Source organism: Orientia tsutsugamushi (assembly GCF_900327275.1).
GTDB classification, from domain to species: domain Bacteria; phylum Pseudomonadota; class Alphaproteobacteria; order Rickettsiales; family Rickettsiaceae; genus Orientia; species Orientia tsutsugamushi.
Genome location: NZ_LS398548.1, coordinates 922741 through 1153426 on the forward strand (window position 1 = coordinate 922741; position 230686 = coordinate 1153426).

169 protein-coding genes, 6 tRNA genes and 57 pseudogenes (2 of these 232 running past the window's edge) are annotated in these 230686 nt (G+C 30.6%); 93 read left to right on the forward strand and 139 right to left on the reverse strand.

What is annotated here, in order from left to right; genetic code table 11:
• From traN (DK405_RS04895) to DK405_RS15720, 4 genes and pseudogenes are all read right to left on the reverse strand, one after another.
• Nucleotides 1-1294: the 5' portion of a conjugal transfer protein TraN gene (traN, locus tag DK405_RS04895; protein WP_109510609.1), read on the reverse strand. The gene continues 398 nt to the left of window position 1, outside the view; the window shows 1294 of its 1692 coding nt (coding positions 1-1294); it begins with the start codon at nucleotides 1292-1294; its stop codon lies off the left edge, out of view.
• The gene (locus DK405_RS04900) at nucleotides 1291-1674 is read right to left on the reverse strand and encodes a TrbC family F-type conjugative pilus assembly protein (protein WP_109510610.1); all 384 of its coding nucleotides are present in this window, start codon (nucleotides 1672-1674) and stop codon (nucleotides 1291-1293) included. The genes traN (DK405_RS04895) and DK405_RS04900 overlap by 4 nt, the downstream gene beginning before the upstream one ends.
• Before the next feature lie 22 nt (nucleotides 1675-1696).
• Nucleotides 1697-2479, reverse strand: a pseudogene (locus DK405_RS04905) (TraU family protein); the annotation flags it as partial.
• Nucleotides 2480-2567: 88 nt separating this feature from the next.
• Nucleotides 2568-2672: pseudogene (locus DK405_RS15720) on the reverse strand (IS5/IS1182 family transposase); the annotation flags it as partial.
• A gap of 200 nt (nucleotides 2673-2872) precedes the next feature.
• Here DK405_RS15720 and DK405_RS04910 point away from each other — a divergent pair.
• Complete coding sequence (locus DK405_RS04910) at nucleotides 2873-3862, forward strand: ankyrin repeat domain-containing protein (RefSeq protein ID WP_045913066.1); 990 nt, start codon at nucleotides 2873-2875, stop codon at nucleotides 3860-3862.
• On the opposite strand, the pseudogene DK405_RS04915 reads toward DK405_RS04910, so the two are convergent.
• The 7 genes and pseudogenes from DK405_RS04915 to DK405_RS04945 all read right to left on the reverse strand — a co-directional run bounded on the left by DK405_RS04915 (nucleotide 3776) and on the right by DK405_RS04945 (nucleotide 8515).
• Nucleotides 3776-4938: pseudogene (locus tag DK405_RS04915) on the reverse strand (TraG/VirB4 family ATPase). The gene DK405_RS04910 and the pseudogene DK405_RS04915 sit on opposite strands and share 87 nt — an antisense overlap.
• Nucleotides 4939-5409: 471 nt before the next feature.
• The gene (locus DK405_RS12740; RefSeq protein WP_162562990.1) at nucleotides 5410-5547 is read right to left on the reverse strand and encodes a hypothetical protein; all 138 of its coding nucleotides are present in this window, start codon (nucleotides 5545-5547) and stop codon (nucleotides 5410-5412) included.
• Nucleotides 5544-6068 (reverse strand): annotated as a pseudogene (locus tag DK405_RS04925) (TraE/TraK family type IV conjugative transfer system protein). Before DK405_RS04925 ends, DK405_RS12740 begins: the two are co-directional and overlap by 4 nt.
• Nucleotides 6052-6345, reverse strand: a complete 294-nt coding sequence (locus DK405_RS04930) for a peroxiredoxin (RefSeq protein WP_410522036.1) — start codon at nucleotides 6343-6345, stop codon at nucleotides 6052-6054. The pseudogene DK405_RS04925 and the gene DK405_RS04930 overlap by 17 nt, the downstream one beginning before the upstream one ends.
• 2 nt (nucleotides 6346-6347) lie before the next feature.
• Nucleotides 6348-7124: a tyrosine-type recombinase/integrase gene (locus DK405_RS04935; protein WP_081420607.1), complete on the reverse strand. Its 777-nt coding sequence runs from the start codon at nucleotides 7122-7124 to the stop codon at nucleotides 6348-6350.
• A gap of 134 nt (nucleotides 7125-7258) precedes the next feature.
• Nucleotides 7259-7486, reverse strand: a complete 228-nt coding sequence (locus DK405_RS04940; protein WP_045912527.1) for an Arm DNA-binding domain-containing protein — start codon at nucleotides 7484-7486, stop codon at nucleotides 7259-7261.
• A 952-nt stretch (nucleotides 7487-8438) separates the two neighbouring features.
• Nucleotides 8439-8515, reverse strand: a tRNA-Ile gene (locus DK405_RS04945).
• Between the two features lie 801 nt (nucleotides 8516-9316).
• Here DK405_RS04945 and DK405_RS04950 point away from each other — a divergent pair.
• Nucleotides 9317-9412: pseudogene (locus DK405_RS04950) on the forward strand (IS5/IS1182 family transposase); the annotation flags it as partial.
• Between the two features lie 213 nt (nucleotides 9413-9625).
• Here DK405_RS04950 and DK405_RS04960 read toward each other — a convergent pair.
• Nucleotides 9626-10496: pseudogene (locus DK405_RS04960) on the reverse strand (IS982 family transposase).
• A gap of 186 nt (nucleotides 10497-10682) precedes the next feature.
• Between DK405_RS04960 and DK405_RS04965 the strand changes: the two are divergent.
• Nucleotides 10683-10778: pseudogene (locus tag DK405_RS04965) on the forward strand (IS5/IS1182 family transposase); the annotation flags it as partial.
• 942 nt (nucleotides 10779-11720) lie between these two features.
• Here DK405_RS04965 and DK405_RS04970 read toward each other — a convergent pair.
• From DK405_RS04970 to DK405_RS05005, 9 genes are all read right to left on the reverse strand, one after another.
• Nucleotides 11721-13193, reverse strand: coding sequence for a proton-conducting transporter transmembrane domain-containing protein (locus tag DK405_RS04970; protein ID WP_045912131.1), 1473 nt, complete (start codon nucleotides 13191-13193; stop codon nucleotides 11721-11723).
• Between the two features lie 9 nt (nucleotides 13194-13202).
• Nucleotides 13203-14693, reverse strand: a complete 1491-nt coding sequence (locus DK405_RS04975; protein ID WP_045912132.1) for a proton-conducting transporter transmembrane domain-containing protein — start codon at nucleotides 14691-14693, stop codon at nucleotides 13203-13205.
• The gene (locus DK405_RS04980) at nucleotides 14686-15087 is read right to left on the reverse strand and encodes a cation:proton antiporter subunit C (RefSeq protein ID WP_080943541.1); all 402 of its coding nucleotides are present in this window, start codon (nucleotides 15085-15087) and stop codon (nucleotides 14686-14688) included. The genes DK405_RS04975 and DK405_RS04980 overlap by 8 nt, the downstream gene beginning before the upstream one ends.
• A complete protein-coding gene (locus DK405_RS04985; RefSeq protein ID WP_012461428.1) occupies nucleotides 15065-15499 on the reverse strand; it encodes a Na(+)/H(+) antiporter subunit B in 435 nt (144 codons plus the stop codon). Before DK405_RS04985 ends, DK405_RS04980 begins: the two co-directional genes overlap by 23 nt.
• Before the next feature lie 20 nt (nucleotides 15500-15519).
• Nucleotides 15520-16110 carry a DUF4040 domain-containing protein gene (locus DK405_RS04990; RefSeq protein WP_045912133.1) on the reverse strand — a complete coding sequence of 197 codons (591 nt, stop codon included), beginning with the start codon at nucleotides 16108-16110 and terminating at the stop codon, nucleotides 15520-15522.
• Entirely contained in the window at nucleotides 16107-16436 is a 330-nt protein-coding gene (locus DK405_RS04995; RefSeq protein ID WP_045912134.1) for a monovalent cation/H(+) antiporter subunit G, read from the reverse strand. The genes DK405_RS04990 and DK405_RS04995 overlap by 4 nt, the downstream gene beginning before the upstream one ends.
• A 128-nt stretch (nucleotides 16437-16564) precedes the next feature.
• A tRNA-Glu gene (locus DK405_RS05000) sits at nucleotides 16565-16639 on the reverse strand.
• A 150-nt stretch (nucleotides 16640-16789) separates the two neighbouring features.
• Entirely contained in the window at nucleotides 16790-16930 is a 141-nt protein-coding gene (locus tag DK405_RS12745; RefSeq protein WP_162563003.1) for a hypothetical protein, read from the reverse strand.
• A gap of 57 nt (nucleotides 16931-16987) precedes the next feature.
• A complete protein-coding gene (locus tag DK405_RS05005) occupies nucleotides 16988-17848 on the reverse strand; it encodes a TIGR01459 family HAD-type hydrolase (RefSeq protein WP_045912135.1) in 861 nt (286 codons plus the stop codon).
• A gap of 134 nt (nucleotides 17849-17982) precedes the next feature.
• Between DK405_RS05005 and gyrB the strand changes: the two genes are divergently transcribed.
• From gyrB to DK405_RS14010, 5 genes and pseudogenes are all read left to right on the forward strand, one after another.
• Complete coding sequence (gene gyrB / locus DK405_RS05010; RefSeq protein WP_174197616.1) at nucleotides 17983-20388, forward strand: DNA topoisomerase (ATP-hydrolyzing) subunit B; 2406 nt, start codon at nucleotides 17983-17985, stop codon at nucleotides 20386-20388.
• A 247-nt stretch (nucleotides 20389-20635) separates the two neighbouring features.
• Nucleotides 20636-20818 carry a hypothetical protein gene (locus DK405_RS12750; protein ID WP_162563004.1) on the forward strand — a complete coding sequence of 61 codons (183 nt, stop codon included), beginning with the start codon at nucleotides 20636-20638 and terminating at the stop codon, nucleotides 20816-20818.
• 432 nt (nucleotides 20819-21250) lie between these two features.
• Nucleotides 21251-22666 (forward strand): amino acid permease, encoded by a 1416-nt coding sequence (locus DK405_RS05020; RefSeq protein WP_045912138.1) that lies wholly within the window; start codon nucleotides 21251-21253, stop codon nucleotides 22664-22666.
• Nucleotides 22667-22679: 13 nt separating this feature from the next.
• Nucleotides 22680-22756 (forward strand) — tRNA-Val (locus tag DK405_RS05025).
• Nucleotides 22757-23517: 761 nt separating this feature from the next.
• Nucleotides 23518-23790, forward strand: a pseudogene (locus tag DK405_RS14010) (IS982 family transposase); the annotation flags it as partial.
• An 18-nt stretch (nucleotides 23791-23808) separates the two neighbouring features.
• On the opposite strand, the pseudogene DK405_RS05035 reads toward DK405_RS14010, so the two are convergent.
• A pseudogene (locus DK405_RS05035) lies at nucleotides 23809-24570 on the reverse strand (IS5 family transposase).
• A gap of 1013 nt (nucleotides 24571-25583) precedes the next feature.
• On the opposite strand from DK405_RS05035, the gene yidC reads away from it, so the two are divergent.
• Genes yidC through DK405_RS05055 form a run of 3 tightly spaced genes read left to right on the forward strand, consistent with a single transcriptional unit; the run spans nucleotide 25584 to nucleotide 28799 of the window.
• On the forward strand, nucleotides 25584-27287 hold the full coding sequence (yidC, locus tag DK405_RS05045) for a membrane protein insertase YidC (protein ID WP_045912140.1): 1704 nt from the start codon (nucleotides 25584-25586) through the stop codon (nucleotides 27285-27287).
• Nucleotides 27284-27910 carry a ribosome biogenesis GTP-binding protein YihA/YsxC gene (gene yihA, locus DK405_RS05050; RefSeq protein WP_045912141.1) on the forward strand — a complete coding sequence of 209 codons (627 nt, stop codon included), beginning with the start codon at nucleotides 27284-27286 and terminating at the stop codon, nucleotides 27908-27910. Before yidC ends, yihA begins: the two co-directional genes overlap by 4 nt.
• Nucleotides 27858-28799 carry an amino acid kinase family protein gene (locus DK405_RS05055; RefSeq protein WP_045912142.1) on the forward strand — a complete coding sequence of 314 codons (942 nt, stop codon included), beginning with the start codon at nucleotides 27858-27860 and terminating at the stop codon, nucleotides 28797-28799. Before yihA ends, DK405_RS05055 begins: the two co-directional genes overlap by 53 nt.
• A gap of 33 nt (nucleotides 28800-28832) precedes the next feature.
• Here DK405_RS05055 and DK405_RS05060 read toward each other — a convergent pair.
• Nucleotides 28833-29491, reverse strand: a pseudogene (locus DK405_RS05060) (IS5 family transposase); the annotation flags it as partial.
• A gap of 58 nt (nucleotides 29492-29549) precedes the next feature.
• Nucleotides 29550-29820 (reverse strand): annotated as a pseudogene (locus DK405_RS05065) (transposase); the annotation flags it as partial.
• 442 nt (nucleotides 29821-30262) lie between these two features.
• Here DK405_RS05065 and DK405_RS05070 point away from each other — a divergent pair.
• The 18 genes and pseudogenes from DK405_RS05070 to DK405_RS05155 all read left to right on the forward strand — a co-directional run bounded on the left by DK405_RS05070 (nucleotide 30263) and on the right by DK405_RS05155 (nucleotide 49459).
• Complete coding sequence (locus DK405_RS05070; RefSeq protein ID WP_174197574.1) at nucleotides 30263-31582, forward strand: tyrosine-type recombinase/integrase; 1320 nt, start codon at nucleotides 30263-30265, stop codon at nucleotides 31580-31582.
• A 55-nt stretch (nucleotides 31583-31637) separates the two neighbouring features.
• Nucleotides 31638-31973 carry a hypothetical protein gene (locus DK405_RS05075; RefSeq protein ID WP_041621693.1) on the forward strand — a complete coding sequence of 112 codons (336 nt, stop codon included), beginning with the start codon at nucleotides 31638-31640 and terminating at the stop codon, nucleotides 31971-31973.
• Nucleotides 31973-32524, forward strand: coding sequence for a TraE/TraK family type IV conjugative transfer system protein (locus DK405_RS05080; RefSeq protein WP_045912835.1), 552 nt, complete (start codon nucleotides 31973-31975; stop codon nucleotides 32522-32524). Before DK405_RS05075 ends, DK405_RS05080 begins: the two co-directional genes overlap by 1 nt.
• Nucleotides 32521-33009: a hypothetical protein gene (locus DK405_RS05085; RefSeq protein ID WP_064612632.1), complete on the forward strand. Its 489-nt coding sequence runs from the start codon at nucleotides 32521-32523 to the stop codon at nucleotides 33007-33009. Before DK405_RS05080 ends, DK405_RS05085 begins: the two co-directional genes overlap by 4 nt.
• Nucleotides 33010-33415: 406 nt before the next feature.
• Nucleotides 33416-33751, forward strand: coding sequence for a hypothetical protein (locus DK405_RS05090; RefSeq protein WP_081420664.1), 336 nt, complete (start codon nucleotides 33416-33418; stop codon nucleotides 33749-33751).
• A gap of 38 nt (nucleotides 33752-33789) precedes the next feature.
• Nucleotides 33790-35109 carry a TraB/VirB10 family protein gene (locus DK405_RS05095; protein ID WP_081420663.1) on the forward strand — a complete coding sequence of 440 codons (1320 nt, stop codon included), beginning with the start codon at nucleotides 33790-33792 and terminating at the stop codon, nucleotides 35107-35109.
• Complete coding sequence (locus tag DK405_RS05100) at nucleotides 35109-35429, forward strand: hypothetical protein (protein ID WP_045912833.1); 321 nt, start codon at nucleotides 35109-35111, stop codon at nucleotides 35427-35429. Before DK405_RS05095 ends, DK405_RS05100 begins: the two co-directional genes overlap by 1 nt.
• Complete coding sequence (locus tag DK405_RS05105) at nucleotides 35341-37902, forward strand: TraC family protein (RefSeq protein ID WP_410522052.1); 2562 nt, start codon at nucleotides 35341-35343, stop codon at nucleotides 37900-37902. The genes DK405_RS05100 and DK405_RS05105 overlap by 89 nt, the downstream gene beginning before the upstream one ends.
• Nucleotides 37899-38558 (forward strand): type-F conjugative transfer system protein TraW, encoded by a 660-nt coding sequence (gene traW / locus DK405_RS05110; protein ID WP_064613148.1) that lies wholly within the window; start codon nucleotides 37899-37901, stop codon nucleotides 38556-38558. The genes DK405_RS05105 and traW (DK405_RS05110) overlap by 4 nt, the downstream gene beginning before the upstream one ends.
• A 90-nt stretch (nucleotides 38559-38648) precedes the next feature.
• Complete coding sequence (locus tag DK405_RS05115) at nucleotides 38649-38852, forward strand: hypothetical protein (protein ID WP_012460825.1); 204 nt, start codon at nucleotides 38649-38651, stop codon at nucleotides 38850-38852.
• Nucleotides 38853-39830, forward strand: coding sequence for a conjugal transfer pilus assembly protein TraU (gene traU, locus DK405_RS05120; protein ID WP_174197576.1), 978 nt, complete (start codon nucleotides 38853-38855; stop codon nucleotides 39828-39830).
• A gap of 22 nt (nucleotides 39831-39852) precedes the next feature.
• Nucleotides 39853-40236 carry a type-F conjugative transfer system pilin assembly protein TrbC gene (gene trbC / locus DK405_RS05125; RefSeq protein ID WP_064612696.1) on the forward strand — a complete coding sequence of 128 codons (384 nt, stop codon included), beginning with the start codon at nucleotides 39853-39855 and terminating at the stop codon, nucleotides 40234-40236.
• Nucleotides 40233-41927 (forward strand): annotated as a pseudogene (gene traN / locus DK405_RS05130) (conjugal transfer protein TraN). The gene trbC (DK405_RS05125) and the pseudogene traN (DK405_RS05130) overlap by 4 nt, the downstream one beginning before the upstream one ends.
• Nucleotides 41924-42622, forward strand: coding sequence for a conjugal transfer protein TraF (locus DK405_RS05135; RefSeq protein ID WP_064612732.1), 699 nt, complete (start codon nucleotides 41924-41926; stop codon nucleotides 42620-42622). Before traN (DK405_RS05130) ends, DK405_RS05135 begins: the two are co-directional and overlap by 4 nt.
• Nucleotides 42619-43920, forward strand: coding sequence for a conjugal transfer protein TraH (locus DK405_RS05140; protein ID WP_064612731.1), 1302 nt, complete (start codon nucleotides 42619-42621; stop codon nucleotides 43918-43920). Before DK405_RS05135 ends, DK405_RS05140 begins: the two co-directional genes overlap by 4 nt.
• Nucleotides 43920-46547: a conjugal transfer protein TraG N-terminal domain-containing protein gene (locus DK405_RS05145; protein ID WP_081420586.1), complete on the forward strand. Its 2628-nt coding sequence runs from the start codon at nucleotides 43920-43922 to the stop codon at nucleotides 46545-46547. Before DK405_RS05140 ends, DK405_RS05145 begins: the two co-directional genes overlap by 1 nt.
• A gap of 12 nt (nucleotides 46548-46559) precedes the next feature.
• The gene (locus DK405_RS05150) at nucleotides 46560-47699 is read left to right on the forward strand and encodes a tetratricopeptide repeat protein (RefSeq protein ID WP_064612730.1); all 1140 of its coding nucleotides are present in this window, start codon (nucleotides 46560-46562) and stop codon (nucleotides 47697-47699) included.
• Between the two features lie 5 nt (nucleotides 47700-47704).
• A complete protein-coding gene (locus DK405_RS05155; RefSeq protein ID WP_064612729.1) occupies nucleotides 47705-49459 on the forward strand; it encodes a type IV secretion system DNA-binding domain-containing protein in 1755 nt (584 codons plus the stop codon).
• A 9-nt stretch (nucleotides 49460-49468) separates the two neighbouring features.
• Here DK405_RS05155 and DK405_RS05160 read toward each other — a convergent pair whose 3' ends face one another.
• From DK405_RS05160 to DK405_RS16120, 4 genes and pseudogenes are all read right to left on the reverse strand, one after another.
• Nucleotides 49469-50440, reverse strand: a complete 972-nt coding sequence (locus DK405_RS05160) for an Rpn family recombination-promoting nuclease/putative transposase (RefSeq protein ID WP_109510611.1) — start codon at nucleotides 50438-50440, stop codon at nucleotides 49469-49471.
• A gap of 51 nt (nucleotides 50441-50491) precedes the next feature.
• Nucleotides 50492-53161: a toprim domain-containing protein gene (locus tag DK405_RS14015; RefSeq protein ID WP_231967641.1), complete on the reverse strand. Its 2670-nt coding sequence runs from the start codon at nucleotides 53159-53161 to the stop codon at nucleotides 50492-50494.
• A 263-nt stretch (nucleotides 53162-53424) separates the two neighbouring features.
• Complete coding sequence (locus DK405_RS16115) at nucleotides 53425-54222, reverse strand: conjugal transfer protein TraA (protein WP_458693000.1); 798 nt, start codon at nucleotides 54220-54222, stop codon at nucleotides 53425-53427.
• Between the two features lie 483 nt (nucleotides 54223-54705).
• Nucleotides 54706-56226 (reverse strand): annotated as a pseudogene (locus tag DK405_RS16120) (AAA family ATPase); the annotation flags it as partial.
• Nucleotides 56227-56552: 326 nt separating this feature from the next.
• Between DK405_RS16120 and DK405_RS05180 the strand changes: the two are divergent.
• Both DK405_RS05180 and DK405_RS05185 read left to right on the forward strand, forming a co-directional pair.
• Nucleotides 56553-57884 (forward strand): hypothetical protein, encoded by a 1332-nt coding sequence (locus DK405_RS05180; RefSeq protein WP_045913051.1) that lies wholly within the window; start codon nucleotides 56553-56555, stop codon nucleotides 57882-57884.
• Nucleotides 57885-57929: 45 nt separating this feature from the next.
• Complete coding sequence (locus DK405_RS05185) at nucleotides 57930-58385, forward strand: conjugal transfer protein TraD (RefSeq protein WP_064613253.1); 456 nt, start codon at nucleotides 57930-57932, stop codon at nucleotides 58383-58385.
• A gap of 67 nt (nucleotides 58386-58452) precedes the next feature.
• Here the strand turns inward: DK405_RS05185 and DK405_RS05190 are convergent, their stop codons facing one another.
• The 7 genes from DK405_RS05190 to DK405_RS05225 form a co-directional block, all read right to left on the reverse strand.
• Entirely contained in the window at nucleotides 58453-59499 is a 1047-nt protein-coding gene (locus DK405_RS05190; RefSeq protein WP_064613251.1) for an Rpn family recombination-promoting nuclease/putative transposase, read from the reverse strand.
• A 121-nt stretch (nucleotides 59500-59620) separates the two neighbouring features.
• Nucleotides 59621-60208, reverse strand: a complete 588-nt coding sequence (locus DK405_RS05195; protein WP_109510613.1) for an HD domain-containing protein — start codon at nucleotides 60206-60208, stop codon at nucleotides 59621-59623.
• Nucleotides 60209-60249: 41 nt separating this feature from the next.
• Entirely contained in the window at nucleotides 60250-60744 is a 495-nt protein-coding gene (locus DK405_RS05200; RefSeq protein ID WP_109510614.1) for an ATP-binding protein, read from the reverse strand.
• 18 nt (nucleotides 60745-60762) lie between these two features.
• On the reverse strand, nucleotides 60763-61701 hold the full coding sequence (locus DK405_RS14020) for a sensor histidine kinase (protein WP_064612795.1): 939 nt from the start codon (nucleotides 61699-61701) through the stop codon (nucleotides 60763-60765).
• 16 nt (nucleotides 61702-61717) lie between these two features.
• Nucleotides 61718-62296, reverse strand: a complete 579-nt coding sequence (locus tag DK405_RS05215; RefSeq protein ID WP_064612794.1) for a sensor histidine kinase — start codon at nucleotides 62294-62296, stop codon at nucleotides 61718-61720.
• A 129-nt stretch (nucleotides 62297-62425) separates the two neighbouring features.
• On the reverse strand, nucleotides 62426-63127 hold the full coding sequence (locus tag DK405_RS05220) for a sensor histidine kinase (RefSeq protein WP_064612793.1): 702 nt from the start codon (nucleotides 63125-63127) through the stop codon (nucleotides 62426-62428).
• Nucleotides 63128-63191: 64 nt separating this feature from the next.
• Nucleotides 63192-63470, reverse strand: a complete 279-nt coding sequence (locus tag DK405_RS05225; protein ID WP_045915136.1) for a hypothetical protein — start codon at nucleotides 63468-63470, stop codon at nucleotides 63192-63194.
• Between the two features lie 367 nt (nucleotides 63471-63837).
• Between DK405_RS05225 and DK405_RS05230 the strand changes: the two genes are divergently transcribed.
• Nucleotides 63838-64647 (forward strand): DNA adenine methylase, encoded by an 810-nt coding sequence (locus DK405_RS05230; RefSeq protein WP_064612960.1) that lies wholly within the window; start codon nucleotides 63838-63840, stop codon nucleotides 64645-64647.
• 3 nt (nucleotides 64648-64650) lie between these two features.
• On the opposite strand, the gene DK405_RS05235 is transcribed toward DK405_RS05230, so the two are convergent.
• From DK405_RS05235 to DK405_RS05275, 9 genes and pseudogenes are all read right to left on the reverse strand, one after another.
• On the reverse strand, nucleotides 64651-65154 hold the full coding sequence (locus DK405_RS05235; protein WP_109510615.1) for a hypothetical protein: 504 nt from the start codon (nucleotides 65152-65154) through the stop codon (nucleotides 64651-64653).
• 47 nt (nucleotides 65155-65201) lie between these two features.
• Nucleotides 65202-65846: an ankyrin repeat domain-containing protein gene (locus tag DK405_RS05240; protein ID WP_064612589.1), complete on the reverse strand. Its 645-nt coding sequence runs from the start codon at nucleotides 65844-65846 to the stop codon at nucleotides 65202-65204.
• A gap of 34 nt (nucleotides 65847-65880) precedes the next feature.
• Nucleotides 65881-66456, reverse strand: a complete 576-nt coding sequence (locus DK405_RS05245; RefSeq protein WP_064612587.1) for an HD domain-containing protein — start codon at nucleotides 66454-66456, stop codon at nucleotides 65881-65883.
• 233 nt (nucleotides 66457-66689) lie between these two features.
• On the reverse strand, nucleotides 66690-68138 hold the full coding sequence (locus DK405_RS05250) for a replicative DNA helicase (RefSeq protein ID WP_064612585.1): 1449 nt from the start codon (nucleotides 68136-68138) through the stop codon (nucleotides 66690-66692).
• 8 nt (nucleotides 68139-68146) lie between these two features.
• Complete coding sequence (locus DK405_RS05255; RefSeq protein ID WP_064612583.1) at nucleotides 68147-69862, reverse strand: DnaA N-terminal domain-containing protein; 1716 nt, start codon at nucleotides 69860-69862, stop codon at nucleotides 68147-68149.
• A gap of 161 nt (nucleotides 69863-70023) precedes the next feature.
• A pseudogene (locus DK405_RS05260) lies at nucleotides 70024-70343 on the reverse strand (IS630 transposase-related protein); the annotation flags it as partial.
• Nucleotides 70344-70526: 183 nt separating this feature from the next.
• Nucleotides 70527-73268, reverse strand: a complete 2742-nt coding sequence (locus tag DK405_RS05265) for a Sca4 family protein (RefSeq protein ID WP_045912738.1) — start codon at nucleotides 73266-73268, stop codon at nucleotides 70527-70529.
• Nucleotides 73269-73402: 134 nt separating this feature from the next.
• Nucleotides 73403-74068: a guanylate kinase gene (gene gmk, locus DK405_RS05270; protein WP_045912737.1), complete on the reverse strand. Its 666-nt coding sequence runs from the start codon at nucleotides 74066-74068 to the stop codon at nucleotides 73403-73405.
• Between the two features lie 208 nt (nucleotides 74069-74276).
• A complete protein-coding gene (locus DK405_RS05275; RefSeq protein WP_045912736.1) occupies nucleotides 74277-75044 on the reverse strand; it encodes a hypothetical protein in 768 nt (255 codons plus the stop codon).
• Between the two features lie 370 nt (nucleotides 75045-75414).
• On the opposite strand from DK405_RS05275, the gene DK405_RS05280 reads away from it, so the two are divergent.
• Complete coding sequence (locus DK405_RS05280) at nucleotides 75415-75576, forward strand: transposase (RefSeq protein WP_162563005.1); 162 nt, start codon at nucleotides 75415-75417, stop codon at nucleotides 75574-75576.
• Between the two features lie 188 nt (nucleotides 75577-75764).
• Here the strand turns inward: DK405_RS05280 and cutA are convergent, their stop codons facing one another.
• From cutA to DK405_RS05295, 3 genes are all read right to left on the reverse strand, one after another.
• Nucleotides 75765-76121, reverse strand: a complete 357-nt coding sequence (gene cutA, locus DK405_RS05285; RefSeq protein WP_045912735.1) for a divalent-cation tolerance protein CutA — start codon at nucleotides 76119-76121, stop codon at nucleotides 75765-75767.
• 57 nt (nucleotides 76122-76178) lie between these two features.
• Entirely contained in the window at nucleotides 76179-77531 is a 1353-nt protein-coding gene (ffh, locus tag DK405_RS05290) for a signal recognition particle protein (protein WP_045912734.1), read from the reverse strand.
• 1088 nt (nucleotides 77532-78619) lie between these two features.
• Entirely contained in the window at nucleotides 78620-78901 is a 282-nt protein-coding gene (locus tag DK405_RS05295; RefSeq protein WP_011944757.1) for an NADH dehydrogenase ubiquinone Fe-S protein 4, read from the reverse strand.
• A 53-nt stretch (nucleotides 78902-78954) separates the two neighbouring features.
• Here DK405_RS05295 and DK405_RS05300 point away from each other — a divergent pair, with 53 nt between their 5' ends.
• The gene (locus tag DK405_RS05300; protein ID WP_011944758.1) at nucleotides 78955-79194 is read left to right on the forward strand and encodes an exodeoxyribonuclease VII small subunit; all 240 of its coding nucleotides are present in this window, start codon (nucleotides 78955-78957) and stop codon (nucleotides 79192-79194) included.
• Nucleotides 79195-79841: 647 nt separating this feature from the next.
• Here DK405_RS05300 and DK405_RS05310 read toward each other — a convergent pair.
• Nucleotides 79842-80105, reverse strand: coding sequence for a hypothetical protein (locus DK405_RS05310; protein ID WP_045912733.1), 264 nt, complete (start codon nucleotides 80103-80105; stop codon nucleotides 79842-79844).
• A gap of 189 nt (nucleotides 80106-80294) precedes the next feature.
• Nucleotides 80295-81168, reverse strand: a pseudogene (locus DK405_RS05315) (IS982 family transposase).
• 108 nt (nucleotides 81169-81276) lie between these two features.
• Here DK405_RS05315 and DK405_RS05320 point away from each other — a divergent pair.
• Together DK405_RS05320 and DK405_RS05325 are read left to right on the forward strand one after the other, a co-directional pair.
• Nucleotides 81277-81518, forward strand: a pseudogene (locus DK405_RS05320) (transposase); the annotation flags it as partial.
• A gap of 142 nt (nucleotides 81519-81660) precedes the next feature.
• Nucleotides 81661-81973, forward strand: a pseudogene (locus tag DK405_RS05325) (DnaB-like helicase C-terminal domain-containing protein); the annotation flags it as partial.
• 88 nt (nucleotides 81974-82061) lie between these two features.
• Here DK405_RS05325 and DK405_RS12755 read toward each other — a convergent pair.
• From DK405_RS12755 to DK405_RS05335, 4 genes and pseudogenes are all read right to left on the reverse strand, one after another.
• Complete coding sequence (locus tag DK405_RS12755; protein WP_162562991.1) at nucleotides 82062-82316, reverse strand: hypothetical protein; 255 nt, start codon at nucleotides 82314-82316, stop codon at nucleotides 82062-82064.
• A gap of 12 nt (nucleotides 82317-82328) precedes the next feature.
• A pseudogene (locus tag DK405_RS15035) lies at nucleotides 82329-82466 on the reverse strand (RAP domain-containing protein); the annotation flags it as partial.
• Between the two features lie 396 nt (nucleotides 82467-82862).
• The gene (locus DK405_RS14030) at nucleotides 82863-84440 is read right to left on the reverse strand and encodes a hypothetical protein (protein WP_231967642.1); all 1578 of its coding nucleotides are present in this window, start codon (nucleotides 84438-84440) and stop codon (nucleotides 82863-82865) included.
• Between the two features lie 336 nt (nucleotides 84441-84776).
• A pseudogene (locus DK405_RS05335) lies at nucleotides 84777-85004 on the reverse strand (IS5/IS1182 family transposase); the annotation flags it as partial.
• A 267-nt stretch (nucleotides 85005-85271) separates the two neighbouring features.
• Between DK405_RS05335 and DK405_RS05345 the strand changes: the two are divergent.
• The 3 genes and pseudogenes from DK405_RS05345 to xth all read left to right on the forward strand — a co-directional run bounded on the left by DK405_RS05345 (nucleotide 85272) and on the right by xth (nucleotide 89282).
• Nucleotides 85272-87863, forward strand: coding sequence for a hypothetical protein (locus DK405_RS05345; protein ID WP_231967643.1), 2592 nt, complete (start codon nucleotides 85272-85274; stop codon nucleotides 87861-87863).
• A 291-nt stretch (nucleotides 87864-88154) separates the two neighbouring features.
• Nucleotides 88155-88335: pseudogene (locus tag DK405_RS14035) on the forward strand (HD domain-containing protein); the annotation flags it as partial.
• Between the two features lie 161 nt (nucleotides 88336-88496).
• Nucleotides 88497-89282 carry an exodeoxyribonuclease III gene (gene xth / locus DK405_RS05355; protein WP_064612656.1) on the forward strand — a complete coding sequence of 262 codons (786 nt, stop codon included), beginning with the start codon at nucleotides 88497-88499 and terminating at the stop codon, nucleotides 89280-89282.
• Nucleotides 89283-89323: 41 nt separating this feature from the next.
• On the opposite strand, the gene DK405_RS05360 is transcribed toward xth, so the two are convergent.
• A complete protein-coding gene (locus DK405_RS05360; protein ID WP_064612655.1) occupies nucleotides 89324-89779 on the reverse strand; it encodes a conjugal transfer protein TraD in 456 nt (151 codons plus the stop codon).
• 295 nt (nucleotides 89780-90074) lie between these two features.
• On the opposite strand from DK405_RS05360, the gene DK405_RS05365 reads away from it, so the two are divergent.
• Nucleotides 90075-91136, forward strand: coding sequence for a MobA/MobL family protein (locus DK405_RS05365; protein WP_064612653.1), 1062 nt, complete (start codon nucleotides 90075-90077; stop codon nucleotides 91134-91136).
• Here the strand turns inward: DK405_RS05365 and DK405_RS15415 are convergent.
• From DK405_RS15415 to DK405_RS05385, 4 genes and pseudogenes are all read right to left on the reverse strand, one after another.
• Nucleotides 91129-91894: pseudogene (locus tag DK405_RS15415) on the reverse strand (conjugal transfer protein TraI); the annotation flags it as partial. The gene DK405_RS05365 and the pseudogene DK405_RS15415 overlap by 8 nt on opposite strands.
• The gene (locus tag DK405_RS05375; RefSeq protein ID WP_064612651.1) at nucleotides 91869-92339 is read right to left on the reverse strand and encodes a hypothetical protein; all 471 of its coding nucleotides are present in this window, start codon (nucleotides 92337-92339) and stop codon (nucleotides 91869-91871) included. The gene DK405_RS05375 and the pseudogene DK405_RS15415, both read right to left, overlap by 26 nt.
• A 268-nt stretch (nucleotides 92340-92607) precedes the next feature.
• Nucleotides 92608-93305: pseudogene (locus DK405_RS05380) on the reverse strand (conjugal transfer protein TraA); the annotation flags it as partial.
• A gap of 358 nt (nucleotides 93306-93663) precedes the next feature.
• Nucleotides 93664-95544, reverse strand: a complete 1881-nt coding sequence (locus tag DK405_RS05385; RefSeq protein ID WP_231967645.1) for an AAA family ATPase — start codon at nucleotides 95542-95544, stop codon at nucleotides 93664-93666.
• 508 nt (nucleotides 95545-96052) lie between these two features.
• Here DK405_RS05385 and DK405_RS16125 point away from each other — a divergent pair.
• Nucleotides 96053-96225, forward strand: a pseudogene (locus DK405_RS16125) (IS982 family transposase); the annotation flags it as partial.
• Between the two features lie 152 nt (nucleotides 96226-96377).
• Here the strand turns inward: DK405_RS16125 and DK405_RS05395 are convergent.
• Nucleotides 96378-96884 carry a signal peptidase II gene (locus DK405_RS05395; protein ID WP_052691742.1) on the reverse strand — a complete coding sequence of 169 codons (507 nt, stop codon included), beginning with the start codon at nucleotides 96882-96884 and terminating at the stop codon, nucleotides 96378-96380.
• A 154-nt stretch (nucleotides 96885-97038) separates the two neighbouring features.
• On the opposite strand from DK405_RS05395, the gene DK405_RS05400 reads away from it, so the two are divergent.
• Nucleotides 97039-97124, forward strand: a tRNA-Leu gene (locus tag DK405_RS05400).
• Nucleotides 97125-97217: 93 nt separating this feature from the next.
• On the forward strand, nucleotides 97218-97973 hold the full coding sequence (locus DK405_RS05405) for an outer membrane protein assembly factor BamD (protein ID WP_245406877.1): 756 nt from the start codon (nucleotides 97218-97220) through the stop codon (nucleotides 97971-97973).
• Between the two features lie 558 nt (nucleotides 97974-98531).
• Here the strand turns inward: DK405_RS05405 and DK405_RS05415 are convergent.
• Together DK405_RS05415 and DK405_RS14050 are read right to left on the reverse strand one after the other, a co-directional pair.
• Nucleotides 98532-98726 (reverse strand): annotated as a pseudogene (locus DK405_RS05415) (transposase); the annotation flags it as partial.
• A gap of 447 nt (nucleotides 98727-99173) precedes the next feature.
• On the reverse strand, nucleotides 99174-99365 hold the full coding sequence (locus DK405_RS14050; RefSeq protein ID WP_080946445.1) for a transposase: 192 nt from the start codon (nucleotides 99363-99365) through the stop codon (nucleotides 99174-99176).
• Between the two features lie 402 nt (nucleotides 99366-99767).
• Here DK405_RS14050 and DK405_RS05430 point away from each other — a divergent pair.
• A pseudogene (locus tag DK405_RS05430) lies at nucleotides 99768-100016 on the forward strand (transposase); the annotation flags it as partial.
• Between the two features lie 445 nt (nucleotides 100017-100461).
• On the opposite strand, the gene DK405_RS05435 reads toward DK405_RS05430, so the two are convergent.
• From DK405_RS05435 to ftsA, 3 genes are read right to left on the reverse strand one after another with little or no spacing between them, the layout of a single operon-like run.
• Nucleotides 100462-102213, reverse strand: coding sequence for a glycosyltransferase family 2 protein (locus DK405_RS05435; protein WP_045912442.1), 1752 nt, complete (start codon nucleotides 102211-102213; stop codon nucleotides 100462-100464).
• Nucleotides 102198-103508, reverse strand: coding sequence for a hypothetical protein (locus DK405_RS05440; RefSeq protein ID WP_045912441.1), 1311 nt, complete (start codon nucleotides 103506-103508; stop codon nucleotides 102198-102200). The genes DK405_RS05435 and DK405_RS05440 overlap by 16 nt, the downstream gene beginning before the upstream one ends.
• Complete coding sequence (ftsA, locus tag DK405_RS05445; RefSeq protein WP_045912440.1) at nucleotides 103487-104734, reverse strand: cell division protein FtsA; 1248 nt, start codon at nucleotides 104732-104734, stop codon at nucleotides 103487-103489. Before ftsA ends, DK405_RS05440 begins: the two co-directional genes overlap by 22 nt.
• Before the next feature lie 174 nt (nucleotides 104735-104908).
• Here ftsA and DK405_RS05450 point away from each other — a divergent pair.
• Nucleotides 104909-104999, forward strand: a tRNA-Ser gene (locus DK405_RS05450).
• 28 nt (nucleotides 105000-105027) lie between these two features.
• On the opposite strand, the gene DK405_RS05455 is transcribed toward DK405_RS05450, so the two are convergent.
• Complete coding sequence (locus DK405_RS05455; protein ID WP_045912439.1) at nucleotides 105028-105729, reverse strand: alpha/beta hydrolase; 702 nt, start codon at nucleotides 105727-105729, stop codon at nucleotides 105028-105030.
• A gap of 204 nt (nucleotides 105730-105933) precedes the next feature.
• Here DK405_RS05455 and DK405_RS05460 point away from each other — a divergent pair, with 204 nt between their 5' ends.
• The 8 genes from DK405_RS05460 to DK405_RS05495 are packed head-to-tail and all read left to right on the forward strand — an operon-like array spanning nucleotide 105934 to nucleotide 112530.
• Complete coding sequence (locus DK405_RS05460) at nucleotides 105934-106380, forward strand: Rrf2 family transcriptional regulator (protein WP_045912438.1); 447 nt, start codon at nucleotides 105934-105936, stop codon at nucleotides 106378-106380.
• Nucleotides 106381-106391: 11 nt separating this feature from the next.
• Entirely contained in the window at nucleotides 106392-107678 is a 1287-nt protein-coding gene (locus DK405_RS05465) for a cysteine desulfurase family protein (RefSeq protein WP_052691678.1), read from the forward strand.
• A 14-nt stretch (nucleotides 107679-107692) separates the two neighbouring features.
• On the forward strand, nucleotides 107693-108964 hold the full coding sequence (locus tag DK405_RS05470; protein ID WP_045912437.1) for an IscS subfamily cysteine desulfurase: 1272 nt from the start codon (nucleotides 107693-107695) through the stop codon (nucleotides 108962-108964).
• 39 nt (nucleotides 108965-109003) lie between these two features.
• Complete coding sequence (gene iscU / locus DK405_RS05475; protein WP_045912436.1) at nucleotides 109004-109429, forward strand: Fe-S cluster assembly scaffold IscU; 426 nt, start codon at nucleotides 109004-109006, stop codon at nucleotides 109427-109429.
• Nucleotides 109430-109438: 9 nt separating this feature from the next.
• Nucleotides 109439-109813, forward strand: coding sequence for a HesB/IscA family protein (locus DK405_RS05480; RefSeq protein WP_045912435.1), 375 nt, complete (start codon nucleotides 109439-109441; stop codon nucleotides 109811-109813).
• Between the two features lie 12 nt (nucleotides 109814-109825).
• Nucleotides 109826-110329, forward strand: a complete 504-nt coding sequence (gene hscB, locus DK405_RS05485) for a Fe-S protein assembly co-chaperone HscB (protein ID WP_045912434.1) — start codon at nucleotides 109826-109828, stop codon at nucleotides 110327-110329.
• Nucleotides 110316-112169, forward strand: coding sequence for a Fe-S protein assembly chaperone HscA (hscA, locus tag DK405_RS05490; RefSeq protein ID WP_045912433.1), 1854 nt, complete (start codon nucleotides 110316-110318; stop codon nucleotides 112167-112169). The genes hscB and hscA overlap by 14 nt, the downstream gene beginning before the upstream one ends.
• Nucleotides 112170-112185: 16 nt before the next feature.
• Entirely contained in the window at nucleotides 112186-112530 is a 345-nt protein-coding gene (locus tag DK405_RS05495) for a ferredoxin family 2Fe-2S iron-sulfur cluster binding protein (protein ID WP_045912432.1), read from the forward strand.
• Nucleotides 112531-112827: 297 nt separating this feature from the next.
• Here DK405_RS05495 and DK405_RS05500 read toward each other — a convergent pair.
• Nucleotides 112828-113652, reverse strand: a pseudogene (locus DK405_RS05500) (IS5 family transposase).
• A gap of 121 nt (nucleotides 113653-113773) precedes the next feature.
• On the opposite strand from DK405_RS05500, the gene DK405_RS05505 reads away from it, so the two are divergent.
• The gene (locus tag DK405_RS05505; protein WP_045912431.1) at nucleotides 113774-114451 is read left to right on the forward strand and encodes a histidine phosphotransferase family protein; all 678 of its coding nucleotides are present in this window, start codon (nucleotides 113774-113776) and stop codon (nucleotides 114449-114451) included.
• A 69-nt stretch (nucleotides 114452-114520) separates the two neighbouring features.
• Nucleotides 114521-115915, forward strand: coding sequence for a class II fumarate hydratase (gene fumC / locus DK405_RS05510; RefSeq protein WP_174197620.1), 1395 nt, complete (start codon nucleotides 114521-114523; stop codon nucleotides 115913-115915).
• Between the two features lie 164 nt (nucleotides 115916-116079).
• Here fumC and DK405_RS05515 read toward each other — a convergent pair whose 3' ends face one another.
• Complete coding sequence (locus DK405_RS05515; protein ID WP_045912429.1) at nucleotides 116080-117558, reverse strand: peptide MFS transporter; 1479 nt, start codon at nucleotides 117556-117558, stop codon at nucleotides 116080-116082.
• Nucleotides 117559-118712: 1154 nt separating this feature from the next.
• Here DK405_RS05515 and DK405_RS05520 point away from each other — a divergent pair.
• Both DK405_RS05520 and DK405_RS05530 read left to right on the forward strand, forming a co-directional pair.
• The gene (locus DK405_RS05520; RefSeq protein WP_162563007.1) at nucleotides 118713-118847 is read left to right on the forward strand and encodes an IS630 transposase-related protein; all 135 of its coding nucleotides are present in this window, start codon (nucleotides 118713-118715) and stop codon (nucleotides 118845-118847) included.
• 672 nt (nucleotides 118848-119519) lie between these two features.
• Nucleotides 119520-119597, forward strand: a tRNA-Asp gene (locus DK405_RS05530).
• A gap of 453 nt (nucleotides 119598-120050) precedes the next feature.
• On the opposite strand, the pseudogene DK405_RS15420 reads toward DK405_RS05530, so the two are convergent.
• Nucleotides 120051-120361, reverse strand: a pseudogene (locus tag DK405_RS15420) (TraE/TraK family type IV conjugative transfer system protein); the annotation flags it as partial.
• An 81-nt stretch (nucleotides 120362-120442) separates the two neighbouring features.
• Nucleotides 120443-120811: a peroxiredoxin gene (locus DK405_RS05540; RefSeq protein WP_231967648.1), complete on the reverse strand. Its 369-nt coding sequence runs from the start codon at nucleotides 120809-120811 to the stop codon at nucleotides 120443-120445.
• 948 nt (nucleotides 120812-121759) lie between these two features.
• Between DK405_RS05540 and DK405_RS16130 the strand changes: the two genes are divergently transcribed.
• Nucleotides 121760-122632, forward strand: coding sequence for an ankyrin repeat domain-containing protein (locus DK405_RS16130; protein ID WP_045912427.1), 873 nt, complete (start codon nucleotides 121760-121762; stop codon nucleotides 122630-122632).
• Nucleotides 122633-122760: 128 nt separating this feature from the next.
• The gene (locus tag DK405_RS05555; protein WP_045912443.1) at nucleotides 122761-123291 is read left to right on the forward strand and encodes a hypothetical protein; all 531 of its coding nucleotides are present in this window, start codon (nucleotides 122761-122763) and stop codon (nucleotides 123289-123291) included.
• Between the two features lie 11 nt (nucleotides 123292-123302).
• On the opposite strand, the pseudogene DK405_RS14055 reads toward DK405_RS05555, so the two are convergent.
• Nucleotides 123303-123398: pseudogene (locus tag DK405_RS14055) on the reverse strand (DNA methyltransferase); the annotation flags it as partial.
• 132 nt (nucleotides 123399-123530) lie between these two features.
• Here DK405_RS14055 and DK405_RS05560 point away from each other — a divergent pair.
• Nucleotides 123531-124079 (forward strand): annotated as a pseudogene (locus tag DK405_RS05560) (transposase family protein); the annotation flags it as partial.
• On the opposite strand, the pseudogene DK405_RS05565 reads toward DK405_RS05560, so the two are convergent.
• The 18 genes and pseudogenes from DK405_RS05565 to DK405_RS15050 all read right to left on the reverse strand — a co-directional run.
• Nucleotides 124024-124742, reverse strand: a pseudogene (locus tag DK405_RS05565) (conjugal transfer protein TraF). The pseudogenes DK405_RS05560 and DK405_RS05565 overlap by 56 nt on opposite strands.
• Nucleotides 124743-124746: 4 nt before the next feature.
• Nucleotides 124747-125313 (reverse strand): Panacea domain-containing protein, encoded by a 567-nt coding sequence (locus DK405_RS05570; RefSeq protein ID WP_064612703.1) that lies wholly within the window; start codon nucleotides 125311-125313, stop codon nucleotides 124747-124749.
• A 110-nt stretch (nucleotides 125314-125423) separates the two neighbouring features.
• Nucleotides 125424-125804 (reverse strand): tetratricopeptide repeat protein, encoded by a 381-nt coding sequence (locus DK405_RS14060; RefSeq protein ID WP_410522054.1) that lies wholly within the window; start codon nucleotides 125802-125804, stop codon nucleotides 125424-125426.
• Between the two features lie 69 nt (nucleotides 125805-125873).
• Complete coding sequence (locus DK405_RS14070; RefSeq protein ID WP_231967649.1) at nucleotides 125874-126257, reverse strand: tetratricopeptide repeat protein; 384 nt, start codon at nucleotides 126255-126257, stop codon at nucleotides 125874-125876.
• A 250-nt stretch (nucleotides 126258-126507) separates the two neighbouring features.
• Nucleotides 126508-128199, reverse strand: a pseudogene (traN, locus tag DK405_RS05580) (conjugal transfer protein TraN).
• Nucleotides 128196-128579 carry a type-F conjugative transfer system pilin assembly protein TrbC gene (gene trbC / locus DK405_RS05585; protein WP_064612696.1) on the reverse strand — a complete coding sequence of 128 codons (384 nt, stop codon included), beginning with the start codon at nucleotides 128577-128579 and terminating at the stop codon, nucleotides 128196-128198. Before trbC (DK405_RS05585) ends, traN (DK405_RS05580) begins: the two are co-directional and overlap by 4 nt.
• A 22-nt stretch (nucleotides 128580-128601) precedes the next feature.
• A complete protein-coding gene (traU, locus tag DK405_RS05590) occupies nucleotides 128602-129579 on the reverse strand; it encodes a conjugal transfer pilus assembly protein TraU (protein WP_174197559.1) in 978 nt (325 codons plus the stop codon).
• A complete protein-coding gene (locus DK405_RS13060) occupies nucleotides 129580-129753 on the reverse strand; it encodes a hypothetical protein (protein ID WP_174190469.1) in 174 nt (57 codons plus the stop codon).
• A 90-nt stretch (nucleotides 129754-129843) separates the two neighbouring features.
• Nucleotides 129844-130503, reverse strand: a complete 660-nt coding sequence (gene traW / locus DK405_RS05595) for a type-F conjugative transfer system protein TraW (protein WP_109510578.1) — start codon at nucleotides 130501-130503, stop codon at nucleotides 129844-129846.
• Nucleotides 130500-132992 (reverse strand): TraC family protein, encoded by a 2493-nt coding sequence (locus tag DK405_RS05600; RefSeq protein ID WP_109510618.1) that lies wholly within the window; start codon nucleotides 132990-132992, stop codon nucleotides 130500-130502. The genes traW (DK405_RS05595) and DK405_RS05600 overlap by 4 nt, the downstream gene beginning before the upstream one ends.
• The gene (locus tag DK405_RS05605) at nucleotides 132973-133302 is read right to left on the reverse strand and encodes a hypothetical protein (RefSeq protein WP_064612672.1); all 330 of its coding nucleotides are present in this window, start codon (nucleotides 133300-133302) and stop codon (nucleotides 132973-132975) included. The genes DK405_RS05600 and DK405_RS05605 overlap by 20 nt, the downstream gene beginning before the upstream one ends.
• Nucleotides 133302-133697: pseudogene (locus DK405_RS05610) on the reverse strand (TrbI/VirB10 family protein); the annotation flags it as partial. The gene DK405_RS05605 and the pseudogene DK405_RS05610, both read right to left, overlap by 1 nt.
• A 14-nt stretch (nucleotides 133698-133711) precedes the next feature.
• Nucleotides 133712-134200 (reverse strand): hypothetical protein, encoded by a 489-nt coding sequence (locus tag DK405_RS05615; RefSeq protein WP_064612855.1) that lies wholly within the window; start codon nucleotides 134198-134200, stop codon nucleotides 133712-133714.
• A complete protein-coding gene (locus DK405_RS05620; protein WP_064612854.1) occupies nucleotides 134197-134748 on the reverse strand; it encodes a TraE/TraK family type IV conjugative transfer system protein in 552 nt (183 codons plus the stop codon). Before DK405_RS05620 ends, DK405_RS05615 begins: the two co-directional genes overlap by 4 nt.
• Nucleotides 134748-135083: a hypothetical protein gene (locus DK405_RS05625; protein WP_012460929.1), complete on the reverse strand. Its 336-nt coding sequence runs from the start codon at nucleotides 135081-135083 to the stop codon at nucleotides 134748-134750. The genes DK405_RS05620 and DK405_RS05625 overlap by 1 nt, the downstream gene beginning before the upstream one ends.
• Before the next feature lie 52 nt (nucleotides 135084-135135).
• Entirely contained in the window at nucleotides 135136-135804 is a 669-nt protein-coding gene (locus DK405_RS05630; RefSeq protein WP_081420627.1) for a tyrosine-type recombinase/integrase, read from the reverse strand.
• A 303-nt stretch (nucleotides 135805-136107) separates the two neighbouring features.
• Complete coding sequence (locus tag DK405_RS05635; RefSeq protein WP_064612852.1) at nucleotides 136108-136476, reverse strand: Arm DNA-binding domain-containing protein; 369 nt, start codon at nucleotides 136474-136476, stop codon at nucleotides 136108-136110.
• A gap of 438 nt (nucleotides 136477-136914) precedes the next feature.
• A pseudogene (locus tag DK405_RS15050) lies at nucleotides 136915-137010 on the reverse strand (sensor histidine kinase); the annotation flags it as partial.
• A gap of 122 nt (nucleotides 137011-137132) precedes the next feature.
• Between DK405_RS15050 and DK405_RS05645 the strand changes: the two are divergent.
• The 3 genes and pseudogenes from DK405_RS05645 to DK405_RS05655 all read left to right on the forward strand — a co-directional run.
• Complete coding sequence (locus tag DK405_RS05645) at nucleotides 137133-137723, forward strand: phospholipase D family nuclease (RefSeq protein WP_041621607.1); 591 nt, start codon at nucleotides 137133-137135, stop codon at nucleotides 137721-137723.
• Between the two features lie 481 nt (nucleotides 137724-138204).
• Nucleotides 138205-138539 (forward strand): annotated as a pseudogene (locus tag DK405_RS05650) (IS110 family transposase); the annotation flags it as partial.
• Nucleotides 138540-138874: 335 nt separating this feature from the next.
• A pseudogene (locus DK405_RS05655) lies at nucleotides 138875-139287 on the forward strand (transposase); the annotation flags it as partial.
• Nucleotides 139288-139325: 38 nt separating this feature from the next.
• Here the strand turns inward: DK405_RS05655 and DK405_RS05660 are convergent.
• Nucleotides 139326-140151 (reverse strand): annotated as a pseudogene (locus tag DK405_RS05660) (IS5 family transposase).
• Nucleotides 140152-140319: 168 nt separating this feature from the next.
• Here DK405_RS05660 and DK405_RS05665 point away from each other — a divergent pair.
• From DK405_RS05665 to DK405_RS05675, 3 genes and pseudogenes are all read left to right on the forward strand, one after another.
• Nucleotides 140320-142461 carry an ATP-dependent helicase gene (locus DK405_RS05665; RefSeq protein WP_045913021.1) on the forward strand — a complete coding sequence of 714 codons (2142 nt, stop codon included), beginning with the start codon at nucleotides 140320-140322 and terminating at the stop codon, nucleotides 142459-142461.
• A 251-nt stretch (nucleotides 142462-142712) separates the two neighbouring features.
• Nucleotides 142713-142984 (forward strand): annotated as a pseudogene (locus tag DK405_RS05670) (transposase); the annotation flags it as partial.
• Nucleotides 142985-143155: 171 nt separating this feature from the next.
• Nucleotides 143156-143251, forward strand: a pseudogene (locus DK405_RS05675) (IS5/IS1182 family transposase); the annotation flags it as partial.
• A gap of 26 nt (nucleotides 143252-143277) precedes the next feature.
• Here the strand turns inward: DK405_RS05675 and cysS are convergent.
• The 11 genes from cysS to DK405_RS05730 all read right to left on the reverse strand — a co-directional run bounded on the left by cysS (nucleotide 143278) and on the right by DK405_RS05730 (nucleotide 166870).
• Nucleotides 143278-144714 (reverse strand): cysteine--tRNA ligase, encoded by a 1437-nt coding sequence (gene cysS, locus DK405_RS05680; protein ID WP_045912264.1) that lies wholly within the window; start codon nucleotides 144712-144714, stop codon nucleotides 143278-143280.
• Between the two features lie 64 nt (nucleotides 144715-144778).
• Entirely contained in the window at nucleotides 144779-146125 is a 1347-nt protein-coding gene (gene gltX / locus DK405_RS05685) for a glutamate--tRNA ligase (protein ID WP_045912278.1), read from the reverse strand.
• A 180-nt stretch (nucleotides 146126-146305) separates the two neighbouring features.
• Nucleotides 146306-148348, reverse strand: a complete 2043-nt coding sequence (mutL, locus tag DK405_RS05690) for a DNA mismatch repair endonuclease MutL (RefSeq protein ID WP_045912265.1) — start codon at nucleotides 148346-148348, stop codon at nucleotides 146306-146308.
• Between the two features lie 27 nt (nucleotides 148349-148375).
• Entirely contained in the window at nucleotides 148376-149629 is a 1254-nt protein-coding gene (locus tag DK405_RS05695) for an MFS transporter (protein WP_045912266.1), read from the reverse strand.
• Between the two features lie 36 nt (nucleotides 149630-149665).
• Nucleotides 149666-152149, reverse strand: coding sequence for a TrbL/VirB6 family protein (locus DK405_RS05700; protein WP_231967924.1), 2484 nt, complete (start codon nucleotides 152147-152149; stop codon nucleotides 149666-149668).
• Nucleotides 152150-152222: 73 nt separating this feature from the next.
• Complete coding sequence (locus DK405_RS05705) at nucleotides 152223-155495, reverse strand: TrbL/VirB6 family protein (protein WP_045912268.1); 3273 nt, start codon at nucleotides 155493-155495, stop codon at nucleotides 152223-152225.
• A gap of 53 nt (nucleotides 155496-155548) precedes the next feature.
• Nucleotides 155549-159430, reverse strand: a complete 3882-nt coding sequence (locus DK405_RS05710; RefSeq protein WP_045912269.1) for a type IV secretion system protein — start codon at nucleotides 159428-159430, stop codon at nucleotides 155549-155551.
• Nucleotides 159431-159451: 21 nt separating this feature from the next.
• Nucleotides 159452-161899: a TrbL/VirB6 family protein gene (locus DK405_RS05715; protein ID WP_045912270.1), complete on the reverse strand. Its 2448-nt coding sequence runs from the start codon at nucleotides 161897-161899 to the stop codon at nucleotides 159452-159454.
• The gene (locus tag DK405_RS05720) at nucleotides 161899-164316 is read right to left on the reverse strand and encodes a VirB4 family type IV secretion/conjugal transfer ATPase (RefSeq protein ID WP_012461381.1); all 2418 of its coding nucleotides are present in this window, start codon (nucleotides 164314-164316) and stop codon (nucleotides 161899-161901) included. The genes DK405_RS05715 and DK405_RS05720 overlap by 1 nt, the downstream gene beginning before the upstream one ends.
• Nucleotides 164317-164326: 10 nt before the next feature.
• Nucleotides 164327-164614, reverse strand: a complete 288-nt coding sequence (locus tag DK405_RS05725) for a type IV secretion system protein VirB3 (RefSeq protein WP_012461380.1) — start codon at nucleotides 164612-164614, stop codon at nucleotides 164327-164329.
• Nucleotides 164615-164929: 315 nt separating this feature from the next.
• Nucleotides 164930-166870, reverse strand: coding sequence for a primosomal protein N' (locus tag DK405_RS05730; RefSeq protein ID WP_045912271.1), 1941 nt, complete (start codon nucleotides 166868-166870; stop codon nucleotides 164930-164932).
• Between the two features lie 186 nt (nucleotides 166871-167056).
• Between DK405_RS05730 and metG the strand changes: the two genes are divergently transcribed.
• Complete coding sequence (gene metG / locus DK405_RS05735) at nucleotides 167057-168592, forward strand: methionine--tRNA ligase (RefSeq protein WP_045912272.1); 1536 nt, start codon at nucleotides 167057-167059, stop codon at nucleotides 168590-168592.
• 12 nt (nucleotides 168593-168604) lie between these two features.
• The gene (locus DK405_RS05740; RefSeq protein ID WP_045912273.1) at nucleotides 168605-169393 is read left to right on the forward strand and encodes a TatD family hydrolase; all 789 of its coding nucleotides are present in this window, start codon (nucleotides 168605-168607) and stop codon (nucleotides 169391-169393) included.
• A 39-nt stretch (nucleotides 169394-169432) separates the two neighbouring features.
• Here the strand turns inward: DK405_RS05740 and DK405_RS15740 are convergent.
• Nucleotides 169433-169510 (reverse strand): annotated as a pseudogene (locus tag DK405_RS15740) (transposase); the annotation flags it as partial.
• Nucleotides 169511-170724: 1214 nt separating this feature from the next.
• Nucleotides 170725-171555 (reverse strand): mechanosensitive ion channel family protein, encoded by an 831-nt coding sequence (locus DK405_RS05755; RefSeq protein ID WP_231840804.1) that lies wholly within the window; start codon nucleotides 171553-171555, stop codon nucleotides 170725-170727.
• A gap of 1082 nt (nucleotides 171556-172637) precedes the next feature.
• On the opposite strand from DK405_RS05755, the gene DK405_RS05760 reads away from it, so the two are divergent.
• Entirely contained in the window at nucleotides 172638-173303 is a 666-nt protein-coding gene (locus DK405_RS05760) for a septal ring lytic transglycosylase RlpA family protein (protein ID WP_045912275.1), read from the forward strand.
• 811 nt (nucleotides 173304-174114) lie between these two features.
• On the opposite strand, the gene DK405_RS05765 is transcribed toward DK405_RS05760, so the two are convergent.
• Nucleotides 174115-175422, reverse strand: coding sequence for a repeat-containing protein D (locus tag DK405_RS05765; protein ID WP_045912276.1), 1308 nt, complete (start codon nucleotides 175420-175422; stop codon nucleotides 174115-174117).
• A gap of 491 nt (nucleotides 175423-175913) precedes the next feature.
• Here DK405_RS05765 and DK405_RS05770 point away from each other — a divergent pair, with 491 nt between their 5' ends.
• Nucleotides 175914-176171 carry a hypothetical protein gene (locus tag DK405_RS05770; protein WP_231967650.1) on the forward strand — a complete coding sequence of 86 codons (258 nt, stop codon included), beginning with the start codon at nucleotides 175914-175916 and terminating at the stop codon, nucleotides 176169-176171.
• An 86-nt stretch (nucleotides 176172-176257) separates the two neighbouring features.
• On the opposite strand, the gene DK405_RS05775 is transcribed toward DK405_RS05770, so the two are convergent.
• From DK405_RS05775 to DK405_RS14080, 4 genes are all read right to left on the reverse strand, one after another.
• Complete coding sequence (locus tag DK405_RS05775; protein ID WP_064612851.1) at nucleotides 176258-176833, reverse strand: HD domain-containing protein; 576 nt, start codon at nucleotides 176831-176833, stop codon at nucleotides 176258-176260.
• A 232-nt stretch (nucleotides 176834-177065) separates the two neighbouring features.
• The gene (locus DK405_RS05780; RefSeq protein ID WP_109510619.1) at nucleotides 177066-178502 is read right to left on the reverse strand and encodes a replicative DNA helicase; all 1437 of its coding nucleotides are present in this window, start codon (nucleotides 178500-178502) and stop codon (nucleotides 177066-177068) included.
• Between the two features lie 8 nt (nucleotides 178503-178510).
• A complete protein-coding gene (locus DK405_RS14075; protein WP_231965478.1) occupies nucleotides 178511-179257 on the reverse strand; it encodes a DnaA N-terminal domain-containing protein in 747 nt (248 codons plus the stop codon).
• Nucleotides 179258-179781: 524 nt separating this feature from the next.
• Entirely contained in the window at nucleotides 179782-180075 is a 294-nt protein-coding gene (locus DK405_RS14080) for a hypothetical protein (protein WP_064612777.1), read from the reverse strand.
• A gap of 1283 nt (nucleotides 180076-181358) precedes the next feature.
• On the opposite strand from DK405_RS14080, the gene DK405_RS05790 reads away from it, so the two are divergent.
• Nucleotides 181359-181781: a hypothetical protein gene (locus DK405_RS05790; RefSeq protein WP_223845002.1), complete on the forward strand. Its 423-nt coding sequence runs from the start codon at nucleotides 181359-181361 to the stop codon at nucleotides 181779-181781.
• A 472-nt stretch (nucleotides 181782-182253) separates the two neighbouring features.
• Here DK405_RS05790 and tatA read toward each other — a convergent pair whose 3' ends face one another.
• The 5 genes from tatA to DK405_RS05815 all read right to left on the reverse strand — a co-directional run bounded on the left by tatA (nucleotide 182254) and on the right by DK405_RS05815 (nucleotide 185589).
• The gene (tatA, locus tag DK405_RS05795) at nucleotides 182254-182412 is read right to left on the reverse strand and encodes a twin-arginine translocase TatA (protein ID WP_011944708.1); all 159 of its coding nucleotides are present in this window, start codon (nucleotides 182410-182412) and stop codon (nucleotides 182254-182256) included.
• Between the two features lie 518 nt (nucleotides 182413-182930).
• A complete protein-coding gene (obgE, locus tag DK405_RS05800; RefSeq protein ID WP_012460972.1) occupies nucleotides 182931-183920 on the reverse strand; it encodes a GTPase ObgE in 990 nt (329 codons plus the stop codon).
• 19 nt (nucleotides 183921-183939) lie between these two features.
• Entirely contained in the window at nucleotides 183940-184317 is a 378-nt protein-coding gene (locus DK405_RS05805; RefSeq protein ID WP_045912461.1) for a cytochrome c-type biogenesis protein, read from the reverse strand.
• A gap of 22 nt (nucleotides 184318-184339) precedes the next feature.
• Entirely contained in the window at nucleotides 184340-184645 is a 306-nt protein-coding gene (locus tag DK405_RS05810) for a hypothetical protein (RefSeq protein ID WP_231967651.1), read from the reverse strand.
• 203 nt (nucleotides 184646-184848) lie between these two features.
• A complete protein-coding gene (locus tag DK405_RS05815) occupies nucleotides 184849-185589 on the reverse strand; it encodes a Bax inhibitor-1/YccA family protein (RefSeq protein WP_045912463.1) in 741 nt (246 codons plus the stop codon).
• 344 nt (nucleotides 185590-185933) lie between these two features.
• On the opposite strand from DK405_RS05815, the gene DK405_RS05820 reads away from it, so the two are divergent.
• The 3 genes from DK405_RS05820 to acpS are packed head-to-tail and all read left to right on the forward strand — an operon-like array spanning nucleotide 185934 to nucleotide 188882.
• Nucleotides 185934-186323, forward strand: a complete 390-nt coding sequence (locus DK405_RS05820; protein ID WP_231108489.1) for a hypothetical protein — start codon at nucleotides 185934-185936, stop codon at nucleotides 186321-186323.
• Between the two features lie 17 nt (nucleotides 186324-186340).
• The gene (locus tag DK405_RS05825; protein ID WP_045912465.1) at nucleotides 186341-188476 is read left to right on the forward strand and encodes a RelA/SpoT family protein; all 2136 of its coding nucleotides are present in this window, start codon (nucleotides 186341-186343) and stop codon (nucleotides 188474-188476) included.
• A gap of 10 nt (nucleotides 188477-188486) precedes the next feature.
• Nucleotides 188487-188882, forward strand: a complete 396-nt coding sequence (gene acpS / locus DK405_RS05830; protein ID WP_045912466.1) for a holo-ACP synthase — start codon at nucleotides 188487-188489, stop codon at nucleotides 188880-188882.
• 1127 nt (nucleotides 188883-190009) lie between these two features.
• Here acpS and groL read toward each other — a convergent pair.
• The 4 genes from groL to DK405_RS05850 form a co-directional block, all read right to left on the reverse strand.
• Nucleotides 190010-191677: a chaperonin GroEL gene (gene groL, locus DK405_RS05835; protein ID WP_045912467.1), complete on the reverse strand. Its 1668-nt coding sequence runs from the start codon at nucleotides 191675-191677 to the stop codon at nucleotides 190010-190012.
• Between the two features lie 72 nt (nucleotides 191678-191749).
• On the reverse strand, nucleotides 191750-192034 hold the full coding sequence (locus tag DK405_RS05840; RefSeq protein ID WP_041621221.1) for a co-chaperone GroES: 285 nt from the start codon (nucleotides 192032-192034) through the stop codon (nucleotides 191750-191752).
• Nucleotides 192035-192275: 241 nt separating this feature from the next.
• A complete protein-coding gene (locus tag DK405_RS15745; protein WP_080503903.1) occupies nucleotides 192276-192542 on the reverse strand; it encodes a group II intron maturase-specific domain-containing protein in 267 nt (88 codons plus the stop codon).
• A gap of 111 nt (nucleotides 192543-192653) precedes the next feature.
• Entirely contained in the window at nucleotides 192654-192860 is a 207-nt protein-coding gene (locus DK405_RS05850; RefSeq protein WP_045912468.1) for a reverse transcriptase N-terminal domain-containing protein, read from the reverse strand.
• A gap of 105 nt (nucleotides 192861-192965) precedes the next feature.
• Between DK405_RS05850 and DK405_RS05855 the strand changes: the two genes are divergently transcribed.
• Nucleotides 192966-194135 (forward strand): ankyrin repeat domain-containing protein, encoded by a 1170-nt coding sequence (locus DK405_RS05855; protein ID WP_045912469.1) that lies wholly within the window; start codon nucleotides 192966-192968, stop codon nucleotides 194133-194135.
• A gap of 485 nt (nucleotides 194136-194620) precedes the next feature.
• Here DK405_RS05855 and DK405_RS05860 read toward each other — a convergent pair whose 3' ends face one another.
• Complete coding sequence (locus DK405_RS05860) at nucleotides 194621-196075, reverse strand: replicative DNA helicase (protein ID WP_045912470.1); 1455 nt, start codon at nucleotides 196073-196075, stop codon at nucleotides 194621-194623.
• A gap of 750 nt (nucleotides 196076-196825) precedes the next feature.
• Nucleotides 196826-198337, reverse strand: a complete 1512-nt coding sequence (locus DK405_RS05870; RefSeq protein WP_045912471.1) for a sensor histidine kinase — start codon at nucleotides 198335-198337, stop codon at nucleotides 196826-196828.
• A gap of 334 nt (nucleotides 198338-198671) precedes the next feature.
• On the opposite strand from DK405_RS05870, the gene hpf reads away from it, so the two are divergent.
• Nucleotides 198672-199022 (forward strand): ribosome hibernation-promoting factor, HPF/YfiA family, encoded by a 351-nt coding sequence (gene hpf / locus DK405_RS05875; protein ID WP_052691687.1) that lies wholly within the window; start codon nucleotides 198672-198674, stop codon nucleotides 199020-199022.
• Nucleotides 199023-199638: 616 nt separating this feature from the next.
• Here hpf and DK405_RS05880 read toward each other — a convergent pair.
• A complete protein-coding gene (locus DK405_RS05880) occupies nucleotides 199639-199944 on the reverse strand; it encodes a toprim domain-containing protein (protein ID WP_045912472.1) in 306 nt (101 codons plus the stop codon).
• A gap of 216 nt (nucleotides 199945-200160) precedes the next feature.
• Here DK405_RS05880 and DK405_RS05885 point away from each other — a divergent pair, with 216 nt between their 5' ends.
• A complete protein-coding gene (locus DK405_RS05885; RefSeq protein ID WP_045912473.1) occupies nucleotides 200161-201816 on the forward strand; it encodes an ankyrin repeat domain-containing protein in 1656 nt (551 codons plus the stop codon).
• 28 nt (nucleotides 201817-201844) lie between these two features.
• Here DK405_RS05885 and DK405_RS15425 read toward each other — a convergent pair.
• Nucleotides 201845-202669 (reverse strand): annotated as a pseudogene (locus DK405_RS15425) (conjugal transfer protein TraA).
• Between the two features lie 14 nt (nucleotides 202670-202683).
• Nucleotides 202684-204678, reverse strand: coding sequence for an AAA family ATPase (locus DK405_RS05890; protein WP_231967653.1), 1995 nt, complete (start codon nucleotides 204676-204678; stop codon nucleotides 202684-202686).
• A 344-nt stretch (nucleotides 204679-205022) separates the two neighbouring features.
• Here DK405_RS05890 and DK405_RS05895 point away from each other — a divergent pair.
• From DK405_RS05895 to DK405_RS05905, 4 genes and pseudogenes are all read left to right on the forward strand, one after another.
• Nucleotides 205023-205422 (forward strand): annotated as a pseudogene (locus DK405_RS05895) (conjugal transfer protein TraD).
• Between the two features lie 83 nt (nucleotides 205423-205505).
• Nucleotides 205506-205649 carry a hypothetical protein gene (locus DK405_RS12770; RefSeq protein ID WP_155379036.1) on the forward strand — a complete coding sequence of 48 codons (144 nt, stop codon included), beginning with the start codon at nucleotides 205506-205508 and terminating at the stop codon, nucleotides 205647-205649.
• Nucleotides 205650-205744: 95 nt separating this feature from the next.
• On the forward strand, nucleotides 205745-206104 hold the full coding sequence (locus DK405_RS05900; RefSeq protein WP_064612774.1) for a tetratricopeptide repeat protein: 360 nt from the start codon (nucleotides 205745-205747) through the stop codon (nucleotides 206102-206104).
• A 304-nt stretch (nucleotides 206105-206408) separates the two neighbouring features.
• A pseudogene (locus tag DK405_RS05905) lies at nucleotides 206409-206637 on the forward strand (conjugal transfer protein TraD); the annotation flags it as partial.
• Between the two features lie 91 nt (nucleotides 206638-206728).
• On the opposite strand, the gene DK405_RS05910 reads toward DK405_RS05905, so the two are convergent.
• The 4 genes and pseudogenes from DK405_RS05910 to DK405_RS05930 form a co-directional block, all read right to left on the reverse strand.
• Nucleotides 206729-207679 carry an Rpn family recombination-promoting nuclease/putative transposase gene (locus DK405_RS05910; RefSeq protein ID WP_064612773.1) on the reverse strand — a complete coding sequence of 317 codons (951 nt, stop codon included), beginning with the start codon at nucleotides 207677-207679 and terminating at the stop codon, nucleotides 206729-206731.
• Nucleotides 207680-207800: 121 nt separating this feature from the next.
• Nucleotides 207801-208388, reverse strand: coding sequence for an HD domain-containing protein (locus DK405_RS05915; RefSeq protein ID WP_064612772.1), 588 nt, complete (start codon nucleotides 208386-208388; stop codon nucleotides 207801-207803).
• Between the two features lie 41 nt (nucleotides 208389-208429).
• The gene (locus DK405_RS05920; RefSeq protein WP_109510620.1) at nucleotides 208430-208924 is read right to left on the reverse strand and encodes a sensor histidine kinase; all 495 of its coding nucleotides are present in this window, start codon (nucleotides 208922-208924) and stop codon (nucleotides 208430-208432) included.
• A 130-nt stretch (nucleotides 208925-209054) separates the two neighbouring features.
• Nucleotides 209055-209878: pseudogene (locus DK405_RS05930) on the reverse strand (IS5 family transposase).
• Nucleotides 209879-209936: 58 nt separating this feature from the next.
• Between DK405_RS05930 and DK405_RS05935 the strand changes: the two are divergent.
• Nucleotides 209937-210750 (forward strand): annotated as a pseudogene (locus DK405_RS05935) (toprim domain-containing protein); the annotation flags it as partial.
• A 51-nt stretch (nucleotides 210751-210801) separates the two neighbouring features.
• Nucleotides 210802-211332, forward strand: a pseudogene (locus DK405_RS05940) (Rpn family recombination-promoting nuclease/putative transposase); the annotation flags it as partial.
• Nucleotides 211333-211377: 45 nt separating this feature from the next.
• Here the strand turns inward: DK405_RS05940 and DK405_RS05945 are convergent.
• Nucleotides 211378-212346 carry an IS110-like element ISOt5 family transposase gene (locus DK405_RS05945; protein WP_081420588.1) on the reverse strand — a complete coding sequence of 323 codons (969 nt, stop codon included), beginning with the start codon at nucleotides 212344-212346 and terminating at the stop codon, nucleotides 211378-211380.
• Nucleotides 212347-212568: 222 nt separating this feature from the next.
• Between DK405_RS05945 and DK405_RS05950 the strand changes: the two genes are divergently transcribed.
• Nucleotides 212569-212994, forward strand: a complete 426-nt coding sequence (locus DK405_RS05950) for an RpnC/YadD family protein (RefSeq protein WP_231967654.1) — start codon at nucleotides 212569-212571, stop codon at nucleotides 212992-212994.
• A gap of 9 nt (nucleotides 212995-213003) precedes the next feature.
• Here DK405_RS05950 and DK405_RS05955 read toward each other — a convergent pair.
• Nucleotides 213004-214002, reverse strand: a pseudogene (locus DK405_RS05955) (type IV secretion system DNA-binding domain-containing protein); the annotation flags it as partial.
• Nucleotides 214003-214066: 64 nt separating this feature from the next.
• On the opposite strand from DK405_RS05955, the pseudogene DK405_RS05960 reads away from it, so the two are divergent.
• A pseudogene (locus tag DK405_RS05960) lies at nucleotides 214067-214891 on the forward strand (IS5 family transposase).
• A gap of 19 nt (nucleotides 214892-214910) precedes the next feature.
• Here the strand turns inward: DK405_RS05960 and DK405_RS15430 are convergent.
• From DK405_RS15430 to DK405_RS05990, 4 genes and pseudogenes are all read right to left on the reverse strand, one after another.
• Nucleotides 214911-215520 (reverse strand): annotated as a pseudogene (locus tag DK405_RS15430) (type IV secretion system DNA-binding domain-containing protein); the annotation flags it as partial.
• Nucleotides 215513-216551 (reverse strand): annotated as a pseudogene (locus DK405_RS12775) (conjugal transfer protein TraH); the annotation flags it as partial. The pseudogenes DK405_RS15430 and DK405_RS12775, both read right to left, overlap by 8 nt.
• Entirely contained in the window at nucleotides 216548-216676 is a 129-nt protein-coding gene (locus DK405_RS05985) for a conjugal transfer protein TraF (RefSeq protein ID WP_081420668.1), read from the reverse strand. The pseudogene DK405_RS12775 and the gene DK405_RS05985, both read right to left, overlap by 4 nt.
• A gap of 15 nt (nucleotides 216677-216691) precedes the next feature.
• Nucleotides 216692-216964, reverse strand: a pseudogene (locus tag DK405_RS05990) (transposase); the annotation flags it as partial.
• On the opposite strand from DK405_RS05990, the pseudogene DK405_RS05995 reads away from it, so the two are divergent.
• The 6 genes and pseudogenes from DK405_RS05995 to DK405_RS14110 form a co-directional block, all read left to right on the forward strand.
• Nucleotides 216955-217623 (forward strand): annotated as a pseudogene (locus tag DK405_RS05995) (IS982 family transposase); the annotation flags it as partial. The pseudogenes DK405_RS05990 and DK405_RS05995 overlap by 10 nt on opposite strands.
• Nucleotides 217624-218435: 812 nt before the next feature.
• Nucleotides 218436-218573 (forward strand): annotated as a pseudogene (locus DK405_RS14095) (DnaB-like helicase C-terminal domain-containing protein); the annotation flags it as partial.
• Nucleotides 218574-218806: 233 nt separating this feature from the next.
• Nucleotides 218807-218956: pseudogene (locus DK405_RS06010) on the forward strand (HD domain-containing protein); the annotation flags it as partial.
• A gap of 365 nt (nucleotides 218957-219321) precedes the next feature.
• Complete coding sequence (locus tag DK405_RS14100) at nucleotides 219322-219465, forward strand: hypothetical protein (protein WP_155730028.1); 144 nt, start codon at nucleotides 219322-219324, stop codon at nucleotides 219463-219465.
• Between the two features lie 66 nt (nucleotides 219466-219531).
• Complete coding sequence (locus tag DK405_RS14105; protein WP_231108522.1) at nucleotides 219532-219612, forward strand: hypothetical protein; 81 nt, start codon at nucleotides 219532-219534, stop codon at nucleotides 219610-219612.
• Nucleotides 219613-219732: 120 nt separating this feature from the next.
• A complete protein-coding gene (locus DK405_RS14110; RefSeq protein ID WP_231967656.1) occupies nucleotides 219733-220158 on the forward strand; it encodes a tyrosine-type recombinase/integrase in 426 nt (141 codons plus the stop codon).
• Between the two features lie 363 nt (nucleotides 220159-220521).
• Here the strand turns inward: DK405_RS14110 and DK405_RS06025 are convergent, their stop codons facing one another.
• Together DK405_RS06025 and DK405_RS14115 are read right to left on the reverse strand one after the other, a co-directional pair.
• Nucleotides 220522-221958: a replicative DNA helicase gene (locus DK405_RS06025; protein WP_064612808.1), complete on the reverse strand. Its 1437-nt coding sequence runs from the start codon at nucleotides 221956-221958 to the stop codon at nucleotides 220522-220524.
• A gap of 8 nt (nucleotides 221959-221966) precedes the next feature.
• Nucleotides 221967-223048 (reverse strand): annotated as a pseudogene (locus DK405_RS14115) (DnaA N-terminal domain-containing protein).
• Nucleotides 223049-223346: 298 nt separating this feature from the next.
• On the opposite strand from DK405_RS14115, the gene DK405_RS06040 reads away from it, so the two are divergent.
• Nucleotides 223347-223526, forward strand: coding sequence for a hypothetical protein (locus DK405_RS06040; RefSeq protein ID WP_012460886.1), 180 nt, complete (start codon nucleotides 223347-223349; stop codon nucleotides 223524-223526).
• A 692-nt stretch (nucleotides 223527-224218) separates the two neighbouring features.
• Here the strand turns inward: DK405_RS06040 and DK405_RS06045 are convergent.
• Together DK405_RS06045 and DK405_RS06050 are read right to left on the reverse strand one after the other, a co-directional pair.
• Nucleotides 224219-224410, reverse strand: coding sequence for a thioredoxin domain-containing protein (locus DK405_RS06045; protein WP_052691756.1), 192 nt, complete (start codon nucleotides 224408-224410; stop codon nucleotides 224219-224221).
• A 173-nt stretch (nucleotides 224411-224583) separates the two neighbouring features.
• Nucleotides 224584-225096, reverse strand: a complete 513-nt coding sequence (locus DK405_RS06050) for a hypothetical protein (RefSeq protein WP_045913038.1) — start codon at nucleotides 225094-225096, stop codon at nucleotides 224584-224586.
• Nucleotides 225097-225561: 465 nt separating this feature from the next.
• Between DK405_RS06050 and DK405_RS06055 the strand changes: the two are divergent.
• Nucleotides 225562-226017 (forward strand): annotated as a pseudogene (locus tag DK405_RS06055) (transposase); the annotation flags it as partial.
• A 514-nt stretch (nucleotides 226018-226531) separates the two neighbouring features.
• On the opposite strand, the gene DK405_RS06060 reads toward DK405_RS06055, so the two are convergent.
• From DK405_RS06060 to DK405_RS06075, 4 genes and pseudogenes are all read right to left on the reverse strand, one after another.
• On the reverse strand, nucleotides 226532-227884 hold the full coding sequence (locus DK405_RS06060; RefSeq protein WP_045912975.1) for an outer membrane protein assembly factor BamB family protein: 1353 nt from the start codon (nucleotides 227882-227884) through the stop codon (nucleotides 226532-226534).
• A gap of 59 nt (nucleotides 227885-227943) precedes the next feature.
• The gene (locus DK405_RS06065) at nucleotides 227944-228621 is read right to left on the reverse strand and encodes a DUF2659 family protein (RefSeq protein ID WP_045912976.1); all 678 of its coding nucleotides are present in this window, start codon (nucleotides 228619-228621) and stop codon (nucleotides 227944-227946) included.
• A 138-nt stretch (nucleotides 228622-228759) separates the two neighbouring features.
• Nucleotides 228760-229293, reverse strand: a pseudogene (locus tag DK405_RS14120) (IS630 family transposase).
• A gap of 664 nt (nucleotides 229294-229957) precedes the next feature.
• Nucleotides 229958-230686: pseudogene (locus DK405_RS06075) on the reverse strand (IS982 family transposase); it runs 169 nt beyond the window's last position.

The following is a 230686-nucleotide window of genomic DNA, read 5'->3' on the forward strand; positions in this document are numbered from 1 at the left end:
CACGCCCCCAGCCAGTCATTGAAGAACAGCAATTCAAAAAACTAAATACGTCCTTTTTGCATTTGCGATGTTTACCTGAAAATACAGAAACGGGATTTGTTTTAATATCTTTGCTCATCTGATTTAGCATCGCTATATGAGCTACTTTAGCTATATCCCTGTTTGGTATAATAGTTGGAGTATTGCAATTGCCTCCTAAACAAAAGATTGAGTTATTACGCAATGATGAGTGTAGCATTGTTTGCTTCTCAGTTGAACAGCTATAATCGTGCTGCCAGAGTAAACAAATATTTGCTACCGATTTTTGGCAAGTGCTGTTTTTTAATTCACAATTTTGTATTTTAAGGTGTTTGCAACCATCTTTTGGATCGCTAGTACAAGAAAAAACAATCTTTTGTTTCCAATATGGACGATTGACTTTAAACTTGTCAAAAAATACTCTATCACCACCATCATAGTTGATTCTATTGACCTCATAGCATTCGTTACTTTCTGTTAATTGCTCAAGTTCAGGGTTTAAAACTTTCCAATATTCTGCTACTTTCCTTAGTTCTTGAGTCTTATCTCTGTAGTCATAGTGAAGTATACATATTTTTTCATTTACTTCTAATAAAAAATTTCTACCAATATGCTGTGTAGGTACACCGAGCCTATTAACAATAGCCCATTTCATTTGTCTTTCAATTGCTTCGGGATCATCTACTAGGCAGTATATTTGCGCACCTGATTCATCATAGACATCGCTACGACTCTTAAGCCAATTACTATGATTCTCCTTTATTTTTTCTGTTGCAAATTCCATTTGCCGGTTTTGCCATGGAAGCCATACATTCTCTAATCTGCACTCAACATTTAATTCTCGAATAAGTTCAATATTGAACTTACTGCCTTCAGTACAACTTTGAATAATTTCAGTATTAGTTGTACTTGTCTGAGTTACGAAGTTACTGCTATCAAGTGCACTTAAAGGATCAGATTCAATTCTCATTGAATTAGCTATCATATAATTTTGATCGTTGATATTATGTTGAGTTAAGGCATTGTTTTTACTGTTTTCAGCTTGAAATAACATTGCCCCACTTTCTGTACTAAGCTGATTACGGCCATGATAGGTTAAATCCTCATCATTATTAGGATAATTGACATTACTACCTTGATGAAATAATTCTTGTGTATTTGAAGAATTTCCAAGATTTACATTATAGTTGCTAGCTTCATTATAACTGCTTTGCATTGAAGCTAAACAACAATTGATGTTCAATATTATCAAAACTAGTACTATAAGTTGCTTCATGGAGTATTCTCATTCATAATTTCTAATGCTATTGCTAAAGGAATATGGCCAGTTAATTTCTTGGTTAATCCTCTTTTTTCATCATCTATTACTATCACTGGTACAACATCAACCTTATATTTCTCAAACAAGCTAGGATCTATATCGAAGCTAATATCAAGCTCCATAGTTTTATTCTTTGTTTGTGTAAATGAGTTATTAATTAACCCACGCATAATCAATTGAGCTCCAGCCTTTTGAGACTCAGCGAAATAGCTTTTTAAAGCCTCATCACTCATTGAAAATGAGACAAAAATAAAAGTTTTTTGCTTGTCCAAAAAAAAAGCATTAGCATTATTAACAAATAATAAAACCATCAACATCATTACTCGTATAACCATATTCCTCTCCAAGCTTTATAAATCAAAGCAAACAGCAATCTCTTTTTCGCCAAATCAAGTAACCGAAATCTTCACCATTAACTGGAAATTCTCTACCAGCTTGCCATATAGCTTCTGTTTGACCTATGCTCTTGCAGGATTTTGTTTCTGGAATTGGATAAGTCATTTGTAGTCGATACTGACTTTTCTTGATAATAGGCATTGGATACTTACCACATAGGCCTTTATAACCATAATATCCCCATAACATCAGTTGCCTATGCATCTTAGCCATAAATTTACTTACCATTAATACAGATGTTCCAACTCCACCATTATGCGCTGCAGCTGTTCCAGTAAAAGGGTAAAGCATTCCTTGACATCCAGCACACCAAAAAGCATAATCACTTGCTAATAAACCAGCGCTACAACTCATGCAATCAGCTATACATGCTTGATAAGCAGCTACATTTTGAAACAACAACGTTTCTGGATTTAAAATCGCAGATTTAGCATCATCACTCCATAATGGATCAAACTCTGTTAAATATGCTATATCGACTGCAGCCATTTCCAGACAAATAAAATCAAGCAAAATTTCCAGCCAGTAAATCACGGGATAGACATACCAATGAATGTGGTAAAAAGCACTTCCTTCAGCCTAATCTTTCATGCCTTTTTGAGTAGCAGTTCCAAATGACAAACCTCCAAGACTTACCATACACATTGGTGATTTTGTAACATCTACAAGGCGTACTGGCTCCCAAAATCCAACAGGAATACCAGGTACAGGTATTGGAATCCATGCCTTAGGACAAAGACATACAGCTAAGCTACTATAAAACAGTTATACTAGATACTTTTTTTGATTCAGAAAGCATCTAGTATAACTGTTTTATAGTGGTTTTGCTATATTAAACCTCTTTCAAAACTGGTTGACGTAGTTCAAAATTATAAATGCCAGAGATCAAATTAAATCTAAGACCTAATCTTTTACGTCTATTTTGATATTTATCAGCTTTCGAAAGAGGTCTATTATTCTACTGGAAGCATTAGTATCATGCATTGAACTGTTTGCAAAGTACAGAGATATAGTAATTTAACCTATATTATCACATAAATCAATTTTAAGTTGCAATATCGCTCATTTTATGAATAATATCTTTGCGTTTTATGAATAATATCTTTGAAAGTATAATATAATTTTAAGGAAAGAACTATGAATAATTATTTACGGCTTCGCGCTCACCTACTATATGTTACTACAAGAAGTAGTTTTAGTCCTGTAAATAATCATCCTTTACTTTATGCTGCTAAACACAACTACCTAGATGTAGTAAAGCATCTGATAGAACATGGTGTAGATATCAATACACAAAATCTACGTGGAAGCACTGCATTACATATTGCTGCTTATAACGGCAACATACAAATGGCAATGTTTTTGTTAGCTAATCATGCTGAGGTAGATACACAAAATGCATATAGCAGTACTGCTATATATTATGCTGCTGAACAAAGTAACGTTGAGATGGTAAGGCTTTTATTAAGTTATGGAGCTAATCCTAATTTGCAATGCTACTTTAATCAAACTCCTTTTGAAAGAGCTTGGCTCAAATATATTGATAATCCGGAGCTACATTTCGAAATGATGAAATTATTAGTTACTAACATTGTTAAGACAGAATATTGTAACACTGTAGATACTAATTTATCAGGTTTTATACACAATAAAGGGCTTATTAATGAATCAGAACAGCTAAAGGAACTTGAACAGCAATGTCATAACGAAATAAAACAAATGTGCTCTATCTCTGTTGGCAGCAGTTGTCTATCTTTTTTTGATATATTTGTACTGCAAAAAGATATAAATACGCTAGCAAGATGTGCTAATAATCCTGATATTGTAAAGTGTCAGAATAGATTTCTCATGTACTCTTCCTGTATTGAAAAATCTATTGAGAAAGGGAAAGCAAGAGCTAAGCTACTACAAGAAGCATCTGAATCAATGGATGAGATATTTGAATCCAATCAGGATGCTTCTCAAAAAAGTCAGACATCTTGGTCTCATTTGCCACCAGAAGTAAGGCTTATGATATTAGAGAATTTAGGTAATGACGATTTAACAAAACTTCAACACAATGAGGAAGCAGCAGCTGAGGCTGAAGCTCAAGTTGAAGGAGCATATGCTATATATGAGGGAGAGTAGCGCAAGTGTCAAAGCTCTCTGTAGCATTGGTTGTTGCAAATCGCTTGTTCCATACTGTGGAGCAGCCATAGTTGCTAAAATGGATGAAAAGTTAGATAAAAAGTCGGATCTAGCCTCTATAGACTTTGCGCTGTCATCCTCTGGTACTTCGGAAAATGGATTAATTGATACAGGATTTTTCATGTCAAATTCTATGTAGCTACCGCCTAGAATCAAGCATGTACGCTTAAATGATCTTCCATAATCAAGAACAAAAACCTTACCACCAACTCCTAGAACCGATAGCATTAATTCTTGCATAAAAACAGATTTTCCAGACCCTGGAACTCCAGCTATACAAAGTTTAAAGTTCTCATTTGGAGCTACTGCATTCTTATTTAATGCAGGTAATAAAGCTCCACCAAAAGGTAACCAATACATTATTTGTCCTCGTCTACCAGCTAGTAACATACCTGGAGAGCTTAAATCACCTTTCCATTCACCGATTATTGGTAATAATACTTTACTCTCTACAGAAACAGTTTTTATACCTCTACCTAAGCTAGAAAGCGCTACTCCAACTCCTGATGTTTTATTTTGACCAAATACACCTTTTGGGCCTTGTTCAACTAATTGCATTGGTAGTGCAGCTAGTAACACGGCCACATGATCATATTTGCATGGAACAAAATACCATCCACTGCGTCTTAACATCGAGCAAAACGCTGATGCAGATTGCTTAGCTTTCATGGACCTAAACGTATCTTTTAAAGCATCTCGTCTGCGAATCATATCATCGATATTTACATTTACATTAGGTATAGTCACTGAAATCAACAATACTACATCCTTTACAGAGCCTGACTTTTGAGCTTGATCACGCAAAAACTCTGTTCTTTTATTAGCTAACTCAATAAATACCTCTCTTTTACGATATGACTGCCAGTTGCTTAAAAAATTCTCTATGCCGAAACACTAGCTTCAACCAATGTCCATGCAAGCAATACAAAACCTATTGAACCACGATTAAGGAATAGCTGAGTCTCATCATCATATGATTCATAGACAAAATGTTTAGAAAATCTTTCTCGATTTATTGATCATATTTCTACAAGTATTAGTTCATAATACTATACTTAATAACTTGAACATTGACAATTGTAATACTCGTATATTACCTCTTTCTAACTGTTTCTGATTCTAAATTTGCATTTGCAAACATGCGAACAATAAATAAATAGCTATTAATTAAAACTATATTTTTAATATATCACATAATTATAACGCAACATTCTCTCTTGCATACATTTTCTTCACTAGCTTTCATATTTTTCCTTATCCTAATCTGGCGTTATTAGGATCGAAAACTCCATCGGCAACCATTTTCTTTATTTCATATAGAGATTTGCATTTTGGACCTTTAGGAATTTTACAGTCAAAATCACTTTCGAAAAAGAAACTGGTTATGTTTATACAACCCAATAGCAATAATAAAAACTTCATTACAAGTATTATTGTGATGCTTATAAAAGTTAAGGCAATTACTTGCTTTAGGCGAATAATACTTGCTAATTCTGATAACTTGTATCAGAAATCTCAAGCTTAAGCAAATTGTTAGCTTTTAACTCATATTCTACAGCATATATATTACTAACACCGACTAGTCCAATCAAACCTATCATAAACCTCAAAACTCTAATACTCATTTTTTTATTCCATTCTCTTTAACACCACTCAATAACAAAAGGTAATTAGGAGTTCGCTTGTAAGTCAAAAGGTAAGTCTTATCGACAGCTATATGTTTACTATCGCTAAATCAATAACGAAGCGTTCCACTAATTAATACTCCATTCATTTATCACTTCAACATTCTTCGGAAAAAAGACTGAAGATACATTTGAGCCTTTAACAAATTGCAAATGATTCTGAAAAAAATTTTTAAAGATTCAGTATTACTGAATGCCACTTTCATGTCTGCTGTTTGTCTTTCTACCTCATTTGGAGAAGTAGTAAATAAAAATTTCATCACATAAATTGCCCATTCCTTTAAATAGGTTTCATGGTAATTTTTTGATGAAACCATCATTTTACGATCAGGCTCCATTGCTGGAATTAATAACCACTTTTCTTCTTTGGTAATTGCAGCCATTATCGCAATTATATTAGCTGCAGCTAGCAATATAGTTACTGAAAGTAAGCATTTATTATATTTAACCAGTTTCATCATATCCTAACTCAAATTTTAAACAGAGCTTATCTTTAAATTTTTGATGTGAAGCAATATTATCTTTGGATACACCAAGAATTATCGTGTTTAATTTATTGAATTCAGAAATAGCTTCATTAAATTTCTGTGCTTCAATTGTACACCCAGGAGTATTATCTTTTGGATAAAAGTATAGTACTAAATTTTTACCTTCATAATGACCTAAATTTATAATTGAATTACTAGTAGTAATCATATTAAAGTCTGGGGCATCATCATTAATTGTTAAATTTTTCATGTTTAGTCTCGTAAATTGGCGCACTTAGCAATTTCGTTAGCAAATTTTTGTATTGCATCTCGTACAACATCTGTATTAAGATGTATATAAAATTTTGTTGATTGATGGTCATTATGATTTAACAATTTGCTAATTACAGCTATTGGTATTCCAAATTTTGCCATCCAACTACCAACAGTTCTTCTAAGATCGTGTATCCTTAAATTTTTTAATCCAGCTCTTTTACAAACTCTTTTCCATGCTACATTTATGCTCGTTAAATGTCCGCTATTTCCTCTTTGTCCAGGAAATACCCACTCACTTTCTGATGAATATGGATACTGTTTTAATTTTTTTATTAGTAAATTTATTAATGGCACTGTTTGCGATTCTCCATTCTTAGTCTCTCGTATATACCACACTCCTTCTTCCAGTCTTATATTTTCCCAACACATTGATAATACATTATTTCTACGAGCTGCAGTATATAAACTTATATAGACAAAATATTTTAAGTATGGATTCTTATCTTCTTCAACTGCTGCTAAGAATCTTGGCATCTCTTCTAGAGTTATATATCTATCTCCTGCTTGCATTTTATGAATTTTTATTCCATTAGCTGGATTTTTTTCTATTAATTCTAATTCTACTGCTATGTTCAATATTGCATTTATTAACTTAAGCGTTTTATTTGCTGAATATTTACCACCTTTATTTGCATTATTAAATATCTTATAAATATCTTCTTTTCGAATATTAGAAACATGAATATCGTGCAAGTTTTTTAAATAATTATTCATAATGCCTTTGTATAAACTTTTGCTACTATCTTTGAGTCTTCACTGATTAATATATAGATCATATACCTCCTTCAATGTTGATGCATTCTTTGTTTTTAAAGGATCTATTCCTTTAGCAATTTGTCCCTTTAAAATCAGCGTTTTTTTCTAGCATAATTAACAGATATATTTGGAAAATTCCATAACTTAATTTTTCTATATACTCCTTTAATTGTTATCCCTAAATAAAGTGTTTTAGTTTCTCCATACAATACTTCTAGAAATAAACCTTTGTCTTTAGTATCTCTGTATACATCTCTTTTTTCTTTTGGGGGCTTTATTTTACTTATAGCTATTTGTGTAAAATATAATATCACTACCATAATAAATCACCTTTATTCAACTATTAATATTTAAGATTAGAAAAACAATCTGTTGTATGCTTTTTTTGAAAAAGCAAGTTTTTTCGTAATAATTCAATAAAAAAATTAAATGATTTTTTAAATCTTTGCTTCAACTATAGATTATAGCAGCATTGCAATTTTAAGTCTTAGTTGAAAAATCGCGAATTAATACTCATTTAGGGTGTATTTGTGCTGTATATGTTCTGATTTTTTTTAAACTATGTATACTTGCATTGACAAAAAATATAAATTCAACTACTGTTAAACTAACGATATATTAAACATTAATAGTAGGTTTCATATACTTTACAGGTAATAGGACATTATTTTTTGCTGCTATCTATTAATTCACTTTTTGTAAAAAGTGTTAATCATAGAACCTTCCAGTTCTTAGTTTTTGGTATATGCAATATTTTTCTTACAAAATCTATATTGTCCTATTCCATCTTCAACACATTCTTTTTTCTAGCTCCAGTGTATAAACGTCAGTTTAGGATAAGAAAAAGTATGAAAGGTATAATACAAAAGGTCTACAAAAGATATTATGTAATATCTTTAAATATAGTTTCAATTAATAACAGGTTATTTATTGCTCACATGTCTGTAAATGCAATTTTAGAATAAGAAACAATTAGAAATATGTAATATACAAGTGTTATAATGGTGAATGTTCAGGTTATTAAGTATAGTATTATGAAAGAATATTTGTAGAAATATGAGCAATAAATAAACGGTTATTAATTGATACTAGAGATAATATATAATTATATATTATCTCTAGTATACCTTTTATTCACTACCTTTCATATTTTCTCTTATCTTAAATTAGCGTTTATAACTATGAAATGCTAAAAATTAATTTAGAGCAATGATAAATTTATTATATTTTTCTGATAAAAAGATGAAAGAAAAAGTAACATATCTAAATAGATGGTGGGCTTGAGAAGACTTGAACTTCCGACCTCACGTTTATCAGACGTGTGCTCTAACCAGCTGAGCTACAAACCCACTATTTTATATAACAAATAAGGCTTGATATTATCAAAAAACGTCATTGTAATAACTTACACATATTTAATTGTAATATATTCCAATGATTTTAAGAATCAAATATTATTTTTTACACACAGTATAATAATGTTGATTTCATGTAAAAAAGTATAGGAATAGCAATAAAAAAATTATGTTCTTTATTTATATAGAACACATTTGTATTAAATACAGGCGTAATAAAAAAAATTGTTATTACGCCTGGAATAGATAGCATGTTAAAAATCAAGAAAAGATAAAATAATTTTATAAAAAAGATGTAAGTTTTTATAAAATTATTAAGCTAGCAGGTAAGCGCAGTAGCACTTTTTCTCCCAAAGAGCCGTACAAGCGAATTACTCCGCATACAACTCAAGCATATGATGTATATGAACATTTTCACCATTATCTGTTAAATCAAAACAAATAAGACATTTACCTTTTTGTTTACACCAAAGAATCTACCTGATTTTAAACAAGCACTTAGGGATATCAGCTTGACATTTTTATGCAAATATTCTCTAAGTTTTAAATTATTATGAAAAGATTTACCTTTGACTAGAGTATATCGTTTAATCATTGTTCATTGTAATTTCTATAGATATAGATCTTTTATTCTCTCAATATTCCATGAGAGACTTTTTTTTCCATTCTATTAATATTCATTTTTTAAACAACTTTATAGAGCCTTTAGACTGTTTAACTAGTAAAGCTACACTTCTTCTTGTACTATTGATGTTATATTGTTGAATAGACCTCTGTCGAAACTGGTTAATGTAGTTCAAAATTATTGCTGATAAATATCGAAATAGACGTAAAAGATTCGGTCTTAGATTTAATTTGATCTCTGGCATTTATAATTTTGAACTACATTAACCAGTTTCGACAGAGGTCTATTATTAAATCCCATAAAATCAAAACCTTCATTAATATGAAGTATCCTGGTTTTTTTTGACAATTCTAAGCGTCTTATACTTAACCAACCATTAATAATGCTTTTGGCTGTGATACATAAGCTTTCAAAGTTAGCACAAATTACAAAATCATCTACGTATCTTACTAAAGCATATTTAGATTTATAACGTCAATTTAGGATAAGGAGTCAAGAGAAGAAGAAGAGATAAGATTAGGATTAAGTTGTAGATAGGATAACTAGCAAGAGAAGCAATTATATGAACAAAGAAATTAAGAGGAGAACGGTGTCTAGTATCTCTAAATGGATATGTTTTTTTAGTACATTAAAAACAGACTCAATTAAAGAACGTTTATTTAATAACCGCTTATCTTGTATATCCAATAAATATGTTTTCATATCTTTACGAAGATTAGTAAATAAACGTAGACCATTGGTCAGCAGTTGATGAAATAACTCCTTAGATATGTAGGCTTTATCACCAAACAATTTACCAGATAGGCCTTCAGAAAAAACTGAAGCCATAGATAGGTCGCTTTTATTGCCTTTAGTAATTTTAACTGATATTATTTCGCCTTTGTTATTGATTATAAGATGAAGCTTAAAGCCTAAGAACCAGCCATAACTACTTTTACCAATTTTAGAAATTCTGTTGAAAACTCTATTACTGGAAATGCTTTTGTTATGACAAATTGCTAACTTTGTAGAATCGATGTAATATATACCAGTCTCTTCTCCTTTCAGATAATGCATTAATATGACTAATGGTAGCAACATTCTAGACCACAGTTGTATTATCATACTATAGCTTGGTAAACAAAAGTATCTTTTATACTTATGACTCAAGTAATATAGATAATAATTTTTACAATCCTTGCATGGAGACAAATAAAAATATATCACTACTGTTAATAACTCAGCTAAGGACAACTTTCCATCTCTGTTCCTTTGATTGCTACTTGGCATTAATCTCTTTCTTTTCCACTCTTGATATATCTTGCAAAAATTATCTATTAAATAGTATACTGTTATAATACATTTTTTCATGTTGAGTTATTCCTTTTTTATTTAAATTTTTTTATAACTCAGCATTCTCTCTTTGTATACTTTTTATTCACTACCTTTCATATTGCCACTTATCCTAAATTGGCGTTGTTTAAGGCCAATTTTCTGTTGAACAGGTTTATACACTTTAGTCTTAGAATAGACCTCTTTTGAAACTGGTTAACGTAGTTCAAAATTATTGCTGATAAATATTGAAATAGACGTAAAAGATTCGGTCTTAGATTTAATTTGATCTCTGGCATTTATAATTTTGATCTACCTTAACCAGTTTCAAAAGAGGTCTAATATGAACTTATCTAAAGCAATTAACTTCTACGTCATTTTCCACTTGCTTTTAGTTACTCTTCTAACTGCAATTGCCTTACTGCTAAAAGAATGGATAAGTGAACGTTGCAAAGCTTATGCTTTATTACATTTACTTCAGTCTATATTGGACTAATGTATTCTATTGTCAGCAAATGCACTAACTGTATTTACAACTATCATCTGCTTTTCTCATTTAAAAATTTCATCAAGTTCTCTCATAGTAAGAGACCATAACATAAGTTTACTTACTTTCATGTAGAATGATGTTTCAACTCCTATTTACATTATTACAAAATAGCTTTCGATTTTTCTGTTCTTCTATACTTGCACCTTCATCAGGTTATCTTACGGATCACTTTTCCAATTGGAAAAGATACATGCTTACTGTGTTCTGTCTATATGATATAAATTGGTTAGGTTCTATCTATCTGTCTGTGATCGTCTAGTCTATGCATCGCTAGAAAACAAGGCAGATAACCATATCTCCTATTCTTGTCCTTCTCTTTCCTTATCCTAATCTTGCGCTAAAAAGATTGATTTATAACTATGCTTCTTTGCTTCTCAGTTATCTTAATCTGGTGTTTATATCAATCTATGATTATTGAAGTTAAAAGTTAGTAACCTATATAGCTTTTTTTATATTTGTTTTTGCGTATAAAGAATCAAGTTTTTTTCTAAAGAAAAAACCAAATATTCTTGCTATAATACTAATTATACAGCTGCCCACCATCGGTATAAAGAAATAATTAACAATAAAAACTAATGGGTTAAATACAGTTGTCATGATAATCAATAGTATTAATACAGTTAAAGTAAGAAAACATTGTTGCATTTTAAATCTTCGTCCATCAATCTAATATTATAGCAATATACTGATAGTTGACAGTTCTGTCAATCATGTTACATTATTAGAGCATTAATAATAGGAATTAATACAACTAGACTAGCACATGATACCGTGCTATAAAGCATATGTTTAGGTATCATCTGTTCTGAATGAATGTTATTTGTAGAGTTAATATTACATTCATTATCTATTTTGCTATAGGCAGTTTTTATTATTTTTGATAAATACAAGCATGAAGTTATTCCTGAAAAAACTGTAATAGCGATTACTAAATAATTATGTTCATTTGCTGCTTCTAGGATTATATGATGTTTACTGAAAAAGCCTGCTAATGGTGGTATGCCTATTAATGATAAACTTCCTATTGTTAGGCATGATGTTATTATAGGAGCTTTATAAGACATTGATGTTAAATCTTCAACATTAGTACATTTACTAATTGTATATAAACAACCTGCAGAATAGAATACTGTAATCTTACCTATTGAATGAGCAATTATGTGAGTAATAGTAGCAAGTAAAGATTCATGGCTATTCATAAATGCTGTTAAAGCTATTATACCTAAGTTAGATATAGTTGAGTAAGCCAAAATTCTTTTTATATTAGTTTGAAATAATGCCTTTATGCTGGTATATACAATTCCATATCCTATAAAATACTGTATATAATTTAATAACCATGTTTCCTTTCCTAATACTGAGAGGATTCCAGTTATCAAGCAAAAAATACCAACATTAACAACTGCAACAGCATGTAAAATTGCGCTTACTGGATATGGAGCTATCATAGCAGGTGGAAGCCAGCTATGAAAAGGGACAATAGCTGCTTTAGCAGTACCACACAATATACATAATGCCAAAATAACAGGACTTACTTGTAATAGAGTACGGAATTGTAATATGTTAGCAATTTCTACAAAATCTGTTGTACTATATTGATATTGCAAAACTACTAAAGTTGGCATTAAAAATAGTAAAGATGGTAAATATAATCCTTGAGTATATTTACTTAAAACTTTGCTAGTTCTATGAGAAGTTACGTGTCTTATTAATGGAATTGTAGCAAAGGTTAAAAGTTCGTAACATATCAACATAGTAAAAAAATTAGCAGAACATACAATATAGTTACTAATTAATATACATAGATTAGTGCAAAGTAAAAATTTAGCCTGATTTGGCTCACTATGAGCTTTCAAAAAACCAATAGTATATATAATTGATATTGGCCACAATATTGCTATTAGTAAAAGTATGTTACTACCTAATAAACTTAATCTTAAGCTAAAATCAAATGATCCGATACTGAAAATAGTAGTATAGTGCTCATACCCAGCTTTATAACTAAAATACAATAGTATTGCATTAATAGCATGCAATATGGATATTGCAAACATTAATATTTCTTTAATAAAATTTTTGCGAATCAGAAATGGAATAATTAAATTCCATATACCTACTATACCGATTATAGTAAATGGAATATAGCATATCATGTCGTTGTATAATAAAATAATGTTTTTAAGCATTTATAAAACTCACATGATTTTTGGTAGAAAAAACGGCTTTAAGTATACTAATAAGTGATTGTAAAATATTAGCATCAAATAGCTGATAATAGTTAAAATTATTGCTACGCTGTTGTTACCATTAAGTGTAAAGCTACTATGAGAAGTTTGCTGAGTAGAATATAGATAATGAAAAATTTTATAATGATAATTAAAACTCATGCAGCTACTAATAGCCAAGATTATTATACCAAAATAGCCAAGTGACTGTAAAACTGTTAAAAAAATGTTTAATTTATTAACAAAGCCAATAGTTAGTGGTAATCCCAAGTTGCTGATTAAAGCTAATGTAAATAATATACCAAACACTGGATAAGTCGATCCAATACCTGCAATATGTTTAAGCTCGCTATCATGATAATGTACTTCTATTCTGCTAATTAAAGAATATATTATAGATTTAAGTATACAACTAGTTAACAATATAACAATAATTTGCGCCCCAATAGTGGAGCTTTGTATATTAAATGCCATTAGAGATATGTAACTTGTTTCTGCTAATACAGAATATGCCATAATTGATTTGAGGTTGCTTTGTTGAACAGCATAACAAGAACAAAAAATTGCTCCTGCTAACCCTAGGGCATTGATTATATAATATGAATGCAAGGTATTAATATTAGTAATTCCAATAATTTGATAGACAAAATATAGTAGAATATAAAATCCAACCATACATGAAATTGGAGCAAAATATGATAAAATTACTGAAGAAGTATATTTATAAGTACTAATAAGCCATGAACTCATAGGAAACATAGCTACCTTTAATAAGCATCCAGTAATATAAAACATTATTGCTGCAATTAAGGTTTTTGTACGTTGTTGTGGTAACCTGGAAATTATATCAGTAATATTCAAGCTGCCGGTATTACTCAATATGAATCCTATAGCAATAAGTATAAAAGTAGCACCAATAGTACCAAGTATTAAATAATTAATACTACCAATTAAAGCTCGCTTATCAACTCCCTGAGAAACCAAAGTATAACTTGCTAATGAAGCAATTTCTATAAAAACGTAAATATTAAATAAATCATTACTGAGAATAATACCACAAAATCCTGTGTGCAATAATAGTAAGATGGAATATAGTAAATGAGATCGAGATGGATTAAGAGATGATAATAAGTTTGTTTTTATGAGCTGAGAATTAAATGTTAGTAATAAAAATAGAATGAAATAACTAAAAACGATAATTATTTGATTAACCTGATCAACTCGATATTCTATACCTATCGGTGCCTGCCAATTACCAATTGCATAAAAATATGGAGGGGAATTTATCATTGATAATACCCCATATATTCCTAATATTATTCCTAATATTGCACATAAACGCGATACTATTAGTGCTGACTCAACTTTTTTATATAATACTACTATTAAACTGCCAAAAAATGGTATTAAAACTTCTAATATCACTAAATGATCTTTAACAGCTTGAAAAATATTACTCATCTGGCTTTAGCTCCATTTTCTGTAGCTCTAATAGAATATCATTTTCATTACAGCTATTAAAACTTTGGTAAATTTGACGAATGATACTAAGACTTACAGACATAGTTGCTATACCTACAACAATAGCAGTTAGCATTAATACATGTGATACAGGGCTAGAATAAGTAATAGATGAACAATGTTGAGATAGTTGGTTAAAACATTGATCTATTGGCACTATTCCTTCTTTAGCTTTTGCAAGAGCTATATAAAAAATCAAGACAGCATTTTGAAATACTGCTAAGCCAATGGTTTTCTTAACGTAATTATAACTGCTAAGAATTATATATAACCCTAAGGATAACAATACTGCAGAACAAAAATAAATTAACTTACTTGTTAGTATCATAATCATTATTAATTACAAATACATAATAAATAATCAATAAGCTAGCGGTTACTGCTATACCTACACCTAATTCAACGATAAAAATACCTAATGACTGACTATACTTGGTACATGTTATTACATAATAATTTAAGTAATTCTTGCCATAAAATAGTGCTAGTAACCCTGTTAATCCATATATCATTACTCCTAAAGCGCCTATAATACTAAGTGGTAGAATTGCTAGTTTATATTTAATTAGTTGTTGTGGATAGATAATATCATACCCAATTACTGCAGAAGCAAGTATAGCACCAGCTTGAAAGCCACCTCCAGGAGAAACTTCACCATTAATTTGAATATATAATGCAAAAAGCAATATATATGGTGTAATAATTTTAGCAATAATTGAAGCTACAATAATATTGTTATTTTGCATAGAAACCTGTTTTCAATTTATTATTGATTAGTTTTTTTGTTAGCAAAAATTAAAATTACTGATATTCCAGCACAAAGGATTACTGTAGTCTCTCCTAAAGTATCATATCCTCTATAGCTAGCTAGTATAGCAGCTACAAATGATGGAATGCCAATTTGTTCTGTAGTATTATTAATATAGTATTTTGAAATATGTTGATGCATTGGCGTTGATAGTTGACCAAAATCAGGCAGATCATAACAAACTAACATAAAGCATACTGCAAACAGTATACATACTAAGCTGCAAAGTATATTTTTATATACTGGTAACTTTTCTGCTGAGTTAAAACTAAGTTGTAGTTTCTTAGCTATTTTTAATAATATTGCAGTGGATAGACAAGCTCCAAGAGATGCTTCAGTCATTGCTACATCTGGAGCATCCATTAATAAGTAGCATATGCAAATAATTAAGCTAGATAATGACATTAGCAATATAGATTTTAGCAAATTAAAGCTTAGTGCTAAATATATATTTACTATAATTAACAAAAAACAGAATATGTATAAAAATATGTTAGCAATATTAAATTCTAGAGGTAAATTTGGAAAATAATTAGCAGATAGCATCATGTGTTTGAATCTGTATTAATTTTTGTAGATTCAGACTGACTATTACAATTATACCAGGTTTTAAGCAATATATGAGCAGCTGTTGGCCCTAAAATATATATTAAAGTGATTAAAATTAAGATTTTAAAAATACTAATGCTTTGATAATTAATGATAGTTAAGCCAATTAATGACATCGGTATTCCACAACTATCAGATACTCCTGCAGCATGTACTTTAGCATAAAAATCATGAAATCTGCTTAGTCCAACTACACTTGAGATAATGAAGAATAACCCGCAGAATAAAAAAAAGAATCCACAACTGTTAATCAAAATATGAAGCATATGTAACTGGAATAAATATTATTTATCTAAATAATATTGTACTATTAAATGCTGATTATAATCAAGTATTAATAGCAGCTGCAGTTTTGTAATCAAATATGAAAAAGCAAGCTAAGTTAAAGCTTAAGTGGTGACCCCTACGGGAATCGAACCCGTGTTTCCACCGTGAAAGGGTGATGTCCTAACCGCTAGACGAAGGGGCCTGATAAATAGCCAATATAGAGTATTTATACATTAAATTTTGTATTATGCAAGAGCTAAGTATAGGCTAACATATTCCGAGTTTGATATAAGGAGTAATTGAAAGTTAGTAGAAAGTAAAGATTATAGACTTTTTAAGCTTATGTATAGTGTTAAACATTATTTTTTCTGTTTTCCATTGCTAAAAGCCTTCTATTAACTAAAAAATCTTTGCTATAGACATCATAATCGTTTTTCTTGTTTTTTAATATTACTTCTTTATTCTTATCTTTTTTATATTTTTTAGCGTTCAACTATTGTTGAAATACTTACTTATTCTGCTCTCTGTCATTTCCATTATCTGAAACTGGTTAAATAATGTTAATTATGTATTTGGGATAAATATTTTTTAGTTTAAATGCATTTTTAAGTATATTAATTTGATCATGAACATTTGAAGCTTTAACTATTCTAAAAGCATTTCCTGTTAATACTAGAGCTGAATCTATGCCTATGTTATTTGCTCCAAGAATATCTGTTTCTAAAGTATCACCTATCATTAGTATTTTTTCTTTTTTGACATTTAGTGCTAAGGTATTTAATACAGCTTGAAAAATTTCTGAATGTGGTTTGCCGCTATATACTACTTTTCCTCCCATAGATTTATAAATAGCACTAAAATATCCAGCGCAATATCTATTTTTGTTTTCAAATGGATTTATAACATCTGGATTTGCACAAAGACATACTGCCTTGTTAGCTATTGCGGTTTGAAATATAGAATTATATTGATCTAACTTTTCTTCATAATCCTCAAATGCTGTTAAAAGTAATATATTAGCATCATGAATTTTTTCAGTAGTTTTAATGGGTAGATCTTCTAATACAGTTTTTTTAAAGTCCGGTCCTAAATGAAAGACAATAGGATTATCAATGTTAAGATTTTTACTTGAATTCTTTAATATTTCTCTAGCTATTTCACCAGAAGTATAAACATTTTGTGGAGTGGCGTTGATTCCATAAATATTAAGTCTATTACTAGAATGCTGAACTGGCTGAGGAGTATTAGATACAAAACATATTTTTGTACTTTTTGATAGATTATTAACCACTTCTATTGTTTTAGTATACGGAATGTTATTTTCTAGCAATACTCCGTATATATCAAATAATATGACTTCATAATTTTTGACTATATCAGATAAATTAATTGGAGTTTTATATTCATACATTTTAAAATCTCGCTGTGTAATATTAATTTAAGTATTTTTGACTTCTTAAAGATTATACTATATGTTATCATAATAGGTTTTTCCACTAAGTTATCCATTATAAAGTTGCAATTATTATGTCATCAAGCTTAAATATGCCAACAAACACAAAATTAGATCAATATAATGCTGATTCAATAAAGATCTTACGAGGTCTTGAAGCGGTTCGAGTACGGCCTGGTATGTATATTGGTGATATTAGTAATGGATCTGGATTACATCAGTTAATTTATGAAGTTCTAGATAATTCAACTGATGAGTCATTAGCTGGTGGTTGTAATAAAATTGAGGTTATTCTTAATAAAAATGGCTCTGTAACAGTCAGAGATAATGGCAGAGGAATACCTGTTGATATTCATCAAGAAGAGGGAGTATCTGCCGCTCAAGTCATTATGACCCAGTTGCACGCTGGAGGAAAATTTGATCAAAATGCATATAAAGTGTCAGGAGGATTGCACGGAGTTGGAGTATCAGTAGTTAATGCGTTATCAGATTGGTTAGAATTACGTATCTGGAAAAACAATCAAGAACATTTTATGCGTTTCAATAATGGAGAACCTCAAAATCCTTTATCGATAGTTGGTGAAGCTCCGAACAAGCAAGGTACAGAAATTACCTTTTATCCTTCAATTGCAATTTTTACCTCTGTTGAGTTTAGCTTTTCAGAGTTAGAGCATAGATTAAGAGAATTAGCATTTTTAAATTCTTCTGTTGAATTTTCATTAACTGATGAGCGTTCTAGTGAAGTAAAAGATGTTAAATTTTTTTATACTGGTGGAGTAGAATCATATGTGCAATATATTGATAAAGCTAAGGCAGCATTGCATTCAACTATAAGCTTTCATCAAACTGATTCTCATGGAGCAACTTTAGAGTTGGCTATGCAATGGAATGATTCTTTCTATGAAAATATAGTGTGTTTTACTAATAATATTAGACAAAGAGATGGTGGAAGCCATTTACAGGGATATAGATCAGCAGTAACTAGAGCTATCACTAAATACACTAAAGATCATTTTCCTAAAAATAATATCAATTATAATGGTGATGATATTCGAGAAGGGCTATCTTGTGTGTTATCATTAAAATTGCCTGATCCTAAATTTGCTTCACAAACTAAGGATAAGTTGGTTAGTCCGGAAGCTAGAGCTATAGTTGAAGGTATAGTATATGAAAAACTTGTAGAATGGTTAGAACATCGCCCTAGTGAAGGTAAGAAGATTATTGCTAAAATTACTGAATCAGCGCTTGCACGTGAAGCAGCTCGTAAAGCTAGAGAATTAACTAGACGTAAATCAGCATTAGGAGTAGCAAATCTACCAGGCAAATTAGCCGATTGTCAACAACGAGCTCCGGAGAAATCTGAGTTATTTATAGTAGAAGGTGATTCAGCTGGAGGTACAGCTAAACAAGGGCGTAATAGAAAGTTTCAAGCTATTCTTCCACTAAGAGGTAAAGTATTAAATGTTGAAAGAGCGAGATTTGATAAGATGTTACAATCTGATCAAATTGGCACTTTAATTACTGCCCTTGGAACAGGAATAGGAAGTGATGACTTTGCTATTGATAAAATACGTTATCATAAAGTGATTATTATGACTGATGCTGATGTTGATGGATCTCATATTCGAGCATTGCTTTTGACATTTTTTTATCGTTATATGCCCACAGTTATTGAAAAAGGTTATTTATATATTGCTCAGCCTCCTTTATATAAAATTAAGCGTGGAGCTAATGAGCTGTATCTTAAAAACGATCAAGCATTATATGATTATTTATTAAAAATAGCTATTGATGAGATTGATGTAATCAAATCTTCTGGTGATAGAATATCGAATGCTGAGTTAACAACAATTGTTACTTCGATTAGAAAGTTAACTGCAGTTTTAAATAAAGTAGGTAATAAACTGAATAAATATATTGCTGAGGTTTTAGCTATTACTAAAAATCTTTCTGCAGATACTTTTAACTCTACCTATCAGGATAAATTATCATCTCTTATACAAGCAATGCTTCCAACTCAGACTTTAGATAAAACTAATTGGCAAGTTGAAGTTCATGATGATTATATGCAATTTTATTGTTTTGTACGAGGGATAAAAAAAGCTCAAAGTCTTTTCAAAAGCCAATTAGAATCTCCAGAGTTTGTTAGTTTGATAAGGTTAGGCCAAGAATTATCTGAACTATTTGAAAATCGGTTAACATTAAAGCATAAATCAGAAGAAATTAATATCGGTTTACCATCAGCTTTATTGGATAAATTATTAGCAATTGGTAAGCATGGAATGAACATTCAAAGGTTTAAAGGGTTGGGAGAGATGAATTCTGATCAGCTCTGGGAAACTACATTAGATCCAGAAAACAGAACGCTACTGCAGGTAAAAATTACTAATTTTGATGAAGCAGAAGAAGTATTTTCAACTTTAATGAGCAATATAGTAGAGCCTAGACGTGAATTCATTCAAGCTAATGCTTTAAATGTTAATAACTTAGATGTATAAATAATGCTAGCAAAAATATATTGCTAGCATAGTAAACTATGCCTTACTGGCAATATTTATTTTTCTTAAATGCTCTATAAAGTATAGTACTGCATATATACAAATAGTTATTACTGATACATACGATAGCTTAAAAACGCAATCTTTAAGACATATTTCTACAACTTTATTAATTTGGAATTTGTTTAACAAAGCAATAGAAACAATAATACTATCTATTATAGCTACTATAGCAGAACTAATTAAATTGCTAATTGGAAATGACAACGCAAATTTCTTATCAAGAATATTAAATAGATTTGTACTGCAAAATAGTGATATGGTAATTGCAGCAGATGAACCTATAAACAAAATATTGATGTTATACCAATTTAAGGCAAGACTTCCCAATACACATAGCATTGCAATACTAAGTGTATTAGCTGTATGATATAACTTTGCCATAAGATTAGTAATTAAGACTGATAATATAAACAAGAAAGAGCACACTATCAGCTTATTTGTTATATTCAATCCTAGAATGCAGCCAAATAATAATACTGGTAAAATCTGTGACAACATATTTCTACTCCTTAAAATTATCCATGAAATCTATAAAACCACTTTACAAAAAGTACTAAATTTGCAGCGCAATGTCAAATTTAGTTTTTCATGTGTATTATTGGTGATATCTAGTATTAAAAATTTAATTCTTGCAAAGCATACTAATTTGTATATAATATAGCAGAGTTATTTAGATAAAGTTAATTAAACCATTTAATAATATTTAATCTTAAAATACTTCATTAAGTTTTTCTTTTTAGAATTTTTAGAAGTGCTGATATAAATGTAGAGCAGTTAATTTTAGTATTTAGTATAATGTATGAGTATATTCAGAAAAAAAAGTTTTGACTTAGCTAAGTCTACGACAAATGCCAACAACTTAAAAAAAAGCTTTACTGCTTTTGATTTAATATTGTTAGGGCTTGGAGCTATTATTGGTACTGGAGTATTTTCGTTAACTGGTATGGTAGCTGCTAAATATTCTGGACCTGCAGTAACAATATCTTATATTATAGCTGGAGTTGTTTGTATATTAGTAGCTTTAGCATATACTGAACTTGCAGTTATGATTCCTGCATCTGGTAGCGTTTATACTTATTCTTATATAGCGCTTGGGGAAGTGTTTGCTTGGATAATGGCTAGTGTTATAATTTTAGAATTAACATTTGGAGCTGCTACAGTAGCAGCTAGTTGGTCAGCTTATACTCAGGGGATATTAGAGGCAGGTGGAATAATTATACCAAAAATATATGCAGCCACTCCATTTGAAGGTGGTATTATAAATCTACCTGCAGTATTAATTGTTGCATTTGCTAGCTTTGTTTTATATTTAGGAACACGCGATAGCAAAAGGTTAAATATAATTTTAGTTATTGTTAAGCTTTTATCAGTTGGAATTTTTATAATTGTTGCAGCTCCACATTTTCAAGCAGAAAATTGGAAAAATTTTATGCCTTTTACATTTAATAGCACTTTGGTTGGAGCATCCATTTTATTTTTTGCATTTACTGGATTTAGTGTACTAGCAGCTGCTGCTGAAGAATGTAAAAATCCTACAAAGGATTTGACAGTAGGTATCATAGGATCTCTAATAATCTCAACAATAGTTTATGTTATTATTGCTGGATTATTAACTGGTATGGCTCCATTTGATCAGCTTGATAATGCTCAACCTTTAGCTTATGCTTTAAAGCTTAATGGTAGTACTGTTGGCTCAGCGATTGTTGCAGTTGGAGCAATTAGTGGCATGACTACAGTTTTAATGCTAAATATTTATGGCCAATCAAGAATATTCTTTGCTATTGCTAGAGATGGATTATTGCCAAAAATATTTCAAAAAGTACATCCTACATATGATAGCCCATACGTTGCTATTTTATTTTTTGCACTAATAGTAGCATTAATTGGAGGATTTTTTCCTTATCAAACAGTAGCTCAACTATCAAGTATGGGAGCGCTTATTGATTATATGGTAGTATCTGTAATAGTAATGCTGCTTAGAATCAAAATGCCTAATGCTGTTAGAGCATTTAAGTGCCCTGCTGTATTTGTTGTTGCTCCAATATCATTAGCATCTTGTATTTATTTGTTGTTTAAGCAAATTCTTGATGAAGATGGTAATTTACTGGATACTGGAAGAATAATTATTGCTTGGATGATATTAGTATTGGTATTATATTTTATCTTCTATTATGCAAAACAATCTTGTCAAGCATTAGCTTATAAGAGCAAGTAATGATATATTAATAGGGCGATTAGCTCAGTTGGTTAGAGCATTACGTTGACGTCGTAAGGGTCAGTGGTTCAAATCCTCTATCGCCCACCAACCAAAAAGCTTTTATTAATCAAGTTCGAGATAAGGTAATAGTAGAGTATAGAATACTACAGATAAAACCAGTGCAAAGAATTTATATGTTTGTATGCTGGAAACATTTTGAGTAGTGCAATACTAGTTGCAATCAAAAAACTTTGGTATAGCTATAAAAAAAGTTTTTATCATCCAAAAATGAAGCATATATTAATTAATGTGTTTATAGCAATAATTAATATAATTACAAAAGATAGGACAGTATTGCTACTTTTTTATTTAGGGTGATTGAAATAAAAGTATTAAAGTATTTTTGATGTTTATGTAGAATCTGCATTAATCAAGGAGTTAATGCCTTGACAAACAGTAATATTAGATAATATAAGAGTTTTCTATAAGGCGAAGTGATTTTAAGTCTTTGATAGAATCTGCAAGATGTAATTTATTATATCTACAACTTATTTTCAAGATTTCAATGCCATTGAACATTATAGATTTATAGTAAAAGATAAAGTACCCAGAGTTTGATATAAGTAGAGTAATGGAAAGTAGTAAAAGTAAAGATTATAGCTTTTTACTCTTATGTATAATAGTGTTAAACATTATTTTTTATATTCTTCCTTACTAAAAATCCTTCCATTAACTAAAAAATATTTGCTATAGACATTATAAACGCCAGATTAGGATAAGTGAAAATATGAAATGTAGAGAATAAGAGGTATACAAAGAGAGAATGTTGAGTTATAAAAAAAGTTTAAATAAACAAGGACTAACCCAACATGAAAAAATGTATTATAACAGTATACTATTTAATAGACAATTTTTGCAAGATATACCAAGAGTGTGAGAGAAAGAGATTAATACCAAGTAGTAATCAAAGGAACAGAGATGGGAAGTTGTCCTTAGCTGAGTTATTAACAATAGCGATATATTTTTATGTATCTCAATGCAAAGATTGTAAAAATTATTATCTATATTACTTGAGTTATAAGTACAAAGGATACTTTTGCTTACCAAGCTATAGTAGAATAATACAACTGTGGCCTAGAATAGACCTCTTTCGAAACTGGTTAAGGTAGTTCAAAATTATAAATGCCAGAGATCAAATTAAAACTAAGACCGAATCTTTTACTTCTATTTCGATATTTATCAGCAATAATTTTGAACCGTTTTAGCATAGCAATAACGTTTTCATTCACAACACTTTCTTCTGCTAACCTACGATTATTCTTTTTATCATTTTTAGTTAAAGTATTTTTCTTGCTTTTTTTCTTTGGTAATTCAGAATTATTGTGAATTTTTTGTATACCTTGATATCCTGTATCAGTAATCGCTTTAACTTTAGGATGAATAAGAATTTTGGATTCCTTAAATAATCTAAAGTTATGTTTTTTGCCGTTAGAAAAATCTGTACATATTACTTGGTAGGTTTTCTTGTCTACCACTATTTGAGTTTTTAGTGTATGCCTTTTCTTCTTTCATAAATAATAGAATTTTTGTTTTTTTTATATCTTTCTATAGAAGTCTCAGTAGCATCAATCAAGACTACTTCATAATTCATATCACTCTTCATTATATCTTTACGGCCTGGAAGAGCAAAATTTGGGTGTTTAACTATGGTGTCTTCTACCCATTTTACAGCTTTATATGCTCAACTTTCACTAATCCCATAGTTCTGACATATATGGAAATAAGTACGGTATTCTCTAAGGTATTCTAAGACCATCAGCTTTCCTTAAAATATCTACCATCTTTGAAAATGTTCCCTTCCTTACTCCTGTTAATCGACGAAATTTTTCATCCTTTAACTCTTTAATCTGATCACATTTCATTATCACCTCAAATCAGATCTTTATAACACTATTCTACATCATTCTCTAGTTTCGAAAGAGGTCTATTGAGTTTCATCACTACTATTGCTAAGTTAGCAATCCTTATATAGTCATTTACAATGAAGTTTGCGTATAAAATATCCTGTTGGTAAATCTTATGATGCTATTGTCGCTTTTTTCTATACTCAAACTTCATTGTAAATGACTATACTATCTCCAAAGCCTTATGTTTCACCACTTGTACTTTGAATACTTACTTAATTAAGTGAGAGTTATAATGACTTCTCAAGTTGTGTCATTAATCTTTACAAACTCGCTGAAGCCTGCGTTCCCTGTGGTTGAAGACTTTTGGATTTTCACTAGTTTAACCTCCAATCTTCTTTTGCCTACTATGTAGTAGAATATATCGGCTTCCACTACATCTTACCTTCAGGGCTATCACGTTCACCATTTGGTTTCGGCTCGAATGTTTCACTGTCTACGCTTTACTACTGTTGCTACCTTCAGCAGCACAAAACTCGCTATATAGTGGAAGTAGCTTCTCCTTCCATAACTGGATTTTCACCAGTAAGATTAATTCACCTTATCTTGATGCACACACCATCTAATGCAATCATGTGGATCATCAAATAGCTTAGACTGGAAAAGGTATAGTAGAAGAAAGTTATATCAGAAGATGAGACTGTATAATAATTACCAAATTCGATATTATAGACCTTTAACAGCAGATAAGCTATAGGCAATGATATAAAGTTATCAGGAAAGTGCAGATAATTGCTGAAAATCCATACATTACGTTTGATAAGGCCTGTGATAGAAACTAGAGTTGAAAAAATCACCTCACAATCATCACTTGAAGCACATCTTAGTGGATGAAAGACATGGTAACATCTCTTCTATTACTGAACATATTTTGTCAATAGAGCATAGTAGCAGGACAATTTTTATTGCTTATTTTGTATAAATCCTATAGAAACAAAGTTAACTGAATCATAAAAATTAAAATTTAAGTAATGGATAGTGATAATAGGCTAAATCTTATTTTAGCAATAACTTTGTCATTGGCAATTATTTTAGGGTGGCACTTCTTTTATGAAAAACCACGCTTAATAAAAATGTCTAATGCCCAGAAAGAAAAAATAGAGTATAACAAGCGTTCTAATACTAATCAACATTTACTACATGAATCTGCATTAAAAATTAAAGATAAAGTAGATATAATTGACTATAGTACCAGAGTAAAAATTATGACGAATAAGCTGCACGGCTCAATTTCATTAAAAGGATTAAGATTTGATGACTTGATACTTGTAGGTTATAAACAAGATGTTCTAGAAAATAGTCCTGATGTTGAACTATTATCTCCTTCAGAAACAGCAACAGCTTACTTTGCTGAAGTTGGCTGGTACTGTGCTAAAAATGCAGATTCTGATTTTCCAAATAGCGATACATTATGGCAAACTGACAAATCTATACTACAAGCTAATGATACAACAACTTTTACCTGGACTAATAAGCATAATGTACAGTTTATAGTTAGTGTATCAATAGATGACAATTATATGTTTACAATTAACCAATCGATTGTTAATAACAGCAAGCAACAACTTGCTGTTCAATTTCATGGTCTAATACATCGCAATTTAGCAGAAAATGAAAATTCTGCTAATATTTTTCAAGGGCCTATAGCATCTATTGATAGTTACTTAAATGAGGTAACTTACAATAAATTAAAGGAAAAAAAACATATTGATTATAATCTCAATGTTGTTCATTGGCTAGGTATAAGTGATAAATATTGGCTAACATCTTTTATTCCTGACGTTAAATATCGTTATTCGACAAGTTTTATGTATGGTAAAGCTGGATTTGAAAAATACCAAGTTAGTTTCTTATCTCCTAAAGAAGTAGTAAATTCCGATGGCGGAAGTTTATCGGTTGTACATCATTTATTTCTTGGAGCTAAGGAAGTAAAATTACTAGACTATTATGCTGAAAAATACAATATTAAGCTATTTGACAGAGCAATTGATTTTGGTTGGTTCTATATTCTTACTAAGCCTCTTTTTTATACTTTGAGTTTTTTCTATAAATACTGTGGTAATTTTGGTGTAAGTATTTTAATTGTAACTATATTAATAAAAATAATGATGTTTAGTTTTTCTAATCGATCTTATTCTTCAATGAAAAAGATGCGCGACTTACAGCCTAGAATTCAACGTCTTCAAGAACTATATGGAGATGATAAAATTAAACTTCACCAAGAAATAATGGCTCTATATAAGAAAGAAAAAGTAAGTCTTGCTGGAAGCTTTCTGCAGTCATTAATTCAACTTCCTATTTTCTTTTCGCTATATAAGGTTTTACATGTAACTATAGAAATGAGGCATGCCCCTTTCTTTATTTGGATCAAAGATCTGTCAGCTCTTGATCCAACTTGTATATTTAACTTATTTGGGTTACTACCTTTCCATGTGCCATGGTTTTTAAATATTGGCGCTTGGCCAATTTTAACATCTGCAACAATGATGCTACAGCAAAAAATAAATCCAGCTCCTGCTGCTGATCCTGCTCAAGCTCAAGTATTAAAGTTTATGCCATTAATTCTTTTAATAGTGTTTAATAATTTTCCAGCTGGGTTGCTAATTTATTGGACATGGAATAATATATTATCCATTGTACAACAATTTATTATTAATAAGATTAATAATAAATGAAAGAAGTTATAGGTAAGAACTCAACAAATAAGTTAAAGCTTTTTAGTCTTGATGCTAAGTTTTTGCTTGGAGCAAGCCATAAAAATCAGTTCCCAGCTACAAATTTACCAGAGTTTGTATTTGTTGGTAAGTCAAATGTAGGCAAGTCTTCCTTAATTAATTTATTATGTAATAAGCATAATCTTGCTAGGGTTTCTAAAACTCCTGGCAGAACTAGAGAAATAAACTTTTTTCTAATAGCAAACAAATTAATTCTAGTAGATTTGCCAGGTTACGGCTATTCTAAAACTGCAGTAGTCACATGTAAGAATTGGGAAAAATTAATTTTAAGCTACTTAGAGGATAGAAAAAATCTGAGATTAATATATGTATTAATTGATGCTAGACGAGGTATAAAGGATAATGATCTTGCTGTAATAAATTTAGTACATCACTTTAATTATACCATGAAAATTGTTTTCACTAAGGAAGATAAGATTTCAGATTCAGAAAAAAATAGTTTAATAACTACAAGCAAAAATTTGCTTGATTATAATGATAAAATAATATTTACAAGTATTAGGAATAAGAATGGTGCGCAGGAAATTCAGTATAATATACTCAAATACTCAAAAAGAACTTAATATTAGTACTAATAATTTACAAAGTAGTAATTGTAATTTAAATCCTAAAGCAATAAAACTTTTGCTAGCTCAAAGCGTTGATCTAAAAGGAGAAACTGTAGTTATAAAACTTTCAGCGGATATAATAAATGATGATGCTCAGTTAGCAAATTTTTCTGAAAATGTTTATTTATTAACAATTTTGGAGATAAATGTTATTATTATTCATGATTATATCCAAGCCATAGACTCAACATTACAATTATTAGGATTATCTGAAGATCTGAAATATAAAAATAATATTACTAGTTATCGGACTACTCAGATTATTGAAATGGTATTAGTTGGACATATTAATCCAAAAATAGTAAGTAGTCTATGTAATGTTGGATGTATGGCAATGGGTATCTCAGGCAAAAGTGCTAATCTTATTGAAGCAAAAAAATCAGGAATATCCTATTCAAATGAGGAAACAAAATCTAAATCAGTTATTGATTTGCAATTTTCGACTAGTCCTGCAATGGTTAATCCAGAAATCTTAATTAGTTTAGAAGATGCAAATTTAGTAACTGTTATTTCGCCAGTATCAATTGGACCGAATAATTCAACATGTTTACTTGATGTAAATATAACAAGTTCAGTAATTGCAGCTAGTATGACAGCTAAATGTTTAGTGTTTTTAACTGATTTTAAGCAGAATATACAATTTCAAGATCATAGCTTATCTCAATTTAAAAAATCTTATGAAAATAATCAAAATAGTTTTATTGATCAATCTATTGTACAAGCAACTGAGGGAGCTTTAAATAATTATGTAGAGAGAGTAAGAATCATAAACTCAGCCATACCTGATGCATTAATTGAAGGTCTTTTTAATAATACTGATAATATTATAGAAGTGAAATTATAGCTACCAATTATATTAGACCTCTTTCGAAACTGGTTAAGGTAGTTCAAAATTATAAATGCCAGAGATCAAATTAAATCTGAGAGAGAATCTTTTACGTCTATTTCGATATTTGTTCAGCAATAATTTTGAACCGTTTTAGCATACCAATAACGGCTTTATTCACAACTCTTGCTCCTGCTAACCTAAGATTATTCTTTTTATCATTTTTAGTTAAAGGATTTTTCTTGCTTTTTTTCTTTGGTAATTCAGAATTATTGTGAATTTTTTGTATACCTTGATATCCTGTATCAGTAATCATTTTAACCTTAGGATGGATAAGCATTTTGGATTTCTTAAATAATCTAAAGTCATGTTTTTTACCGTTAGAAAAATCTGTACATATTACTTGTTGTGTTTTCTTGTCTAGCACTATTTGAGTTTTTTTAGTGTATACCTTTTCTTCTTTCATGAATAATAGAATTTTTGTTTTTTTTAGGTCTTTCTATAGGAGTCTCAGTAGCATCAATCAAGACTACTTCATAATTCATATCACTCTTCATTAGAGCTTTACGACCTGGAAGAGCAAAGTTCAGGTGCTTAACTAGGGTATCTTCTACACATTTTACAGCTTTATATGCTCAACTTTCACTAATCCCATAGTTCTGACCTATACGGAAATAAGTGCGGTATTCTCTAAGGTATAGCAATAACATAGGAAATATGTACAATCAGATAAACTTCGTTACGTGTTCTAAAGCCATACTAATATCTTTCAAATATTACTGGTGCTATAATTTGATTATTACAAAGTCCAGCTATCATACTGAACCTGGATTTATGTTGATAAGCTTTATTGCCATAACATCTAGTACATTTTATACTCCATCCATATTCTCTACAAGCATTATCCTCTATTCCTGACTCATCAATAAATACTAGATTTTCTTTAGAAATTTGCTTTACCTTCTTGATAAATTCATTTCTTAACACAATATCCCTTTTGGAATGAAAATGAGTTTTTTTTATAAGTGTATCCTAGTAGGTACATTTAATGTTTAAGATGATTTAACTAACAAGAAGAAATAAGTTAGATTAAGAGCTATTATGAGCTTTATACGCCTTATAAAATCTGCTATGTAGTTTATTCTCGTTTGAGTTGATACATGAATTTAACTGTAGCTGTATTAATATTATTTGTCAATATGACAATAATATCTTGATGTTAATTGCGAAAATATAACGAAATTTATGTCTAATATTTGGCTAGTTGAAGTGCTAATTTTTAATCCAACAACTTGAATTTATAGTTGATAAGCTCAGAGTAACCTTCAGTTGATAACGTAGCTTAAAAATATTTTTTATTTTTACAAAAGTATTTGCTATTAAATAAAAATCATACTTAGACTATAAGTTTAAGCTAATTTTAAAAATTAATAAGTTATTATTTAATTACTTCAATTTTAAATTAATGAAGGGTGATAAATATGCCAGTAAAAGTATTTAAATTTACACAATCAGCATTAAATGAAATAAAAGTACCAACCAAAGAAGAAAAAATAATCAAGTGTAGAGATATAATAGAAAGGAACTTACTTTGGATAATATCATATACTGGATTTAGAAGATTTTATTTAGGAATAAACATTGGTGGCATATATTATAAAATAAAAATAGGAGATTCACCAGATCTAACGGTAGCAAAAGCTAGAAAAAAGATACAGCAGTTAAAAAGGGATATTGCTAACGGAATAAATCCAATGGATGAAAGACGGAAGATAAATAAAGAAAGAAGAGAAAAAAGAGAGAAGAGGCTTAAATTAAAGAATGAACTAACATTCGGACAGGTGCATGTAAAATATACTGAATATAGTAGTCTTTATCATAAAAGTTGGAAGATAATGGCTCAAAGAGTAAAGAGGTATTCAGAATCTTTATACAATAAAAAGATATCAGAGATTACCAAAGAAGATATTCAGAAAATTTTTGATGAAATAACAGCAAGGAAACACTATGTAACAGCAAACAGTATTCTAAAACTGTTAAGCCCTATATTTAATAAGGCTATAGAGTGGGGATTAATAGATAAAAATCCTGTTCATGGAATAAAAAGGCACAAGCAAGAATCAAGATCTAGATATGTAACAAATGAAGAAATGGAAAGAGTCATGAAAGTGCTTGCAGAGAAAGAAAATAGTCAATTAACAGAAGAAAAAAAACAATTAAAGATATCAGAAAAACTGTTTTTATTTACAGCTTTATTTACAGCAGCTCGTAGTGGCAATATATTAGCAATGAGATGGGACGAGGTAAGCCTTAGCGAAAAAATATGGTGTATACCAAAAACTAAGAGTAAAAATGGTAAAACTCTATATATAGGGTTAGCTGATAAATTAATAGAAGTATTGCAAAACAGAAAACTATGCTCAAAAAGTGAATGGGTATTCCCAAGTCCGAAAGACAATAGTAAACACATATCAAGTTCAACAATACATCAAGCATGGGCTAAGATTCGAAAAAAAGCCGGAATACAGAATGTAACAATACATGATCTTAGAAGAACGTTCGCAACTTGGATGAAAAATAATGGTGAAACACTAGATACAATATCTCAAATATTAGGACATAGTAATACTAACATAACTAAAATTTATATTGTACATAGTTTAGCTAAGGCAAAAATCGCTACAAATAAAGTTGTTGAAAATATGCTGAGTATATTCGGTCCCAATGTTTGTTTAAACGAGATACTATCTGGAATCTTGCCATCATTAAGTTTTGGAGAAGAAAAAGTGACAACAACTTAGCTAAGTAGTTACTCTACATTAGATTTTGTAAATTTTTGAAAATCACAGTAGTAGAATGAGAAATCTCATGCTACAATTGCGGCTAAAGGTGATTATGCAAAATCAAAAATTATGTTGGGCATTATCGAGGCCGTTGAAGTATATGGGTTTGAGCATTGATGAATGGGGAGTAGTATTAGCTGGAGTAGCTCCAGGAATTGTACTACTAAACAGTAGGCATGCTAAATTAGGCCTAGCATTTATGGTTGGAGGAATTGCTCTATGTTATTGCTTTAAGAAATTTAAGAAGGTATCGGAGAATTTTTTGCTAAAAAGTTTTTTAGTAGCTAAAGGTTTATTGCCAGCTCCATTAGGATATTCAAGACTGCTGGGCAAAAAAGTTGGCAAATAATGAATCATCTCTTTAAGCAAAATGCTATACAAGAGCTGGTTAAATATAATAAATGCTTACTTTCAGTAACTATATTGCTAGCTGCAGCTAATATAATTGCGATAATGGCTGCAATTACCAAAGAAGAAAAGTGGTTATTAATTCCAGCAATGGAGCCTGATCGTAAAATGATGGTTTCATCAAAAAATTACCATGAAACCTATTTAAAGGAATGGGCAATTTATGTGACGAAACTCTTATTTACTACTTCTCCAAATGAGGTAGAAAGACAAATAGCAGACATGAAAGTGGCATCTAGTAATACTGAATCTTTAAATAAATTTTTTCATGATCATTTGCAATTTGTTAAAGGCTCAAATGTATCTTCAGTCTTTTTTCCAAAAAAGATTGAAGTGATAAAGGATGGAGTATTAATTAGTGGAACGCTTCGTTATTGGTTTAGCGATAGTAAAGATATAGCTGTCGATAAGACTTACCTTTTGACTTACAAGCAAACTCCTAATTACCTTTTATTGTTGACTGGTGTTAAAGAGAATGGAATAAAAAAATGAATATTAGAATTTTGAGATTTATCATAGGGTTTATTGCTTTGGTAAACGTTAATAATATATATGCAGTAGAATATGAGTTAGAAGCTGACAATTTACTTAAGCTTGAGATTTCTGATAGTGGGCCAACAAGAATTAATCTTAAAGATGAAAAAATTAATGATATTTTTATGTATCCTCAAAATGCAGCTGAAGTTGTAGTTCATGAGTCTGGATTTTTGTTTATTGTTCCACGAGAAGAAGGAAACAAGGTTTATTTAACAGTAATAGGAGAATACAAAACAATTCAGGATTTAATGTTAACTTTTACTCCAAAAACTCCAAGCCCTATAATGCTTGTTAATGCTGCTACAAAAATAGAGGAAAAGGATAATTCAAAACAAAACAATAACAATTTGTTCAGTAATGACCTTAATACAAAAGAATTAACAGCGAAACCTTCTAAAAAACAAAGTAGAAATACTAAGAAAAAAATAAAACTGGCTTAAAGTGCTAGTTTTTACTTCAAAGACTTAAAGTTCTACAAAGATTATTAATTAAAACCGCTTCAAAGTAAAATTTCACTGGTATGGAATTAACTAGCATTAGGAGAATAATGCAAAATTTACTAATAAGCAATAACAATGTTCATATGCAATTTGTTAAAGGCTCAAATGTGTCTTCACCAATTTGTTCAGTAATGATGTTAATACAAAAGAATTAACAGCAAAACCTTCTAAAAAACAAAGTAGAAATACTAAGGAAAAATAAAACTGGCTTAAAATGCTAGTTTTTACTTCAAAGACTTGAAGTTCTGGTAGGGTATCTGAAACTCGCTTCAAAGTAAAATTTCATTCAATGTGGAATTCACTAGCACTAGGAGAATAATGCAAAATTTACTAATAAGCAATAACAATGTTCATATATCAAAAAACTCGACTAAATATGCTAAACCCTACATTTGGAATACAGTGGAATAATGTAGTTGTAGGGCTGTTAATTATTATAATTACTGCTTGTGTTTTTTCTTTTGAGCCAGCATTAGCTGATACTCTTGAAGGACAGCTTAATAAAATAGACGGACTTTTTAGTGGAAAACTAAAAACAATAGGTATATCAAGCGCAACTATTTTATCATCGATTTGGGCTGTAGCACGAGGGAATATAAAGCTTGCCGGAGTTATGGTAGCAATTGGTGTTATTTTAGGATTTTACCTAGATTGGATTGCCGGTGGTATGAAAATTAATTGATAAGGTAGAAACATTAACATTCAAAAATCGGAGGAATAGTGGAACAGGATAATTCAGACAATGATAATACAAAAGAAGAAGATTTAGAGCTAAATGATAAACTAAAGGCTGAATCCGCTGTTAGGTCTAATAGCAAGTTATCAGAATTAACAAATATCATTCGTAGAAAGCCAGTAATTGCCTTAACTTTTATAAGCATCACAATAATGGTTGTTTCATATTTTTTATCTGAAAGTGGTAAAACGAAAGAATCTATAATTTTTATTGAAAATCGTGAGTCAAGAGAAGCGATTTCTGGAATAGAACAAGCTGTAGATTTGAGAGCAAAATGGACAGAAGAAATACTTAATGAAGTCAAAACATTAAAAGATAGATTTGAAAGTGTAATAGACAGCAGATATTTAGAAATTACAGCCCAAATTAATAATTTTAACCAAAAACTTGAGATATTGGAGAATCAGCCTAAGCAGAGTCTATATAATAATGATAGTGATGAATTTAGTTCTGATCTTAATCATCATATTTCAAATTCACCACATGATAACAAAACAGAGCAAGCTCCTGTACAATCATTTGTCAATCTTAGGAGAGCTGAATCTGAGCAAAAAAAAAATGTTGAGAACTATGTTACTAGCGGTAGTTCTGCTAGAGCTGTGCTACTTACTGGAGTCGTTGTAGGCACAGGAACAAACAGCTCTTCATCACCAGAACCAATTGTTCTGCAGTTGCTTGATACAGCAATTCTTTATGATAAATATAAAACTGATCAAATCAAAAAGGCAATTTTAATTGGATCCTGTAACGGAGAGATGTCCTCAGAGAGAGCTAAGTGTCGCATCGAAACTCTTTCAGTAGTCAATAACCAAGGAGATATTATCGAAAAAAAGGTAGAAGGCTGGTTGATAGGCGAAGACGGACGTTCTGGAATTAAAGGAATCGTGGTAGATAAATCGTCTAACATAGCAAGCATGGCTGCATTAAATGGAGTATTTAGCAGTATAGCTAAGTTTCTGCAATCTAAGGCTATTAAACCTGATATGCTACCAACTTTAAACTTAGTAGGAGGTCAACAACAAGAGTTTCAGATTGGAGATGCGCTTCAGTCTGGAGCTTACGCTGGAGCTAGCAATGCTTTTGATAAGCTAGCTGATTTTGCTATAAAACGAGCTGATTCTATGAGCCCAGTAGTTCTTATTGCGTCAGGTAGAGTCATAGATGTTGTATTTAAAAAAGGGTTTGACTTATGCGAGCACAAGAAGAAGCCACATAATTCAACTTATACACCATCAACTAGCAATGAAAAAGTTAATTCTCATAATCAATTTAACCAATCACAAAAGTTAGAGGAGTATTTATAATGAAGTTTTTATTATTGCTATTGTGCTGTATGAGCCTAACCAGTTTCTTTTACAGAAGTACTTTTGATTGTAAAATTCCTAAAGGGCTAAAATGTAAGTCTTTATACGAAATAAAGAATATGGTTGCTCAAGGCGCTTTTGATATTGATAATCTTGAAACATCAAAAATTAAATCAAAAAGACGTTGTATTCTATGCTACAGGCAAGCTAAAGCAGTTCAAGGCGTAGATGTTGTTAACAAGTCGCCGAAAAAACCAAAAAAATATCTTATTAATTTATTTAAATCAAAACAGAGTCAAGGTGAACGCAAGCATACATAAGGATTTTGATCGAGAAAGATTTTCTAAACATTTTGTCTATGAATCGTATGATGAGGAGACTCAGCTATTCTTTAATCGTGGTTCAATAGGTTTTGTATTGCTTGCATGGCCATTAGTTGGAGCTAGTGTTTCTGCTCAAAATGAAATTGCTGAATTTCTGAAAAGCGATGAAAATTTACCAGCTGAAAGTAGCCTTCAAGTATTGATGATTGGTAGTAATAATATAGAGAATTTTTTAAGCAACTGGCAGTCATATCGTAAAGGAGAGATATTTATTGAGTTAGCAAATAAAAGAACAGAATTTTTACGTGATCAAGCTCAAAAAGTAGGTTCTATAAAGGATGTAGTATTGTTAATTTCAGTTACTATACCTAATTTAAATGCAAATATAGATGATATGATTCGCAGACGAGATGCTTTAAAAGATACGTTTAGGTCAATTGGATTAAGCACTGAAAATGTGAATGCACAGCAATTATTAAAGTTTCTGAGAGTAATATTTGGCTGGCCTGAAGAAGAACATTCGAATATTAACCAGTATGAAATATTGTCTGAACAAATTCTAAGTGGAGATTTTTCGTTATTTGAGAATGATGATTGTGTAAATGTAAATGATGATCAAATATTTATCAGTTTAGAAGCAAGAAAGAGGCCTGCAGAGTGGAAATTATCTGCTATGGATCTGTTTTTAGGCAATGAAATGCGTCGTGATGAATATATAAAATCAAATTTCCTGATTCATTTTGGTCTGCAAATTTTACCAAATCAAGCAATGGAAAGGACTGCAGCCATAACTAAAAGAGAAGCGCTAGAAAGAAATATTAATGCAGGAATGGGCAAATTTTTTCCTGACATACAGCAAGAAGCTGCTGATTTAGCTGGTGTAGTGGCTGCTCTACAGAGCGGTGATAGAGTTGTTAATATTCACTTCAACGTTATTATGTTTGATAAAACAAAGAAAGCTAAGCAATCTGCATCGGCCTTTTGTTCGATGTTAAGACGCAGTGGATGGTATTTTGTACCATGCAAATATGATCATGTAGCCGTGTTACTAGCTGCGCTACCAATGCAGTTAGTTGAGCAAGGCCCAAAAGGTATATTGGGTCAAAATAAAACATCAGGAGTTGGAGTAGCTCTTTCTAGCTTAGGTAGAGGCATAAAAACTGTTTCTGTAGAGAGCAAAGTATTATTGCCAATAATCGGTGAATGGAAAGGTGATTTAAGTTCTCCAGGCATGTTGCTAGCTGGAAGACGAGGACAAATAATGTATTGGTCTCCTTTTGGTGGAGCTTTATTACCTGCATTAAATAAGCATGGGGTAGCTCCAAATGAGAACTTTAACCTTTGTATAGCTGGAGTTCCAGGCTCTGGAAAATCTGTTTTTATGCAAGAATTAATGCTATCTGTTCTAGGAGTTGGTGGTAAAGTTTTTGTTCTTGATTATGGAAGATCATTTAAGCGTACATGCTTGATTCTAGGTGGTAGATACATAGAATTCGACATGAAAAATCCTGTATCAATTAATCCATTTTCAGAGGTGCCAGAGGATGACAGCGCAAAGTCTATAGAAGCTAGATCGGATTTTTTATCTAACTTTCCATCCATTTTAGCTACTATGGCTGCTCCACAGTATGGAACAAGCGATTTACAACAACCAATGCTACAGAGGGCTTTGATATCAGTCTGGCAAAAAAAGGGAGCTAAAGCTGAAATCACGGATATTGCAGACTGGTTATCAAATAGAGAAGAATCATATGCTAAAGAGCTTGGAAATATGCTCTTTCCTTTTACTAAAGATGGTCAACATGGAAGATTTTTTAGCGGTAAGGCGCAATTATCTCTAAACTCTGATATTGTGGTAATTGAAACTGATCATCTACGCTCTGTACCAGAGCTATTAGCTGTGATTGTACAGATTATGATTGTTCATATTAATCAAACAATGGTTAAGGGAGATAGAAGTAGACCTTTTTTAATTATGATCGATGAAGCTTGGAAGCTATTAGCTGGAAAGCGTTCAGGAGAGTTTATTGAAGAAGCAGGTCGAATAGCTCGAAAATATAATGGATCGATTGCTTTAGCAACTCAGCAACTCACGGATTACTTTCGTCAAGAGGGTTCTGCGTCTGAAAAGGCATTTGAGAACTCATCACATAAGATAATCTTAAAGCAAAATTCGGAATCATTTAAGGCAATGCGAGCTAATCCTAAGCTTGCAGGCTTTGTTGATGAGGATTGGAAGCTGAATTTACTGCAATCTGTACATTCAAATCCTCCGTATTATAGTGAAATAGCTATTTACAGCCCTAATGTTTCTGGTGTTATAGGCAGATTAATGATTGATCCATTTACTCTACTGTTAACTTCGACGAATGCTAGAGATTATCAAGCAATAGAAGATCACATGGCTAAAGGTATGAATGTCAGTGAGGCAATTAATTATGTGATAAGAGAGCGGAAAATAATTCCATGAAGCAAGGAGTAGTAATTGGTATAGGCACATTCTTTGCTTTATTTGCTGTTGCTTATCAAGTAAGCGATATAAGGGCCAATTTATTAAATGCTGATATAGGTGTTGAGATTAAGGATTATGGGACTAGAGGGCATGTTTTTCCAATCATTGAGGAATCATTACTGGAGGTGATTATGGCTAAACTTAATGCTGCATCAAAAAGTGGATTGTTGAACCAAATGCAGCTGGAATTTCAGGAAAAAGTTAGGCAAAAAATCATGAGACCAGTTCCAGTAAAAAATTTAAGTAAAGCTACTGAAAATAAAACGCGAATATATGATTCTACCTATGTTCAAAAGGATGACATTAAGACAAAAAATGGTATAATAATAGTAAAGGGAGGAACTAAAATAAATCCTTTAGAGATAATAAATTGGGGTGAACCACTAATATTAATTGATGGAGATGATGAAGATCAGGTTGCTTGGGCAAAATCAAGAACAGGAAAGATAGTGTTAGTTAATGGAAATCCTATTGAACTAAGCAATCTATTAGGCCGGCACGTATTCTTCGATCAATTGGGTTTTTTGAGTATGAAGTTTAAAATACAAGCTGTGCCAGCCATAATAGAGCAAGAAAACACTGTGCTTAAAATTAGCGAAGTAAGCACCTATTAAAAGCATATAACGCACGTTGGAAGTTACATAATATGCTGTAAGCAGTATAACTCAATATACTATTAGATTCAACTTAAAAGAAGGTTTTATATGAAAAGTTGGAAATTACAGCAATTAGAACAAGATCTAGTTAAAATAGTTAATAATACGCTACGAGGTGAAATACAAGAGATAGTAAATCCAGGTGGTGAAACTTTATATTTAGTGCCAGGTGTCAAAGATATAGAAAATACTGCTAGCAAATTTCGAAAATATAAAAAAAAGGAAGTATACATAATCAAGAAAAGCTGGTAAGTGAAGGAACTGGTAATTTTGTTTGTGATAGTGATGTCCATAACAGCTAATAACTGTTATGCAGCTGCTGGGTGTGTTGGAAGATTTGTAAATCCTATAACAGATGTATGTTGGAAGTGCTTGTTTCCAATTACTATAGCTGGATTTAAGGTAGTAAGCAGTTCAATGCCTGATACTAATGCTTCTGGTAGACTTATATGTCTTTGTCCTAAGCCAGGGATTCCAGTGCCTATACCTGGTATTCCGGTAGGATTTTGGGAGCCAGTACGCCTTGTAGACGTTACAAAGTCACCAATGTGTATGGTAAGTCTTGGAGGTTTGTCATTTGGAACTGCTACTCAAAAAGGCATGAAAGATGAGGCTGAAGGAAGTGCTTTTTACCACATTCATTGGTATGTCTATCCCGTGATTTACTGGCTGGAAATTTTGCTTGATTTTATTTGTCTGGAAATGGCTGCAGTCGATATAGCATATTTAACAGAGTTTGATCCATTATGGAGTGATGATGCTAAATCTGCGATTTTAAATCCAGAAACGTTGTTGTTTCAAAATGTAGCTGCTTATCAAGCATGTATAGCTGATTGCATGAGTTGTAGCGCTGGTTTATTAGCAAGTGATTATGCTTTTTGGTGTGCTGGATGTCAAGGAATGCTTTACCCTTTTACTGGAACAGCTGCAGCGCATAATGGTGGAGTTGGAACATCTGTATTAATGGTAAGTAAATTTATGGCTAAGATGCATAGGCAACTGATGTTATGGGGATATTATGGTTATAAAGGCCTATGTGGTAAGTATCCTATGCCTATCATCAAGAAAAGCCAATATCGACTACAAATGACTTATCCAATTCCAGAAACAAAATCCTGCAAGAGCATAGGTCAAACAGAAGCTACATGGCAAGCCGGCAGAGAATTTCCAGTTAATGGTGAAGATTTTGGTTACTTGATTTGGCGAAAAAGAGATTGTTGTTTGCTTTGATTTATAAAGCTTGGAGAGGAATATGGTTATACGAGTAATGATGTTGATGGTTTTATTATTTGTTAATAATGCTAATGCTTTTTTTTTGGACAAGCAAAAAACTTTTATTTTTGTCTCATTTTCAATGAGTGATGAGGCTTTAAAAAGCTATTTTGCTGAGTCTCAAAAGGTCGGAGCTCAATTAGTTATGCGTGGGTTAATTAATAACTCATTTACACAAACAAAGAATAAAACTATGGAGCTTGATATTAGCTTCGATATAGATCCTAGCTTGTTTGAGAAATATAAGGTTGATGTTGTACCAGTGATAGTAATAGATGATGAAAAAAGAGGATTAACCAAGAAATTAACTGGCCATATTCCTTTAGCAACAGCATTAGAAATTATGAATGAGAATACTCCATGAAGCAACTTATAGTACTAGTTTTGATAATATTGAACATCAATTGTTGTTTAGCTTCAATGCAAAGCAGTTATAATGAAGCTAGCAACTATAATGTAAATCTTGGAAATTCTTCAAATACACAAGAATTATTTCATCAAGGTAGTAATGTTAATTATCCTAATAATGATGAAGATTTAACCTACCATGGCCGTAATCAGCTTAGTACAGAAAGTGGGGCAATGTTATTTCAAGCTGAAAACAGTAAAAACAATGCCTTAACTCAACATAATATCAACGATCAAAATTATATGATAGCTAATTCAATGAGAATTGAATCTGATCCTTTAAGTGCCCTTGATAGCAGTAACTTCGTAACTCAGACAAGTAAAATTAATACTGAAATTATTCAAAGTTGTACTGAAGGCAGTAAGTTCAATATTGAACTTATTCGAGAATTAAACGTTGAGTGCAAATTAGAGAATGTATGGCTTCCATGGCAAAGCCGGCAAATGGAATTTGCAACAGAAGAAATAAAGGAGAATCATAGTAATTGGATTAATAGTCGTAGCGATGTCTATGATGATGAATTAGATGCGCAAGTATACTGCCTAGCAGATGATCCCGAAGCAATTGTAAAACAAATGAAATGGGCTATTGCTAATAGGCTTGGTGCATCTATACACCATGTTGGTAGAAATTTGTTATTAGAAGTAAATGAAAAAATATGTATACTTCACTATGACTACAGAGATAAGACTCAAGAACTAAGGAAAGTAGCAGAATATTGGAAAGTTTTAAACCCTGAACTTGAGCAATTAACAGAAAGTAACGAATGCTATGAGGTCAATAGAATCAACTATGATGGTGGTGATAGAGTATTTTTTGACAAGTTTAAAGTCAATCGTCCATATTGGAAACAAAAGATTGTTTTTTCTTGTACTAGCGATCCAAAAGATGGTTGCAAACACCTTAAAATTCAAAATTGCGAATTAAAAAACAGCACTTGCCAAAAATCAGTAGCAAATATTTGTTTACTATGGCAGCACGATTATAGCTGTTCAACTGAGAAGCAAACAATGCTACACTCATCATTGCGTAATAACTCAATCTTTTGTTTAGGAGGCAATTGCAATACTCCAACTATTATACCAAACAGGGATATAGCTAAAGTAGCTCATATAGCGATGCTAAATCAGATGAGCAAAGACATTAAAACAAATCCTGTTTCTGTATTTTCAGGAAAACATCGCAAATGCAAAAAAGATGTATTTAGTTTTTTGAATTGCTGCTCTTCAATGACTGGCTGGGGGCGTGATATAGGCTTATCACAATGCAAATCTAAGGAACAAGAATTAGCTCTATATAGAAAAAAAGGTTACTGCTACTATATTGGAACCTACTGTTCTTCAAGAATTCCGATATTAGGTATTTGCTTAGCTAGAAAGTCTACTTATTGCTGCTTTCAGTCGAAACTTGCTAGAATTTTTCAGGAAGAAGCAAGAAAACAGCTAAAAATAGACTTTGGAACACCTGAATGTCCAAATTGTAGAGGCCTTACTGTTAAGGAATTATAAAAAGTTGATTTCACTAAAATCAATATGGATGAACTATTTGGTGATATACTCACTAAGGCTCAAAACAGCATGAACAAAGACATTATTGCAGGAATCAAAGATAAAGTTCATCGTATGCAACAAAGTCAGTCTAAATGAGCAGATTATTAATGTTTATGATATTAATTAGTCATTTATCCACTGTTGATGCTTCACCAACAGGATTTCTATGGTATAATGATAAACATGATCATGAGCTTAATAACTCTAGTTCTAAGTTGATGAGTTGGACTCATGATCATAGAATCGAGGAATTGAAGGAGCAATTTAATCGAGCTCAGCGTATAGCGCTTGATAATCCAACGCTCGAAAATGTGATTGCAGCTCAAAGGCTACAGAAACAAATCATGGAGAAGGCTCATAAGTTTGCTACTATGTGGCAACTAGCTACTCTACTTGATTATCAACTGATTAACGCTAATGAGCCATCTAATAGCTTACATAGAAAGCTGTATCAAGAAAAATCAGAGCAGAAAAACGACTTAAAACTCAAAAATATTGCTAAAAACTGGGGATTAATTTTACAAGTTAAAGAAGATTGCTTGCTCTGTAATGCCTTTATTCCTATTGTTCAGAGCTTTGCTAATAAATATGCATTTCAGTTGCTAGCTGTCAGTAAGAATAATGAGTTGCTAAATAAACTAAACCCTAAGCATGTTGTGCCTGTATTATATCTAGTAGCTAGCGATGGTAAAAAAATATATGCAGTAGCTAGAGGCATAATTTCTGAAGATAAAATTATCGACAATATTCTAGCAATCGATAGATATTATCATAAATTGGAGATCACATGAGCACCAGAATCAGAGTTTATGCTATTACAATGCTATTATTGCTACAAGCTCCAGTATCACTAGCTTGGAATATCGAAAACGTATTTCAAGGAATGAGTGTTAATGTTACTAGATCTGGATCATATCAAGATCTAGCGGCTGGATATTATGCGGCTGGCGGATTATCTGCCAGAACAAGCCAAACATCATTTCAGCCATTTGCTATAACTCCACCATCTTTAAACATGAGCTGTAGCGGTATTGATGCCTATCTTGGTAGCTTCTCTGTTATTTCTGGAGAAGAATTAGTTCAACTAATGAAGAATATTGGTTCTCAAGCTAAAGTTTATGCATTTTCATTAGGATTAAAAACATTTGCTCCACAGATCGAAAATGCTCTTAAGGACTTACGTAATCTAGCAATGGAGATGAATCAATTTGCCAAAGGAGATTGTGAATTAACAAAAGCATTATTTGCTACAGCTTTACCAAGAAACTGGGCTATGAGAGAAGCTGTTTGCCGTGATATACAGTCACAAAGTGGATTTGATTATTTTGCAGCTGGTAAAAAATGTCGTAATGATTTAGCCCAAAAACAATCTCTGCGACAAGCACAAGACAAGGATCCAGAGTTAATGCTTGATGATTATAACATCTTCACTAAAGCAGCAGCAAAGGTTGGAATACCATCAGATATGCGTGATTCAATCATGTCTATGACTGGCACTATCGTGGTTACAAACAATAATGTACACTTTTATGACTCATTAGCTCAGGATGAAAAAAGTTGGATTAGTCATTTAAAAGGCGGAGAATCAGCCTCGATTTACAGTTGTGATAATGTCAGTTGCTTGCATCCAAGCTTGCAACGAAATATCACAATATTGCCAGAGAAATCTTATGCAGGTAAAGCTAAACAACAATTGACTAATCTAAAAATTAAGTTTGCTAATAATTCTGAATTCACTGACTCTGAAATAGCCTTTTTATCTTCGATTGGAGATATATTTCCGATTTATGATTATATTACATTAGAAGCTATTTCTGGAGTCACAATTTTAGATAGCTCATCAGAATTAATAGCTAGCTATACATTAGTTCAGCATTTGAAGGAAGTAATCACCGAAATACGTAGAGCCGTTACTTCACTAGGTGCTAAGCAAGTTTCGAATGAACATTTAGAAAGATATTTGAAGGAATTGAATCGGGTACAACTTTTTGCAAATGAGAAATGGACTAGCCTACAAACAGATGCAAGTCGAATAGATAAAAGGGCTAGATTAATAGAGCAGCATTTAATAGCGAAGGAGAAAAGTTAATGGATTACGTAATATACACATTTGGTGGTGGAGACTTATTGTGGCATGTGTTTAACGGCATAGGCAGAGTCTTTGCTTCAAATAGCGAATACTTCACTCCAGTAGGCCACTTAGCCTTGACTATTGGCGGCATATGGGCTGCTACTAGGGCTATTTTTAGAGGAAATATCGGCATCTTTGCTATGGAGTGGTTCTTTCCATCGATATTTATTTTTACGCTGTTATTTGCCCCCAAAGCTACTGTTTGGCTGAAGGATGAGGTATCAATGAGTGCACCAGTAAAAGTTGATAATATTCCGATAGGTATAGCAATGTTTGCTTCTCTTTCATCGCAAACGAGTTACTTTGTGTCCAAAATGTTGGAAAATCATCTTTTACCGGCTTATGAAGGACTATCGAGCAGAAAAACTGGTATTATGTTTGGAGCTAAGGCTGTAGCTAAGATTCGAGATGTGCAAATACATGATCCAGTAACTTTAACTAATACTAAGGAATTTCTTAGACAATGCTTTATGAAGCCTTACATCATAGGTAATATTCTAGGTAAAAAAGCAGCTGCTCAACAAACTAACGACATCATAGGATTTATCGAGCAGAATATACCTAATAATTTCGGTATTTATTATCGCGAACCGAGTAATTTAGGTATTAGTTTCAAGACATGTAGGCAAGCTACTCCATTAATTAAAGCAGCAATTCATAAAGAATTAAATGAAGGGCTTTTAACAAACTTTGCAGCTGCGATTGGAGTTCAATCTGATCAATCACACATGTTAAGTCAAAGACTAAAAGTTATGACTGGAGATACACTAAAATATCTACAAAGAGAGCAACAAGACATTCATGAATGGATGAAGCAAGCTATGCTTCTCAATGCTAATCGTGAGTCATATGATGACTGGCGTGAGAAGTTTTCATTATCACGAATTTATCCTAATCTGGTGAGTATGCATGCAATTAGAGGGCTCTTTCAAAAATCATTTTCGTATCTAGTCGCTGGGGAAATGGCTGCTCACATGATGCCTATTTTACAATCTGTTTTTTTTGCATTAGTAGTTTCAATGATCTTTATTGTATTTCCAATGGGCTTACTGCCTGGTGGTTACAACATACTCAAAACATGGATTCTATTAATAATATGGGTCAGCAGCTGGCCAGTATTTTTTACAATAATCCATTGTCTAGGAATGATCAGCTTATCCAGTAAATCTGGAGCTTTCGGTAGTGATTATGGTCTGAATATGCTATCGCAAGGAAGCTTTGCAGAGATGATTTTATATAGCTATGCGACGTTTCAAATGCTTGCATCATCAATACCAATGCTTTCTTGGTCAGTGATAAAAGCTTGCGCTCATGCTACAGCTAACTTAGCCAGCCAGTTCTCTCCTATACAAGTTGCTAGCAGCTTAGGAAGTAATATAGTCGACAATAACTTGAGTATGGATAATTACAGCATAGGCAATAGAACTATTTCTCAACAAAACCTAGCTCCTTTATTACATATGGCTGATAATATTATCGATTATGGTAGCTACAAAATCATTACTGGAAATAATGGCGAGCAATTTGTAATTCAAACTGTACATTCATTAGAAACAAACTTCCGCTCTTCTGCCATGCTACAAGCTGGATATCAAAACCAGTTTTTGAGTTCTCAGAGCAGGCTTAATTCACTGACACAAAAAGAGGCCAATCTTATTTCAACAGGAAACTCCATGGCCATGGAAATAGCTGAAAAGTTAACTCATGATGAAGCTCTGTATATAGGTCTAACTGAGAGCGAATACCAAGCTCTGCAAAATGTAAGTTCCGATAGTGAATCCTTTAGTCAGCATACAGGTAGTAGCCACAGTAAAAGTAGTGGTACAAGTGCTGATATTGGTGGTGGAGCGTTTTTTGCACAAGTTAGAGTTTTTGGAAACAATAAAAATGAACAAAATAAAGGTATAACAGCAAATCAACAACAATCACATAGTGAAGCATTATCAAAAATTCAAAGCGCAGTTCAAGAAGGAAAATTTAGTAGTACAAATAGTGAGGTGAAGTCATTAAGTAAAAATCTTAGTGATAACCTTTCTGAGCAACAATCTGTTGGGCAAGAAATAGCTAAAACTAAACAAGAAATGGAGCAACTTAGTTACAGCATGAATTATGTATCTCAAAACTCTATCACTATTGATCGTAACATCAATGAACTTGTATTAAATGAAATTATTGCTCAAAATCCTGAAATAAGAAGCAAGGAGCAAGCAGCTATATGGATAATGCATCACTCTGCTGAAGCAGAAAAAATTGCTTTTGAGGTTGCTAAAATCAACAATGAAGTACCTAAAGATTTGAATGATCATATCAATGATGCTAACTTTTCGACTAAAAAAGATCTACAATCAGATTTTTATAAAAATGTTGAGCAATTAGAAGCTATCTATGATAAAGGCAATCAAATGCATTCTCAAAATATAGAACAAACTTTTATTGATAATGAAAAAGTAGAGAATCTTGATCGAATTTCTGATAGTATTAAGAATAAGACTAAAGAAATACAGAATGAATTTAATAATACGTCTAATTCAGCAGTTATTTTGACTGGTAAACAAGCAGTAAAAAATTTAAAGGATAATAAATGATTAGTAATTAATATGAAAAACGTGTGTAAAAAATTAGCCATTATTTTATCATTAATATTATTAAATACAGCACCTGTTGCAGCAGAGCAAAGCATACAACAAGATTTAATTCAAGATAGAGCTATACTAGCTAAAGAATATTTTAATATTGGAAGCTCTTTTTTAAAATTAAAAAAATATCAAGAAGCTATAGAAAATTTTGATATTGCTATTAAGTATGATCCAAGTTATGCGTCAGCATATAATAGTAAAGGAATAGCTTTAGATGATCTTGGAAAGCCACTAAAAGCTGTAGAAAATTTTAATTTGGCTATTAAATACGATTCTGGTTTTGCTGAAGCATATAATAACAAGGCTGTATCATATGGAAAGTTAGGAAAAGATAAAGAAGCTATAGTACTTTGTGATCTTGCTATTAAATATAAACCTAACTATGTAACTGCTTATAATACAAAAGGAGGTTCTTTAGCTATATTAGGACAGTATGAAGAAGCAATGGAAAACTTTGATATTGCTATTAGGTATAATTCTAGTTATCCAGAAGCTTATTATAACAAAGGTACAGTATTAATGAAGTTAGGGTACATTCAAGAGGCTATTGAAAACTATGATATAGCTATTAGATATAGATCAAATTATTCAGAAGCATATCATAATAAAGGTTTAACTTTAGCATTTTTAGGACAATTGCAGAATGCAATAGAACATTTTGATTTAGCTATTAAATACGATCCTAATGATGCAACAGCATACTGTAATAAATGTTATGTGCTAAGTATGTTAAAAAGGTATTCAGAAGCAATAGAAAACTGCAATCTAGCAATTAAATACAATCCGAATTGTGCAGAGGCTTACTACCGTAGAGGAATGATTTTTGAAAAATTAGGAAAACATCAAAAAGCAGTAGAAAATCTTGATATAGCTATTAAGTACAAACCTAATTTTGCTGAAAATTATCTTGAAAAAGGAATATCATTAGTAAACTTAGGGCAGTACTCAAGCGCTAAAGAGAATTTTAAGTTAGCTATTAAATATATGCCTAATTTTATAGCAGAATATGAAGCAACAATAAAAAGGTTAACAGAATTCGAGAATTTTACTATTGCAAAAGACTATGAGCAAAAACTACAGATATTGAAAAAATACTCTTGAGATAGATGAATTTTCAGAATCAAGGAAATTTCACCAGAGGATCGCAGTTATTTGCCCATAAGTTAAGAATGTTTGGGCAAGGTAGTACCAACGTTTTTATAATTGGATTAGGATTATCGATATTCTGGATTATATGTCGATTATATCAAAAAGTTTTTCTGAGCAGCTTGTATTATTTTGCAATTGAAAGATATGTGCAGCTTAAGCTAGCAATTGGTGAGCATTTTTATGATATCGATCAAATAGGCATTAAGTTTTATAGTTTAAGGTTTAAAAAATGGATGCACCTCAATGCTCAAGACTTTTTGCATGAGTTTTATACAAGCCAACATGGATTTAAAATACAGCAATTATTGGAATTCTTAATTAATTCAGCATTGTTAGAAGGATTAATTGTTTTTGCTATTGGTGTGATAATCTCAATTGTTTTCTTTACGGCTCAAGGTAAAAAAACGATTATTAAGGCCAAAATTAGAGGTGCTGATTTTGTAGGATACAAATGCTTAGCCAAAATGCTAAAAAGCGCTAAAAAGGCCTCTAAAATCCGTTTTGGAGGCTTGCCATTAGTAAAGAATAGTGAAAGGCTACACATTCTTATTACTGGAACAACAGGTACTGGTAAAACTAATATGCTTAATGAACTGCTACCACAGATTCGATTACACAAAGATCGAGCGATAATTGTAGACACCACTGGAGCTTTTACTGATAGATTTTTTGATCATAAATGTGATAAGCTGCTTAATCCTTTTGAAAAAAATAGTGAACAATGGTTGCCTTGGAATGATTGTTTTGAAGCAGCTGATTTTCATGATATAGCTAGTAGTTTTAGTAATTATACTCCTAAACTTGATGACTTTTTTGCTAAAAATGCTGAATTAGTCTTGTCTGAAGCATTGAAGCTATATAAGGATGATAAAGATATCATAAAACTAATTCATACAATCATTTACTCTGATAATAGACAATTTGCAAAAGCTTTTAGAAGCACTGCCGTATCAGGTATTATAAGCGAAAGCGCGCTCGAGACTTCTGCAGGAATTCAATCTACGCTTGGAAAGAATATTACTTCGCTACAATATTTAAAGCCTGGAGGTAGTTTTAGCATAAAAGAATGGTTTAGTAATTCTGATGAAACTAGCTGGCTATTTATCACAGCTAACCCAAATCAAAGAGCTACTTTATGCCCACTTATTTCAGCATGGATAAGCATAGCTATCAAGGCTTTGATGTGTAGAAATCCTAATCATGATAACAAAAACATGTGGTTTATACTCGATGAATTGCCAGCTCTACAAAAAGTTTCGTCTTTACCAGTTGCTTTAGCTGAAAGTAGAAAGTATGGAGGCTGCTTTGTTGCTGGATTGCAGAACATTCATCAATTAGAAGCAATATATGGAGCTGCTGAATGTGCTTCTATGCTGGATTTGTTTAATAGTAAATTTATTTTTCGAGTTAGTGATCAGGCTACGGCTTATAAATCAGCATTAACACTAGGTGAGCAAGAAATTATTGAAACTCAAGAAAACTTGTCATATGGATCAAATACTATGCGAGATGGAGTAAATATGAATAATGTTGAGCGTAAAAAGATTTTAGTTATGCCATCTGAAATTATGAACCTACCAGACCTAACTTGTTATGTAAAGCTTGCTGGTAACTTTCCTATCACAAAACTAACTATGCAGCTACAAAACTTAAATACAGCTTTTGTTTGGGGATATAAATTGCTCAAAAAACTTAAGTTAGTAGAGTATTAATTCGAAAAATTAATACTCTATGTTATTTTTTAAATTAATCACTTCTTCTTTTGACAATCCGGTATTTTCAGAAATAAATTCAACTGAAAAGCCAGCTTTTAATAAGTTCATTGCAAGCTCTTGTGCAGCTTCAGCTCTGCCTTCAGCTCTGCCTTCAGCTCTGCCTTTAGCTATGCCTTTAGCTATGCCTTTAGTCTCACCAATCTCTATACCTTCATCAATATATTTTGCAGCAATAGTTCTCATAATATTACTTTTTTCTTCTTCAGATAAATACTTAGCCAGAACCTGCTCTAATTCTGGTTGCTGACTCTCTAGTAATTTAGTATCAGTATACCATAAAAATGATCTTAGGTAAACATAACCTTTTTCTTTATCAAGTATTAAAACATGTTTGAACTTTATTAGAAACTCTTCCCAAAGCTTTAACATATCTCGTTGATGAATGTGCTTTAGCATATATTCGAGCATTCCGATATGCTTTTTCCTAACAATTTCATCATTCGACATACTTTGCAAATCGACTAATTGATAGTCAGAAGTCATTAATTGCTTAGCTATCATTGAATCGGTAAATAAATCCCACAAATTCCTAGGTGCTTTGTAGACCTCTTTGCCGTTGTAGATCACTAAATTATACACTAATGGTAATTTAGTTTTTTCTTTCTTATGCCTTTCGCACAATAACAATGTGTATCTCCATAACCGCAGAGCTGTCCAATAATCGACGGTTGATTGAGCTTCAATTAATATATAAATAAAAGCATTGCCATGCTTTTTGGTTGCAACTCTATAGACGATATCGCTGTATTTTTTCTTTAACGATTCTTCTATATAACTCTCTTGCTCTACTTTTATTTGTGATAAATCTATTAAACTCTTGAAATCGCTTGGTAAATAATACTCTAGAAATTCTTGTGCAGCAACTGGATCGCTCATGATTGTCTTTGCCAATGAATCATGCTTTAATTTTTTTGTCATATTTTTTCACTCTATAGTTTTTTAAATAAAAAATGCTGTGTCATACTCTGCCTAGTGTTTCGGACATAATCCTGGTTGTATATTAGTTTGTATTGATTCAATTTTTTCATTAAGTTTTCTTATTTCAGGGCTGATAATATTTCTAACAGCATATAATCCTTGAGTTTTTAATACATTATTGAAGTCATTTTTGACTGTACAGACTACTGCTTCCTTATCCTCTAGAACTTTTTCAGCTTTTTCAGTATTTACGTCATTTTTAACTGCTAGAATGATCTTTTCTTTTGGGCCAGGATTATAGTTTTGCAAATTTTCGGCTTCAATTGCACATAAGATTTTTCCTTCAACTCCAGCTTGTTGAATGGTTAACGCTGTTTCAATATCCTTTGTAATGATTGTTACAGGTGAGTATTTTGAATTCTGTTGAGCAATTTCAGCAAATGACCCACTAATTGTACCAACAGATTTTTCAGCTACATCAGCTTTATTACATGTTTTTGAATTCAGAGCTAATATCTTAGCTCCAGTAATTTCATCTTTGTCATTTTTAACAAAAATAGTGAGTGCAGGCCAGGATTTTTGAGTCTCTTCATCAAAAACCATATTTGCCCTTAAATTAGGATTATTAAAGATTTTTGAACTATAAATTCCTTTATGGTTTTCTAGATATTTATTAACTACTATCGTTTCCACCTTAGCTTCCTCTTTTTGTTTAAAGTAGTATAGAGATGACGATTTATTATACAATTCTTTAACATTCGTAATATCATTTTGTTTTGCTATACTATTATTTTCTGTTTGAGTAAGTTTGGTTGTTTCAACTGCCTTAGTTAGTTTAGTAATTTCAGGTTCTATAATGTCTCTAATTGACTGGTCTCCACAACTTTGCAACAGATTATTAAAATCACCATTTTCTGGTGGTTTGACTATACAAGTTATCGCTCCCTTCATTTCTAACGTTTTTGCAGCTTTAATTACAGTATTATTAGTTATAGGATTTTTGCTATCATTATCTGCTGCAATGATGATTTTTTCACCAGGAAATGGTGAATAATTTCTCAAATTCGAAATTCCTGCACTAGCAATGATATTACCTTTAATGCCTGATTGCTGCAAGCTCAATGCTGTTTCAGCGCCTTCTGCTATAATTGTTATATTAGGGTCATTCGCATTTCGCTTTGCGATTGTTATGAACGATCCGCTGATTTTGCCGAAAGATCTTCTGTTAATTAAAATATTCGCCTTATCTCCTGCCGAATTTAGATATACGGCCTGTACTCCGGTAATTTCCCCTTTTGAATTTCTTGCAAATGCTGTAAATGCTGGATAATTTTCTCTCGTTTGAGTATCAAACAGTATACTTCCTTTTAAGTCTGAACTTGCGGTGCTTTTGTCAAAAGTAATACCACGATTTTCAAGATACTTTTTTACTATTTCAACTTCTGCGCTTGGGCTCGTATCTATCTCATAACCATGTATTCTGCTTGATCGTTCATACAAGTTTTGAACTTTTGCGATTTTAACACTTTCAGATTGTTGAGTGTATTGTTGAGAATCGTCAGTCTTAGGCGGTCTCTGATACCGTTGACTAATATTAGACATTCCAACCATACTTTTCAAATATTCCTTTGCCTCAAAAAAGCTGTATCCTCTTTCTCTTTGAGCCAGGGATAATAAATCACCCTTTTGTCCTGTACTAAAGTCATACCATTTTCCAGCGTACTTGCCCTCGGTGGTTACTTGTATTTTGCCAGTGTCTCCCCAACGTAATTTTCCGTATGTAGATAGGCGCTTATTTGGATCTCCAAGAATATCACGAGCTATAGTGTCAGCTCTATAAGCTATTGCATCCTTCAATTTTTGTAGGTCTTCCTCGCTATTTGAATAATAATCGTTTTTTCTATAGTTTTGAGCAGATTGATATTGCCTTACTTCATTTGCTTGAACATCATTATTCTCCTCTTTTGAATTGATAGAGTCTGTCTTAGCTGTGCTAAGCTGCTCTATTAGGTTAGCAACATTTTTTGTAGCTTGCACATTGTAGTACAGCCGTACTTGCTCTGCATTCCCTATCATGCTTATGTTAGAACTTTCTATTCCTACACCATTATTATGAAGAACATATACATCTTTTTTGACAGCTGTTTGTGGGTTACAAACTGTTGTAGCATATCCATGTTTAAAGCTTATTTTATTCAAATCAAAGCTTACCTCGTTTCCTGTATCTGTCTTAGCTACAAACTTATTTTCATCAATTGATACTAGAGTTGCAAATTCACTGTTTTGTATTTGTAAATCCTTATCGTTTGTTTGAAAGATAATTCGGTCTCCAGCCATGTAGTTAGCATATTTTTTTGATTCAGCTCCTGAAATTAAAATGCTGTATTCTGTACCTTTTAGATCACCATTTTCCTTCATGTAGTTTCTGATGTTTTGATTAATATTTTCAGCTTCTTTATGGTCAGCAATTATCAAACGATCCTGCAGCTCAAATTTACTATTCTTCCAATCATTGATTAATTGGTTTATTGATTCTTTTAGAGTGTTATCAGCTCTCAAGCTATTATTATCACTAAGTAGCACTATGCCATCAGCAATATCACCATTTGTCAGCTTTACAGCCACGTTGTGGTTCCAGCTGTTAGCCTTAGAATTTTCTATCTCTGTTTTTGAATTATGAATGTTATTGAAATTATTTGAATCATTGATTTTGTCAGTCATATAAAACCTCACCTTCGCATCACTAAATTGTTTTGTGGTATAAATATTTGATATTTTTACCGTTTGAATTATAATTTTATTGCTAAGTGATTATTGAGATAGTTTTCTAACAGATGCAGATCTTCAAAATTCCAGCGCTTCCAATATTCTCTTAGCAAGGCATAATGCGAATTACAAAAATCGCTTTCGGTTATCATTTTTTATCTTATTTTGTAATTCGCCCTGTGAATGAATAGCTTACATTCAATTTCAAATCTTCAGCACTACCGTCTAAGTCCAATTTTTTGAGCTATGTCAGTTTTCACCACTTGTTCAGACTCTGTTTTTACGTTCTGAGTATTAATTAACTTCATGATTTCAGGTATCATAAGCCCCTTAACAGCTATTGCTCCTTTATTTTTTAGCATTTCGTTAAAATCTTCACCTTCTGAATGAATTACGATGCTAGTAATTGCTCCTTTGCTTGTCAGTACTTTTGCAGCCTCGTTTATAGTGCTTACATATTCTTTATTTTGTTTATCATTATTTGCAGCTATAAGAATCTTTTCTCCTTGAAATGGCTGATAATACTTTAAATTATTTACATTTGAGCTATATACCATTCTGCTATCAATGCCAGCTTCCTGAAAACTTGATATCGTTTTTCCTTCTGCTGACAGAATGGTTACATCATAATCATATTGTCTTTGTTCTTTGATCTGCATAAATAATGGAGTAGAAATATCTTTGAGCTGGACTTTTTCTACTTTAGCTTCTTCCTCTGGTTTGGCGGTAAAATGATAATATTCTTTATTCACATGAGATCTATCATTGATATCATTGATTATAGACTTAAACCAGTTTTCAATTTTACTAAAAACAGTTGTCTTTGTCCGTTCTTTCTCAAAATCATGAGCAGTTTTCAGAGTTATGCTAGCTGATTTCTCATTTGGTCTGCTGAGCTGATTTATTAAACTGTTAATGCTTCCAGTAGCTTCCTTATTGCAATATAACTTTAAGCTCTTTATATGCCTTGTCATAGCTACGTATGAGCTGCTTATATTACTTACTCCATTATGCAAAACGTATACATCTTTTATAGAAGCTCCCTGGACCTTATAAACAGTACTTGCATAGCCATGTTTAAATTGTATTTCACTAGGATCAAAACTCACTTCTTTTCCTGTGTCTGTCTTAGCTATAAATTTATTTTTACTAACCGAAGTTAAAGTTGCAAATTCACTATTTTGTATTTGTAAATCCTTATAGCTTTTTTGAAATACGATTCTATCTCCTGCCATATATGACTTTTTCCTTCCATCAATAGAACGCTCATATTCTGTGCCTTTTAGCGTACCATTTGCTTTTAACAAAGACCTAATACTTGAATTAAGAATGTCGACATCTTTATTACGTACTGTAATTACCAATTTTTCATGTGGTTTAAATTTGCTTAGACTCCAGTTGTATATTAATTTACTCATTGAGTCCTGCAACGTATTATCAAACCTAACGCTGTTATTTTGCCTCAGTAAGGTTATACCGCTTAAAATATTACTCTCAGCAAACTCCATTGCTGCTTCTTTGCTCCAGTTTTCACTTTGTCTTCGAATATTTACTAAAACATGTGAACCAAAAATATTACTCAGCATCTCAAACATTCCACCTCTTTCTATTGAAGCTAACTGTTTTTCATCTCCAGCAAGTATCAGTTGACAATTATTGTTTCTAACTACTCTAAACAGCTCTGCATAAGCTTTAGTACCTACCATTCCAGCTTCATCTACTACTATTAAGCTGTCTTGCATAAAAATTTTTTTTCGATTATATAAAAATCCTTTTACTGTATAGACCTCTGTATAACCTTTGCTCCTCAGCTCTGATACTGCCTTATGAGTAGGAGCAAGACCAATAACTTTTTGTCCACGATTTGTTGCGAGCTCATGCGCTTTTATTAAAACATAAGATTTTCCTGTACCAGCTCTTCCTCTTAAGACTCTAACTCCACTAGTGCTAAGCAAAATATGCCTTAGAGCTTGTTTCTGTTCTTCACTAACATTTGCTAGACCTTCGATATCACTTTTAAGATTGTAAATATCGTTGTAATAAACCTGATTATTGATTTTATTAGCTATTCTGATTATTCTCGTCTCCTCATTTCGAACCTCAATTGTCGTAAAATATTTGCTACTTTCACCATCATCATGATATAACTCTAGTATTCTATTTGAACTAAGCACTTGCTGAACTAACTGTTCTCTTGCTGTTGGATCTGGTATATCTTTTACTGCTTTTTCAACATCCTGCTTAGTAAAAATAGATTTGTAATGTGTTATAGAATCCGTTATTACATCAGCATCATTAATAATCTTCAAATGAGCCTCTTTACGTAACTCATTTTCATTTAATACTTCATTAATTAAATTCCTAATTCTACGAGGTCCAATATGCTTTCCAGGTACTTCGCTTGTCTCGTCAACTCTATATGGCAAGCCTAATTCAGCGAAATATGCATTAGTTTCTTCTTTTGCTATTTCATGAATCATCTTGTGATCTTTAATAATACGCCACTGACCTTTTACTGTTATAAATTTAGCCTCTAAGTCAACAGCTTTATCACCCAATTCTTCACCATTCTCTTTAAATCTTCTTGTAGTAACCAATATATGCACATGCCAGTTTTTATCTCCTATTTGAGGCATATGAATGTCTATCTGTACTCCAAGACCATTTTGCACCCATTCCATTGCATCAACTATTCGATGAGTTAGTTCTATTCTATGCTCTAAATTTAGCTCCTTCTCGTCTGGCAATGCTATTACTATATCCTTCAACAACTTACTATTTTCTCTTGTTTCTGTTCGTTCTACCTCATTCATTAATGTTTGAATATTCTTGAAGTCTTGATTTACATAATCCGGTATCAGCACTGTATGATATACGTTATCTTTCTTACGAGAGAAGTTATACCTTATACCTGTCTGCTTATTTTTAACAATAGTTCTTGCATTATACGCTGCCTTACGACAACTATCACCTCCTTCACTTCTACGTAAAAATTCAATCCTTGCAAACTTTATCGCCATCTCAACACCAATTTTCACCTGAGTTTTAAGTTAGCATGGTTTTTTTGATTTTGCTAGCACAAACTTCTTTTTTTTAACATTCAATCGGTTAATGAGTACTCATTTTTTAGCAGTAAACTTTCAAGTTTACGTATTGCGTATAAGCTTATTTTTCAATGAAGCTTCTAACCTGAATTCACGTTTTTTTGATTATAATTATTTGATATTGGTTTGGTAGGCGAGGTTTTTTTTCTTTACTGGAATTGTATTTATTTAAATCTTGATTAATATTAATATTTGGTTAATTATAATTCAAAAGTAGAGCAAGTTAATGGTGGGAGTGTTTTATGCCTTTAGGGTATCAGATTATACTTAGTGCAAATAATCAGGATTGCAATGTGAGGTCTATGATTATACCGTGCCAAACATTAAAAATAGAAGACAGAGATGTAGATAAAGTACCTAATATACCATATGATACTACAGATCTACAGTCTAGTAGCAGCAGTCATACCGAATACATACCATCTTTTTCAATTGATAACATGTTCATATCTCAGTTATCTAGGTTTAATGAAATTCGTTGTCTTAATATTTCAGATATACAGTTATATCTTGCAGGGTTTAATATCTTATCGAAGTATTGTAATAATAATTTGACATCATTAACTCTTGTTAACGATCAAATTGGATTAAATAAAATTTTTTATGATAGGGGGGTGAAGCAATATATTAGTCCTACATCTAATCATAGTATTCGTAATCCTATAAAAAAATTGTTAATTAATCTTCCTAACATATCCAAATTAAATATTGGAAATAATTCAATATCGCATGTTGCCATAAAACAAATTCTCGATTGTATTAATGAAAGTAATAAATTAAACATAACCTTGGATGTATCATATAATATGCAAGAATCAAGCTGTATATCTATCAAACCATTTATTTATCATCTTAAGCAAGATAGCTACAGTTTATGGATGGACTCTATGAGCAATTTTATGAAATGTGGTGGTACTTTAATAGTAGAACCTGATGCTTTGGTTTGTCATATTCATCAGGAAACATTAACATCAAATTCAGGGCCAGGGATCTGTATTGATATGCATTTCTCTGATCTGCAAATTTTTTATAAAAAAAATATAGATGGTACTATAATAATAAAAAGATTTATACCACACAGTAGCCAACTAAAAATTCAGGAAGATAATAATAGCTTTTCGAAAAAAGAATTATGCATAGATAATCACAATTCTGATTGTACCTACACAGCTAGCACTAGTAGTATAATGCAAAAAAGTGATGATGATTTAATAAGTGAATGTTTTGCTAATAATCCTAATATTAAAGAACAAATCAATAATATTCTTTCGGAAACAGAAATTAATAATATGCTTGCAACAGCTGGAGCTACTTCAGAGCTTGATATTAATATATCTGAAGATTATTTGAGCTATAGTGATAAACAAATTGCCAATAATGATGCTATACAATCAAGCTTCAAGAGAAAAAGAGAAGATATTTACACTGAATTTTCTAATAAAAAAGCAAATTTCTCTTTAGAAGAGAGTCAAATATTGGACTTGGTAAATCAACATAGTAGTTTAAGTTCTGATTATAATATCAGTTTGTATGATAGTGATAATAAAAATTTGCATTATGAGTATAATTGCTAATTGAAGTATTATAATATATCTGATTTATAAACAATAGTATTGATCATGAATTGTCTTATGCAGCAAAAAATTACTCTCCAACAAAAAAAGGCTAAGCTAATCATGGATGAGGTTAACCTTAAAATTAAAGAACGTAAAATGCGTACTCGACGTCTTATCGAAATGGGTGGATTAGTTGCTAAGGCTAAGCTTGATCACTTATCAACAAATACTTTATTCGGTGCGATTGTTTCACTAAAAGAAACTTTAACACAACATCCAAATGTTCAGGATCATTGGACTACAATCGGTAAAGATATTTTTGATAAAGAACAGCAAAATAAAGCTGCTGTGATTTTAAAATTTGCCTCTGAACCGAACGAAGACACTAAGCGCCACATTCGCCTTCATGGCTTAAAATGGAATAGCTTTCGTCAAGAATGGTGCGGTCATGTTAAGGACATTGAGGCCTTAAAGAATGGCCTTCTCAATGTTCAGTATAGTATAGAACTTGTAGTGTGATATAAAGCATCTAATAGAAGTAGCATACAACACATCAAAAGTAAGATTTTGTGTTGTATATTTCTTATTATTTTACACTATTTTTTAAATTTAATACTTCTTGTATTGATAAATCCGTATATTCAGCAATTGTCTCAACTGATAATTCAGATTTCAATAATTTTATTGCCAAATCTTTTTTTGCTTCAGCTTTACCTTCAGCTTTACCTTTAGCTTCACCGAGCTTTATGCCTTCAGCTTTACCTTCAGCTTTACCTTCAGCTTTACCTTTAGCTTCACCGAGCTTTATGCCTTCAGCTTTACCTTCAGCTTTACCTTCAGCTTTACCTTTAATCTCACCGAGCTTTATGCCTTCAGCTTTACCTTCAGCTTTAGCGCATTCGAGTTTATAATCTTCTACTGCTTTATTATCCCATATACGCTTTAACTCTTGTTCATAGGTTATTAGTTCATCTTCGCTCCAATTAAACTGATCTAATGCCTCATACGCTCTTTTTATTATTAAATCTTCACCTATTATTTTATTATATCCATCTAATGTTGTTTCTTTTGCATGTTTAAAAAAATAGCACCACTTCTCTGTTATATCACTTAACTCTTCCACTCTATTTTTTTTAAATTTTGGTAATTCTATAAAGGTAAATGAAAAGTCCTTTAGATCATGCTCATATGTCTTTTTATCCAATATTACATGCCTTGATATATAGTCTTCTTTGTTTGGAAACAATTTATAATCTGCTATAGCTATAAATATAACTTCCTTTAGGTCTGAGTATTTTCCTTCCTTTCCTCTATTTGGTTGCCTACCATATGCTTTTGCGGCATAATACTGGGCTCTTTTTTCAAATCCTTGTGTAGGATCTACTTGCATTTCTATTATATATTGCGCACCGTTTTTATCTTTACACAAAACATCTACTATTGATTCTTTTTTGGACGCTATGTCTGCATCTAATATAGTTCCTAAAAACTCTACTTCTATTATTTTTCTATTTCCTTCAAACAACAATATATCGTTCAGAAAATGTATTAGTATGTCCTTGTTTTTTTCTGATCCAAATATCTTTTTAAATGCTACATCATTCTTTGGATCTAGAAATCTTGATAAATGCATATGTTTTTCATATTTTCTATTCTTTTTAAATTATACAACAAAATAACTTATATGAACATTCTCTTATTGAATTTTAATTTCTGCAATTCACTACATTAACCACCTATTAAACTTTAGTTTATTAGGTAGCATAACGCTCACAGTATTTATTTAGCTTTATAGCAATCTCTGGTAATTTAAGGTATTCAGCAAGAGGTATAAATTCTTGCTGCGTTTCTAGTATGATTTCTTGTCTTCTTTTGGCTGGCTTTATGAATATAGTTTTAATATTATCCAATCGGTCCAATAGTTTGATTAGTAATAGCTCTACTTTATCTTGATTCACTAATGTTTGAATCATTTTCATGGAACTGGTTTTCTTACCACATCTGTTTCTTGTAAGAGCTAGAACTTGCTCGGCAATGTTATCATTAAATTCGATTGCTATCTTTTCTTTAGTTAGTGTTGTGTCTTCGATGGTATCATGTAGTATTGCTGTAATAATCGTATCCGTTTTAAAGCTGTAGTCTGCAACCATGAGCGCTACTTCTAATGGATGCATATAATAAGGTTCTCCTGTATCTCGCTTTTGATTGCCATGATATTTTTTTACATAAAATATAGCTTTTTTAACTTTATCAAGATTAATGCGTTTATCAACACTATGATTAATCAAGTCCAGCTTATCAAGTAGTTTATTGATATGTTCACAATTTAAAAATGCCAACATTATTTCCTCCATCCCCATTAATAATTCTAATTTTCAGTTTCTCAGCGAACTTCGATAGGTATACTACACGTGAAAGCTGTATACTTGTCTTGCTGACTTTCTAGTTTAATTTTTCCAGTCATTTCATGTATAAACGGTTTAACGAGTAGTAATTCAGATTCTAGTACTGCATAGCTTTTGATATGTAAGTTTCTGAGCTCATTATTTATCTTTTTCACTTTCTCAGCTGAAATTCCAATTCCGTTATTACGAACAATTAATTGTAATATTCTATAATTTGTCTTTTGATTTGTAGAAGGTAGCAAATCAACTTCAACACTAATTTCGCTGCATTTACTATTAGTAGCATTGCAAATTAATAGTGTTAGTACTTTCTGTATTTGAGTACTATTTATAATGATTAAATCTTTTATATCATTTTTAAAGTTGCAGCTAAGATTTATTCCTTTATTTTCTGTGAATGGCTTCAGTGCTCTAATACTACTATTTACTTTTGCTTGAATACCAAAATCTCCAGATTTTATAGTATGACTCATAAAATGCTTCCATATGTTTTAATTAAAAAGTTGTACTGGTATATCGCAAGTAATAGCTGTGCACTTATTTGCCTCGCTCTTTATCTCTAATTTTCCACTTAGTTTGTTAACAATGTAATTTGTAAATCCTAGACTCGAGTCTAATATTTCTGGATACTCTAATGCTGGATGCAAATCAGTAAATTTTGCATTTATTTCTTGTAGTTTTTCTTGTGAAATACCTTTTCCGTTATCACGTACTATGAATCTTAATATTCTGTCTTTTTCATTTACCTTTCGATACGGCGAAGTAAATAACCTAACTATAACATCAACCTGACAGCTTTTATTAACTCTAATAGCTCCACTTATTAATTGACTAAGTATAGTTTGCAATAGACAACTATCTCCAATAACAATGTCATTTATGTTGTCCTGAACATTGTAACTGAGCGATATTTCTCTATCTTCAGCAATTTCTTTCAGCGAACTAATTGTATCCTTCAATAGTTTTTGTATGCTAAATTTTTTTAAATGTACGTTTTGAAGCTCAATTTGGTCTCTAAGTGAGTAAACTATACTGTTACAGCAGTCTTGTAGGTTAGCAACACAATTAAGTATTCTTGTTAAGCTAGTAGTTTTATATTCATCTTCTTTGAAATCATTTTGCCCACATAGTAGATCATCTGCTAGATGTCTGATTTTAGCAGTAGCAAGATCAAACATATATTTAATTTTTTGAATCAAATCTATACAATATTGCTTCATTGATTCAGCTTCCTCTAGATAATCTTCCGCTTGTTGTAGCTTTATTTTCATTCCAATATATTTATCTTCATTCATATTTTCGGTACGAAGATAAATATTTCTTTCCTTAGCTGTAGATACTAATTTGGCTGAAATAGGTGGTAGATGAATTGTCCAGACATCTTGAGAAATGTCTTTTGTTTTATTGATATTCTTTTTTTTATTTTTCATAATATTCTCCATTTGACTAATGTTGTGAATTTAAATTACTAATTTGTATTGGAATGCTAACTAAAAACTTTGTATAATGCCCTTCTTTACTGTCTATCTTAATGCTTCCTTTCATTTCATATGTAAGATGTTTGATAAATTCTAACCCTGAATCTAATGCTTGATGCTTAATTAAGTGTGGATTTTTTAATTCAGAGTTCATCTCTTGTAATTTGTTTTTTGAAATGCCAGCTCCTATGCTATGCACTACAAATTGCAATATTCTATCTTTTGAATTCGATTGTTCATTTTTAGGAGGCAAAAAATCAATGCTAACTCTAACTTTGCTATTTGTACTATGCATAATAGCACTACCAACTAACTGAGTGAGTACAGCTCTTATTCGAAACCTATCTCCAGTAATAATATCGTATATGTCATTTCCTATTTTTTCACTTAGCTCTATATTTTCATCTTCAGCAATTAATCTGATTGCTGCAATAGTACCATTTAGCATTTTTCGTAGGCTAAATTTTGCTAGTTCTACATTCGTTGATTTTATGGTTTTTCTAAATACACAAATTTTATCATTCAGACCATCATTGTTATTTTCCATATTATTCTCCTATGGTTAAGTTTATTAACTTTGTTTTTTTAGAAATTTAAAATAGCAAGCTTAGCTAACAATTAGCTAAGCTGACTGGTATATCACATATGGCTTCCGTTTGCATAGTTGCATCCTAATTTAGGTATATAATTGAATTGGCACTTCAAACGAAGAAGATATGTAGTTACTTCCTTGATCTATTTTGAGATTTCCTTTCATTTGATGTGTAAGCTGTTTTATAAACACCAACCCTTGTCCTAGCTCTTGATGTTTTGTTAAATTCGAATTGCTTAGTTCAGAATTCATCTTTTGCAATTTTTCTTTCTGAATGCTAGGGCCTGTGCTTTGTACTAAAAATTGTAATATTTTATCTTTTGAATCTGTTTTTCCATCTTTAGAAGGTAATAAATGAACACAAATATTAATCGTTGTACATTTAGTGCCATGTATAATAGCACTTCCAACTAACTGGCTTAGTACAGCTCTTATTCGTAAACTATCTCCAATAATACTGTCTTTTATATTAGCCTGAAAATTGCTTTTTAGATCTATTCTATCATCTTCAACAATTGCTTTTAGTCTAGCGACAGTATCCTTTACAAACGTTTGTAGGCTAAAATTTTCTAGTTCTACATTCTTTGATTCTATGTTTTTTCTAAATACACAAATTTTATCATTTAGATGATTTATTAGTTCATCAAGTGAGCCTAACGTATCTGTTATTTTTGCTATTGCATCTTGCTTATATCCTACTAGTTCTACTATATTCCGCTTTGTTTTATTGCAGTTATTTACTATATGCCTAATATATTGAATCAAATATATATTGTTATTTTCCATATTATTCTCCTATGGTTAAGTTTATTAACTTTGTTTTTTTAGAAATTTAAAATAGCAAGCTTAGCTAACTGTTAGCTAAGCTGATTGGTATATGACATATGGCTTCCCTTAATGTTGATTTTTTATTTTCTATTATTTCGGACTGAAGTGTTCTAACATCTTCTGACTCACTTTTGAGCTGTTTGAATACATCTATTATATTTAAGTTTAGTGTTTTAATTTGATGTGTAAGTTTTAAAAGCTCTTTATCACCAGCTGCTAGATGTCTTAGTAACAGTTTTGACTGTATATTTTTATTAAATATACTTTTATTTTTCTGTTGACCTTCGTTTCCAATAGACATAGAATTCCCCTGCTATTTTTTTAAAAAAAAATGCTTTCTGAAGATTAAAGTTACAAGTTCAACTCTTTGTTTTATTTAATCTTCAGCTTATCATTATCAAAGTTTTGAAACCTAGATAATATAAGGTATAGAGTAGCATTATATTTTTTACCAGTCTATTAAAATCTTTTAATTTACAGGCTAAATTTTTGCATAATAATCCAATGTTGATGCGAAATTATCACATTCCTTGCTTATGGTTATAATAAATCTTATTCAAAAAGGATGCATAAAAAGCCTTGTAAGCGTTATTATTACTAGCACTACAAGCTGTTTTCTGGTATAATCTCAATAGAGATTCAACTAACATAAATTAATTAAACTTCATGTGTCAGTAGCTGTTGCTAATAAGTCTAAGCCTTTCCTTCATTGGATTGGTAGTAAACGAAGAATTGTTAATAAATTAATAGAACATCTTCCTCAAGGTCCACACTATAATTACTATGAACCATTTCTTGGTGGAGGTGCTTTATTTTTTCAAGTTAGGCATCTTTTTAAACAATGTTTTTTGTCTGACATCAATCTTGATTTAATTACTAGCTATAATGCTGTTAAAAATAATCCTAATGAGGTCAATAGATTACTGAGTTTATATCACAAACATCATTCGAAGGATTATTATTATAAAGTTAAAAACAAATATAGTAATAATCCGAATGAAATTACCGCAAAATTTATATATCTTAATAAATATTCTTTTAGGGGAATTTATAGAGTCTACAAAAATGGACAATCTGCTCAAACATTTTCTGGTGAATGCTACATTAAACTCCATATTGCATCTAGAATAAATCAATGCAGCCGCCTTCTACATGGTGTATCAATTTATGCTACAGATTTTTCATTTATAGAGCCTCAACAAAATGATTTTGTTTATTTTGATCCTCCTTATCATAAATCTGGAGAACGGTTCTATACTAGACTTCCATTTGATGAAAAAGATCAAATTAGATTACGGGATTTTGTCAAAGAATTAACAAATAAAGGTGTTAAGATTATGATCTCAAATAATAATACTGCCTTTATTAGAGACTTATACAAAGATTTTAATATCAATACCGTTACAGTCGTATACTCAATCAATGAACAACGCAATCCTGTTAATGAACTAATCATTACTAACTATAAAACTTGCTAGTTATTAAATGTGAACCCGCAATCCAAATCGTATATGAATAGGAAGTGGTCTATAGTTAGCAATTGTGCTACATTCAATGTCTAAATATGTATCTCTTGATAAGTTTATTGTTGTACCAACTCCCAAGTCTACTCCAATATCACTATAAGACTTGAGAACTGATACTAGGCCACCTGTAACAACAATTGATGCTTTGTTACCTTCAATTATATTGTAATAATAATTTCCTTGAACAAAGTTATCTCTACAGTTGTGATGACACATAAATCCTAATCTTACATCCATTCTGTGCCGATTTAATCTATAACCAATTCCAGCTTCTAATGTGTCGTAGTTAGTAGCAATACCAGTTGAAAATTTTATATAGAATTGTGAAGTATCAATACCACCTTTAGAGGCATTGAAGTTTACATTATTATTCGCTGTACATATCGATGGTGAAGATAATACAACGAATGCTAATATAACAGCATAACACGGTTGTAAAATTGATTTCAAAACATTCATATTAACTTCTCTTTATTAGCATTAACATATTAGCTATCTGTTGAAACCTAATACCATGGGACCCATTGTTCCGTTAGAAAGTTGAATATATCTGCATTACCGCTTTTAGCAGCATAATCTATAGTAGTCATGCCGTTATCATCTTTTGCATCAATATCAGCACCATAATCAATCAAAAGCTCTATAATATCTATGATTTTATTACGAACAGCAATATGTAGTAGTGTTTCTCCTTCATCATATTTTTTATTAATACCAGTAGAATTATGTTTTAGCATAATTGCTAAAGGTTCTACACATTTGCATTCAACAGCATCAGATAAAGGTGTATTACCTTGATTATTCTCGATATTTACATCAGCATTATATTTTAGCAGTAATGCTATATGATCATTGCAATAGGTAGGATATTTTTCGAAAAATTCATAATATACTTGAATTGTGTCAACAACAAGATGTAAAGCAGTATGCCCATCATTATCTTGTGCGTTTACGTTAGCTCCATTGCTTAGTAAAATCTCGGCAATAGGTAGATTCTTATATTTCAAAGCCACAGATAAAGCAGTAGTACCGTTTTTATATTTTGAATTGACAAGTGTACTATCCTTATTAATAAGCTGCTTCACTTTTTTAATGTCGCCATCTTGAATAGCGCTATGTAAGGTATACTTAGTCTTAGATTTTAATATCATATATTTAATCCTTTCATTCTCAATTATTTACTCATTAGCTAGCATGAAGTTTACAATATTCGCTTAAGCGTTCTCCAATCTCTGGTAGTTTAAGGTATTCAGCAAGAGCTATAAATTCTTGCTGAGTTTCAAATATTATTTCTTGCCTTTTGTGAGGAGGTTTGATGAATATAGTTGTAATATTATGGAATCTATCAAAAAGCTTGATCAGTAATAGTTCTGTTTTATTTTGGTTACGTAATATTTGTATCATTTCCATAGCACTGATTTTCTTATTATCCCTAACTCTGGTAAGGTCTGAAACCTGTTCTGCAATATTAGCGCCAAATTCGTACCTTATTCTTTCTTTAGTTAGTGTTGTGTCTTCGATGGTATCATGTAGTATTGCAGTAATAATTGTATCTGTTTCAGAGCTGTAGTCTGATACCATGTAGGCTACTTCTAATGGATGTGTGTAGTATAGTTCTCCAGTATCTCTCTTTTGCTGACCATGATATTTTTTAGCATATTTTATTGCTCTTTCAACTTTATCAAGATCAATTTTGGTGTTAAATCTTATGTTGGTTCTGAACAGCTTATTTATTAAGCTCTCACTATAAAAATCTATCATTGGCCACCTCCAAATGGTTATTAATAAATTATACCATAATTTAAACTTTTTGTATACTCCAATCCCAGATAAAAACTGGAAAAGAAGCAAATTAAATTATAATTTTTTGGATTCAGTTATCACGATGCTAAAATTAACCTTAAGTTGCATATCTCTGGTGTTAATGAGTAAAATTTTGCTGTAATTTTTTTTTTGGACCAGCATTTTTTCATTTATGCATAATCTAGTGTTTATTAAGCTTGCTGATAGTTTTTAACAATATTGCCAAATTTAGAATACCTACTATTATAGTGCAACTTCACTGTACCAACTGGCCCATTACGGTGTTTAGCAACAATTATTTCAGCAGTGTTATAACATTTATTTTGTTTTGTAACCCATTCTGTGTATTCTGGAGTACCTGGATCTGGTTCTGATCTAGACAAGTAATATTCGTCACGATATATAAGCATTACAATATCGGCATCTTGTTCAATTGAGCCTGATTCTCTTAGATCTGAAAGAATAGGCTTTTTATCTGACCTTTGTTCTACAGCTCTAGACAATTGAGATAACGCAATGATTGAAATATTGAGCTCTTTAGCAAGAGCTTTTAAGCTCTGTGTAATTTCAGAAATCTCCTGCACTCGATTATACTGACTCCCTCTGTTATCAATTTTTATTAGCTGTAAATAATCAATAAATAATATTGCTAAATTATGTGTACGTTTAAGTCTACGAGCTCGAGATCTAATTGCAGATATCGAGATTGCTGGAGCATCATCTATAAAAAAATTCCACTTTTGTATTTCGTCTTGTACAGTCTTTAACTTATCAACATCTTGTTCACCTATTTTTCCGTTAAATAATGCAGAGCTATTAATTTCTGATTCTATAGAAAGAATTCGAGTTGAGATTTGCTGAGATGACATTTCTAAAGAAAAGAATCCAACTGATGGTGTTATATTAGAAACTTTGCTATTTTGTTGAGTAGATGATGATAAAAAATATTTACAAGCATTTATTGCTAAGTTAACTCCTAAAGCAGTTTTACCCATTGATGGCCTGCCAGCTAATATTATTAGGTCAGAATTTTTAAATCCTCCAAGCTTTGAATCAAGGTCAAGTAGTCCACTACTAATACCGTTAATAGAGTTTTTATTTTTAATAGCAGATGAAATTGATGTCCATGATTCTTCAATTGAAGTTTGTAATTTTGTAAATCCTTTACTTAAAGTTCCTCTTGCACCTAGATCATATAATTGAGATTCAGCAGTTTCGATCTGAGTTATAGCTAAATCTGCTAAAGTAGAAGAATATGCATTTGTTACTATTTTTTCTCCAATTTCAATTAAATAACGCCGCAGCGCAAGGTCATATACTATTTTGCCGTATTCATTAACATTAACTATACTTAACGCTAAAGTTGTAAGTTTAGCTAGATAATCTACTCCACCTATTTCATCAAATGAGGGTTCATTGCCTAGCATATTTTTGAGCGAAATTACAGTAGCACTAATTCCTTTACTAATAATGAGATTAATTGACTTGTATATTTTGCCATGTAATGGTTCATAAAAATGTTCCGGCAGTAAAAATTCGTTAATGTTATATAGCGCACGATTGTTAATCAGAATTGCTCCAAGTATCATTTGCTCTGCCTGAATATTACTTGGAGCAATCTTTGCAAGATCTTTTTCCATATCACCCTTTAAATTTTATTAAAATTACTAAACTTAACTAACTCGAAAGAAAATCCTTGAGCTTTAAAAGAGGACTCAAGATCTTTCAGATAGTTCTCTCTGATGTAACTGTCTTCAAATTCTGTTTTTGCTTTAATGAATATTTTTTTATTAACATTATCTTCGTTTGCAACTTTCAATGGACTAAACCATGATTTATCGATAGCTTGACCGTAACATGTGACTAAAGATTCTCGTACTTTGTACCAAGTCGAGTTGGAGCCTAGCTCTTTACTAAGTTCTGAAAGGTAATCTTCATCACTTATTTGTTGCTGTAAAACTGTTGTTTTTTGATACTCCGTTGCGCTATTGGTAACTTGTTTTGATTCATCAAATGGTATAACTTGTAACTGCTCAATATCGTTGCTATACACAGCTCGTACCTCCTGTAGTATCTTGAATTTAATATGATCTGACAGTGTAATATTCTTAATCAAGTTGATGTAATATTTGTTTTTAACTGCTTGCCTAAAATCACAAGATGTTAAAATTTGATAAGCCATATCTGCTTCAAAGACTCCAGCTATTTTACGCTTCAACTGAGCCTTCATACTACGATCTGTACCAGATTCAATATTTGCTAGATACTGTTCTTTAAATCTTCCTACATCATTAAATCTAAAATTTTCACTATTAGCCTGATCAGTAGTTAGTAATTCATTTGCTAACGCTTTTGCCATATAGTTTAGCACTGCTATCTTATTTACAAAATGACGGTTTGGATATTTATTTGATAACTTCAACAGTAATTGATTTATGAAGTATATGTTGAAGCTTCTACTAGACATACGTTGTAGTATAACTGCATCTTCTGGTGTTAGTGGATAATAATCTGCTAGTCTTTTTCTTTTGGGATAGCATTCATTCTTTTCAACCTCTGAATCTTTAGTAATAGCTGGAGTTGCTAACTCACTATTTTGCTCATAATCCTTGTTTGATGGCTTTTTATTGCTAAAATCACTAAGCTCATAGAAATTCAAATTCTGTTGTTGCTGTTGATCTTTTTTTTCATTTCCTACTAACTCAATTTCTATAAAATCATCAGATTCCGTATATTTAAACTTCAAATTTTGCTGTTGATCTTCATTTTTATTTTGATCATTCTCTATTAACTTATCTTCAGTAGATCTAGATCTATTATTATTTTTTTTATTATTATTATATCTATATATGTAGCTGCAATTTTTTGCAGGTTCACCTGCAAATTCTTGCAAATTGATGTGAAAATTTTTTTGTTGCAGAAGGACAATTTTTTCTTCTTTTTTTTCTTTTTCAGTGAAACGCTGAAAATTTTTTAGAAGTTTTACACAAAGAACATTACGTAACTTGAGATTGCCTTTAATTATTGTTCTATTTTCAACTTTAATAAAACCTGCATTTCTTAATTCAACCAAGCATTGCCTAACTCTGCGGTAACGAAGGTTTAACTCCTTTTCAAAAAAGTAATAACTTTCCTGTAATTCATCTATATCTTTGTTGTAATAGATATGTAGTCTATATACTATAAATGATAAAAGCTGTTTAGATGTCTTGCTTAAAGCTTTAGCATTATCTCCAATCAGATCTTTCCATTCTGCTGGAACAAAATTTCCAATAAAACGATAAAAGACAGTTGCATTATTGCTACTGTTATTATTAGCAATTTTGCAATTATTGCTTGCAAAATTACGCAAATTTTGCGCCATTTCTAACCTCCAAAAATGTCAGATATAGCAGGTGGTTCAGGCAATTTTCGCTATCGAAAACCACGTTTTTATACCGCGTAAATATAGCGATTTAGTAGCTATACTCAAAATTTAACACTCTGAAAGGCTTATAACAGCACAGTAGTCTTAAACATTTAAATGTACCCTAGTAGTTTTCTATAATAATTTATTCTAGTTCTTTGTAATCTATTACCTAGTATAATACTTAATTCTTTAGATGTTTTATCATGATGATTGATAATTAACTCCTCAAATTCTTTGAGATCTATTTTTTCATTATACCTTTGGCTAGGCCATAAAGTTTTGCTTTAATATCTCCTGTTTCCCTTTTAAGATGTTTCCATCTATATATCGTATTACGACTTATATTGAATATTTTACATGCTTTAACAATTGATAGTCCCTCATCTACCGCTTTGAATATCTTCATTCTTAAATCATTACTGTATCTTCTTTCCATTATTTATCTATTATTTTTTATACTCTTTTCATATTAGCATATTATGTACCTATTTCCTACGTTCAGGCTATACCTTATGGTATAGGGATATAGCAACATTTCTTTGTTACCAGACTAAATATAGGTTGTATTAAAATTTTTCTTTATACAACCTAATTTTCAAGAGCTTGTTTCTTAATTTATCTACCCTATACCTTTTGTCTGAGATTTGCTTTGGTTATTATTGCGAGGAGTATTAGTAGGAGTATTAATAGACATACTAGAACTACGCTGAGAACTATTAGCTAGATTTACCTGTAATCTTTGTGCTATTTCACTAGGATTTGGTGATGTTTGTTCCATTGATTCAATTACACGTTTTACGTATCCAATACTACCTTCTTCATTAGGATCAATCTGAGTAGAGTTTTTTGGAGATTCTGGTATTGATTTGACTACAGGCTTCAGTTTTACCTGTTCAGTACGATTTGGCTCGTTAGAATCAATTTTGTTATAGTTTTGATTAAACGAGTTAATCATATGTTGAACATATTCATTGCTGTTTTTCGATTTATGATCAGTGCCTTGAATTTTATTTTTGTTTTCATCATGAGCAATAGATTTTAAAGATTTAGGAGCATCCTTACTTACTTCATCAGCATGTTGAATACTTTTTTCGTTATGAATATCAGTTTGACGAGAACCCACTGTAAACTTATCCACAGCTTCCTGTTCTCTCTCTTTATCTTTGTCTTGTTCCTGTATATTTTGTGATATTTCTTTGGTTAGCTGGTCATATTTTTCTCTAGTAATTGGCAAAGTATAAACTTCATTATTTATAACTGTATAAGCTGGAGAGCTAGGCTCATCACTAAAAAATAGCATCGGTTCCGGATGAGTAATTTCTACTAATTTCCCTTCTTGGTTATAATGAGCAGTTAGATACACTGCTTTTGACTCAGACATATTTTTTCCTGTTGCATCTTGTGCTACTAAGGCAAGATCTAAAGGTCCTTTGTTTTCTTCAACTGCCCTTGGAATATCTATGGTACGGTGTTTAGTAACAGTTTTTGTAACACCATTAACATTAGCACTGAGCTGAGTTTTATGCATATGGCTTATAAGGTCTGTAACTTTTTCACCAGCATCATTGGTAATAGTTTTTTGAATAGTATTGCCAACAGAATTAGCCTGACTCCCCCAATCTAATGTACTAAAAGATACAGCAAATGACATTTGCTGAGCTGGATCAATATTTGCTGCTGAACCCATAATATTAGCATATCCTTCAGATCCAAGGCTAGATAGTAACTCTTTAGTCTCTTGAGATAAGCTATCCATTTGCGTTGGATTATGTTTAAAATCATCTAGATTTTTGCTTGGATTTTGCTGTTGCCATATTTTGAAACTATCATCTCCAGCAATCACGCTATTTATTAGAGCTTTTAAATCTTTAAATGCCTGTAGAATTGGATCTACTGGCTTCTGATTTGTTTCAGCATCTGGTCCACTCATATTTTGAGCAGCTTGAGCGTGTCTATATTGTGGATCTAATGTTAATACTCTGTCTTTAGCATGCTCTATAGTTGAACTAAGAGGTTGGGGACTACTACTTGGATTAATATATGATTGCCGGTCAACCTGTTGTTGAGTTTGTGATATCTTAGCTTTTAATTCTTCGATTATATTTTTACTAGGTTTAGGTGGAACAGGAGGAGGTGTTTTTTGTGGCTCATGTTGTTGTGCTGTAGCAGTTGGTGTTACTGGAGAAGAATGCTGAGTAGATTGTAATATATCTTCTGCTGATTTGCTAGCAGATTTAGGCGCATCTGGTTGATTAATACCAGCATTTTGTTGAGCTTGAGCTATTTTAGCCTTTAATTCCTCTATTGTATCTTTACTAGGTTTGGGCGGAACAGGAGGAGGTGTTTTTTGTGGCTCTTGTTGTTGCCCTGTGCCAGTTGATGTTGCTGGAGAAGAATGCTGAGTAGATTGTGGTATATCTGCTGCTGGTTTGCTAGCAGATTTAGGTGCACCTGGTTGATTAATACCAGCATTTTGTTGAGCTTGAGCTATTTTAGCCTTTAATTCCTCTATTGTATTTTTACTAGGTTTAGGTGGAACAGGAGGAGGCGTTTTTTGTGGCTCTTGTTGTTGCCCTGTGCCAGTTGGTGTCGCTGGAGAAGAATTCTGAGTAGATTGTGATATATCTGCTGCTGATTTGCTAGCAGATTTAGGTGCATCCGGTTGATTAATACCAGCATTTTGTTGAGCTTGGTTTTTAATAGACGTTACATTATGTGCATGTGTTTCAGGTGAAATAGGAGCCTTCTGTTCTTTTTGATTCTGTTTATGATCGTTGATTATATTTTCCAGATCGTCTAGAGCATCTTGTAGCTGGTTCTGTTTATGTTCATTAATCATTGCCTGAAGCTCACCAAGAGTTTTTTGCAGTTGATGCTGTGCTGACTTGTTAACTATTGCATAAAGCTTATCTAGAGTATCTTTTATCTCAGACATCTGTCCACCTGGTTTGCCTACTAGCTTCATTTCCTCGCCTAATTTAGATACTAACCCCATGAATTCTTGCTTTTGCTTTTCAAGGTGTGCTTTTTTTTCTTTAGCCTCAGCTCTTTTCTTACGAAAGGCATCATTATATGGACCTTTTTGAGGTTGTTGACGTGCTAGTTTAGATTGTTGAAGTATTTCTTGCGAGAATTGTTGTAGCGTCTCTGTCACATTCTTCATTACATTATTTAATGCTCTAATTACTTCAACATTTAGTGCATTGCCTTCTGCTGACCTTGATCGTATTTTACTATCAAGAGTATCAACTTGTTGTATCATTAAATCTATTTTCTTGCCAAGATCTTTAATATTTTGCTCTTGTGATTTTGATATTAAGTCTGAAGATTTGTTGTTAATTGGTTTATTGTCTGGAGCCATAATAATTACTTTAAATGTTTTGTTATGTAATATTGTAATATAATTTTAGTGTACCTCAATTTAATTTGGGTTCTAAAACATTTTTTTATACAATTTTCCTCATTTTATGTAAAATAAAATAAAAAATCAATATTTCATTGTCTATAATTAAAACACGCATCTCTTTGTAACAATTGTTCATAATTTAATAGTGTATCATTTTTAAAACTCAGTCTTTTTAACTTATGCTGTTCAGCTATCAGTATTGATTGCAAAGCAAGTAATGCTTGATCAAAGCTGTCATTTACTATTACATAATCATATTCTCTATAATGCTTAATATCTTCTTTTGCTTGTTCTAAACGGTAGCGAATAGTTTCTGGAGAATCTTTATTACGTTTTTTTAACCTATTTTCTAGCTCTTGCATTGATGGAGGAAGTATGCATACACTAACGACATAACATTTCAGAGCCTTTCGTATTGTTTTAGCGCCTTGCCAATCGATATCAAAAATAATGCTCTGACCTTGACTAAGATCTTCTAACACTCCAGCTTTTGGAATGCCATAGTAGTTGTTGAATACTTTAGAAAATTCAAGAAGTGTATTGTTGTTAATTTCCTGTTCGAATTGTTCTTTTGTCACAAAGATATAGTCTTTGCCATTTATTTCATTATTACGTTTTTCTCTAGTTGTCATTGAAACAGAGAATTTAATATTGCTATTATTTTGAATAACAGCATGAGCTAAGCTTGATTTCCCAGCTCCAGATGGAGATGATATTATAAGTGCTATAGCAGGTTTTGGAAAACTAATAAACATGGTAAGTTAATATATTCTAAACTGTCTGATTATTCAATAACTTAATTTTTAAAAGTGAAATACAATATATCATACTTACAATTATTTGCATAAAAGCTCTTCTATCCTGTAATGCTTTATCAAGAAGAGCAATTACATATAAAAGCTCAAAATTAGCTTTTATATGTGTAAAATATAATGTGAGAATATATCCTTTTAGCCAAGTACGTTACCTATCTCTACTATTGTTCTTCTTTTGGTTCGATTTACTTGTTACTTGATCTGCAAAACTTGGTTTAGGAGGAACGACTGGTTTTTTTGGACCATTATCATTCTTCTCGTTAGGAGAATAAGGTATGGCTTTTGATAAGCTACTTGCTATACCTTCTAATTTAGGTGGCTTTATATTTTTAGGTTCATCTTTTTTTTCATCTGCATCTTGATCTATATCACCTGCTATCTTAGCCCTACGGCTTTTTAAGCTCTTTGTCAGTTCAGCAATAAAAAGAGCATCAGGATTTTGGGTGGAGGTTTTAGATGATGTTGCTGCTTTTCCTTTCTGAATTAGAGAAGCCAGAGGTAGTGGTGGCGGTGGAGGAGGAGGCGGCGGCGGCGGTGGTGGTGGCGGAGGTGATACATTCTGAGTTTGTTTTGATGATGCTGCAGCAGCTGGCGAAGTTACTGAGCAGGAATTACCAACATTACCACTTTCTTTTTGCTTATTATTGTTTTGTTCTTTACTTTGCTCTTGTGGTTTTGATACAGTATTACTACATTTTTCAATCTGAGCTTCTAAATCCATTTGAACTTTAGCAAGTAGTTTGGCTAATTTTTCCAAATTTTGTGTTTTCTCTTGTTGGTTATTTTCTAGTAATGATTTAACTGTTAAGTACAAAGCCCTGATTTGCTCTAGTATCAATCTTAGTTGCTCAATAAATCCAGGCCCTGTTTTTTTGCCTGAACGGTCACCATTAATGTGTTCATTATATGTAGTCATAATAATTACTTTTTTGTATTTTTTAATATTACTATATTAATTTAGTATATCACTATTTAATGTGAATTACTAAAAGTATTTTTACTATACTATTTTACTTATTTTCTGTAAAACAAAGACTAACAAATTTATATCTCTTTCAAAAACTTATTGTTCTGTAATGAAAAAATATCACAACTCATGATGCTATTACAACCAGAGCTCAATATAATTAACATAGCAAAATATAGCTAAACTACTATAAAACAATTATAATAATAAGATGTAATGAAAAAGAGTTAGTATCACATATACTATAGATTTTGGAAAAAATCACTGGACATAAAGGAAAGAGAGAAAATTACTTTTGAAAAAAATATCAAAATGTTTTGTGATAGTAAAGAATAAAGATGGACATATATTAGAGTTTTTACATTCTTATTCTCCAGATTTGAATCTAATTGAGCATTATTGGTTTAAAATTAAAAATGACATATGTAAAGTATCTCACTTATTTAACAACCTTTCTAAATTAATCTATTATATGATATAGCTAATGCAAACGGTAAACTTATACCACTAGATATACCTTCTATGAGAGATACAGCTATGCAAGCTGTACATAAAACTCAAAAATACTTTTATTAATTACACATCAAATAAAAAATGAGCAATAACCTTACCATTAAAAAGACTAGCTATCATAGTATTCTTTTAACTTAAGATCTTTGAGAAAGTAGTCTATTGGTTTTGCTTCTTACAACTTTTGGAAATCCAATTTAAATACTCATTGCTACCAGAAGACAACTTTAACTGAATAATTTGTGGATTATCATAATCACTGAGTTGACGAATTACATTTTCAATATTTTGATAATTAGTGCTTATAGTTTTAATCATTAATCTGTACTCACTAGACTTACAAATATCATTTTTCCAAAAATATATACTACGTACCTTGTCAATTTGTATACATGCAGCAAGATTAAGTTTCACCAGCTTGCTAGCGATTTGTTCAGCTTTCTGATTAGAAGCAATAGTGGTTAATATAATGATATAATCTTCTGTATTAGCACTATTATTTTCAGAGTCAATCATATACTTAAATTTTGCAGCTCTTTAGTGTTGCTAAATTAAAACCTTTGTTCAAATAACTTAGAAAAAATTTTTCAAATTATTAAATTTATCTTTTAGTATATTATTACCTTTCATTCCACTTTTAAGCAAAGAAGTAATATTTTGAAATTGTTTTAATAGCTTATTAACTTCTTGAACTGATGTTCCTGAGCCAGCTGCAATACGTTTTTTACGTTTTCCATTAATTATATCTGGATTTAATTTTTCATACCTTGTCATTGATAAAATTATTGCCTGTTGTAACTTTACATTGTTTTGATCAAATGGATTTTGATCAATTTTTGGCAATAGTTTATTTATTCCAGGCATAAGATTAAGTATTGAGCTAATTCCTCCCATCTTATTAATGTTTTGCAACTGTTGGTAGTAATCCTCAAGATTAAAACTGCCTTTTTTTAATTTTTCAACTGATTTAGCTGCATCCTCTTTACTAATTACTTCAGCTGCTTTCTCTACTAGAGAAATAATATCACCTTTACCTAATATCCGTGAAGCAATTCTTTCTGGATGAAATTCCTCTAAATCATTAGTTTTTTCTCCTGTGCCAAGGAACTTTATTGGCTTGCCAGTAACATATTTAATACTTAATGCTGCTCCTCCTCTTGAATCACCATCAATTTTAGTTAATACCACGCCAGAAATATTCAATGTTTGATTAAATTGATTAGCTACATTGACTGATTCTTGACCAATAAGTGAATCAACTACTAAAAGTATTTCTTTAGGAGTAATTATTTCTTTTATATTACTTAGTTCTTGCAACATTGTCTCATCAATATGCAGACGACCTGCAGTATCATAAATTACTACATCGCAACCAAGCAACTTAGCTTCTTTAGTACTCCGTGCTATAATCTGAAACACATCCTCATTTGAAACTATAGGTAATGATAGTATAGTTTCATGATTTCGCACTAATGTTTCGAGCTGTTCTCTAGCAGCTGGTCTATAAATATCTAGTGATACAACCATAACTTTTTTATTTTTTTTAGCAAGCTTCATTGCTAACTTAGCAGTTGTAGTGGTTTTTCCGCTGCCTTGTAGACCAATCATCATAATGTTTACAGGCGGCTCAAACTCAATGTGCAGTGCTTGTTCTGTTTCTGAGCTGCTAAGAACCTTTATCATCTCATCACTAATAATTTTAATAACCATTTGGCCAGGTGTTACAGAACGAAGAACTTCCTGCCCTTTAGCTTTTTCTACAACATTATTAATAAAATCTTTAATAACTACTAATGAAACATCTGCCTCTAATAATGCAATTCTTACTTCCCGTGCTATTGTTAAAACTTGTTGTTCAGATAGAGCAGTACTACCTTTAATCTTATCGAAAATATTACTAAGTTTTTGAGTTAAAGTTTGAAACATTCTTCTATCTTAAGTTCATGAAATTGGTTAAATATTTTACTGCTAGAAATTGTTGATTTTTACTCATTCCTAAAATATATAACATAATCTATATTAAGATACTATGCTTTTTTAAGTCAAAAAGCAACTTCAATCAACTCATTAAAGCACTATTCAGTTTAGTAATAGAACAAATATTACTATTTTTCATATGTGTAAATTTACAGTATTACATCTTTCATAATAACTTCTTATCACTTGAGCATATACCTTACCAAACAACATAAATTCAACATAAGAAATATGTCAGATAGTAGAAAAAGTAAGTATTGCAAAATAGTTTGCTACTACAACACAGCAAAAAGATAATAAGCTTTTAATGTATGTATTCAATAGTGATAAAATTCTTCAATTTGTCGTGTAACAAAGAAATGTTGCCATATCTCCGTTCCATAAGTATAGTCATTTACAATGAAGTTTGCGTATAAAATATCATGTTGGTAAATCTTATGATTCTATTGTCGCTTTTTCTATGCTCAAACTTCATTGTAAATGACTATAAGCCTATACACTCTGTTATTAATTCCTGTAATCTTTCGACTAAGTGTAGTTTGCTTTCTAAGACCTATCTTACATACTATCAGTTGCTTGATAATAGGCTTACAATATTTCACTCATCTAGAGATATGTTAAGTTGGTTATCTTCTTTATACTGATGAGTTGGCCTTTTTAAAGAAGGTTAAAACTCCATTCTTACAGCTAAGCTTTTCAGATTTATCCCTATAACAGATTTTATCTGGAGTATCTGCTTCTACATTTACGATATTTTTTCATACGAAGATTCTTGTTTAACCAAGTTTAACTTTACCCTGCTCATATTTCCCATTCAGATTAGTACTGTAGTTGGCTCTTCTATCACGCTTAGTACAAAACCGTTACCAATCTCGCACTGAAATAGCGGTAACTAAGGTTCAAATGCAACCTTGCTATATCTCTGTAGTTTCTGTTTGAGAGATTTTACGTCGCACTTTTTCATAGTCAAACAATTATATACATAACTTCACATCGCATACATATAGCTGTAACTCTTGCCTATACCAATTTGAATATTACTTAAAATTTTCTGTATAGCTTTTTACAATTAATTTTCTGCGCTTTGGAGTGATTAATTCATAATTCAGATAATTATTAAGACAGAATTTTATTGCACTTAATTTATTTTTAAAGTAAATTTTTGTTGAAGCATATGGGTTAGTAGTGCCTGTCCATCCTAAAGTTGTATCAATAAATCTGTTTTTTTTCTCTTCACAAGAAAAATCTACTGTCCAGAGCTTACTAGTTGGTCCTGATTGAGTTGGCAATTTAGATAATTGATAAATTCTGACTTGCATACTTAATATTAATAATGTTAAACTAAAACCTATAGTCTAAATTATAATTATCTATGAATAAAGAAAAAGTTATTGATGAAATGAGTTTTGAAGAAGCACTAAATGAACTCGAAAAAATAGTTAAAATGATAGATTCTGGGCAAGAAAAGCTAGAAGATATTATTAAAGCTTTTGAAAGGGGAGCAGCGCTAAAAAAGCACTGTGAACAAAAATTAAATGAAGCTAAGTTTAGAATTGAAAAAGTTGTTTACGATAATGCTAATAATATAAGCAGTACAGAAGTAAAACTGTAAGCATATTAATTTAGATTTAAAGTTTTATAAAATGAAAATTTTGTAGAATATAATTTTGTAATCCTTATAGGTCTATTTTTCTCTTTGATCTATTCCAAGTTCATCAATAAATACTATCTTATTTTTTAGAATTATCTTAATTTTTTCTGATGAGTATGATACAGCCATGTTTTTTATCTTATTTTATATTTTGCTTTTCTCTCATAACGTAACTTCCTTTTTGATTTATGCTATATGGTTATTTACAATGAGGTTTGAGAATAGAAAGAAGCGATAATAGATTCATAGATTTAGCAAATTGAGTAATTTGATTTCTAATCCACATCTTCATATTAGCACAAAATTTTTCTATCGGATTAAAATCTAGAGAATAAGGTAGCAGAAAAATAACTTTACAACCAACAGATTCTATAACTATTTTATCGCTTCTTTCTATGCTCAAACCTCATGTAAATGACTATATATGCACCTAATTTTTTTGTGCTGAGGAAAAAATTTGTTTATGGTAGAGCGATAATTTTTTAGAAGTTTATACAAGGGATATTACACAACTTAAAATTGTTTTTAATTCTTGTCCTATTTTCAACTTCAATGAAACCAGCTTTTCTTAGTTCAGCTAAGCATTGTCTAACCCTTCCTTGACAAACCTACAACTCCTTTTCAAAAGAGCAATAACTGTATTGTAATTCCTCTCTATCATTATTGTAATTGATCTGTAGTTTATATACTATCAATGATAAAAACTGTTTAGATGTTTTGCTTAATGCTTTTCTATTATCTCCAGTTAGCTTTCTTAATTCTACTGAAATAAAATTTCCAATAAACTGATAAAAGACAGTTGCATTATTGCGAATGTTATTATTGGCAATTTTGCAATTAGTACTTGTGAAATTGCGTACCATATGTGTCATTTTTAATCTCAGAAATATCAGATATAGCAAGTAGTTCAGACGCTTTTTATGAGAAAACACACTTTTATACCACAAATATAGCGTTTAATAGCTAATACTTAACATATAAGCCTCTGAAAGGCTTATAACGCCAAATTAGGATAAGGGAAAGTATGAAAAACGTAATGAAAAAGGTCTACAAACGTCAATTTAGGATAAGGAGTCAGGAGAAGAAGAAGAGATAAGATGGGGATTAAGTTTAGAGATAGAATAACTAGCAAGAGAAGCAATTATATGAACAAAGAAATTAAGATGAGAACGGTGTCTAGTATGCTCTAAAAGCATATGTTTTTTTAGTACATTAAAGACAGATTCAATTAAGGAACGTTTATTTAATAACCGCTTATCTTCTATGTCCAATAAATATGTTTTCATATCTTTACGAAGATTAGTAAATAAACGTAGAGCATTGGACAACAGTTGATGAAATAACTTTTTAGATATATAAGCTTTATCACCAAACAATTTACCAGATAAGCCTTTAGAAATAACTGAAGCCATAAATAGGTTGCTTTTATTGCCTTTAGTAATTTTAACTGACATTATTTCGCCTTTATTATTGATTATAAGATGAAGCTTAAAGCCTAAGAAGCAGCCATAACTACTCTTACCAATTTTAGAAATTCTGTTAAAAACTCTATTGCTGGAAATGCGTTTGTTATGACAAATTGCTAATTTTGTAGAATCTATATAATATATACCAGTCTCTTCTCCTTTCAGATAATGCATTAATACAGCTAGCGGTAGTAACATTCTAGGCCACAGTTGTATTATTCTACTATAACTTGGTAAACAAAAGTATCTTTTATACTTATGACTCAAGTAATATAGATAATAATTTTTACAATCCTTACATGGAGATACATAAAAATATATCGCTATTGTTAATAACTCAGCTAAGGACAACTTCCCATCTCTGTTCCTTTGATTACTACTTGGTATTAATCTCTTTCTCTCACACTCTTGATATATCTTGCAAAAATTGTCTATTAAATAGTATAACTGTTATAATACATTTTTTCATGTTGGGTTATTCATTGTTTATTTAAATTTTTTTTATAACTCAACATTCTCTCTTTGTATACCTTTTATTCACTACCTTTCATATTTCCACTTATCCTAATCTGGCGTTACTAATCTTCGTAAAGATATGAAAACATATTTATTGGACATACAAGATAATAGGTTATTAAATAAACGTTCTTTAATTGAGTCTGTCTTTAATGTACTAAAAAACATATGCTTTTAGAGCATACTAGACACCGTTCTCCTCTTAATTTCTTTGTTCATATAATTGCTTCTCTTGCTAGTTATTCTATCTCTAAACTTAATCCCAATCCTATCTCTTCTTCTTCTCTTAACTCTTTATCCTAAATTGACGTTTACAAGCTTTGCAGACAGCTATATCAAATCAAATTTTAAACCTATTCTAGAGCGTGCTTTTGAAGCTCAAGGGTTTTTCGTTTGAATTAGTTCAGTGTAAGTAATTTCAATAAAACTTAAGTGTGATATGGAAGTTGCTGAATCTCAATTATCTAGAGCTGTAGAACAAAGGTCAGATAAAAAGCCCATTCTCTCAGATATGAGAGAATCAGGCTCCATTGAACAGAACGCAGATATTGTAATGCTCATATATCGGGATGAATATTACTTGCCTAGATCAGAACCGCATCCAGATTCTATGGAATACGAAGAATGGGGCACAAAACAAGATAAATATTATAATACTGCTGAAATAATTGTTGCTAAACACTGTAACGGGTCAGTTGGTACAGTGAAAATTACACTATGATAATCAGTATTCTAAATTTGATAATATTGTGATGTAGCTATAGTTATGCCTTCCGCTATATATAGAACTCATATTTTTCTAGCATACATTCGAATCAAAAGCTTGCTAAGTTTTTGTAAAAAGGGTTACAAACTACGTGTCTCAAAATCAGAAGAACCTATGTTGCCTAATGCCTGCATGTCATAATGGGATGAAGATTCATGTGTTAATGGATCTTGTGGAATATATTCGTACGCATCATAAAATACATCATCTGGTACCTGTGATTCAGAATGAGGTAAAATTTCGCTTGTTGATTGCTCTGGTATATTCTCTTGTGCATCATAGAACACCTCATCTAACATCTCTGACTGAGAAACAAATTTATCAGTGCATATCAATTCACATATATATTTTTCTTTGTCAGTATTTGTTCTTAACTTATCCCAAACCCAATATGGAATTCTATGTACTATGGATCCATAACTTTTCAATAATTTAGTATTAAGCCTAGTTGAAAAATTAGGAGCATTATTGTCATCAAAATGGCATGGGCCATCTACTTAAATTACTGTATTTTCCTCTTTAATAAAGATATCGACACTGGAAGTAATCTGCTTAATATAATGCTCGGTTTTAACAAGGTGTTGTGCTAATACTTTTTTGACTACTTTCAGAACATTTAGTTGTAAATTTGAAGTATGACAAGGTGTTAATTTGGTTTTAAACTTTTTTTCAAGAAATTGACGATTTTGTGAAGTTAATATTCCTACACCTTGTTTACCAAAATAATAATACGCTTTTAAAATTTGACTAATACCTTCAATATTTTCATCAAACAGTTCAATATTTTTATTAACAGCAGAAATAAATTGCTGTGGTACTTTAATTTTAGAGTCACATAAAACATTTAATATGAATATTCCATAAATAGAATTAGCTACCCCTTAAAGATTAAAGTTATCAATAGTTTTAGTAGCATGATATATCAAAGCTTCAATGAATTCAGCTTGTGGATGAATTTCTAACTGTCCTAATGCCCATAGAGAATTAGATAAATCTTGAGTGGTAAAATGATCAATAGTTTTAGTAGCATGATGTATCCAAGCTTCAATGAATTCAGCTTGTGGATGAATTTCTAACCGTCCTAATGCCCATAGGGAATTAGATAAATCTTGAGTGGTAAAATGATCAATAGTTTTAGTAGCATGATGTATCCAAGCTTCAATGAATTCAGCTTGTGGATGAATTTCTAACCGTCCTAATGCCCATAGGGAATTAGATAAATCTTGAGTGGTAAAATGATCAATAGTTTTAGTAGCATGATGTATCCAAGCTTCAATGAATTCAGCTTGTGGATGAATTTCTAACCGTCCTAATGCCCATAGGGAATTAGATAAATCTTGAGTGGTAAAATGATCAATAGTTTTAGTAGCATGATGTATCCAAGCTTCAATGAATTCAGCTTGTGGATGAATTTCTAACAGTCCTAATGCCCATAGAGAATTAGCCAACCCTTGAGTAGTAAAATGATCAATAGTTTTAATAGCATGATGTATCCAAGCTTCAATGAATTCAGCTTGTGGATGAATTTCTAACAGTCCTAATGCCCATAGAGAATTAGCCAACCCTTGAGTAGTAAAATGATCAATAGTTTTAATAGCATGATGTATCCAAGCTTCAATGAATTCAGCTTGTGGATGAATTTCTAACAGTCCTAATGCCCATAGAGAATTAGCCAACCCTTGAGTAGTAAAATGATCAATAGTTTTAATAGCATGATGTATCCAAGCTTCAATGAATTCAGCTTGTGGATGAATTTCTAACCGTCCTAATGCCCATAGAGAATTAGCCAACCCTTGAGTGGTAAAATGATCAATAGTTTTAATAGCATGATGTATCCAAGCTTCAATGAATTCAGCTTGTGGATGAATTTCTAACCGTCCTAATGCCCATAGGGAATTAGCTAACTCTTGAGAGTTAAACCTATCAATAGTTTTAGTAGCATGATGTATCCAAGCTTCAATGAATTCAGCTTGTGGATGAATTTCTAACAGTCCTAATGCCCATAGAGAATTAGCCAACCCTTGAGTAGTAAAATGATCAATAGTTTTAATAGCATGATGTATCCAAGCTTCAATGAATTCAGCTTGTGGATGAATTTCTAACCGTCCTAATGCCCATAAGGCATTAGATAAATCTTGAGAGTTAAACTTATCAATAGTTTTAATAGCATGATGTATCCAAGCTTCAATGAATTCAGCTTGTGGATGAATTTCTAACCGTCCTAATGCCCATAGGGAATTAGTCAACCCTTGAGAGTTAAACTCATCCATTAGATTTATAGCCTTATTTGTCCAAGCATCAATAAACTCAGAACCTATAACATAGTTTAATTTTGCAAATTGATATAAAATTGTTGCTAAGCCTCTGGCATCAAACTGCAATCTATTGTATCTTGTATCTTCAGTTTGCAGTAAAAACAAAGCTCTATTATAAATCTCTGTTATAATAGTTCCTGACAATACATCTCTATCTCTAAGGGTCTGACATAATTGAATGCTGCCCATTGCTTGGATATTAAATTGCCTATTGCTCCTACGGTGCATGTTCGAAGTTCCTTATATAGTTTGACTTTGTAATACTAAATACGTCTTTTGATAAAAAGTACAATATACATTAATCGAGTAATATATATCATGCCATTCTTTTTGAATCAATCTGTAATTGAGCGATTGTTCAAAATCAAAACTTCTGCAAAAAATTAAAAATTACTTTTAATGTCAGTTTAGGATAAGAAAAAAGATGAAAGGTATAATATAAAAAGTCTACAAGAGATAATAGGCATCTTTCGAAACTGGTTAAAGTAGTTCAAAATTATAAATGCCAGAGATCAAATTAAATCTAAGACCGAATCTTTTACGTCTATTTCGATATTTATCAGCAATAATTTTGAACCGTTTTAGCATACCAATAACGGTTTCATTAACAACTCATTCTCCTGCTAACATAAGATTATTCTTTTTATCATTTTTAGTTAAAGGATTTTTCTTGCTTTTTTTCTTTGGTAATTCAGAATTATTACTGATAAATATCGAAATAGACGTAAAAGATTCGGTCTTAGATTTAATTTGATCTCTGGCATTTATAATTTTGATCTACCTTAACCAGTTTCCAAAGAGATCTATTGTACATTATCTGTTTTTAACTTTTTCTTATCCTAATCCTGCGTTACAAGTATAATTCTTATTCTTGTTATCATCTAGCATATCACTTTATATCAAACGCTAGTTTATATAAATAACTTCACATAAAAACTTAAGATATTTTAATAGATATTTTAAATTAATTTAATTTTGTTAGTTTTTTTGTTTGATTTTGAATCAAGTAATGCTATATTTGCATTACTTGATTATTTAGAAAATGAGTATATAGAGGAGGAGGTTTTATTTAATGAATCAATAAAAGGAATTTATATGCGATATGGTGAACAAGATAATTTATATACTTTCAACCAATACCTTAATAACAAAGATAACTTAGGAACAAAATCATTAGAGTCTCATCTGCGGTCTAAGGAATTTTTAAGTAAAATTTTTCAGTACAGTGAAAGATGTATTTACTCAAATGAAGATTTTGATAAATTCATTTCTAAGCTAGACTTAGATAACTTAGAAAAACTACTACAACCAGCTAGAATAATACAAGTTCCCAATATCACAAGTATGATATGCAGTAGTGGACATTGTAGTAAAATCAATCTAGATCTATTAGCAGACACATTAAATGTATTAACTTCAAATATTAATACATTAGAAGTCTTATATAACTTAAATATACCTTTTTCTACTTTTTTCGCTAAGTTACATCATACAACATATAAGGCACCAGATTGTTTGAAAATGATATTTGAATTTTTTGAGCTAAAGCTGGAAAAGCTGCCAAAACCCACATATGCAGAAATATGTAAAATAAAAGAATATTTTTTGAGCTTTTGTAAAAAATTTTCACAAAAATTTCAAAGGATAACAAACAGTAACATAGTAAAGGTTAAAGAGTTTTTTAAAGAAGAAGAATATCATAATAGTCAAGAGATAGATGATGTTGACAATAATATTATAAATCAGACAATTATAAAACAAAACCTCTTTAACCTATACATTAGTAATAAAGATAACTTAGGCACAAAATTATTAGAAAATCGTCTAAGTGTTAAGATATTTTTAAGTGAAATTTTTCAACAAGCTTGGGCAGGTACTTACTCAAATAAAGATTTTGATGAATTCATTTCTAAGCTAGACTTAGATAACTTAGAAAAACTACTATATCCAGCTAGAATAATAGAAGCTTGTAGAATCACAAGTATGTTAATCAACTGTAATAGATTTAATATACGTGTATTAGAGAAAACATTAAAAGAATTTACTTTAAATATTAATACATTAGAAGTTTTATACACACTAAATATACCTTTTTCTACTATTTCCAGTAAGTTACATGGTGTAGGATCTAAGGCACCAGATTTTTTATATAAAATATTTAAGATTTTTGATATAATGATAAAAGTGCATAAAAATGCCGAAGAGCGTTTAATATCTTTCAACGCATTAGAACTGACATTAGCTAGTGTGAAAGATAAGTGTCAAAAAGATCGTGAAAACATCATAAATAGGCTGCTAGAAAAATATAGCAATAGTCAAGAGCCAAATAACTTAACAATCAATAATCATCAATCTCAGATAATAGACAAACACAGAGAAGATGACATTGAAAACAGTAGTAATGAAATAAATACGCATAGTGATAGTCAAGAATTAGCGGCTAATATATCAAATTCTGAGCTAACAACTGATAAAATATTCAATAAAATACTAGGTATAGATGATGGTAATAATATTAAAGAAATAGTACTGAAATTAAACAATTACATTGCCAATCAGTCTAAAAATCAATCACAGACAACAAATAAGTATCTAGAAAATGATAGAGAAGATATACTATATCAATCTATGAAAGCTATTGATGGTAGTACTTCAAGTAGTTCGAACAGTATATGTATTACTTCGTATCAGATTATGCCATCGGTAGAAGAAGTAGCGCAGCAACCTATGCAAGATGATATTCAGAACAGTAGTAATGAAATAAATACGCATAGTGATAGTCAAGAATTAACGTCTAACATGTCAAATTCTGAGCTAACAACTGATGAAATATTCAATAGAATGCTAGATATAGATGATGATGATAATATTAAAGAAATAGTACTGAAATTAAACAATTACATTGCCAATCAGTCTAAAAATCAATCACAGACAACAAATAAGTATCTAGAAAATGATATGAAAGCTATTGATGGTAGTACTTCAAGTAGTTCGAACAGTATATGTATTACTTCGTATCAGATTATGCCATCGGTAGAAGAAGTAGCGCAGCAACCTATGCAAGATGATATTCAGAACAGTAGTAATGAAATAAATACGCATAGTGATAGTCAAGAATTAACGTCTAACATGTCAAATTCTGAGCTAACAACTGATGAAATATTCAATAGAATGCTAGATATAGATGATGATGATAATATTAAAGAAATAGTACTGAAATTAAACAATTACATTGCCAATCAATCTGAAAATCAATCTCAACCAATAGAAAGCTATCAAGAAAATAATATTGAAAATCTGCAAATAATAAGAGAGACGCATACTGAAGAAGTTATGCAATCAGTAGAAAAGCGAAAGTCATGTTATAATGAGCATGAAGATCTTTGCACTCGTAAACGTCAGTGTAACAACCCTAAGTTAAATAGCAATCATGGCACAGAAGTAGCACTAAATGAACAAGATAGCATTAATGTAGATTGTGCTACCTCTGTCACTAGTTATCTAGTAGGAGAATCGATTTGCATCCTTAGTGATACTGAAGGATTCATCATTACTGGTACAGCATGAGATTCAGCTTACATTTTGGAATAAGTATTACAAAAGATATCAGATTAAGTAAAAATTAATAATAACTCCAGTTTAGGACAATAAAAAGAGATGGAAAGTATCAAGCAAATGCTATACAAGAGATAATATACAGTTAGAATTGTATATTATCTCGTATATAGTTTCAATTAATAACGGTTTATTTATTGCTTATAATGCAAATTTAGGATAAATAAAGCATGAAAGCCATAATGCAGAAGCCTATAAACGCCAGAACATTTTAAGAATGTGATTGCTTTTGAACACAAATTACTATTACTAATTAAACTCTTCGATAGATTTGATAATATTAAAACTATATTCATAAAGCCACTCAAAAGAAAGCAGGAAATCATATTAGAAACTCAACAAGAATTTATACCTCTTGCTAAGTACCTTAATCTACCAAAAATTGTCATAGAGCTAAATAAACTGTAAGCTTTATGCTAGTTAATGTGCGTGTTTCAAAGCATATATTCTAATATTAAGATAGAGTTATATAAACTATATGATATCAAAAATAGTAATTGTTGTAACGTCTTCTTGGTATTAACATAAAAATACAAAAGTATGAAACAGAAAAATATAGCACAATAGAAAAAATTAACTTTTTAAATGAAAATAATTACTTGGAACATTAACTCTATTAGGATACGTATACCTCTTTTACAAAAATTAGTTCATCTATATAATCCAGATATTATTGCTTTACAAGAGACGAAAGTAGAAGAAAAGCTGTTTCCAGTAACAGAATGCATAAATTTAGGATATAAATATATTACTTATAGTGGACAAAAATCTTATAATGGAGTAGCAATCTTATCAAGAATTTCATTTGAATCTACGTTTGTAATAAATCTATATAATGATGAAAAAAGGCATATTGCTATTAACATAGGAGAGTTAAGCATCCATAATTTTTATGTGCCTGCAGGAGGAGATATTCCAGATGCAAATGTAAATATAAAGTTTAAGCATAAATTATGCTATGTTGATTTTATGAATGCTTGGTTTTTGAATAATAAGTCTAAAAAAGATAAGATTATACTGCTTGGAGACCTTAATATTGCGCCATTAGAAAGTGATGTATGGTCAAGTTATCAATTACGCAATGTTGTGTCTCATACAGATATTGAACGAAAAAAATTAATGCATAATATTACTAGTTTTGATTGGATTGATGCAGTGCGCTTTTTTTCAGGTAAACACGAAAAATTGTATTCCTGGTGGAGCTATCGAAATGTTGATTGGAGCAAATCCGATCGCGGTCGCAGGCTAGATCATATATGGATTAGTCACCCTTTAGAATACAAAATTAAATCTTGTATAATCATAAAAGATGCCAGGGGATGGGATATGCCGTCTGATCATGTTCCAGTTATGCTAGAAATAGAGACTTAAATGCTATATCAACCTACTGCAGTATACTAAGTATTTAAAAACTAAGACACAAGCTCAAGTTTATACTGAACATTTAGGAGGACATTCTTTAAGGCCTCAATGTCCTTAACATGACCGCACCATTCTTGACGAAAACTGTTCCATTTTAAGCCATGAAGGCGAATGTGGCGCTTAGTGTTTTCGTCTGGTTCAGAGGTGAATTTTAAAATCACGGCAGCTTTATTTTGCTGTTCTTTATCAAAAATATCTTTACCTATTGTAGTCCAATGATCCTGAACATTTGGATGTTGTGTTAAAGTTTCTTTTAGTGAAACAATTGCACCAAATAAAGTATTTGTTGGTAAGTGATCAAGATTAGCTTTAGCAACTAATCCACCCATTTCGATAAGACGTCGAGTACGCATTTTACGTTCTTTAATTTTAAGGTTAACCTCATCCATGATTAGCTTAGCCTTTTTTTGCTGAAGAGTAATTTTTTGCTGCATAAGATTTGCCATGTTAGTAATTCAGAAAGATAAAAAAATCAGGCAAGAATATATCAAAATAAAATCCCAGTAAAGAAAAAAACCGTGCCTACCAAACCAACATCAAATAATTATAGTCAAAAAAACGTGAATTCAGGTTAGAAGCTTCATTGAAAAATAAGCTTACTACGCAATATGTAAACTTGAAAGTTTACTGCTAAAAAATGAGTACTCATTAACCGATTGAATGTTAAAAAAAAAGAAGTTTATGCTAGCAAAATCAAAAAAACCATGCTAACTTAAAACTCAGGTGAGAATTGGTATTGAGATGGCTATACAGTTTACAAGGGTTGAATTTTTAAGTAGAAGTAAAGGAGGTGATAGTTGTCGTAAGGCAGCGTATAATGCAAGAACTATTGTTAAAAACGAGAATACAGGTATAAAGTATAACTTCTCTCGTAAGAAAGATAACGTATATCATACAGTGCTGATACCGGATTATGTAAAACAAGAATTCAAGAATATTCAAACATTAATGAATGAGGTAGAACGAACCGCAAAAAACAGAAACAGCCAGTTGTTGAAGGATATAGTAATAGCATTGCCAGACGAGAAGGAGCTAAATTTAGAGCATAGAATAGAACTAACTCATCAAATAGTTGATGAAATGGAATGGGTGCAAAAAAGTCTTGGAGTACAGATAGATATTCATAAGTCTCAGACAGAAGAAAACTGGCATGTACATATATTGCTTACTATGAGAAGATTTAGAGAAGATGGAACTGGTTTAGGAGATATAGCAGTAGATTTAAACCCAAAAATCATAACATTTAATGGCAAAAAGGTTGTTATTAAAGATTCCAAGATGATTCATGAAATAGCAAAAGAAGAAACTAATGCATATTTCGCTGAATTAGGCTTACCATATAGAGTTGACAAGACAAGCGAAGTACCTGGAAAGCATATTGGACCTCGTAGAATTAGGAATTTAATTAATGAAGTAGTAAATGAAAATGAGTTACGTAAAGAGGCTCATTTGAAGATTATTAATGATGCTGACGTAATAACAGATTCTATAACACATTACAAATCTATTTTTACTAAGCAGGATGTTGAAAAAGCAGTAAAAGACATACCAGATCTAACAGCAAGAGAACAGTTAGTTCAGCAAGTGCTTAGTTCAAATAGAATACTAGAATTATATCATGATGATGGTGAAAGTAGCAAATATTTTACGACAATTGAGGTTCGAAATGAGGAGACAAGAATAATCAGAATAGCTAATAAAATCAATGATCAGGTTTATTACAACAACATTTACAATCTTAAAAGTGATATCGAAGGTCTAGCAAATGTTAGTGAGGAACAGAAACAAGCTCTAATACTCTAGCTTGTTGAAAGGTTAACGCTGTTTCAATATCCTTTGTAATGATTGTTACAGGTAAGTATTTTGAATTTTGTTGAGCAATTTCAGCAAATGATCCACTAATTGTACCAACAGATTTTTTTGGAATATCAGCTTTATTACATGTTTTTGAATTCAGAGCTAATATCTTAGCTCCAGTAATTTCACCTGTTTCATTTTTAACAAAAATAGTGAGTGCAGGCCAGAATTTTTGAGTTTCTTTATCAAAAACCATATTTGCCCTTAAATTGGGATTATTAAAGATTTTTGAACTATAAATTTCTGTATGGTTTAAAAATTTGTTCACGACTATCGCTTCCAGTTTAGCTTCCTCTTCTTGTTTAAAATAGTATAGAGATGACGACTTATTATACAAATTCTTTAACATTCGTAATATCATTTTGTTTATTATTTTCTGTTTGAGTAAGTTTGGTTGTTTCAACTGCTTTAGTCAGTTTAGTAATTTCAGGTTCTATAATGTCTCTAATTGACTGAGCACAACAAGTTTGCAGTAGATTATTAAAATCACCATTTTCTTGTGGTTTGACTATACAAGTTATCGCTTCCTTCATTTCTAATATTTTTACAGCTTTAATTACAGTATTATTAGTTAGAGAAATTTTACCATCATTATCTGCTGCAATGATGATTTTTTCACCTGGAAATGGTGAATAATTTTTAAAATTCATAACTCCTGCACTAGCAATGATATTGCCTTTAATTCCTGATTGCTGTAAGCTCAATACTGTTTTGTATTTGTAAATCCTTATCGTTTGTTTGAAATACAATTCGGTCTCCAGCCATGTAGTTAGCATATTTTTTTGATTCGGCTCCTGAAATTAAAATGCTGTATTCTGGACCTTTTAGATCACCATTTTCCTTCATGTAGTTTCTGATGTTTTGATTAATATTTTCAGCTTCCTTATGGCCAGCAATTATCAAACGATCCTGCGGCTCAAATTTACTATTTTTCCAATCATTGATTAATTGGTTTATTGATTCTTTCAGAGTGTTATCAGCTCTCAAGCTATTATTATCACTAAGTAGCACTATGCCATCAGCGATATCACCATTTATCAACTTTACAGCCACGTTGTGGTTCCAGCTGTTAGCATTAGAATTTTCTATATCTGTTTTTGAATTATCAATGTTATTGAAATTATTTGAATCATTGATTTTGTCAGTCATATAAAACCTCACCTTCGCGTCACTAAATTGTTTTGCGGTATAAATATTTGCTATTTTTACCGTTTGAATTATAATTTTATTGCTAAGTGATTGTTGAGATAGTTTTCGTGTAGGATTCAAATTCTGCAAGAGTTACATAACTTTCAGTATTCTCTTAGCAGATAGGTATAATGCGAATTACAAAAGTCGATCTCAACTATCATGTATAGCTCATTTTGTAATTCGCCCTGTGAATGAATAGCTTACATTCAATTTCAAATCTTCAGCACTACCGTCTAACTCCAATTTTTGGAGCTGTATCAGCTTTTACAATTTGTTCAGACTCTGTTTTTACGTTCTGGGTATTAATTAATTTCATGATTTCAGGTATCATAAGCTCCTTAACAGCTATTGCTCCTTTATTTTTTAGCATTTCGTTAAAATCTTCACCTTCTGAAGGAACTACGATACTAGTAATTGCTCCTTTGCTTTTCAGTACTTTTGCAGCCTCGTTTATAGTGCTTACATATTCTTTATTCTGTTTATCATTTCTCCTTGAAATGGTTGATAGTACTTCAAATTATTTACATTTGAGCTATATACCATTCTGCTATCAATGCCAGCCTCCTGAAAACTTGATATTGCTTTTCCTTCTGCAGACAAAATGGTTACATCATAATCATACTGTCTTTGTTCTTTGATGTGCATAAATAATGGAGTAGAAATATCTTTGGTGGTGCATTGCTTTATGCTATTCTTTTGCTCGACTTTTTCTACTTTAGCTTCTTCCTCTGGTTTAGCGGTAAAATGATAATATTCTTCATTCACATGAGATCTATCATTGATATCATTGATTATAGACTTAAACCAGTTTTCAATTTTACTAAAAACAGTTGTCTTTGTCCGTTCTTTCTCCAAATCATGAGCAGTTTTCAGAGTTATGCTAGCTGATTTCTCATTTGGTCTGCTGAGCTGTTTTATTAACGTCAGATTAGGATAAGAGAAGGTATGAAAAGCATAATACAAAAGGCTTGCAAGAGATAATATGCAATTATGATTATGCGAGATATTAAATATAGTTTTAATTAATAACGGTTTATTTATTGCTCACATACCTGCAAGCGCAATTTTAGAATAAGAAACAGTCAGAAAGAGATAATATACAAGTGTTACAATGGTCAATGTTCAGGTTATTAAGTATAGTATTATGAACTAATTCTTGTAGAAATATGAGCAATAAATAAACCGTTATTAATTAAAACTATATTTAATATCTCGCATAATCATAATTGCATATTATCTCTTGTAGACCTTTTTCATTATGCTTTTCATACTTTTTCTTATCCTAATCTGACGTTATTAAGCTGTTAATGCTTTTAGTTGCTTCCTTATTGCAATATAACTTTAAGTTCTCTATATGCCTTGTCATAGCTACGTATGAGCTGCTTATATTACTTACTCCATTATGCAAAACATATACATCTTTTATAGAAGCTCCCTGGACCTTATAAACAGTACTTGCATAGCCATGTTTAAATTGTATTTTACTAGGATCAAAACTCACCTTTTTTCCTGCATCTGTCTTAGCTACAAATTCATTTTTATTAACAGAAGTTAAAGTTGCAAATTCACTATTTTGTATTTGTAAATCCTTATTGCTTTTTTGAAATACGATTCTATCTCCTACCATATAGGACTCTTTTTTTCCAGCTATTGATGAACACCTATATTCTTTGCCTTTTAGCGTACCATTTGCTTTTAACAAAGACCTAATACTTGAATTAAGAATGTCGACATCTTTATTACGTACTGTAATTACCAGTTTTTCATGTGGTTTAAATTTGCTTAGACTCCAGTTGTATATTAACTTACTCATTGAGTCCTGCAACGTATTATCAAACCTAACGCAGTTATTTTGCCTCAGTAAGGTTATACCGCTTAAAATATTACTCTCAGCAAACTCCATTGCTGCTTCTCTGCTCCAGTTTTTACTTTGTCTTCGAATATTTACTAAAACATGTGAACCAAAAATATTACTCAGCATCTCAAACATTCCGCCTCTTTCTATTGAAGCTAGCTGTTTTTCATCTCCAGCGAGTATCAGTTGACAATTATTGTTTCTAACTACTCTAAACAGCTCTGCATAAGCTTTAGTACCTACCATTCCAGCTTCATCTACTACTATTAAGCTGTCTTGCATAAAAATTTTTTTTCGATTATACAAAAATCCTTTTACTGTATAGACATCAGTATAACCTTTGCTCTTCAGCTCTGATACTGCCTTATGAGTGGGGGCAAGACCAATAACTTTTTGTCCACGATTTGTTGCGAGCTTATGCGCTTTTATTAAAACATAAGATTTTCCTGTACCAGCTCTTCCTCTCAAGACTCTAACTCCACTAGTGCTAAGCAAAATATGCCTTAGCGCTTGTTTCTGTTCCTCACTAACATTTGCTAGACCTTCGATATCACTTTTAAGATTGTAAATGTTGTTGTAATAAACCTGATCATTGATTTTATTAGCTATTCTGATTATTCTTGTCTCCTCATTTCGAACCTCAATTGTCGTAAAATATTTGCTACTTTCACCATCATCATGATATAATTCTAGTATTCTATTTGAACTAAGCACTTGCTGAACTAACTGTTCTCTTGCTGTTAGATCTGGTATGTCTTTTACTGCTTTTTCAACATCCTGCTTAGTAAAAATAGATTTGTAATGTGTTATAGAATCCGTTATTACGTCAGCATCATTAATAATCTTCAAATGAGCCTCTTTACGTAACTCATTTTCATTTACTACTTCATTAATTAAATTCCTAATACGCCCAATATGCTTTCCCGGCACTTTACTGGTATCCTTAACTCTATATGGTAAGCCTAATTTAGCGAAAAATGCATTAATTATTTCTTTTACTCTTTCATGAATCATCTCGGGATCTTTAATAACAACCTTTTGGCCATTACTTAATGTTATGATTTTTGGGTTTAAATCTACTGCTATATCTCCTAAACCAGTTCCATCTTCTCTAAATCTTCTCATAGTAAGCAATATACGTACATGCCAGTTTTTATCTCCTCTATGAGGCTTATGAATGTCTATCTGTACTCCAAGACCATTTTGCACCCATTCCATTGCATCAACTATTTCATGTATAATCTTTATTCTATCTTCCAAATTTAACTCCTTATCATCTGGCAACGCTATTACGATATCCTTCAACAACTGGCTGTCTCATCTTTTTGCGGTTCGTTCCACCTCGTTCATTAATATTTGAAACGCTAATTTAGGATAAGAAAAAATATGAAAGGTAGTGAGTAAAAGGTATACAAGAGATAATATATAATTATGAGGTAATGTATAATTATATATTATCTGTAGTTTCAATTAATAACTGTTTATTTATTGCTCATATTTCTACAAATATTCTTTCATAATACTATACTTAATAACCTGAACATTCACCATTATAACACTTGTATATTACATATTTCTAATTGTTTCTTATACTAAAATTGCATTTACAGACATGTGAACAATAAATAAACTGTTATTAATTGAAACTATATTTAAAGATATTACATAATATCTCTTGTAAACCTTTTGTATTATACCTTTCATACTTTTTCTTATCCTAATCTGGCGTTTATATACTTTTCGAAAAGCATATCTAGGTCATAGTAATAGCCAAACTACTATAAAGCAGTTATAATAGCTTGGCTATACATATTTAATAGATAATTTTTGCAAGATATATCAAGAGTGGGAAAGAAAGATACTAATAGCAAGTAGTATAACCAAAGGAACAATTAAGCTTAGCTGAGTTATTAACAGCAGTGATATATTTTTACTGCCATACAAAGATCTTAAAAATTATTATCTATTTACTTGCATCATAGATATAAAGTGATACTTTTGAGTGCAGTACGAAGAGTATATGTTTTCTTTATTCTTATCATTTTTCTGTTTTTAATATCAACCTATCACTATAACTATTATTCTAATTACTATCGCACTCTGGATAATATAATACAATAAAATGTAGTTTATCATACTTATCATTCATAATATGAATAATAAATTACTAGCAATATTGTACCAACAAAAATATATAAATCAGCTAAATTAAATATTATCAAATATATATCTATAAAATCAAAAACAGCGCCATATAGCATTCTATCTATGATATTGCTAGTACCACCAATAATTATTAGCATGTAAGCATTAAACTGCAATAATTTCTTAGATTTTGTTATCAAGTAGCAAATGCATAGTACAATTATAGTATTAACAATAAGAAAAAAATTGTTGCTAATATCATAATAATAGTTAAATATTCCAAAACTAATACCATAATTCCAAACATATGATATTTTGAAGTACTTAAAAATTGAAATTGCTATTTCTGGAGTCTTTTTTAAAAAGTTAATAAAAAATGACTTGACTAATTGATCAATAATCAATAATTGAATTCCAAAAATTAATGACCATAACTTATTTCTACTACTATTTTTAGACACTTCTAAATTACACATAATATATATAACCTGTTCTAATAACATTAATGATATTCTATAAACATAAAATTTTTATAAAACTACTTTAAATAATATGAACGTATTGTAAAATTTAGTAGTGTCATAATTTAATTACTGTTAGAACATTAAATCTTTTAATTTTTATAAATAAGTTGTATACTTCATGCAAGTATTAATTGCCTTTGTGGTGGAATGGTAGACACAACAGATTCAAAATCTGTCGCTCATAAAAGCGTGCTGGTTCAAGTCCAGTCAAGGGCACCAACTGTTTTATTATTTATTTAATATTTGTACAATAAAATAATATTAAATTTAGTAATGTATAACCTAAATACTATAATAAATAAATTACTTAATATGTTTAGATTTATTTGCACTCTTTTTGTTTTGTTATGTTTTACTAACTGCATAGTCTTTGCAAAAGAAAAAACAACAATTACTTGCCTTTCAGAAGATGATGCATACTCAAGAGCTGAGTTGCTCTTTCAGAAGAAAAAATATAATGCTGCTGCAAAGCAATTTTTTGATATTTTTGTTCAACATCTTGGCTCAAATACTGCAACAAAGGCAGAATTAATGCGAGGCTATAGTCTATACTTAGCAGGACAATACTCAGAATCATCTGAGGTGCTAGATAATTTTATTAGATTACACCCTGTGCATCAAAAAATTGCGGATGTATACTATTTAAAAGCTCTGGCAGAATACAAGCAAGCTCATAATCAACAAGATCTAGAGCAGCTTCTTCATGCAAAATTAGAGCTACAGCAAGTAATAGATAAATTTCCTAAAAGTGATTTTGCTATAAAAGCAAAAGAAAAAATAAATGTTATCTCCAAAAATTTAGCTGGTAGTCAAATTGATATCGGAAAGTTTTATTTAAATAAGAAAAATCCTATTGCAGCTTTAAATAGATTTAATACTGTAGTGGATAAGTATTCTCATACATCATATTATCCAGAAGCTATTTATAGAATTGCTCAAAGCTATGCACTGTTAGGACGCAAGCAAGAAATGAAAGAACAATTAGCTATTTTGAACAGTAAATTTCCAAACAGTACTTGGTCTAAACGAGCTAGCTCATTATTACCGCTCAATGATTGTAATGCGTAAAGCAATTCCATGTAATGCAGCATTTTTATACTAGATAGACTGGATGTTGCCATCTCTTCCATTCAAAAAGCATGTTTGAATAATTTCATAGTAGTTTTTGTTTATCATATTTTCCATATAAGACAACTTCACCAAATGTAATGTACAGATAGTTGTAACTGAATCAAGATAAGGTGAATTAATCTTACTGGTGAAAGTGCAGTTATGGAAGTAGAAGCTAGCTTTACCATATAGCAAGTCTTATGCTGCGGAAGGTAACGACAGTAGTAAAGCGTAGACAGTGAAACATTTGAGCTAAAACTAAATGGTGAACATAATAGCTCCGAAAGTATGATGTAGTGGAAGCTGATATGCTCTACTACATAGTAGGCAAAAGAAGATTGGGGGTCAAATTAGTGAAAATCCAAAAATTTTCAACCACATAGGTCGCAGGCATCAGCGAGTTTGTAAAGATTAACGAGACAACTTGAGAGATCCTTATAACTCTCACTTAATTAAGTAAGTATTCAAAGTACAAGTGTTGAAATATAAGGCTTTGAAGATAGTATAAACGTCAATTTAGGATAAGGAGTCAGGAGAAAAAGAAGAGATAAGATGGGGATTAAGTTTAGAGATAGAATAACTAGCAAGAGAAGCAATTATATGAACAAAGAAATTAAGAGGAGAACGGTGTCTAGTATGCTCTAAATGCATATGTTTTTTTAGTACATTAAAGACAGACTCAATTAAAGAACGTTTATTTAATAACCGCTTATACTGACATTATTTCCCCTTTATTATTGATTATAAGATGTTCTATAGGCAAAATTGGTCTTCTAAGGCAGATAGTATCAGTATGAAGATGTATAGTCATTTATAATGAAGTTTGAGCATAGAAAAAGCGACAATAGCATCATAAGATTTACCAACATGATATTTTATACGCAAACTTCATTGTAAATGACTATACATCTTCATACTGATACTATCTGCCTTAGAAGACCAATTTTGCCTATAGGTCATGTTATTACATATTATTTATGGCGTCTTGAAGAATAATTCTCCTTTTAATCTTAATGTTTCAATCCATCAGAAATAATAATTTTATAAAAACTTACATCTTTTTTATAAAATTATTATTTCTTTTCTTGATTCTTATCACGGTATCTATAGCTAAACTAGTATAAAATAGTTATGTTATATACTTTTCGAAAATGGTGTCTATGTCACAGTAATATTTGATTCTGCTTGATTAGCTTGAAAATATTTTTTCAATAGATTTAAATCAGGAAAATAAAAAGGTAAATAGTCTAATACATGTCCATCTTTTTCTATCGTAGTTTTTAAATGAGGACGTTTATGAAAACTTGAATTGTCTATCACAACTACAGAATGATTAGGTAATTTCGGAATTAAATCCTATTCTATTCAACAGTTTAAAATAGCAGTATTAAAATTGATACGCGGTTAGCATGGATTTATCTACTAATGCTTCTATAATATTAGTTCTCTTTGACGAATGTTCAATCATAAACGCTGTAACATCTCATGCTTGTTGCTGCATATCAGTCAGTTCTATGTGGACTATGAACAAAACTATCATTCGTAAAAACAAAACTTTTTCTTTGTTTTTATACCTTTTTATCTTATTCTAAAATTTTAATCTCTCTTCTTTTTTTGACTTCGTATGTTTTATAGCTTTTTTTATATGTAATATTTAGTCTCTTTAATGCTTTTTGTATAGCGGACTTACTTATCCCTAGTCCTTCAGCTCTTTCATACCGATATGCATTACTACATTGATTCCTATCGCACAATTTTTGTAAAGATATGAAAACATATTTATTAGATACTGAAGATAAGCGTTTATTAAATAAACGTTCATTAATTGAGTCTGTCTTTAATGTATTAAAAAAACATATGTATTTAGAGCATATTAGACATCGTGCTTCTATTAATTTCTTCGTTCATATAATCGCCTCTCTTGCAAGTTACTATATCTATCATTCCTATCTTGTCTCATCTTTCTACTTCCTTATCCTAATCTGGTGTTTTAATAGTTAATAGAAGACTTGAAAAATATCATGAATAAGGAAATATAAAATGCATGTTTAATACTATAATACATAAGCATAAAAAGTATATAATCCTTGCTCTTCATAGAGTTTGACATACTTCTTATATTAAACTCTGTTTTATATAAATTAATGATGCAATTTCTAAATTATCGCTGAAGCAATTACAATGCCAGATATTTATGCAAGCACAGTTCTTGGCTTTATGACTCTTACTATTTTGAGAGCTATTCAGAAAAAGCATAAAGCTCTTCATTAACTTTGTTATATCCTATCTTCTGAATATTCAAGCAATTGAATGCAATAATAAATACAACAAAAGCGCACATTATTATATTTATTCCTAGCAACAAATACTTAAATACATACTTGCAAATAATACTAATTCTCATAATAACTTACTTTTTTATAGTAACAAACCTTTGATTTAACTATCAATTAATATTAATGCGACTGACTCCATGTTTTGTCTTATTCCATTTAAAAGGTTTAACACATAGTTCAAAAATTGCTTTATAGCTTGCTATTACATGTAACATAGAATATAGCGGCCAAATTATAAAACATAATAAGTCTTGTAATGTCAAATTGCTCCAATGACCTTTAATCCTACACAATGCTATCCAAGACATCACATGCATATAAGCTAATGCAAAAAGCATATTATACCACAATATTGTTCCTAATGTACAGTCATTATCAATTATACCACTAATAAGCCATAGCGGAATAAATAAAAACATAAGAGGCGAGAACAATATAAAAAGGCAGATACAAATATTAGCACATAACCCCAATCTATTTCTTATATTTTTATTATAACTCATAAAAACAAAGGAAGTTTGAATAAACCCTTTAATCCATCTTGATCTTTGATGCAACCATCCTTTACAATCAATCACAGCTTCACCATAAGTATAAGAATCAATAACTGCAGTTTTAAATCCAGCAATATAAATTCTTAATCCTAAGTCAGCATCTTCAGTAACATTATAAGCATCCCAGTAACCTAAAGATTTTAGCATCTTTGCTCTACAATGATTGCTAGTTCCGCCTAAAGTTACAGGCAGCCCTAAACATGTTAATCCATACAAAAAAAAATCAAACCATAAGCAATATTCTATGCTCATTAACTTAGTTAATACATTTTCATTTTTGTTATAAAAATTAATTCTAGCTTGTATACATTGATAATCAGGTTGCAAATTTTGAAAATGATATATTACTTTTAATAATTGATCAGGTTCTGGACTGTCTTCAGCATCATAGACAGTGACATACTCTCCGACAATATAATTCATTGCATAATTTAATGCTTTAGGCTTAGTTTGAGGGAATGAGAAAGGTACTTTAATAACATGAAAATAATGAGCTAGATGCATTGTAGTCAGCTCAAGCATAGTATATACATCATCTTCCTCGACAATAATTTTTACCTCAATTCTGTTTTTAGGATAATTAAGTAACTCTATTGCTTTAACTATATCTCTAAGCTTCTCTACTTCATGATATAAAGGTACTAAAATAGTGTAAAATGGAAAAAGCTCTACACTATAATATAAACTACTTAAATGAAGTTGATATCTTAACATAGCTACTTTAAATAATAATAACTTTAAAACACCATGCGCAAAGTATAGTAAATGCATAATGAATAAAAACCCTTCTCTAGAAAACTGATGCAAAAAACTTAGTGTTAAGATAATTTTTCCAGTAAGTAAAACATAGTTAATATTTTTAGCATTGACCTTATCATTATGCAAATCAAGCAAGTATTTAGATCTTGCAACATTTAATCTTTTAAAAGAGTTATCAATCAGAGCAAAAAAATCTTTTTTGCTAATTAATTTAACTAGATAAGTTGAGAAATGTTGAGCAATTAATTTTATTTTTAAAGGATTATAATTGTTTAATACTATTATCTTATTTTGATCAATATCAGTACACAACAAATATCGTTTTTGGCAATATTCGCTTTGCCTGATGTAGTCAAGTACATTATATTTTATAAGTTGCTTAGTGTTAATCAGCTCAAGCTTGCATTCTTTTTGAATCGTATCTAATACTTCAATCTCAGTAGTTAGGCCTTTAATTAACAAGGATTCTAAGCTATCTATATCACCATCTTGAATATTACAAATGAAATTATCAATTGATATAACTAATGAATCTAATTCTTTATCCATAAACCTACTACTATTCCTTTGTTATTAGGTCCTTTATATCCTCTATAACGTTCTACAAAAATGCCAAACTGGACTGTTAATTCTAATTGATCTTTTTTGTTACTGTATACCGATCGAGCAATAGATATTTGATCATGAATTATGGTATTCTGATCCTGTTTGTTATTTTGATAAATATAATAATTTCTTTGAGCTATAATTTTGAAACTATTTTTAAATTCTGCAACGTAACAAATTCCACATTTTAATACATAATCACTCATCAGTTGACTGATAGATTCAATCGCTCCTCCAACCTCAACTAAATGTATCAGCTTTATTGAGCGTAAACGATAAATATAAGCTGCTAATAAGTAAAGTTCATTGAATTGTTTAGCTTCTTGCTCTGTGCCAAATTTAAATGCCAACATAGGCTGAATCGCTATAAGCATTCTGTTGCTTTTATATAGTTGCCATTTAGCTAATAATTTAAAATCAATAATCTTGCCAGCTATATCATTAATAAAATCTGGCATTTCTTGGTAATGAAAATTTATTCCTAAAGCTAAGCATGAAAAAATGCCGCATTCAAAAGCAATAGATATTGTGCTAGTAGGATAATATTTAGTATTATCCTCAGCTAATTTTTTTACCTCAAACTTCAGCTTATCAATTAACTGACGAATAGTTGTTAAATCTTTAACACTGGTATTTGGCATTCCTTGAATAGTATTAATAGTATTTTTTAAATCTTGCTTTAATGATTGCTTAAGCTCTTCAGACATATTCATAGGATCAATCAAAGCAGATTCTAGATTAGTTAAAGTAAGCTGTAAGTTATTAATTGCATTAAATGCTAACTGAGAAGTTGGAGTGCTATCAGCCTTTTTAATCATTAGTTCTTGCGCTTTTCTTACACCTTCCTCTCCTAAAGGACTATACATACCACCTTCAAGTAGCATCAATATTTCCCATTGCTGTAGTAGTGTAACATTGGCTCGTTGAGACTGTATCTTTTCATTAAGAGTTTCTATAATTCTATAATGTATAGATTGTACTTCACTTAAAAGAGATGAAATGCCTTTATGAAGAGCCTGATTATATTCTAATACTTCCTTTTTTTGCAATGATCGCTGCTCATACAGCATTCTACAAGATTCTGTAACTCTAGAATCTGTAGAACTATAGGTAATAAAAATGTTATACTTATTAACATCAGGTATCCAGGGAGTAGCAGTAACTGCTTGAGTATTGAAGAATATTATAAATAAAAAGAAATAAACTGTACCATGCCTTATATATTCTCCCTTAGCCATAACATTATTTGTTTAAACCACCCATGTTTTAATTTATCTGAATCGTTAGTATTCATATAAAATTTATGCTGCTTGTTAGCATAATATTGAATAACCCCTATTACAGCTGAATAAGAGCTTGGATTGCAATCTTCTGCTAGACCAGGCAACAAATTGGGAATTCCAATTCTGGTGTATTTATCAAAAATTTTACTTGCTAATTCTCTGAACCCTCGCAAGATTGCTCCACCACCAGTTAACACTATACAACGAGCGATTAAATAGTCAACTCCTATTTTATCATATTCTATTTTGACTAATTCTAATATCTCTTCAGCTCTTGGTTGAATAATTTTTGATAGCTGAGAAATAGTAATACTCGATTTGCCATTACTATAGTTAGCTTCAGGATCAAGATCTTCAAAATTAATAATATTATCTTTATTTACCATATTGACCATAGCGTAGCCATATAATACTTTTAGCTTTTCAGCTGTTTTCATGCTTAATGATAGTACTTTTGCAATATCAGAAGTAATATGCCAACCTCCGATAGCTACATTTCCGCTATATAATAACTTACCATCAAAAAACACTCCAAAAGAAGTAGTTTGAGCTCCTACGTCAATTATTATTGCGCCCAAATTTTTTTCATCTTCAGTTAAACAAGCTAATCCTGAGGCATAAATTGATAAAACAACCTCTTGTACCTCTACCTGACACTTTGCAAGGCAGTTAATAATATTAAGCAGCACATTAGAATTAGCGCTTATTAAATGTAATCTGCATCCTAACTCCTTACCATGCATGCCTATTGGATCTTGAATTGAATTGTTATTATCAAGTGAAAACTCAATAGGAAAGTAGTGTATTATTTCTTGATTCTGTATTTTGAAATTGTATAATGCCTTGGATATAAGCTTGATAATGTCCTGCTTGGTTACATATTGCGTTGCAATCTTAATTTTGCTGTAGGTATAGTAAGATTTTGTGCAAACATTTGACAGAGAGATAGTAACATGTTTTATAGTTTTTCCAAGATCTTTTTCTAAATTATATATTGCGCTAATAACACTATTTTCAGCTTTTTTAAAATCTGAAATAATGCCAGATTTAATTCCTGATGAATAGTAAAACCCTTGGCTTACTACATTAATTAAGCCATTATTTTCAACATAAGATGCCACAGCTGCAATTTTACTACTACCTATATCTATTGATACAAAATTACTAAGCTTAGTTCCCATGGGTTACTACGAAATTTTCCTAACATTTAATTATTTACTAAAGCTAATCAATATTACAGCTTACTAACCATATGATATTCAAACATAATGCTGAGTGTGCAGCAAATAACAAATTATGCAATAGTCATATAGTTTTCCTTGCCTTATTTTTAATAATCTGTTATACCAAAGTTTGGATAGATGTCCGAGTGGTTTAAGGAACCGGTCTTGAAAACCGGCGCTACAAGAAATTGTACCGTGGGTTCGAATCCCACTCTATCCGCCATATAATTCATCTTATCATGACTTTAAATTTATAGTAATAACTTATTTTGATGTTTCTTAGAGGTGCTTTTTTTACCTGTAGATAATCTATTATTTTGTTTAATATACTCATCTACTGCATTAGCTAGCTCATCTATCTTTCCTCGAAAAAAGTGATCAGCACCACTCAAAGATTTATATTCAACATCAATACTCTTTTGCCTTGATAACTTGTTAACTAATTCTAGTACAGATTCTTCTGGTACTATACTATCTTGCTCTCCCTGAACTATCAAACCAGGTATTGGGCAAGGAGATAAAAATGAAAAATCAAATTTATTAGTAGGAGGTGATACTGCAATAAAATTATTTACTTCTGGCCTTCGCATAATTAATTGCATACATATCCAAGCTCCAAATGAAAAACCTGCTACCCAGTAATCTATACTTGAAGGATTATGTAATTGCAGCCAATCTAAAGCAGTAGCTGCATCCATTAATTCACCAACTCCATTATCAAAAGCGCCTTGAGATTTGCCTATACCTCTAAAGTTAATCTTCAATGCTGAAAACCCATTTTTTACTAAAAGAGTGTGTAAGCAGATTATAACATCATGATTCATGTTACCTTGAAAAAAGTCTGGTGGTAAATGAGGGTGTAACACTAAAGCTACTGGAGCTTTTGAATCATCTGATTGAACATATTCTCCTTCAATTCTACCAGCTGGTCCATTAAAAAACACTTCAGACATAATATTTTATACTTAATAATAGTTGACTAAAATAGTAATGTATTAGATAATAAAAAATCTAATTAAGCTATACTAAAGCATATGATAAAAAATATTTCAACAGTAATAATTAGATGTTTGCTTAGTTATAGCAAATATTTTTTAGTCTAGTTTTTTTAGAGTTTTTTTCTATATACCAAAATAAAATAAGAGGTTGTAAGTCTATTGATATTAACAACTAAAAGCAAATATGCTGTTATGGGAGTGCTAGATATTGCAAGTAGAGAGTCAAGCAAACCAGCTAAATTATTTGAAATTGCCAAGCGTCAGAATATCGCACTCAATTACTTAGAGCAACTATTCAATAAACTTAAAAATAAGGGGATAGTAAAATCAGTTAAAGGCCCAAACGGAGGTTATTTATTAAGCTGCGATATAAAAAAAACAACTATTAATGATATTATTTTTGCTGTTGAAGAAAAAATTCAAATTACTAGATGTAATAATAGCAAAGGATGTTTAGCATTAAATGTTAGATGTACTGCTCATTATTTGTGGGAAGAATTAGAGTATAAAATTAAAAACTATTTTAGTGAAATCTCCTTGGATGATATAATTTCCGGGAAAGTAAAGTCACAAGCTTTAAAAGCAAGATCACTTAGGTTAAATTGAATGGCTGAGTAATGTATAACTTTATTGATCATAGCACTGCAGCAGCTATTGAAAATTCAGCTAGATATTATAATTCTACTGACAGGCCTTCTTTTTCTAGTTTCAACATAGATAACCGAGTGAAAACAAAACAAAAAAATAAAAAAGTATATTTTGATTACAACGCAACAACTCCTATACATTCAGAGTCGCTAGAAGTTATGTTAGAAGTGTTACATATGCCAGCTAACCCTTCTTCGATACACTATTTTGGACAGATAGCTAAAGGGTTTATAGAAAAAGCTAGATTGCAAATTGCTAATACATTAGATATATCATTAAGTCATAACAAATTTAATTGCATATTTGTTTCTTCAGGTACTGAAGCAAATAATTTACTGCTTACCAGCTTTAAAAAAGTCTATAAAAACGGAATAATTATTACTTGTGCAATAGAGCATCTATCAATATTAAATTGCGCTAAAAATTATAATGACACGCAAATTATAGATGTAGATGAAAGAGGTATTGTTGATCTTATACAGTTACAAAATACGCTTTATAGTAATAGAGGTTTACCTTTGTTAGTTACAATTATGTTGGTAAATAACGAAACTGGAGTTATACAGCCTCTTGAAGAGATAGTTAGAATATCTAAAGAATATCAGGCATGGGTTCATAGTGATTGCAGCCAAGCCTTTGCTAAGATTCCAGTTAATCTCACTCAGTTAAATCTTGATTTTGCTACAATTTCAAGCCACAAAATCGGAGGACCAATAGGTGCTGCGTCTCTTATAGCAAAATCTCCAAATTTTATTACAGCACAAATGGTTGGCGGAGGTCAAGAAAATGGGATTAGAGCCGGCACTGAAAATGTTGCTGCAATAGCTGGATTTGGGAAAGCTGTTGAACTTTTACCTAAAATCCTGAAAAAAAGTGATTTTACTAAAACCTTAAGACAATATCTTGAAGACAAAATTAGCAGCATAGACAATAAGATAAAAATTTTTGGCAAAAATGCTCACAGAGTTGGTAATACTAGTATGATAATGATGCCATGGGTAACGTCTCAACAACAAATTCTTTACTTTGATATTAATGGGTTTGCTGTAAGTGCTGGTTCAGCATGTTCTTCAGGTCAGCTAAAACAATCTTATGTACTTGCAGCTATGAAGATTCCAGCTCATGAAGCAGACTGTGCAATTAGAATATCTCTTGGATGGCATAACACTGAAGAAGAAATAAACCAATTTTATACATTATGGCAAAAACAATATTTGCATCATATCAAGGCTAGCAATATAAAGAAACAAGCTTAAATCAAATAAATATTATGATAAACACAGCAACAAAAACAGCAGAGTTAAGGTCAAAATTAAAAAACAATAATGTTAAGTTTCCTATTTATATGGACTATCAAGCAACTACACCTATTGACACTCGAGTAGTTACTGCAATGTTGCCATATTTAACTGATAAATTTGGCAATCCACATTCACGTAGTCATTTATTTGGTTGGGAATCAGAAGAAGCAGTGGAAGCAGCGCGTAAACATGTTGCAGACTTAATTAAATCAGATCCAGGTGAAATTATTTTTACTTCTGGAGCAACAGAGGCAAATAATTTAGCAATTAAAGGAGTAGTAGATTTTTATAGTAATGACAAAAAAAATCATATAATTACTGTAATGACTGAACATAAATGTGTTATAAATACTTGCAGGCATCTAGAACAAAAAGGTATTAAGGTTACTTACTTACATGTTAATAGTAATGGATTAATTGATATAAATAATCTTAAGAATGCAATCAGTGACAGTACTATTATGGTGTCAATTTCAACAGTTAATAATGAAATTGGTGTTATTCAACCAATCGAGGAAATAGGCCAAATTTGTCGTGAGAGAAAAGTTTTTTTTCATACAGATATTGCTCAAGCTTTTGGTAAAATACCAATTGATGTCACTAAATATAATATTGACCTTGCCAGCATTTCTGCTCATAAAATTTATGGGCCAAAAGGTATAGGTGCTCTCTATGTTAGAAAAAGGCCAAGAATACGTATTAGCCCAATTATTCATGGCGGAGGGCAAGAAAGAGGAATGCGATCAGGGACTGTACCTACTCCTTTAGTAGTGGGATTTGGAGAAGCAGCAAGAATTGCAAATATTGAAATGTTTGAAGAATATAATCGTATTCAAAAAATGTTTAGTAAGTTTGTTAACTATATATTGAACCATATACCACAAACTTATTTAAATGGAGATATTAAAAGCAGATATCCAGGCAATATTAATATCAGCTTTGCATGTGTAGAAGGAGAGTCTTTAATATTAGCACTCAAGGATCTTGCAATTTCTTCTGGATCTGCTTGCACTTCTGCTTCATTAGAGCCTTCTTATGTTTTAAAGGCAATGGGAGTTGATGAAGATTTAGCTCACACTTCCTTAAGATTTGGCCTTGGAAGATTTACTACTGAAGAAGAAGTGGATTATGCAGTATCACTGATTGTTGATCAAGTAAATCAACTTCGGAATATTAGCCCCCTTTGGGAAATGACACAAAAAGGAATAGATATAAAACAAATTAATTGGTCAGTACATTAAACAAATAGTTAACTTACAATCAATAAGAGAAAAAATATTATGAATAATGACGAAAAAACAGTTACAGGTACTCGTACAGCTGGTTATAGTTCAGAAGTTATAAAGTACTATGAAGATAGATCTAATGTTGGCTCGCTTGACGAAACAGATAAATCAGTTGGCACTGGATTAGTTGGCGCTCCTGCTTGCGGCGATGTTATGAAACTGCAAATTAAAGTAAACGATCAAGGAATAATTGAAGATGCTAAATTTAAAACTTTTGGCTGTGGATCAGCAATAGCTTCAAGCGCCTTAGCTACTGAATGGATAAAATCTCAATCTTTAAGTGATGCAGAACAAATTAAAAATAGTCAGATTGCTGAACATTTAGCATTGCTGCCAATTAAAATGCATTGCTCAATGTTAGCTGAAGATGCTATTAAGGCAGCTATTGTTGATTACAAGTCTAAGCAAAATAAAACATAAATTTTTATTATGAGTGCTATTAATTCTTCACAATTACAAATTAATGAAGCTCGTAAGCAAGTTATTACTATTTCAAGTCGAGCAGCTAAAAGAATTAAAGAATTGCTTGCTAAACGAGAGAAGCCATCTTTAGGCATTAAAGTAGGCATTAAGACAGGAGGATGCTCTGGCTATTCCTATTATATAGAATATGCTGATGTTAAGGGAGATTTTGATGAAGTTATTATAGATAAAGGGGTAACAGTGCTAGTTGATCAAAAAGCTATACTTTATTTAGTTGGAACTACAATGGATTATATTGAAGGTAAATTCAATTCAGGATTTGAGTTCAGTAATCCTAATGAAAAACATCGCTGTGGTTGTGGTAAATCTGCAAATTTTTAATTATACTCAACTATGATAAATTATTTTCAACTATTGAATTTGCATGAAACTTTTAGTTTAGCATTGGAAGATATTGAAGATAATTATTTTCAGTTACAGCTAAAGTATCATCCTGACCAGGTTAAAAGCTTTGAAGAAAAAAATAAATATTTACAAATATCCAGTAATTTAAATCTAGCATATAAAACATTAAAATGTCCATATGCTCGCGCTGAACATATTCTAAACCTGCACGGAATAGATTTAACTGCTCCAAATCTTAAGTCAGTAATAAGCATGGATTTTTTGGAAAACGTTTTTTCATTGCAAACTAGGTTAAATGCTATTAATACTGTTACTGAATTAAAAAAATTACAGAACATTTTAAACGTATCTTATAATAACACTACTACAGAGCTAGAGTCTTTACTTGCTAGCAGAAATTATGAGGCAGCAACAGTAAAAACAATGGAATTAAAGTATTGGGTGAACTTAATAAATATTACAAATCATAAGCTAAGAGATGCCTCTAATTAACATTGAAGAACCTCAAAATCAATCAATTCATAGTTCAGAGATTGTAATTGGTATTGATTTTGGCACTACTAACTCTTTAGTAGCTCATTCGATTAATAGTAAGCCATATGTTATTCCTAATTCTCAAGGTTTAAACAAGCTTCCTTCTATTGTTAGTTTTAATCATGAAGGCAATGTTATCTCTATAGGAAGTAAAGAAAAACATTATATTGCAATCACATCAGTTAAAAGATTACTAGGTAAAAGTACTGAAGAAATATTGAATTCTGATGCTATTGGACAAGAAATTAAAGAATTGTTAGCTAAAAATACTAATATTACTAGCTTAAAAATTGCTGATAAAACTATTAGTCCAATAGAAATCTCTGCTAAAATTATCAATCAGCTAAAGTTGCAAGCAGAGCAGTATTTTAATCAAAAAATAAAAAAGGCAGTCATTTCGGTTCCAGCTCACTTTGATGATACTGCTCGTAATAGCATAAAGCAAGCTGCTATAATTGCTGATCTTGAAGTATTGAGATTAATTAGCGAGCCTACAGCTGCAGCATATTCATATGGACTTGATAAAGGCTCAAATGGTATTTATTTAATTTATGATTTTGGAGGCGGAACTTTTGATGTTTCACTTCTAAAAATCAAGAATAAAATTTTTCAAGTTATTGCTACAGGAGGAGATAATCAACTTGGAGGAAATGATATTGATTATTTAATTCGAGACCATATTTGTAATAAATTGACTCTTAACCAAGATCATCTTTCAACTGAATTTTTAGTATTAATTACTGAGCATTGCAAAATAGCTAAAGAACACTTAACTAACAATGAATTTTTTAATCAAACAATAAAATATAATGGCAAAAATCTTAAGTTACATATTACCAGAACAGAATTTGAACAAGTTATAAGTAATATTATTAGTAAAACAATCAACATTACTAATCAAGTTATCGAAGAAAGTAAAATAAGCGAACAGTTAAAAGGCATAATATTAGTTGGAGGAAGTAGCAATATTCCTTTAATAAAAAAATTATTAAAACAAACTTTTAAAGTACAGATATTATCTGATTTAAATCCTGAAACAGTAGTAGCAACTGGTGCAGCTCTTCAAGCTGAAAATTTAACTTCCTCAAACCAACATTTACTAATAGATGTAGTTCCACTATCATTAGGATTAGAAGTAATGGGAGGTATAACAGAAATTTTAATTCCTAGAAACTCTCCTATACCAATTGCAATTACTAAGAAATTTACTACCTATGCAAATAATCAAACAGCAATAAATTTCCATATAGTACAAGGCGAAAGAGAAATAGCAGCTGATTGCCGATCTTTAGCAAAATTTACGTTAAGCAATTTACCATTAGGACCTGCTGGTAGCGTTAGTGTTGAAGTTACTTTTGCTATTGATGCTGATGGTTTGTTATTTGTTAGTACCAGCGAGCAAAGAACTGGAATATGTGAATTTATTACCATCAAATCTGCTTTGAATATCAGCGGAGAAGAAGTAAATAAAATTTTAGAAAATGCTTATCAGAATAATCTTTTAGATTATAATAAAAAACAGCTTAATGAAACGATTACTAAAGCTAATTTTATGATTAGCAATATTAAACAATTAATAGGTCAAAATACAAACTTAATCTCTCCAGACAACATGAATTTAATTGAAAATGTCATTCAGCGTTTACAAAAATCTATAAAATCAGGTCATATAAGCGCAATTCAGGAGGACATGAAGCAGCTTGAAGATTATTTTAAAAGTTCTTTGCTAAATAGTAGTTTAAAACTTGCTTTACAAGGTAAAAACATCGATAAATTACTAAATAATAAACTACAGTAGATTTTTAATTGCTATTATGATACCACAAACAGTAAAAGTTATTTTTATAATTAATGATGCAGAAGAAAAAATAGTTGATGCCCAAATTGGGCTGTCATTATTAGAAGTAGCTCACCAGAATAAAATAGACCTAGAAGGAGCTTGCGAAGGTTCATTAGCATGTTCAACTTGCCACGTAATAGTTGATCCAAGTTGGTATCAAAAACTTCCTTTACCTGTTGAAGAGGAAGAAGATATGCTAGATTTAGCATTTGGACTAACTAATACATCTAGGCTTGGGTGTCAAATTATTATTACAGAGGAACTTGATGGATTAATTGTTAAACTACCAATAGCAACTAGAAATGTGAGTTTATTATGACTAAAGTTTGATATAAGAAAAAAGATCAGAGAGACAGTAGAAAAATTGAAAGATCATTCAAATTTAAAAAATTAAGCGTAGTAAATGTAAGAGTTTTACCTCGATATGCTCCAACTTAGAACAGCATCGTGCTTAATTAAGGAAACGAGAAGCTCAAGATATAGCATAAAACAAAAAGGGAGTTACATTAGGAGAGAAAAGCGGTAAAAATAAGAAGAGATAAGAAATATGGAAGCAGCATATTCATATGATTTAAGAAAGAGAGTAATAAAACTAATAGACCTCTTTCGAAACTGGTTAAGGTAGTTCAAAATTATAAATGCCAAAAATCAAATTAAATCTAAGACCTAATCTTTTACGTCTATTTCGATATTTATCAGCAATAATTTTGAAGCCGTTTTAGAATACCAATAACGTTTTCATTCACAACTCTTTCTCATGCTAACCTACGATTATTCTTTTTATCATTTTTAGTTAAAGGATTTTTTTTGCTTTTTTTCTTTGGTAATTCAGAATTATTGTGAATTTTTTGTATACCTTGATATCCTGTATCAGTAATCGCTTTAACCTTAGGATAGATAAGAATTTTGGATTCATTAAATAATCTAAAGTCATGTTTTTTACCGTTAGAAAAATCTGTGCATATTACTTGGTGGGTTTTCTTGTCTACCACTATTTGAGTTTTTAGTGTATACCTTTTCTTCTTTCCTGAATAATAGAATTTTTGTTTTTTTTTAGGTCTTTCTATAGAACTCTCAGTAGCATCAATCAAGACTACTTCATAATTCATATCACTCGTCATTAGAGCTTTGCGACCTAGAAGAGCAAAGTTTGAGTTTTAACTAGGGTGTCTTCTACCCATTTTACATCTTTATATGCTGAACTTTCACTAATCCCATAGTTCTGATCTATATGGAAATAAGTACGGTATTCTCTAAGGTATTCTAACACCATCAGCAACTGTTCCTCCAAATTGAGCTTATTTTTACGCCCACCCTTTGATCTCTTAAGACAATCAGCTTTCCTCAAAATATCCACCATCTTTGAAAATGTTCCCTTCCTTACTCCTGTTAATCGACGAAATTTTTCATCCTATAACTCTTTAATCTGATCGAATTTCATTATTACCTCAAATCAGTTATTTATAACACCATTCTACATCATTCTCTAGTTTCGAAAGAAGTCTATTGTTGATTTTTTAACAAAAAATTTTATAATTAGAATCTCATTTATTAATCTAAACATGAATAATATTAAATTAGCACAATTTATTAGCGTAAAAATTTTTCACGATTTTGCTGGCGGATTAGGAGCTATATCAAATGGAATAAAGTACTGTATAGATAATCAACACCAGCTTAATAATAAATTATATGGTTTGGCATTTGATACAATTAAAATAGGTAGCACAAACTTGCTTGTTAAGCTACAACTGTATCGTCAAATGTATGGTTCGGCTAGCAAATCATATGGTGACAATAAATTATATCATGAAGCAAATTTTGATGAAATTAGAGCAGTACTTGATGATTACTTTAAGTCTTTGATTAATACTAAGATAAATTTAGTTTTTAAAGATGAATTTTTTCATGTTAAAGATACTAATATTGATATTAGTACTGGTAAATTACTAATGTGTTTAGTAATATCAGCCCAAGATGCATTACTACATGGTGGAGATATAACTGTTAAAATATATAGAAAGCAAGATAAAAGTCAAATTAACATTTTAGCAAAAGGCAAATCTATAAAAAATAACGAAGAGCAGAATTTTATATTAACTGCTACTGATCTTAGTGATGATAATATTACATTATTTAATGTTCATGCTTACTATGTGTACTATTTAAAAAAAATGGTTAATGCTTCAATATCATGCAAGCATGGTGAAGATTACATTAGTTATATTATTGAGCAATAAATTTTGACTTTGCGACGATTGTCTTATTACTAATTTTAGACTAAAACTATTAAAATTAAGCAAATGAAAATAAATAAAGTTAGAATTGAAAATGATTTACTAGGTAATATAGAAGTCGAAGAGCAATATTATTGGGGAGCTCAAACACAGCGTTCAATATTAAATTTTAAAATTGGGAATGAAAAAATGCCTCTTAGGTTAATATATGCCCTTGCATTACAAAAACAATGCTCAGCAGAAGTAAATAAAGAGCTTGGATTGCTTCAGCCTAGAGTAGCAGATGCTATTATTAATGCTGCTAAAGAGATAAGTCAAGGAAAGTATGACGATAATTTCCCATTATCAGTATGGCAAACTGGCTCAGGCACTCAGACTAATATGAATATAAATGAAGTAATTGCTAATATTGCTAATGAAAAGCTAGGGAGCAGTAAGGGGGCAAAAGATCCAGTACATCCAAATGATCATGTTAATATGAGCCAATCGTCTAATGACTCTTTTCCTACTGCTATGAATGTTGCTACAGCAATAATATTAATTAATAATTTAATTCCTAATCTTGAAAAATTACATGTAACATTCAAAAGCAAAATCAAAGAATGGCAATCAATAGTCAAAATTGGTAGAACTCACTTACAGGATGCTACACCATTAACTTTAGGGCAAGAGTTTTCAGCATATAGTGCGCAAATTGGTTATGCTATTACGCGTATTACATCTGTTTTAGAAAGAGTATGTCAACTTGCTCAGGGAGGAACTGCTGTAGGTACAGGTATTAATTGCCATAAAGATTTTTCAGTAAAATTTGTCGAAAAAATCTCAAAGATAACTGGTATAAAATTTTACTCAGCGCAAAATAAATTTGAAGCAATATCGTGTCATGATAACCTTGTGGAACTATCTGGAGCATTAAATGTATTAGCTACTAGCTTAATGAAAATCGCTAATGATATTAGATTGCTTGGATCAGGCCCACGATGCGGATTAGGGGAAATAGTTTTACCAATAAATGAGCCTGGATCATCAATTATGCCAGGTAAAGTTAATCCAACTCAAGTTGAAGCACTATCAATGATTTGTGCTCAAGTTATTGGAAATCATGTAACAATTACTATTGCTGGATCTAGTGGGCATCTTGAGCTGAATGCATTTAAACCAGTAATTATCTATAATTTATTACAATCAATTCAATTATTATCAGATGGAATTCTTAGCTTTAATGATCATTGTTTATCTGGTATTCAGCCTAACATAGAGAGAATAAAAAAAACATGCGAAGATTCTTTAATGTTAGTAACAGCGCTTAATCCACATATTGGCTATGATAACGCAGCTAAAATTGCTAAAACAGCATATCAAAATAATATTACTTTGAAAGAAGCTGCAATATCATTGGGTCTAATGACTGCCGAGAAGTTTGACCTATATGTTAAAGTTGAGAACATGATAGGCAGCAAAGAATAATTTTAGATTGTATTGCATAAAGTATGAAAGTATAAAAAGCAATATATAAAATAAACTAAAGTTCGATATAAAGATTACAGCATATTTTTCCTACTTTCTGTTGTTCTCAATTATATCGAACTCTTGTGTTTTATAAATAGTTAAAATCCTATTTAAAATTGTAATTATTCTTGCATAGCAATAACTTTATGTATCATTTTAAAGAAAAATAAAAATATAATACTTAATATTGCAGCAGATATTGTTACATTTAAAAATCCCTCTTGATATATTGCTAAAGATTCAAAACGATTTACTTCGCCATTTACGGAAGGTACTAACATAGAGTTTGATACTGCCATACCAATTAGGTTAGAAAATGCTAATGATAATATCATCATACCCATTAATGCTCCTTTTGCATTTTTAGGAGATAACAAAATTGCTTGTTCTTGTACTAATGGCGCAACACAAAGCTCTCCTAGCCCCATAATAGAAATAGCAGCTATTAGATATAAATAGTTTACTTTTCCATCATTAGCATTTAAACATCCTGTATATAAAATAAAAAAACATATAGAAATTGTAAAAAGACCAAAAGCAAAGATAGCAGTAGCATCTTTTTTTCTGAACTTCGAAAACATTCCAAAGAGAGATCCAAGTATTATAATTGATACAGGATTGATTGCTTGAGATACTGAAGCTGGAATTGTTATACCTAAGATATTGTTGGCAACATTTCTTTCAGTAAACAAGTTAATTAAAGAGCCAAGTTGCATTTCTAGTGCAAAAAATAACATCTGGAATATTATAAGAATTGCTAATACTATCAACTTTGGCCTTTGCTCAAGTGATGTTTTAAATATTATACTAACAAATACCCCTAGAACTATTATTCCACTAAATGTAAGTGCAGAAGTGAAAAACTCGCTAAATATAAGCATTGTAGATACCATTAATGCTAACAAGAAGCAACTAGCGAATACTATTCCAAAAACATTTATTCCTAGTATTCTTTTGTTCATAAGCATAGGGTATGCAGACAAGCCTTTATCTCCTAAAACGTGTTGAAATTTTATAAAAGTAATAAGGCCAATAATCATTCCAATTCCTGCTAAGCCAAATCCATAATGCCAGCCATATAAATGAGCAATATATCCACAAGAAATAGCTGCTAATGCCCCGCCTAAATTAACACCTACATAAAATAAAGTAAATCCTCTACTACGTTCAGAATCATCCTTTCTATAACAAGCTCCAAGCAAGTTTACGATATTACCTTTAAACATTCCAGTGCCTACAGCTATTAAAGATAGGCTAAAATATATTAGGTCTGAATTAAATCCTACTAGGAGTATGCTCATATGTCCAGCTACTATAACAATTCCTCCTATTAGTACCATGTTGCGGAATCCCATTAATTTATCAGCTAAAAGCCCTCCAATCACTGGTCCAGCATAACCTATTACAGCGAATAAAGAGTATGTAGTATAAGCTTTTATATCAGTAAAGCCTAACTGAGAAGTTAAAAAAAGCACTAAAAGCGCCCTCATTCCATAATAACTAAAGCGTTCCCACATCTCAACAAAGAATAATAACAACAAAAATTGTGGAAATTTTCTAACTGTGGTTGTTGTATTTAATACACTGATTGATTTATTCATAAACTATTCCATTACACTAATTAGTTAATTTTAAAGTAATTTTAAGTAAATTATGACTCTATACTTATAGCTTCAGTAAAAAAAGATTAACAATCAAAATTATATTTATGTAACATAAATCATAACTTATGTCGAATTTTTGATATTTTTTTATTCTTAACTATGTTAATACTTTTACTGTAAAGTATTGAGGTGTAGAACCATTATGCCATTAAGTTGTTAGCTTTGATGCAAACTTTTATACTTTTTTAAGCAATTTATGCTTAGAGCTGCTGTTTTTTAAAATTAACAATTTTTTTATAAATTTTATAAAATAGATTATCTATTTTGTTAAAAACCTTGTAACCTACGCACTACAAACTCATAATAACATTATTTTAAAAACTGTTAGCAAAAACTCAGTACAAACTAAGAAAAGAAAAAAAGTTCTGCTATGGCATAGTGTGCATAACTACTATGCTATGCACCAGAGGAAATGTGAAATGTGAATACAGCTACTTTTTTTTATCAATGCTAGCCTTATATTATTTAATTTATTTAACATAACAATCTCCAAAAAAAAGTTATAACATTATAGTAGTTTTGCTAATTAATACAATAATCCTGTAGCTAAAGCTACAAAATGCAAAACTATAATGAATACATAAACGAATAGGATACAAAATAACTAGATCTTAATAAAAGGCATAATTTATTTATAAACCTATTAGCTAGCACCAAGTTATAATATAAATTATTTTACTTTGCAAGTAAAAGTTTTATTTTTTTATTATAGAATTTATGTTAAATGAAAAATTTTAAAGCGTACCGAAATATTATCAAAGAGATTTGCAAAATTGAATAACTTGCGGTACAGGATAAAATATCGAAATCTGACATCAGAAGTTAGTGAAATTAGTTGCTCACAAAAACTTTAGCTAAAGAGCTAGATATTTATATAGTTGCTTTGTTTCAATGTATTAGTTATAGCCCAACTACTATAAAACAATTATAATAATTAAGATGTAATAGAAAAGTCAATTAGTATGACATGTTCTATAGATTTTTGGAAGAAAGTGCTAACGATAAAATCAAGAGAGAAAGTGAGTTTTGAATTAACATCAAAACATTTTGTAATAGAAAAGAATACAGTATTTGTATAGAGTAAAAACATATTGCCGTTAAAAAATAGAAACAGAGCTCCAACAAAAATCTCTATTGATAAACTAAAAGAAGATGTGATACAATATAGTGATGCATATAAATGTAAAAGAGCTGAACGGCTAGGAGTAAGTAAGTCAAGTATATAATAAGTCAAGTATATAAAAAGAGAGCACTAAAGATTAAATATTACATATAAAAAAATCTATAAAACATCTAAGGGCAAAAAAAGAAGAGAGATTAAAATTTTATAATAATATAAAAAGGACAAAGACATAGGACAAGTTACTGTCTTTACGGATGAGAACGGTTTTGTTCATATTATACCTAAAACTCACAGGTATGCAAAGGCATGATGTTGCTGCGTTTTTGCATCCATCAAAGAGAACTAATGTTATAGTAGCATTAGCAGATAAATCTCTGCTAACCGTATCAATTTTAACTGCAGTGTTAATACTGCTATTTTTAACGGCTGAATAGAACAGGATTTAATTTAGAAATTATCTAATAATTCTGTAGTTGTGATCGACAATGCAAATTTTCATAAACGCCCTCATTTAAAAACTATGATAGAAATGGACATATATAGCTAAACAAGTATATAATATGACTTTTTTATGCTGGTTTAGCTATATCATCTTATATTAAAGTTGGGTTATTTTTATCATTTTTGCTAGTTTATAAATATTACTAATAAATAATCTGCTTTTCTAAGAGTAATATTAATCAAAAATATATTTTGTACCTTTTAAATTTCCTTGAACGCTTTATAGTTTTAGTATATTATTGACCAATACTATTGGGCTATACATTATATAATAGGGGGCATAGCTCAGCTTGGTTAGAGCGTCGGCCTGTCAAGCCGAAGGCCGCGGGTTCAAGTCCCGTTGCTCCCGCCATTCTGTTATACAGAGCTAATAAAGAATTACGTATTTTCAGGCAAGATTAATGACCATTCTAAATTATTATAAATCTAGTAGTGGTATGTTTATTACCTTCAATGCTGCAGATAACTAGAATATAGCCGTAAGTTTGATATAAGAAGAAAAGTATGCTAGAGTTCATCGACAATGAGGTTTGAGCATAAAAAGAAGCAATAAAATAGTTAATAAAATTTGTTGGTTGTAAAGTTAAAAATCAATTCTTAGTTTTAAACTTTCTGATGTGATATTGCTTATGTTATTTTAGTCTGTTAGCAATATTGACAAACAATTCTTATACAGTTAAAGGTTGAATATTAACTGAATAAATTAACATAAACGCTAATGGCAGATTTTGCAAAATCTATAAGTTAAGAAAAATTAACTCATTCTGCTTCTTTTTGCAAGTTATTCTTTTTTACTAAAAAAGAATAACTGATCAGTATTACTGGATACCACTTTCATATCTGCTATTTGTCTTTCTACCTCATTTTGAGAAGTAGTAAATAGGCCTCTTATTACAAAAATTGCCCATTTATTTAAATACGTTTCATGATAATTTTTTGATGAAACAGTCATTTTACGATCAGGCTCTATTGCTTGAAACAACCACTTTTCTTCTTTTGTAATTGCAGCATTATCACAATTATATTAGCTGCAGCCAGCAATATAGTTACTGAAAGTAAGCATTTATTATACTTAACCAGCTCTTGTACAGCATTTTGCTTAAAGAGATGATTCATTACTTGCTAACTTTTTTGCCCAGCATCCTTGGATATCCTAATGGGGCTAGCAATAAATCTTTAGCTACTATAAAAAACTTTTTAGCAAAAAATTCTCCGATACCTTCTTAAATTTCTTAAAACAATAACATAGAGCAATTCCTCTAACATAAATATCTTCCCAGTTTCATCATATCCTAACTCAAATTTTAAACAGAGCTTATCTTGAAATTTTTGATGTAAAGCAATATTATCTTTCGGTACACCAAGAATTATCCTGTTTAATTTATTGAATTCAGAAATAGCTTCATTAAATTTCTGTGTTTCAATTGTACACACAGGAGTATTATCTTTAGGATAAAAGTACAGTACTAAATTTTTACCTTCGTAATGACCTAGATTTATAATTGAATTACTAGTAGTGATTATATTAAAGTCTGCTGCATCATTATTAATTGTTAAATTCTTCATGTTAGTCTCATAAATTGGAGGTGAGTCAAGATAAGGTAAATTAATCTTACTGGTGAAAATTCAGTTATGGAAGGAGAAGCTACTTCCACTATATAGCGAGTCTTGTGCTGCTGAAGGTAGCAACAGTAGTAAAGCATAGACAGTGAAACATTCGAGCCGAAACCAAATGGTGAACGTGATAGCCATGAAAGTAAGATGTAGTAGAAGCTGATATGTTATACCACATAGTAGGCAAAAGAAGATTGGAGGTCAAACTAGTGAAAATCCAAAAATTTTCAACCACTGGAGTCGCAGGTGTCAGCGAGTTTATAAAGATTAATGACACAACTTGAGAAGTCCTTATAACTCTTACTTAATTAAGTAAGTATTCAAAGTACAAGTGGTGCAACATAAGGTTTTGGAGATGGTATAAAGATGGCTAAGTTAGCCATAGTAGTGATGAAACTCAATAATGTTTGTGAAGCAAAGGGTTAGCAGAAAAGTAAGAATGTAAGATGGAAACAACGACCGTGCACAGCATGAAAATACATAGTTAACGAAACTTGAGCGTATAAAGTTGCGATCATCGAAAAATCAAGACATAAAGTTTAATAATCTTGAACATATTATTATTAATAAGATATTCATTAAGGCTGTAACAAGCTTTGCAGATAGCTATATCAAATCAAATTTTAAACCCATTCTAGAGCGTGCTTTTGAATCTCAAGGCGGGATTTTCGTTTGAATTAGTTGAGTTTGCAGCAAGTGAGGTTTAATAATTAATAGCAATAATACAAAGTTCTACACAGAATAATTATTGCGCTTTATTTATTTTTTTGCTATATTATATTTATATGATAATCCTTTAACATATTGCGAAGGTTCAAAAAGGTGAAAATTTATGAATAATTATTTATCATTTAGCATTTTACTGCTAAGTAAAGCTATACTGAAGATTATATTACAATAGTGCTAGTATATAATTTCAGAAGTAATAAGACTAAATATAGATATGCTTTACATCGTGCTATTAAAGATGGTGATTTTGAAAAAGTGAAACATCTTATTAATAATGATAGTACACTTATCAACTCAAAATATAAAGACGGTATTACCGCTTTATCTGTTGCTTTGAAATATAAGAATCTACCTATTGCTAAGATTTTGCTGAACAATGGAGCTGACATCAATGCAAAAAATAATAGTGGACACACAGCTTTGCATATGTCTATTATTTCAGATGGTGGTAATTATAATAGTAAAAATATTGCAGATTCTGTCAGGATTTTAATACAGCATTGTGCTAATAATCTCAGTGCAAACGATGATATAAATGCAATTATCAAGTTTTTAGTAAAGAATGGCGCTAATACAAATGTAAAAGACAATGTTGATCAAACTCCATTACATTGGACAGTACATTATTTTATTAACAACCTAGATATTGTACAGCTTCTACTTGATCATGATGCTGATCCCAATATGCAGAATGTGCATGACATAACTCCTTTACATCTGGTTGTTGATACAATTCAAGTATATTATGAATTTTCCGAAAAATATCCTGCATATAGCAGTGATCATATAGCATTACTGCTAAAATATAATGCTGATGTAAATATCGAGAATAATCAAGGTAATACACCTTTATCTGATGCTGTTGAATGCAAATGTGTAGAACCTTTAGCAATTATGCTAAAACATAATTCTACTAGTATTAATAAAAAATATTATGAAAGAGAAATACTACTACATATTGTTGCTCGTTATCAAAGAACAGATGTTATACAGCTTTTGATTGATTATGGTGCTGATATTGATGTAAAAGATAAAACTGCATGACTCCTATAGATCATGGAAAAAGCGGTAATACAGATGTATTCACTCTTCTAACGCAACAATCTGTCCTATTAGTTATTAGTTTTCAACAGACAGCTAATATGTTAATTCTAAAAAAAGAGAAGTTAATTATGAATGTTTTGAAATCACTTTTACAACCGTGTTATGCTGTTATGCTAGCATCTGTTGTATTATTTTTACCATCAATATGTACAGCAAATAATACAAACGCAGCTATATTATTTTTTCCATCTACACATGTAGTGAATGATAATATAAAAATTGATTCTTCGCCATTTTACATAAAATTTTCAGCAGGTATTGTTAATACAAGTCGTATATTAGAGGCAGGATTAGGTTACAGGCTAAATCGACATAGAATGGATATAAGACTAGGATTTATGGTTAATATCCTTAAAGCATATAATTTTGTCCAAGGAAATTATTATTATAATATAATTACTGGTAATATAGGATCAATTTTTGCTACAGGTGGCATAATGTCAGTTTTTAACGAAGGTATTAGAGGAGAGTTAGGAATTGGCATATCAGTAGATTTATATGATATATATTATACAGATCTTGAATTTGGCGGTACATATAATAATAGCGATAATTCACTTCCTTTTTATATACGTTCTGGATTTCGTTTGCATTGTTGAACGAAATGAGTTTAGTAGTTAGTAATGATTAGCTCGTTAACGAGATTTCGTTGTTCATTGATTGAGTATTTAACTCCAATATGAGTGATAAAAAAATCTTTGTATAGCTTTAATAGACTTTTTTCGAAACTAGAGAATGATGTAGAATAGTGTTATAAAGATCTGATTTGATGAGGTAATAATGAAGTTTGATCAGATTAAAGAGTTAAAGGATGAAAAATTTAGTCGATTACAGGAGTAAAGCTGTAAAATGGGTAGAAGACACCCTAGTTAAACACTCAAACTTTGCTCTTCCAGTCTTCAAGGTCGTAAAGCTCTAATGAAGAGTGATATGAATTATGAAGTAGTCTTGATTGATGCTACTGAGAGTCCTATAGAAAGACCTAAAAAAACAAAAATTCTATTATTTAGGAAAGAAGAAAAGGTATACACTAAAAACTCAAATAGTGGTAGATAAGAAAACCCACCAAGTAATATGTACAGATTTTTCTAACGGCAAAAAACATGACTTTAGATTATTTAAGGAATCCAAAATTCTTATTCATCCTAAGGTTAAAGCGATTACTGATACAGGATATCAAGGTATACAAAAAATTCACAATAATTCTGAATTACCAAAGAAAAAAAGCAAGAAAAATCCTTTAACTAAAAATGATAAAAAGAATAATCCTAGATTAGCAGGAGAATGAGTTGTGAATGAAAACGTTATTGGTATGCTAAAACGGTTCAAAATTATTGCTGACAAATATCGAAATAGACGTAATCGATTGCTAGAATATTGTCGATAATTTTATTCTCAGAGATTATGCCTCTAGCTACTGAGTATATTTTTTTACCATCGCTAGCTACTAGGTATAACACAGGTACAATATGCTTAGGGTTTAGTTTATTTAGCAACTCATTATTCTTACTGACAGCTAGCAACTGAAATGCATATTTATTAGCAAAGCCTTGAACAATAGGCATAAAGGCTTTACAAAGCAAGCAATTTTGTTTAACTTGCAGAGAATCAATCCCCAGTTTTTAGCAATGTTTTTGAGTTTTGAGTCGTTTTTCTGCTCTGATTTTTCTTGATACAGCTTTCTATGTAAGCTATTAGCTGGCTCATGAGCATTAATCAGTTGATAATCAAGTAGAGTAGCTAGTTGCCACATAGTAGCAAACTTATGCGCCTTCTCCATGATTTTTTTCTGTAGCCTTTGAGCTGTAATCACATTTTCGAGCGTTGGATTATCAAGCGCTATACGCTGAGCTCGATTAAATTGCTCCTTTAATTCCTCGATTCTATGATCATGAGTTCCACTCATCAACTTAGAACTAGAGTTATTAAGCTCATGACCATGTTTATCATTGTACCATAAAAACCCTGTTGGCAAAGAGTTAGCAGTAGCTAATTCTATCGACAAGTAACCAAATAGCACTATTATTACCGATAAGTGTATTGCATTCATTCTCTCAATCCCAAGGAACGCTGGTATCATAGTTCATCCACCATTGATCTTCAGCATTTACTATTTCTGCAGTATCTTTTTTTGAAATAGGTAAAAGATAATCTTCAATATTTTTTATATGATTTTTAAAAAATTCTCTCATTTCTTCTTTAGTAATCACGCGGCTAGATCGTATAATGGCTTGTTGCCAAATAGAATGCAAATGTGTTAAGTCACGCAAATAAGATGCTGTATGTTCACCATAAGAAGAGTATATTTTATAAATTAACTCTTTTTGTTGCCTAGTATAAATACTGAAATCTATTTCTCCTGGAGCAGGAATTGCATTAGCTTCAAAGCAACCAAATACAGAACGTAAATTCTGTACTACAGGCCCATTTTCCCAGGCTTCAATATCTTCTTTAAAAAGAGGCTTATCAAATAAAGCTAGATGCACACCTTGGGCAAAATACACTAATTTTTGCAGTTTCAATTGAGTTATTATATCTCCTGCTTCTCTATCAACCAATACCAGAAAATAGCTAGCAACATCAAAACAACTCAATAACTCACCCTTTTGTTGTATAGTCATGATTTTATTATTATATCTTATGACTATTTTATAACAATTTGTATCACAAATAAATCATGATAATGCCTTATAATACCTGCTTATTACAGATCTTGTGTTAAAAATCAAGATTACTTTTTAATACCTGCATTTTGTTTGAATATATTTATTAACTGGTATGCTTTCACATTATTAGTATCATATTTAATAGCTAGATTACAACTTTCTATTGCTTCTTGAAATTGTCCTAAGTCATGTAAACAAACTCCTTTATAAACATAAGATACTGCTAAATCTGGTTTGTACTTAATAGCTAAATCAAAATTTTCTATCGCTTTCTGCAATTGTCCTAATTTACCTAAATAAAATCCTTTATTATAATAAGCTTCTGCATCATTAGGATTATACTTAATAGCTAAATCAAAATTTTTAATTGCTTCTTGAAATTGTCCTAATTTATCTAAACAAACTCCTTTATTAGACCTCTTTCGAAACTGGTTAAGGTAGTTCAAAATTATTGCTGATAAATATCGAAATAGACGTAAAAGATTCGGTCTTAGATTTAATTTGATCTCTGGCATTTATAATTTTGATACGTTAACCAGTTTCGAAAGAGGTCTATTATAATAAGCATTTGCATAATTAAGTTTATACTTAATAGCTAAATCAAAATTTTCTATTGCTTTTTGATATTGTCCTGATTCACATAAACAAACTCCTTTATTAACATAAGCTTTTGAATAATTAGGTTTGTACTTAATAGCTAAATCAAAATTTTTCATTGCTTCTTGATATTTGTTTAACTCAAGAAATGAAATTCCAACATTAAAATGTTTTTCTGCTAATATAGCTTTATTCCGAATTAATTTCTGTTGTACAGGTTGATTGTTGTTTAGTTTTGATGCAATGGTTGTATTTAACAGTGTTAATAATAAAACAGCTGTTATATATTTTACAAATTTCATATGATTATTAATTACCCTTTAAATTTTTGATTAGCTACTGAACACCAAATAATTACTGAATTAGAGGTATTGTAATTATTCTTTCTTTTATATTTTTTTCAGTCTCATCAATAATACTATCAGAAATTCTATTAATATTCTTTATTTTTTTATTATTACAACCGGTTATAACAAATTATGTTGCATTAAATACGTATGATTTTTATAGGTAAAGTCATTAATATAAAGTCTATATGGATTAGCGGTGGTATTAATGATGACTTTGTTGCATACGATGAACTTTATCTTGGATTCCTGCAATAATGTCTTTGTTCATGCTGTTTTGAGCCTTAGTGAGTATATCACCAAATAGTTCATCCATATTGATTTTAGTGAAATCAACTTTTTATAATTCCTTAACAGCAAGGCCTCTACAATTTGGACATTCAGGTGTTCCAAAGTCTATTTTTAGCTGTTTTCTTGCTTCTTCCTGAAAAATTCTAGCAAGTTTCGACTGAAAGCAGCAATAAGTAGACTTTCTAGCTAAGCAAATACCTAATATTGGAATTCTTGAAGAACAGTAGGTTCCAATGTAATAGCAGTAACCTTTTTTTCTATATAGAGCTAATTCTTGTTCCTTAGATTTGCATTGTGATAAGCCTATATCACGCCCCCAGCCAGTCATTGAAGAACAGCAATTCAAAAAACTAAATACATCTTTTTTGCATTTGCGATGTTTCCCTGAAAATACAGAAACGGGATTTGTTTTAATATCTTTGCTCATCTGATTTAGCATCGCTATATGAGCTACTTTAGCTATATCCCTGTTTGGTATAATAGTTGGAGTATTGCAATTGCCTCCTAAACAAAAGATTGAGTTATTACGCAATGATGAGTGTAGCATTGTTTGCTTCTCAGTTGAACAGCTATAATCGTGCTGCCATAGTAAACAAATATTTGCTACTGATTTTTGGCAAGTGCTGTTTTTTAATTCGCAATTTTGAATTTTAAGGTGTTTGCAACCATCTTTTGGATCGCTAGTACAAGAAAAAACAATCTTTTGTTTCCAATATGGACGATTGACTTTAAACTTGTCAAAAAATACTCTATCACCACCATCATAGTTGATTCTATTGACCTCATAGCATTCGTTACTTTCTGTTAATTGCTCAAGTTCAGGGTTTAAAACTTTCCAATATTCTGCTACTTCCCTTAGTTCTTGAGTCTTATCTCTGTAGTCATAGTGAAGTATACATATTTTTTCATTTACTTCTAATAAAAAATTTCTACCAATATTGTGTATAGATGCACCAAGCCTATTAGCAATAGCCCATTTCATTTGTTTTACAATTGCTTCGGGATCATCTGCTAGGCAGTATATTTGCGCATCTAATTCATCATCATAGACATCGCTACGACTATTAAGCCAATTACTATGATTCTCCTTTATTTCTTCTGTTGCAAATTCCATTTGCCGGCTTTGCCATGGAAGCCATACATTCTCTAATTTGCACTCAACGTTTAATTCTCGAATAAGTTCAATATTGAACTTACTGCCTTCAGTACAACTTTGAATGATTTCAGTATTAGTTGTACTTGTCTGAGTTACGAAATTACTGCTATCAAGGGCACTTAAAGGATCAGATTCAATTCTCATTGAATTAGCTATCATATAATTTTGATCGTTGATATTATGTTGAGTTAAGGCATTGTTTTTACTGTTTTCAGCTTGAAATAACATTGCTCCACTTTCTGTACCAAGCTGATTACGGCCATGGTAGGTTAAATCCTCATCATTATTAGGATAATTAACATTACTACCTTGATGAAATAATTCTTGTGTATTTGAAGAATTTCCAAGATTTACATTATAGTTGCTAGCTTCATTATAACTGCTTTGCATTGAAGCTAAACAACAATTGATGTTCAATATTATCAAAACTAGTACTATAAGTTGCTTCATGGAGTATTCTCATTCATAATTTCTAATGCTGTTGCTAAAGGAATATGGCCAGTTAATTTCTTGGTTAATCCTCTTTTTTCATCATCTATTACTATCACTGGTACAACATCAACCTTATATTTCTCAAACAAGCTAGGATCTATATCGAAGCTAATATCAAGCTCCATAGTTTTATTCTTTGTTTGTGTAAATGAGTTATTAATTAACCCACGCATAACTAATTGAGCTCCGACCTTTTGAGACTCAGCAAAATAGCTTTTTAAAGCCTCATCACTCATTGAAAATGAGACAAAAATAAAAGTTTTTTGCTTGTCCAAAAAAAAAGCATTAGCATTATTAACAAATAATAAAACCATCAACATCATTACTCGTATAACCATATTCCTCTCCAAGCTTTATAAATCAAAGCAAACAACAATCTCTTTTTCGCCAAATCAAGTAACCAAAATCTTCACCATTAACTGGAAATTCTCTACCAGCTTGCCATATAGCTTCTGTTTGACCTATGCTCTTGCAGGATTTTGTTTCTGGAATTGGATAAGTCATTTGTAGTCGATACTGACTTTTCTTGATAATAGGCATTGGATACTTACCACATAGGCCTTTATAACCATAATATCCCCATAACATCAGTTGCCTATGCATTTTAGCCATAAACTTACTTACCATTAATACAGATGTTCCAACTCCACCATTATGCGCTGCAGCTGTTCCAGTGAAAGGGTAAAGCATTCCTTGACATCCAGCACACCAAAAAGCATAATCGCTTGCTAATAAACCAGCGCTACAACTGATGCAATCAGCTATACATGCTTGATAAGCAGCTACATTTTGAAACAACAACGTTTCTGGATTTAAAATCGCAGATTTTGCATCGTCACTCCATAATGGATCAAACTCTGTTAAATATGCTATATCGACTGCAGCCATTTCCAGACAAATAAAATCAAGCAAAATTTCCAGCCAGTAAATCACGGGATAGACATACCAATGAATGTGGTAAAAAGCACTTCCTTCAGCCTCATCTTTCATGCCTTTTTGAGTAGCAGTTCCAAATGACAAACCTCCAAGACTTACCATACACATTGGTGACTTTGTAACGTCTACAAGGCGTACTGGCTCCCAAAATCCTACCGGAATACCAGGTATAGGCACTGGAATCCCTGGCTTAGGACAAAGACATATAAGTCTACCAGAAGCATTAGTATCAGGCATTGAACTGCTTACTACCTTAAATCCAGCTATAGTAATTGGAAACAAGCACTTCCAACATACATCTGTTATAGGATTTACAAATCTTCCAACACACCCAGCAGCTGCATAACAGTTATTAGCTGTTATAGACATTACTATCGCTAACAAAATTACCAGTTCCTTCACTCACTTTGCTTGCATTGATGAAATTTTACGAAGAAGTTTTGGATATCTATTTCCTGGAATTAAATATAAAGTTTCACCACCTGGATTTACTATCTCTTGTATTTCACCTCGTAGCGTATTATTAACTATTTTAACTAGATCTTGTTCTAATTGCTGTAATTTCCAACTTTTCATATAAAACCTTCTTTTAAGTTGAATCTAATAGTATATTGAGTTATACTGCTTACAGCATATTATGTAACTTCCAACGTGCGTTATATGCTTTTAATAGGTGCTTACTTCGCTAATTTTAAGCACAGTGTTTTCTTGCTCTATTATGGCTGGCACAGCTTGTATTTTAAACTTCATACTCAAAAAACCCAATTGATCGAAGAATACGTGCCGGCCTAATAGATTGCTAAGTTCAATAGGATTTCCATTAACTAACACTATCTTTCCTGGTCTTGATTTTGCCCAAGCAACCTGATCTTCATCATCTCCATCAATTAATATTAGTGGCTCACCCCAATGTATCATCTCCAAAGGATTTATTTTAGTTCCTCCCTTTACTATTATTATACCATTTTTTGTCTTAATGTCATCCTTTTGAACATAGGTAGAATCATATATTCGCGTTTTATTTTCAGTAGCTTTACTCAAATTTTTTACTGGAACTGGTCTCATGATTTTTTGCCTAACTTTTTCCTGAAATTCAAGCTGCATTTGATTCAACAAACCACTTTTTGATGCAGCATTAAGTTTAGCCATAATCACCTCCAGTAATGATTCCTCAATGATTGGAAAAACATGCCCTCTAGTTCCATAATCCTTAATCTCAACACCTATATCAGCATTTAATAAATTGGCCCTTATATCGCTTACTTGATAAGCAACAGCGAATAAAGCAAAGAGTGTGCCTATACCAATTACTACTCCTTGCTTCATGGAATTATTTTCCGCTCTCTTATCACATAATTAATTGCCTCACTGACATTCATACCTTTAGCCATGTGATCTTCTATTGCTTGATAATCTCTAGCATTCGTCGAAGTTAACAGCAGAGTAAATGGATCAATCATTAATCTGCCTACAACACCTGAAACATTAGGGCTGTAAATAGCTATTTCACTATAATACGGAGGATTTGAATGTACAGATTGCAGTAAATTTAGCTTCCAATCCTCATCAACAAAGCCTGCAAGCTTAGGATTAGCTCGCATTGCCTTAAATGATTCAGAATTTTGCTTTAAGATTATCTTATGTGATGAATTCTCAAATGCTTTTTCAGACGCAGAACCCTCTTGACGAAAGTAATCCGTGAGTTGCTGAGTTGCTAAAGCAATCGATCCATTATATTTTCGAGCTATTCGACCTGCTTCTTCAATAAACTCTCCTGAACGCTTTCCAGCTAATAGCTTCCAAGCTTCATCTATCATAATTAAAAATGGTCTACTTCTATCTCCCTTAACCATTGTTTGATTAATATGAACAATCATAATCTGTACAATCACAGCTAATAGCTCTGGTACAGAGCGTAGATGATCAGTTTCAATTACCACAATATCAGAGTTTAGAGATAATTGCGCCTTACCGCTAAAAAATCTTCCATGTTGACCATCTTTAGTAAAAGGAAAGAGCATATTTCCAAGCTCTTTAGCATATGATTCTTCTCTATTTGATAACCAGTCTGCAATATCGGTAATTTCAGCTTTAGCTCCCTTATTTTGCCAGACTGATATCAAAGCTCTCTGCAACATCGGTTGTTGCAAATCACTTGTTCCATACTGTGGAGCTGCCATAGTAGCTAAAATAGATGGAAAGTTAGATAAAAAGTCTGATCTAGCCTCTATAGACTTTGCACTGTCATCCTCTGGCACCTCTGAAAATGGATTAATTGATACAGGATTTTTCATGTCAAATTCTATGTATCTACCGCCTAGAATCAAGCATGTACGCTTAAATGATCTTCCATAATCAAGAACAAAAACTTTACCACCAACTCCTAGAACCGATAGCATTAATTCTTGCATAAAAACGGATTTTCCAGAGCCTGGAACTCCAGCTATACAAAGGTTAAAGTTCTCATTTGGAGCTACTCCATGCTTATTTAATGCAGGTAATAAAGCTCCACCAAAAGGTGACCAATACATTATTTGACCTCGTCTGCCAGCTAGTAACATACCTGGAGAACTTAAATCACCTTTCCATTCACCAATGATTGGTAATAATACTTTGCTCTCTACAGAAACAGTTTTTATGCCTCGACCTAAGCTAGAAAGCGCTACTCCAACTCCTGATGTTTTATTTTGACCCAATACACCTTTTGGGCCTTGTTCAACTAATTGCATTGGTAGGGCAGCTAGTAACACAGCTACATGATCATATTTACATGGAACAAAATACCATCCACTGCGTCTTAACATCGAACAAAAGGCTGATGCAGATTGCTTAGCCTTTTTTGTTTTATCAAACATAATAACGTTGAAGTGAATATTAACTACTCTATCACCACTCTGCAGAGCAGCCACTACACCGGCTAAATCAGCAGCTTCTTGTTGTATATCAGGAAAAAATTTACTCATTCCTGCATTAATATTTCTTTCTAGCGCTTCTCTTTTAGTTATGGCTGCAGTCCTTTCCATCGCTTGATTTGGTAAAATTTGCAGACCAAAATGAATCAGGAAATTTGATTTTATATATTCATCACGACGCATTTCATTGCCTAAAAACAGATCCATAGCAGATAATTTCCACTCTGCAGGCCTATTTCTTGCTTCTAGACTGATAAATATTTGATCATCATTTACATTTACACAATCATCATTCTCAAATAACGAGAAATCTCCACTTAGAATTTGTTCAGACAATATTTCATACTGGTTAATATTTGAATGTTCTTCTTCAGGCCAGCCAAATATTACTCTCAGAAACTTTAATAATTGCTGTGCATTCACATTTTCAGTGCTTAATCCAATTGACCTAAACGTATCTTTTAAAGCATCTCGTCTGCGAATCATATCATCGATATTTGCATTTAAATTAGGTATAGTAACTGAAATCAACAATACTACATCCTTTACAGAGCCTGACTTTTGAGCTTGATCACGTAAAAATTCTGTTCTTTTATTAGCTAACTCAATAAATATCTCTCCTTTACGATATGACTGCCAGTTGCTTAAAAAATTCTCTATATTATTACTACCAATCATCAAGACTTGCAGGCTACTTTCACCAGGTAAATTTTCATCGCTTTTCAGAAATTCAGCAATTTCATTTTGAGCAGAAACACTAGCTCCAACTAATGGCCATGCAAGCAATACAAAACCTATTGAACCACGATTAAAGAATAGCTGAGTCTCATCATCATATGATTCATAGACAAAGTGTTTAGAAAATCTTTCTCGATCAAAATCCTTATGTATGCTTGCGTTCACCTTGACTCTGTTTTAATTTAAATAAATTAATAAGATATTTTTTTGGTTTTTTCGGCGACTTGTTAACAACAGCTACGCTTTGAATAGCTTTAGCTTGCCTGTAGCATAGAATACAACGTCTTTTTGATTTAGTTTTGGATGTTTCAACTTTCTCAAGATTATCAATATCAAAAGCGCCTTGAGCAACCATATTCTTTATTTCGTATAAAGACTTACATTTTAGCCCTTTAGGAATTTTACAATCAAAAGTACTTTCGAAAAAGAAACTGGTTAGGCTCATACAGCACAATAGCAATAATAAAAACTTCATTATAAATAATACTCCTCTAACTTTTGTGATTGATCGAATTTATTATGCAAATTAACTTTTTCATTGTTAGTTGATTGTGAATAAGTTGAATTATGTGGCTTCTTCTTGTGCTCACGTAAGTCAAAACCTTTTTTAAATACAACATCGATGACTCTACCTGAGGCAACAACAATGACTGGGCTCATAGAATCAGCTCGTTTTATAGCAAAATCAGCTAGCTTATCAAAAGCATTGCTAGCTCCAGCGTAAGCTCCAGACTGAAGCGCATCTCCAATCTGAAACTCTTGTTGTTGGCCTCCAGCTACTAGGTTTAAAGTTGGTAGCATATCAGGTTTAATAGCCTTAGATTGCAGAAACTTAGCTATACTGCTAAATACTCCATTTAATGCAGCCATTCTTAACTAACACTTTAAGCCAGTTTTATTTTTTTCTTAGTATTTCTACTTTGTTTTTTAGAAAGTTTTGCTGTTAATTCTTTTGTATTAAGGTCATTACTGAACAAATTATTATTGTTTTGTTTTGAATTATCCTTTTCCTCCATTTTTGTAGCAGCATTAACAAGCATTACAGGGTTTGGAGTTTTTGGAGTAAAAGTTAACATTAAATCTTGAATTGTTTTGTATTCTCCTATTACAGTTAAATAAACTTTGTTTCCTTCTTCTCGTGGAGCAATAAACAAATATCCATACTCATGAACTACAACTTCAGCTGCATTTTGAAGGTACATAAAAATATCATTAATTTTTTCATCTTTAAGATTAATTCTTGTTGGCCCACTATCAGAAATCTCAAGCTTTAGTAAATTGTCAGCTTCTAACTCATATTCTACTGCATATATATTATTAACGTTTACCAAAGCAATAAACCCTATGATAAATCTCAAAATTCTAATACTCATTTTTTTATTCCATTCTCTTTAACACCAGTCAATAACAAAAGGTAATTAGGAGTTCGCTTGTAAGTCAAAAGGTAAGTCTTATCGACAGCTATATGTTTACTATCGCTAAACCAATAACGAAGCGTTCCACTAATTAATACTCCATCCTTTATCACTTCAATCTTTTTTGGAAAAAAGACTGAAGATACATTTGAGCCTTTAACAAATTGCAAGTGATCATGAAAAAATTTATTTAAAGATTCAGTATTACTGAATACCACTTTCATGTCTGCTATTTGTCTTTCTACCTCATTTGGAGAAGTGGTAAATAAGAGTTCCATCACATAAATTGCCCATTCCTTTAAATAGGTTTCATGGTAATTTTTTGATGAAACCGTCATTTTACGATCAGACTCCAGTGCTGGAATTAACAACCACTTTTCTTCTTTGGTAATTGCAGCCATTATCGCAATTATATTAGCTGCAGCTAGCAATATAGTTACTGAAAGTAAGCATTTATTATATTTAACAAGCTCTTGTATAGCATTTTGCTTAAAGAGATGATTCATTATTTGCCAACTTTTTTGCCCAGAAGTCTTGAATATCCTAATGGAGCTGGCAATAAACCTTTAGCTACTAAAAAACTTTTTAGCAAAAAATTCTCCGATACCTTCTTAAATTTCTTAAAGCAATAACATAGAGCAATTCCTCCAACCATAAATGCTAGGCCTAATTTAGCATGCCTGCTGTTTAGTAGTACAATTCCTGGAGCTACTCCAGCTAGCACTACTCCCCATTCATCAATGCTCAAACCCATATACTTCAACGGCCTCGATAATGCCCAACATAATTTTTGATTTTGCATAATCACCTTCAACCTCAATTTTAGCATGAGATTTCTCATTCTACTATTGTGATTTTCAAAAATTTACAAAATCTATCTAATATATCAAGCCTTATTTCTCAGATAAGCTGTTTATTATCTGTCTTTCTTCTTTGCGACCTAATGATGCTAAGATTTCAGGTATTATCTTGTCTAGTTCAGTATTAGCATTATCACCTGTTAATATATTGTTTACAACTTTATTTGTAGCTGCTTTTACCTTTTCTACACTAATTTTAGTATAAATTTCAGCTGTTGTTGAAATACGACTATGCCCTAACATTTCAGCTATTGTCTGTAGTTCTTCTCCATTATTTATCGACCAAGTTGCAAACGTTCTTCTAAGATCATGTATTGTTACATTCGGTATTCTAGCTTTTCTGCGAATTTTATCCCATGCACATTGTATTGCCTCATTTGACCAGTGTTTGCTATTATCTCTTGGGCTTGGCAATACCCATTCACTATTTGTTTCTTGCTTTAGGTATTTCAATATTGTTATTAATGCATCAGCTAATCCTATATATAGTGTCTTTCCACTTTTACTCTTAGTTTTTGGTATACACCATATTTTTTCGCTAAGGCTTATCTCGTCCCATCTCATTCCTAATACATTACTTTTACGTGCTGCAGTGAATAAACTTATAAATGTAAAAATTTTTCCTGATCGTTCTGCTCGCTTTTGCGATTCTGTTAATTGACTATTTTCCTTTTCTTTTAGCACGGCCATAAGTCTTCTCATTTCTTCATTTGTTACATATCTAGATCTTGATTCTTGCCTGTGCCTTTTTATTCCATGAACAGGATTTTTATCTATTAATCCCCATTCTATAGCTTTATTAAATATAGGGTTTAATTTCGTAAGAATATCGTTTGCTGTTACATAGTATTTCTTTTCTGTTTTTTCGTCAAAAAGCTTCTGAATATCTTCTACGGTAACTTTAGATATATCTTTATCGTAGAAAGGTACTGTATAACTCTTTACCGTTAAATAGGTTTTCTTCCAACTTTTTGGATGATAAATCCTACTATATTCAGCATATTTTCAATGCACCTGTCCGAATGTTAGTTCGGTTTGTAATCCAAGTCTCTTATTTCTTTTTTCTCTCCTTTCTTTATTTATCTTCCGTCTTTCATCCATTGGATTTATTCCGTTAGCAATATCCTTTTTCAACTTCATTACCTTCTTCCTAGCCTCTTTTACAGTCAGATCTGGTGAAGTTCCTATTTTTATCTTATAATATCTGCCACCAATGTTTATTGCTAAATAAAATCTTCTAAATCCAGTATATGATATTATCAAAAGTAGGTTCCTTTCTTTTGTATCTCTAAACTGGATTATTTTTTCTTCTTTGGTTGGTGCTTTTATTTTATTTAATGCTGATTGTGTAAAGTTAAGTAATATTACTGACATATTTATCACCCTTCATTAATTTAAAATTGAAGTAATTAAATAATAACTTATTAATTTTTAAAATTAGCTTAAACTTATAATTCGTAGTATGATTTTTATTTAATAGCAAATACTTTTGTAAAAATAAAAAATATTTTTAAGCAACATTACCAACTGAAGGTTACTCTAAGCTTATCAACTAAAAATTCAAGTTGCTTGATTAAAAATCAGCATTCCAATTAGCTAAATATTATACATATATTTGTGTTATATTTGTGTAATTACCATCAAGATATTATTATCATATTGACAAGTAATATTAATACATCTACAGTTAAATCCATATATCAATTTAAACGAGAATAAACTACATAGCAGATTTTATAATGCGTATAAAGCTCATAATAACTCTTAATCTAACTTATTTCTTCTTGTTAGTTAAATCATCTTAAACTATACATCTATCTGTTTTATTGTTGTGCTATTAATTCCCTCTGTGGATAATTTTTCGGTTAATTTATTGATTTTATTTTGACTTTTGTCTTCAATAAGCATAGCATGCTCATGCTGTATTAGTTGCATATCAGCTAAAGATTAAAAAGTAAATTTTCAGTTTATCATCTTTAATCTAATGTAATGTTAAAATATTATATTTTATTTAGCATATATTATGTAATATGAAAAATATCAACTCATCAAAGAAGTCCAAACTGATTAAAGGTCAAACTTTAGCAGTTATGCTTGTTAATATTGCAATTGGAGCTGTCGCTGGTATTAAGTATGCAGACTTAGAGCCAAGGCATCAGACTATAATTAGTAAAGATGCTAATTTAGATATTTGTTTTACTCCTTCATCTTCTGGATGTACTACTGTAATAACTCGAGCAATTGCTAGTGCTAATAATAGTATATATATACAAGCTTATGGATTTACATCTGCTAGTATAGCAGACGAGATAGTAAAGGCTAAAAAACGCGGTGTTGCAGTATCTGTAATATTAGATAAAAGTAATATTAGTAGTAAACATTCAAAGATGAAACTATTAAAGCAATATGATATTAATGTTAGAATAGATACTGTACCTGGCATTGCACATAATAAAGTTATGATTATTGATGATAGTACAGTAATTACTGGATCTTTTAATTTTACAGAAGCAGCTGATAAGAGTAATGCTGAAAACGTTATCATTATTCAGAATAGCGATGTTGCTAAGATTTACCTTGATAACTGGCAAAAAAGATATTTACGTTCTAGAGAAGCATAAATAATAATATACGTCTTGCATATAGCGAAAAGATATAGTCAAATATGCTCTAGTTTTTGCTAAAAATAATGCAGTATAAACAAATAAAAGTTTTAGTAGTAGAGATTTGTTCAGAATTTAACTCTTTGATAAATATAGCTTGTATGTAAGACTCGAAAATACTTTTATTGCAATTGCATTCAAATAAAAAAAATGGCAATAACTTTACCATTATAAAAAGCAGCTATCATACTTACTCTTCGTGTGTGCTGATAAGCTTTTTTTACCATAGTACCTTGTATGATAAAAACAAGTGAAATTGCAATAAAATAAAAGATTATAGCAATAGCACAAAAGAAAGCTAGGATACAGTAGTGCTCCTAAGGCTAATAACCTGTGCTAGATAAGTAACTAGCTTTTTTAACTAAAAACAGGACTGTATTCTTAGGCCAAAAAGCCTGCATTTACAAGGTTGGTTTTGAGATATTTAACATAAAATTTGGTGATTATGAATAGTATAATTGCAGGAATTGACGTTTCTAAAGAAACATTTGATGCAGCTGTGTTAATTAATAATAAAGTTCAAACAAGAAAATTTAATAATACTTCTGAATGGTTTAACAAATTAGTAACATGGTTAAAAAGCAGAGGACCTGGACACGTTTGTATGAAAGCAACAGGTATCTACTGGAAAAACTTAGCGAAATATTTGTACAATTAGTAAGCGTAGTAATCCTGCACGTATTAAAGGTTTTGCAATGAGTAAACTTAGTCGTACAAAAAAACACAGATAAAGCAGACAGTGTATTAATAGCATATTTCTGCGAGGCGCTGAAAAAGGTCTATAAGAGATAATGTACAATTATAATTATGCAATTATTTAAATATAATTTTAATTAATAACAGTTTATTTATTGCTCATATTTCTACAATAATTAGTTCATAATACTATATATTTAATAACCTGAACATTGCCTATTGTAACAGTTGTATATTATCTCTTTCTAACTGTTTTTTATTCTAAATTTGCATTTGCAGACATGCAAGCAATAAATAAACCGTTATTAATTAAAATTATATTTAAATATATCACATAATTATAATTGTACATTATCTCTTGCCGACCTTTTTTATTACGCTTTTCATACTTTCCCTTATCCTAATCTGGCATTAATAATATTCAAATTTATATTGAATTTCTTGAAAAGCAAATTATAAAAATTGAACAAATGATTAATAATCATATTAAGAATAATAAAGATTTTTTCAATAAGGCTGCATTACTTGTATCAATAACAGGTATAGGAGCAAAAATACAAGCTATAGTTCTTGCTTTTTTTGCAAATATTGAAAAATTTAGTTCTGCTAAACAAGTTGTAGCTTTTGTAGTCCTTAATCATAAACATAGCCAATCCTGTAGGTTGTGTTAGTGGAATCTCTCGAGAACTAGTAATTCTAGACCTACGTAAAGCTTTTTATATACCTGCTATGTTTGCATTAAAATATAATTGTATTATTAGGCTTTGCTCATCGTTTATCTGATAGTGGTATACACAAAATGCTTATCCTTGTTGCTTCTATGCGTTAAATTTACATATAACATTAGACCTCTTTCGAAACTGGTTAAGGTAGATCAAAATTATAAATGCCAGAGATCAAATTAAATCTAAGACCGAATCTTTTACGTCTATTTCGATATTTGTCAGCAATAATTTTAAATCGTTTTAGCATACAAATAACGTTTTCATTCACAACTCATTCTCCTGCTAATCTAGGATTATTCTTTTTATCATTTTTAGTTAAAGGATTTTTCTTGCTTTTTTTCTTTGGTAATTCAGAATTATTGTGAATTTTTTTGTATACCTTGATATCCTGTATCAGTAATCGCTTTAACCTTAGGATGGATAAGAATTTTGGATTCCTTAAATAATCTAAAGTCATGCTTTTTACCGTTAGAAAAATCTGTACATATTACTTGGTATGTTTTCTTGTCTACAACTATTTGAGCTTTTAGTATATGCCTTTTCTTCTTTCATGAATAAAATAGAATTGTTGTTTTTTTTAGGTCTTTCTATAGGACTCTCAGTAGCATCAATCAAGACTACTTCATAATTCATATCACTCTTCATTATAGCTTTACGACCTGGAAGAGCAAAGTTTGGGTGTTTTACTAGGGTGGCTTCTACCCATTTTACAGCTTTATATGCTCAACTTTCACTAATCCCATAGTTCTGACCTATATGGAAATAAGTACAGTATTCTCTAAGGTATTCTAAGGCCATCAGCAACTGTTCCTCCAAATTAAGCTTATTTTTACGCCTACCTTTTGATTTCTTAAGACCGTCAGCTTTCCTCAAAATATCCACCATCTTTGAAAATGTTCCCTTCCTTACTCCTGTTAATCGACTAAATTTTTCATCCTTTACTCTTTAATCTGATCGAATTTCATTATTATCTCAAATCAGATCTTTATAATACTATTCTACATCATTCTCTAGTTTCGAAAGAAGTCTAATATCCTTAATATCCTTTTGCAGAAATTCTGTTAATAATTTTTAATTACATTCATTCAAGTATGTGTAACAATATGTAAAAATTTATGTTAAATTAAGAAAATATGAGTCAGTATTTATTAGATCTAAATTCAGAACAACGAGAAGCAGTAATAACTACTAATGGTCCATTGTTAGTATTAGCTGGGGCTGGCACAGGTAAAACAAGAGTGATAACTTATCGTATTGCTTATATTATTGACCAATTTATGGCATCACCAGAAGAAATTCTTGCAGTAACATTTACTAATAAAGCTGCAACAGAAATGCAATGGCGTGTCGCAGACATAACTAACAATACTACAGGTATATACATTGGAACTTTTCATGCTATTGCTACTAAAATTCTTAAAGCACATGCTGAGTTGGTAGGGTTAACATCATCATTTTCAATAATAGACCAATCTGAACAAGTCAGAGTTATTAAAAATATTTGTGAAACACATGGCATTTCAACAAAAAATTATTCCCCAAAAGATATTTGCGAAATAATAAGTAGATGGAAAGATCTTGGTGAGCAGCCTAAGATAGATTCCCATACTCCTATTTATCAAGTTGCACAAAAAATCTACCAACATTATCAAACAGAATTACAAAAATCCAATGTAGTTGATTTTGGAGATTTATTATTATACAACATGAAAATTTTCAGTGAATATCCGGATGTTTTAAATTTTTATCAAACAAAATTTAAGTATGTTTTTATTGATGAATATCAAGATACTAATAATGTTCAGTATTTTTGGGCTAAAGCTTTAGTCAATTTGCATGAAAATTTATGTTGTGTAGGTGATGACGACCAATCAATTTATAGTTGGAGAGGAGCAAACATAGAAAATATTTTAAAGTTTAAAGACGACTTCAAAAACGCTAAGTTAATTAAGCTTGAGCAAAATTATAGATCAACTAATAGCATTTTAACAGCAGCTAGTAGTATCATTTGCAACAATAAATATCGTCATGATAAAAAACTATGGACTAATAAACAATCTGATCAACCAATAAGGATTGTATATTGTTATAATGATCGTGAAGAAGCGCGGTTTATTAGCTCTGAAATTAAAAAATTAATAACTAAATCACCTAATCTTTCCATTGCTGTACTAGTTAGATCTAGCTCCCAAGCTCATGTTTTAGAAGAGTCATTTTTTAGCAATAATATAAAATATCAAGTAATTGGTGGGTTTAGATTTTTTGATAGAATGGAAATTGCAGATATGATAGCATATTTGCGAGTACTAGTAAATCACAATGATAATTTAGCATTAACTAGAATTATTAATGTCCCTAAAAGATCTATTGGTCCAGCAACATTACATACTATTAAGGAGTATGCTCAGCAACAAAAAAGTTCAATGTTTACTGCAATTGAACAGATATTAAGTAAAAAACTTTTAAAACCTCAGCTAGAGTTAACATTACAAAATTTAATTAACAAATTTAAAGAATGGCATTCTCTATATAAAGCTGGTTATACTCCTGCTAAGGTAACTGAAATTATTTGCGATGACTCTAATTATTTACAAATGTTAAAAGATGATAAATCTTCTCAGAGCGACAGAAGAATAGAAAATATTCAAGAAATGATTAGAGCAATGCTAGATTATAATAGTATCGAAGAGTTTTTAGAACATGCAAGTTTATTTTTGGAACGAGATAATAGTATTAACGCTAAAGATAATAGCGTAGTTAGCTTAATGACTTTACATGCATCTAAGGGTTTAGAATTTGATGTAGTATTTTTACCTGGATGGGAAGAAGGAGTTTTCCCTCATCAAAAATCACTTATTGTTGAAGATCAAAGAGCTTTAGAAGAAGAAAGAAGGATAGCTTATGTTGGAATTACCAGAGCTAAACAAAGTTTATACATTAGTTATACTGATCAAAGAAGAATATTTAATGAATTTGTAAAACTACAACCGTCAAGATTTTTATTAGATATACCTGATAGTATATCATTATCTACAACTTCAATGATACATTATAGCAGTGCTGCTAATAACAACTGTTTTCAAAAATCATTATCAGCAGCACTACCTAATTCTCAATCTAAAGCTTCAAGCAAATTTTTTACAGGTGCAAAAGTTCTGCATAAACAATTTGGGCAAGGCACAGTAATAAGGATTATGAATGATAACATTGAAGTAGCATTTTACGTTGGTGGAATAAAAACTATAAAACAGCAATTCTTAACTATTAAAAAATAAACAGAAAACCTCAATTTTTACAATTGAATGAATTATCAAAAGAATTCAATTGTACATTTGTAGCCATATTGAAAGCAAAGTAAGTTGCTACCAGGCTTAAAAGTAGTTTAATTTTTTGTGTAAAAAAAATTGCTCTGTATATGTTCTAAGTTTAAATCAGTAGAATATGCAGGCTAAGGCAATTAAAAATTAAACATGATATGAATACACTTTCAATTTTAAATATAATGACTTCAGATACAGCGTTAAAAATTAAGAATGGTCTACGTATATTTACTAATCTTAGTAAATATACGAAAACATATTTATTGGACATAGATGATAAACGTTTATTAAATAAACCTTCCTTAATTGAATCTGTCTTTAATATACTAAAAAAACATATGCATTTAGAGCATACTAGACATCGTTCTCCTATTAATTTCTTGGTTCATAAATTGCTTCTCTTGCTAGTTATTCTACCTCAAAACTTAATTCCAATCTTATATCCTGGTCTTTTCCTTCCTATCTTATCATAATCTAACGTTTATAGTCATTTACAAATGAAGTTTGCGTATAAAATATCCTGTTAGTAAATCTTATGATGCTATTGTCGCTTTTTTTATGCTCAAACCTCATTGTAAATAACTATATATGCCATTTGCGGCGTATGTTTAATTTTACATTAGACCTCTTTCGAAACTAGCTAAGGTAGTTCAAAATTATTGCTGTCAAATATCGAAATAGACGTAAAAGATTAGGTCTTAGATTTAATTTGATCTCTGGCATTTACAATTTTGAACTACCTTAACTAGTTTCGAAAGAAGTCTATTAAAGCTATTTTATTACCTTCCAACTAGTGGTGCCATCTGCTTTATCAGTTAAACTAATTCCATTGCTTAGTAGTTGAGAACGAATCTGATCAGCTAAGTTCCAATCCTTATCTTGTTTAGCTTGTATACGCTTAGCAATTAATAAATCAATCTCATGAGGTATTACATTGCTATTATCTTTTACATCATTTCTGTCTTTGATAAATTGATAATTGTGTAGTATTCCTAATAAATTGCTTGCATACAATAATGCCTGAGTTAAAGCTAACTTATCTTCACTGTGATTTTGACTTCTGATTTGTTTTGCAATATTCAATAAACATGCAATTGCTTTAGGACTATTTAAATCATCTAACAGAGCACTAATAAACTCCACAGTAAAGGCATTACCTTTAAATTCGGCTTTGATGTTATCTTGTTGCTGCGCTGTTCCGTTTACAGAATCAATAGTATCATATAAATAATTAATAATGTTTTTAGCATCATTTAAAGATTTATCATTAAAATCTAATGGTTTTCGGTAATGTGTACTAAGAAACATCAATCTTACTGCTGCCCCGTTAATATTTTGTTTTTGTAAGTCTCTTACGGTAACAAAATTATTCAAAGATTTACTCATCTTTTCACCTTTTACAGTTAAAAATCCGTTATGTACCCAATATGAAGCATGACGAGATTCAGGAAAAGCACATCTACTCTGAGCAATTTCATTAGTATGATGCGGAAATATTAAATCAGCCCCTCCACCATGTATATCAAAATTCTCTCCTAAAAATTTATAACTCATAGCAGAACACTCAATATGCCAACCAGGACGCCCCTTCCCCCATGGGCTATCAAAAACTGCATCTATATCTTCATTATCTGCATTAGCTGGTTTCCACAAAACAAAATCAGCCAAATAAGACTTTTTTGGTTCAGAACTTTCACTACTATTTAATATCATTGAATCAAATGTGCGGCGTGATAGTAGATTGTAATCCTGAAAAGTTTTAACAGCAAAATATACATGCCCATCATCAGTACTATAAGCATTACCAGTTTGAATTAACGATGTAATAATATTAATCATGACATCAATATTATCTGTCGCTTTTGGTTCAATGGTAGGATTGCCGCACCCTAGATATGACATATCCTCGTGAAACTTAATTGTAGTTTCATGTGTTAATTTGAATATGCTAATCTTAAGTTCTTTAGCTCGATTTATAATTTTATCATCAATATCCGTAATATTTCTTACATAAGTTATATTTTGTCTACCATAAATCAAACTTAGCACTCGATATAAAAGATCATATATAACAACAGAACGAGCATTGCCAATATGAGGTACATCATATACTGTAGGACCACATACATACATTTTTACTGATTTGCAGTTTAACGGAACAAATCTTTCTTTTTTCCTAGAAAGTGTGTTATAAATATATAAGTTCATATACTATACTCTAATATTTATCGTCCTTGATTATATGAATACCTGAATTGTTAAACTTTCTTGTTTATTGATATCTTAGAAGTCTTGCTCTAACTTCCTCTCCTCCAATTAAAGGTAATAAATATTTTAATTCAGGGCCATATGTTATACCAGTTAGAGCTAATCTTAAAGGCATAAATAATGCTTTACCACGTCTATTAGTTGCTTTAATAATATTTTGAACCCAATTATCCCAACTATTATCAGTTAACTTTCCTGAAGGCAACAATTCAGCAGCAAGCTTTAAAAACTCTGCATCCTGCTCCTGAAATTTATCTAAAGTAGGTAAATAGCATATTTGCCACCAAATCTTGATATCATTTAATGTATTCAGATTATGGCGTACCGCTAACCAAAATTCTTTAGTAACATCAGGTAATCCAATTGCAGTTAACCTATGTTTAATGGTATCATACTCAGTGTTTACAAGAAGCTTATGATTTAGCGTAACAAGCTCATTTTCATTATAAATAATTGTACTTTTTGAAAATGCACTAAGATCAAACTTAGTGATAAGTGATTCTAAACTGAAATATGTATCAACGTTATTTGATGTACCAGACAATGCTAATAAATTATTAACAGCCATTGGTTCAATACCTAATTGATCTCTGAGGTAATCAATTGTAAAGCCCCCTATTCTTTTAGAAATTTTACCACTATCTGACTTAATTAAACTTAGATGTCCTAATTGAGGTATTGCAGCACCTAAGGCTTCAAACATCTGAATTTGAATAGCTGTATTAGTAATATGATCTTCACCACGTATGATATGACTAATGTGATATTCTATATCATCAATAACAGAACATAACATATAGATCATGGTACCATCTTCTTTTATAACTATCGGATCACTAATATTTGAACCATCATATTTGATTTCTCCCTTAATTAAATCATTCCAAATTATTGGTTTATTACGATCAATTAAAAATCGATAATGAACTTTATATCCTTCAGCTTGCAATTGTGCCTTCTGGGCTGTTGTTAGTTCAAGAGCTTTTCTGCTATAGATTGGCGGATAACCAGATGTAAGCTGTCTCTTTCGCTCTATTTCTAGCATTTCAGGCGTTTCATAACATTCATATAATCTACCACTACTAATTAAATATTGCTTAACTGCTGCATATTTATTGAATCTAGTAGACTGTAAAAAGCTGCTATTCCAATTTATTCCTAACCACTGCAAATCTTTAATAATAGCTTCATGGTATTCTACTTTACTACGGTCACGATCTGTATCATCAATACGCAGAATAAAATTTCCATTATACTTTTGGGCATACAACCAATTTACTAAAGCAACTCTAACATTGCCAATATGTAATTTTCCTGTGGGAGAAGGAGCAAATCTAGTAATTACAGTCATTTTTTCTAAATTTAAATTATCAAAAAAGGATGCTAATAGATATTTATTATGCAAGATTATGACATTATTGCAATACCTATACTGATTTAACTTCGAATTGGCAAGAAAAGAACAGATTATATGTACTGCTTTCTACTATGCGTTTGATATAAGGAAAATAAAGTAGTAGACTGAAAAAAATCATCTCCTGCCAAATAGCTTCTCTATATCTTTTAGCTCAAATCTAACATAAGTTGGGCGACCATGATTACATTGTCCAGAAAATGGAGTTGTTTCAATTTGACGTAATAAACTATTCATCTCTGCAATAGTTAATATTCTACCTGATCTTATAGAATGATAACATGAATAAGATTGTAATATTTTTTCCACCATATCAGCTAATAATATATGATCATCAGTAGTAAGCAAATAATCAGCAACATCATTCACAACTGCTTCAATATCAACAGATTGCAATATTGCTGGCATTTCAAAAACTTTTACTTGTACATCACCACAACGTTCAAACCCCATACCTAATGCTAGAATTTCTTGCATTTTATCACATAATTTTTCTACTCTAACAATATCAGGCAAAATAACAACTTGCGGCATCAACAATCGCTGTCTGATAATTTGCCCTGCCTGAAATTGAGAACGTAAATTCTCATAAGTTATCCTTTCATGAGCTGCATGCTGATCTACAATTATTAAGCTATCTACAGTTTGAGCAAGAATATAATTACCATGAAATTGAGCACAAGCTAATCCTAAAGGTAGTTGATAACTATCTCCAAAATTATTACAGAAGCCATCATTTAATTTCTGTACACTTTCTTGCTTATTAACATCCACTTTCCCATTAGTAGCTATGTTACGAGCAATTATATCATCTTTAGTCTTATCATCATCCAAAATACTCATATGCTGATTTGACTCTGTATTACCACCTAATTGATTAAATGCAGAAAAAGATTTTATATTCTCTGTTGTTGACTCTATTTTATGCTGCTCGTTATCACTGACTAAATTGTTTGTTTGAATATCTTGAAATTCAGATTTCAAATTTACATTAAAATCCTTGCTAAAATTATTTACTAGTTCTTGTAATGGAAACTGCTGAATATTTTTTATATCTTTACTTAATTCTAGTTTTTCAGATATATCAGTATCATATTGAGGTTTCATATATTTATTTGCATCACTTGCAGCTATCGATGAAACCAACTGAGATGTATTCAATAATGCTTGTTTAATAGCACTAATTATAATGCCTCTAACTAAACTAGAGTCATGAAACCTCACTTCACTTTTAGTAGGATGAACATTAACATCAACAAAATGAGGAGCAACGCTAATAAAAATTACAACTACTGGATATCTTTCACGAGCTAATACTCCTTGATATGCTAATCTGATTGCTGTCATTAACAGCTTATCTTTTACTGGACGATTATTAACAAATAATAATTGATCTTCAGCTGAAGCCTTATTATATGTTGGAACACTAACAAAGCCAGTAATAGATAATTCATCTCTTTCTATGCCTATTGATATTGCATTATCAATAAAATTTTTTGATAATATTTCAGATATTCTAGATTTTCTAGCATCATCAAAAGATAATTGAGAACTTGCTTTAAGTTTTAAAATAGTCTTATCATCATGTACTAATGAAAATGCAATATGAGGATAAGAAATTGCTAATCTTTTTACTACATCATAACACACTATATATTCAGTACGATCAGAGCGTAAAAATTTTAATCTAGCTGGAGTAGCAAAAAAAAGGTCTCTTACTTCTATTTTAGTTCCTGTTAGCTGCAATTGAGGTAATGAATTTATTTTAGTTTTAACTCCACCATGAACATTAATTTCATAAGCTTGATCATGAAGTTTAGATTTAGTTACAATGCGCATTCTACTCACAGAAGCAATTGAAGGCAAAGCTTCACCTCGAAATCCAAAAGTATTAATATTCATAATATCATTTTCATTTAACTTCGAAGTAGTATGACGTTCAATTGCAGTTTCTAAGTCTTCTGCAGACATACCACAGCCATTATCTGAAACTATAATTAAATTCTTGCCAGATTTTTCTAGTGTAATATCAACTTTCATTGCTCCTGAGTCAATTGAATTCTCAACTAGTTCTTTAACAACAGAAGCAGGACGCTCTACTACCTCTCCAGCAGCTATACGGTTTATAGTAGTATCAGACAAATATTTTATTACACCCATACAACTTTACCACATCACATATTTAGATTAGAAACTTAGATTTTGCTGATTTTTGCTACAATAATCAAGCAAATAAATTACTGTAATCATAATAACGATTATTACTAAAAAATACATCATTGGCCACCATGCACTACCTATCTGATATAAGCTAGTCGCAACAAACGTTGTTGGACCAGAAATTAAGCTTGACCCACAAGCATGTGCAGCACTAAATAATCTATATCTTATAGTCTGAGGAATACTTTCCTTAAGAAAAACTAAAGCTGGCATAGTTAAAAACGGCACAAGCATACACATAGTCAGGTATAATACTGGAACAAAGTTGCCTAAATTTATCATATAAGCCATAATAATGGTAGCTATTCCTAAGCAACAAAAAGCAACAGAAGAAACTAATTTTTTACCTATAATATCAGCAGTATATCCTCCTATAATTGCAAATAACATCTGTATTGCAATTCCAAGTGTGACATAATATTTCGCTGTAGCTTCATCTAAATATTGCAATATTTTAAAAATATATGTACCAAAAAATATCGTACAAAATTGATTAGTGCTACCAATAGTACCAGCTATTAATACAGCTAAAATAAATACATTTAAATTCTTATGTATAATCTGCAAAATTGAACAGTCTTTATATTCATGATACTGAGGATTTTTTACTTGATCATTTTGAATAGATTGCATAAATATCTTGCGTATAATTACCACACATATTCCAAATACTCCTCCCAGTACAAAAGCAAAACGCCAGCTATATTTAGGCATGATATCTAAAGTAAAAACCAATGCTGATATAGAGGCAATAAATGATCCACAGGTCGTAGAAGCATTAACTATGCCCCCACCCAAGCATTTATATTTATCACCTATAGTTTCATATACATATAATCTTACTCCATCAGTTCCTGGTGAAGTAAACATACATATAGAAATTCTAGCTAATAATAAGCCAAAAACTGATAACACACCGATAGTATTATAACATGGTAAAATAGCAATTAATAACGACCCACTAGCTGTCCCTATTAAGCTTATACTAAAAGTAGCATTTCGACCATAAAGATCACCTATTCTCCCCAAAATAATAGCTCCAATTGCTTTACCAAAAATAGCTATTCCCATAATAAGATAAGTATTTCTTAATTGTGTAATACTATCACTTTTAGTAATAAAACACTCAGAAATTTGAGAAGCTAATAAGCCAAATAAATGATAATCATAATAATGAGCTAAAGTTACAAGCATAGATAAAATTAGAACCTTCTTGTTCATAAATCTTATTCTCCTAAAATACTGAATATCATGTCACTAACTTAAAAGTTGCATCATGATACTTTTCACATAGCTCATTCCCTTTCTATTTATTCCCTTAGTAAATACTTGAGAACCAACTAGTGTTCCAGCTAGTAAAACTAAGTTATACAGTAAAAAAACTCCTGCTAACGAACCTGCAAAACTGTTACCTAAATCCATAGCATTAAATAAATTTCCACCCATGAAAACAACTTTATAGAAAGGTACAGCCATCAGTGGAATACTAAATGCTGTTGGTAATCCAATTGCAGATAAGTCAAGATTTAATTCTATATCAAACAATGTGCCCCAACAAATTCTAATTTCAGGAAAAGCAGCTTCCACTGCAACTAACATCAATTCATTAATAATTAATATAAAGATAATCATTATTACTGGCATTAATGTATTTAATAAAAGAGCACTAAGCCATCTTTTAAAAATCTCTGCTATCCTATCAAATAATATAAAAACTATAAACATCGGTGCTAACCCAACTAATATTGCAATGGCAATCATAGACATCAGAAGTTCCATACACACTTTAACCATAATGATTATAAACCTCATAATTGACCATAAAGTTAATATTCCTAATATCGTCAAACCATTATGTATGTTAACTATTTCAATTAATATTATCTTTAGAAAGTTAACATCAATATATCTGCTAACAACTAAATCCAAGAACTTAAACGGATTGTTAACATCACTGGCAGTAGTTTTAACAGCATAGCTAATTAAACTATTTATACCACCATCAAACATTGGAAATAGAGTATCATAAAAAATATATTGGCTATTTTCGTTAAACAGTGCTGCTATAACTATAATTTTACTACATCGTATAAGTAAGTCGTAGGCAGTAACTTTTACTACTCCTAATAAAAAATAAATACCATATAGTGTAATATAGAGAATTGCTAAAATACTGAATACCTTTTTTAGGGCTGCATTCTTAGCTAAGCCAAAATAAAACAATTTAGAAAACTTTTCAACTTTTTGCTTGATTGGTATATAAATATTATCATAAAAAAATCCAGCAACCTTTATTTTCCCTTCACTATCAGGTGGAACTGTTACCTTCAAATTAAATTGTTCATTATTTGTTTTTACAAAACGAAACCACAGCTTTGCTGATTCAGAAGTAACTATATTTATACCATTTCTAGGTAAAGTAGTACCTTTAGTAGATAAAGTTGGAGTTGTATTTGAAATAATATACTCTATATCACCATCATATTCATCACTAACTATATTATGTCTATCAATAGTTATGTACATCAAGTACCGCCCTACTAATGTTTTATCAACAACTATTCCTTGAATTATTTCTTGCTTGGAACTAAGAATAGAATTTAAAAATTTTTGTTCAAATTCATTCAATGTACTACAGCTACTTAATATACTGCTATATTCCACATCTTGTAGTCCATTAGTACGGTATTTTACATTATTATTAAATAATGGCGTAGAAAAACTCAAGTCACCATCACTTTTTGCTACTATATGATACATTCCCTCTATTGGCTTATCGAGAAAAGCGCTGCTATGCGCATTACCTACATTATAACCAACTAAAAATTTATCAAACTTAGACTTTAGAACTTCTTGATCCAATTTAATTTCCATTCCTGTTCCAGATTGCATTATACAGGATTTAGACTTAGACAAGTTATTCAAATTACATTTTTCAAAACTGCTTATACTATCAATACTCTTAACACCAACTAATAACTTACTTAATGCCTTCTTATCAGAAGTTTGACCAGTAACCAATAAAGCATTATCAACAACACCAACATTAGACTTTAGTGATACAGTATATATGCCATAAGGTTTATAATATTTATAACCATCCCACCTAGGATATAACTCTCCAGTAAATCCAGATTTTTCAGTACCACCTTTTAACTGTAACTTATTAAAAAAATCGACAGACGAAATTAAAGCTATATCGATAACATCACCAGCTTTAACACTAATTTTAGTGTCTGCGCCATTAAAAAAATTTTTCTGCAGATTTATAGCATTTGTAAAATTAGTACTACCATTTTGAAAATTACTACTATTCTCATTTTGGTAATTCAATAGTTTACCATTCTCAAAATTATGAAGACGTGAAATAGGCTTATTGTTTGTACCTAGTTCAATAATAAAAGTTTGCCCAATTACAGGAAATCGCGGATCAACTCTATGTAATACTAGATATCTTTTCTGTAACTTTCTAAAATTTTGACTCATCTTTGGAATCTCAACTGAAATACTTTTGCCAGCTTTAGTCATAATACCAGAATCAATCCAATTATTATTGGAGTTAGCTTGTATATCTATCCATTTTACATCTGCAACACTCAACCATGTAGGTGATACACTTGTACACCCTGTATTACTATCATTAGGATATTTATCCATCCATTGAAGAGAATTAGAGGTAGGTAGTTGCGCTCCAGCTTGAGGTAACTCATTTGAAGCTTGAATACTGGTAGACACAAACATATATGATAGCAAAATCAATATATTTATGTAAGTCATCAATGATTTGTTTTTTGTTATTAGAATTTTAAGTATTTTAGTCATTATTCTCAAAATTTTTCTTATTCAAATCATGCCTTCTAACAGAAGATTCATTATGCGATGGTTTTTGGCTATTCAAATCAATTTCTTGATTATTAACTCTTAGGGAAGTATTCTGGTTAGGCTTTACATTCTCAACACTGCTATTTCCTCTAATAGCAGTGCCTCCTTTGTCATTTAGGCTTTTATTTTCAAGATTGGTTCTTCTATTAACCACATTATCTTTATCTTTAGACTTTTCAGTTTGTGAACTTGAATACTTACTTTTCGCATGAGATATCCCCTTACCTATTCCTTTCCGTAACGCAAAGCTACCTTTTTTACCTATCGATGCCACCTTCATAACAGCCTTTTCAGTCCATTGTACTGCAGTATCCCAAACTTGAGGTGCAACATGGCCTGCAGAAGGCGCAATCCCTCCAGCGCCTCCAGCTGTAAGAATATCAACCATTAAACTTGAAAAGTCAATGTAACTATACATACAGTAAGCAATAATTACTAAAGCAATAATATAATTCATTGCTAATCCTATGTTATTATCAGCTCTATTATCATACCCCCATGGACCAAACCAATTTATACAAAATAACTCTTGCCCCCCATAGCTACCTAGTACACCTCCTAATGCATCTATTTTTGGAAGCTTAAATACTATAGCACATTTCCAGCAAACGCTATATCCAAGCACAAAATCTAAGTAAACAATAAAAAGCTGAGTTAAAATTGTTATTCCTGCCATTAATATAACTGGCTCTATTAAATACCGAAATAGCATTCTAACCCAATTATCAAATAAATACCAAGTTCTATTAAAAAGCATAAAAGAAAGAAACAATGGTGCCAGTCCTACCAATAAAGCAACAGCAGTAGTTGATACCAAATATACCATAATAGTCTTTAATAAAGATATAATTATCAAAATTATAGGAACAAATATTATAATATAATAAACTACCCCCATTAGCCCCATGCTTAAAAGAGATAATAACTGAACATAAAATGTTTTATTAAAAAATATTTTACTCATCAATTCATCTAAAAATAGAAACACTCCTATATTTTGATCATACTCATACCCTGATACATTAACCATTAACTGTTTGCTAAAATTCATAATTAAATCATATAGATAAGCATTAAAAAAATTAAAAGTCCCTTCATTTATCAGGCCACTAACAATTATTACCTTAACAATTCTAATAACTAATTCTTTAGCAGTAAAATTAACTGCTCCTAGCATAAATGCAAATCCACAACCCATAATATAAAGAGTTAACATTGCTCTAATGTAATTAAAGAAATTTGTACATCTAGACTTATCATTCTGTTGATAACAAGTCATATTTTTAAACATTGTCTTTGAAGCATTAGCAATTTTATTCTCAAATATCCTTATTATTGGATTTAACACTTTACTTATAAACTTTCCTCTAGGTACTATGGTACTCATAGTAATTTTATATTCACCCACACTAGCTTTATAATCTTTTTCATCATTTAGAATTTTAAACCAAATGTACCCTGACTGCGAAGAAGTGATTTTAGCTTTACCTACTAAATCTTCAACCTTTACATCAAGTGATCCTGTAGTATATACATCAAGTTCATGTGATTTTAGTTTATTTACATCTACTCCTGCAGGTACTATCGCGTATAATATTTTGCCTCTGCCTGGAAATTTACTATCATCAAAAGCGACTCCAGACTTTCTAACACATGAATTTTGTTTTAAATATAATACATATCCTCCAACACTATTTTTCATACTTTCAATATTAATATCAGGTCGAATCATATATTGTAAGTATCTTGGTCCACTAAATAACGTTTCTGAAATCTGATCTTTATATATTATTAAATCCTGATTTACTTTAGTTATTCCATAACAACCAGTAGCTAAATCCTTACCTGAAGGAAAATCACTTTTACATTTATTGCCCAATATAGAATCTTTGTCCTGCACACTACTAAAGCGATACTTTAAATCAGTGGCATAAGTAGCAGACCTCCAAGAATAAACTTTTTGTCTATTTTTTACTAATTGTTCATCTAGTCGATTAGAGCAAGCTATTCTACCTAAACTCTTAATATCATTTCTATCTTGCTCAGTTAAAGCTGCAGGTACCGTCCTAGTACCATCATCACGATATTCTTCAGGCAGTCCATCCGCTAAAACACCACGCTTGCAGTCTAGCAAATATTTTTCTGGACAATCTTTTCCTCCAAAAATATCTCTAACAGTACCTTTATAAGAACATTTGTCTTTACCAAGTTCTGAGTTAAATATTGCAAAGTGCTTAGAAAGCCATCCATGTGAACCTGCCATTTCACACTCAGGTGCTGGGCATACCGGCTTTGATCCTAGACATTTTGGTTTCATACCACAATCTTCACAAGTACATCCTTTACATTCATCACACTGTTTGATATAATTATCACCTTCTCCCCATGGAGAATACCTTCCACATAGTGGACTATAATTCTTTTTTCCTTCTTGACAATCAGCTCTAACCTGCTTAGTCCTTTTAATTATACCAAAAGTATCATTAGTACCCTTTTGCCAATCTAGACTTGTATCGTTAAACCAATCAAATTCTGGTCTACTATAAGCATAGCCTATTTCGGTATTCTCAACCCCTCCGTGACTAAAATTTTGATTTCTACCAATTTTGACTTCTATTTCATCACCAGCAGATACCTGAGCAAGATTACGCCACTCTCCAACATTCGCCTTTAATATTACTGGTAAACCATCGCCTGGATCTAAAATTCTAGGAATAGGAATAAGATTACCACTATCATCAGTATTATCTTCACAATCTTCTATACAATCACTCTTCTCTCCATTAAAAAATTTATTAATATCACTAATATTACATTCTTTACCATCCTTATATTTCAGCTTACAAGTTAAAGCATTTTTTGGTAAGTATGCCTGACAAAGGCTCACTGTTCCATCAATAAGAAAATCAATATTTACAGGTTTTAATTGCCCATTTTCTTCAGGTACTGAAACATAAAAATCTGATTTTACCCAAAGACCACATGGCTTACTTGGATCAACTATTCCTCCAAGGCGAAAGCTATCATATTGTCCAGAAGCTCGAACATTCTGAGTTAATCGAATAACATCTAAATCTTGCCCATCTGCATTATAACGGTACCAACAATCATCGCCTGATCTTAATGCCCCAAAAAGCATTAAGATAAAACTTACTACAGCTATACAAACTGCTATAATTGCAAATTTGATAATTTTAGATTGCATAATCTTTCATTAATATTTCCATTTTTATTTTAGTTTCATACTATCAGAAATGTTTAGATGTTTTTCTTATCATCACTACCTTTATTAATCTCATTTAAATCATTAGCATCGATCTTTTTTGATAAGGCATCAGATTCAATATTACTCTTTCTTGTTTCGATGGTTTGATTACTGCTAGTACTATTACTCTTATCGCTAACATTAGATTCTAGTTTCTTATCAATCTCAGATTGAACAATATCTTTATGATCTTTAAGTCTGAAAGAAGTACTAAATTTATCTTCTGCAGAAACTACACTAGTATCTCTTGGCTTAATATTTTCAGAACTTAACTTATCAGTCTGCTTATTTCCACTAGTACTAAACTTATCAGCACCAATAACTTCATTATTATTACTAATGTCAAACTTCTTAGCAGCTCTAATAGCATCATGATCTTTTTTTAAGCCATGTTCAACGCCACTAATACCATTACTTTTTAATCCAGTACTAATTTTATCCTGAGCTGATGATTCGATGTTAGACCGACTGCTAATTTTATCTGTAGCAGTTTTATCTATACCACCTCTAGAGCTAAACTTATCACTTGCCTCTTCTTCTTTATCATCTTTACTACCTTTGGTTCTAGTGCTCTTATTCCTAAAGCTAGGAATTCTTAAGCTTGGTAACTCCATATTTACAGCAGTAATACCACTAGTAATAACTGCCGCAAACCTATGCGCTTCCTGAAAGAAGTAATAAAAAATTCCACAAAATAGTAATACAACAATCATAGTAGGTAAAAAATCTGGTTCAGGATATACTACAAATGCTTTAAAGAAAAGAAACATTCTTTGATGCCAATTTTTTCCATTAAAATATTCTACTAACCTATATCCAGCACTCTCTCTACATATTTTAGCAGCATCACTATTATATGCATCATCAAAGAGACTATGGTCTTGAATATAACGATCAGGTACACGAAGCTCAAAAGTACTCAAAATTTTATTTCCCTGCTGATAATCATACCTTGCAAATTGACATGTTTTATACGTTATTGAATCCATTAAAGTCACAAATAACGCAATGAATGCTGCAACAATTGCAGGCTGCAATGCAAAAGATAATGTCAAATGCAACCAATTATTAAACATCGATTTTGTCTTTTCAAACAATACCATAGGAATAAAAATAGGAGATATATAGCACATGACATATAAATTTACCAAACTAGTAATAAATACAGCCATAAACCTCCAAAATAACGTTAAAAAGATTATAACAAATAGTAGCATTACCAAGAAAAAGATAATTTCACCGCTTAATAACAATCCCCACAAAGTAGGAAATACTAAGAAAGTATCATCTTTCTTAAGTGCGTGATCATCCTTAATATTACTCAAATGCTTGGTAATATCATCATTAGCTCTAGTCCCAATAGATGATCCAACTAACTTACCACCAAGTGATGGCTTTGACCTATCTACAGTATAATTATGTAATAATCTAAAACCTAAGTAATATCCTATTCTACAATCTATTGCATCCCATAATGCATAATAACGAGCATCAGGTGTATAATCTTTGTTAGGATCAAAATAACATAATTTAGTGCCACCAACAGCAGAATCACTACCAACGGATGAAAATACAATATGAGCTAATTCTGAAGTAACTGAACTTAAAAATGGCAAAAAATGATCTTGCATACCGTTATTATAACTTATTTTTCCATCTTTATTAGTCATTGGACCTAGCCCAACAGAAAAATACATTACAATTAGTATCTGTAATACTCCAGTAACTAATCTCTCTAGGCTAAAAAAACGCTCAATAAATATCATTTTGATGCCAAAAAATATTATGTATAACATTAAAGCTGCTTTAACAGTTACTGTCATACCACGCTGAAAGCTTGAAAGAGGCTTCAATATACTAGCAGAGGATACCTGATCATGAGTAATTGAATCAGCATAAAACATCTTATCCAGGGCTTCTTTTAAACAACCGATAGCTCTACCAGAAAAATTAAAAGGCACTCTACTTTTTGTAGTACTTAAACTACAAATTCTATTATTACTCCTAGCTTGAGGTATTAAATCAATATCAGCACTAATATTTTTACAGACTATAGGAATATCTCCATAAGATGTTTTAATTTTCAAACAAGAAATTTTATCAGTATGTTCAACCTTAAATCCAATATTTTTTACTGCATTTTCAGTTACTAGTATAGGATCTCTTCTACCTTTCTTTACTCCGCTAGTATCAAATAACTTCCTAATAGACTTAAATTCAGATTGTGGACCAATATATACTGGAATACAATCGCTACAAAGATCTGATTTTTTAACCTTTAAACAAAGATTAAATCCCTTATCTGCAGTATCACATACATTTCCACATTTAAAATTAATATTTTGATATACAAAAGAAGCTAAAGTAAAAACACTGCTTTCAGGAGAGATGCTTCTATACTGGCTAAAATCACAGTTTGCACTAACTGATGAATTTTTATCTTCTTCAAATTGTTGCTTATATATCTCTTTATCTCTATTAACATCATCTGTCATCTGATCAATACTTTGAGATAAATTATCTATATCATTTCCTAAACTATCACGCTCTCTAACTAAATCAGGATTGTTGTTACCAATATCAATTGCTTTGTCCAAAGCCTCCTTATATTTTTTAGCAGCTTCATACTCTTTTTTCTTTTTATTTAGAGCTTCAATTTTATCTTCTAAATCTCCACTAGCATTAGCTTGATCATAAGCTTCCTGAGATTGAGTCTGTTTTTCTTTAAATTTATCTTTAGCAGCATCAACTTCTTCTTTAGCTTTTTTAACTTTATTTTGAAACTCTAATAATTTTTTAGCTTCTTCCTCTTCCTGTTTTCTCTTCATCTCATCTTCAGCAACTTGTATGCTACGCTCTATTTCAGCAATATCAGTTTTTACACTTTCATTTTGAAGTTTTAATTCATTGATAAAATCACCATTTTTATATATCTCTATTACTGCTTTCAAAGTAGTCTCAAATGAGGCTGATCTCCTTACTGTACTATAGCTCAGATTTTGTAATAAAAACTCAATAGCGCCTTTTTCTTTTGCTTCTGTTATATCAGAATAACCTATAACCCATGCCACAAATGTGTTATACATATCTCTTCCTTCTACAAAAACCTTCAAAACTTTTTCTATTTCATAAAGTACTTTCTTTTTTGCAATTAATATACTTTTCTTATCAGCACCATTTCTCACTTTCGAGTCTAACTCATCATCAATTTTTTTGTATAGTAACAACGCATTCCAAAAGTCCATTCCAGCAACTACTACTAAATCTCTAGCGCTAGCTTTAATTATCTTATATTGACTTGAAGCTTTGTCACCAGATTCTTGAGCTAATTTTAATGCAGCTTTTCGCTCTTCTATTAATTGCTGAAAATCTTTATTCATCTTACGATTAATTTTATCTTTACCAGTTTTACTGCTTTCCGTAAACGCAGCATGCCTAGCCTTACCTTCATTTACTAAAGCTTTTTTCAATTGTTCAGATAAACTAATGATTTCTCTAGTTTGAGCACCAGCATTAGTTACAGCATTAAATTTTTCTAAATTAGATGAAAATCGATGATCTTGAGCATTATTCCATGCTTGCTTAGCTGAAGATTCAAGTAACTTTACCTTTTCTTGTAATACATCAGGATTCTGATAACGTAATTCCTCTTTTTGGATACATTTAGACTGTACATATGCATAACAAAATCGTTGATCGTAAGTACAACACCTCTTCTTATTATTCTGCCTAACACAGCAATTCTTTTCAGCATAAGCCATTGATGGCAGTGCAATAACTAGCAACAATATACTATAAATTGCTTCTTTAAAAGCTTTAAAAACTGAATGATTGTTAATTACTATCCTAAAGTTATATAGCAAATGCTTTATCATTTCATTAATACTTATACCATATTATTTAAGAGAGCCACTTCTCATAGATTGCCCACCACCTCCTCCACCTTTCATAGCTGAACTCGCTTTTCCTCCTCCCTTTTTTGCTAAAAAGCCTAAAGTATCATGCATTTGCTTAGGATTAACAGTCATACCAGAAAGATTTATTCCGCTTACTAACGATGATACAAACTGTGACAGTGAATCACTAAGGTGATAAATCAAATATAAAGTTAAACAAGCAACTAGTAACGCCATTATTAAATCTTTAACTAATTGAAAAATAGAGCGAGTAGTTTTAAAAAATAATCCCTGAGCTACTTCTACTGCATTACTAAACTGATGATTTTCTGAATCATCTTCTGATCCTACGTTGTCCACTGAGATAACATCCTTAGCTACAGTTTTAGCAGTATTAATCACTGCAAATAGAGGATTATTTAACATCCATCCTAAACTTTTTTTGCATCTAGCAATTTTTTGGTCAGCATCACCATCATATAAATTTTTATCATTAACATTAATAAAAAACATTTTTCTCATTCTTGAAACATTGCCACTACTATCTTTTACAAGTCTATAATCATATGCACAATCAGTATAAAAGCCATATTCATAAACGTGAAACATCATCGTCATAAAAACAATAACAACCATAGGCTGTAGTACAAATGATATTACTAATTTTAACCAACTATGAAAATAACTTTTAGTATATTCAAAAAGCACCATAGGTACAAATATAGGAGCTAATAACCCTAAGATTAATATTCCAATAATACATACTATATATGCATTAACCATGTATGCTGCTATTGATATTACAAGCAATGGATAAAACAAAACTAGCCCCAATAAAGTCATATTACCACTCCATAAAGCAGGCACTAACAAATAATAATATGGAGGTATGGAATTACCTAAAGGATCTCCACCACTACCCTTTACAGCTTGAATTTTTTGCCTAACATAATCTTTAATAGCATTTATTCCTAAATAATGTGTTAGCCTACAATCAATAGAATCCCATAATGCCAAAAGCTGTCTAGCATCAGCTCCGTGTTTACTAGAATCATAATCACTAGGCTGAAAATTGCATAAACCAGATACTTTTTTACCTTCTTCATTACTAGATTTTGTCATTACCCAAGCTGCTACTTCTGCCATTACATCTCCGCGTAGCAACTCCATACCCCAACTTTGTACTCCATTAATTAATTTTTTATCATCACCAGTACTAATTCCAATCGAAAAATATGTTACTAACACTATCTTTAAAACAGCATTAATAACATCTTTACGACTTATTTCATTTGGCGATAACAAAATATTGTATCCCCAAAAAATGATATATAAACACATAAAAGCAGTAACTGCCCTGCGCATGTGACGGCTAAATTTACTAATCATATTAACATCACTAGCATTTGTTATAACCTCATCACCTTTAGCATTTAGCTTGCATACAGTTGATTCTCCAAGAACTTTACGAGCCATCTGTACAAAACACTTAATTATAGGACCAGTAATAGGTAGCAGAGTTTTAGAATTTTCTACTGCATCTGCATAACACCCGCTCATATTTCCACATTCAACTAATCTGTTTTTATCAGACAATTCTTTTGATTCTTTATTACCATTTCCAGTATGGCATACTGGCTTTGATATCTCTGATACACTAGAAGAGTTATTTAAAAAATTACTATATATAGATCTACTACAAGGCTCACTAATATACTTACACCCTACATTTAAATATCCACCCAATAAAGTCCATGCAGCAACACAAATTTTATCTTTATCTCGTACTACCTTATATGGTATGTAAGGAGACCCAGCAAGATTAATATCCACAAAGTGATCATAATGTCCTACTTCTTTATCCTTATATACTTCAAAGATATCTTGAGCCTTAATATGCCATGCTCTTGCAACAGCATCCCAAACGTTATCACCAGAGGCAATAGCAACAGCAGCATTGACTACAGTCCCACCTATAGCAGTTGCTGCAGCTACCATTAACTTAACATTATTACATAAAGCAAAGCTAATTCGGGGATCAGCAGGATCAGCGCGATTTTTTTTAAGACATTGTCCTCCAGGAAATTGTTCGCCAAATAATTCTGCATTAGTCATATTTAACTTTAACACCATTGGAAGATAGGTGCCTATTCCTAAGATAGATGATGTTGCTAAACTAAAAAATGGAGCAGGAGTACAAGTATGAGAAAATTCATCTTTAAACAATAAATTGTTAACTCCTCTAGTTTCGCAAGTTATATTTGATAATGTATCTACAACTTTCTTAACTCCATCTTTAATATCGTCAGCTACATCCTTTACTTCATCAGGTATAATATCACCCACGTTAATCATATCAATTGCGGGAATAGCCTTAATAGCTTCAATTTGTAGTGCAAATACTGATACTAATATAACTATTTTAGCTAATTGATACAACCACTGCATTATTTTGCTGTTTCCAAGTGCTTATAAAATTTAGGCAACCACTTTCTAGAATCATCTCCATATTCGCTTCTTAACTGATCTAATAATATTACAGTTTCAACTCGGCCTGAGAGTACTCCTATAATATTATTCATGCCCGCTAAATTTAATTTAGCTACTACAGAACCAATTCCTTGTTTTATTAGAAAATACCGTGAACCAGGATCTGTGGATTTAATAATAGAAAATTCCCTTTCACTCAACATAAAAGCAGTTCTATAGATATCGGTTGCTTTTAAATTTGGTAGAAAAATCTGAGTAGCAGTTTGCTGAATCAGAGTATCACTAATTGAACTCTTTGAAGCATCTTCCACACTCTGAGTAGCAAATATAACAAAAGTATTTAACTTACGCAATACCTTCAACCAATCTTTAATCTTAGGAGCAAAAACAGGATTATCAATCAAAGCCCATGCCTCATCTAATACTATCATAGTTGGTGAACCATCCAACGATAAATTGATACGGTGAAACAAATATAATAATACTGGAGCTAAGCTAACAGGATCTTTTAATAACTCCCCCATCTCAAAACCAAAAACTCTACCACTTTGCAAATCCATATTATCATGAATATTATCAAATATTCCAGCTTTAGCACCTGTGCCATGCCACATTGCAATCCTTCCAGCTAGAGTATCAGGACCTCCAATTCCTAAAAATGCTACTATATTACTTAAGTAACGATCAGATGGATTAAGCTTATAATTCCCTTCCACAGCTAACGTAATATAATGCATATCGTCAGCGCTAATAGATTCACCATTTGAAGTAACTAACGTTTTTATCCATTCTACTAAAAAATTACGATTTTCATTAGTATCAGGCAATTGTAAAGGATTAAAATTACATTGTTGAAACGGATTAATCACAGTATACTTTCCATCTAGAGCTCTGATAAAAATCTCTGCACCTCTATCTTTATCAAAAAAGAAAGTTCGAGGATAAAATTTTTGAGCTTGAGCGCATAAAAAATTCATTAACACTGTTTTCCCTGCTCCAGTAGGCCCAATTAATAAAGTATGTCCAACATCACGTACGTGAAAGTTAAAGTAAAACGGAGTACCAGAGCTTGTATCCAATACTGTAACGCTATCTCCCCAATGATTTCCTTTAGCTTTTCCTGGCAAGTAATTATGCATAGATGCAAACCCTGCAAGATTCAAAGTATTAATTACTGATTTTCTTACAGCATATTCTATATTCCCTGGTAATTGCGCCCAATAAGCAGCTTCTAAATTCACTTTCTCACGTACTGGCTGCATACCAGTGTTTGCAATTTCAACTGAAGCAATAGAAAGTGCGTTTTCCAAGGCTTTTAAACTATCAGCTATACATAATACTGTTAAATGATGTTCGCCAAAACCAATTTCACCACTGGTTGCCATATCTAATGCTTGAGAAATCTCAGCAATCTGTGATACTGCTTTATCTTCAGTTTGAATCATTCTATTTTGTTGCAATTGCATTTTATTAATTGCAGCTGTACGACTAGAAAACTGAAAACTTTGGCTAATAATAAGCTCAAAAGGAAGTTGCAAAAATGAATCTAATACTCCAGCTGAAGTTTTTGGTCCATATTCTTGAATGCTAACTATACCAGCATATCTACGCTGCCCTGCCCCTCTAGCTTCAATTGAACGATCTCCAAAAAATAACCTATGTGTAGGTATATAACTATCTATTGATCCTCTAGGTAAAAGTACAGGCATAGAACTGCCGCAATTAACTATAGTAGCTAAAAATTCCAATATCTCACAAAAAACTCCATTAGGTTCATTTTTAACCTTTAATATTTGTGCATCATAATCGCTAAATGTAGTCACTACTCTTGATACCATCTCATCAAGGTTAGCATACATTTCATTCATACTTTGCATCCATGCATTTTTATCAGACTTTTGCAATAACTTATTGTAAAAATACTTTAAAATTTCCCCACCTTCAACATCAGGTTTATATAAAATAGTGATATAAATATCATTTATAAAAGACTGAAAATCAGAATATTTTTTTTTCCATTCATTATCAACATAAGTAACAAAATCTTTTGCCATACCTACAGTAGGATCAACATCACCTTCATCCATAGCTGAAGCTAGCTGCTTTCGACGTCTAATTATGTGAAAATATAAATTTAGGCTACCTGAAGCCATACCTTTAAATAAAAGATTTCGAAGCCTTTTTCTAATGTCTAAATCTTGATCATCTGCTGTTTCAAAAGCAAAACCGCTAATTTTAATAACCTTAATTAGCTCATTTTTTTTTGTAATAATAGTAGATTTATTCCAATGATAAGCATATGGAATAAATTTAGCAACATGAACCTCTCTCTTAGAATAGTACTCCCTTGCTACTTTAGTCTTAAAAAATTTCATTATTTAAATACTATATACCATATGAATTAGCACCATAATAAAGTCTATTAGGACATTTATTAAACTTTTGAGCTCTCATTAAGTAAATTTCCATAAAACGTGGTTCCTTAAAACAGAGCAAATACCCTACCCCATGTACTACTAATGATACCGGAACAACATAAAAATTTGATGCTACAGTAAGATACATAGTTGAAAGCATAATATTTAACAATGCATATGAAAGACTTACTCCAAATATCATTGGAGGCCTAGTTAACCCTAAAAACAAAGGATCAGCTTCTAATTTTCCTAACATATAATTTCCTTCTTTCAGTAAATTTAGTATAATTAAATAGTTAATAATACATAGATAACATAGACAAAACTTAATTTAACGTCTACTTAAACAGATATATAACAAACAATTACTCAAAATACTTCAAATGCTACAATAATTAAAAGCTGAAATTGAACTAAAAATCAAATACCCATACTACTTCACAAAAAATTTTTCATAATTATGATGCGATATTATCTCATCATCAATATATAGCACCAGTATCTAATCTGTGTCTTATATCAAACTCATGTTTATATTACTATCTCTCATTTTACAGAAAGTCTAAAGTTATTAATAGAAATTGTATGGATCAATATCTATTTTCACGCTAACTCTTTTAGAGTGAAATGACAAAATATTCCAGTTTTTGATGTAGCTGCGAATATCTAGTTTTTTCTCAAAAATCAGTAATATTCTAAAACGATATTTATTTTTCAATTTGTATAATAACGCAGGAGCTGGGCCTAATATTCTCAAACTGGAACATGGCTTAGCAGTTCTAACAATGTTTTTTGCTACCTCTTGAGCATTCTGTTCCAAAGTAGATATAACACTAATAGCAACAAATTTAGTTGCTGGAGGCATATTATTACTAATTCGTAAATTCATTTCATAGTTAATAAAATCATCATCTTTGTAATTAATAAGATATTTTAATAGTGAACTATCAGGATAATAAGTTTGTATATAAACATGTCCTTTATCTTCTTCTCTGCCAGCTCTCCCTGCTACTTGATTAAGGAGCTGGTATGTCTTTTCATTAGCTCTTAAATCACCACCATATCCTAGGTCAGCATCAATTATTCCAACTAGTTTTAGATTTGGAAAATGGTATCCTTTTGTAAGCATTTGCGTGCCAATTATAATATCTACTTCATTATTAATAATTTGCTGTAAAATTTCAGTACTATCATCAAGAGTACTAGTAGTATCTCTGCTAACAATTGCTGTTTTATATTTAGGAAAATATACTTTAACTTCCTCAGCAATTCTTTCAATTCCAGGTCCATAAGCTGATAATGTTTCTTCGTTACATTCAGGACAAAATTGAGCAAATGTTTTAAAACCACCACAATGATGACATTGCAATTTATTTTTTGACTTATGAAAAACCAAGCATGAAGAACATGATGAACACGTAAAGCGAAAACCACAATTACGACATAGTATTATGGGAGCATACCCTTTACGGTTTAAAAATAACAATATTTGTTTATTCAGTTTTAAAGTTTGCTCCATAGCATTTTTCAAGCTACTAGATAACCACATTCCATTTGGTAAATGTTCCTTCTTCATATCAATAATATTGATATTAGGCAGAGTGGAACTGCCAAATCTACTTTTAAGCTTAACAAAACTGTATTTCTTATTATACGTATTATATATACTCTCAAGAGATGGAGTTGCTGAAGCTAAAATTACTGGTATATTAGCAATATGCCCTCTCATCACCGCCATATCTCTAGCATTATACAGTATATTATTTTCTTGTTTGTATGATTGATCATGTTCTTCATCTACTATAATTAATCCAAGCGATGAGTATGGTAAAAATATGCTACTACGTGTACCAATAACTACTTTTATTTCATTAGTTAATATTCCTCGGAGTGTTTTTTTCTTTAAAGATTTACTAACAGATGAATTCCATATAACTGCATTAAATTTAAATCTACTAGCAAATCTAAATGCTATATGATTAGCAAGATTAATTTCCGGCATTAGTAGAAGTACCTGTAATCCCTGTCTCAATGCCTCAGCAATCAAATGGAAATATACCTCTGTTTTACCTGACCCTGTAATACCTTGCAGTAAGGTTGCGCCTGTAGTTTTTCTAATAGCATCAAATGCTAACTGCTGTTCTGGCGACAGATCTAGCAACTGAAATAAATTATGATTAACCTCTTGCGACTCGGCAACATATGGTTTCTCATTTAATTCAATAGGTAAAGTCATTTTTGCTACAGTTCCTAAATCTGCTATATAGTACCTTGCTACAATATCAATAAACTTTAAGTTTATTGGCTTAATAGAATATCCTTGAAATTGCTTTGCTATAATTTCCTTAATGTTTTTGTGTTGTGGAATAATATTAACTTCCCATACAATACCAGTAATTTGCTTGTTTCTAAAAGGAACAACTACTAAATCTCCAATGGATAACAAATGTGTAGTTGATTTATACTCCAGCGGAAATAACCTTAGCTTTGGTAATAATACTCTAATAAACATGAGTTATTAATAAACTTGCTTAAAGTATATTTATAGATTAATATACTTTATTCTCAAATATTAAATTCTGTACAATAAACAGACATATTAAAAATTATCAAGTAAAGATTTATTTGACTTAATAAATTTATCAGCTAATCATAAAACAAATTTTCATGATATTTTGAGATATAATATTATTATACTATGAAAAGCAAATATTATATTACTACTCCTATATATTATGTTAACGATATACCTCATATTGGACATGCATATACTAGCATTCTAGCAGATGTTTATGCTAGATTTATGAGGTTACTAGGAAAAGAAGTAATCTTTTTAACTGGTACTGATGAGCATGGTCAAAAAGTAGAAAAGGCAGCTAGCAATGCAGGTGTTTCACCTAAAGAATTTGTTGATAAGATAGCATCATCATTTGTAAAACTTAGTGTTGACCTTAATTTATCAAATGATGACTTTATTAGAACAACTGATACAAGACATATTAAAGCAGTACAAAAATTGTGGAATATTCTTGAGCAACAAGGAGATATATATCTTGGTAAATATTGTGGATGGTACGCAATCAAGGACGAAGCTTTTTATTCAGAATCAGAGCTTACTACTGATGGTAAAGCACCAACTGGAGCTGAAGTAGAATGGGTAGAAGAATCTAGTTACTTCTTTGCATTATCCAAATGGCAGCAAAAGTTACTAGATTGGTATGAAAATAACCATGATATCATTAAACCTGCATTTTTTAGAAATGAAGTAATCAACTTTATTAAAAATGGTCTTATTGACCTTTCAATTTCACGTACTACATTTAAATGGGGAATAGCAGTACCTAATGATTCGTCACACGTAATATATGTTTGGCTTGATGCACTAGTAAATTATATTTCTGCATTAGGTTATGCAAGTGATAATGGTACATTAATGACTAACTTTTGGCCAGCTGATCTTCATATAGTTGGTAAGGATATACTAAGGTTTCATGCTGTTTATTGGCCAGCATTTCTTATGTCGGCTGGATTACCTTTACCAAAAGCCATTTTAGTACATGGATGGTGGACTAATGAAGGACAAAAAATTTCTAAATCAGTAGGAAATGTTATTAATCCAGTTGAATTAACAAGTAAGTTTGGAATTGATCAAGTACGTTATTTCTTGTTACGAGAAATAACAATTGGTAACGACGGTAACTTTAGCAAAATCAGTTTTATCAATAGAATTAATAGTGAGCTATGCAATAAACTTGGTAATTTAGTCCATAGAACTTTGTCTTTTATTTATAAATATAATAAAGCTCAAATACCTCAAGTAGATGGAATAACTATTACCAATCTATACAAATCTGAATCACTCTTGTTAAAGATTGTTATGTTGAGCGACAATCTTGCTAATATAATTGATAATGAGAATGTTACTGTTATTCTAAATAGAATCATGGAAATTGTTAATCAAGCTAATATATACTTTGATCAGCAAGCTCCTTGGAAGTTTAAAGATAGCAACTCTCAGAAAATAGCAACAATATTATACACATTAATTGAAACTATAAGGTGCATAGCGATCTTATTACAGCCTTTTATACCTGAATCTGCAAATACAATTCTAGACTTAATAGCTATAGATAAAACAGAAAGAATATTTAGTTGTATTAATCGTTCTCATGCTATAAAACCAGGAAAAACTATTTTAGAACCAAAGCCAATTTTTGTTAAAATCGAAGAATAAAAGTAACAATGTATGTTAATTGATTCACACTGCCATTTAAATATGTTAACTGAACAAGACGCAGCGATTAAAAATGCCATAGCTAATGGTGTTAAATCTATGTTAACAATCAGTACTAACCTAACCGAATTTCCAGAAATATGCGCTATAACTCAAAAATATTCCAACATTTTTTCTTCAGTAGGCGTTCATCCAACTGAAGTAGCAAACTATCAGCATGTTAGTGCTGAGTTATTATCAGATTTAGCTCAAAATCCTAAAACTGTCGCTATTGGAGAAACAGGATTAGATTATTTTCATAATAGTTCAAATGAACATAAGTTACTACAAAAGAAAGTATTTATTGAACATATCAAAGCGGCTCATATAACTAAATTGCCTGTGATTGTACATACCCGAGATGCTGAACATGATACTTATGAAATCTTATGTAACGCATGTAAGAAATATGATTTTAAAGCTGTAATTCATTGTTTTACAGCCTCAAAAGACTTTGCTATTAAAATGTTAGAGCTAGGAATTTATATCTCAGTCTCAGGTATCATAACTTTTAAAAATGCAGAAAATCTAAGAAAAACTATTTATGATATGCCAATGTCTAGCATATTGATAGAAACGGATTCTCCATATTTAGCCCCTGTACCTATGCGAAGCAAACAAAATGAACCATCGTATTTAGTATATATTGCTGATGTAGTTAGTAGAATCAAAAATATTCCAGTTAATGAACTAGCAAAGATAACAACTAATAATTTTCAAAAACTATTCTTAAAGGCAGATATATACAACAGTTCAATATAAGAAGTATGTTTTATACTGCATAAATATTACACATTCGCTCTATATTTTGAATGTTTTATGCTTATAAATTCTCGAATTATGACACACAGCAAGCTTGGTTGAATCAATATAATATTTTTCTGTTTCTTTTCTTAATAGAGATTGATCATAATGCTACCTCACTCTTGTTAAACTGTTGCTGCAATCCTTATTGCTACTATGCTCTAACATATCTCATTATACCAAACGCTTGATATTATAACCAGCAGAGTTCTATATATAGTAAATTATGTCAAATAGATTTAACGATGAGCTAGCTTGAAGGTAGCAGTATCATCAAGAACATATAGTTAAAATTTTAGGAAAAGAATATAGCAAAACTACTATAAAACAATTATAACGCCAGTTTAGGATAAGAAAAGGCAGGGAAGGCATAATATAAAAAGTCTACGAGAGATAATGTACAATTAGATTATGCGATATATTTAAATATAATTTCAATTAATAATAGTTTATTTATTGCTCATATTTCTACAAGTATTAGTTCATAATACTATACTTAATAACCTGAACATTGACCATTGTAACACTTGTATATATATCTCTTTCTAACTGTTTCTTATTCTAAATTTGCATTTGCAAACATGCGAGCAATTAATAAATTGCTATTAATTAAAACTATATTTAATATATCACATAATTATAATTGCATATTATCTCTTGTATACCTTTTGTATTGTGCTTTCCATGCTTCTTCTTATCCTAAACTGGCGTTTATAATAATAAGATGTAGTAAAAAAGTAATTAGTATGACATATAAAGACAGACAGAATACTCATAAAAAAACAATGAGAACTGCTATGCTTTATCTAGCTTAAGGTTTTTGCCTAATAGAAAACTTTAGTAAGTATCTTAAAAAAAGAAGTATAAAAACAGGTTTAACTCTAGATATAAGCATTAAAAAAGCAATAACACTTATTCTTACTAAGTTATGCAATTTTTTTTATATATAGCTGGTGCTATTATACTTCTTTTTTGTAATCTCGCTTACCGCTTTCTAAGATTTATACCTTACTTCCAAGTTTAGCAAAAGGTATAATTTTGAGTGTTCTCACATGAAATACATTTAGCAGATAATTTGCTATGGTTCTTTTTCTCTCTTGTTCGAATACCTTCCTTTACTATGCAGATTTTAATTTAGCTTATGAATTAGTTGATATCTAGTATCTGTAATGATTTTGATCCCAGATAGAATATGAATGCTAGAGTTCTTAAGTATTCTAGCCAATCTTGATCATTATTTCTTAGCTTTTATTGCTCTTACTTTTTTAAGTTAAAAATTTATTAACACTTTACACTACAGTATAATATGAAATAGTAAATTCACTTTTTAATTGATTATCAATACTACAACTCAGATCATTTTCTACCATATAGATTGATGATATATCTGTTAAATAGCAAAAAAACTCAAGTTGATAAATATAGTGGCTAGAATCAATGTTAGTTAAGTAGCACCTTGGCAAAGGAGTATTACTTATCATTGGAGAATCTTCCATAATTTTTTCGATAGTTTTAATTGTATCTTTGCAACAATTTGAATTATACTTACCATTTCCTACCTTAGTAATTCTAAGCTCAGCCTTACATTTTATTATCTGAGTTGCAGAAGTCCAGTTAATTAAATTCTCCTGTATAATTTTACTATTAGGAATTAAAACTTTTACATTATTTTCATTAATGATAGTAATACATCTGCCTCCAATTGCACTAACAACTCCACTTACTCCAGCGACACTGATTATATCACCAATTTTAAATGGTCTTTCAATCATAATAATAACACTACTCATAAAATTATTAAAGAAATTTTTTGCGCCTAGCCCAATACCTATACCTACTCCTCCGCTAATAACAGCAAAAGCGCTTAATGGAATGTTAGACATTTGTAAAATTGTTATTAAATAAACAGCAGAGATTAACCATTCAAATATTCTCCCTAAAACTTTTGCTGTATGAAGTTCAGTAGTAATATGATTGACTATAGCTACTCTAACAAACTTTTTGAACTTTTTATAGTGTCTTATACCCAATAATAATAATACTGCAGCTAAAAATATATTGCCTACATAAATATCAGCATCTTGGCTGATGTGAACTAATGGAAAGTTCCATATTTCCAATATAATATTTAAAGCATCTTTTAATGTTTGAATCATAACTTATAGATATTTTATTAATGCAACCATCATGCAAAACAACAAAATAATTAATTTTCAAGCAACAAAGAAATCAAAATTAAAACTGCAGTAATCCTAATACAATATGATTTAGTATTTTAATTACATTATATATTTCACATTATATACTATAATACGTATTTTTATGAAAGGAAAAGATTGGTTGACATTAAGCATATTATATAATCAGACATGTTAACATAATTATGATTTATGCAAAAACAATATTCTTATGCACTTAAGTCCTATATTTAATAAAGCTATAGATTATGGACTAGTAGACGAAAATCCTGTTCATAAAATGAAAAGCATAAAGAAGAATCAATAAATAGATATGTAACAGAAAAAGAAATGGAAGACTTATCGCAGTGCTGAATGAGAATGATAATAGCAAATTAACCAGAAGCTGAAAAGAAATTAGATCGATTAGTAAAACTTTTTGCATTTATAGGTTTATGCACTGGAGCATGTTAAAAATAATATAGCAAAAATGCGGTAGGAAGAGATAAGATTTGTAGGGAAGATATTGTATATACCAAAAACTAAGAGCAAACATTGGAAAACACTATATATAGCTAGGTTGCAATAAAACAGTTTTATATATTTTTCGAAAAGCATATCTAGGTCATAGATAGCCAAACTATTATGACTGTTTTATAGCAGTTTAGCTATATGAAGTTATCAAGAAAGCGTAACACGGGAAATCCATACGTTACATTTGATGTGGCAGATGATTGAAACTTACATAACTAAACTACCAAACATTCACTCACACATGCCTTATAGGATTGAGATATGAAAATATTTCTTTGTTACCAGACACATTTCTTTCATGTTATAAGTTCCTTTTTAATTTATGCTATATTCTTTTCTTAAGTATAAATCTACTAATTTTTTGTAGTTTTAGCTTAATAAATTTAATTTTGTTAAGATTTAGTTTATACTTTTTTATTGCGAGATTACTTGAAATATTAAATTAATGTGTAGTAGTAAATGCTAATTCATAAAAATAAAACCTTAGTCAAATGAATCTTTTTCAGAAAATAAATATGCAGCTTATAGGTTTTGCTGCCAGTATACTACTATACAATCTTCCTTCTATATGCATAGCAGCGCAAAATAATTCAATATGCCAAATTAATAAGCAGTTACTAATTATGTCTGAAGGGCATTATAAAATAGGCAAGCCTTATAAAATAAATGGAAAGGTATATAGTCCTAAGCAAGTTGCTAACAATTTTCAGCAGGTAGGTTATGCATCTTGGTATAGCTGTAAGAATAGCAACAGTAAAACTGCAAATTCAGATACATTTAATCCATCTCATTTAACCGCAGCTCATCATATACTTCCTATGCCAAGTATAATAAAAGTAACTAATCTGCAAAATACTCGCACCTTGATTTTAATGGTAAATGATCGTGGCCCTTTTGAAAAACGTAGAGTTTTAGATATATCAAGACGTGGAGCAGAATTGTTAGGTTTTATACGCCAAGGTGTAACAAAAGTTAAAATAGAATTGATGCATTCTGAAACTCAGAAACTACTGAATATGATTTTATTTAATGTACCAAAGAGTATAATAGCTAAAAATATACTGTGTAGTACTGATTACTACATCAAATCACTAAATATGAAACATAAAACTTCTTACTATTACATAATGTTGAAAAATAAAAGAAAGCAACAATAGTAGTATTTACTCAAAAGTTACCTTTGAGATTTAACCATTTGTATTAAATAATTTAGTAATAAAGATCTTTTAAGATACAAGATAGTATAGCTGTAGGTTTCACAATCCTTTTTTGATGCAACTTCAAACTATAAGAACATAGTGCAATGTGAAGTTATATAACGCCAGTTTAGGATAAGAGAAAGCAGGGAAGGCATAATACAAAAGGTATACAAAAGATAATGTGCAATTATAATTATGTGATATATTAAATATAGTTTTAATTAATAGCCATTTATTGCTCGCATGTTTGCAAATGCAAATTTAGAATAAGAAACAGTTAGAAAGAGATATATATACAAGTATTACAATGGCCAATGTTCAGGTTATTAAGTATAGTATTATGAACTAATACTTGTAGAAATATGAGAAATAAATAAACTGTTATTAATTGAAATTATATTTAAATATATCGCATAATTTAATTGTGCATTATCTCTCGCAGACCTTTTACATTATGCTTTCCCTGCTTTTTCTTATCCTAAACTGGCGTATATGATAGTCATTTACAATGAGGTTCAAGCATAGAAAGAAGCAACAATAGGTTCATAAGATTCAGCAAATTGAGTAATTTGATTTCTAGTACCCATCTTCATACTAGCCCAAATTTTTTCTATCAGATTTAAATCTTGAGAATAAGGTAGCAAAAAAATAACTTTTTAATAGACAATTTTTGCAAGATATATCAAGAGTGGAAAAAAAGAGATTAATACCAAATAATAATCAAAGGATTATTATTAATTCTTACTTGATCTAATATCTCTTTTGATACTTATTCCAAGATGTAAGCAGAATACCCTGCTGTATCACTAAGGATGTAAGTCGATTCTCCTGCTAGATGACTAATGGAGACAGAAGTAGGACAATCTACATTAATGCTATTTTCTTGTTCATTTAGTGCTAGTTCTGTGATATTACCGTTATTTACCTCATGATTATTACACTGACGTTTATGAGTATAAAGATCTTCATGCTTATCATAACATAATTTTCGCTTTTCTACTGATGGCATAACTTCTTCAGTATACATCTGTCTTATTATTTGCAGATTTTCAATATTATTTTCTTGATAGCTTTCTATCGGTTGAGATTGATTGTTAACAGTTGAGTTATTTACTGCTTCGAATACTACATTATTTTTTACATCCTCTATAGCTAGCGAAAGCTCTAATATATCATTTAATTCTGGATCACTCGTATTTATCTCATTACTATTCTTTGCAAAATCACTATCTTCTAGATATATCTCATTCTGCATAGATACAGATTCTTCATAACAATATTGCACTTCTTCTGTAGCTACTAGCACAGAATCTGATATGTTAGCTAATTCTTGACTATTACTATGCGTATTTATCTCATCACTATTGGTTTCAATATCATCTTCTCTGTGTTTATCTATTATCTGAGATTGAGTATTATTGATTGTTAAGTTATTTGTTAATTCAGATACTGTTTCGCTTATTTTTTCATCATTATCATTATTTGTCTCTTGAATATTGCTATATTCTTTGAGCATGCTATCTATGACGTTTTTACGAGTTTCTAGATCCTTATTTTTCACAATATCTAATTTCTGTTCAAGTGTTTTGAAGTAGCTTACAAAATCTTTAACATTTTTCTGTGATTCTCTTTTTATCTCAAGAATTTTAAATAGTTTCTCCAAACAATCTTTAGCACTAAATTCTATATGACCTAACTTACCGGAAATAGCAGAAAAAGGTATGTCTAGGGTGTATAAGTATTTTAATATCTCAATATTTGAAGTTAATACGGTTAATGTGCCTGCTAATACATCTAGATTGATCGTACGATTCGAATAACATATCATACTTGTGATACTTGCAGCTTCTATTATTCTAGCTGGTTGTAGTAGTTTTTCTAAATTATCTAAGTCTAGCTTAGAAATGAATTTATCAAAATTTTCATTTGAGTAAGCACTTTCCTGATTGCCATGAAAAATTTTACTTAAAAATTTCTTCGACCATGGATGACCTTCTAATAATTTTGTTTCTAAGGCATCTTTGTTATCAAGGTATTGGTTGAAGGTATATAAACTATCTTGTTTTTCATATGTCATATAAGGCTTCTTTATTAATTCATTAAATAAAATTGCTTCCTATATACTCATTGTCTAAATAAATAATAACACAAATATAGCATTACTTAACTCAAAAACAAACAAAAAAACTAACAAAATTAAATTAATTTAAATTATCTATTAACAAATCTTAAGTTTCTACGTGAAGTTATTTATATAAACTAGAGTTTGATATAAAGTGATAGGTTATATGATAACAAGAATAAGAATTATATTTGTAACGCAGGATTAAGATAAGAAAAAGTAGAAAGAGATAATATACAATGGTAAATGTTAGGTTATTAGGTATAGTATTACAAAAGAATAATTGCACACATATTAGCAATAGAAACAACTATTAATTAAAATTATGTTTAATATATTACAAAATTATAGTTGTACATTATCTCTTGTATACCTATTACATTATACCTTTCATCTTTTTTTGCCATAAACTTACGTTAGAATATGTATAGAGCCAGGTAAACGAAATGTATTATATACAAGTAAGTTTTACTTTTAATACACTAAGATTAATAGTAGAAAAGCATTATTATTTATCTATATGGTGCATGCCTTATAAATCTAACCTAACTATTGTATACAATACTTACAATGAAAATTTACAGAAACAATTAGATGACTTTTTTACTCAACAATGTATGAATCGCAATGAAAGTAGCATTAGTGTTTTAGATATTGATCAATTTAGAGATTTTGTAGGTGATATATTATTAATTGAGCGATAATATATCTATGCCAAGCAGCTATGCTTGATTCTGCAAAGCAAAATATATATTAATGCTATGTTTGCTAGTTAGAAAAAGTTTGCATTCTAACTAACATAAAGCTCACAGTATTTATTTAGCTCTATGGTAATTTCTGGTAATTTAAGATATTGAGCAAGAGGTATAAATTCTTGCTGAGTTTCAATGACGATTTTTTGTCTTTTTCCATAAGGTTTTATGTGTATGGTTTGAATGTTATGGAATCTATCAAAAAGTTTGATCAGTAATAGTTCTGTTTTATTTTGGCTGCGTAATATTTGTATCATTTCCATAGCACTGATTTTCTTATTATCCCTAACTCTGGTAAGGTCTGAAACTTGTTCTGCAATATTAGCACCAAATTCGTACCTTATTCTTTCTTTAGTTAGTTTTGTGTCTTCAAGTGTATCATGTAGTATTGCAGTAATAATTGTATTTGTTTCAAAGCTGTAGTCTGATACCATGTACGCTACTTTCAATGGATGTGTGTAGTAGAGTTCTCCAGTATCTCTCTTTTGCTGGCCATGATATTCTTTAGCGTAAAGTATTGCTCTTTCAACTTTATCAAGATCAATTTTGGTGTTAAATCTTATGTTGGTTCTGAACACCTTATTTATTAAGCTCTCACTATAAAAATCTATCATTGTCCACCTCTAAATAGTTATTAATAAATTATACCATAATTTAAACTTTTTGTATACTCCAATCCCAGATAAAAACTGGAAAAGAAGCAAATTAAATTATAATTTTTTGGATTCAGTTATCACGATGCTAAAATTAATCTTAAGTTGCATATCTCTGGTGTTAATGAGTAAAATTTTGCTGTAATTTTTTTTTGGACCAGCATTTTTTCATTTATGCATAATCTAGTGTTTATTAAGCTTGCTGATAGTTTTTAACAATATTGCCAAATTTAGAATACCTACTATTATAGTGCAACTTCACTGTACCAACCTGACCATTACGGTGTTTAGCAACAATTATTTCAGCAGTGTTATAACATTTATTTTGTCTAGCTTTCCATTCTATGTGTTCTCGAGTACCTGGATCTGGTTCTGATCTAGATAGATAATATTCGTCCCGATATATGAGCATTACAATATCTGCATCCTGTTCAATTGAACCTGATTCTCGTAGATCTGAGAGAATAGGCTTTTTATCTGTCCTTTGTTCTACAGCTCTAGACAATTGAGATAATGCAATTACTGGAATATTAAGTTCTTTTGCAAGAGCTTTTAAGCTCTGAGTAATTTCAGAAATCTCCTGTACTCGATTATACTGACTTCCTCTGGAATCAATTTTTATTAGCTGTAAATAATCAATAAATAATATTGCTAAATTATGTGTACGTTTAAGTCTACGAGCTCGAGATCTAATTGCAGATATTGAGATTGCCGGAGCATCATCTATAAAAAAATTCCACTTTTGTATTTCATCTTGTACAGTCTTCAACTTATCAACATCTTGTTCACCTATTTTACCGTTAAATAATGCAGAGCTATTAATTTCAGATTCTATAGAAAGAATTCGAGTAGAGATTTGCTGAGATGACATTTCTAAAGAAAAGAATCCAACTGATGGTACTACATTATCTTTAGTATTTTTTTGAGTAAGAAAATATTTACAAGCATTTATTGCTAAGTTAACTCCTAAAGCAGTTTTACCCATTGAAGGTCTGCCAGCTAATATTATTAGGTCAGAATTTTTAAATCCTCCAAGCTTTGAATCAAGGTCAAGTAGTCCACTACTAATACCGTTAATAGAGTTTTTATTTTTAATAGCAGATGAAATTGATGTCCATGATTCTTCAATTGAAGTTTGTAATTTTGTAAATCCTTTACTTAAAGTTCCTCTTGCACCTAGATCATATAATTGAGATTCAGCAGTTTCGATCTGACTTATAGCTAAATCTGCTAAAGTAGAAGAATACGCATTTGTTACTATTTTTTCTCCAATTTCAATTAAATAACGCCGCAGCGCAAGGTCATATACTATTTTGCCGTACTCATTAACATTAACTATACTTAATGCTAAAGTTGTAAGTTTAGCTAGATAATCTACTCCACCTATTTCATCAAATGAGGGTTCATTGCCTAGCATATTTTTGAGCGAAATTACAGTAGCACTAATTCCTTTACTAATAATGAGATTAATTGACTTGTATATTTTGCCATGTAATGGTTCATAAAAATGTTCCGGCAGTAAAAATTCGTTAATGTTATATAGCGCACGATTGTTAATCAGAATTGCCCCAAGTATCATTTGCTCTGCCTGAATATTACTTGGAGCAATCTTTGCAAGATCTTTTTCCATATCACCCTTTAAATTTTATTAAAATTACTAAGCTTAACTAACTCGAAAGAAAATCCTTGAGCTTTAAAAGAGGACTCAAGATCTTTCAGATAGTTCTCTCTGATGTAACTATCTTCAAATTCTGTTTTTGCTTTGATGAATATTTTTTTGTTAACACTATCTTCATTTATAACTTCTAATTTGCTAAACCATGATTTATCGATAGCTTGACCATAACATGTAACTAAAGATTCTCGTACTTTGTACCAAGTCGAGTTAGAGCCCAGTTGTTTACTGATATTCAAGAGATACTCTTCTTCATTGATTTGTTTCTGTGAAACAGTTGTAGGTTGCTCAAATGGTGTAACTTGCAATTCTTGAATTTCGTATCCATATACATCTTGTACAGCTTGTAATATCTTTGATCTATCACATTCTGTTAGTGTGATATTTTTAAGCAACTTAACAAAAAACCTAGTTCGAACTGCTGGCCCAAAACTACAAGAAGTCAAAATTTGATAAGCCATAGCTGCTTCAAAAGAACCAGCAATTTTATGCTTCAACTGACTTTCCTTACTAAGATTTGCGCTTGTTTCAATTTGAGTAAGATATTTTTCCTTATTAGATTTTTCTACGTTATCAAATCTACGGTTGATGCTATTTGCCTGATCAGTAGTTCGTAATTCATTTGCTAACGCTTGTGCTATATAGTTTAGAACTGATGCCTTACAGCCAAAATGATAATTTGAATATCGATCTGCTAGCTTTAATAGCAATTTGTTGATAAAGTATATGTTAAAGCCTCTATCAGACTTATGTTGCAGTGTAACTACATCTTCTGGTGTTAGTGGGTAAAAGTCTTCTAGCCTGTACCTTTTGAACCATTCTTTTTTACCATTCGAAGACTTGAGAATCTTTGTTATTAGTGATTTAATGTCTTGATTGCAATTTTTAGTTGAAGTCTGTATATCATTTTCAAAATCATCAACATTTTGAAAATTTTGTTCTTCATTTTCATTTTTTTTATTCTCTACTAACTCACCTTCAGTAGATCTAGATATTTTAGATTTTTTTATATATCTATATATGTCCCTGAAAAAAGTTTCAGGTTGACCTGAAATTTCTTTCAGGTTGGGACGAAATTTTTTTTCTGGTAAGGCTATATTTTCTTCTTTTCCTTTTTCGCTATAGTGCTGAAAATTTTTCAGAATTTTTATGCAAGGGACATTACGTAACTTAAGATTGTCTTTAATGATTGTCCTATTTTCAATTTCAATAAAACCTGCATCTCTTAATTCTACTAAGCATTGCCTAACTCTTCTTTGACCAACATTCGCTTATCTTCATAAAGCTGATAACTTTCCTGTAATTCATCTATATCTTTGTTGTAATAGATATGTAGTCTAAATACTATGAATGATAAAAGCTGTTTAGATGTTTTACTTAATGCTTTTCCATTATCTCCAGTTAGCTTTCTCCATTCTGGTGGAATGATATTTCCAATAAAGTTATAAAATATTGTGTCATTATTGTTACTATTTTTTTTAACAAAATTACAACCATTGGTTAAAAAATCGAATACTACAGGGCACATTTTTCATCTCCAAAAATACAGCTATAGTAGGTGTTTTAGAAAATAATTTTTTTACAAATTACACTCAAATTTTTGTTCAAAAGGTTGAAAATAGGTTGACAAAAATCATTATGCCAAACCTATATAAATCTTCATACTTATACTATCTGCCTTAGAAGACCAATTTTACCTATAGATCATGTTATTACATATTATTTACGGTGTTTTAAAGCATAATTCTCCTTTTAATCCTAATGTTTCAATCCATCAAAAATAATAATTTTATAAAAACTTACATCTTTTTTATAAAATTATTATTTCTTTTCTTAATTCTTAACACGTTATCTATAACAATTCGCTATTTTTAGTTTTTACTAAATGTGCAAGACAAGAACTGATATTATTACCGTTCTATCTTAATACATCCACTGCACATGATTCTCATATAAAGATGTTGTTTTCATTAGTTGTTGTTGGGTAGTTTATATATCTATATATCTATATCTTGCTTTCTAATTTGAATAACTTTGTTATATAGTCATTTACAATGAAGTTTGAGTATAGAAAAAGCGACAATAGCATCATAAGATTTACCAACAGGATATTTTATACTCAAACTTCATTGTAAATGACTATATTTATTAGTATTTCTTTTTTTCACTGATTGAATACTTTTTAGTAAACGTGTAATATATACAATATTTAATTTAAACAAATACTCAAGAAAAATATATAAAGAAATTTTAAGTTTGACGTAAAAAATATAGGCAGAGTAATTGTTGTATGCCTTAACACAACATAATAAATTTTGGTTAACAGTACTTCTATTAATAGGCTGATATGCTATAGTATCAATTATTCTGCTTATTTTTCTTGACTATATCCCTTTTCCATTCTGTCCTGATGAACTATCTTTTTTTGATTTACTATACATAAGCCTGAACATGCTGCAATTCTTTTTCTTTCTGCATTTTAATATATTTCTTATTTCAAACTCAGATTGATGAAGTAAGAAAATCTAATTTAGAGCTTAGTTAAGTAATTAAAAAATATATATTTTGTTAAATAAATGAAATAAAAATTGCATAAGAAATATAAATAATCTTGCTTGTATTCTCTAGAGTACTCTAGTAGTTAGATAGATCCCTTGCAATTAATTATCTTATAAACAGAATAACTAACTTTATAAATTATTAAAAAATATGATTGCTCTACTTGCATCAATAGTCGGATTTATTAGCTCCGTTGTTCCAGAAATACTAAAACTAATTAAAGATAAGAATGAAAGGCAGCATACTATGGATATGCTTGACAAGAAAGCATATCTTGCTCACTGGTTACAAGAGAGTAGTTTAAAAAAAATGGAATTTGCTAAAGATTTAGCTGAACATACTGCTATTATATACACAACGTACAAAACTGGTATAGTATGGATAGATGCAATTAATGGTACTGTTAGGCCTATATTAGCATATAGCTTTTTCTTTATGTATGCTATTATTAAAATTATACAATATAAATCTCTGACTATTCAATCAACAATATATATTACAGAATTTATAAATATATTATGGACTAGCGATGATCAAGCGATTTTTGCTGGTATTATTAGTTTTTATTTCGGACAACGAACTTTCAGCAAACTAAGACATAAATCTGGACTTCAGCAACAACATCAAAAAATTACTTTTAAATCAAAAAACAAATCAGGATCAAAATTAAAATAATCATAATATAATAGACCATATACGCCAAATTAGACAATAAAAAGCATGGATTTATAAAGACAATTTTAAATAAAAATTAAGAATAAAGAACCAATATTAAAGACGGAAAGAATACTCTAAAAACCAAGAAGAAGCACTATACTTTCTAGCCTAATAGAACCTGTTCGATATAAGAAGTATACTAACCTATAGAAGGATTGTAGTAACTTGGTTCTTTAACTTACTCTAATCTGTTAGGTATACACTTTTGATACTGCTATTTCTACAGCTAATTAATCTACTCTTCATTATGCACACTATCTATTAGAAAAGTACACTTAGAGCACAAAAATATATACATTAAGAAATTGCATCTTATTATTAATGGTTAATTTACTTGACTCATTATAGCCCATCATTATAGCAAAAATTTAAATCCCATATTTCATTAATATTGTATGACTTATACAAACTCATTACATACAAACTTTAATTAATCTTTTTTCTTTTTTTTAGTATCATTGTCTAGGCTATCCTTAAACGCTTTAATTCCTTTACCTAAGTCAGACATTACTTGAGGCAAGCGCCCTGCCCCAAAAAGCACCAAAATAATCAATAATATAATAAGCAACTGCGCAGAACTAATCCCCATTCATTTCACGTTAATTTTGATATCACTTAGCATTATATACTAAAACACAAATAATATTATTGCAATATTATTTGTTGGTTCCGCGCAGTTTTTATAACTGAATAAGTCTAAGTGTTTAATATACTTCTTTCAAATCTAGAATAGTATAGAGTGATATAAAGTTATGAGACTTGGATAAGAATAGATGGTACAATATTTTCATCTTCTATACATAAAAGCAGAGTTAAGTTAATGTGCCGTGTTGTTATGATTAATGTTTCCATTTTCCATCATCATCCTCATCAAACATAACATATATATTTCCAATATTACGCTTTTCTAATAATTTCGTATTCTTCTTCTTAACTTTCTTTATCCAAATTTGGCGTTATTACACTTTTTCTTGCTTCTTTTTTTCAATCTTTACATACCTTCCTTTGCCGTTTTGCAGAAGGTATAATAAGTGATGATTTAAGACATATTAGAGCGAATGAAAAATATCTAAAAATACGGTTGTAATTAATAAGCTATTTTTTCTATTATGATTTTTGTAACTCTGATAAAATATTCGCTAGTAACTTTTTTATTCCATATTTAGTATAAGATGATATTGGATATATTACCCTATTAATTACTGGCTGTAGTTCTAATAGCTTAGACATTATTACTTCGTTAGATTGCGTATCAGTTTTGGTAAAACATAAAATTTCTGTCTTATCTTTAAGAGATAAAGAATATGATGACAGTTCATCACGAATAGTATAATAGTTTTGCAGCAAATTCTCTGCAGTAATATCAAGCAAATGAACTATTATGCGACATCGTTCAATATGTTTCAAGAATTTATCTCCTAAACCTTGCCCAAGGTGTGCTCCAGCAATTAAACCTGGAATATCAGCAACAACAAAACTATTATTATTAATATAAACTACTCCTAAATTCGGAGTTAATGTAGTAAATGGATAATCAGCAATTTTAGGTTTAGCAGAAGTAATTGCTGATAAAAAAGTAGACTTGCCTGCATTAGGTAGTCCTACTAATCCAACATCAGAAAGCAATTTTAAATGCAACCATACCCACATCGAATCACCAATCTCACCTACAGTATTTTTTCTAGGTTTTTGATTAATCGATGATTTAAAATAAGTGTTTCCTAAACCACCTTTTCCTCCTCTAATAATTATAAATTCTTGTCCATCTTTAGTTAAATCAAAGATTACGTGTTCTTTATTATTACTTAAAATTTGAGTGCCAACAGGTACTTTTAGTACTAAATTTTGTCCAGATTTACCAGTTCTATTATTTCCTGCACCAGCTCTACCATTTTGTGCTAGAAAATGTTGCTTGAATTTAAAATTTATAAGAGTGTTTAGGTGGCGATCACCAATAAAAATAATATCTCCGCCACGACCTCCATTTCCACCATCAGGTCCACCATTAGGAACAAATTTTTCTCGCCTAAAACTTACACACCCATCTCCTCCATTACCACCTTTTATAAAAATCTTTGCTTCATCTATAAATTGCATCATTTAATCAAGTAAAACCTTAAACAAAGTTTAAATATACCCACGCTAAACTAAAAGTAATAAACATCCACGGAACAACTTTAGTAAGGAATACCGATATTATCGTAGCACTTTCAGCAGTTATACTAATTTCTGAACCATAATTTTGTATCATATCCTGACGTATTTCTGCAAAACTCTTTCCTTGCTGATTTTCCATTGCAATATATTCTCTTAGTTTTTGAGCAACATCAGTATTAGAATCATAAATAGTTTGGCCATTGCAAACTGTACATCTAATAGTTTTATAAAATTCACTTATATTATTAACATTATCTCTATTTTTAATATTATTAACTGCAACTACAAATATTAACAATATGAACAGCGCTAGCTTTATAATATAGCTTTTCTGCATTAAAATATTGAGTTAGCGTTATTTATCTGGATGCTCCTCGACTACTTGACTTACCTTTTGTAGAAAAAATAGAAGTTAGTGGTATAGTTAATCCACTAGTACACCCACCTAAATCAGCAAATTGAAGAACTGATCTAAAAGTTTGTCCAAAAGATGCAGCTGCTGCTGGAAAAATACTATCCAACCCAAAAGTAAGCATCTTAACTACATGGCTTTCAGAAAGCAATTGATCCATACTTGGTAACCTAGCTCCTTCAAGTAGAGCGGAATATATACCATGACCTCCACCTGCACTACTGCTATTACCTCCATGACCAATAGATCCCAAATTTGACCCAATATCAGAAAACATATCCTTACCCTATCTATGAGTTACTTATTATCCATTTATCATGATTATGGGTTTCTCAAAACATGATATACGCTTGCATATATACTAAAATAACTAAAAATACACAACGCACAATTATATAAAGACATAATCACTTAATCTCTATACTGTTTTGTGCGCAAAACCACAAATCACAATTTTTAGTCTTTTCTTCTGTTACCAAAAAAGCGCAAAACATATAAGAAAAGATTAAGAAAATCTAAATATAAAGTAAATGCCCCAACAACTGCTAATTTTTGCCCTAACTCACCACCTCCAGAGCTATAATAGATATGCTTTAACTTTTGTGTATCCCAAGCAATCAGTCCCATAAATATCCCTATACCTAACACTGAAGTAGCAAAATGAATTGCAGGACTACCTAAAAAAATATTTACTAAAGATGAAATTATAATTCCCCATAGCCCCATTATTAATAATGACCCAAGCGAAGTAAGGTCTCTTTGAGTAGTATGACCATAAATACTCATAGCAGCAAAAGCTGAAGCAGTAATAAAAAAACTGCTAACTAAAGATTCTCCAGTATAAATATAACCCAAAGCTGAAAGCGACATGCCTACAAGAACAGCATATACCCAGAACAAAGTTTGAGCTGTAGAAATATCAAGCCTACCTATTCCCCAGAAAAAGTACAGTGCTATACCAATAGGAGCCACATTAACTAGCAATCCTATAGGCGTTTGACCAATTACATACCCATTAGGCGAAAAATTAAACATTAACCTTGCAAGTGGCTCTAGTGAAAAAGTAGCGGTTCCTGCAACAGCTGTAATAAAAAGAGCCATCGCCATTAAGTTATATATTCTCAGCATGTAAGCTCGCAACCCTTCATCAATACTTTTATGCACTCCACCTGAATAAGCTCTTGTATAGTCAATCATATAAAAAAACTCCTTAAAAGAAATTTAAAGTATATTTAAATACTTGAATGTAAGTATACACTAGATATATACTAAATGCAAGTGTCAAAATTTTATTGCATAGTAGCTAGATAGTAGCTAGAATTAATAATATAATATTTAAATTCAAATCACCAATTAAAAGCTTTTAATACAAAAAAAATTAATTAACAAAGCAACTAAATCTATGCATATTAATTTCAAGTATTTAAGATATTAATTCACTATTAGCAGTAGCTATTAATTAAAAAATTATGTATTATTTATATTAACTATATTTTTTTAAGTTTAAGTTAATACATTAAATTTTAATTATGGAGTATATTATGGCAAACACTATTACACACTATCCTCAACATGTAGCTAATAGATTTGAGTTAGTATCTTTATCAGCGCACCTAGTAATTGAACTAAATTCCGGTTCTAACATTATGGCATCTCATGCAAAAAAAGATAGCAATCTTATCATGACTGCTCTTAATGGAATTTTAACAGAAGAAGTTAATATTCCTGAGCTGAGAGAAAAGCTTATTTTGAAACATCAGACTCAAAGTCATAATTACTTATCTAAATTACAAAAAAATAAATTTAATAATGATCAAGAAGGATATTTTAACAACTTCGAAAGCGACTCTGAATTTGACAACCAGCAAATATATCTGAGCAGTGATAACTTAAGTATTATTAATGATGATGATGATACAAGAAAAATATAAAAAACAACTTAGCAGCTATGGTTAGTCGTGAAGACATTATTAATCAAGTATCTTCTTATGATCCAACATTTAATAAAACTCTTGTAAACAAAGCTATAGATTATGCTATTCACTATCACGGCAAACAAACGCGCGAGTCTGGTGATCCATATTACTATCATCCACTACATGTAGCTCTTATTATTGCTCAAATGAAGCTTGATACCGTATCTGTAATTACTGCGCTATTACATGATACAGTAGAAGATACTGAACTAACTTTAAGTGATATTGAGCGTGAATTTGGCAAAGAAGTAGCAACGTTAGTAGATGGAGTTACTAAGCTTGCTAAACTTCGATTCCAATCCTATCATCTACAACAAGCCAAAAACTTTCGTAAGCTACTGTTAGCTATAAGTAATGATATCAGGGTTTTATTGGTTAAATTAGCTGACCGTCTACATAATATGCGCACAATTGAGTCGATCAAGCTATTAAATAAGCGTATTAGAATAGCTTTAGAAACAATAGAAATTTATGCCCCACTAGCTGAAAGAATTGGAGCTCAGTATATTAAACTAGAATTACAGGATCTTGCATTTAAAGTAATGTATCCTAAAATCAGAAATGCCATTATTAGCAAAATCACGCAATATAATGATAATAACCGCATAACATCAGATACTATCATCATTGAAATTCAAAACACTTTAATGAAAGCTGGTATTAAAGCTCAGGTATCTGGCAGACATAAAGCACCTTACTCCATTTGGATGAAAATGAGACAAAAATGCATTGGGCTAGATCAGTTATCTGATCTTATGGCCTTCAGGATTATTGTCGATACTATTCCAGAATGTTATCAAGTCTTAGGTATTATTCATTCAAATTACAAAACAATACCTGGCAGCTTTCAAGATTTCATTAGTATTCCAAAGAATAACGGCTATCAATCAATACATACTACAATTATTGGCCCTCAGCAAAGAAGAATAGAAGTTCAAATTAGAACTGTAAAAATGCATGAAATATCAGAGTTTGGAATAGCAGCACATTGGCAATATAAACAACATAAAGACAATGTAGAGCAGCATAAATGGGTTTTAGAATTATTAGATATATTAGGACGCTCTTATACAGCAACTGAATTTTTGCAGGATACAAAATTAGCAATGTATTATGACCAAGTTATCTGTTTTACTCCAGAAGGAAAACTGATTGCTTTACCTAAAGGAGCTACTGTAGTAGACTTTGCTTATAAAGTACACTCAGAATTAGGAAATAAATGCATAGGAGCAAAAATTAGCAACAAAGTTGTACCATTAGATACACAACTGCAAAATGGAGATCAAGTAGAAATTATAACATCGCATACACAATTCCCTATTCCTCAATGGAAAACATTTGCTGTAACAGGTAAAGCTCAATCAGAAATTCGTAAATTTATACGTAGTCAAGCATACAAAAAATACATTGATTTAGGTAAAGAAATACTAATACAAACATTAAAAAAAATACAAGTTGCCAATATTAATGTATGCATTGCTAAAATCGCTCACGAGCTAAATAAAAAGAATGTAGAAGAAGTATTTTTCTCAATTGGAAGTGAATTATTATCAAAGAAAGAAATTATCAAAATTATTACTTCAATATCAGATCCAGTTAACCCAGTAACATTAAATAAAGCGTACTGTCTAAGTAATGAACTATCACCAATTGCTATATCTGATAATAATAAGATTGATAAAATCAACCAAAACTTACCTATAGATTTTGCTAAATGCTGTTACCCATTGCCTGGTGACTTAATTATTGGTCTTTGCACAAAAACAGAAATAGTAATTCACACTACCTACTGCACTATTGCTTCTAATTATGTTTTGGAATCTATAAGATTATTAGACTTTAGCTGGACTAGTAACGCTCAAAAGATGTTCTATACTTCAAGTGTGCAATTATCTGTACGTAATAAAATAGGCAGCTTAGCCAGTATTACTACTATACTTGAAAATAATAATGTTAACATCTGTAATATCAAAACTACTAATTGTACTCAGAGTACAACTCAAATAATAATAGATATAGAAATATCTACACTTGAGCAGTTAAATAAAATAATAAATATATTACAGTCATCTCAAGACATAATATCTGTTAAAAGAGTATCTACATAATGGTTTTTATATGATATATGGAATAGGAACTGATATAATACACATACCAAGAATTGAACAATTAATTAATAAATACTCAACTAAATTTATTAATCGTATTCTAGGAAAAAACGAAATAACCATATATCAATCCCTTTCTATTAAACAGCAAACTAATTTTGTTGCTAAGCGCTTTGCTGGCAAAGAATCAGTAGCCAAAGCTATTGGAACTGGCATAACTTCATCATTATTATTGCGCGATATTGAAATACTAAACAACAACCTTGGTAAACCTATAGTTTATATTCCTAATGCAGCTAAAATATTGTTGAATAACATAAAATTAACAGAATATAAGATTGATATTTCGCTCTCGGATGACTACCCACTAGCTATTGCATTCACTGTAATCTCAGCTTCCACATAGTTTTTTCTATTCATCATTATCAATACTTCTGCAACATTGCGAAAATATGTAAAAGAACGTTTATCATTCAGAGATAATAGAATTAAATATATAAAAATAAGAAGATATCTAATGAAAGCAAAATTAACTCTAAGATTAGTATACAATGGTAGAGAAGAAATAATTATTAGCTCTAGATGATAGTATATTGAACAAAAGACAACAGACTCAATTAATAAGCGTTTATTTAATAAATGCTTATCTTGAAGAAAGTTATTCTATCTCCAAACTTAATCTCAATCTTATGACTTAGATAAGCTTTTTGCAAAGTATATAATATAACTTATAGCAGCATAGCTATACTACATTATCCAATCTGGTGTTATCTGGTATTATTACTATACTCACTACACTTAGTTGTAGTTCTATTTTCGTATTCAAAAAACCTTCTTTTTTTAATTTAGATAAACACTAGCTAACTTTGGGGAGCCTTATTCCTAACAATTCTGTAAAAAGTTGAACTTTAGTTGAAAACTTTTATATTTTCATTATTATATACTTGTAGCTAGCGAACTATTAGTGCTAGCAACTACTTTTCAGCGTTTTGTTTCCTAAAGCTTTTCCATAAGCATCAGTTAGTCATCTCCATTCTTCTGGAGAAAAATTTTCCAATAAAATAATAAAAGACTTTTACATTATCACTACTGTCATTATCATTGGAAATTTTGCAATCATTGCCTGTAAAACGGCGGAATATTGGTGGCATTACTATCCATCCTATAACAGTAAAAACATCAGAGATCATATCGCATATTTAGCTTTTAAAAAGCCGTTTTTTTTATAGCGAAGAAATGTGGCAGAAAACGACTGTCTTAACAATGCTTATACATGAAAGACTTATTCTAATTTGCTTCTTTGTTTTTTTATAGTATATTAGGTTTTCATTTCCAACTCTGTTCTTTCAAACAGCTAGTTCACCTATTCTTCATGTGGTACACGTGTATAACAATGTATAAGTTACTCCTTACGTATAACTCTTTTTAAACAAGCTTGAAATATTATACTGCAATTTTGTAAAAAAATACATAACTAGCAACCTTATACAAAAGTTATACTCTATTTTTTTTGAAGGTAGACATGGGGGCGGATTAGAAATCCATTCCGCCCATACCACCATGATGTCCACCACCTACTCCACCACCACTGCGGTTACCAGTATTATTATCTTCCTCATGATCAGTAATCATAGCTGAGGTAGCAATTACTAATGAAGCCACAGAAAAAGCATCTTGTAACGCAGTACGTACAACTTTAGTTGGATCCACAATACCTGCTTTTATCATATCAACGTATTGCATTGTTCTAGCATCGAATCCACGGTTTTTATCTGTACTCTTGCTTAGTTCATTAACAACAACATCCTCTTTGCCTCCAGCATTTTTAACTATTTGTCTTACCGGAGCTTCTAATACTTTTTTGATAATGTTAATACCTACCCTTTGATCTTCATTATCAAACTTCAAACTATCTAAAACACGAGAAGCATAAAATAGCGCAACACCACCACCAGGCACTATACCTTCTTCAACAGCTGCTCTAGTAGCATGTAAAGCATCTTCTACTCTATCCTTACGTTCTTTTTGTTCTACTTCAGTAGCACCACCAACTTTTAGTACAGCTACACCGTTTCTAAGTTTTGCTAAGCGCTCTTGTAATTTTTCTTTTTCATAATCTGAAGTTGTATCTTTAATTGCTTCACGGATCTGTTCACAACGAGAATTAACTTTCTTCTCTATATCACTATTATTCTTATCATGAACTATAGTAGTATGATCTTTTGTAACAATAACTCTATTTGCAGTTCCTAACTTAGATGTATCATTAACCTTTTCTAGTTTGATTCCTAGTTGTTCAGTAATTACTTCTCCATTTGTTAAAATAGCAATATCTTCTAACATTTCTTTTTTTCGATCACCAAAACCAGGTGCCTTAACAGCTACTACTTTAATAGAACCTTTTAAATTGTTTAATATCAATGCAGTAAGAGCTTCTCCGTCTACATCATCAGCAATCAATACTAATGGCTTGCCAGTGTGAGCAACAGCTTCAAGCACAGGAACCAGTGGCTGCACTGTAGATACCTTCTGATCCAATAGCAAAATATAAGGATTTTCAAATTCGGTAATCATCTTTTCACGATTCGTTGCAAAGTACTGTGATATATATCCGCGGTCAAATCTCATTCCTTTAACAACTTCAACTTCAAAGTTAAAATTTTTAGAATCTTCAACAGTTATCACTCCTTCTTGGCCAACTTGTTTCATTGCATTAGCAATCTTTTCACCAATTTCGCGGTCTCCATTAGATGAAACAGTAGCTACTTGAGCAATTTCTTCCTCATTTTTAACAGGGCTGCTGTTTTTACGTACATCAGCAATAACTGCTTCAACAGCTTTCTCAGCGCCTTTTCTTACTTCCTGTATATCAATGCCTGCAACTTCAGCTTTATTTAGCTCCCTAACTGCAGCATCAGCTATAACTGTAGCAGTAGTTGTACCATCACCAGCCACATCAGCTGTTTTACTAGCAACTGATATAACAAATTGGGCTCCAACATTAAGAGATTTATCCTTAAGTTGAATTGCTTTAGCAACACTAACTCCATCTTTAGTAATTTTAGGAGGACCATAAGATTGTTCTATTGCTACACATCTACCTTTGGGTCCTAATGTTATACCTACTGCATTAGCTACAACATTTATGCCTTCTATTATTTTTTTACGACATTGATCGCCATGTACAATTTGTTTACTCATACTGAAAACTCCTTAAAATATTTTATAATTTGATTAGTCTAGCATCCTTTAATTATTAATACATTAAGCATTTTAGCTTTTAACTAATAATATATCTGATTCTTTAATAACTACATAGTCTTTACTTTCTAATTTTATTTCAGTACCAGCCCATTTTGTATAGACTATAGTATCTCCTTTCTTTACTTTTAACGGTGTAATATCACCTTTATCATTTCTATAGCCACCGCCAACCATAACTACTATTCCTTCTGTTGGTTTCTCCTTTGCGGTATCTGGAATAAGAATTTTTCCATGTGCTTCATCATTTTGTATTGGCTCAACTAGCACACGATCATACAGTGGTTGGTATTTCATATAATCCTCCAAAAATTTAACTCTATATAATTAAATTAGCATAATTAGTTAATCTATACTTTTACTATGCCCTAATCATATATCTTCTGTTACTACTTATTTCAAGTGTGAATAAAAAATTTTTATATTTTTCTTTTATACGCTGAGTTTAAACCATTAATATCGCACTAATTGTTTTTCTTAATTAATTTGAAAAAGTATATAACATAACTGTTTTATACTGGTTTAGCTATATCATTGCTTATAGCCTATCAGAAGTTATTGCTTCCAAAGATCTATAATATCGAATTTGGTAATCATTATATAATTCCACCTTTTCATATAACTTTCTTCTACACAACCTTTTCCAGCAAAAGCCTTTCAATCCACTTGATTGCATTAGATGATGTCTTACTATCTTATCAAACAAGTCCATTACATATCTAAAACAACTGCTAGAGTTACCAATCCTAAAGTAATTTATCAAGCCATGTAATATCTGGTTGATAAGATATATTACTCTATCAATTGGTTACAATATAAACTTGCAGAATATTTCTTTTAGTATTTTTAGCAGAGAAGTTTGTGCTCTCGTTCTAGACATTTTTCTGAATTTTAATTTTAGATTGATCAGTTTTCACTAGCCTAAAATTAAAACTAAGAAAGTCAAATGTTTTACTATTAGATGTAAATATTGTATTAAGCAATTAACTCCTACAATTCTTTTTTCTGAGGTTTCAGTCACTTTTCTAACCGCAATTACATTACTGTCAAAAGAATTGGCAATTAAATGTTGCAAAGCTTTCACTTTATCATATTTACCTGTATTACCTTTACGATATGCCAAAGTATATAAAATATCTGCAAAAAATAATCAATTTTAGATTGAATTATTACTTATTTAATGTATAATATCTTTGTTAAAGATATTCATATAATTTAGGAACTAATAATGTATAATACTGATTTACATGATGCTGCAAAACAGGGCGATATAAACGAGGTAAAACGCCTCATTTTGAAAGAGAATAGAGATGTTAATTTTCAAGATGAGGATAAAAATACTCCTTTATATTGTGCAGCAAAGGAAGGGCATACAGATGTTGTAAAATGGCTGTTAACTCATGGAGCCGATAGTAGTTTACAATGTCAGTTCACTAATACTGCTTTGCACATAGCTACACAAAAAAATCATATAGCTGTTGTAAAGATTCTGGCAGCGCACGCAGCTCAAACAACTAATGTAGTTCACACAGATAATAATATTGATTTACCAGGTAATACGAATCAAACAGCTCTACATACGGCTGTTCGAAACGAATCCATAGATATTATAAAGATTTTGTTATTTTATGGGGCTAATGGTAATTATCCAGACGCTTTTCGTAATACTGCTTTGCACGTTGCTATGATTAAACCCAATCTTGAAATTATAGATCTTTTGTTAACTAATGGATGTAGTCTCAATGTACCTAATACAGCTGGTACTACTCCTTTTAAAAAGATTTGCAATTCTTTTCTAAATCAACCTACAGAGCAAAAGCAAAAAATAATAACATCATGTATTGCTCATCTTGTTATGAGAGAACATTGTAACAAAGAAGAAAGTACAACAACACAGCCAGCATGGTTTAAATACAATAAATATCTTACAGCTGAATCAGAATGGTTTAAATCCAATAAATATCTTATAGATAAAAACCAATCTCTAAATGAAATTTGGCAGAACTGCCAGAAAGAAATTCAAAAGATGAAAGACACAATTGTTTGTGAAAGTGAAAATACATCTCTTTTTGATATGTTTATGGATTCTGATCTTGATAAGATAGCAAGGTCCACTAATTATAGACATATTAGGCATAAGTTTGAGAAAGAATTTTGCACGTATTCTCCTTTTATTGAAAAAGCTATTGAGAGTAGAACTTTGATGTTACAAAATGCAGTAGAATCAATAGATGAGATATTCGAACCAAATCAAGATGATTCAACATCTTGGCTTCATTTACCACTAGAAATGAAATTTATGGTACTAGAGTACTGCAGTAAGGATGATTTAACAAAACTTCAACATCATGAAGAAGTTGAAATTGCAGGGTGCAATGTTATGCATGAGGAATCGTAGCACAGATATCAAAGCTTTCTGTAACGAAAGAAATAGTAATCGCAAACTAAAACATCTTATAGGTATTGCAAAATGTTAGTGCAAAATTACTAAAATACAGAAAATCATATTGCTTGCACTATTAAGGTTTTGAATTGCATAAATAAAATTCAAAACCTTACCTCTACAACATAATATTCTTTTTGCATAATGTTATAAACTTATCTCTTTCTTAAACTCTAATCTATTATAGTTTCAAAAGAAATTTATTATTACTTTCCCTTTTTTTCTTATAAATTTTTGTGGCTAGATCCTAAGGTTGATATACTTACTTTATCTTTTTGATGCTTCTTGATGACGACTACTTCATTCTTCAGGATATGCTATTACTATCTTTCTTAGATTAAAAATTGTATGTTTCTTTTCTTGCTTTCAGTTGGCTCTTGCTTACTTAAAATCTTTCAAATTACTTTGTTAGCAGTACTAAATTCACATCTTGGTTTTTATTAACTTTGCAGAGAGTGCTTAACCATATTAGCAAATTTAGAATACTGATTAGTATAGTGTAACTTCACTGTACCAACTGGCCCATTACGGTGTTTAGCAACAATTATTTCAGCAGTATTATGACATCTATCCTGTTTAGCAATCCATTCCGTATATTCTGGCGTTCCAGGAGCTGGTTCTGATCTAGATAAGTAATATTCCTCTCTATATATGAGCATTACAATATCTGCATCCTGTTCAATGGAGCCTGATTCTCTTAGATCTGATAGCAACGGCTTTTTATCAGGCCTTTGTTCAACAGCTCTAGACAATTGTGATAATGCAATTATTGGAATATTAAGTTCTTTTGCAAGCGCTTTTAGGCTTTGAGTAATTTCAGAAATTTCATTTACTCTATTATATTGACTTCTATTTGAATCAATCTTAATTAACTGCAAATAATCAATAAATAATATTGCTAAATTATGAGTACGTTTAAGTCTACGAGCTCGTGATCTAATTGCTGATATTGAGATTGCAGGAGCGTCATCTATGTAAAAATTCCACTTTTGTATTGCATCTTGGACATTCTTTAACTTATTAACTTCTTGTTCACCAATTTTCCCGTTAAATAAGGAAGAACTATCAATTTCCGACTCTATAGCAAGGATTCGAGTTGCAATTTGCTGAGAAGACATTTCTAAAGAAAAAAAACCAACTGATGGAGCTATGTTAGAAACTTTACTGTTTTGTTGAGTAGATAATGATAAAAAATATTTGCAAGAATTCACTGCTAAATTAGCGCCTAGAGCTGTTTTTCCCATTGAAGGTCTCCCTGCTAATATGATTAGATCAGAATTTTTAAACCCTCCAAGCTTAGAATCAAGATCTAGAAAGCCGCTACTAATACCATTAATTGAGTTTTTATTCTTGATGGCAGCAGAAATTGATTCCCATGATTCCTCAACTGAAGTTTGTAATTTGATAAATCCTTTACTTAAAGTTCCTATTGACGCTAAATCATATAATTGAGATTCAGCAGCTTCTATTTGACTGATAGCTGTATCTGCTAAAGTAGAAGAATATGCATTTGTAACTATTTTTTCACCAATTTCAATTAAATAACGTCGTAACGCCAGATCATATACTATTCTGCCATACTCAGTTACATTAACAATACTTAGTGCTAAAGTTGTAAGTTTTGCAAGATAATTTACTCCACCAATTTCATCAAATGTAGGTTCATTGCATAACATATTTTTTAGCGAAATTGGAGTAGCACTAATTCCTTTGCTAATAATAAGATTAATCGATGTGTATATTTTGCCATGTAATGGCTCATAAAAATGTTCAGGTAGTAAAAACTCATTAATGCTATATAGTACACGATTATTAATTAGGACTGCTCCAAGTATCATTTGCTCAGCTTGAATATTACTTGGAGCTGACTTTGCAATAGGTAAATCTTTTTCCATATTCTTTATAATATTAAAATTATTTGTATATTCTTAAACTTAGATTATTTTTTACTTATTAAAAATACTATAGCAAAAACCAAAATGATATACTCATTTAAACACAAGTTCGACATAACAAGATATGTGTTTAATATATTGAAAATAAGATTAGAGCAACAGTTCAATATAACTATAGCTACACCAACATAAAACAGTTATGTTATATACTTTTCAAAAATGTTGTCTATGTCATAGTGATATTTCATTCTGCTTGATTTATCTTGAATCCACTTTTTTCAATAGGATTTAAATCATGAGAATAAGGAGGTAAATACTCTAAAATATATGCACATTTTTTCTATCATAGTTTTTAAATAAGGCAGTTTATGAAAACTTATATTGTCGATCACAACTACAGAATTATTAGGTAATTTCTGAATTAAATCCTGTTCTACTCAACAGTTAAAAATAGCAGTATTAACATTGCAGTCAAGAATTGATACGGGATTAGCAGCGATTTATCTACTAATGCTACTATAATATTAGTTCTCTTTGATAGATACAAATCATAAACGCCATAACATCTCATGCATTTTGCTGCATATCTGTGAGTTCTAGTTGTACTATGAACAAAACCTCTCTCATCCATAAAGACATCTTATTATTATAATTGTTTTATAGCAGTGTGGCTATATTTGCTCTTACATTTCTATCATTTTGATTATGCTAGATACCTATAGCATAACCTATATATTTGCCATTATAATATTAATTTATTGTTCTGGAAGGATATTTAAATGTTATTGTAACAGTTGTGCCTTGTCCTATATTGCTTGTTATTTCGAAATCTCCTTCCATTAAGTAAATGAGCTTCTTCGTTAGTGGTAAGCCTAATCCTGTACCTTCACGCTGATTACTTAGGTTATTATTTACTTGTTCAAAACTTGATAATGCTTTAGGAATATCCTGTTCCGCAATACCAATACCTGTGTCAATAACTTTTATATAAACTAAAGACTTTAGTTCGTTCATACTAATTTCAAGTGTTATAGAACCTTTACTAGGAGTAAATTTTATTGAATTAGATAACAAGTTAAACAAGGCTTGTTTTAAACGTTTAGCATCTGCATTAATAATAATTTGATCTGGTGGAAACTTAGAAATCAGTTTTATACCAGCTTTTTTAGCCTTAGTATACATCAAGCGTAAACTTGAAGCTGCCAATTTGTTAAGGTCTACTGCTACATTTTCTACTGTTAATTTGTTAGCTGAAGCCTTAGAAAAATCAAGAATATCATTAATTACTGCTAATAAGTGCTTTCCAGAATTATGAATATCACGAATATAGTTGTAGTAGTTTATTTTGCAATGAGAGTTAGATAATATTATTTCTGTAAGTCCAATAATAGCACTTAACGGTGTTCGTAGTTCATGACTAACATTAGCTAAAAATTTGTTTTTAGCTATATTTTCCTTTTCTGCTTTTTGCCTTGCTTGTTCAAGATATTTATTGGCATTCAATTGAACATTAATAATTTGCTGAACATTAGATATACTGCTTTTTATAATAAAGAAAAAAATTAAAGACATTAGCAAAAGAATTGTTAATACTTGTTTGCTAATATTATTTATGTACATCCATTGTTGTGTAGCATTATAGGTAATTTTTAAAAATGCAATTACTGTATGGTCTAAAATAATAGGGCTTTCACAATGAATTAATACATTAGCAGAAAATGGAGACGTATTAGCTCTAGAAGGATATGTATTATTATCAAATTCAACAAAGCAGTTTGTAATGCGCGTTCCATGTTTAAAAGTATGTTTTTGATTTGGTTTCTGGTATGTATAAAAAAGCAATTTATCTAGATAAAGTAGCAGACTTTCAATTCCTATATTTTTACGAACATTATTAGTAGCAACATAATCATCTTTTGATCTAATGATAATATTTTTCATATTATCATATAATGTTATTTGTTCTATAGACTCCATAAACTCAATTTCCCTAAAGAAATTAAGAGATTGTTTAGCTAAATTTTTTAAGTCTAAATCCAACTTTAAATCATAAGAATTGGTCACAAGTTTAGAAATAATATCTTTATTATGATTTTGATTTAAAAATTTGGTTCTATATTTTGAAACAATATTCCTTGCATTTTTTTGTGCAGGAATTAGGCTATACCATTTGATCACATTATATCTATAATAAACTGTTAAGCCTACTAAAGTTAGAAAAACAGCTATAAATGATAATCTAATCGCATATCTATAATGCATATATTTCTTTGTATATTGCCCATTGTAATTAAATAGTACATTATTATACACTTTAATACTTCAGTAATTATTTAAATTTCATTTATTTAGAGTTGTATTATATTTTAAATGTAAATTTAAAGTATGGTATAAGTATTTTATATACTTAAATTTGCTAAAATTTATATTTTATGGTCTAAGTTTTTCTACTGCTATTCATAAAAGCATTCAAATTTTTTTGCAAAACTATATATTATAGATTTTATACAAAAAAATAATTTTTTAATAAAACTCTTTTCATATCTTGCTAATGATGATACAATTTAAATTATAATAGCATAAATAGGAGGAATTTATGAATATTATAATCTCTGGCTCACCACAATACAATTCTGTTAAATTCAATTTAAATCAGTACGTTAATAGGAAGATCATTAATGTAGCTAACAAGTATTTTGATAATCTAAAGGCTCCAAATGTTCATTTCAGCAAAGAAGAACATAACCAGTTTAAATGTCATATTGTAGTTAATCCTATTACCAAACAGCACCGTATTATTAATAGTACAGGATACTCAAATGATGTCTTTGCAAGTTTTGATCTTGCTCGTGTTAAATTAGAGCAGCAACTTAGACGATATAAATCCAAACTTAAAGATAAACATGCTAAAGTTAAGGTATCTCAGTCATGCAAACTAGGTGTTTAAAGTCAATCATATGTAGCTAACCTAGTATCAGATGGTAAAATTATTCAAAATAATTTATTTTAGACATCTTTTGAAACTATGCATTATGGTTTAAAGTTATAATAGCATGAATAAGATTAAAAATCTAAATCAAAGTTTCACACATGTTTTGGTACACATCATGGATTATGTTTAATAATTTTAACATACTAATAACACTTTCATTAATAGATCTTTGGTTAAACCATAAGTTTGATATAAGCAGTATCATAAGAGTGCATGCAGAATAAGTATTACAGCTATTTTTATGATTATAAGGTATATAAATAACAATATTTAGTTATAACTTCTAATATGTTACATTATCCAGGACTATGTATTTAATATTTTCTAGTCTAAATATTTCTAGAAAATATCAATTCTTAATAACTGACTATTCTTTGTATACCTTTTATTCTATGACTTACTTCTTACATATTATCTTAATCTGGCATACTAAGTATCGAGCCTTGAGTAGATTGTAGATTGCAATAATATAACAAACATAGCGTAAGCAAAGAGATTAGAGATTAGACCTCTTTCGAAAGAGATCAAATTAAATCTAAGGCGGGATCTTTTATGTCTATTTCGATATTTATCAGCAATAATTTTGAACTACATTAACCAGTTTCGAAAGAGGTCTAATGTCTCTAATTGACTGGTCTCCACAACTTTGCAACAGATTATTAAAATCACCATTTTCTGGTGGTTTGACTATACAAGTTATCGCTCCCTTCATTTCTAACGTTTTTGCAGCTTTAATTACAGTATTATTAGTTATAGGATTTTTGCTATCATTATCTGCTGCAATGATGATTTTTTCACCAGAAAATGGTGAATAATTTCTCAAATTCGCAATTCCTGCACTAGCAATGATATTACCTTTAATGCCTGATTGCTGCAAGCTAAATGCTGTTTCGGCGCCTTCTGCTATAATTGTTATATTAGGGTCATTCGCATTTCGTTTTGCTATTATTATAAATGATCCTCTGATTTTACCTAAGGATCTATTCTAAAAATTTAGATATTAGCTAACACTATTCATAGTATGAATAATCGCATTGCTTTATTTATCAATTTAATATATTAGATTGATAAATATTTTAGGGTGACAAAATTTATGAAAAATTGGCTTTCTTGGCTATATAGTGTTGTACAGAAGTTGAAAATGTTTTTTTCTAAAAGCATTGATTTACAAGACGCTGTTATATCTGGAGATATCAAGTATGTAAAATGTTTTTTTTCTCAAGATAATACCATTATTAACTTACAAGATGAGGATAATTATACAGCTCTACATTATGCTGTTATATGTAATCAAATAGAAATTATAAAAATTATTCTGGAGTATAATCCTAATATCAATTTACAAGATAATTTAGGTAATACCGCTTTGCATTATGCTGCTGCATGTGGTTATACAAGTATTGTAGAGCTTTTACTACAATATGATCCTAATTGTATTAATTTATGTGATCAGAATCAGTGGACAGCCTTGCATTATGCTGCTGCGAATGGTCGCATAGAAAGTATAAAGCTTTTATTGCAGTATAATCCTGATTCAGGTTTGCAGAATAATTTAGGTAATACTGCTTTACATTATATTGCTACCTATGGATATGCAGATATTGTAGAGCTTTTATTGAAGCATAGTTCTGATGTTATTAATTTACTTAATCAGAATAAATGTACAGCTTTACATTATGCTGCTTTGCATGGTAACATAGGTAGTGTTAAATTACTGTTAAAGTATAATTCTAAAATTAGTAATTTACAGGATATTTGTGGAAATACTGCTTTGCATTATGCTGCAGAATGTGGTAATACAAAGATTATAAAGTTTTTGTTAAAGCATAATCCTTGTGTTATCAATTTACTTGATGAAGATAACTGGACAGCTTTGCATTATGCTGCTGCACATGGCAACATAGGTAGTATAAAGTTACTGTTAAAGTATAATTCTAAAATTAGTAATTTACAGGATATTTGGGGAAATACTGCTTTGCATTATGCTGCTGCAAGATGTCACATGGAAAGTGTAAAGCTTTTGTTGAGTCATAATCTTGAAATCGAATTACAGGACTATCTTTATATTGATATTATTAATAATAATGAATTAAATACATATGAAAAAGAAGTTGTTGAATTATTCATAACTCATGCTGTAAAGCTAAGACACTTTAGTAAAGATATTAACTCAAAAATTGTTACACGGAATACAGATTTTATACAAAACTCACCAAATTTAAACGAATTAGCTCAAAGATGTGAACAAGAAATACAAAAGATGAAAAATATTAAGATTGGTAGCAGCGATAAAACTATATATAGTATGTATTTGTTACCAAATAATACTAACGTGCTAGCAAGATATGCAAATAATCTTGAAGTTCTAGATTGGTATAAAAATTCTAAACAAGAATTTCCTCTATATGGACCTGAAGTTGCAAGAACAATTGAGAATGGAACTAATAGAAAAAAATTACTTGAAGGAGTCTGTAAAGAAAAAATCTCTATAATACTGAATCAGCAGTATCATATCGTTCCTAATAATCCTTTATCAAAAACTCAATATAGCGAAACTCTGGATGAAGAGTCACATAAGTCTATAACTTTTAGTCAGTTGAATAATTATGATACACATAAAATATATGAATATTTAGACAACCCTGTTTTGAAAGAGCTTCAGCATGAGTATAAAACTATTGACGGTAATGATAAAAAATGTTTTTTCTGTAGTTTATCTGGAGAAGAAGTAGTTAACATAGAAACCTGATATAGTTATTTGTTTCAAATCTTCAGCACTACCGTCTAACTCCAATTTTTGGAGCTATGTTAGTTTTCACCACTTGTTCAGACTCTGTTTTTACGTTCTGAGTATTAATTAACTTCATGATTTCAGGTATCATAAGCTCCTTAACAGCTATTGCTCCTTTATTTTTTAGCATTTCGTTAAAATCTTCACCTTCTGAATGAATTACGATGCTAGTAATTGCTCCTTTGCTTGTCAGTACTTTTGCAGCCTCGTTTATAGTGCTTACATATTCTTTATTTTGTTTATCATTATTTGCAGCTATAAGAATCTTTTCTCCTTGAAATGGCTGATAATACTTTAAATTATTTACATTTGAGCTATATACCATTCTGCTATCAATGCCAGCTTCCTGAAAACTTGATATCGTTTTTCCTTCTGCTTACAGAATGGTTACATCATAATCATATTGTCTTTGTTCTTTGATATGCATAAATAATGGAGTAGAAATATCTTTGGTGGTGCATTGCTTTATGCTATTCTCTTGCTGGACTTTTTCTACTTTAGCTTCTTGCTCTGGTTTAGCGGTAAAATGATAATATTCTTCATTCACATGAGATCTATCATTGATATCATTGATTATAGACTTAAACCAGTTTTCAATTTTACTAAAAACAGTTGTCTTTGTCCGTTCTTTCTCCAAATCATGAGCAGTTTTCAGAGTTATGCTAGCTGATTTCTCATTTGGTCTGCTGAGCTGATTTATTAAGCTGTTAATGCTTTTAGTTGCTTCATTATTGCAATATAACTTTAAGCTCTTTATATGCCTTGTCATAGCTACGTATGAGCTGCTTATATTACTTACTCCGTTATGCAAAACGTATACATCTTTTATAGAAGCTCCCTGGACCTTAAAACAGTACTTGCATAGCCATGTTTAAATTGTATTTCACTAGGATCAAAACTCACTTCTTTTCCTGTGTCTGTCTTAGCTATAAATTTATTTTTACTAACCGAAGTTAAAGTTGCAAATTCACTATTTTGTATTTGTAAATCCTTATAGCTTTTTTGAAATACGATTCTATCTCCTGCCATATATGACTTTTTCCTTTCATCAATAGAACGCTCATATTCTGTGCCTTTTAGCGTACCATTTGCTTTTAACAAAGACCTAATACTTGAATTAAGAATGTCGACATCTTTATTACGTACTGTAATTACCAATTTTTCATGTGGTTTAAATTTGCTCAAACTCCAATCATAAATCAACTTACTCATTGAGTCCTGCAACGTATTATCAAACCTAACGCAGTTATTTTGCCTCAGTAAGGTTATACCGCTTAAAATATTACTCTCAGCAAACTCCATTGCTGCTTTTCTGCTCCAGTTTTTACTTTGTCTTCGAATATTTACTAAAACATGTGAACCAAAAATATTACTCAGCATCTCAAACATTCCGCCTCTTTCTATTGAAGCTAACTGCTTTTCATCTCCAGCAAGTATCAGTTGACAATTATTGTTTCTAACTACTCTAAACAGCTCTGCATAAGCTTTAGTACCTACCATTCCAGCTTCATCTACTACTATTAACCTATTTTGCATAAAAATTTTTTTTCGATTATACAAAAATCCTTTTACCGTATAGACATCAGTATAACCTTTGCTCTTCAGCTCTGATACTGCCTTATGAGTAGGAGCAAGCCCAATAACTTTTTGTCCACGATTTGTTGCGAGCTCATGCGCTTTTATTAAAACATAAGATTTTCCTGTACCAGCTCTTCCTCTTAAGACTCTAACTCCACTAGTGCTAAGCAAAATATGCCTTAGAGCTTGTTTCTGTTCTTCACTAACATTTGCTAGACCTTCGATATCACTTTTAAGATTGTAAATATCGTTGTAATAAACCTGATTATTGATTTTATTAGCTATTCTGATTATTCTCGTCTCCTCATTTCGAACCTCAATTGTCGTAAAATATTTGCTACTTTCACCATCATCATGGTATAACTCTAGTATTCTATTTGAACTAAGCACTTGCTGAACTAACTGTTCTCTTGCTGTTGGATCTGGTATATCTTTTACTGCTTTTTCAACATCCTGCTTAGTAAAAATAGATTTGTAATGTGTTATAGAATCTGTTATTACGTCAGCATCATTAATAATCTTCAAATGAGCCTCTTTACGTAACTCATTTTCATTTAATACTTCATTAATTAAATTCCTAATTCTACGAGGTCCAATATGCTTTCCAGGTACTTCGCTTGTCTCGTCAACTCTATATGGTAAGCCTAATTCAGCGAAATATGCATTAGTTTCTTCTTTTGCTATTTCATGAATCATCTTGGAATCTTTAATAATACGCCACTGACCTTTTACTGTTATAAATTTAGCCTCTAAGTCAACAGCTTTATCACCCAATTCTTCACCATTCTCTTTAAATCTTCTTGTAGTAACCAATATATGCACATGCCAGTTTTTATCTCCTATTTGAGGCTTATGAATGTCTATCTGTACTCCAAGACCATTTTGCACCCATTCCATTGCATCAACTATTCGATGAGTTAGTTCTATTCTATGCTCTAAATTTAGCTCCTTCTCGTCTGGCAATGCTATTACTATATCCTTCAACAACTTACTATTTTCTCTTGTTTCTGTTCGTTCTACCTCATTCATTAATGTTTGAATATTCTTGAAGTCTTGATTTACATAATCCGGTATCAGCACTGTATGATATACGTTATCTTTCTTACGAGAGAAGTTATACCTTATACCTGTCTGCTTATTTTTAACAATAGTTCTTGCATTATATGCTGCCTTACGACAACTATCACCTCCTGCACTTCTACGTAAAAAATTCAATCCTTGCAAACTGTATAGCCATCTCAATACCAATTCTCACCTGAGTTTTAAGTTAGCATGGTTTTTTTGATTTTGCTAGCATAAACTTCTTTTTTTTTAACATTCAATCGGTTAATGAGTACTCATTTTTTAGCAGTAAACTTTCAAGTTTACGTATTGCGTAAGCTTATTCTTTAATGAAGCTTCTAACCTGAATTCAAGTTTTTTTGACTATAATTATTTGATGTTGGTTTGGTAGGTACGGTTTTTTTCTTTACTGAGATTTTATTTTGATATATTCTTGCCTGATTTTTTTATCTTTTTGAATTACTAACACAGCAAATCTTATGCAGCAAAAAATTACTCTTCAACAAAAAAAGGCTAAGCTAATCATGGATGAGGTTAACCTTAAAATTAAAGAACGTAAAATGCGTACTCGACGTCTTATCGAAATGGGTGGATTAGTTGCTAAAGCTAATCTTGATCACTTATCAGCAAACACTTTATTTGGTGCTATTGTTTCACTAAAAGAAACTTTAACACAACATCCAAATGTTCAGGATCAATTGGACTACAATAGGTAAAGATATTTTTGATAAAGAACAGCAAAATAAAGCTGCTGTGATTTTAAAATTCACCTCTGAACCAGACGAAAACACTAAGCGCCACATTCACCTTCATGGCTTAAAATGGAACAGTTTTCGTCAAGAATGGTGCGGCCATGTTAAGGACATTGAGTCCTTAAAGAATGGCCTTCTCAATGTTCAGTATAAACTTGAGCTTGTATCTTAGATAATAGTTCAAACTATATGCACAGCTAGCAATATTACTACTGATAGAAAATATAGAGTAAGAATTTCAGAGTAACATAACTGATGGTAATAATAAAAAAAATAAAGAATTTTGATGAAATCTCTGATAGTATTAAAAATAAGGATGTAAAAAAGAAAATTTGTAACAGCACATTTGATTTAGCAATTATCACAGCTAATCAAAAATTTAAAGGGGAATTTTTATAAATCATATAAAATATATGACAGTATTATTAATACAGTTACATCTGTTGCATCAAAATAATCTGCTCATATAACAGTATTTAATTTAGGCTAAAGATATGCTAACAGACAAATATTTTAATAAAGGGAATTCATTTTTTCAGTTAAGAAACTATCAAAAAGCAATCAAAAATTATGATGTAGCTATTAAGTGTAATCCAGATTGTATAGAAGCTTATATTAATAAAGGAATGGCTTTAAACGAATTAGGTCAATATCAAGAAGCAATAGAGAATTATGATATAGCTATTAAGTATAATCCAGATTCGGCGGAAGCTTATATGAATAAAGGAGATACTTTGAAGCAATTAGGACAACGTGAAAAGGCAATAAAGAATTTTGAGTTAGCTATTAAGTATAATCCAGGTTTAATAGCACCTTATATTAGCAATGTTTTAAAAAAGCTAGAAATGCAATAGAAAAATGTGTACGCATACCAGTTAGCAAATGAACTTACAAAAAAAATTAAAAAAAGCAATCTCCGCATCATAACTGATTAATTTTTAGAATCAAGGTACAGAGTCACATGTTCATAAGTTAAGAATGTTTTATTATTCCAGATTATAGACTATAGTCATTTACAATGAGGTTTGAGCATAAAAAAAGCGACAATAGCATCATAAGATTTACTAACAGGATATTTTATACGCAAACTTCATTGTAAATGACTATATATCAAAAATCTTAGAGTTCAAAAAATAATGCTACTTTTTTTTGAACCAGCTATCTTTACATCCAAATGTTCAGAATCATTGGACTACAATCGGTAAAGATATTTTTGATAAAGAACAGCAAAATAAAGCTGCTGTGATTTTAAAATTTGCTTCTGAACCAGACGAAAACACTAAGCGCCATATTCGCCTTCATGGCTTAAAATGGAATAGCTTTCGTCAAGAATGGTGCGGCCATGTTAAGGACATTGAGGCCAAAGAATAGGCTTCTCAATGTTTAGTATAGTATAGAACTTGTAGTGTGATATAAAGCATCTAATAGAAGTAGCATACAACACATCAAAAGTAAGATTTCGTGTTGTATATTTCTTATTATTTTACACTATTTTTTAAATTTAATACTTCTTGTATTGATAAATCCGTATATTCAGCAATTGTCTCAACTGATAATTCAGATTTCAATAATTTTATTGCAAAATCTTTTTTTGCTTCAGCTTTACCTTCAGCTTTACCTTCAGCTTTACCTTCAGCTTTACCTTCAGCTTTACCTTTAGCCTCACCGAGCTTTATGCCTTCAGCTTTAGCGCGTTCGAGTTTATAATCTTCGACTGCTTTATTATCCCATATACGCTTTAACTCTTGTTCATAGGTTATTAGTTCATCTTCGCTCCAATTAAACTGATCTAATGCCTCATACGCTCTTTTTATTATTAAATCTTCACCTATTATTTTATTATATCCATCTAATGTTGTTTCTTTTGCATGTTTAAAAAAATAGCACCACTTCTCTGTTATATTATTTAACTCTTCCACTCTATCTTTTTTAAATTTTGGTAATTCTATAAAGGTAAATGAAAAGTCTTTTAGATCATGCTCATATGTCTTTTTATCCAATATTACATGCCTTGATATATAGTCTTCTTTGTTTGGAAACAATTTATAATCTGCTATAGCTATAAATATAACTTCCTTTAGGTCTGAGTATTTTCCTTCCTTTCCTCTATTTGGTTGCCTGCCATATGCCTTTGCTGCATAATACTGTGCTCTTTTTTCAAATCCTTGTGTAGGATCTACTTGCATTTCTATTATATATTGCGCACCGTTTTTATCTTTACACAAAACATCTACTATTGATTCTTTTTTGGACGCTATGTCTGCATCTAATATCGTTCCTAAAAACTCTACTTCTATTATTTTTCTATTCCCTTCAAACAACAATATATCGTTCAGAAAATGTATTAGTATGTCCTTGTTTTTTTCTGATCCAAATATCTTTTTAAATGCTACATCATTCTTTGGATCTAGAAATCTTGATAAATGCATATGTTTTTCATATTTTCTATTCTTTTTAAATTATACAACAAAATAACTTATATGAACATTCTCTTATTGAATTTTAATTTCTGCAATTCACTACATTAACCACCTATTAAACTTTAGTTTATTAGGTAGCATAACGCTCACAGTATTTATTTAGCTTTATAGCAATCTCTGGTAATTTAAGGTATTCAGCAAGAGGTATAAATTCTTGCTGCGTTTCTAGTATGATTTCTTGTCTTCTTTTGGCTGGCTTTATGAATATAGTTTTAATATTATCCAATCGGTCCAATAGTTTGATTAGTAATAGCTCTACTTTATCTTGATTCACTAATGTTTGAATCATTTTCATGGAACTGGTTTTCTTACCACCTCTGTTTCTTGTAAGAGCTAGAACTTGCTCGGCAATGTTATCATTAAATTCGATTGCTATCTTTTCTTTAGTTAGTGTTGTGTCTTCGATGGTATCATGTAGTATTGCTGTAATAATCGTATCCGTTTTAAAGCTGTAGTCTGCAACCATGAGCGCTACTTCTAATGGATGCATATAATAAGGTTCTCCTGTATCTCGCTTTTGATTGCCATGATATTTTTTTACATAAAATATAGCTTTTTTAACTTTATCAAGATTAATGCGTTTATCAACACTATGATTAATCAAGTCCAGCTTATCAAGTAGTTTATTGATATGTTCACAATTTAAAAATGCTAACATTATTTCCTCCATCTCCATTAATAATTCTAATTTTCAGTTTCTCAACGAACTTCTATAGGTATACTACACGTGAAAGCTGTATACTGATCTTGCTTACTTTCTAGTTTAATTTTTCCAGTCATTTCATGTATAAACGGTTTAACGAGTAGTAATTCAGATTCTAGTACTGCATAGCTTTTGATATGTAAGTTTCTGAGCTCATTATTTATCTTTTTCACTTTTTCATCTGAAATTCCAATTCCGTTATCAAAAACAATTAATTGTAATATTCTATAATTTGTCTTTTGATTTGCAGAAGGCAGCAAATCAACTTCAACGCTAATTTCTCTGCATTGACTATTAGTAGCATTGCCAATTAATAGTGTTAGTACTTTCTGTATTTGAGTACTATTTACAATGATTAAATCTTTTATATCATTTTTAAAATTGCAGCTAAGATTTATTCCTTTATTTTCTGTGAATGGCTTAAGCGCTATAATAGTACTATTTACTTTTTCTTGAATACCAAAATCTCCAGATTTTATAGTATGACTCATAAAATGCTTCCATATCTTTTAATTAAGTTGTACTGGTATATCGCAAGTAATAGCTGTGAACTTATTTGCCTCGCTCTTTATCTCTAATTTTCCACTTAGTTTGTTAACAATAGACCTATTTCGAAACTGGTTAAAGTAGTTCAAAATTATAAATGCCAGAGATCAAATTAAATCTAAGAGAGAATCTTTTACGTCTATTTCGATATTTGTCAGCAATAATTTTGAAGCGTTTTAGCATACCAATAACGTTTTCATTCACAACTCTTGCTCCTGCTAACCTATGATTATTCTTTTTATCATTTTTAGTTAAAGGATTTTTCTTGCTTTTTTTCTTTGGTAATTCAGAATTATTGTGAATTTTTTGTATGCCTTGATATCCTGTATCAGTAATCACTTTTACCTTAGGATGGATAAGAATTTTGGATTTCTTAAATAATCTAAAGTCATGTTTTTTACCGTTAGAAAAATCTGTACATATTACTTGGCGCGTTTTCTTATCTACCACTATTTGAGTTTTTAGTGTATGCCTTTTCTTCTTTCCTGAATAATAGAATTTTTGTTTTTTTTAGGTCTTTCTATAGGACTCTCAGTAGCATCAATCAAGACTACTTCATAATTCATATCACTCTTCATTAAAGCTTTACGGCCTGGAAGAGCAAAGTTTGGGTGTTTAACTAGGGTGTCTTCTACCCATTTTACAGCTTTATATGCTCAACTTTCACTAATCCCATAGTTCTGACCTATATGGAAATAAGTACAGTATTCTCTAAGGTATTCTAAGGCCATCAGCAACTGTTCCTCCAAATTAAGCTTATTTTTACGCCCACCTTTTGATTTCTTAAGACCGTTAGCTTTCCTCAAAATATTCACCATCTTTGAAAATGTCCTCTTCCTTACTCCTGTTAATCGACGAAATTTTTCATCCTTTAACTCTTTAATCTGATCTAATTTCATTATTACTTCAAATTAGATTTTTATAACACCATTCTACATCATTCTCTAGTTTCGAAAGAAGTCTATTATAGAACCTGAAATTACTAAACTGACTAAGGCAGTTGAAACAACCAAACTTACTCAAACAGAAAATAATAGTATAGCAAAACAAAATGATATTACGAATGTTAAAGAATTGTATAATAAATCGTCATCTCTATACTACTTTAAACAAGAAGAGGAAGCTAAGGTGGAAACGATAGTAGTTAATAAATATTCAGAAAACCATACAGGAATTTATAGTTCAAAAATCTTTAATAATTCATAATTTAAGGGCAAATATGGTTTTTGATGAAGAGACTCAAAAATCCTGGCCTGCACTCACTATTTTTGTTAAAAATGACAAAGATGAAATTACTGGAGCTAAGATATTAGCTCTGAATTCAAAAACATGTAATAAAGCTGATGTAGCTGAAAAATCTGTTGGTACAATTAGTGGGTCATTTGCTGAAATTGCTCAACAGAATTCAAAATACTCACCTGTAACAATCATTACAAAGGATATTGAAACAGCGTTAACCATTAGGCAAGCTGGAGTCGAAGGAAAAATCTTATGTGCAATTGAAGCCGAAAATTTGCAAAACTATAATCCTGGCCCAAAAGAAAAGATCATTCTAGCAGTTAAAAATGACGTAAATACTGAAAAAGCTGAAAAAGTTCTGGAGGATAAGGAAGCAGTAGTCTGTACAGTCAAAAATGACTTCAATAATGTATTAAAAACTCAAGGATTATATGCTGTTAGAAATATTATCAGCCCTGAAATAAGAAAACTTAATGAAAAAATTGAATCAATACAAACTAATATACAACCAGGATTATGTCCGAAACACTAGGCAGAGTATGACACAGCATTTTTTATTTAAAAAACTATAGAGTGAAAAAATATGACAAAACAATTAAAGCATGATTCATTGGCAAAGACAATCATGAGCGATCCAGTTGCTGCACAAGAATTTCTAGAGTATTATTTACCAAGCGATTTCAAGAGTTTAATAGATTTATCACAAATAAAAGTAGAGCAAGAGAGTTATATAGAAGAATCGTTAAAGAAAAAATACAGTGATATCGTCTATAAAGTTGCAACCAAAAAACATGGCAATGCTTTTATTTATATATTAATTGAAGCTCAATCAACCGTCGATTATTGGACAGCTCTGCGGTTATGGAGATACACATTGTTATTGTGCGAAAGGCATAAGAAAGAAAAAGCTAAATTACCATTAGTGTATAATTTAGTGATCTACAACGGCAAAAAAGTCTACAACGCACCTAGGAATTTGTGGAATTTATTTACAGATTCAATGATAGCTAAGCAATTAATGACTTCTGACTATCAATTAGTCGATTTGCAAAGTATGTCGAATGATGAAATTGTTAGAAAAAAGCATATAGATACCGTGATAAGAATCAAGAAAAGAAATAATAATTTTATAAAAAAGATGTAAGTTTTTATAAAATTATTATTTCTGATTGATTAAAACATTAGGATTAAAAGGAGAATTATGCTTTAAAACACCATAAATGATATGTAATAACTTACGCATAGCGGCAATAAGGATAAGCATTTTGGGTTTGCCAGTATCAGACAAACGTTGAGAAAATTGCTTGATAATACAATTATGTCTTAAGGCAGACATAGCAGGCATATAAAAAGACTTACGTAGATCTGAATTACCAGTTCTAGAGATTATACTAGCCCCCCGCACGGAACTGCCAGATTGACGATGCTTAGGATTAAGACCTACAAAAGCTACAACTTGTTTAGCAGAACTAAATTTCTCAATATCTGCTAAAAAAGCAAGAACTACAGCCTGTGTTTTTGCTCCTATGCCTGGTATTGACTCAAGTAACATAGCCTTATTATGAAGATCTTTGTTATTTTTAATATGGTCATTGATTAGTTGTTCAATTTCTTTAATTTGTGTTTCAAGAAATTCAATATGCATTTGAATATTATTAGCAATTGCTTTAGAAGCTCCTTCTAATCTATTTGTTTCTTGTGTTTTATGCTTAATTAAAACATTCAGGCGATTAACTAGCTGCTGTAGTTCTTGAATATAAAGAGGCTGTGGATACCATGCTTCCGGTTTCATTGCTTTGCAAAAATCTGCTATTAATACACTGTCTGCTTTATCTGTTTTTGTACGACTAAGTTTACTCATTGCAAAACCTTTAATACGGGCAGGATTTACTACGCTTACTTTATAACCATAATCGTACAGATATTTAGCTAAATTTTTCCAGTAGATACCTGTTGCTTCCATACAAACATGTCCAGTTCCTCTGCTTTTTAACCATGTTACTAATTTGTTAAACCCTTCAGAATTATTATTAAATTTTCTTGTTTGAACTTTATTATTAATTAACACAGCTGCATCAAATGTCTCTTTAGAAACGTCAATTCCTACAATTATACTATTCATAATCACCAAATTTTATGTTAAATATCTCAAAACCAACCTTGTAAATACAGGCTTTTTGCCTAAGAATACCGTCCGGTTTTTAATTAAAAAAGCTAGTTACTTATCTATAGAACAGGCTATTAGCCTTAGGAACGCTACTGTATACTAGCTTTCTTTTGTGCTATTGCTATAATCTTTTATTTTATTGCAATTTCACTTATTTTTATCATACAAGGAATGCTCGAATATATGCTAAAGCACATTCATCAACGAGATATGTTAAAGCTTTGGGAAGAGTTTCTAATAAAGTTCAAACATGTTTTAATACTTGATAAAGAAAAAGGCTATATTTACCTAAGATCATTTTTATGGTATACTGATACTAAATTACTAGAGAGTCAGCAACCAGAATTAGAGCAGGTTCTGGCTAAGTATTTATCTGAAGAAGAAAAAGGTAATATTATGAGAACTATTGCTGCAAAATATATTGATGAAGGTATAGAGATTGGCGAGACTAAAGGCAGAGCTGAAGGCATAGCTAAAGGCAGAGCTGAAGCCGCACAAGAGCTTGCAAGGAACTTATTAAAAGCTGGCTTTTCAGTTGAATTTATTTCTGAAAATACTGGATTGTCAAAAGAAGAAGTGATTAATTTAAAAAATAACATAGAGTATTAATTTTTCGAATTAATACTCTACTAACTTAAGTTTTTTGAGCAATTTATATTCACAAACAAAAGCTGTATTTAAGTTTTGTAGCTGCATAGTTAGTTTTGTGATAGGAAAGTTACCAGCAAGCTTTACATAACAAGTTAGGTCTGGTAGGTTCATAATTTCAGATGGCATAACTAAAATCTTTTTACGCTCAACATTATTCATATTTACTCCATCTCGCATAGTATTTGATCCATATGACAAGTTCTCTTGAGTTTCAATTATCTCTTGCTCACCTAGTGTTAATGCTGATTTATAAGCTGTAACCTGATCACTAACTCGAAAAATAAATTTACTATTAAACAAATCCAGCATAGAAGCACATTCAGCAGCCCCATATATTGCTTCTAATTGATGAATGTTCTGCAATCCAGCAACAAAGCAGCCTCCATACTTTCTACTTTCAGCCAAAGCAACTGGTAAAGACGAAACTTTTTGTAGAGCTGGCAGTTCATCAAGTATAAACCACATGTTTTTGTTATCATGATTAGGATTTCTACACATCAAAGCCTTGATAGCTATGCTTATCCAAGCTGAAATAAGTGGGCATAAAGTAGCTCTTTGATTTGGGTTAGCTGTGATAAATAGCCAGCCAGTTTCATTTGAGTTACTAAACCATTCCTTGATGCTAAAACTACCTCCAGGCTTTAAATATTGTAGCGAAGTAATATTCTTTCCAAGAGTAGATTGAATTCCTGCAGAAGTTTCGAGCGCGCTTTCGCTTATAATACCTGATACAGCTGTGTTTCTAAAAGCTTTTGCAAATTGTCTATTATCAGAGTAAATGATTGTATGAATTAATTTTATGATATCTTTATCATCCTGATATAGCTTCAATGCTTCAGACAAAACTAATTCAGCATTTTTAGCAAAAAAGTCATCAAGTTTAGGAGTATAATTACTAAAACTACTCGCTATATCATGAAAATCAGCTGCTTCAAAACAATCATTCCAAGGCAACCATTGTTCACTAGACTTCTTTTGAAACTAGAGAATGATGTAGAATGGTGTTATAAAAATCTAATTTGAAGTAATAATGAAATTAGATCAGATTAAAGAGTTAAAGGATGAAAAATTTCGTCGATTAACAGGAGTAAGGAAGAGGACATTTTCAAAGATGGTGGATATTTTGAGGAAAGCTGATGGTCTTAAGAAATCAAAAGGTGGACGTAAAAATAAGCTCAATTTGGAGGAACAGTTGCTGATGGTGTTAGAATACCTTAGAGAATACCGTACTTATTTCCATATAGGTCAGAACTATGGAATTAGTGAAAGTTCAGCATATAAAGCTGTAAAATGGGTAGAAGACACCCTAGTTAAACACGCAAACTTTGCTCTTCCAGGCCGTAAAGCTTTAATGAAGAGTGATATGAATTATGAAGTAGTCTTGATTGATGATACTGAGAGTCCTATAGAAAGACCTAAAAAAAACAAAAATTCTATTATTCAGGAAAGAAGAAAAGGCATACACTAAAAACTCAAATAGTGGTAGATAAGAAAACGCGCCAAGTAATATGTACAGATTTTTCTAACGGTAAAAAACATGACTTTAGATTATTTAAGAAATCCAAAATTCTTATCCATCCTAAGGTAAAAGTGATTACTGATACAGGATATCAAGGCATACAAAAAATTCACAATAATTCTGAATTACCAAAGAAAAAAAGCAAGAAAAATCCTTTAACTAAAAATGATAAAAAGAATAATCGGTAGATTCGCAGGAGAAAGAGTTGTAAATGAAAACGTTATTGGTGCGCTAAAACGCTTCAAAATTATTGCTGACAAATATCGAAATAGACGTAAAAGATTCTCTCTTAGATTTAATTTGATCTCTGGCATTTATAATTTTGAACTACTTTAACCAGTTTCGAAATAGGTCAACTATTTTTTTCCAAAGGATTAAGCAGCTTATCACATTTAGGATCAAAAAATCTATCAATAAAAGTTCCAGTTGTGTCTACAATTATTGCTCGATCTTTGTGTAATCGAATTTGTGGTAGCAGTTCATTAAGCATATTGGTTTTACCAGTACCTGTTGTTCCAGTAATCAGAATGTGCAGCCTTTCACTATTCTTTACTAATGGCAAGCCTGCAAAACAGATTTTTGAGGCCTTTTTAGCGCTTTTTAGCATTTTAGATAGGTATTTCAGCGCCTCTAATTTTGGCCTTAATAATCGTGTTTTTGCCTTGAGATGTAAAGAAAACAATTGAGATTATCACACCAATAGCAAAAACAATTAAGCTTTCTAACAATGCTGAATTGATTAGGAATTCCCATAATTGCTGTATTTTAAATCCATGTTGGCCTGTATAAAACTCATGCAAAAAGTCTTGAGCATTGAGGTGCATCCATTTTTTAAACCTTAAACTATAAAACTTAATGCCTATTTGATCGATATCATAAAAATGCTCACCAATTGCTAGCTTAAGCTGCACATATCTTTCAATTACAAAATAATACAAACTGCTCAGAAATACTTTTTGATATACCAGAAATAGATTCTAATGTGATATAATCATAAATTGGAAATATATCTCCAATCGAAGATAAAAAGGCTATTTCATGGTTACTAAATTCAGTATTATAATCAAACTTATTTTTTAGATTAGTCAATTGTTGTTTAGCTTTACCTGCATAAGACTGCTCTGGTGATATTGTTATATTTCGTCGCAAGCTTGGATGCAAGCAACTGACATTATCACAACTGTAAATCGAGGCTGATTCTCCGCCTTTTAAATGACTAATCCAACTTTTTTCATCCTGAGCTAATGAGTCATAAAAGTGTACATTATTGTTTGTAACCACGATAGTGCCAGTCATAGACATGATTGAATCATGCATATCTGATGGTATTCCAACCTTTGCTGCTGCTTTAGTGAAGATGTTATAATCATTCTAGCATTAGCTCTGAATCCTTATTTTGTGCTTGTCGCAGAGCTTGTTTTTGAGCTAAATCATTACGACATTTTTTACTAGCAGCAAAATAATCAAATCCACTTTGTGACTGTATATCACGGCAAACAGCTTCTCTCATAGCCCAGTTTCTTGGTAAAGCTGTAGCAAATAATGCTTTTGTTAATTCACAATCTCCTTTGGCAAATTGATTCATCTCCATTGCTAGATTACGCAAGTCCTTGAGAGCGTTCTCAATCTGTGGAGCAAATGTTTTTAATCCTAATGAAAATGCATAAACTTTAGCTTGAGAACCAATGTTTTTCATTAGTTGAACTAATTCTTCTCCAGAAATAACAGAGAAGCTACCAAGATAGGCGTCAATACCGCTACAGCTCATGTTTAAAGATGGTGGAGTTATAGCAAATGGCTGAAAGGATGTTTGGCTTGTTCGAGCAGACAATCCACCAGCTGCATAATATCCAGCCGCTTGATCTTGATATGATCCAGATCTAGTAACATTAACACTCATTCCTTGAAATACGTTTTCGATATTCCAAGCCAGTGATACTGGAGCTTGTAGCAATAATAGCATTGTAATAGCATAAACTCTAATTCTGATGCTCATCTAGTCTCCAATTTATGATAATATCTATCGATTGCTAGAATATTGTCGATAATTTTATCTTCAGAGATTATGCCTCTAGCTACTGCATATATTTTTTTACCATCGCTAGCTACTAGGTATAACACATGTACAACGCTAATTTAGGATAAGTGATTAGAAGAGAAAGAAGAAGAGATAAGATAGGGATTAAGTTTGGAGATGGAATAACTAGCAAGAGAAGCAATTATATGAACAAAGAAGTTAATATGAGAGCGATGTCGAGTATGCTCTAAATGCATGTGTTTTTTTAGTACATTAAAGACAGACTCAATTAAGGAACGTTTATTTAATAAAAGCTTATCATCTATGTCCAATAAATATGTTTTCATATCTTTACGAAGATTAGTAAATAAACGTAGACCATTGGAGAACAAAAGAATACTTTTGTTTACCAAGCTATAGTACGATAATACAACTATTACCTAGAATGTTGCTACCATTAGCCGTATTAATGCATTATCTGAAAGGAGAAGAGACTGGTATATATTACATCGATTCTACAAAGTTAGCAATTTGTCATAACAAACGTATTTCCAGCAATAGAGTTTTTAACAGATTTTCTAAAATTGGTAAGAGTAGCTATGGCTGGTTCTTAGGTTTTAAGCTGCATCTCATAATTAATAATAAAGGTGAAATAATGTCAGTTAAAATTACTAAAGGCAATAAAAGCAATCTATCTGTAGCTTCAGTTATTTCTAAAGGCTTATCTGGTAAATTGTTTGGTGATAAAGCTTACATATCTAAAGAGTTATTTCATCAACTGTTCTCCAATGGTCTACGTTTATTTACTAATCTTCGTAAAGATATGAAAACATATTTATTGGACATAGATGATAAGCTTTTATTAAATAAACGTTCCTTAATTGAATCTGTCTTTAATGTACTAAAAAAACACATGCATTCAGAGCATACTCAACATCGCTCTCATATTAACTTCTTTGTTCATATAATTGCTTCTCTTGCTAGTTATTCCATCTCCAAACTTAATCCCTATCTTATCTCTTCTTCTTTCTCTTCTAATCACTTATCCTAAATTAGCGTCCTAATACTATCAATATTACTGTTTTTGCTGTAGGAAATGAATGATTTTTATCTGTTGCTATACTAGAACTACTTATTGTATCAGCAAATTTTGCACTATTAATATTATTACTGTCATAGTACTTTATGTTACACAAAATTTCTTGTAGAATTTTTAAATTAGATCCAATTATTTTACAAATTTTTATACTGTAATTAGCCTTTCCAGCAGGAGTTAAAGCGTATATAATTTCATCTTTAGATATAACATTACTTGGTGTTAATATTTCTTGATCTGTACATTTAGGTAAATCAGAGTTAAGTGCTCATGTAAAAGAGAGTATTATATCATAATCTTCTACAAACTCAAGAAAGTGAGGCTTAATGTTAAAATTACATATAAATAACATTTTTGTATTAGTCAAGTTGAATGAAGGTAGCAATCTCATTACAGTTATTTTGCAGTCAAAGGTTGCTGGAATATAGTTTTTAATACACCACTCTGCATATTTGATAGTAATGTTTGCTACTGAAATTGCTCCATTTCCTATAAAGTTATAAATATTATTAAACATCATTACAATCATAATTAATTAATAAAAATTAACTAACTATAGAATTAACTTAACAAATTCTCAATTGTTTATTAAATTAACTAGTATTAAGCTCACAGTATTTATTTAGCTTTATGGTAATTTCTGGTAATCCAAGGTATTCAGCAAGAGGTATAGTTTCTTTCCTTTTTTTTAGTAGCTTTATAAATATAGCTTTAATATGTCCAAACTACTAAAACACAATTATAATAATAAGATGAAATAGCAAGCTAGACAGAATAAATGTTATAATACTGCTGAAATAATTATTGCTAAATACCGTAATGGGCCAGTTGGTACAGTAAACTTACACTATGATAATCAGTATTCCAAATTTGATAATATTGTTAAAAACTCTCAGCAATGCTAATAAGCGCTAGATTATGCATAAGATAAAAAAATGCTGGTTCAAAAAAAAATTACAGCAAAATTTTACTCATTAACACCAGAGATATACAACTTAAGGTTAGTTTTAGCATCGTGATAATTGAATCAAAAATTTTATAGTTTAATTTGCTTCTTTTTCAGTTTTTATCTAGGATTGGAGTATACAGAAAGTTTAAATTATGGTATAATTTATTAATAACCATTTAGAGATGGAAAATGATAGATTTTTATAGTGAGAGCTTAATAAATAAGCTGTTCAGAACCAATGTAAGATTTAATACCAAAATTGATCTTGATAGAGTTGAAAAAGCAATATTTTATGCTAAAACATTACGTAATAATAAAGCTACAAATACATATCAAATATAAAGAAGAAAAGTTAATTTTTGTTAACTTCTACACTTGATAGAACCTACTATTAACTTATGTTAACTTTTATTAATATTTTTTAATCAAGCTTTAACTTTAACTATAAATATATTTGTAATATTTATTAATATAACAAAAAAATTAAGACAAAAGGTAGAAAAAAATTCAGGAAATTGGGGGCCAGTTTTCAATCTAAAGGTTAAGATGATGGTGAAAAATATATACCAACTCAAGGTTGATAAAGCGGTTTGGAAGTCAGGTATATTATAAACAAATTAGTATAAAAATTTGATTCAAATAAAGAGAATAATATAGATACTTTGTTTAGGTAATTGTAATATAAATTAATATATGGTGTAATTATGGAATCAATATCATTAACATTAAAGTTAACAAATAAGTTACTAAGAAAAATAAAAATTCCAACTGAAAGAACATCAATCATCCAGGATAAAATTGAACCAGGACTTAAATTAAGAATATCGCCGACAGGAAGAAAAACATAGTCTTTTGAAAAAAAATTTAGAAAAGAAGGGATAAAAATAACGATAAGTGTATTTCCAGATTTATCTATTAAAGAAGCTAGAAAAATAGCAAGAGAATTAAAGAGATTAATGACGAACGGAATAAATTCAAGAGAAGTAAAATGTTAACAACAGATAGAAGAAAATGAGAATCGTATAAAAGAAAGAGAAAGAAAAGCTAACGATATTACATTTAAAGAGCTGTGTTATAAGTATATTGAAGAGTATGCCAAAATATATACTATAAACTTGCAGAAAGATGCTGCAAGAATATATAATTATGGGAAACTGTTATTTTTAAAAAAGATAAGAGAGATTAAAAGTAATGATATTGAACCAATATTTAATGATATCAGCAAAGAGGGAAAATATGCGACAGCAAATCTATTGCTAGCAACCTTACGCACTATATTTAATAAGGCAATAAAATGGAGATTAATAGAAAACAATCCTACTCTAGAAATAGAGCAGCATAAACTGCAGGCAAGAGAGAGACGTCTAAGTTACGATGAAATGGATAGATTTTTACAAGTATTATGTGGAGAAGCAAGTCCGTTGATAAGAGATTTTGCATTACTAGCGTTATATACTGCAGCTAGAAAAAGTAATGTGTTAGAGATGGAATGGGACAATATAGATTTTGAAAGAAAAATATGGCATATACCAAAAAACTAAGAACGGAAAGGCGCAAAATATACCATTAACAGATGAGGCAATGGAAATATTGCAAGCAAGGAAATTAACATCTAAAAGTAAATGGGCGCTACCAAAAGCGGGCACTTGGAATATCCTTATTGTCCCATTCCATCTCTAAATGGTTATTAATAAATTATACCATAATTTAAACTTTTTGTATACTCTAATCTTAGATAAAAACTGGAAAAGAAGCAAATTAAATTATAAATTTTTTGAATTCAGTTATCACGATGCCAAAAAAACCAATCTTGAGTTGCATATCTTTGGTGTTAATGAGTAAAATTTTGCTGTAATTTTTTTTTTGGACAAGCATTTTTTCATTTATGCATAATCTAGCGTTTATTAACATTGCTGAGAGTTTTTAACAATATTGCCAAATTTAGAATACCTACTATTATAGTGCAACTTCACTGTACCAACTGGCTCATTACGGTGTTTAGCAACAATTATTTCAGCAGTGTTATAACATTTATTTTGTCTAGCTTTCCATTCTGTGTATTCTGGAGTACCTCGATCTGGTTCTGATCTAGACAAGTAATATTCGTCACGATATATAAGCATTACAATATCGGCGTCCTGTTCAATTGAGCCTGATTCTCGTAGATCTGAGAGAATAGGCTTTTTATCTGACCTTTGTTCTACAGCTCTAGACAATTGAGATAACGCAATGATTGAAATATTGAGCTCTTTAGCAAGAGCTTTTAAGCTCTGAGTAATTTCAGAAATCTCCTGTACTCGATTATACTGACTTCCTCTGGAATCAATTTTTATTAGCTGTAAATAATCAATAAATAATATTGCTAAATTATGAGTACGTTTAAGTCTACGAGCTCGAGATCTAATTGCAGATATCGAGATTGCTGGAGCATCATCTATAAAAAAATTCCACTTTTGTATTTGGTCTTGTACAGTCTTTAACTTATCAACATCTTGTTCATCTATTTTACCGTTAAATAATGCAGAGCTATTAATTTCTGATTCTATAGAAAGAATTCGAGTAGAGATTTGCTGAGATGACATTTCTAAAGAAAAGAATCCAACTGATGGCACTACATTATCTTTAGTATTTTTTTGAGTAAGAAAATATTTACAAGCATTTATTGCTAAGTTAACTCCTAAAGCAGTTTTACCCATTGATGGCCTGCCAGCTAATATTATTAGGTCAGAATTTTTAAATCCTCCAAGCTTTGAATCAAGGTCAAGTAGTCCACTACTAATACCGTTAATAGAGTTTTTATTTTTAATAGCAGATGAAATTGATGTCCATGATTCTTCAATTGAAGTTTGTAATTTTGTAAATCCTTTACTTAAAGTTCCTCTTGAACCTAGATCATATAATTGAGATTCAGCAGTTTCGATCTGAGTTATAGCTAAATCTGCTAAAGTAGAAGAATATGCATTTGTTACTATTTTTTCTCCAATTTCAATTAAATAACGCCTCAGCGCAAGATCATATACTATTTTGCCGTACTCATTAACATTAACTATACTTAATGCTAACGTTGTAAGTTTAGCTAGATAATCCACTCCACCTATTTCCTCAAATGCGAGTTCATTGCCTAGCATATTTTTGAGCGAAATTACAGTAGCGCTAATTCCTTTACTAATAATGAGATTAATTGACTTGTATATTTTACCATGTAATGGTTCATAAAAATGTTCCGGCAGTAAAAATTCGTTAATGTTATATAGCGCACGATTGTTAATCAGAATTGCACCAAGTATCATTTGCTCTGCCTGAATATTACTTGGAGCAATCTTTGCAAGATCTTTTTCCATATCACCCTTTAAATTTTATTAAAATTACTAAACTTAACTAACTCAAAAGAAAATCCTTGAGCTTTAAAAGCGGACTCAAGATCTTTCAGATAGTTCTCTCTGATGTAACTATCTTCAAATTCTGTTTTTGCTTTGATGAATATTTTTTTATTAACACTATCTTCATTTACAACTTTTAATGAACTAAACCATTCTTTATCGATAGCTTGACCATAACATGTAACTAAAGATTCTCGTACTTTGTACCAAGTCGAGTTAGAACCCAGTTGTTTACTCAGATTCAAGAGATACTCTTCTTCATTGATTTGTTTCTGTGAAACAGTTTTGAGTTGCTCAAATGGTTTAACTTGTAATTCTTGAATTTCGTATCCATATACATCTTGTACAGCTTGTAATATCTTTGATCTATCACATTCTGTTAGTGTGATATTTTTAAGCAACTTAACAAAAAACCTAGTTCGAACCGCTGGCCCAAAACTACAAGAAGTCAAAATTTGATAAGCCATAGCTGCTTCAAAAGAACCAGCAATTTTATGCTTCAACTGACTTTCTTTACTAAGATTTGTCCTTGTTTCAATATATGTCCCTGAAAAAAAGTCTCAGGTGGACATGAAATTTCTTTCATGTTGGAGCGAAATTCTTTTTCTGGTAAGGCTATATTTTCTTCTTTTCATTTTTCGTTATAATGCTGAAAATTTTTTAGAAGTTTTATGCAAGGGACATTACGTAACTTAAAATTGTCTTTAACTATTGTCCTATTTTCAACTTCAATAAAACCTGCATCTCTTAATTCTACTAAGCATTGCCTAACTCTTTTTTGACCAACATTCAGCTTATCCTCATAAAGCTGATAATTCTCCTGTAATTCTTCTATATCTTTGTTGTAATAGATTTGTATCTAAATACTATGAATGATAAAAGCTGTTTAGATGTCTTGCTTAATGCTTTTCCATTATCTCCAGTTAGCTTTCTCCATTCTGGCGGAATGATATTTCCAATAAAGTTATAAAATATTGTAGCATTATTATTACTATATTTTTTTAATAATATTACAACTATTAGTTAAAAAATCGAATACTACAGGTCGCATTTTTTACCTCAAAAAATACATCTATAGTAGGTGTTTTAGAAAATAATTTTTTTACAAATTAAATTGAATGCATACGACGCTTTAAGGAAGTTAAACTGACTTACTTATAACTTCGAAAATGGTACTATAGTTACTAACAAAGAAGGTTGTAGTCAAAGCTCAATTGTTTCATCAATCTTGGCTAATGTCTTTCTGCATTATGTTATAGATAGCTTGTTTGCCAAAATCAGCAAAGAGAACTTAATTGGACAAATAGGAATGGAGAGGTATTGCGACGATATGGTATTTGTCTTTGAAAATGAAAGCAGATGCGAAAAGGTTTTATGATATTTTGCCTAAAAGGTTAAATAAGTATGAGCTAAATATCAATGAAGCTAAATCACAAATGATAAAATCTGGTAGAGACAATGCTGCAAATTTAGCCAAACAAGACAAGAAGATTGCAAGTTATAATTTTCTTAGATTTACTTGCTATTGAGGCAAATCAAGATTTGGTACAACATGGAGACTAAATATACCACAAGGAAAGATCGTTTTACCGAGAAACTGAAAAGACTGAGAAAATATTTGCTTAGTCAGCTAAATCAGCAAGACAAAACACAGATATTATCACAAGTCATTAGAGTTATTAGGTAATGAATCAACTATCATGATATATCAGATAATGAAAGACGAGTAAGGTCATTTATCAGCCAAAGTACACGGACAATATATAACTGGTTTAATAAAATAGGAGGAAAACGTAAGATAAATTGGCAAAGACTAACCGAGATACTTAAAAGGGTTAATTTTCCTAAAAATTGAAAAATTATCTCAATGTTCTAAACAAAAAATAACTCATAAAGCTTTATCGTATTTTTCTGGAGCAAAATACGGTAATTATGCAAGTCAGGTTCTAAGGAGGATCCTAATTGAGCGATTGGCCAGCTCTACTCGCACAATATTCTGAAACTTTCTGCTATTTTTACTAACAGATAGTAGCTAAAATTTATATTTATCAGCAAACCTTAAATAATAATAGAAAAAGACTTGCAGTACAAACATACTGGCTTTACTTATAAAATTAAGCCTTAGTTTTCTTAGTCATTTAGTTGAGTTTAGAGTCGTTTTTTTGCTCTATTTCTTGATGTAGATTTCTATGTAAGCTATTCGCTGGCTCATGAGCATTAATCAATTGATAGTTAAAAATAGCAGGAGTTGCAACATAGTAGCAAACTTACGAACCTTCTCCATGATTTGCTTCTGCAATCTTTGAGATGTAATAACACTTGCAAGCATTGGATTATCAAGCACTATACGCTGAGCTTGATTAAATTGCTCATTTAATTCTTCGACTCTCTGATCATGAGCTCCACATATCAACTTGGAAGTATAGTTATCAAGCTCATGACCATGTTTATCATTGTACCATTAAAAACCTTGCTGCCTAAGAATTAGTCGCGTCAACTAATTCTATCGATAAATAATTAAGAACAATCAAGATACCATAGCATACAAAAGCATACAAATAATAACCAGTTTATCTAATAGCTTACTTAAGGTTCTCTGCAGTTGCTTTTAGGATTTTTTTTAGGCCTATTGTTTTCACGCTCAACAAAAGAATAACTTTGTTGTTGCTTTTGAGCTTCCTCAATTACATTTTCTATAGTACATGCAACTCTAGCTGTATTAGGCATAGTTATTGATTGCATGGCTTTTAAATTATCTTTTTTATTTTTAATCTCCTCTAGTGCTTTCTCTACACCTCTTGCAAAAGCATACACATCATATTCTGCTTGTACCTTTTGCTCTTTTCTCCAATTAGCACAGCTAATGCATGTTGTTACAAAATTAACAAGTTCTGTAACATAGTACATAAGTGTACCTTTCAAATTTTTTGACTTTTTCTTACCTTCTTGACGTTTAAACAAATCAAGAACGTTCTTATCAAACGCTTTCAGCCTTTTTTGTTGATCTTCAGTTAAAGGTGGCAAATTTTCCTTAATTTTTTTGATTCCATCTTGAACTAAATGTTCTATGCTACAGTTTTCTTTATTAGTTAGATTCATAATCACCCTCTATAAATTATTACATATTACAACTATACTATATTTTTATTTCCTTTTACTAATCTTTAATCTCATAATTACTTTTATTAGTATTAACAGCTTTTTCAACTATACCTAGAATTTCTTTCACAACGTTTTCTAGTTCAAATCATATTTATTGATTTTTAATATTGAACTTATAATTTTTTTTGAATTATTAGCTTCATTAGTATTATTATAGCTATAGCTAAACTAGTATGAAATAGTTATGTTATATACTTTTTGAAAATGGTGTCTACGTTACAGTGATATTTGATTCTCTTGATTAGCTTGAAGCTATTTTTTCAATAGGTTTAAATCAGGAGAATGAGGAGGTAAAATAGTCTAATACATGTCCATCTTTTTCTATCATAGTTTTTAAACGCCAGATTAGGATAAGTGGAAATATGAAATGTAGAGAATAAAAGGTATACAAATAGAGAATAAAGTAGTTATGGCTGGTTCTTAAGCTTTAAGCTTCATCTTATAATCAATAATAAAGGCGAAATAATGTCAGTTAAAATTACTAAAAGCAATAAAAGCGACCTATCTGTATCTTCGTTTTTTTCTAAAGGCTTATCTGGTAAATTGTTTAGTGATAAAGCTTACATATCTAAAGAATTATTTCATTAACTGCTGACCAATGGTTTACGTTTATTTACTAATCTTCGTAAAGATATGAAACCATATTTATTGGACATACAAGATAATCGGTTATTAAATAAACGTTCTTTAATTGAGTCTGTCTTTAATGTACTAAAAAAACATATGCTTTTAGAGCATACTAGACACCGTTTTCCTCTTAATTTTTTTGTTCATATAATTGCTTCTCTTGCTAGTTATTCTATCTCTAAACTTAATCCTCATCTTATCTCTTCTTCTTCTGACTCCTTATCCTATTGACGTTATAAGTACAGTTTGTCACATTGAGTTATTTCATTATTCTAATCTGTCTGGTAATAAAGAAGTGTTGCCATATCTCAGTTCCAAAATGTATAGTCAAGGAAGGTGATGTAGTTTAGTTATCACAGTTTCCATCACCTACCACATAAACGTAACGTATTGATTTCCAGTATTACGCTTTCCTGATAACTTAGCATCATTACCTTCTCTACTACACCTTTTCCAGCAGAAACAATTCAATTGCTTTTTCAGATTTAGCTTTTTCTCTTTTTCAAGTTTGAATTATCTTTTCCTTTCTTTATCTAATTTCTGATCTCTTAATTATATCAAACTATAGTTCTAATAATAAAAGTAAAATAACTACAGTTTAAATTACCAAAGCTAATAAGAGTGATCTATCTATTTTTAAAGATATGCGTTTATTAAATAAATGCTCTTAATTGAGACTGTATTTAATATAAAAAATATCTCCACTTAGAATACATAACATTTGGTAAACTAATTTGCCCGTATTCTATCTACTACTATTAACATAACTTTCGCCAAAAATATATAATTTATCCGACACAGCAAAGAATTTAGGATTTCTATTAATAGGTATACGAGATAGTATGTGACCATCACTTGGAGAAATTACTAAACATTGGTACTTACTAACTACTACTATATTGTTATTTATAGCTATAGGTGAAAGAGCATACTGTGTATTACTTGACCCTAATTTTACAAGCTTGTTTTTAATACTAGAAAGTAGCTTTTTATTACTCTTACTATTTTTTGTGCTAGATTTATCTTTGTTACTACCATATAAATTTATTACCCAGGTAATTTTACCATTATCAGATGACATAGCTAACAATTTTCCATCAATGGTTGTAACAAATAATGTATTACCAATTAAATTAAAATTGCTAATACCAGTAATATTTTTACTCCACTGCATAACAGCTTTTTGCCCATTCTGATTTTCTTCATCAACAGCACCAAATCTGTAAGCTTCTATAACCTCTTCGTTTGCTATATATAGTATATCATTATTAATAATAGGCTGAGATACTAAACTAGACAATGAAAATGTTTTCCAAGAATTTTTCTCTTCTGCTGTGCTTTTACCTAAACTTGTTGACCATACTAACTTTCCATTTTCTAAATTTAAAGCTACAATTTGATCTGAAGAATAACTTACAATAACCAAATTACCTCTTATTATTGGAGCAATTAAGCTATTACCAATAAGTGCCTCTTGTGCTCCTTGATGCATCCACATAATCTCTGCATTTGTTAGATTGATACAATATAGTTGTCTATTTACTGTTAAAACTAACATTAAATTATTATGTATTAATGGCGGTGCTTTAATTATATCAGGTAACCGTTTACTTAAAATTTCATCTCCATTACTAGCATTAAGTATAACTATATCTCTACTACCATAGCTAATATAAAGTTTTTCATCATTAAATAATATACTTCCTCCACCAAATCTTTTTTTGTTTCTGTGCTGAGGTTCTAATTTTTTTGTCCAAACCTTCTTCATACTATTTAAATCGTAACAACTTACTTGAGCATAATTATTTAGTATAAAAAGCTTATCTTGTATAACGACAGGTGGAGCAGATATATGATCAGCTAACTTCAGTTTATTAAACGCAATAAATTCTTTAACAGCAAAATTATTACTGCTAGCGTTTATAGGCTCTATATTATTATTCCAATTACTTATATGTTTTAACATTGGTAACATTACTTTGTTAGCTCCAATTTCTGCTTCCAGCTTTGGTGAATTAGATAACGATTCAACATTCTGAACAGTAGAACTTGACAATATTAAAGATAGTAAAGACAATAAAGCCAACTTTTTATTCATAAACACAAACCTATATTTTATTTTACTTAATTTTTATTGTTTAATTGTAGCTTTTAATTCTACATATTAATTTCATAATTTTGTTTTAGCATCTTAGCTTGAGACTTTAAATTCCAGGAAGAATATTTACTTTTTATTACTGCTTCTAAATATTGTATAGCTTTATTATCATCACCATTTTCATGAGCCCAAATAGCGTAATAAATTGAAGCAATAGACCAAAACGGCATACTTGGACTAAATTCTGAAAAGAGCTGTTCGATTAATTTAGTTTGAGAATCATAATTACTATTATCATCATTGTGCTTAACATCAATAGCCATAGCTAATAGATTTAATCTGACATATGCTTTAGTAAAATCACTATAATTTTTTATTGCTAAAATCTCATTTGCTAACTGTTTTACTTCAGTAAAACTACCGGCCTTAATTTTATGAACTAATAATTGAATATGAGCTAGCTCTTGAACTTTAGTATTATAATTAGATAATAAAAATTTTTCTAAGCTTTTAACTATTAGCTCAGAGTTATTTGAATCTTGATCAATTGAATCAATGAATATATCAGTTATTTTTTGATAATAAGCCTCTTGTCTCGCATTATAGAAATTATTTATCATCATTGCTGCTGTTATAAAAAGCGACAAGCCAAAAACTATTAGTAGAAATTTTTTGTAGTATAGCAAGCACTTTTGATAACGATCAGAGTCTTTAATCTCTTGTAATATATCTGCCATAAAAATTTATAATCTTTTTGTGCTATAAGTTTTATATCATAGCAACTGCATAAGCTACTTTAACAAGTTTATTATTCTTTTGCAATGGTTATGTTAAATATAATATACTAATAAGTAGTTTATAGTTTTACTTTATAGTCATTTACAACGAGGTTTGAGCATAAAAAAAGAGACAATAGCATCATAAGATTTAACAAATTGAGTAATTTGATGTCTAATACACCGCTTCATATTAGCCCAAAACTCCTCTATCGGATTTAAATCTGGAGAATAAGGTGGCAAAAAAATAACTATACAACCAACAGACTCTATTAACTCTTTAGTTTTTTTCGATTTATGAAATGCTACATTATCCATTACTACGAACTGAGCAGGCTTTAATTCCTTAATTAATAACTGCTCCACCTAAGCTTCAAATAATCTTGTATTACACGAACCATTGAATATCATAGGTGCGATTGATTTATTATTAACATAACCAGCTATAATATTTGTACGTTCATAATATTTACCACTCTTTTTGCTGCTCACATGAGTTCCTTTTTTGCTCCACCATCTATCCTTGCATATAGACATTCCAATGCCACTTTCATCTATGTATACTAAGTTTTCCTTGAGTATAGAACTTATCACTTGTTGATATTTTTCTCTTATTTCTGGTTTTGCTTCCATGTAGGTCAACGTTTTTTTTATAACTATAGCCAAATTTTTTCATGTAATAACTTGCTCCTCTTATTAAAATTTTAAAATGCTTTCCTGCTTATGTAAGAGTTACATTTGGATTTAGCAAAACGTATTTTTCAAATTCTATCTTATCTATTTTTCCTTTTTTGCTAGAGCGCGATCTTTCTTTATAATGACCTTCTGATTTATATCTTTTATACCAATTTCTTACTGTGTTTGCTGCTATATCAAATTTTACTGAGCTAGCATTACAACTTTTTCCTCAATTAACACATTTCATTACTTTATCTCAAAAGTCTTGGCTATATGATTTTGCCATTTCCTTTTCAGAATATTATATGCAAACTTCATTGTAAATAACTATACATATTCAGATGTTAAGCTTTAGTCTAAATTAAGTAGATGTAGTGTAACAAAGAAATGTTGCAATATCTCAGTACACTAAGGTATGTGCGAGTGAAGGCGCAGAGTTTAGTTATCCAAGCTTCCATCACACACCATGTTAAACGTAACTATAAGAATTTCACATATTACACTTTCCTGATAACTTCATATCATTGCTTATAGCCTATCGTAAGTTATTGCTTTCAAAGATCCATAATATCAAATTTGGTAATCATTATATAATCCAATTTTCTCATATGACGTCAATTTAGGATAAGGAGTCATGAGAAGAAGAAAAGATAAGATGGGGATTAAGTTTAGAGATAGAATAACTAGCAAGAGAAGCAATTATATGAACAAAGAAATTAAGAGGAGAGCGATGTCGAGTATGCTCTAAATGCATATGTTTTTTTAGTACATTAAAAACAGACTCAATTAAAGAACGTTTATTTAATAACCGATTATCTTGTATGTCCAATAAATATGTTTTTATATCTTTACGAAGATTAGTAAATAAACGTAGATCATTGGAGAAGAGTTGATGAAATAATGATTTAGATATGTAAGCTTTATCACCAAACAATTTACCAGATAAGACTTTAGAAATAATTGAAGCTACAGATAGGTCACTTTTATTGCCTTTAGTAATTTTAACTGACATTATTTTGCCTTTATTATTGATTATAAGATGAAGCTTAAAGCCTAAGAACAAACCATAACTACTTTTACCAATTTTAGAAATTTTGTTAAAAACTCTTTTTAGAAATTTTGTTAAAAACTCTATTGCTGGAGGTACGTTTATTATGACAAATTGTTAACTTTGTAGCATCGATGTAATATATACCAGCCTCTTCTCCTTTCAGATAATGCATTAATACGACTAATGGTAGCAACATTCTAGGCCACAGTTGTATTATTCTACTATAGCTTGGTAAGCAAAAGTATCCTTTATACTTATAACTCAAGTAATATAGATAATAATTTTTATAATCCTTGC

What these genes read in the sequence shown, in the direction of transcription:
- DK405_RS04900 (WP_109510610.1), bottom strand. Translation starts at nt 1,674, where the DNA reads ATGGTTATACGAGTAATGATGTTGATGGTTTTATTATTTGTTAATAAT.
- DK405_RS04910 (WP_045913066.1), top strand. Translation starts at nt 2,873, where the DNA reads ATGAATAATTATTTACGGCTTCGCGCTCACCTACTATATGTTACTACA.
- DK405_RS12740 (WP_162562990.1), bottom strand. Translation starts at nt 5,547, where the DNA reads ATGAGTATTAGAGTTTTGAGGTTTATGATAGGTTTGATTGGACTAGTC.
- DK405_RS04930 (WP_410522036.1), bottom strand. Translation starts at nt 6,345, where the DNA reads ATGAAAAATTTAACAATTAATGATGATGCCCCAGACTTTAATATGATT.
- DK405_RS04935 (WP_081420607.1), bottom strand. Translation starts at nt 7,124, where the DNA reads ATGAATAATTATTTAAAAAACTTGCACGATATTCATGTTTCTAATATT.
- DK405_RS04940 (WP_045912527.1), bottom strand. Translation starts at nt 7,486, where the DNA reads ATGGTAGTGATATTATATTTTACACAAATAGCTATAAGTAAAATAAAG.
- DK405_RS04970 (WP_045912131.1), bottom strand. Translation starts at nt 13,193, where the DNA reads ATGCTTAAAAACATTATTTTATTATACAACGACATGATATGCTATATT.
- DK405_RS04975 (WP_045912132.1), bottom strand. Translation starts at nt 14,693, where the DNA reads ATGAGTAATATTTTTCAAGCTGTTAAAGATCATTTAGTGATATTAGAA.
- DK405_RS04980 (WP_080943541.1), bottom strand. Translation starts at nt 15,087, where the DNA reads ATGATTATGATACTAACAAGTAAGTTAATTTATTTTTGTTCTGCAGTA.
- DK405_RS04985 (WP_012461428.1), bottom strand. Translation starts at nt 15,499, where the DNA reads ATGCAAAATAACAATATTATTGTAGCTTCAATTATTGCTAAAATTATT.
- DK405_RS04990 (WP_045912133.1), bottom strand. Translation starts at nt 16,110, where the DNA reads ATGATGCTATCTGCTAATTATTTTCCAAATTTACCTCTAGAATTTAAT.
- DK405_RS04995 (WP_045912134.1), bottom strand. Translation starts at nt 16,436, where the DNA reads ATGCTTCATATTTTGATTAACAGTTGTGGATTCTTTTTTTTATTCTGC.
- DK405_RS05005 (WP_045912135.1), bottom strand. Translation starts at nt 17,848, where the DNA reads ATGTATGAATATAAAACTCCAATTAATTTATCTGATATAGTCAAAAAT.
- gyrB (WP_174197616.1), top strand. Translation starts at nt 17,983, where the DNA reads ATGCCAACAAACACAAAATTAGATCAATATAATGCTGATTCAATAAAG.
- DK405_RS05020 (WP_045912138.1), top strand. Translation starts at nt 21,251, where the DNA reads ATGAGTATATTCAGAAAAAAAAGTTTTGACTTAGCTAAGTCTACGACA.
- yidC (WP_045912140.1), top strand. Translation starts at nt 25,584, where the DNA reads ATGGATAGTGATAATAGGCTAAATCTTATTTTAGCAATAACTTTGTCA.
- yihA (WP_045912141.1), top strand. Translation starts at nt 27,284, where the DNA reads ATGAAAGAAGTTATAGGTAAGAACTCAACAAATAAGTTAAAGCTTTTT.
- DK405_RS05055 (WP_045912142.1), top strand. Translation starts at nt 27,858, where the DNA reads ATGGTGCGCAGGAAATTCAGTATAATATACTCAAATACTCAAAAAGAA.
- DK405_RS05070 (WP_174197574.1), top strand. Translation starts at nt 30,263, where the DNA reads ATGCCAGTAAAAGTATTTAAATTTACACAATCAGCATTAAATGAAATA.
- DK405_RS05075 (WP_041621693.1), top strand. Translation starts at nt 31,638, where the DNA reads ATGAGAAATCTCATGCTACAATTGCGGCTAAAGGTGATTATGCAAAAT.
- DK405_RS05080 (WP_045912835.1), top strand. Translation starts at nt 31,973, where the DNA reads ATGAATCATCTCTTTAAGCAAAATGCTATACAAGAGCTGGTTAAATAT.
- DK405_RS05085 (WP_064612632.1), top strand. Translation starts at nt 32,521, where the DNA reads ATGAATATTAGAATTTTGAGATTTATCATAGGGTTTATTGCTTTGGTA.
- DK405_RS05090 (WP_081420664.1), top strand. Translation starts at nt 33,416, where the DNA reads ATGTTCATATATCAAAAAACTCGACTAAATATGCTAAACCCTACATTT.
- DK405_RS05100 (WP_045912833.1), top strand. Translation starts at nt 35,109, where the DNA reads ATGAAGTTTTTATTATTGCTATTGTGCTGTATGAGCCTAACCAGTTTC.
- traW (WP_064613148.1), top strand. Translation starts at nt 37,899, where the DNA reads ATGAAGCAAGGAGTAGTAATTGGTATAGGCACATTCTTTGCTTTATTT.
- DK405_RS05115 (WP_012460825.1), top strand. Translation starts at nt 38,649, where the DNA reads ATGAAAAGTTGGAAATTACAGCAATTAGAACAAGATCTAGTTAAAATA.
- trbC (WP_064612696.1), top strand. Translation starts at nt 39,853, where the DNA reads ATGGTTATACGAGTAATGATGTTGATGGTTTTATTATTTGTTAATAAT.
- DK405_RS05135 (WP_064612732.1), top strand. Translation starts at nt 41,924, where the DNA reads ATGAGCAGATTATTAATGTTTATGATATTAATTAGTCATTTATCCACT.
- DK405_RS05140 (WP_064612731.1), top strand. Translation starts at nt 42,619, where the DNA reads ATGAGCACCAGAATCAGAGTTTATGCTATTACAATGCTATTATTGCTA.
- DK405_RS05145 (WP_081420586.1), top strand. Translation starts at nt 43,920, where the DNA reads ATGGATTACGTAATATACACATTTGGTGGTGGAGACTTATTGTGGCAT.
- DK405_RS05150 (WP_064612730.1), top strand. Translation starts at nt 46,560, where the DNA reads ATGAAAAACGTGTGTAAAAAATTAGCCATTATTTTATCATTAATATTA.
- DK405_RS05155 (WP_064612729.1), top strand. Translation starts at nt 47,705, where the DNA reads ATGAATTTTCAGAATCAAGGAAATTTCACCAGAGGATCGCAGTTATTT.
- DK405_RS05160 (WP_109510611.1), bottom strand. Translation starts at nt 50,440, where the DNA reads ATGACAAAAAAATTAAAGCATGATTCATTGGCAAAGACAATCATGAGC.
- DK405_RS14015 (WP_231967641.1), bottom strand. Translation starts at nt 53,161, where the DNA reads ATGACTGACAAAATCAATGATTCAAATAATTTCAATAACATTCATAAT.
- DK405_RS05180 (WP_045913051.1), top strand. Translation starts at nt 56,553, where the DNA reads ATGCCTTTAGGGTATCAGATTATACTTAGTGCAAATAATCAGGATTGC.
- DK405_RS05185 (WP_064613253.1), top strand. Translation starts at nt 57,930, where the DNA reads ATGAATTGTCTTATGCAGCAAAAAATTACTCTCCAACAAAAAAAGGCT.
- DK405_RS05190 (WP_064613251.1), bottom strand. Translation starts at nt 59,499, where the DNA reads ATGCATTTATCAAGATTTCTAGATCCAAAGAATGATGTAGCATTTAAA.
- DK405_RS05195 (WP_109510613.1), bottom strand. Translation starts at nt 60,208, where the DNA reads ATGTTGGCATTTTTAAATTGTGAACATATCAATAAACTACTTGATAAG.
- DK405_RS05200 (WP_109510614.1), bottom strand. Translation starts at nt 60,744, where the DNA reads ATGAGTCATACTATAAAATCTGGAGATTTTGGTATTCAAGCAAAAGTA.
- DK405_RS14020 (WP_064612795.1), bottom strand. Translation starts at nt 61,701, where the DNA reads ATGAAAAATAAAAAAAAGAATATCAATAAAACAAAAGACATTTCTCAA.
- DK405_RS05215 (WP_064612794.1), bottom strand. Translation starts at nt 62,296, where the DNA reads ATGGAAAATAACAATGATGGTCTGAATGATAAAATTTGTGTATTTAGA.
- DK405_RS05220 (WP_064612793.1), bottom strand. Translation starts at nt 63,127, where the DNA reads ATGGAAAATAACAATATATATTTGATTCAATATATTAGGCATATAGTA.
- DK405_RS05225 (WP_045915136.1), bottom strand. Translation starts at nt 63,470, where the DNA reads ATGTCTATTGGAAACGAAGGTCAACAGAAAAATAAAAGTATATTTAAT.
- DK405_RS05235 (WP_109510615.1), bottom strand. Translation starts at nt 65,154, where the DNA reads ATGAATGTTTTGAAATCAATTTTACAACCGTGTTATGCTGTTATATTA.
- DK405_RS05240 (WP_064612589.1), bottom strand. Translation starts at nt 65,846, where the DNA reads ATGATATTAAAATCTAAGACTAAGTATACCTTACATAGCGCTATTCAA.
- DK405_RS05245 (WP_064612587.1), bottom strand. Translation starts at nt 66,456, where the DNA reads ATGATAGATTTTTATAGTGAGAGCTTAATAAATAAGCTGTTCAGAACC.
- DK405_RS05250 (WP_064612585.1), bottom strand. Translation starts at nt 68,138, where the DNA reads ATGGAAAAAGATCTTGCAAAGATTGCTCCAAGTAATATTCAGGCAGAG.
- DK405_RS05255 (WP_064612583.1), bottom strand. Translation starts at nt 69,862, where the DNA reads ATGGCGCAAAATTTGCGTAATTTTGCAAGCAATAATTGCAAAATTGCT.
- DK405_RS05265 (WP_045912738.1), bottom strand. Translation starts at nt 73,268, where the DNA reads ATGGCTCCAGACAATAAACCAATTAACAACAAATCTTCAGACTTAATA.
- gmk (WP_045912737.1), bottom strand. Translation starts at nt 74,068, where the DNA reads ATGTTTATTAGTTTTCCAAAACCTGCTATAGCACTTATAATATCATCT.
- DK405_RS05275 (WP_045912736.1), bottom strand. Translation starts at nt 75,044, where the DNA reads ATGACTACATATAATGAACACATTAATGGTGACCGTTCAGGCAAAAAA.
- cutA (WP_045912735.1), bottom strand. Translation starts at nt 76,121, where the DNA reads ATGATTGACTCTGAAAATAATAGTGCTAATACAGAAGATTATATCATT.
- ffh (WP_045912734.1), bottom strand. Translation starts at nt 77,531, where the DNA reads ATGTTTCAAACTTTAACTCAAAAACTTAGTAATATTTTCGATAAGATT.
- DK405_RS05295 (WP_011944757.1), bottom strand. Translation starts at nt 78,901, where the DNA reads ATGCAAGTCAGAATTTATCAATTATCTAAATTGCCAACTCAATCAGGA.
- DK405_RS05300 (WP_011944758.1), top strand. Translation starts at nt 78,955, where the DNA reads ATGAATAAAGAAAAAGTTATTGATGAAATGAGTTTTGAAGAAGCACTA.
- DK405_RS05310 (WP_045912733.1), bottom strand. Translation starts at nt 80,105, where the DNA reads ATGACACATATGGTACGCAATTTCACAAGTACTAATTGCAAAATTGCC.
- xth (WP_064612656.1), top strand. Translation starts at nt 88,497, where the DNA reads ATGAAAATAATTACTTGGAACATTAACTCTATTAGGATACGTATACCT.
- DK405_RS05360 (WP_064612655.1), bottom strand. Translation starts at nt 89,779, where the DNA reads ATGGCAAATCTTATGCAGCAAAAAATTACTCTTCAGCAAAAAAAGGCT.
- DK405_RS05365 (WP_064612653.1), top strand. Translation starts at nt 90,075, where the DNA reads ATGGCTATACAGTTTACAAGGGTTGAATTTTTAAGTAGAAGTAAAGGA.
- DK405_RS05375 (WP_064612651.1), bottom strand. Translation starts at nt 92,339, where the DNA reads ATGACTGACAAAATCAATGATTCAAATAATTTCAATAACATTGATAAT.
- DK405_RS05395 (WP_052691742.1), bottom strand. Translation starts at nt 96,884, where the DNA reads ATGTTATTAGAACAGGTTATATATATTATGTGTAATTTAGAAGTGTCT.
- DK405_RS05405 (WP_245406877.1), top strand. Translation starts at nt 97,218, where the DNA reads ATGTTTAGATTTATTTGCACTCTTTTTGTTTTGTTATGTTTTACTAAC.
- DK405_RS05435 (WP_045912442.1), bottom strand. Translation starts at nt 102,213, where the DNA reads ATGGATAAAGAATTAGATTCATTAGTTATATCAATTGATAATTTCATT.
- DK405_RS05440 (WP_045912441.1), bottom strand. Translation starts at nt 103,508, where the DNA reads ATGGCTAAGGGAGAATATATAAGGCATGGTACAGTTTATTTCTTTTTA.
- ftsA (WP_045912440.1), bottom strand. Translation starts at nt 104,734, where the DNA reads ATGGGAACTAAGCTTAGTAATTTTGTATCAATAGATATAGGTAGTAGT.
- DK405_RS05455 (WP_045912439.1), bottom strand. Translation starts at nt 105,729, where the DNA reads ATGTCTGAAGTGTTTTTTAATGGACCAGCTGGTAGAATTGAAGGAGAA.
- DK405_RS05465 (WP_052691678.1), top strand. Translation starts at nt 106,392, where the DNA reads ATGTATAACTTTATTGATCATAGCACTGCAGCAGCTATTGAAAATTCA.
- DK405_RS05470 (WP_045912437.1), top strand. Translation starts at nt 107,693, where the DNA reads ATGATAAACACAGCAACAAAAACAGCAGAGTTAAGGTCAAAATTAAAA.
- iscU (WP_045912436.1), top strand. Translation starts at nt 109,004, where the DNA reads ATGAATAATGACGAAAAAACAGTTACAGGTACTCGTACAGCTGGTTAT.
- DK405_RS05480 (WP_045912435.1), top strand. Translation starts at nt 109,439, where the DNA reads ATGAGTGCTATTAATTCTTCACAATTACAAATTAATGAAGCTCGTAAG.
- hscB (WP_045912434.1), top strand. Translation starts at nt 109,826, where the DNA reads ATGATAAATTATTTTCAACTATTGAATTTGCATGAAACTTTTAGTTTA.
- hscA (WP_045912433.1), top strand. Translation starts at nt 110,316, where the DNA reads ATGCCTCTAATTAACATTGAAGAACCTCAAAATCAATCAATTCATAGT.
- DK405_RS05495 (WP_045912432.1), top strand. Translation starts at nt 112,186, where the DNA reads ATGATACCACAAACAGTAAAAGTTATTTTTATAATTAATGATGCAGAA.
- DK405_RS05505 (WP_045912431.1), top strand. Translation starts at nt 113,774, where the DNA reads ATGAATAATATTAAATTAGCACAATTTATTAGCGTAAAAATTTTTCAC.
- DK405_RS05515 (WP_045912429.1), bottom strand. Translation starts at nt 117,558, where the DNA reads ATGAATAAATCAATCAGTGTATTAAATACAACAACCACAGTTAGAAAA.
- DK405_RS05540 (WP_231967648.1), bottom strand. Translation starts at nt 120,811, where the DNA reads ATGAAGAATTTAACAATTAATAATGATGCAGCAGACTTTAATATAATC.
- DK405_RS05555 (WP_045912443.1), top strand. Translation starts at nt 122,761, where the DNA reads ATGAATGTTTTGAAATCACTTTTACAACCGTGTTATGCTGTTATGCTA.
- DK405_RS05570 (WP_064612703.1), bottom strand. Translation starts at nt 125,313, where the DNA reads ATGACTATACAACAAAAGGGTGAGTTATTGAGTTGTTTTGATGTTGCT.
- DK405_RS14070 (WP_231967649.1), bottom strand. Translation starts at nt 126,257, where the DNA reads ATGAAATTTGTAAAATATATAACAGCTGTTTTATTATTAACACTGTTA.
- trbC (WP_064612696.1), bottom strand. Translation starts at nt 128,579, where the DNA reads ATGGTTATACGAGTAATGATGTTGATGGTTTTATTATTTGTTAATAAT.
- DK405_RS13060 (WP_174190469.1), bottom strand. Translation starts at nt 129,753, where the DNA reads ATGAAAAGTTGGAAATTACAGCAATTAGAACAAGATCTAGTTAAAATA.
- traW (WP_109510578.1), bottom strand. Translation starts at nt 130,503, where the DNA reads ATGAAGCAAGGAGTAGTAATTGGTATAGGCACACTCTTTGCTTTATTC.
- DK405_RS05605 (WP_064612672.1), bottom strand. Translation starts at nt 133,302, where the DNA reads ATGAAGTTTTTATTATTGCTATTGTGCTGTATGAGCCTAACCAGTTTC.
- DK405_RS05615 (WP_064612855.1), bottom strand. Translation starts at nt 134,200, where the DNA reads ATGAGTATTAGAATTTTGAGATTTATCATAGGGTTTATTGCTTTGGTA.
- DK405_RS05620 (WP_064612854.1), bottom strand. Translation starts at nt 134,748, where the DNA reads ATGAATCATCTCTTTAAGCAAAATGCTATACAAGAGCTTGTTAAATAT.
- DK405_RS05625 (WP_012460929.1), bottom strand. Translation starts at nt 135,083, where the DNA reads ATGAGAAATCTCATGCTAAAATTGAGGTTGAAGGTGATTATGCAAAAT.
- DK405_RS05630 (WP_081420627.1), bottom strand. Translation starts at nt 135,804, where the DNA reads ATGAGAAGACTTATGGCCGTGCTAAAAGAAAAGGAAAATAGTCAATTA.
- DK405_RS05635 (WP_064612852.1), bottom strand. Translation starts at nt 136,476, where the DNA reads ATGTCAGTAATATTACTTAACTTTACACAATCAGCATTAAATAAAATA.
- DK405_RS05645 (WP_041621607.1), top strand. Translation starts at nt 137,133, where the DNA reads ATGAAAAATATCAACTCATCAAAGAAGTCCAAACTGATTAAAGGTCAA.
- DK405_RS05665 (WP_045913021.1), top strand. Translation starts at nt 140,320, where the DNA reads ATGAGTCAGTATTTATTAGATCTAAATTCAGAACAACGAGAAGCAGTA.
- cysS (WP_045912264.1), bottom strand. Translation starts at nt 144,714, where the DNA reads ATGAACTTATATATTTATAACACACTTTCTAGGAAAAAAGAAAGATTT.
- gltX (WP_045912278.1), bottom strand. Translation starts at nt 146,125, where the DNA reads ATGACTGTAATTACTAGATTTGCTCCTTCTCCCACAGGAAAATTACAT.
- mutL (WP_045912265.1), bottom strand. Translation starts at nt 148,348, where the DNA reads ATGGGTGTAATAAAATATTTGTCTGATACTACTATAAACCGTATAGCT.
- DK405_RS05695 (WP_045912266.1), bottom strand. Translation starts at nt 149,629, where the DNA reads ATGAACAAGAAGGTTCTAATTTTATCTATGCTTGTAACTTTAGCTCAT.
- DK405_RS05700 (WP_231967924.1), bottom strand. Translation starts at nt 152,149, where the DNA reads ATGTTTGTGTCTACCAGTATTCAAGCTTCAAATGAGTTACCTCAAGCT.
- DK405_RS05705 (WP_045912268.1), bottom strand. Translation starts at nt 155,495, where the DNA reads ATGCAATCTAAAATTATCAAATTTGCAATTATAGCAGTTTGTATAGCT.
- DK405_RS05710 (WP_045912269.1), bottom strand. Translation starts at nt 159,430, where the DNA reads ATGATAAAGCATTTGCTATATAACTTTAGGATAGTAATTAACAATCAT.
- DK405_RS05715 (WP_045912270.1), bottom strand. Translation starts at nt 161,899, where the DNA reads ATGCAGTGGTTGTATCAATTAGCTAAAATAGTTATATTAGTATCAGTA.
- DK405_RS05720 (WP_012461381.1), bottom strand. Translation starts at nt 164,316, where the DNA reads ATGAAATTTTTTAAGACTAAAGTAGCAAGGGAGTACTATTCTAAGAGA.
- DK405_RS05725 (WP_012461380.1), bottom strand. Translation starts at nt 164,614, where the DNA reads ATGTTAGGAAAATTAGAAGCTGATCCTTTGTTTTTAGGGTTAACTAGG.
- DK405_RS05730 (WP_045912271.1), bottom strand. Translation starts at nt 166,870, where the DNA reads ATGTTTATTAGAGTATTATTACCAAAGCTAAGGTTATTTCCGCTGGAG.
- metG (WP_045912272.1), top strand. Translation starts at nt 167,057, where the DNA reads ATGAAAAGCAAATATTATATTACTACTCCTATATATTATGTTAACGAT.
- DK405_RS05740 (WP_045912273.1), top strand. Translation starts at nt 168,605, where the DNA reads ATGTTAATTGATTCACACTGCCATTTAAATATGTTAACTGAACAAGAC.
- DK405_RS05760 (WP_045912275.1), top strand. Translation starts at nt 172,638, where the DNA reads ATGAATCTTTTTCAGAAAATAAATATGCAGCTTATAGGTTTTGCTGCC.
- DK405_RS05765 (WP_045912276.1), bottom strand. Translation starts at nt 175,422, where the DNA reads ATGACATATGAAAAACAAGATAGTTTATATACCTTCAACCAATACCTT.
- DK405_RS05770 (WP_231967650.1), top strand. Translation starts at nt 175,914, where the DNA reads ATGTATTATATACAAGTAAGTTTTACTTTTAATACACTAAGATTAATA.
- DK405_RS05775 (WP_064612851.1), bottom strand. Translation starts at nt 176,833, where the DNA reads ATGATAGATTTTTATAGTGAGAGCTTAATAAATAAGGTGTTCAGAACC.
- DK405_RS05780 (WP_109510619.1), bottom strand. Translation starts at nt 178,502, where the DNA reads ATGGAAAAAGATCTTGCAAAGATTGCTCCAAGTAATATTCAGGCAGAG.
- DK405_RS14080 (WP_064612777.1), bottom strand. Translation starts at nt 180,075, where the DNA reads ATGTGCCCTGTAGTATTCGATTTTTTAACCAATGGTTGTAATTTTGTT.
- DK405_RS05790 (WP_223845002.1), top strand. Translation starts at nt 181,359, where the DNA reads ATGCTTGACAAGAAAGCATATCTTGCTCACTGGTTACAAGAGAGTAGT.
- tatA (WP_011944708.1), bottom strand. Translation starts at nt 182,412, where the DNA reads ATGGGGATTAGTTCTGCGCAGTTGCTTATTATATTATTGATTATTTTG.
- obgE (WP_012460972.1), bottom strand. Translation starts at nt 183,920, where the DNA reads ATGCAATTTATAGATGAAGCAAAGATTTTTATAAAAGGTGGTAATGGA.
- DK405_RS05805 (WP_045912461.1), bottom strand. Translation starts at nt 184,317, where the DNA reads ATGCAGAAAAGCTATATTATAAAGCTAGCGCTGTTCATATTGTTAATA.
- DK405_RS05815 (WP_045912463.1), bottom strand. Translation starts at nt 185,589, where the DNA reads ATGATTGACTATACAAGAGCTTATTCAGGTGGAGTGCATAAAAGTATT.
- DK405_RS05820 (WP_231108489.1), top strand. Translation starts at nt 185,934, where the DNA reads ATGGCAAACACTATTACACACTATCCTCAACATGTAGCTAATAGATTT.
- DK405_RS05825 (WP_045912465.1), top strand. Translation starts at nt 186,341, where the DNA reads ATGGTTAGTCGTGAAGACATTATTAATCAAGTATCTTCTTATGATCCA.
- acpS (WP_045912466.1), top strand. Translation starts at nt 188,487, where the DNA reads ATGATATATGGAATAGGAACTGATATAATACACATACCAAGAATTGAA.
- groL (WP_045912467.1), bottom strand. Translation starts at nt 191,677, where the DNA reads ATGAGTAAACAAATTGTACATGGCGATCAATGTCGTAAAAAAATAATA.
- DK405_RS05840 (WP_041621221.1), bottom strand. Translation starts at nt 192,034, where the DNA reads ATGAAATACCAACCACTGTATGATCGTGTGCTAGTTGAGCCAATACAA.
- DK405_RS05855 (WP_045912469.1), top strand. Translation starts at nt 192,966, where the DNA reads ATGTATAATACTGATTTACATGATGCTGCAAAACAGGGCGATATAAAC.
- DK405_RS05860 (WP_045912470.1), bottom strand. Translation starts at nt 196,075, where the DNA reads ATGGAAAAAGATTTACCTATTGCAAAGTCAGCTCCAAGTAATATTCAA.
- DK405_RS05870 (WP_045912471.1), bottom strand. Translation starts at nt 198,337, where the DNA reads ATGCATTATAGATATGCGATTAGATTATCATTTATAGCTGTTTTTCTA.
- hpf (WP_052691687.1), top strand. Translation starts at nt 198,672, where the DNA reads ATGAATATTATAATCTCTGGCTCACCACAATACAATTCTGTTAAATTC.
- DK405_RS05885 (WP_045912473.1), top strand. Translation starts at nt 200,161, where the DNA reads ATGAAAAATTGGCTTTCTTGGCTATATAGTGTTGTACAGAAGTTGAAA.
- DK405_RS12770 (WP_155379036.1), top strand. Translation starts at nt 205,506, where the DNA reads ATGGTAATAATAAAAAAAATAAAGAATTTTGATGAAATCTCTGATAGT.
- DK405_RS05900 (WP_064612774.1), top strand. Translation starts at nt 205,745, where the DNA reads ATGCTAACAGACAAATATTTTAATAAAGGGAATTCATTTTTTCAGTTA.
- DK405_RS05910 (WP_064612773.1), bottom strand. Translation starts at nt 207,679, where the DNA reads ATGCATTTATCAAGATTTCTAGATCCAAAGAATGATGTAGCATTTAAA.
- DK405_RS05915 (WP_064612772.1), bottom strand. Translation starts at nt 208,388, where the DNA reads ATGTTAGCATTTTTAAATTGTGAACATATCAATAAACTACTTGATAAG.
- DK405_RS05920 (WP_109510620.1), bottom strand. Translation starts at nt 208,924, where the DNA reads ATGAGTCATACTATAAAATCTGGAGATTTTGGTATTCAAGAAAAAGTA.
- DK405_RS05950 (WP_231967654.1), top strand. Translation starts at nt 212,569, where the DNA reads ATGCTAAAGCACATTCATCAACGAGATATGTTAAAGCTTTGGGAAGAG.
- DK405_RS14100 (WP_155730028.1), top strand. Translation starts at nt 219,322, where the DNA reads ATGGAATCAATATCATTAACATTAAAGTTAACAAATAAGTTACTAAGA.
- DK405_RS06025 (WP_064612808.1), bottom strand. Translation starts at nt 221,958, where the DNA reads ATGGAAAAAGATCTTGCAAAGATTGCTCCAAGTAATATTCAGGCAGAG.
- DK405_RS06040 (WP_012460886.1), top strand. Translation starts at nt 223,347, where the DNA reads ATGAAAGCAGATGCGAAAAGGTTTTATGATATTTTGCCTAAAAGGTTA.
- DK405_RS06050 (WP_045913038.1), bottom strand. Translation starts at nt 225,096, where the DNA reads ATGAATCTAACTAATAAAGAAAACTGTAGCATAGAACATTTAGTTCAA.
- DK405_RS06060 (WP_045912975.1), bottom strand. Translation starts at nt 227,884, where the DNA reads ATGAATAAAAAGTTGGCTTTATTGTCTTTACTATCTTTAATATTGTCA.
- DK405_RS06065 (WP_045912976.1), bottom strand. Translation starts at nt 228,621, where the DNA reads ATGGCAGATATATTACAAGAGATTAAAGACTCTGATCGTTATCAAAAG.